Genomic DNA, 226,755 nt, shown 5'->3' with positions numbered 1-226,755 from the left:
CATCGTGAAGTTCTTCCCCGCGCAGCAGGCGGGCGGCGTGCCGATGCTGCAGGCGTTCCACGGTCCGTTCCCGGCGCTGAAGTTCTGCCCGACCGGCGGCATCACGGTCGACACCGCGCCGAACTTCCTGAAACTGCCGAACGTCGTGTGCGTCGGCGGCTCGTGGCTCACGCCGAAGGCCGCACTCGCCGCGCAGGATTGGGCCGAAGTCACGCGCCTCGCGCAAGCGGCGAGCCAGCTGCCCCGTTAAAACTTGTACGAAATGACGAATTGACCCTCGGGATACAGGCGCTTAGTGCTTGTTTTACCGAGGGTTTTTGCTGATGGAACCGGTTCTATCCGCGGATCGCAAAGATAAGTAAAATTCAGCGTCCTGACGGGGGGTACCCCCGTGTTTCGGAGACCTGCATAGCCGGGCATACTCGCAACGACTCGCCCGGTTTCGAACAATTCTAGGAGGAGTGCCACATGGGGGCCGTACAAGGCAGCATGCTGCTCGTATTCACGCTGATCGCGATTGCCGCGCTGATCCTGATGATCGCGCGCTACAAGATCTACCCGTTCCTGGTGCTGATCATCGTTTCGCTCGGCCTCGGTCTCGTCGTCGGCATGCCGATGGACAAGATCGTCAAGTCGTTCGAAACGGGTACCGGCGGCACGCTCGGCCACATTGCGATCGTCGTCGGCCTCGGCACGATGCTCGGCAAGATGATGGCCGAATCGGGCGGCGCCGAACGGATCGCGACCACGCTGATCGACTGGTTCGGTGAAAAGAACATCCACTGGGCGATGATGTTCGTCGCGATCATCGTCGGCCTGCCGGTGTTCTTCGAAGTCGGCTTCGTGCTGCTGATCCCGATCGCGTTCAACGTCGCGAAGCGCACCGGCAAGTCGCTGCTCGTCGTCGGCCTGCCGATGGTGGCCGGCCTGTCGGTCGTGCACGGGCTGATCCCGCCGCACCCGGCCGCGCTGCTGGCCGTCCAGCAATACGGCGCCGATATCGGCAAGACGATCGCCTTCGGTCTGATCGTCGGCGTGCCGACCGCGATCATCGCGGGTCCGCTGTTCGCGCTGACGATCTCGAAGTTCGTGAAGCTGCCGGAAAACAACCCGCTCGCATCGCAATTCGTCGATTCGAATGCTGAGGGCCGCAAGCGCGAACTGCCGAGCTTCGGCATCACGCTGTTCACGATCCTGCTGCCCGTCGTGCTGATGCTCATCGGCAGCTGGGCCGACCTGGTGTTCGCGCCGAAGTCGCTGCCGAACAACCTGCTGCGCTTTGCCGGCAACTCGGACGTCGCGCTGCTGATCGCCGTGCTCGTGAGCTTCTTCACGTTCGGCAAGCTGCAGGGCTTCAACCGCGACCAGATCCAGAAGTTCTGCGGCGAGTGCCTGGCGCCGATCGCCGGCATCACGCTGATCGTCGGCGCGGGCGGCGGCTTCGGCGGCGTCCTGCGCGACAGCGGCATCTCGCAGCAGATCGTCGAGACCGCGAAGCACGCGCACCTGTCGCCGCTGCTGCTCGGCTGGTTCGTCGCGGCGCTGATGCGTCTCGCGACGGGTTCGGCGACGGTCGCGATGACGACGGCCTGCGGCATCGTCGCGCCGATCGCGGCGGCGGCCGGCACGACGGTCAGCCCGGAGCTGCTGGTGCTCGCGACGGGCTCGGGCTCGCTGATCTTCTCGCACGTGAACGACGGCGGTTTCTGGCTGATCAAGGAATACTTCGGGATGACGGTCGGTCAGACGTTCAAGACCTGGTCGCTGCTTGAAACCATCATCTCGGTGCTGGGTCTCAGTTTCACGTTGCTGCTGAGCATGGTTCTGTAACAAGGGGTAGTCAATGATTCTGATCGCAATGGGCGTGTCGGGCGCCGGCAAGTCGCTGATCGGCGAAATGCTGGCGGAACGCCTGTCGTGCAGCTATACCGACGGCGACGCGTTTCACAGCGCGGCGAACAAGGAAAAGATGCACCACGGCATTCCGCTGACCGATGAAGACCGCTGGCCGTGGCTGCGCACGATCCGCGCGGCCATCGAGGAAAAGCAGCGCGCGGGCGAGACGGCCGTGTTCACGTGCTCGTCGCTGAAGCGTTCGTACCGCGACGTGCTGCGCGGCACCGATACCGACGTGCGGTTCGTGTATCTGAAGGGCTCGTTCGAGGTGTTGCAAGAGCGCCTGAAGAGCCGCACCGGCCATTTCTTCGATCCGTCGCTGCTGAAAAGCCAGCTCGACACGCTCGAGGAGCCGGGCCCGGACGAAGCGATCGAGGTCAGCATCGAGCTGACGCCCGAGCAGATCGTCGATCAGGTCATGCTGAAGATCGGCCTCGCGCACTCGCACTGAGCGCGTTCGCGGTCATCGTCATGGAAAAGGCGCCTTCGGGCGCCTTTTTCGTTGGCGGGGCGTACGCGGGTCAGGCCGTCCGCGCGCGTTGCGCGATGCCGTCGAGCAGCACGTCGAGCATCGTGTCGTGCACGACGGCCGGATCGAGCCGCGCATAGAGCGGGGCGGCCGATTTGACGAGCGGATGCCCGGCGTCGGACAGCGCGTGCATTTCCGCGAGCTCGACATCGTTCGCGGCGCGCGTGAGGCCGCCCGCCTCGGCGGCGGCGAGGCCGATCACGCTCGCGTACCAGCCGACGCATACCGACGGCAGCGCCGCGCGCGGGATGCCGGCGTCGGTCAGTGCGCGATGCACGGCCTCGATGTGCGCGAGATCGGCCGGCCCCGTGCTCATGTGCCGCTGCAGCAGCGCGAACGCGGCCGGGTAGCGCAGCGCGAGCGCGCGGTACTGGCGCGCGAGGTCGCGCAGCCGTTCGCGCCACGGCTGCGACGGATCGACCGGCACGAGCGAGCGCGACAGCGCATTCGCGATCGCGCGGCTCAAGCCCTCCTTCGACTTGAAGTGATACAGCACGCTCATCGGGTCGCAGCCGACCGTTTGCGCGAGCTTGCGCACGCTGAACGCGGTTTCGCCGACGTCTTCGAGCAGCGCGAGCGCGGCGGCGACGATCGCGTCCTTGTCGAGACCGCGCGGGCCTTGGGCGGGTTTGTCTGTCATCGAGGCGGGCCGGCAGGCCGGCATGGCGCCGGCTGTAAACTTGACGAAAGCTTATTCTACACTGTAGAATTATTTCTGCGGTGTAGAAATTGGGTGTCCCGGCACCTTTCAATACGTGCTTTCGCACAGTCCGGGATCCAGGCGGCACGAGCGTGCCCGCCGTCAACACGGGCCCTCGCGCCTCTTTTCTCGTTGACTCCCATGTGGAACCGGCTGCCCCACCCGCGAAGCCAGAAGGCTCATCGACAGGCGGCCCCATCATGCAAGGTCAATCATGACGTCCGATAACAAACCCCTGATCCAGGGCGAAGCGCGTTTCGAGCAAACGCAACTGAACATCGAAAAAGACAACTGGAACTGGTGCGACCCGGCCCGCTACGACGGCGAGCGTCCGGCCAACTGGTACGAGGCGTCGCTGTCGCGCCATGAAAACGGCGCGCCGCTGACGCGCGACGCCGTCTGCGACGTGCTCGTGATCGGCGCGGGCCTGCTCGGCGCATCGGCGGCGCTGCATCTCGCGCAAGCGGGCGTCGACACGATCCTCGTCGACAAGCATCACGTCGGCTCGGCCGCGTCGGGCCGCAACGGCGGGCAGCTGACGCCCGGCCTCGCGCGCTGGGAAGCCGCCGACATGATCGACCACCTGTCGCACGCCGATGCGAAGCGGCTGTGGCGCTTCGCATCGGCCGAGTCGATGGGCCTCATCGACGAGATCGGCGCGCGTTACGCGCTCGATCTCGACCGCAAGCGCGGCCACGTCACGGCGGCGGTTCACCCCGGCCACATGAGCGCGCTGCTCGACGGCGCGGATGCGCGCCGCCATCTCGGCGATGCGGGCGTGACGCTCGTCGGCCGCCATCAGCTGCACGACGAATACGTGCGCTCGGGGCTGTATCACGGCGCGGCGATCGACGCGCTCGGCGGCCAGATTCACCCGCTCGCGCTGGTGCGCGGCATGGTGCACGGCTTCCGGCTGAACGGCGGCGCGCTGTTCGAGGGTACCGAGGTGCTCGAGCTCGAGGAGACGCCCGCGGGCGTCGTCGCGACGACGCCGGGCGGCACGATCACCGCGCGCCGCGGCGTCGTGCTCGCGCTGCACAACACGACGTTCCGGCTGCTCGACGACGGCGCGGGGACCACGGTGCCGTTCTTTACGTACGTGAGCGTGACGGCGCCGCTCGACGTCGACGTCGCGACGTTGATGCCGGCCGGCATGCCGGTGTACGACACGCAGTTCCAGATCGACTACTACCGGCCGGTGCGCGGCAACCGCCTGCTGTTCGGCGGGCAGGGCACCGGCAGTTGCTGGGCGCAGCCCGACGTCAACGCGTATCTGCTGACTCGCCTGAACACGGTGTTTCCGCAGGCGGACGGCAGCTTCGCGCTCGACTACTGCTGGAGCGGCGTCAGCGATTTCACGCTGAACGGCGCCACCGACAGCCGCAAGACCGACGGTCGCGTGCCGATGTACATGGTGCAGGGCTGGAGCGGCCACGGCGTCGCGCAGACGGTGCGGATCGGCCAGGCGATCTGCGACGATTTCGTCGGCCGCAACGATGATTTCTCGATGCTCACGGGCATCGACCATCGCGCGATTCCGCTCGGCCGGCAGTTGTCGCCGATCGCGATCCCGGCCGCGAAGGCCGCGATGAGCGTGATGAGCGCGCTCAACCCGGGCCGGATGATTTCGTTCTGATCTTCGCCCCGCGCGCGCCCATGAAAAAACCCGATGCGATTGCTCGCATCGGGTTTTTTGTCGGGCGACGGTGGTGCTTATGCGATCCGCTTCGCGAGTTCGACGGCCTTGCCGATGTACGATGCCGGCGTCATCGCGAGCAGGCGGTCCTTCGCGTCCTGCGGGATCGCGAGCGTGCCGACGAATTCCTGCAGCGCTTCGCGCGTGATGCCCTTGCCGCGCGTCAGCTCCTTCAGCTGCTCGTACGGGTTCTCGATGCCGTAGCGGCGCATCACCGTCTGCACCGGCTCCGCGAGCACTTCCCAGCAGTTGTCGAGATCGTCGTTCAGGCGCTGCGGGTTCACTTCGAGTTTGTCGAGGCCGCGGATCAGCGAATCGTACGCGAGCAGCGAGTAGCCGAGCGCGACGCCCATGTTGCGCAGCACCGTCGAGTCGGTCAGGTCGCGCTGCCAGCGCGACACCGGCAGCTTGTCGGCGAGGTGGCGCAGCGTCGCGTTCGCGAGGCCGAGGTTGCCTTCCGAGTTCTCGAAGTCGATCGGGTTGACCTTGTGCGGCATCGTCGACGAGCCGATTTCGCCGGCCTTCGTCTTCTGCTTGAAGTAGCCCACCGAGATGTAGCCCCACACGTCGCGGTCGAGATCGAGCAGGATCGTGTTCGCGCGCGCGACGGCGTCGAACAGCTCGGCCATGTAGTCGTGCGGCTCGATCTGGATCGTGTACGGGTTGAACGTGAGCTTCAGGCGGTTTTCGATCACGTCGCGCGAGAACGCTTCCCAGTCAAATTCCGGATACGCGGAAAGATGCGCGTTGAAGTTGCCGACCGCCCCGTTCATCTTGCCGAGGATCTCGACCTTCTCGATGCGCGCGATCGCGCGGGCGAGGCGGGCGGCGACGTTCGCGAGTTCCTTGCCGAGCGTCGTCGGGCTGGCCGGCTGGCCGTGCGTGCGCGACAGCATCGGCTGTTCGGCGTGTGCGTGCGCGAGTGCGACGAGGCGCTGGTAGACCGTGCGCAGCGCCGGCAGGATCACGTGTTCGCGCGCGCCGGCGAGCATCATCCCGTGCGACGTGTTGTTGATGTCCTCGGACGTGCACGCGAAGTGGATGAATTCGCTGGCCTTCTCGAGTTCGGCCTGGCCCTTCACCGATTCCTTCAGCCAGTATTCGACGGCCTTCACGTCGTGGTTCGTCACGCGCTCGATTTCCTTGATGCGCGCGGCGTCGTGCGCGGTGAAGCGCTCGGCGAGCTGCAGCAGGAACTGCTCGGACGCTTCCGAGAAGCGCGGGACTTCCGCGAAGCCGGCGCGCGACAGCGCGATCAGCCAGTGCACCTCGACGGTGACGCGGTGGCGCATGAAGGCGGCTTCGGAGAGCCAGTCGCGCAGCGCTTCGGTCTTGCTGGCGTAGCGGCCGTCGATGGGCGAGAGCGCGGTGAGGGCGAAAAGCGTATCGGGACGAGTGTCGGACATGATCGGGCGGGGCCTTGAGGCCGGGTCGAGCGAGGGGAGGGAATCCGGTATTTTACCATCGGCGCGGGACGATTCCGGCCGAACCGGTCCGGTGCGCGGGCGCCACGGGCGAGCGATGCGCGGGCGGCGCGCGAATGGCCAGCCGGCAGGCGCTCGCGCCGGCTCGTCGGGCCGCCGGCCGGGCCGCCGGCGCGGCCTGCCCGCCGGTAGAATGCAGGCTTCTTCCCGACCGCCGCCCGCCGCGCCCGCCCGCATGGAACTGAAATGGCTCGAAGACTTCGTCTCGCTCGCGGAAACGCGCAGCTTTAGCCGGTCCGCCGAGCTGCGGCACGTGTCGCAGCCGGCGTTTTCGCGGCGCATCCAGGCGCTCGAGGCGTGGCTCGCGACCGAGCTGATCGATCGCTCGGTCTATCCGACCCGGCTCACGCAGGCCGGGCAGATCTTCTACGAGCAGGCGCTGACGATGCTGTCGCAGGCGCACGAGGCAAGGACGCTGCTGCGCGGCCACGTCGGCGCGCCGGTGCCGACGATCGAATTCGCGGTGCCGCACACGCTGTCGCTCACGTATTTCCCGCGCTGGCTCGAGCGGATCGAGGCGAAGATGGGCCAGGTTCACACGCGGCTGCGCGCGCTGAACGTGCACGACGCGGTGCTATCGCTCGTCGAGGGCGGCTGCGACCTCGTGATGGGCTACCACCACCCGAGCCACCCGGTCGCGCTCGACCCGGCTCGCTACGACATGCTGATTCTCGGCAGCGAGCCGATCAGCCCGTTCTCGGCGCCCGGCCGCGCGGGCCGGCCGCGCCATACGCTGCCGGGCGCGGCCGACGCGCGCGTGCCGTATCTGTCGTATACGCCGAACGCGTATCTCGGCCGGATGACCGAAGTCATCATCGCGAACGCGCCGACGCGGCTGTTCCTCGATCGCGTGTACGAAACCGACATGGCCGAAGGGCTGAAAGCGATGGCGCTTGCGGGCCACGGCGTCGCGTTCCTGCCGCACAGCGCGGTCGACGATGCGGTCGCGGGCGGCCGGCTGATCCGGCTCGACCGGTCGGCGCGCGGCGGCGGCGCGCATCCGTTCACGTTGACGATGGAGATCCGGCTGTACTGCGACAAGCTCGCGCTGCAGGGCGACGATCCGCGCCAGAAGCTCGTGCGCGCGCTGTGGGAGGTCGTGCGCGACGAACTGCGCGAGGCCTCCGGCGATACCGCCGGTTAACCGCCGACGGTTAATCCGGCGCCGATCGGCCGGCCGGCTGACGGCGGCCTTGCAGCGCCTGTCGGACGGCTGTCCGCCGGCCGGCCCGCGCGCTGGCCAACCGATTTTTCACGAACGCGATGCCCGGCGGATCGCGGGCGTTCTTGCGCAAATCGACCGCGATTTTGCGAAAAATCGCGATCATGCAAGAAACGCATAATCGAATAAACAAACGGCATTGGATAAAAAAAACGGCTTTTTCGACAATGTGCGCAATCCGTTGAACGTTGGAGCATCCATGTCTTCGCAACAGCAGTCCATCCCGTCCTACCTGCACGCCGACGATCTCGGCCCGTGGGGCAACTATCTTCGGCAGGTCGATCGCGTCGCGCCGTACCTCGGTTCGCTGTCGCGCTGGCTCGAAACGCTGAAGCGCCCGAAGCGCATCCTGATCGTCGACTGCCCCATCGAGCTCGACAACGGCACCGTCGCGCACTTCGAGGGCTATCGCGTGCAGCACAACGTGTCGCGCGGCCCGGGCAAGGGCGGCGTGCGCTACCACCAGGACGTGACGCTGTCGGAAGTGATGGCGCTGTCGGCATGGATGTCCGTGAAGAACGCGGCCGTGAACGTGCCGTACGGCGGCGCGAAGGGCGGCATCCGCGTCGACCCGCGCAAGCTGTCGCGCGGTGAGCTCGAGCGCGTGACGCGTCGCTACACCAGCGAAATCGGCATCATCATCGGCCCGAACACCGACATTCCGGCGCCGGACGTCAACACCAACGAACAGGTGATGGCGTGGATGATGGACACCTACTCGATGAACCAGGGCCAGACGTCGACCGGCGTCGTGACCGGCAAGCCGATCGCGCTCGGCGGCTCGCTCGGCCGCAAGGAAGCGACGGGCCGCGGCGTGTTCGTCGTCGGCTGCGAAGCGGCGAAGAAGAAGGGCCTGGAAATCGAAGGCGCGCGCATCGCGGTGCAGGGCTTCGGCAACGTCGGCGGCATCGCGGCGAAGCTGTTCCAGGAAGCGGGCGCGAAGGTGATCGCGGTGCAGGATCACACGGGCACGATCTACCAGCCGGCCGGCCTCGATTCGAACAAGCTGCTCGACCACGTCGCACGCACGGGCGGCGTCGCGGGCTTCGAAGGCGCCGAGCCGATGCCGAACGACGAGTTCTGGACGGTCGAGACCGACATCCTGATCCCGGCGGCGCTGGAAAACCAGATCACCGAGAAGAACGCGGCGAAGATCCGCACGAAGATCATCGTCGAAGGCGCGAACGGCCCGACGACGACGGCGGCCGACGACATCCTGAGCGCGAACGGCGTGCTCGTGATCCCCGACGTGATCGCGAACGCAGGCGGCGTGACCGTGTCGTACTTCGAGTGGGTGCAGGATTTCTCGAGCTTCTTCTGGACGGAAGACGAGATCAACCACCGTCTCGAGCGCGTGATGCGCGAAGCGTTCGCCGGCGTGTGGGCGGTCGCGGAAGAGCACAAGGTGACGGTGCGTACGGCGGCGTTCATCGTCGCGTGCAAGCGCATCCTGATGGCGCGCGAAATGCGCGGCCTCTATCCCTGATCGTAGATGATGATCGATTCATGACGCAATCCACCCGATTGGGGATATGAACCCTCGCGGGCGATGCCGGATCCGGCATCGCCCGCGCGCGCATTCGGCGTGCCCGGAGCCGGGAGGACGGCTCCGCACAGGGCGATTCGTAGTGCGGTAAACAACCAGTACTTTCAAAAATATTACTTTGATACACTGGCGCGGGTTTTAGCCAAGGAGATGACCAAAAATGAAATACCACAAGGCAGTCCTGATGGTGGCGGCGCTTTGCGCGTTCGCAAGCGGCGCGCACGCTCAGGAGACGGGCACGCTGAAGAAGATCAAGGACACGGGCGTGATCGCGCTGGGCCACCGCGAATCGTCGATTCCGTTCTCCTACTATGACCAGAACCAGCAGGTGGTCGGCTATTCGCGCGACTTCCAGCTGAAGGTCGTGGACGCGGTGAAGAAGAAGCTGAATCTGCCGAACCTGCAGGTGAAGAACATCCCCGTCACGTCGCAGAACCGTATTCCGCTGGTACAGAACGGCACGGTCGACATCGAGTGCGGCTCGACGACCAACAACGTCGAGCGTCAGCAGCAGGCCGCGTTCTCCGACACGATCTTCGTGATCGGCACGCGCCTGATGACGAAGAAGGATTCCGGCGTCAAGGATTTCGCCGACCTGAAGGGCAAGACGGTCGTGACGACTGCCGGCACGACGTCGGAGCGCCTGCTGCGCAAGATGAACAACGACAAGCAGCTCGGCATGAGCATCATCAGCGCGAAGGATCACGGCGATTCGTTCAACACGCTGGAATCGGGCCGCGCGGTCGCGTTCATGATGGATGACGCGCTGCTCGCGGGCGAGCGCGCGAAGGCGAAGCAGCCGGGCGAGTGGGTGATCGTCGGCACGCCGCAATCGGAAGAGGCTTACGGCTGCATGATGCGCAAGGGCGACACCGACTTCAAGAAGGTCGTCGACGACGCGATCTCGCAAGTCGAGAAGTCGGGCGAAGCAGCGAAGATCTACGCGAAGTGGTTCGAGAACCCGATCCCGCCGAAGGGGCTGAACCTGAACTTCCCGCTGTCCGAGTCGATGAAGAAGCTGTACGCGAACCCGAACGACAAGGCGCTCGACTGACCACACTGCCGTTGATGCAGAAATGACGCTCATGAGACGGAAGAGGCCATGCTTCTTCCGTTTCTTTTTGCTGGAGTCTTGCCCATGTCTTACCACTGGAACTGGGGCATCTTCCTGAGCCCCGTGTCGACCGGCGAGCCGACGACTTATTTCGGATGGCTGGTGTCCGGCTTCTGGGTGACGGTCGAAGTGTCGCTCGCCGCCTGGGTCATCGCGCTGATCGTCGGATCGCTGTTCGGCGTGCTGCGCACCGTGCCGAACAAATGGCTGGCCGCGATCGGCACCGTCTACGTGTCGATCTTCCGGAACATTCCGCTGATCGTGCAGTTCTTCGTCTGGTATCTCGTGATACCCGAGCTGCTGCCCGCGTCGATCGGCACCTGGATCAAGCAGTTGCCGCCCGGCACGCAGTTCTTTACCGCGTCGATCATCTGTCTCGGCCTGTTCACGGGCGCGCGCGTGTGCGAACAGGTGCGCTCGGGGATCAACGCGCTGCCGAAGGGCCAGCGCGCGGCCGGCCTCGCGATGGGCTTCACGCAATGGCAGACGTATCGCTACGTGCTGCTGCCCGTGGCGTACCGGATCATCGTGCCGCCGCTTACGTCGGAATTCCTGAACATCTTCAAGAACTCCGCCGTCGCGTCGACGATCGGCCTGCTCGATCTGTCCGCGCAGGCGCGCCAGCTCGTCGACTACACCGCGCAGACCTACGAGTCGTTCATCGCGGTCACGCTCGCCTACGTGCTGATCAACCTCGTCGTGATGGCGTTCATGCGCTGGATCGAAGGCCGTACGCGGCTGCCCGGCTATATCGGAGGCAAGTGATGCATCAGTTCGACTGGAGTAGTATTCCCGGCGCGCTGCCGACGCTGTGGTCGGGCGCGATCGTCACGTTCAAGATCACGCTGATCGCGATCGTGGTCGGGATCGTCTGGGGCACGGTGCTGGCGCTGCTGCGGCTGTCCGGCGTGAAGCCGCTCGCGTGGTTCGCGAAAGCGTACGTGACGGTGTTTCGCTCGATCCCGCTCGTGATGGTGCTGCTGTGGTTCTTCCTGATCGTGCCGCAGCTGCTGCAGGGCGTGCTCGGGCTGTCGCCGACGATCGACATCCGCCTCGCGTCGGCAATGGTCGCGTTCTCGTTGTTCGAAGCCGCGTATTATTCCGAGATCATCCGCGCCGGCATCCAGTCGGTGCCGCGCGGGCAGGTGAATGCCGCGTTCGCGCTCGGGATGAACTACGCGCAGGCGATGCGCCTCGTGATCCTGCCGCAGGCGTTCCGCGCGATGGTGCCGCTGCTGCTCACGCAGGCGATCGTCCTGTTCCAGGATACGTCGCTCGTGTACGTGATCAGTCTCGCGGACTTCTTCCGCACGGCCGCCAACATCGGCGATCGCGACGGCACGACCGTCGAGATGGTCCTGTTCGCCGGCGCATGCTATTTCGTGATTTGCTCGTTGGCGTCTGTTCTCGTCAAGGGTCTCCAGAAAAAGGTCACACGATGATTTCCATCAAGAACGTTTCGAAGTGGTACGGCCAGTTCAAGGTCCTCACCGATTGCACGACCGAGGTCAAGAAAGGCGAAGTGGTCGTCGTGTGCGGCCCGTCGGGCTCCGGCAAGTCGACGCTGATCAAGACCGTGAACGGCCTGGAGCCGTTCCAGCAGGGCGAGATCCTCGTGAACGGCCAGTCGGTCGGCGACAAGAAGACGAACCTGTCGAAGCTGCGCTCGAAGGTCGGGATGGTGTTCCAGCATTTCGAGCTGTTCCCGCACCTGTCGATCACCGAGAACCTGACGCTCGCACAGATCAAGGTGCTCGGCCGCGGCAAGGACGAAGCGGCCGAGAAGGGCATGAAGCTGCTCGATCGCGTCGGCCTGAAGGCGCATGCGCACAAGTTTCCGGGCCAGCTGTCGGGCGGCCAGCAGCAGCGTGTCGCGATCGCGCGCGCGCTGTCGATGGACCCGATCGCGATGCTGTTCGACGAACCGACGTCCGCGCTCGATCCCGAGATGATCAACGAGGTGCTCGACGTGATGGTGCAACTCGCGAAGGAAGGGATGACGATGATGGTCGTCACGCACGAGATGGGCTTCGCGAAGAAGGTCGCCCATCGCGTGATCTTCATGGATCAGGGCGCGATCGTCGAGGACGACCGCAAGGAGGATTTCTTCGCGAATCCGAAGTCGGATCGCGCGAAGGACTTCCTCGCGAAGATTCTGCACTGAGCGCTCGCGCGTCCTGCGCGCACCCATGCAAAAACCGCCCGGCAAGTAGCCGGGCGGTTTTTTTTCGTCGGCCGCCGGGCGTTACCAGCTGTACCGGTAGCCGACCTGCCCGACGATCCCGCGCCGGTAATCGCCGCCGATGTTGCGCGCGATCTTCGCATTCGCGTACAGCTCGCCGGACTTGCCGAAGCCGGCCGTCACGCCGACGCCGAGCTCGTACCACGTGCGCCCGAGATGCGTCGCGAACGGCGTGCCGCCGACGACGGTCTGCCCCGGCGACAGGAAGTCGTGCAGCACGTCGGCCGTGAAGTACGGCGTCGCGGCGCCGCCGCCCGCGTCCGACTGGAGGTTCGGCCGGAAGATGCGCACGCCGACGCGGCCGCGCAACGCATTCGTCGTCGTGCCCGACACGGCCGACACGTTGTCGTTGAAGCCGTTCAGCTTCAGATACTGATACATCAACTGCGCCTGCGGCTCGACCGCGACCGGCAACGTGCCGATCGCGAACGGCTTGCCGACTTCCTGCGACAGCGCGACGCCGAAGCCGTTCTGCGACGCTTCGTTGCCGTAGCTGTCGCGATAGCGGTTGCCGTAGTGCGTGAGCTGTCCGACGCTGTCGAAGTAGGTGCCGTCGGACAGGTAGCGCGTCCAGTAGCCGCCGACGCTCTGCGCGTGCATCTCGACCGAGCCCGTCGACGTCGACAGGTCGGGCGAGCTCGCGCGCGCCATGTCGCTGAAGCTCGCATTCGACACGCCGATGCTGGCCGTGACGCCCGCATGCGTGCTGCCGGCGCCGTTCGGCGCCTGGTCGAGGGTCCAGTCCTTGCCGAACTGCGCGAAGAACGTGCGTTCGTCGGCCGAGAAGCGGCCCGCGTTCGCATCGAGGCTCTGGCCGCCGATGCGCCCCCACACGCCGTCGCGATTGCCGGGCTGCTGCTGCTCGACGTTGTAGATGTCGCCGACGCGCTCGTGCAGCCGGCCGAGCGTCGAGAAGCCGTAGTCGGCGTTCAGCAGCGGCGTCATCGCGTAGCCGGAGACGCCCGGACGATACGCGAGCGCGCCGCCGTTGCCGTTGCCATTCCCGTCGCTGCCGCCGTCGCCGCCGCCGGACGGGTGGATCGGGTCGCCGGGGTCGGTCTGGTCGAGTTGCGAACGCAGGTACCAGCCGTTCGCATCACTTTGCCCGCCGCGATAGAGTCGGTACTCATAGGCGCCGGCCTGTACCGGACCCGCGAGATGGAACGCCGACGCGGCGGTCGTGCCGCCGTTGGCCGTGACGACCACGGGAATCCCGTCGCCGGTCGTCCGCGCGCCGGTGCCGGCCGTGTTGGCGATCTTCAGGCCGGTCGTGCCGCTCGCCGCGCCGCCGTTCACGATCAGCCGGTCGGTCGGCGACGCGTCGGCGCCCAGATACGTGTTCAGCGCGATCGTGCCGCCATTGCCGACGTAGCCGCCGGTCGTCAGCGTCTTGTAGCTGCCGGTCAGCGTCGGCGAGCCGGTCGGCGCGGCGAACGCGACGAGGCCCGCGTTGCTCAGGCGGCTCACGACCGAGCTGCCCGTCATGCGCCACGTGCTCGTGCCGTCGATGGTCAGCGCGACCGGGTCGATCTTCCCGGTCAGCGTCGTGCCGTTCGCGAGGAACACGTTGCCGGTGCTCGACGCGTCGGAAACGATGTCGCCCGCGAGGTTCACCGCCGATGCGTCGAACGTGACCGTGCTGCCGTTCGTGAGGTTCAGCAGCGTGCCGTTGCCGGCCGTCACGACCGTGCCGTTGCGCACCGCGATGTTGGCCGTGCCGCCGCGCGCGGCGAAGGCCGGCCCGGTGGCGGACGTCACGCTGCCGCCGTCGACGAGTACCGAGCTGGCCGCGCCGTTCGCGAGCGTGTCCGACGTCAGCACGCCGGCCGTCGCGCCCGTGAGCGCCGTGCCGGTCAACGCGAGCACGCCGCCGCTGTTCGCGGTTGCGCCGTTGCCGGCCGCGCTGGCGAGCGACGACCCCGCATCGGCGATGCGGCCGCCGTTTTGCACGACGATGGCGTCGGCCGCGCCCCCCGATGTCGAAATTTTCGTGCCCGACAGCAGGGCCGTCGCGCCGGCGTCCATGACGATCGCATGGGCGTTCGTGCCGGTCGTCGCGACGGTCGTTCCATTGGCCGTGAGTGTGGAATCGGCCCCGGACACGAACAGGCCGCGCGCATCGGCGCCCGCCGTGCGGACGACCGTGGCCGCATCGGTCGCGATGCGCGCGCCCGCGCCGGTCGACGTCAGGCCGGCGGCGCCGTTGCCGGTCGTGGCGACCTGCGTGCCGGACAGCGCGATCGTTGCATTCGCACCGAGGTTGCGGATCCCGCTGCCCGACCCGCCGACCGCGATCGACGTCGCGCCGGCCGCGATACCGCCGCCCGCGACGGTCGAGTCGATCAGCACGCCGTCGGCGCTGCCGTTCGCGATGACGGTGCCGGCGCCCGATAGCGCGACCGATGCACCGGCCCCCGTCAGGCGCACGCCCGCGATGCCGTCGTCGGCTTCGATCGATCCCGCATTGGCGAGCGTGGCCGACGCACCCTGCACGAGCGCGCCCGTGCCGTTGGAGACCCGGATCGTCGACGCGTTGTTCACCGTGCCGAGCGTGCCGGCCACGACACCCGTCGAGCCGGCGCCGGTCAGCAACACCGTGCCGCGATTCTCGAGCGTGCCGAGGTTTTGCGCGATGAAGCCGGTCACGCCGGCGGTCGACGACGTGACGGCGGCATCGTTGGTCAGCGTCGTCGCGACCGGCGCGCCGGCATTCGCGCCGGCGAGATCGTGCGCCTGGCCGTCGACGATGCCCGCGGTCGCGCCGGCCGCGCTCAGGCCGATCGTCGCCCCGGCGTCGATCGTGCCCTTCGCGCCGCCTTCCACGGCGATCGCAACGCCGTTCGCGCCCTTGACGTTGTAGATCGCGTTGCCGGTCGACAACGTGGTGCCCGCGTCGGTCGCCAGTACGCCGCGCGCCCGCTGGCCGTTGACGTCGGTCGTCAGCGCGCCGGCCGCCGACGTACCCGCGTAGGCCGCGCCGCCGGCGACGCGGAACAGCGTCGAATCGTCGGTATCGACGCTCAGGTGCTGCGCGGCGACGTTGATCGTCGAGCCTGCGCCGTATGCATAGAAGCCGATCTGGTGGGTGCCGGACGTGAAGGCCGGCACGGCGTTCGCACCGACGTCGATCGTCGCGCCCGAACGCGCATGCACGCCGATCGCGCCGACGCCGGTCAGGTTGAGCGCACCGTCGATCGTGGCCTTCGCGAGCGGCCCCTCGGCCCAGACGCCGTAGTTGCGCGTGCCCGACGCGGGATCGAGACCGCCGGCCACGTTGATCGTGCCGGTCGACGTCGCGGCCGTCGCATGCGTGCCGGTCCCGACGACCATGATGCCGATGCCGTTTACGCCATTCAGCGTGATCGTGCCCGTGTTGGTCACGTCCGCCGCGGTGTCGGCGGCGAGCATGCCGACGTTGGCGAGCGGCGTGCCGGGCGCGGCGCCGTTGACGACGATCGCGCCCGCGTTGGTCAGCGTGCCGGCGGTCGACCCGATGCTCGCCAGCGCGGCGCCGTTCTGCATCTGCGCGCCGATCACGATCGTGCCGAGGTTGCTCGCGGTGCCCGACGCGCCGAGAAGAATGCCGTACGCGTGCGCGGACAGCGCGACGTCGTTCGCGGCTTCGGGCGACGCGGCGTCGTACTGCGCGGCGCGGCCGAGATAGATCGTGCCGCCGGCTTCGTTCGTGAAGCTGCCGCCGGCGACGAGGCCGCCGATCACCTGGCTGTCGAGCGTCGTCGCGTTGACGCCGACGTTGATCGTGCCGGCGTTCGACGCGCGCGCGCCGTCCGTGGCGGCGACCGCGTAGTTCTGCAGGTCGGGGCGCGTGCCGTTGAAGGTCCACGCGCCGACGTTCATCACGCCGTTGTTGACGAAAGTCGTGCCGGCGCCGTTCGCGTAGATGCCGCTGCCCTCGGTGTACGCGCCGAGGCTGAAGTTGTAGGGCAGCGCCGCGCCGCCCGTGTTGAAGTTGTCGCCGGCTGCGTAGCCGGACGAGATCACGCCGTTGTTCACGCCGCTCGCGCCGGTCAGCAGGCGCACGAGCGTGAAGTCGCCCGACAGCCGTCCGTCGTTGACGAAGTGCGCGCCGTTTTCGGCGAGGACCGCCGAGCTCGAATCGATCGTGTTGGTGCCGCGGAAGTCGATCTGGCCGTCCTTGCCGATGTGCAGCGTCGCGTTTGCGCCGGTGCCGTGCATGACCGTCAGGTAGTCCATCTGCAGCGTGTTCTTGTCGCCGGGCGACACGTTGTTCGCATACTCGAACGATTGCGTGGAGAACGTGACGGCCTGGCCGAATGCGTGGTCGTAGGCGGCCTGCGAGCCGAGTGCGCCGCTCTGGACCGAGCGCACGAGAAAAGTGTTGTACGCGGCGAGCGACGCGGCGTCAGTGACCGTCCATGCGCTGCCGTCGAAGGCCGTGAAAGTGCCTGCATACGCCGGCACGTCGAGCAGCACGTGGCTGACGGGGCCGCCGCTCGCGAGATAGTCGCCGGTGCCGAGCCAGACCTGGTTGCGCGAGTTCCAGTTGACGACGCTTTGCGCGGTGCCCGTGCCGTCCGCGACGAACAGGTCGGTCTGCTTCGGCGCCATCGTGATCGCGTTGCCGGCCGCCGTCGGCGCGCCCGCCGGATCGCCGATCGACACGTCGAGCGTGCCGCCGGAGCGATCGACGGTGCCGATCCGCGTGTTCACGTACTGGTTGCCGTTCACGTCGTGATAGACCGGCACGTTGGTCGAGCCGGCGCTCGATGCAGCGAACGCACCCGAATCATAGGTCGCGACCGACGTATGGCTGCCGGTGATCGAGTCGGGCGTGCTGACGCTGCGCGTCTTGCCGCCGATCGACAGCAGCGGCTGGTCGGGGTTGCCCGATACGACGGACGTGCTGCCGAGCGGCGTCAGCGTATAGCCCATGTCGCCGGTCGCGCCGGTCCAGGCACCCGTCAGGCCGACCCGGTCGCCGCCCGACACGGTCGTGGCGCCGGCCAGGTTGTCGTTGACCGTCGGGCTGAAGCTGTCCAGCGTGCAGGTGCCGCCGTTCGCGATTGCGGCGCCGCCGCCGCAGGTCGATGCGTGCGCGGCGCCGGCCGACAGAGCCGCCAGTGCGGCGCCGAGCGCCGCGACGCGAAGCGGCGACCGGCGCGTCGTTGCGCGCGTGGTGCGGCGGCTTGAACCCGATGCGCTGGCCGAGCGCTTGCCGCGCGCCCGGGTCGTTTCCGCAACCGCGACCCAGCAGCCGGCGGCCTCGCTCCATATCGATCGAAATGAGTGATTCACGACATACCCCTCTTTCTTCTTTTTGACGTGGCATTCGCCGCCATTCGGCGAATTCGCATTCCGCGGTGGGGAAATGATCCGAAGGGGCGTGCGGCGGCTGTGGCTGCGTGTCGCGCCAATCGTGTTTCGTTACACCGAGGATTGGCGCAGTCTACTGATTCCGGTGGCCGTCGATTATCGAGAAATGGGAAACTGTAATGATGCGAACCGTAATGCGCGGTATTTTTGATTTGTGTGGTTGATCGAACCGAAGGCCATGGTGGTGGCGGGCTCGGGAGGATTTTGTGAAGATCCAGAAGGGCTGCCGGAGTAGGTGGGATAGCGCACGGTTCCGGCGGACGGGGTGCGCTAAAATGCGGGTCCCGGATTTTATTGTTTTAATTGGTGGTTATTTTTCTTGTCTCGCCTTTTATTTATTTTCGCTTGTAAATTAATAAAATCAAGAAAATGTTGCGTGACGTCGATCGGTTGCGCCGGTGGTGGTCAAAATGAAACCGTATTGGCAGAAGCGGGGCGATTTGCGCTGATGACGGGCGCCGTCGGACGCGTCGTACGAAGCTCGCGCAGCAGGCAGTGAGCAGGAAGCGGCCGATGCCGCGCGTCAGAAATCGATCGCGTCGTCGGCATCGCCATCGGCCGCGGTGGCGAGCGCTTCGCGAACCACCGTGCGCGGCGCGGACGCCGACGCGTCGAGCGACGGGTTGCGCAGCTTCTCGAGCACGCGCTCGGGCACCGGAATCCGCATCCGCGCGGCGACGTCGCCGCACTGGAACATGATCAGCTCGCCCGGCTCGAATGCGGTCCAGACTTCGTTGTCGGTGAGCGGCTGCGTCGCGATCACCGCGACGCGATCCTCCGGCGTCGTGTATTTCGCGAAGTCGATCGACAGGTCTTCGTCGACGAGATGCGCGGTCGAGAACGGCCAGCGCCGCACGAGGTAGTGCAGCCGCGTCGAGCAGTGCGCGATGAGCGCCTGGCCATTCGACATCAGGAAGTTGAACACGCCGTGATCGGTGATGCCGCGCGTCAGCTCGCCGACGCGCTCGAACAGTTCGGGCAGCGGCGGCTGCGCGCCGGGAAAGGCCTCGCGCAGCCCCTGCATCAGCACGCAGAACGCCTGTTCGCTGTCGGTCGTGCCGACCGGATGGTAGACGCTGCCGTCCATGTCCGGCGCGTAGTCCTGCAGGTCGCCGTTATGCGCGAAGATCCAGTGCCGGCCCCACAGCTCGCGCATGAACGGATGGCTGTTCTCGAGCAGGATGTGCCCTTGCGTCGCCTTGCGGATGTGCGCGATCGTGTTCTTGGACTTGATCGGGTAGCGCTTCACCATTTCGGCGATCGGCGACGTGGCCGAGGCCTGGTGATCGATGAAGAGGCGACAGGCCTTGTCTTCGAAGAACGCGATGCCCCAGCCGTCGGCATGGTGATCGGTGAGCCCGCCCCGGGCCGCGAAACCTGTGAAGGAGAATGTGACGTCCGTCGGCGCGGCGCAGTTCATTCCAAGGAGTTGGCACATTTTACGTGGGGCGGCAGGCTGAAGCAGGGGGGTAACGAACCGGGCGAACCCCGGTACAATGCGGCTTCTAGCATATCACCGAGCCCTGAGCGGTAAAAAGCGGATTCCGCTGGCCAAAGGCCCCGTGTTGCGGTTTGCCGTCAGTCGGCCCCGCGCACGCGCGTTCCGGCCCCGCCGATGGCAAGCCCGTTCCTCACGACGCCTCCTATGACTGCCTCGAACGCTTCCTCCCCGGCGACGCTTTCGCTCGCCCGTCCCGACGACTGGCACCTGCACCTGCGAGACGGCGACATGCTCGCCGCCGTGCTGCCGCACACCGCCCGCCAGTTCGGCCGCGCCATCGTCATGCCGAACCTGAAGCCGCCGGTCACGACCACCGCGCAGGCGCAGGCCTATCGCGAGCGCATCCTCGCCGCGCTGCCGGCCGGGATGACGTTCGAACCGCTGATGACGCTGTACCTGACCGACAACACGCCGCCCGACGAAATCCGCCGCGCGCGCGAAAGCGGCTTCGTGCACGGCGTGAAGCTGTATCCGGCAGGCGCGACGACGAATTCCGACCACGGCGTCACCGATCTCGCGAAATGTGCGAAGACGCTCGAGGCGATGCAGGAAACCGGCATGCCGCTGCTCGTGCACGGCGAGGTGACCGATGCGTCGATCGACCTGTTCGACCGCGAGAAGGTGTTCATCGACCGCGTGATGACGCCGCTGCGCCGCGATTTCCCGGGCCTGAAGGTCGTGTTCGAGCACATCACGACGAAGGACGCGGCCGACTACGTGCGCGATGCCGACGCGGCGCCCGGCCTGCTCGGCGCGACGATCACCGCGCATCACCTGCTGTACAACCGCAACGCGCTGTTCGTCGGCGGGATTCGCCCGCATTACTACTGCCTGCCGGTGCTCAAGCGCGAGACTCATCGCGTGGCGCTGGTCGAGGCCGCGACGTCGGGCAACCCGCGCTTCTTCCTCGGCACCGACAGCGCGCCGCATGCGCGCGGCGCGAAGGAAACCGCGTGCGGCTGCGCGGGATGCTACACGGCGCTGCACGCGCTCGAGCTGTACGCGGAAGCGTTCGACACGGCTGGCGCGCTCGACAAGCTGGAAGGGTTCGCGAGCTTCTACGGCGCGGATTTCTACGGGCTGCCGCGCAGCGCCGAGACGGTCACGCTGCGCCGCGAGGCGTGGGAACTGCCGCGCGAGATCTTCGCGGGCGATACGCCGGTCGTGCCGCTGCGCGGCGGCGAAACGATCGGCTGGAAACTCGCGTGACCGGCGCGCCGCCGCGCGAACCCGGCCCTGCGGCTGGTCGCGCGACGGCGACGTTCGCGCGGATCGACTGGTCCGCGCCGTGGCTCGCGCATTACGCGGAGCCGGGCCGCGCGTGGCAGGCGGCCGCCCGTGCGGGCGAGGTCGCGCTGCTCGATGCGTTGAACGGTGCGTTGCGCGGCGGCGAGCGCGTCTCCGGTCGCGGCAGGCCGCTGCGCTTCGTGCCGCAGGCCGAGCTGCCGCCCGGCGTCGCGTACGAGACCCATATCGCGGGCACCGGCCGCGTACCGACCCGCCACAATCTTCACGATTTCTTCAATGCGCTCGTCTGGTTCGCGTATCCACGCATCAAGGCCGTGTTGAACGCGCGCCAGGCCGCCGCGATCGACGCGGCGGGGGGTGTCGGGCCCGTGCGCGGCACGCTGCGCGATGCGCTGACGCTATTCGACGAGAACGCCGCGCTGTTCGTGACGGCCGACCGTTCGCTTGCCGATGCGCTGCGCGGCTTCGACTGGCCGCGGCTGCTGGTGGCCGCGCGCGACGCGTGGGGCACGCGCTGCGAAGCGCGGCTGGTCGGCCATGCACTGCTCGAACAGCTCGTCGTGCCCTACAAGTCCTGCACCGCGCACGCGTGGATCGTCGAAGTGAGCGCCGACTATTTTTCATGGCCCGACGCGCAACGCAGCGCGCATGTCGACGCGCGAATCGCCGCCGAACTCGCGACGCGCGCGCTGACGAGCCGCGATTTCGCGCCGCTGCCGGTGCTCGGCGTGCCGGGCTGGTGCGCGGCGAACGCCGACGCCGCGTTCTACGACGATCCGGCCGTGTTTCGCCGCGGCCGCCGCTCGCGCGCTGCCGACGGCGGCGCGCAGTGCTAGAATGCGCGTCGCAAAGCAGGCCAGGCAGTCGCGGCCTCGCCGCCTTCGGGCGCGCGGGGGCGAGGAAAGTCCGGACTCCACAGGGCAGGGTGATGGCTAACGGCCATCCGTGGCGACACGCGGAACAGGGCAACAGAAAGCAAACCGCCGATGGCCCGGCGCAAGCCGGGATCAGGTAAGGGTGAAACGGTGCGGTAAGAGCGCACCGCGGCTGCGGCAACGTACGCCGGCACGGTAACCTCCACCCGGAGCAATTCCAAGTAGGCAGGCGCGCATTTTCGGATGCAGGACGGGGCCCCCGTCTCGTCTGCGGGTAGGAAGCTTGAGCGCGTCAGCAATGGCGCGCCTAGAGGAATGGCTGCCACGCGTTGCGTGCTTCGGCGCGCGGCGTGCACAGAATCCGGCTTATCGGCCTGCTTTGCCGTTCGAATGCGAAAGGGCCGGCGTCTCCTTGCGGAGCGCCGGCCCTTTTTTCTATGGGCGCGCGCCGTGTGTTCAGGCGGCGACGATATCGAACGAATGCGTGAGTTCGGCCGTCTTCGCGATCATGATCGACGCGGAGCAGTACTTGTCGTGCGACAGGTTGATCGCGCGCTCGACCGTGGCCGGGTTCAGATTGCGGCCGGTGACCGTGAAGTGGAAGTGCACCTTCGTGAACACCTTCGGATCCTCGCTCGCGCGCTCGGCCTTCAGCGCGACCGAGCAGCCGCTCACTTCCTGGCGGCTCTTCTTCAGGATCAGCACGACGTCATAGGCCGTGCAGCCGCCGGTGCCGAGCAGCACCATTTCCATCGGACGCGGCGCGAGGTTGTGGCCGCCGCCTTCGGGCGCGCCGTCCATCGTGACGAGATGCCCGCTGCCGGTCTCGGCGGAAAACGCCATGCCGTCCTGGCCCATCCAGCTTACTTTGCATTCCATGCTTGCACTCCAGCGTTGCCTGATTCGGATTCGATCCGGCATTGTAGCCCGCGGTGCAACGGTCGGCTGATGCGCTGCACGACGTGCAACGCCGGCGCGGTGCGAGCAGGGCGGCGAGCGGCGATTTCCCTGTCGAGTTTAGGGGTTTTGCTCTAGGGGAGGACGGTTTTAGGTCGTGTCCGACGTGATTATGTTTTTGATTTTAAACGACAATTCATTTTCGTAAGCTTGCTGGTCGAAATCTCATATCGTGGGATTTGATTTCGTAATGCAAATTTTCTTGTGAAGTCCGCAGGGCATTCGTATAATGAACCTCATTGGTTGTCGCGCTGCGGCAACCTCCGAATGTCTCCTCCACCCTCCTCCTAAGGTGGATTAAGCCCGAACCAGCCGTTCGGGCTTTTTTTCGTCCCATGCAAACATCGGCGCGCGGCTTGCGCGCGCCGGCACCGTCACGCGGGCTGTCGCGCGGCAGGCTGCGAGTTCGCGTCGGGCGGCGTGCCGCGCGAGCCGGCCTCGGGCATCGGCGCATGGGCGGCCGACGCGTGGCCGTGGCCGCGCGCGCAGAAGTGGCGGACGCGTTCGCGCACCGCGCGCAGGCGCGCGATGCGCTCTTCGGCGTGGGCGGTCCGGGCTTCGGCGATGCGCGCGTCGAGTGCGTCGAGCTTGGCTTCGCAGCCGGAGCGGGCGGCGACGGCGGGCGCCGCGGCGGCCAGCAGGGCGGCCGCGAGGAAGGGTGCAAGTCGTTGTTTCATCATGCTGATTTGTTGTTTTTCGGGTTCGGCCGGTCTGGCGCGGCAAGGTCATGTGCCGCGCGTCGATGGGTGCCTCCCCAGGCGCTCGGTTCGCCTGGCTCGTCGGGGCACGATCGGATTTTGGCCCATTTCGGCCGTCGCGAACACGGGACGTGGATTCTCTTTGACCGCGTAGCCGCATTTCCTTTATAATTCAGGGCTTTTCCGCATTCATGCCCACGGAAAAAGAACAGGGAGAGCCTGCACCGCGCCTCGAAGCGCACACAGACAAGCAGGAAGAACACATCGGGCAAAGCATTTTTTTTGGATCGATCATGAAGACGTTTTCCGCAAAAGCCCATGAGGTGACGCGCGAATGGTACGTGATTGACGCGACGGATAAGGTTCTCGGCCGTGTTGCCAGCGAAGTGGCACGCCGTCTGCGCGGCAAGCACAAGCCTGAGTTCACCCCGCACGTCGACACTGGTGATTTCATCATCATCATCAACGCGAGCAAGTTGAAGGTCACGGGCAACAAGACGCTGGACAAGAAGTACTACCGTCACTCGGGCTACCCGGGCGGTATCTATGAAACGACGTTCGGCAAGATGCAGGAACGCTTCCCGGGCCGCGCGCTCGAGAAGGCGGTCAAGGGCATGCTGCCGAAGGGTCCGCTCGGCTACGCGATGATCAAGAAGCTGAAGGTCTACGCAGAAGCGACGCATCCGCATTCGGCTCAACAGCCGAAGGCGCTCGAGATCTAAGGGGAGCCCACATGATCGGTAACTGGAACTACGGTACGGGCCGCCGCAAGAGCGCAGTCGCACGTGTCTTCATCAAGGCTGGCAAGGGCGACATCATCGTCAACGGCAAGCCCATCGCTGACTACTTCTCGCGCGAAACGTCGCTGATGATCGTGCGTCAACCGCTGGAACTCACGAACCACGGCCAGACGTTCGACATCAAGGTGAACGTCAACGGCGGCGGCGAAACGGGTCAGGCAGGCGCAGTGCGCCACGGCATCACCCGTGCACTGATCGACTACGATGCGACGCTGAAGCCGTCGCTGTCGAGCGCAGGCTTCGTCACGCGCGATGCGCGTGAAGTCGAGCGTAAGAAGGTCGGTCTGCGCAAGGCACGCCGCGCAAAGCAGTTCTCGAAGCGTTAATTTCGCTTCATGGCCTCGCCGCTTTCGGGCGGCGTCCGCCAAAAAAACCGCCAGCTTTCACGCTGGCGGTTTTTTTATGCCTGCTTCCGGGCTGCCGCGGCCGCCGCCCGCGCGGGCGGCCTTGATGAAATCGACAAGAACCTATTGATTTCATGGACTTCAGCACGATCTTCTGATCGGCCCTACAATAGCGGCTAAAGCTTCTTGGAGAGTTCGAATGAACGCTGTTACCGAATCCGCAGCAACGACGACCGATATGCCGCTGCCGTTCGTCTTCACCGACGCCGCGGCCGACAAGGTTAAGCAATTGATCGACGAAGAGGGCAATCCCGACCTGAAGCTGCGCGTGTTCGTGCAGGGTGGCGGCTGCTCCGGCTTCCAGTATGGCTTCACGTTCGACGAGGAAGTCAACGAGGACGACACCGTGATGAACAAGAACGGTGTCCAGCTCCTGATCGACTCGATGAGCTACCAGTACCTGGTCGGCGCCGAGATCGACTACAAGGACGACCTCAACGGTGCCCAGTTCGTGATCAAGAACCCGAACGCGACCACTACCTGCGGGTGCGGTTCGTCGTTCTCGGTCTGAGCGCACGTCGGATCTACACCGGTTCGCCGGAATGAAAACGGGGCTTGATGCCCCGTTTTTTGTTGCGTGCTCGTCTTGCAGCGCCCGTCGCGCGGCGGGTATCGCATCAGCGCGGATAGAGCGCGCCGAGCACGCGCTCGCCGGCGGCACCCGTCACGCTCGCGAGATTGCCGGGCTGGCGCGCGGTGAAGCGGTACGCGAGCCACGCGAACGCCAGCGCTTCGACCTGCTGCGGCGGGACGCCGAGCGCGGCCGTCGTATCGACGGCGGCCGGCACGCCGGCGTCGCGCAGCGCGCGCCGGAGCGCGTCGAGCAGCATCGGATTGCGTGCGCCGCCGCCGCATACGAAGACGGCCTTGCAGCCCGGCGCGTGCTGCGCGATCTCGCGTGCCACCGACACGGCGGTGAGCGCGGTGAGCGTCGCCTGCACATCCTCCGGCGCCACCTGCTGGAACGCGGCGAGCTTCGCATCGAGCCATGCGGGATTGAACAGGTCGCGTCCGGTGCTTTTCGGCGGCGGCGCGGTGAAATACGGTTCGTCGAGCAGCGCGTCGAGCAGCGGCGCGTGTACGCTGCCGCGTGCGGCGAACTTGCCGCCGTCGTCGTACGGCTTGCCCAGATGGCGCGTCGCCCATGCATCGATCAGCGCATTCGCGGGGCCGCAGTCGAAGCCGCGCACGTCGCCGCCCGCGCCGGGCAGGATCGTGATGTTGCTGATCCCGCCGAGATTGCAGACCACGCGCGTTTCGCCCGGCGCGCCGAACACCGTCGCATGGAAGGCGGGTGCGAGCGGCGCGCCGTGGCCGCCCGCGGCCACGTCGCGGCTGCGGAAATCGGCGATCACGTCGGCATGGGTCAGCTCGGCGAGCAGCGCCGGATTGTTGAGTTGCCGCGTATAACCGCGTTCCGGCCGATGGCGCACCGTCTGACCGTGCACGCCGATCGCGCGGATCTCGTCGCGCGACAGTCCGGCGGTGCGCTGCAATTCGTGGCAGCACACCGCATAGCGCGTGACGAGTGCATTCGCCGCGAGCGATTCGCGGTCGATCTCGTTGTCGCCGGGCTGCTGCAGCGCGAACAGCGCGTCGCGCAGCGATTGCGCGAAGCCGACGAACGCTTCCGCGAGCACGACCGGCGCGCGGCCCGCCTCGAAACGCACGGCGACGCCGTCGACGCCGTCCATGCTGGTTCCCGACATCAGCCCGAAGTAGATGCCGTCTGCCGGATGGGCATGCTGCGGCTGTCGTTGCGGCACGTTGGGTTCTCCTGGATCGAGCGGCGCGGGCCCGTGCCGCGCGCCTTGCGCCCCGATTATCCGCGCAACGTGACGCGTCGTTAAGCGATGCGCGCGCAAGTTATGGGAAAATCCCTGTTTTTGCGACATTCTTCCTGGCACCGATGAGCACCGAACCCAGTTCCAAGCCCGTTTTCCCGATCACCGACGAAGTCCGGCATGCGCTCGCCGTCACGAAGCGCGGCGTCGACGAGCTGCTGATCGAGGAAGAGTTCGCGCAGAAGCTCGCGCGCAGCGCAGCCACGGGCACGCCGCTGCGCATCAAGCTCGGCCTCGACCCGACCGCACCGGACATCCACATCGGCCATACGGTCGTGCTGAACAAGATGCGCCAGCTGCAGGACCTCGGCCACACGGTAATCTTCCTGATCGGCGATTTCACGTCGCTGATCGGCGATCCGTCGGGCCGCAACGCGACGCGCCCGCCGCTCACGCGCGAGCAGATCGAGTCGAACGCGAAGACCTACTTCGAGCAGGCCGCGCTCGTGCTCGATCGCGACAAGACCGAGATCCGCTACAACAGCGAATGGTCGATGCCGCTCGGCGCGGACGGGATGATCAAGCTCGCGTCGCGCTACACGGTCGCGCGGATCCTCGAGCGCGAGGATTTCACGAAGCGCTTCCAGGGCGGCGTGCCGATCTCGATCCACGAATTCCTGTACCCGCTGATGCAGGGCTACGATTCGGTCGCGCTGAACGCCGATCTCGAACTCGGCGGCACCGACCAGAAGTTCAATCTGCTGGTCGGCCGCGAACTGCAGAAGCAGTATGGCCAGGAACAGCAGTGCATCCTGACGATGCCGCTGCTCGAAGGCCTCGACGGCGTCGAGAAGATGTCGAAGTCGAAGGGCAACTACGTCGGCATCAGCGAGAAGCCAACGGACATGTTCGGCAAGCTGATGAGCATTTCGGACACGCTGATGTGGCGTTACTTCGAACTGCTGTCGTTCCGCAGCCTGGACGAGATCGCCGGCTTCAAGCGCGAGGCCGAAGGCGGCCGCAATCCGCGCGACTTCAAGGTGCTGCTCGCGCAGGAGATCGTCGCGCGGTTCCACTCGCAGCCCGATGCCGAGCGTGCGCTCGAGGACTTCAACCACCGCGCGAAGGGCGGCGTGCCGGACGACATCCCGTCGGTTACGCTCGCCGGCGCGCCGCTGGCGATCGGCCAGTTGCTGAAGCAGGCCGGCCTCGTGCCGTCGACGAGCGAGGCACTGCGCAACATCGAGCAGGGCGGCGTGAAGATCGACGGCACGATCGTGTCGGACAAGGGCCTGAAGGTCGAGGCCGGCGAGTTCGTCGTCCAGGTCGGCAAGCGCCGCTTCGCGCGCGTCACGCTGACCGCATGATCGCGCTGATCCAGCGCGTGACGCGCGCCGACGTGCGTGTCGGCGGCCGCACGACGGGCGAGATCGGCGCGGGCCTGCTCGCGCTCGTCTGCGCGGAGCGCGGCGATACGGAGGCGGCCGCCGACAAGCTGCTGGCAAAGATGCTCGGCTACCGCGTGTTCAGCGACGCAGCCGGCAAGATGAACCTGCCTGTGTCGAACATCGACGGCGCAGGCCGCGCAGGCGGCCTGCTGCTCGTGTCGCAGTTCACGCTCGCGGCCGATACCAACAGCGGGCTGCGTCCGAGCTTCACGCCGGCCGCGCCGCCCGACGAAGGCGCGCGGCTGTTCGACTATTTCGTCGCGGCCGCGCGGGCGCGCCATCCGGTCGTCGAGACGGGCGAATTCGGCGCCGACATGCAGGTGTCGCTCGTCAACGACGGCCCCGTGACGTTCTGGCTGCAAGTGCGGCCCTGATTCTTCCCCGGAGACGCACCGCGATGGCCACCACGCAGATTCTTTTCATCCGCCATGGCGAGACGGCCTGGAACCGCATCAAGCGAATCCAGGGGCATATCGACATTCCGCTGGCCGATTCCGGGCTCGCGCAGGCGCGGCGGCTGGCCGCCCGGCTCGAGCGCGAGGCGCGCGACGGCGCGCGGATCGACGCGGTCTATTCGAGCGATCTGATGCGCGCGCAACAGACCGCACAACCGTTCGCCGATGCGCTCGAGCTGCCGCTGCTGCTGCGCGAGGGGCTGCGCGAACGTTCATACGGCGCGTTCCAGGGGCACGACAGCACCGAGATCGAGGCGCTGTTTCCGGACGCGTATGCGGCCTGGCAGACGCGCGATCCGGGCTTCGCGCCGGAGGGCGGCGAGTCGCAGCGGGAGTTTTATCACCGCGTGCTGCATGCGCTCGAACCGATCGTCGCCGCGCATCCGGGCGGCCGGATCGCGTGCGTCGCGCACGGCGGCGTGCTCGATTGCGTGTATCGCTTTGCGAATGGTCTGGATCTGTCGGCGCCGCGCAACTATCAGTTGCTCAACACCAGCATCAACGTCGTCGATTACGTGGATGGCCGCGCGCAGGTCGTGCAGTGGGCCGACGTGTCGCATCTCGAAGCCGCGAGCGACGACGACGACGGGTACCGCAAGGTGCTCTGAGTACGCCGACCCCGTCCTGCAGGTGCAAGCCTGTCGGCTTGTCACAGGCATTTGACAGTAAATTGAAATGATCGGGGAGGCGGATCGTCAGGCGGGCGGGGTGCCGTCGGACGGGATGGCCGTCGCGCGGCGGCGCGCACGCTTGGATGCGCCGTTCACGAGCGCCCAGCGCAGCACGGGCGCGATGGCGCGTATGCCGGGTCGGACTACCGCGCGCCGTAACGGCGCGAACGTCGACACGCCGAGCATGCGCTGCGCCCACTCCGGCAGCAGGTCGATCCCGGCATGCATCACCAGCGACGCGGCAGGCCGCAGCGTGGGTTTCGCGACCGGCACATTCAGCAGGATGGACATCACGTCGAAGGTACGCGGCCCGGCTTCGAGCTCGGGCAGCATCCGCGCGAGATAAGCCGCCACCTCGGCGCGCGAACGCGGAACCTCACGGGCGCCGAGCAGCTCGGCGATCAGCGCTGTCTCCGCGTAATAGCGATCCTGCAGTTCGCCCGGCAGCGCGGGATTCACGTAACGCAGATGCGCGGCGAGAAAGCTCGACACTTCCGCGACATGCACCCAGGTCAGCAATTCGGGATCGTCGGCGCGGTACGGCCGGCCGTCGGGCGCACTGCCCGCGATGCGCGCGTGGATCGCTTTCACGCGCTCGATCAGCGCGAGCGCGTCCGCGCGGCTGCCGAACGTCGTACCCGTGATGAACGTGGCGGTGCGCCGCAAGCGGCCGAAGATGTCGGTGCGGAACGACGAATGATCCCAGACGCCCGCGAGCGCGAGCGGGTGGAGCGCCTGCAGCAGCAGCGCGGCGATGCCGCCCGTCATCATCGACGTGAAATCGGCATGCACGCGCCAGCAGACGGCGTCGGGGCCGAACAGCCCCGGGTCTCCAGGCGGCGAAGAGAGATCGATCGACGGGCCGCCGCCGCCGGCGGTCAGGTGCGTGATGCCGGCCACGAGCCGCTTGCGGATCGGCTCGGCCCAGCGCGGGCCCGGCACGGGTGCGGTGGGGTGGCGGCTGGGCGGCGTCGTCATGGCGGGCGTGACTCGGCGACGGATTACTTCCCGTCGGGGGTATCCCAATCGTCGCGCTCGGTGGTGCGGCGCGCATCGGGTACCGACAGCCCGAAGTGGCGATACGTGAGCAGCGTCGCGACGCGGCCGCGCGGCGTGCGCTGCAGGAAGCCCTGCTGGATCAGGTACGGTTCGAGCACGTCCTCGATCGTGTCGCGCTCCTCGCCGATCGCCGCCGCGAGGTTGTCGATCCCCACCGGGCCACCGTCGAACTTGTACAGGATCGCTTCGAGCAGCTTGCGGTCCATCAGGTCGAAGCCGACCGGATCGACATCGAGCATCGCGAGCGCGGCGTCGGCAACGGCCGCGGTGATCTGGCCGTCGGCCTTCACTTCCGCGAAATCGCGCACGCGGCGCAGCAGACGGTTCGCGATCCGGGGCGTGCCGCGCGCGCGCTTCGCGATTTCCAGCGCGCCGTTCGGATCGATCTGCGCATTCAGCAGCGACGCCGAGCGCCGCACGATGCGCGACAGTTGTTCGGCGTCGTAGAACTCGAGGCGCGCGACGATCCCGAAACGGTCGCGCAGCGGATTGGTCAGCATCCCCGCGCGGGTGGTCGCGCCGACCAGCGTGAACGGCTGCAGGTCGAGCTTCACGCTGCGCGCCGCCGGCCCTTCGCCGATCATGATGTCGATCTGGTAATCCTCGAGCGCCGGATACAGGATTTCCTCGACGACCGGCGACAGCCGGTGGATCTCGTCGATGAACAGCACGTCGTTCGCCTCGAGGTTCGTCAGCAGCGCGGCGAGATCGCCTGCGCGCTCGAGCACGGGGCCCGACGTCTGGCGCAGGTTCACGCCCATCTCGCGCGCAATGATGTGCGCGAGCGTCGTCTTGCCGAGACCCGGCGGCCCGAACAGCAGCACGTGATCGAGCGGCTCGGAGCGGCGCTTCGCGGCTTCGATGAAGATCTCGAGCTGGCCGCGCACCTTTTCCTGGCCGACGTAGTCGTCGAGCTGGCGCGGCCGCAGCGCACGCTCGAACACCTCCTCGTGCGACGAGGTGGGCGTGGCGGCGATGATCCGCTGCTCGGTGGCGAGTTTGTCGGTTTCAATCATGCGGCCATTGTACCGCGCGTCGAAGCGCGCACCACCTGGCCGAACGGCCGACTGGCGCGTACCGCGCGGCGGCGCGACACTGGCTTCGACGGCCGGATCGACCGCGCGTTACGCCTTCGACAGCGCCTTCAGCGCGAGCTTGATGCCGTCGGACACGCCGGTGCCGGCCGGCACGTTCTTGATCGCGGCAAGGCCTTCCTTCTCGGAGTAGCCGAGCGCGAGCAGCGCGTTGAGGATGTCGGTCGCGTGGTCGGATGCCGACGCGGCCCCGGCGAGCGCGCCGAGGTCGGCGCCGAGCTTGCCCTTCAGTTCGAGCAGCAGGCGCTCGGCCGTCTTCTTGCCGATGCCGGGCAGGCGCGTGAGGCGGGCGGCGTCCTGCATCGTCACCGCTTGCGCGAGTTCCTGCACGCTCATGCCGGACAGCACGGCGAGCGCCATGCGCGCGCCGATGCCGGTGATCTTCAGCAGCTCGCGGAAGGTCGTGCGTTCCTGCGGCGTCAGGAAGCCGTACAGCAGGTGCGCGTCCTCGCGGACGATCTGCTGCGTGAGCAGCACGATGCGCTCGCCCGTTTGCGGCAGGTTGTAGAAGGTGCTCATCGGCACGTCGATTTCGTAGCCGACGCCGTTGCAGTCGACGAGCAGATGAGGTGGGTTCTTTTCGAGCAGGATGCCGGCGATGCGACCGATCATGGAGGACGGGATGCGAGGAAGAAAGCGCGAGTGTAGCGCACGCGCGGCGCAATGCCGATGGGCGCGTCCGTCAGGCCGAGGCGGCGCGTGTCGCGGGCATGTCGGGCGCGGGTAAAACGGTCAAGGCGCCAACGCGGTCGAGCCGATGCGCCGCGCCGCGGTGCGCGGCGGCGTCAGCCGACCAGCCTGCCGCGCCGCACGCGCAGCCCTTTTTGCGCGAGCGCCGGCGCGAGGCCGCCCAGCGTGCTGAGCGTGTTGCCGCCGTGTGCGTGGCAGATCGCCATGCCGAGCGCGTCGGCCGCGTCGGAGCCCGGCTGGCCGGACAGATTGAGCAGCCGCGTGACCATTTCCTGCATCTGCGTCTTGGTCGCGCGGCCGTAGCCCACCACGGCCTGCTTGAGCTGCAGCGCGGTGTATTCGGCGACCGGCAACCCGCCCGCGACGAGGCCGCAGATCGCGGCGCCACGCGCCTGGCCGAGCAGCAGCGTCGACTGCGGGTTCACGTTGACGAACACCTTTTCGATCGCGGACTGGTCGGGCGCGTGCTCCCGCACGAGCGTCGATACGCCCTGGAAGATCGTGCCGAGGCGGGTGGCCAGGTCGGCCGTCGGCGTACGGATCACGCCGCTGGTGACATAGGCGAGCTGGTGGCCGCTGACGTCGATGACGCCGAAGCCGGTGACGCGCAGGCCGGGGTCGATGCCGAGAATTCGCATGAGTGAGGAGAGTGGCGTGATGCAGCGATACTACAACGAATGGTGCGGCAAGCCGGTCGCCCCGTCGTGCGCGAAGGCGCCGCGCAATAAAAAACCCGGCGGGGATGATGCCGCCGGGTTCTCGTGCAGCGGCCGCGCGGGCCGCATGCGGCGATCAGTGACGGAAGTGGCGCACGCCCGTCAGGATCATCGCGATGCCGTGCTCGTCGGCTGCCGCGATCACTTCGTCGTCGCGCATCGAGCCGCCCGGGTGAATCACGCAGGTCGCGCCGGCCGCCACGACGACGTCGAGGCCGTCGCGGAACGGGAAGAACGCATCCGACGCGACGGCCGAGCCGGCGAGCGTCAGGCCCGCGTTCTGCGCCTTGATGCTCGCGATGCGCGCGGAATCGACGCGGCTCATCTGGCCGGCGCCGACGCCGAGCGTCATGCCGTTGCCGCAGAACACGATCGCGTTAGACTTCACGTACTTCGCGACGCGCCATGCGAACAGCAGGTCGTCCATTTCCTTCGCGGTCGGCTGGCGCTTCGTGACGACGCGCAGCTCGCTCGGCTGCACGTTCTTCGAATCGAGCGACTGCACGAGCAGGCCGCCGCCCACGCGCTTCAGGTCGAATGCGTTGTGGCCGTCGCCCAGCGCGATCTCGAGCAGGCGCACGTTCTGCTTCGCGGCGAACACCTGCTTCGCGGCGTCGGAGAACGACGGGGCGATCAGCACTTCGACGAACTGCTTCGCCACGGCTTGCGCGGCCGCTTCGTCGACTTCGCGGTTGAACGCGATGATGCCGCCGAATGCCGAGGTCGGGTCGGTCTGGAACGCCTTCGCGTACGCGTCGGCCGAGTCGTTGCCGACCGCGACGCCGCACGGGTTCGCATGCTTGATGATCACGCAGGCCGGCGCGTCGAACGTCTTCACGCATTCCCACGCCGCGTCCGAATCCGCGATGTTGTTGTACGACAGTTCCTTGCCCTGCAGCTGGCGGTAATTCGCCAGCGCGCCGGCCGGCGTCGCGATGTCGCGGTAGAACGCCGCGCTCTGGTGCGGGTTCTCGCCGTAGCGCAGGTCCTGCACCTTGTCGAACGCCATGTTCAGCGTGGCCGGGTACGCGCTGCGCGATGCGTGCTGCAGCTCGTCGGTCAGGCTCGTCAGGTAGTTCGTGATCGCGCCGTCGTATTGCGCGGTGTGCGCGAACACCTTCGTCGCGAGACGGAAGTTGGTCGGGTAGCCGACCGTGTTGCCGTTCGCCTTCATTTCATCGAGCACGACCGCGTAGTCGGCAGGATCGACGACGACCGTCACGTCGCGGTGGTTCTTCGCGGCCGAGCGCAGCATCGTCGGGCCGCCGATGTCGATGTTCTCGATCGCGTCGGCCAGCGTGCAGTCGTCCTTCGCGATCGTCGCGACGAACGGATACAGGTTCACGACGAGCAGGTCGATCGTCGGGATGCCATGCTGTTCGAGCGCCTGCATGTGCTCGGGCAGGTCGCGGCGGGCGAGGATGCCGCCGTGCACCTTCGGGTGCAGCGTCTTCACGCGCCCATCGAGCATTTCCGGGAAGCCCGTGTAATCGGCCACTTCGGTCACGGGCAGGCCGGCGTCGGCGAGGAGTTTCGCGGTGCCGCCCGTCGACAGCAGCTTGACGCCGAGGTCGGACAGCGACTTCGCGAAATCGACGATGCCGGTCTTGTCGGAAACGGAAATGAGCGCTTGCTTGATCATGATGGAACCACCAATAGCCAGGGAAACGGGGACGGGACGGCCGCCTACAGCAGGCCGTGCTGCTGCAGCTTCTTGCGCAGCGTATTGCGATTGATGCCGAGGTACTCCGCGGCGAGCGACTGGTTGCCGCCGGCCTGTACGAGCACGACCTCGAGCATCGGCTTTTCGACGCAGGACATCACCATTTCATAGACGTCGTGCGGATTGGAGCCGTCTAGATCCCGGAAATACACGTCCAGGCTCTCGCGGACACATTGTTCGATGTTGTGCTTGCTCATGCTGCTAACTGGTTATGGTCGTCCGACTCGCCCTGACTGTTTTCCGCTTCGTCATCGACGTAGACGAGGTGGTCCGACAGCGCCTTTTGCGCCTCGAAGAATGCGTTGACGGCGGCGAGCTGCTCGCGGGTGGAATCGAGCGTGTTCATTCGGTGCCGGAACCCGTTGGCACCGGAAAGGCCGCGAGTGTACCAGCCGATGTGCTTGCGCGCAGTACGGACGCCGGTGAATTCGCCATAGAACGCGTAGTGGTCTTCCAGGTGTTCGTTCATCACGTGCTGGATCTCGTCGATCCGCGGCGGGGGCAGCAGCTCGCCGGTTTGCAGGAAATGATCGATTTCGCGGAACAGCCACGGCCGGCCTTGCGCGGCGCGACCGATCATCAGCGCGTCGGCGCCGGTTGCATCGAGCACGGCCTTCGCCTTGGCGGGCGACGTGATGTCGCCGTTCGCCACGACCGGAATCCGCACGGCCGCCTTCACGGCCGCGATGGTGTCGTACTCGGCGTCGCCGCGGTACAGATCGGCGCGCGTGCGGCCGTGCACGGTGAGCATCGAGATGCCGGCCGCTTCGGCCAGGCGCGCGACCGTGATCGCGTTCTTGTGCTCGCGGTCCCAGCCGGTGCGGATCTTCAGCGTGATCGGCACCGCATCGGGCCCCGTGCCGACCGCCGCGACGACGGCCTCGACGATCCGCTGCACGAGCGGCTCGTTCTGCAGCAGCGCGGAGCCGGCCGCGACGTTGCAGACCTTCTTCGCCGGGCAGCCCATGTTGATGTCGATGATCTGCGCGCCGTTGTCGACGTTGTAGCGGGCCGCCTCGGCCATCATCGCCGGATCGGCGCCGGCAATCTGCACCGCGATCGGCTCGACTTCGCCTTCGTGGTTCGCGCGCCGCATCGTCTTCGCGCTTTTCCACAGCTGCGCGTTGGACGCGACCATCTCGGACACGGCGTAACCGGCTCCCAGCCGTTTGCACAGCTGGCGGAACGGACGATCCGTCACCCCGGCCATCGGGGCGACGAACAGGTTGTTACGCAATACGTGAGGGCCGATAACGGGCATCGCAATGGCGCCGCCCGCGACCGGCGCGGGCAGGGGAAGGGAAGGCGGAAAACGGGCATTTTACCGTATTCCCATGCCCCGCCGATTTGACCCGGTTTGCCTGGTTCGCCCGGACGCGCCGCACGGCGTGCCGCGCGTCAGTTGCGCTGGCCGAACATCATCTGACGCGCGATCGCCTTCTTGAGCGGCGGCACGAACTCGAGCGCGGTGAGCGCGGCGCCGCGCAGCAGCGGAAGCGGGCCCGAGTCGATCGTAAACAGGCGCGCCAGCGTGTCGGTCGCGCCGATCGTGAAGCGCCGGTCGAGCGCGCGGCGCGCGTTGAAGGTCGCGAGCGCGGTCGCTTCGAAGCCTTGTGCGGACAGCGTGTCGACGAGCGTGTGCGCATCGCGCAGCCCGAGGTTGAGCCCCTGGCCCGCCACCGGGTGCAGCGTTTGCGCGGCATTGCCGACGATCGCGACGCGGCCGCTGACGAGCGTCTGCGCGGCGTTCAGGCCGAGCGGGAACGACGCGCGCCCGGCGATCGCGACGAATTCGCCCATGCGTTCGCCGAATGCGCTGCCGAGCTCGCGCAGGAACGCGTCGTCGGGCAGCGCGGCACGTCGCGCCGCTTCGTCGGGCGTACAGCACCAGACGAGCGAGTAGTCGGCCTGACGCGGCCCGCCGAGCGGCAGCAGTGCGAGCGGGCCCTCGTGCGTGAAGCGTTCCCACGCGACGTTCGGGCGCGGCGCCGATACCGTGACCGTGCCGACGAGCGCGGTCTGCCCGTAGTCGCGGCGATGCTTGGCCGTATCGGCCTGCTGTTCGTGGAACAGCCCGCCTTCGGCATTGATGGCGATGCGCGCGCGCAGCGTGCGCTCGCCTTGCGGGCCGTCGAGCGTCAGCGTGACGCCGTCGGCGTCCTGCCGCGGCGCGCGTGCGGTGGTCGACGTGAGCCAGTCGACGCGCGTGCCGCGCACCGCATTCGCGAGCGCCTGCACGATCGAGCCGTAGCGCACCACGTAGCCGAGCGCGGCGAGGGCGTGCTCGTCGCGGTCGATCAGCGTGCGGCCGAAATGGCCGCGCTGCGACACGTGGATATGTTCGATCGGCGTCGCGTCGGCGGGCCAGGCGAGCGTGTCGAGCAGCACGCGGCTGCCGTGCGACACGGCGATCGCGCGGGGATCGTTCGCGCTCGCGGCCGGTTCGCGTGCGTCGATCAGCGCGATCGACGCGTGCTGCGTCGCGCTGCGGCGCGCGAGCCAGCCGGCGAGCGCGAGCCCGACGGGGCCGGCGCCGACGATGGCGAGGTCGTAATCCGGCGTGGCCGGGGAGGAAGCGGTCGTCATCTTGATTCGTGAAACGGAGGTAACGGTCGGCGGCCGGTCATGTGTCCGCACGCATCAGCGCCTCGATCTCGTCGGCCGCGACCGGCACGCCGCGCGTGATCAGCTCGCAGCCGTGCTCGCGCACGATCGCGTCGTCCTCGATGCGAATGCCGATGTTCCAGTACTCGGGCGGCACGTCGTCGGCCGCGCGCACGTACAGGCCGGGCTCGACCGTGAGCGTCATGCCGGGCTTCAGCGTGCGCCACGGCAACGCGCCGTTGGCGTCGCGCTCGGCGAGCCGCTCGCGGTAGTCGCCGCAGTCGTGCACGTCCATCCCGATCCAGTGGCCCGTGCGGTGCATGTAGAAGCGCGTGTACGCGCGCTCGGCGATCACGTCGTCGACGTTCGAGAAGCGTGTTTTCGGGATGATGCCGGTGTCGAGCAGCCCCTGCGCGAGCACGCGGACGGCCGCATCGTGCGGCGCCTCGAACGATACGCCCGCGCGCGTCGCGTCGATCGCGGCCTGCTGCGCGGCGAGCACGATGTCGTACAGCGCGCGCTGCGCGGGCGAGAAGCGGCCGTTGGCCGGGAACGTGCGCGTGATGTCCGACGCATAGCCGTCAAGTTCGCAGGCGGCGTCGATCAGGATCAGGTCGCCGTCCTGCGCGGCCGCGTTGCCGGCCGGGTAGTGCAGCACGCACGCATTCGCGCCGGCCGCGACGATCGAACCGTACGCGGGCGCCTGCGCGCCGTGCTTGCGGAACAGGTACAGCAGCTCGGCCTCGAGCTCGTATTCGCGGATGCCGGGGCGGCACGCCTGCATCGCGCGGCGATGCGCGAGCGCGGAGATGTGCGCGGCGCGCATCATGATCGCGAGTTCGTGTTCGTCCTTCACGAGCCGCATGTCGTCGAGCAGCGGCGTGAGGTCGAGCAGCGCGTCCGGCGCCGCGACGCCCGTGCGTGCCTGCGCGCGCACCGCGTCGATCCAGCCCGCGAGCTGGCGCTCGAAGTCGGCCGATGCGCCGAACCGGTAGTGCACGGTGCCCGCATCGGCGAGCAGGCGCGGCATTTCGGTGTCGATCACGTCGACCGCGAATGCCGCATCGAAGCCGAACGCGTCGCGCGCGGCGTCGGGCCCGTAGTGAAAGCCTTCCCAGATCTCGCGGTCGACGTTCTTGCCGCGGCAGAACAGGATCGATTCCGGCGCGCCGTGCGGCGCTGCCGCGTTCAGCACGAGCACGGCATCCGGCTCGGTGAAGCCCGTCAGGTAATGGAAGTAGCTGTCGAACCGGTACGGGTAAGCCGTATCGCGGTTGCGCAGCATTTCCGGCGCGGTGGGGACGATGGCGACGCCGCCGCCCGCGGCACGCAGTGCGGCAAGCACGCGTTCACGGCGCTGGCGGTAGACGTCGACGGCGATGGCGGTATCGAGAGGCGCATTCATCGTGCGATTGTAGCGCCGCGGGACGCGGCGCGTGAAAGCGGGGGGGAAGTGGCGCCGGAAGGCCCGCGGCGGCGGCTGTTGCAAACCATCCACAGGCCGGACGGGCGATTTTCTGCCCGGCCGCGCGGGCCGGTTATGATCGGCGACAACGTATACTCTCGGCGGTTCCCTTAAAAAGGCAGATGATGAAATTAATCGGTTCGCTCAGCAGCCCGTACGTCCGAAAGGCGCGGATCGTGCTTGCTGAAAAGAAGATCGACTACAAGCTGGAGCTCGAGAACGTGTGGGCGCCGGAGACGGATATTCACGCATCCAATCCGCTCGGCAAGGTCCCGTGCCTCGTGATGGAAGATGGTGCCGCGGTGTTCGATTCCCGCGTGATCTGCGAATACGTCGATACGCTGTCGCCGGTCGGCAAGCTGATTCCGCCGTCGGGCCGCGAGCGCGTCGAAGTGCGCTGCTGGGAAGCACTGGGCGACGGCGTGCTCGACGCGGCGGTCGCGATCCGCCTCGAACACACGCTGCGGGAAGAAGGGCAGCGCAGCGCGAGCTGGATCGCGCGCCAGCAACGCAAGATCGACGACGCGCTCGTCGCGATGTCGCAGGGTCTCGGCGGCAAGACGTGGTGCGTCGGCAATCATTACACGCTCGCCGACATCGCCCTCGGCTGCGCGCTCGGCTACCTCGATTTCCGGATGCCCGAGCTCGACTGGCGCGATCGCCACCCGAACCTCGACAAGCACTTCGTGAAGCTGCAGCAGCGACAGTCGTTCGCCGATACGCTGCCGCAGAACTGAGCCGCGGCCCGGCCTTCACGCATTCGGCAGACGAAAGAAAAGCGCCCCGCGGGGCGCTTTTCCTTTTGCGGCGCCGGCCGCGGCCGGAGCGGGCGGCCGCGCGCGTCACTCGATCGACGCGTACACCGCTTCGCCGAGCGTGAACGAATCGCTGCGCGCGATCGGCCACCACTTGTCGTACAGGGAAAAGCCGCAGGTCCGGCCGTCGAGCAGCGCACCGGGTTTCAGATACTTCAGCAGTTGCGACATCAGTCGCACCTCGTGCGGCGCGACCCGCTGCACGATGTGATGCGCGCGCAGCTCGGACGGATGCGCGAGGCCGGCCGCCTGCACGAGTTCCTGCAGCGCATGCAGCGTATTGCGGTGGAAGTTGTACACGCGCTCGGCCTTGTCGGGCACGACGAGCGCGCGCTGGCGCACCGGGTCCTGCGTCGCGACGCCGGTCGGGCAGCGGTCGGTGTGGCAGTGCTGCGCCTGGATGCAGCCGACCGCGAACATGAAGCCGCGCGCCGAGTTCACCCAGTCCGCGCCGATCGCGAGCGTGCGGGCGATGTCGAACGCGGTGATGATCTTGCCGCTCGCGCCGAGCTTCACGCGGTCCCGCACGCCGATCCCGACGAGCGTGTTGTGCACGAGCAGCAGCCCTTCCTGCAGCGGCACGCCGACGTGGTCGGTGAATTCGAGCGGCGCCGCGCCGGTGCCGCCTTCCGCGCCGTCGACGACGATGAAGTCGGGCACGATGCCCGTCTCGATCATCGCTTTCGCGATTCCGAAGAATTCCCACGGATGGCCGATGCACAGCTTGAAACCGGTCGGCTTGCCGCCGGACAGCGTGCGCAGTCGCTCGACGAATTCGAGCAGCCCGCGCGGCGTCGAGAATTCCGAGTGCGTCGCGGGCGAGATGCAGTCCTTGCCCATCGGCACGCCGCGCGTCTCGGCGATTTCCGGCGTGATCTTCGCGGCCGGCAGCACGCCGCCGTGACCGGGCTTCGCGCCCTGCGACAGCTTCACCTCGATCATCTTGACCTGCGGATCGGCGGCCTGCTTCGCGAACTTGTCGGGGTTGAACGTGCCGTCGTCGTTGCGGCAGCCGAAGTAGCCGGACGCGATTTCCCAGACGATGTCGCCGCCGTTCTCGCGGTGGTACTTCGACAGCGAGCCTTCGCCGGTGTCGTGCGCGAACCCGCCTTTCTTCGCGCCGAGGTTCAGCGAGCGGATCGCGTTCGCGGACAGCGAGCCGAAGCTCATCGCCGAGATGTTGAAGATCGAAATGTCGTACGGTTGCGCGCGATTCGCGCCGACGCGGATGCGGAAGTCGTGGTTCGGCAGCTTCGTCGGCGCGAGCGAATGGCTGATCCATTCGTGCGCGACGGCCTTCACGTTCAGCTCGGTGCCGTACGGACGGTTGTCCGCGACGTTCTTTGCGCGCTGGTAGACGAGGCTGCGTTGCGCGCGCGAGAACGGCTTTTCGTCGGTGTCGTCCTCGACGAAGTACTGGCGGATCTCGGGGCGGATGAATTCGAACAGGAAGCGGAAGTGGCCCCAGAGCGGGTAGTTCCGCAGGATCGCGTGGCGGTCCTGCTTCAGGTCGTACAGGCCGAGCGCGACGAGGGCGATGGGGATGACGATCCACAGCCAGGAGAGTGCGTGGACCGACGCGAGCACGGCCGCCGCGACGAGCAGCAGGACGGCGCACCACATCGCCAGGTAGCGTCTTGAAAGCATGGGGGGACTCCGTAAGAATCTTGAAATGCCGCCATGCGTACGCTGCGAAGGCGGCGCGCCGGCCGCGGCGGAATCGTGTTCCGCCGGGCGCGGCGTGCCGCAAGTCTAAACCGAATGGATGTCAGCGTGCGTCGGCGAGTGCCGGCGCGTGGCCCGCCGGTGCGGCCTGACCAGGTTGGCCGGTGGCCGCGAACTCGATGATGCCGCCGCCGAGGCAGATCTCGCCGTCGTACAGCACGGCCGACTGGCCGGGCGTGACGGCCCACTGCGCATCGTCGAACGCGAGCGAGAAGCGCGCTTCGCCTGCCGGGCCGGCTGCTGCGGCGTCTATCGCGGCCCGGCCTGTCGCGGCCCGGCCGAACGCGGCCCGGCCGAACGTGCACGCCGCATCGGCCTGCCGGTAGCGCGTCTTCGCGCCGCACGCGAAACCGTCCGCCGGCGGTTCGCCGGCGACCCAGCTCACGTTGCCGGCGACCAGCTCGCGCGACAGCAGCCACGGATGATCGTGGCCCTGCACGACGTACAGCGTGTTCGACGCGATGTCCTTCGCGGCGACGAACCACGGCTCGCCGCTGCCGCTCTTGCTGCCGCCGAGGCCGATGCCCTTGCGCTGGCCGAACGTATAGAACGCGAGGCCGATGTGCTCGCCGACCACCTTGCCGTCGGGCGTCTTCATCGGGCCGGGTTTCGTCGGAAGATAGCGGTTCAGGAAATCGCGGAACGGCCGTTCGCCGATGAAGCAGATGCCGGTCGAATCCTTCTTCTTCGCATTCGGCAGCCCGATCTGCGCGGCGATCTCGCGCACCTTCGTCTTCGGGATCTCGCCGAGCGGGAACATCGTCTTCGATAGTTGCGCCTGGTTCAGCCGGTGCAGGAAGTACGACTGGTCTTTCGTATGATCGAATGCCTTCAGCAGTTCGAAACGCCCGTCGCGCTCGCGCACGCGCGCATAGTGGCCGGTCGCGATCATTTCCGCGTCGAGCGACATCGCGTGGTCGAGGAACGCCTTGAACTTGATCTCGGCGTTGCACAGCACGTCGGGGTTCGGCGTGCGGCCGGCCGAGTATTCGCGCAGAAACTCGGCGAACACGCGGTCCTTGTATTGCGCGGCGAAGTTGACGGCTTCCACGTCGATGCCGATCAGGTCGGCCACCGACACGACGTCGATCCAGTCCTGGCGCGTCGAGCAGTATTCGCCGTCGTCGTCGTCTTCCCAGTTCTTCATGAACAGGCCGACCACGTCGTAGCCTTGTTCCTTCAGCAGCCACGCGGTCACCGACGAATCGACGCCGCCCGACATGCCCACCACTACACGGCGCTTGCTCATTTGCCGACCGCCTGACGTTCGAATGCCTCGGGGCGCGGGGCGACCGAATGCGTGTGGACGAAATCGAGCGGAATACGCCGCCCGGCGAGATAGTCGTCGATGCAGCGCATCACCGCGGGCGACCGATGGCGCTCGCTGCAGGCGCGCAGTTCGTCGGCCGTCATCCACAGCGTGCGGACGATGCCGTCGTCGAGCACATGGCCCGCGAGCGGTTCGCCGGCCGTGCCGCAGAACGTGAAGCGCAGGTAGGTCGCGCCGGCGTTGCCGGGGCGATCGTAGTGCGCGAGATAGACGCCGACGAGCGCGTCGGGCGTGAACGGGTGCGCGGTTTCCTCGAGCGTTTCGCGGATCACGGCGTCGGCCAGCGTTTCGCCGGCTTCGAGATGACCGGCCGGCTGGTTGATGCGCAGGCCCGTCGAGGTCTCCTCCTCGATCACGAGAAAGCGGCCGGCGCGCTCCACGAGCGCGGCGACCGTCACATGCGGGGTCCAGATTTCGGGTTTCATGGTTCGGCATTTTACCGGTTGCGCCCGAACGCTGCCGGTCGTCCGCCGCCGGCCGTTCGTTAGACGAATCCGACCCTCACGGAACGTCCGTGCCGGCGCTGCGTGACGGCGCGGGCCAAGCGCATGTCGCATTCGAGCACGATCGTGCGCAAAGTGCTGGCGGGGCCATCGCTTTCGGTTAAAGTGCAGCGTGAACGCCGTTGCTCGTGAGCCGGTAAGTCAGCCTGTCCGGCTCGTTGCGCAGTAAAGATCGCAAGAAAAGAAATACTGACAATGACTGGAGGAACTGACGATGCATATTGGAGTGCCTGCTGAAACGCGGGCCAACGAGGCGCGCGTGGCTGCGACGCCGGAAACCGTGAAGAAGTACGCGGCGGCCGGCCATCGCGTCAGTATCGCGAAAGGGGCCGGCAGCGCAGCCAGCTATCCCGACGAAGCCTATGCGGCTGCCGGCGCCGAATTGACCGACCAGTCGGCCGCTTTTGGCGCCGATCTCGTCCTGAAGGTCCAGGCGCCGACCGACACCGAACTGCCGTTGCTCAAGCGCGGCGCCGTGCTGGTCGGCATGCTCGAGCCGTTCAACGGCGAGCAGGCGGCGAAACTCGCCGCGGCCGGCGTGACCGGTTTCGCGCTCGAGGCCGCGCCGCGCACGACGCGTGCGCAGAGTCTCGACGTGCTGTCGTCGCAGGCGAACATCGCCGGCTACAAGGCCGTGCTGGTTGCCGCGTCGCTGTATCCGCGCTTCATGCCGATGCTGATGACGGCCGCGGGCACCGTGAAGGCGGCGCGCGTGCTGATTCTCGGCGCGGGCGTCGCGGGCCTGCAGGCGATCGCGACCGCGAAGCGATTGGGCGCCGTGATCGAGGCGTCCGACGTGCGGCCGGCCGTGAAGGAGCAGATCGAGTCGCTCGGCGCGAAATTCCTCGACGTCCCGTTCGAAACCGACGAAGAGCGCGAAGCCGCGCAGGGTGTCGGCGGCTATGCGCGTCCGATGCCGCCGTCGTGGCTCGGCCGCCAGGCCGCGCTCGTGCACGAGCGTGCGAGGCAGGCCGACATCGTGATTACCACCGCACTGATTCCCGGGCGCCCGGCGCCTACGCTGATCTCGGTCGAGACCGCGCAGTCGATGAAGCCCGGCTCGGTGCTCGTCGATCTCGCGGCCGGCCGCGGCCCGGAAATCGACGGCCGCAGGGGCGGCAACTGCCCGCTGACCGTCGCCGACCAGGTGGTCGTGCACAACGGCGTGACGATCGCCGGCTACACGAACCTCGCGTCGATGGTCGCATCGGACGCGTCGGCGCTGTACGCGCGCAACCTGCTCGACTTCATGAAACTGATCGTCGCGAAGGAAGGCACGCTGAACATCGACCTGACCGACGACATCGTCGCCGCGACGCTGTTGTGCCGCGACGGTGAAGTCACGCGCAAATAACGGAGGAGACCATGGAAGTCATCAATCACACGGTGATCAACGTGATCATCTTCGTGCTGGCGGTGTACGTCGGCTACCACGTCGTCTGGAACGTCACGCCGGCGCTGCATACGCCGCTGATGGCCGTGACCAATGCGATCTCGGCGATCGTGATCGTCGGCGCGATGCTCGCGGCGGCGCTCACCGTCGGGGCGACCGGCAAGTTCTTCGGCACGCTCGCGGTCGCGCTCGCGGCCGTCAACGTGTTCGGCGGCTTTCTCGTGACGAGGCGAATGCTCGAGATGTTCCGCAAGAAGGAGCCCAAGCGTGTCGAGGGCGGCAAGGAGGGCGCGCGATGAGCATGAACGTCGTTACGCTGCTGTACCTCGTCGCATCGGTGTGCTTCATCCAGGCGCTGAAGGGCCTGTCGAATCCGAAGAGCGCGCGACGCGGCAACCTGTTCGGGATGGTCGGGATGGCCATCGCGATCCTCACGACGATCGCGCTGATCGTCAAGCAGGCCGCATGGCTCGGCGCGAACCTGCCGCTCGGCCTCGCGCTCGTGCTCGGCGCGCTGATCGTCGGCGGCGGCATCGGGGCATTCGTCGCCGCGCGCGTCGAGATGACGAAGATGCCGGAACTCGTCGCGGCGATGCACTCGCTGATCGGTCTCGCGGCCGTGTGCATCGCGTATGCGGTGGTGTCGGAGCCGGAAGCGTTCGGGCTCGTGCCGCAGGACGCGGTGTCGTCGAGCTTCATCCCGTACGGCAACCGCGTCGAGCTGTTCATCGGCACGTTCGTCGGCGCGATCACGTTCTCCGGTTCGGTGATCGCGTTCGGCAAGCTGTCGGGCAAGTACAAGTTCCGGCTGTTCCAGGGCGCGCCGGTCGTGTACGCGGGCCAGCACCTGATCAACCTGATGCTCGCGATCGCGATGCTCGGCTTCGGCATCCTGTTCTTCATCACGCAGGCGTGGCTGCCGTTCATCATCATGACGGCGATCGCGTTCGTGCTCGGCGTGCTGATCATCATCCCGATCGGCGGCGCGGACATGCCGGTGGTCGTGTCGATGCTGAACTCGTACTCGGGCTGGGCGGCGGCCGGCATCGGCTTCTCGCTGAACAACGCGATGCTGATCATCGCGGGTTCGCTGGTCGGCTCGTCGGGCGCGATCCTGTCGTACATCATGTGCCACGCGATGAACCGCTCGTTCTTCAACGTGATCCTCGGCGGGTTCGGAGGGGAAGCTGCGGCCGGCGGTGCGACGGGCGCGCAGGAGCAGCGGCCGGTGAAGTCGGGTTCGGCCGACGACGCGGCGTTCATGCTCGGCAACGCGGAATCGGTCGTGATCGTGCCGGGTTACGGGCTCGCCGTCGCCCGTGCGCAGCACGCGCTGAAGGAGCTGACCGACAAGCTGGTCGAGAAGGGCATCGACGTGAAGTATGCGATCCACCCGGTCGCCGGGCGGATGCCGGGCCACATGAACGTGTTGCTCGCGGAAGCGGAAGTGCCGTACGAGATCGTGCACGAGATGGAGGACATCAACGGCGAATTCGGCCAGGTGGACGTGGTGCTCGTACTCGGCGCGAACGACGTGGTGAACCCGGCCGCGAAGAACGATCCGAAATCGCCGATCGCGGGGATGCCGATCATCGAGGCGTACAAGGCGCGCACCGTGATCGTCAACAAGCGTTCGATGGCGGCCGGCTACGCGGGCCTCGACAACGACCTGTTCTACATGGACAAGACGATGATGGTGTTCGGCGATGCGAAGAAGGTCATTGAGGACATGGTGAAGGCGGTCGAGTAACGTGCGCCCCGGCTACGCGGTTGCCCGCGCTTCGATGCGGGCGCCGCGCTCCGGACAGGCCCGACCGGCGCAAGCCGGCCGGGCCTTTTTCATGGTGTGACGAGGCGTGCGACGCAGGCGGCGATCGTGTCGCGCACGCGCACGATCGCGCACGCCGCGTGCGAGGGAATCGTCGCGACCGCGTCGGAGCCGGCGAGCAGGGACGGCAGCGCGGCGAAATGCGTGGTCGATGCCGCGATGCACCGCTTGTGGCCGAGCGCGACCAGCGCTTCGTCGACGATCCCGATCACGCCTCCGACGACATGAGCAGGTGGTCGCGCCGCAGGAAATCGGCGAGCGTAAGCGTGCGCGGCGCCCCCGGGAGGCGAGCCGGATCGATCAGGCCCGCATGACCGCCCGGCGCGACCGCGCCCGCCGCCGCGCCGCGTCAGCGCATCGGCGCTTCCGCGATCCGCATGTAGTCGGCGATCCGCCGGCCCTCCATGTCCGGAAACTGCTCGTGCACGGTGATGTCGCCCATCCGCGCGATGTCGAAGGTGCGGAAATCGCCGCGCAGCTCGCACCACGCGCCGATCGTCCAGCGCCCGCCCCAGTAGACGAGCCCGAGCGGCCAAACGCGGCGCTGCGAATGCGCGCCGAGCCGGTCGCGATAGTCGAAGCTGACGATGTGGCGCGTGTCGATCGCCTGGTGGATCGCGTCGACCTTCGCGCAAAACGTCTCGTCGATGTGGAACGACGGCGCGAATACGGGCAGCCGGTCGAGCGCCGTGCGCTTGTCGGCCGGCATCGCCGACGCGATCTTCGCGAGCGCCGAGCGCGCGGCGCTCGCGAAGCGCGCCCCGCCCCAGGTCTCGAGCATGCGCGCGCCGGTGGCGAGCGCCGCCAGCTCCTCGGCCGTGAACGTGAGCGGCGGCAGGCTCGCGTTGCGGTTCAGCCGGTAGCCGATGCCGGCTTCGCCTTCGATCGGCACCCCTGACAGTTGCAGGTCGCGCACGTCGCGGTAGACCGTGCGCGGCGACACCGACAACCAGTCGGCCAGTTGTTGCGCGGTCGTGAGACGACGCCCGCGCAACAGCTCGGCGATCTGGAACAGGCGATCGGCACGGCGGGTCATGACGGCACCTCGATTCCTCTGTCTACGGGGACTTCGCGATGATAGCGCCGCGCCGGCCCGCTGACCGCTGCGCTCAGTGGCATTTCGGCGCGTGCAGGCCGACGCGGTTGCCTTCCGTGTCGATCAGGTAGCCGACGTAGCCGTAATTGTTCGGCAGCTCGACGACGGAGCCCTGCACGACGCCGCCCGCGCGCTTCGCGCGTTCGAGCGCCGCGACGACCGATTCGCCGGCGTTCAGGTAGACGAGCACGCCGTTCGCGCTCGGCTTCATCTGCTGCGGATCGAACACGATGCTGCCGCCCGTGCTCGACGCGTCGCGATCGAATGTCGCCATCGGCACGCCGCCGATGACCTCGCGCTGCAACGTGGTTTGCAGCACGGTTTCGTAGAAGCGGATCGCGCGGTCGAAATCGAGGGACGGAATGTCGAACCAGGCGATCGCGCGTTCCAGGGTTGCAGTGGCGGTTGCTGACGTCATGACGAGCTCCTTGTGTTGCGTTGTTATTCGGATTCGGTGCGGAAACCAGCCTGCATTGCGCCGGGATTGCAGTGTGATCGCGGGCTGCTGACACCGTATTGTCAGTAGAGTTGTCACCCTTGACATGCAACCGTTTGGTTGCATAATAAGGTCATCGACCCAGGAGCGGCATGGATCTCGTTTTCAAGGCGCTGGCCGACGCCACGCGCCGTCAGTTGCTCGATCTGCTGTACGCAAAAAACGGCCAGACCGTGTCCGAGCTGTGCGACGGGCTCGCGATGAGCCGGCAGGCCGTGAGCAAGCATCTCGCGCTGCTCGAGGCCGCGAATCTCATCGCGACGACGTGGCGCGGCCGGGAGAAGCTGCATTACCTGAATCCGGTGCCGATCCATGACATCGCGCAACGCTGGATCGGCAAGTTCGAGCGTCAGCGCCTGCAGGCGCTGGCGGATCTCAAGCGGGGGCTGGAAGCGCCCCGCGACACGGGAGATGACGATGGGTAACCCTGCCTTCGTGTACGTGACCTTCATCGCGGCCACGCCCGAGCGCGTGTTCGACGCGCTGACCAACGCCGAGCTGACGAAGGACTACTGGGTGCGGCATCGCAACGCGTCGCCCGACTGGCGGCCGGGTTCGCGCTGGGAACATCAGGACTACGACGATCCGTCGCGGGTCGACATCGTCGGCGAAGTGATCGAGAACGATCCGCCGCGCCGGCTGGTCGTCACGTGGCGCACGCCGTCGGGGGAGGGCGGGGAATCGCGCGTGACCTATCTGGTCGAGCCGCACGAGGGCGTCGTGAAGCTGACCGTCACGCACGACGGGCTGGTGCCCGGTTCGGAGATGGATCGCGGGATTCGTGGCGGCTGGCCGGTCGTGCTGTCGAGCCTGAAGACGCTGCTCGAGACGGGGCAGGCGCTGCCGTTCACGATGGCGCGCTGGTCGCAGTCGAAGCATTGACTGGCCGCGCAAAAGCACAGGGGCCGCGATGGCGGCCCCTGGACACGTCGTGGCTCGTGGAACCGGACGGATGGCTTATGCGTCGCCTTCCGGCGCGGCCGGGCGTGCCTTCACGCTGCCGGCGATCAGGTCGAAGCGGAACAGCCGGCATTCGAGCGCGCCGTTGAACAGCGGCGTCTTGGCCGATTCGCGCAGGCGCAACTGGCCCGGCAGCGAACGGTCGGATGTCAGCAGGAACGCCTGCCAGCCCGTGAAGCGCTGCTTCAGCGCATCGCCGAGCGCGTTGAAGAACTCGCTGTCCGGCGCGTCGGTGTGCGTGCGGCGGAATGCGTCGTCGTTGTCGCGGTTGCGGCCGGTTTCGCGTACCTCGCCGCGGGCGCTGCGTCCGCGCACTTCGATCCGCTCGCCGTACGGCGGGTTCGCGAGGAGGATGCCCGGCCCGTCGCACGGCGGCGTCATCCCGCGCGCGTCGACCTGCTTGAGCCACACCGACGGCACGCCCGCGCGCTCGAGGTTCGCGCGCGCCTTCTCGAGCATGTCGCCGGAGATGTCGCTGCCGTACACGCCGAGCGCTTCGCCGCGCTTGGCCCGCGCCGCGCGCTTCGCGTCGAGCGCCGGGACCTTCAGCCCCTGCCACGCGGTGATGTCGTACTGCTTGAGCTTTTCGAAGCCGAACCGGCGCTCGACGCCGGGCGCCACGCCGAGCGCGATCTGCGCGGCTTCCGCGAGGAACGTGCCGCTGCCGCACATCGGGTCGTACAGCGCGGTGCCGGGCGTCCAGCCCGTCAGGCGCAGGATGCCGGCCGCGAGGTTCTCGCGCAGCGGCGCCGCGCCCTTGTCGAGACGCCAGCCGCGCTTGAACAGCGGCTCGCCCGACGTGTCGAGGTACAGCGTGCATTCGTTGGCCGTCAGGAACGCGAACACGCGCACGTCGGGCGCACCGGTGTCGATGCTCGGACGCGCGCCGGTCTTGTCGCGCATCCGGTCGCAGATCGCGTCCTTCACGCGCAACGTCGCGAATTCGAGGCTCTTCAGCGGCGACTTGATCGCGGTGATGTCGACGCGCAGCGTCTGCGTGGCCGCGAACCAGCGCTCCCACGATTGCTCGAGCGCGAGCGCATAGACGTCCTGCTCGTTGCGGTACGCGCGGTGCGCGATCTTCAGCAGGATCCGGCTCGCGATCCGCGAATGGAGGTTCGCGGCCATGCCGGCGGCCCAGCCGCCGCTGAAATGGACGCCGCCCGGCACCTGCGCGCCCGCGGTGAACGGCGCGCCGTTCAGGTGGCGGCCGGCGATTTCGGCCAGCTCGGCGGCAAGCGCCGCTTCGAGGCCGCGCGGGCAGGGGGCGAAGAATTCGAACAGGGTGGGCGAGGACATAAGGCGGGTGAGGACGTGCAAAAGTCCACCATTGTACGCGGCGCGGGCGACCAGGGCCGGCGTTTCGGCGCGGCGGCGTCGTCGCGACGGCCGCTCGCGCGTGCCGGGCGGACGGCGACGGGCGCCTGGCGGGGCGCCGCCGCCCCGCCGCAGGTCAGTGCGGGCCCGGCTGGCCGGCGCGCGCGGCCCGGTTGGCCGCCGGCCAGAACAGCGCGAGCGGATTCGACAGCACCGTGCGGACGATCGCGGCGACGAGCGCGCGCACCTTGGTCGGGCGCAGGCTGCGCGAGCGCACGGCCATCGTGAACGCGAGTGCGAAGCTCACGAGCACGTTGAGGAGGGCCATGCTGAGCACGCCGGCGCCGGCCCACCACAGCTCGGGCGTGCCGAGCGCATCCTTGCCCAGTACGCCGAGCGCGATCCCGATCGAGCCGGCCGACAGCGTCACGTGCCGCACCTCGAACGGGAACATGAACACGGTGACGATCGCCGGGACGAGGCCGAGCATCAGGCCGAGGCCGACGTTCGCGACCACGCCCGCGACGTTCGACCGGCAGAAGTGCGCGAGCTTCGCGGCGCCGGCCGCGCCGAGCGTCAGGCGCAGCCGGCGGTTGTACGCGAGCGCGTCGCCGACCCGGTGCAGCACGAACCAGTTGTCGGCCCAGCCCGCGAGCAGGCTCGACGCCCACAGCAGCACGCCCGTGAGCGCCGCATAGAACGGCGTCGGGCCCAGCAGCGAGAACGAGTGCAGCGTCGCGTGCGCCTTCTCCGGCGAGATCAGGTTCGCGTGCAGCACGTTGCTCGCGAACAGCTGCACGAGCAGGCACACGGGCAGCACGACGAGCACGTTGCCGGAAATCGCGGCCGCCTGCGTGCGGATCAGCGCGATCACCGACGCGACGAACGTCTTCACGCCTTCCTCGTGACCGGTGTCGTCGAGCTCGCGCGCGAGTGTCGGCGCGGTCATCGCAGGCTGCTTGGTCGCGAGCGTGAAATGCAGGAAGTGCATCAGCATGAAGCTGGCCGCGTAGTTGACGCCCGCGAGCAGCCCTTCGAGCATCGACTGCAGGTGCGCGCCCGTGATCGCGAACTTCACGCACACGGTCGCGACCGTGACGAGGCCGCCGCCCGCGGCCATCCGCAACATCTTCAGATATTCGGCGCGGCCGCGCGAGATGTAGTGCTCGCCGGTGTCCGCGTTGGTCTCGACGAGCTTGCGTGCGAAAAGAGAAAAGTTGCTGCGCACGAGGTGCGCGACGCTCTGGCTGCTCTGGTTCGCATCGACGAGCTCGGCAGTCAGATGCGCCATGCCGCGCAGGTCGTCGCGCGCCATCCACGCGTTGAGCAGCATTTCCGCGCGCAGGATGCGCATGCGCATCCGTTCGACCTGAAACACGATGTCGACCGACACGCCGTTGCGGTACAAGTGCGCGAACACGTCGTCGATGGCGATCCGGCATTCGTCGAGCAGCACGCGCAGGTAGTTCACCTCGTGCAGCAGCTTGCTCGGGTCGCCGCCGTCGTCGGCGGCCGCATGCGCGGTCTCGACCGCGAGCATCGCGCGCGTGAGGCGGTAGAACGGCTGCGATTCGAGCGGCTTGCGTGCATCGTCGTCGGACAGCCGGCTGCGCACCGTCTGCGACAGGCCGGTCGAGCTGATCTGGCAGGTCAGGTTGTGCAGCGCGGCCAGCAGGTCGCGCGAGAACGAACCGGGCTCGTGGCGCTCTTCGTCGGTGACGTCGAACGAGATCAGCTCGGCGAAGCGCACGAGCAGGTCGTCGGGCAGCGCGCCGATCCATTTCGCGTCCTCGGGCGTCGGGAACATCAGCGTGAACAGCGCCGACAGCTCGCGGCGGTTCGGCGCGGGCGGGATCAGCGACGAATCGATCCGCTCGAACAGCGCGCCGAAGAAGCCCGAATGCACCGGCATGCCGGCGTCGCACAGCAGCGAAATGCCGTCGCACTCGCGCAGGATGCCGCGCAGGATGCGCCCGGCGTGCGCTTTCCACGCGGGGTTGCGATCGAGCACGTGGAACAGGTAGCGCAGCCGCGCATGGGCCGGATACGCCCGCGTGTCGGCGTCGCGCTCGGCCGGCGCGTCCTGCACCGTGCCGTTGCGGCGCAGCCAGTGCGCGAGCTCGATCAGCCATTCGCTGCGCTCGGCGTACGACGCGTCGGCGTCGGCGTGCGCGAGCAGCGCATCGAGCTGGTGACCGGCATTGCGGGACGCGCGCCACTTCTTGATCAGGGTCGTCAGGGAACGAAACATAAACGGAATAGCGAAAGCCCGGGACGGGCGGGTTCGGGATGCCGGCCGGGGAAACGGCGCGGCACCGGGAGAACGGGTGAGACGGGGCCGGTGCCGGACGGGGCGCGGCGACCCGCGATGCGGCTGCCCCGCCGCGGTGCACGCCGACCGCGTGCGGGCGCCGGGAGGCACGGCGGTCGGGCCGAACGGCCCGGCGCCGCTGGCGGGTGCGCACGACGAACGGCGCGAGCCTGAAAGTGCGTAGGATCGTCAATCGGGCCGGAAAACGCAAGCGGACCGCGTTGCATGGCGCGGGTTCCGGCGGCTTTGACAAAGAATGTAAATGGCCGTTCGGCCGATGAAGGCGGTGCGCGAGACCGGCTGTGGCGGCGTGGGGCCTACGACCTACGACCTACGACCTACGACCTACGACCTACGACGGGCGGCGCGCGCTGCCGGACGCGCCGCGCCATTCGACACCGCGCACGCGAACGCCGTATCGAACGTTCGCCTGCGCGGCCGTCCGCGTTCGCTTATGCGCCGGACTGGCCCGTCGCGTCGGCGTCGCCGCCGGACGTCGGGTTGGCCGGGCACGGCACGGCCGGCGTGACCGCCGTCTTGCTGCCGGCCGCGGGCGCGGCCGTCGCGCCGCGGCGTGAGGCCATCGCGCGCACGCCGGCCGCGGCCTGCGCGGCAATCACGTCGAGCGCGCGCCGGTGGCCGGCGACGAGCGCGTCGTAGCCGTCGGCGACCGGTTCGGCGACGCTCGTGCGGCAGGTCATCACGGCCTGCGTGGCGAGCGAGCGCACGCTCCACACGGCGTCGACCGCGGCTCGCTTGCCGGGCCACGACTCGAAGCGCTGCACGTTCACGCTGATGCGATAGACGGGCACGCCGGCCGGATAGGCGGAATTCGCGACGTCGATCGTGCCGAGCTGCGCGGCGAGATCGTCCGACAGCGCGCGGCGGATCTCGTCGGCCGGCGGCGACGCCCAGCGTTCCTGCTCGAGCACGTCGACCTGCGCGGCGTTCTTCTGCACGACCAGCTGGCTCTTCGCGACCTGCTCGGGCACGCCGACCGACGGCACCTCGATCAGGAACGCCGGGTTGGCCGGCGCGGTACGCAGCGGCGCCGCGGCGTCGGCCGGGCTGAGCGTGTAGAACCGCGCGGGCGGCGAGCTGCACGCGGCGAGCGCGAGTGCGGCGACGACCGCCGCCGCGCCGCTCGCGAAACCGTTCACGCGTGTCGTCATTGCTTATCTCCTGGCTTGCCCTTGAGCAGCGATTCGGGGTGGCGCTCCAGATAGTCGGCGAGCGCGTTCAGCGATTGCAGCGTGCGCGTGAGTTCCTTCAGCGCGCCGCGCACGTCGGACTGCAGCGGCGAATCCTGCTGCAGCGTCGCCTCGGCGGTCGAGAAGGTCTGCTTCGCGGCCGACAGCGTGTCGCGCGCTTGCGGCGCGACCTGCGTGTCGAGCTGCTTGAACAGCTTGTCGGCGTTCGCGAGCGCGCTGTTCAGGTTCGCGCCGATCTGGTCGAACGGCACCTTGTCGAGCTTCTTCGCGATGTCGGCGACCTGCAGCTGCAGCTCGTCGAGCGTATTCGGTACGGTCGGCAGCTCGAGCGGCTGGCGGGCCGTGTCGATCTTCACTGCCGGCGCCTTCGGGAAGAAGTCGAGTGCGACGTACAACTGGCTCGTCAGCAGGTTGCCGGTGCGCAGCTGGCCGCGCAGCCCGTGCTGGACGAGCCGCTCGACGATCTCGCGGCGGGCCGGTTCACCCTGGCTCGCGATCGTCTCGCGGAAGCGCCGGCCGAGGCGTTCCGGATACACGTTCATCGTCACCGGCATCGTGAAGTTCTTCGCCTTCGGATCGTAGTCGATGCCGATGTTCGTCACTTCGCCGAGCACGATGCCGCGGAAGTCGACCGTCGCGCCGACGGCGAGCCCGCGCAGCGACTGATTGAAGTTCATCACGACCTGCAGCGGTTGGCCGTCCGGGTCGCGCATCGCGTCGCCCTCGTCGGAGCCGAGACGGAACGTCGTGTTGTTCGGCGCGGTCGCGCCGCTGCCCTGGTTTGGCGGCGTCTGGAACGCGATGCCGCCGAGGATCACCGTCGCGAGCGACTGCGTGTTCAGCTTCAGGCCGCTCGAATCGAGCCGCAGGTCGACGCCGCTGGCCTGCCACCAGCGCGAGTTCACGCCGACGTACTGGTCGTACGGCGCATTGACGAACACGTTGAACGTGACGCCCGTGCCATCCTTGTCGAGCGAGAAACCGACCACCTGGCCGACCTGGACGCGGCGGTAGTAGACCGGCGAGCCGATGTCGACCGAGCCGAGCGAATCGCCGCGCAGCACGTACTGCGTGCCTTTCTGGTCGCCCGTGACCGCGGGCGGCGTCTCGAGGCCGGTGAAGTCGGTCAGCGTGTCCTGCCCGTGACCGGCGTCGACGCCGATGTACGCACCGGACAGCAGCGTGCCGAGCCCCGACACGCCGGTCGCGCCGACGCGCGGGCGCACGATCCAGAAGCGCGAGCCCTGGACCGCGAAGTCCTCGGCTTCCTTCTTGAGCTGCACCTGCACCAGCACGCGCGACAGGTCCTTCGACAGCTTGATCGTCTTGACCATGCCGATCTCGACGTCCTTGTACTTGACCTGGGTCTTGCCCGGCTCGAGCCCCTCGGCGCTGTGGAAGCTGATCGTGATTTCCGGGCCGCGCTCGCGCACGGACTTGATCACGAGGCCGATGCCGATCAGCGCGGCGATCAGCGGCACGAGCCAGACGAGCGACGGCAGCCAGCCGCTTTTCGTCGAGATCGTCGGATCGGGCGGTCGGGGCGCGTCGTGCTGCGGCCCTTGTGGACTATTCATGGTGATTCCCTGAGGTTTCGACTGGATCCCAGATCAGACGGGGATCGAACTGCATCGACGCGAGCATCGTCAGGATCACGACCGAGCCGAACGCGAGTGCGCCGGGGCCGGCCGTGATGACGGCGAGCGAACGGAAATGGACGAGCGCGACGGTCAGCGTCACGACGAAGATGTCGAGCATCGACCAGCGGCCGATGCGCTCGACGATCCGATAGAGGCGCGTGCGCTGCAGCGGCCGCCACGTGGCGCGGCGCTGCGCGCTGGTGACGAGGATCGTCAGCACGCCGAGCTTGAGCATCGGCACGAGGATGCTGGCGACGAACACGACGACGGCGAGCGGCCAGTCGCCGGACGTCCAGAAATAGATGACGCCGCTCATGATCGTGTCCTGCTGCGACCCGACGATCGACGACGTACGCATGATCGGCAGCAGGTTCGCCGGAATGTAGAGGATCGCGGCCGCGAGCAGCAGCGCCCACGTGCGCATGATGCTGTTCGGCGTGCGCACGTGAAGCGCGCTGCCGCAGCGCGCGCAATGCGCGTGCGGCCGGTCGATCGTCTGCACGAGCCCGCATGCGTGGCAGCTGGCGTAGCCCTCGCGGGCGGCGGTCGGCTGGGAGCTCGTCATCGGCGGGGGGCGCCCGGCAGCGGCGCGGCGGGGTCGGGCTGCTCCGGCGCGCGGCCGGCGCGCAGGTCGTCGGCGATGTCCCATACCGTGCGCGGGTCGAACATCAGCACGACGGCGGTCATCAGCGTGAGCGCGCCGAACGCGAACAGCGCCGCGTCGGGCACGACGCGCGCGAGGCTCACCATCTTCACGATCGTGACCACGATGCCGAGCATGAACACCTCGATCATCCCCCACGGCCGCACGAGCTGGATCGTGCGCAGCACGAGGTTGAGGCCGGGCGGCACGATGCCGCGCCGGATCGGCAGCAGGACGTAAAGCAGCGCGGCCATCTCGACGAGCGGAAACAGCACGGTCGAACAGAACACCATCACGCCGACGATCGCCATGTCCTGATGCCACAGCGCGTCGATCGCCCCGATCAGCGTCGTCTGCACGCGGGTGCCGTTCAGGTCCATTTCGAGGATCGGGAACGTCTGCGCGATGATGAACGTGACGAGCGCCGCGACCGCGAGCGCGCTGATGCGCTCGATCTGCGTGGTGCTGTTGCGATACAGCAGCGCGTCGCAGCGCGGGCAGCGGGCGATCTCGCGGCCGCTCAGGCGCGGTTTATGCAACAGTGCGTCGCATTCGTGGCAGGCAATCAGGTCGTATCGTTGCATGGAAAAGGGGTGTTGCGACGGCCGGGAGAACGCGTCGACGGGGCCGGAACCCGCGCCAATCTTACCAAAAGGGCTTTTTCGGTGGGTCAAGGATCGTGAGTTGCGTGACCGATCGGTAACATGGCGGGAAGCCGTCAGCCGGCTGGCGCGCCTGTCCTCAGAGTCCGCGCGCGTCAAAAGGTTGCGGTAGCATGGCGCCCTTGACGTGCGTCGGACGAATTTACCGGCGCAGCCGTTCGCTGAACTGAGGAACCCAAGATGGCATCGAAATCGCCGCTGGCCGCGCCGGCCCGCTACGCACCTACCGCGATCGCGCTGCACTGGCTGATCGCGCTGCTGATCGTCTGCGGCTTCGCGCTCGGCTGGGTGATGACCGACATCCCCGGCTTCACGCCGACCAAGCTGAAGTACTTCTCGTGGCACAAGTGGATCGGCGTGACGGTGTTCGCGCTGGCCGTCGTGCGCGTGCTGTGGCGTGCGACCCACGTGCCGCCGCCGCTGCCGGGCGGCACGCCGGCATGGCAGCGCGCGGCGTCGCACGGCGTGCACATGCTGCTGTACGTGCTGATGATCGTGATCCCGGCGACGGGCTACCTGTACAGCTCGGCGTCGAACATCCCGGTCGTCTATCTCGGCATCGTGCCGCTGCCGCGCCTGATCGACCCCGATCCGGTGCTGAAGGAAACCTTCAAGACGCTGCACGTGTCCTTGAATTACATTCTGCTTGCGCTCGTTGCGATGCACGTGCTCGCGGCGCTCAAGCACCAGTTGTTGGACCGCGACGGCCTGCTGTCGCGCATGCTTCCCTTTGCCAAATGAAGGATCCCATGAAAGTGTCTTTCTCCCGCTCCATGCTGACCGCGTTCGCCGCGGCGGCGCTCGTCGCGTCGGGCGCGGCGCATGCCGACGTCGATCTCGCGAAGAGCAAGGTGTCCGCCGTGTCGAAGCAGATGAACGTGCCGACCGAAGGCGCGTTCAAGAAGTTTTCCGCGCAGGTGAAGTTCGACCCGGCGAAAGCCGCGCAGGGCAGCGCGCAGATGACGATCGACGTCGCGAGCTTCGACCTCGGCGACAAGATGTACAACGACCAGGTCGCCGGCAAGGACTGGTTCGACGCGAAGACCTATCCGCAGGCGACGTTCGTGTCGTCGGCGATCGCGCCGGCCGGCGGCAACAAGTACAACGTGACCGGCAAGCTGACGATCAAGGGCAAGGCCGAGACCGTCACGGTGCCCGTCACGGTCGCGCAAAACGGCGCGACGCAGACGTTCGACGGCGTGCTGCCGATCAAGCGTTCGACCTTCAACGTCGGCACCGGCGAGTGGAAGGACACGTCGGTCGTCGCGGACGAAGTGCAGATCAAGTTCCATCTCGTCGCCACCAAGTAAGCGGCAGGTTGCCGCCTCAACTGAATGCCGCGCGAGGGCGCGGCGCCGTTCCCAGGAGAAAAAGTTTGAAAAAGCATCTGATCATCGCCGCGGGCGCGCTGGCCGCTTCGCTGTCGTTCTCGGCCTTCGCCGAAAGCGCGACCTACCAGTTCGACCCGAGCCACACGTACCCGAGCTTCGAGGCCGATCACTTCGGCGGCCTGTCGGTCTGGCGCGGCAAGTTCGACAAGTCGAGCGGCACCGTGACGCTCGATCGCGCGGCAAAGACCGGGACGGTCGACGTGACGACCGACATCGCGTCGATCCACACGGGCAGCGCGAAGCTCGACGAGCACCTGCAGACGGCCGAGTTCTTCGATGCGGCGAAGTTCCCGCAGGCGAACTACAAGGGCACGATCAAGTTCGACGGCGACAAGCCGGTGTCGGTGGTCGGCAACCTGACGCTGCATGGCGTCACGAAGCCGCTCACGCTGAAGATCGATTCGTTCAAGTGCATGCCGCACCCGATGCTCAAGCGTGAAGTGTGCGGCGTCGACGCGGTCGGCGAGTTCAGCCGCGACGATTTCGGTCTCGACTACGGCAAGCAGTACGGCTTCAAGATGAAGACGAAGCTGCTGATCACGGCCGAAGCGGTCAAGCAGCAGTAAGACTTCCCGGCGAGGCCGGCCGTGGGGCCGGCCCCTGCGGGCCAACCGCCGCGCTCCCGTTACCGGGGCGCGGCGGTTTTTTTGCGCGCCTATAATCGCCCGAGCGCAGCATGCGGCCATGCGGCGCCGGGCAGGCCGACGCCGCGACGGCGGCCGCCTCGAACAGAACGTACAACGACAAGGAGATCGCCGATGCATGCCGTCACGCAGCCCCGTTCCATTGCCTCGTCGCCGCGCGTCTGGCGCGCGGTGGTCGCCGCGTCGATCGGCAACGCGCTCGAGTGGTTCGATCTCGTCGTCTACGGTTTTTTCGCGGTGACGATCTCGAAGCTGTTCTTCCCGGCCGGCAACGACACCGTGTCGCTGCTGCTCACGCTCGGCACGTTCGGCGTGTCGTTCTTCATGCGGCCGCTCGGCGCGCTCGTGCTCGGCGCGTATGCCGACCGCGCGGGCCGCAAGGCCGCGCTCACGCTGTCGATCCTGTTGATGATGGCCGGCACGCTGGTCATCGCGGTGCTGCCGACCTACGGGACGATCGGCGTCGCCGCGCCGGTGATCCTCGTCGCCGCGCGGCTGATGCAGGGCTTTTCGGCCGGCGGCGAGTTCGGCAGCGCGACCGCGTTCCTCGCCGAGCACGTGCCCGGGCGGCGCGGCTTCTTCGCGAGCTGGCAGGTCGCGAGCCAGGGGCTCACGACGCTGCTCGCGGCCGGCTTCGGCACCGTGCTGAACGCGCAGCTGTCGGCCGCGCAGATGGCGTCGTGGGGCTGGCGCGTGCCGTTCTTCTTCGGGCTGCTGCTCGGGCCGGTTGCGTACTACATCCGCACCAAGGTCGACGAAACCCCCGAATTCCTCGCGGCCGAAAGCACCGCGAGCCCGCTACGCGATACGTTCGCATCGCACAAGGCGCGGCTCGTCGCGGCAATGGGCGTGGTCGTGCTCGGCACCGTCGCGACCTATCTCGTGCTGTTCATGCCGACCTACGGCGTGAAGCAGCTCGGCCTCGCGCCGTCGGCCGCATTTGCGGCGATTCTCGTCGTCGGCGTGATCCAGATGGCGTTCGCGCCGCTCGTCGGCCACTGGTCGGATCGCTACGGCCGCGTGCGCGTGATGATCGCGCCGGCCGTCGGCATCCTCGTGCTGATCTATCCGGCGTTCGCGTATCTCGTCGCGCATCCGGGCTTCGGCACGCTGATCGCGCTGCAGGTGCTGCTCGCGTTCCTGATGACCGGCTACTTCGCGGCGCTGCCGGGGCTGCTGTCGGAGGTGTTTCCGGTGCAGACGCGCACGACCGGGATGTCGCTCGCGTATAACGTCGCGGTGACGATCTTCGGCGGCTTCGGCCCGTTCATCATTGCGTGGCTGATCCGCGCGACCGGGATGAAGACCGCGCCGAGCTTCTACCTGATGTTCGCGGCGGTGCTGAGCCTTGCGGCGCTGATCGTGCTGCGCAAGCGGTTCGGGTTCCGCTGAAAGGGGCGGGCGGCGCGTCAGCTGCCGCCGCGCTCGCACACCGGTTGCGCCGGCATCAGTTGCGGCGGCGCGTCGACGGTCCGGACCGGGCGCCCCGCGAGCGCGGCGAGCGCCTGCCGGAGCTGCCAGTCGGCGGCCGTGCCGAATGCGCGCTGCGGCAGCGCCGCGCTCCTCGCCGTATCGATCTTCGCGCGCACGCGCTGCTCGCGCAGCTTCTGCCGTGCGTTGCGCACCTGCGCGAACGGGTCGGGCGCCTGCCGGTCCGCATACGGCGCGCGGGCCAGATCGACTTCCCGGTACCACAGCAGCACGCCGTCGACGTCCGAATCGACGCGCGGCGGCACGAGCCAGTCCGGCATGACGCCGTAGCCGTCCATCGGGCAGCCGTTCGGCCGCAGGTTGCGCGCGAACGTGAAATTCAGGCGCGTGCCGTCGATCAGATCGACACCCGTCTGCGCGAGCCCTTTCCCGTAGGTCGGCATGCCGAGCAGTTTCGCGCGGCCGAGATCCTTCAGCGCCGCCGCGGTCGCTTCGGCGGCCGACGCGCTCTGTCCGTCGACGAGCACGACGAGCGGCACGGTGCGCCACCAGTCGTCGGCCTGCAGCGGCGCGAGCGGGTCCTGCCCGTGCATGACGGGCAGTTCGTAGTCGGGCCAGTTGGTCGTGTAGCGGCGGCGGTGCGTGTCGCCGCGCTCGACCGTCACCATCGCGGTGCGGTCGCGTCCCGCGAACAGCGCGGTGATGCCGATCGCCGCATTGAGCGCGCCGCCGCCGTTGATGCGCAGGTCGAGGATCATCTGCTTCACCGGCGGGCCCGCGCGGCGCGCGGCCTGTACCGCGTCGATATAGTCGCCGACCGCCGGCTCCGGAAAGCTCGACAGCCGCGTGTACAGGATGTCGCCATCGAGCCGCTTCGCGGTCGCCGGATGCGGTCTGACGATCGCGCGCACGGGCGCGAAGCTCAGCACCGCATGCTTCGGCCCGCGCTGCACCGTGAGCTTCAGCGGCACGCCCGCGTCGCCCTTCGCGAGTTTCGTCAGCGCGCTGCCGTCGATGCCGACGACGCTCCTGTCGTTCATCGCGACGACGAGATCGTCGGGCCGCACGCCGGCCCGTTCCGCCGGCGCGTCGGGAATCACGTCGATGATGTGCAGGCCGTCGGGCCGTGTCTCGAACACGATCCCGATGCCCGGCATGCCGTCGCGTGCGCGCCGCTCGTCGTCGCGCCGTTCCTGCTCTTCCTTCGCGTTGAAGAAGCGCGCGTACGGCAACGTCTTGATCCCGTCGTGGGTCGCGGCGTCGAGCAGCGCGCCGATGTCGACGTCGGTCAGATGCTGTTTCTTCAGCACTTCGACGGCCGCTTTCAGTTCGCAGAGCTGCGGCTCCCAGTCGGGCGGGCAGGGCGACGGCGGTTGAGCGGGGGGCACGGAAGCGGGCACCGATGCGGTGGCGGGTGAAGCGGCGGGCGGCGCATCGGCAGGCAGCGAAGCGGCGGATGGTGCGGATGCCGGTTGCGCACCGGCGAGCGGCGCGTACGGGAACGCGGCCGCGACGGCTGCGCAGACGGCGAGGCGACGAACGACACGCAGGGGAGGCATCATCGGGACCGCACGTTCGGACGGGTAGCGAGAGGTTTGACCGGTGCCGGGATGCGACCGGCAAGCGACGGGGCAGGGCGGTGACGATTGTAGCCGACACCCGCGCGGCGCCGGCCGAGCCGGCCGCGCGCCGTACCGCGGTGCCCCGCACATAAAAAAACCGGCCCAGACGGGCCGGCTTTTTCGAAGCCGAAACGGCGTGGCGCTTAAACCTGCGCGCCGGCGTTCGGATCGTCCGGATCGTGCGCGGTCTTCTTGTCCTTGATCAGGTCTTCGCGCTTGATGCCGAGCCACATCGCGAGCGAGCCGGCGACGAACACCGACGAGTAGATGCCGAACATGATGCCGACCGTCAGCGCGAGCGCGAAGTAGTGCAGCGTCGGGCCGCCGAAGAAGAACATCGACAGCACCATCATTTCCGTCGACGTGTGCGTGATGATCGTGCGCGACATCGTGGTCGTGATCGCGTGGTTGATCACTTCCTGCACGTTCATCTTGCGTTCGCGGCGGAACGTTTCGCGGATCCGGTCGAAGATGACGACCGACTCGTTGACCGAGTAGCCGAGCACCGCGAGGATCGCCGCGAGCACCGCCAGCGAGAACTCCCACTGGAAGAACGCGAAGAAGCCGAGAATGATCACGACGTCGTGCAGGTTGGCGATGATGCCGGCCACCGCGTACTTCCATTCGAAGCGGAACGACAGGTAGATCACGATGCCGATCACGACGCACGCGAGCGCGAGCAGACCGTCGGTCGCGAGCTCGCGGCCGACCTGCGGGCCGACGAACTCGACGCGCTGCAGCGTCACGTCCGGGCTCTGCGCCTTCAGCGCGTTCATCACCTGGTCGCTCTGCTGTGCGGACGTGAGTCCCTGCTTCAGCTGCAGGCGGATCAGCACGTTGCGCGACGTGCCGAAGTTCTGCACTTGCGCGTCGGTGTAGCCGAGCTTGCCGAGCGTGTCGCGCACGGGTTCGAGCTGCGCGGCCTGCTGGTACTGGACCTCGATCACCGTGCCGCCGGTGAATTCGACGGACAGGTGCAGCCCGCGGTGGAACAGGAAGAACACGGCGGCGAGGAACGTGACCAGCGAGATCACGTTGAACACCAGCGCGTGCCGCATGAACGGAATGTCTTTACGGATGCGGAAAAATTCCATGGCTTCGTCTCCGGGGCCTTATTGGGTCGAGCCCGGTTTCTTCGGCGACACGCCTTGCTGCGCACGGTTGCGCAGTTGCGGCTTGCCGGCGCGCGGCGTGTTGCCCTTCGCCGGTGCGGCGAGCTTCGCGGCGCGCGCGGTGTCGGTCGATTCGTCGGCCGCGGCGAACGATGCGCCGGCCGCGGCGCCTTCCGGCTTCCACACCTGGCCGATCGCGAGCGACTTCAGCTTCTTGCGGCCGCCGTACCAGAGGTTGACGATCCCGCGCGAGAAGAACACCGCGGAGAACATCGACGTCAGGATGCCGAGGCAGTGCACGATCGCGAACGCGCGAACCGGGCCCGAGCCGAATGCGAGCAGCGCGAGGCCGGCGATCAGCGTCGTGACGTTCGAGTCGAGAATCGTCGCCCACGCATGGGCGTAGCCGGCCTGGATCGCGAGCTGCGGCGGCTGGCCGGCGCGCAGTTCTTCACGCACGCGCTCGTTGATCAGCACGTTCGAGTCGATCGCCATGCCGAGCGCGAGTGCGATTGCCGCGATGCCCGGCAGCGTCAGCGTCGCCTGCATCAGCGACAGCACGGCGACGAGCAGCAGCAGGTTCACCGACAGGCCGATCACCGACACCACGCCGAACAGCATGTAGTACGCGACCATGAACACGGCGATCGCGCAGAAGCCCCAGATCACCGAGTGGACGCCCATCTTGATGTTGTCGGCGCCGAGGCTCGGGCCGATGGTGCGTTCCTCGATGATGTCCATCGGAGCCGCGAGCGAACCGGCGCGCAGCAGCAGCGCGAGGTCGGCCGCGGCCTGCGGCGTCGGCTGGCCCGTGATCTGGAAGCGGTCGCCGAGTTCGGACTGGATCGTCGCGACCGTCAGCACTTCGCCCTTGCCCTTCTCGAACAGCACCATCGCCATCGGCTTGCCGATGTTCTCGCGCGACACCGTGCGCACCGCGCGGCCGCCCGCCGAATCGAGGCGGATGTTGACCGACGGACGCTGGTGTTCGTCGAAGCCGGCCGATGCGTCGATGATGCGGTCGCCGGTGAAGATCACGTCCTTCTTCAGCAGCACGGGCGCCTGGATGCCCTGCGTGAACAGCTCCTCGCCCGGCGGCACGGGGTCGTTCGGGTTCGGGTGCGTGTTGATCGGGTCGGCAAGGCGCGCCTCGAGCGTCGCGGTGCGGCCGATGATGTCCTTCGCCTTCGCGGTGTCCTGCACGCCCGGCAGTTCGACGACGATGCGGTCGCTGCCTTGCTGCTGCAGGATCGGCTCGGACACGCCGAGTTCGTTCACGCGGTTGTGGAGCGTCGTCAGGTTCTGCTTGAGCGCGGCGTCCTCGACGGACTTCTGCACGGCCGGCGTGAACGTGCCGACGACTTGCGTGCCGCCGCCGCCGGGCTGCGTCGCCCATTGCAGTTCGGTGACCGAAGCGGCGAGCACCTTGCGGGCGTCTTCCGCCGTCTGCGCGTCGCTGAAGTTGACGACGACGGATTGATCGACGCGGCTCACGCCGCCGTCGCGGATGTTCTTGTCGCGCAGCAGCGTGCGCGCGTCGGACGCGTCGGAGTCGAGCTTCTTCGTGAGCGCGCCCGTCATGTCGACCTGGAGCAGGAAGTGCACACCGCCGCGCAGGTCGAGGCCGAGATACATCGGCAGCGCATGCAGTGCGGTCAGCCAGCGCGGCGACGCGCTTTGCAGGTTCAGTGCGACGACGTACTGCGGATCGTTCGGATCGGCGTTCAGCGACTTCTGCAGCAGGTCCTTGACGCGCAGCTGCGTATCGGTGTCCTTCAGGCGCACGCGGATGTTCGCGTTGGTCGCCGTGTTCTCGAAGGTGACGTCGTCCGGCGTGATCTGCGCGGACGCGAGCGCCGATTCGACCTGGGTCAGCGTGGTCGAGTCGAGCTTGACCGTGGCCTTGCCGCTCGACACCTGCACCGCCGGCGCTTCGCCGAAGAAGTTGGGCAATGTGTACAGAAGGCCGATGGCGAGCGCCACGACCATCACGACATATTTCCAGAGTGGATAACGATTCATGAGGGGGCCGAACGGGTGGTTGGCGTGAAAGCGTCGCGTCCGGCGCCGCGGCGGCCCGCTCTCTCAGGCGGGCACGGCGCGGGGAGCCGGACGCTCGGTGAAAGCCTTACAGCGACTTGATCGTGCCCTTCGGCAGAATGGTCGTGACGGCAGCCTTCTGCACGGTGATTTCGGTGCCTTCGGCGATTTCGACGCCGATGTAGCCTTCGGTGACCTTCGTCACCTTGCCGACGAGGCCGCCGCTCGTGACGACTTCGTCGCCCTTCGCCATGGCCGCGAGCATGTTGCGGTGTTCCTTCTGGCGCTTCATCTGCGGACGGATCATGATGAAGTACAGCACCGCGAACATCAGGATGAGCGGCAGAAAGCTCATCAGGCTCGATTCGGCGCCACCGGCACCTTGCGCGAAGGCATTAGAAATGAACGGCACGTTGGTCTCTCCGTAGGGGAAGATCGAAAAATAAGCCGGTTATTCTACCACCGGCCCCATGCGCAAACGGCTCGGCAAATGCGCTTTCGGATCAAGCTGTTAAAGCGCGAACCGATACCGTTGCGGCTTGTGTGGAAAGGCAATTGTAATGTTTGATGGCCCGATCCGGTGGTTGGACCGGGTTTTTTAGTGCGTGTCCCATTGGATATGGCTTTCTTTCAGGTCATGTCCTATGAGGTGGGCCGCCCGCCGGCCCGTCAGTCGACTCCTCTCGCGCGATCCTCCGCGAAGCGCTGCCGGAACGCGTCGAACGTATGCGTTTCGATCGCGTCGCGGATCTCGCTCATCAGCTGCAGGTAGTAGTGCAGGTTGTGGATCGTGTTGAGCTGCGCGCCGAGGATTTCGCCGACCCGGTGCAGGTGATGCAGGTAGCCGCGCGAGAAGTTCCTGCACGTGTAGCACGTGCAGGTCGCATCGAGCGGCTTCAGCGAGTTCTTGTGCGTCGCGTTGCGGATCTTCACGTCGCCGAAGCGCGTGAACAGCCAGCCGTTGCGCGCGTTGCGGGTCGGCATCACGCAGTCGAACATGTCGATGCCGTTCGCGACGCCCTCGACCAGATCCTCCGGCGTGCCGACGCCCATCAGGTAGTGCGGCTTGTTGGCCGGCAGCTTCGGGCCCACGTGCTGCAACACGCGCATCATGTCTTCCTTCGGCTCGCCGACGGACAGCCCGCCGATCGCGAGGCCGTGGAAGCCGAGTTCTGCGAGGCCGGCGAGCGATTCGTCGCGCAGGTCCTCGAACATTCCGCCCTGGACGATCCCGAACAACGCATTCGGGTTGCCGAGCCGGTCGAATTCGTCGAGCGAGCGCTTCGCCCAGCGCAGCGACATGCGCATCGAGTCGGCCGCTTCCTGGTGCGTCGTCGGCACGCCGTTGGTCGCGTACGGCGTGCATTCGTCGAACTGCATCACGATGTCGGAGTTCAGCACCTTCTGGATCTGCATCGACACTTCCGGCGACAGGAACAGCTTGTCGCCGTTGATCGGCGACGCGAACGTGACGCCGTCCTCGGTGATCTTGCGCAGGTCGCCGAGCGAGAACACCTGGAAGCCGCCCGAGTCGGTCAGGATCGGCTTGTTCCAGCCCATGAAGCCGTGCAGGCCGCCGTGCGCGTCGATCGTGTCGAGGCCCGGGCGCAGCCACAGATGGAACGTGTTGCCGAGGATGATCTGGGCCTTGATCTCGTGCAGCTCGCGCGGCTGGATCGCCTTCACGGTGCCGTACGTGCCGACCGGCATGAAGATCGGCGTTTCGACCGTGCCGTGGTTGAGCTTCACGCGGCCGCGGCGCGCGTGGCCGTCGGTCGTCAGCAGTTCGAATTCGAGCCCGTTCGCCGGGCGGTCCTGCACGGGAGCGGGCGTGTCGTGGCTCGCGTGCGTATCGTGCGTATCGTGGGATGAACTTTCGGTCATCGTGAGTGCTCCTTGCTACCGGAAGACAGTCCGGCGCATGTTGGAAATACCGCCGACAGGCCGGCGGCGGTGAAAGAAACGGGGCGCGCCGGCGTGGCGCACGCAGCCGGCAAGCAGCGAATGCGGCGCGTGCCGGCGAGCATGCTCGTGCGCGCCTACGCGCCCGGCGCCTCCGGCGTGTCGCGTCGCGTGAGCAGCATCGCGTCGCCGTAGCTGAAGAAGCGGTAGCGTTCGGCGATCGCGTGCCGGTAAGCGGCGCGGATCGTCTCGACGCCCGCGAACGCGGACACCAGCATCAGCAGCGTCGATTTCGGCAGGTGGAAGTTCGTGACGAGCCGGTCGACCACGCGGAAACGGTAGCCGGGCGTGATGAAGATGTCGGTCTCGGCCTGGGTCGCCGCGAGCGGGCGGCCCGCTTCGTCGGCCGAGCGCGCGGCGGCTTCGAGCGCGCGCATCGACGTCGTGCCGACCGCGATCACGTTGCCGCCGCGCGCGCGGGTCGCGGCGATCCTGTCGACGAGCGACTGCGGCAGGTCGTACCACTCGCTGTGCATCTTGTGCTCGGCGATGTTGTCGACGCGCACCGGCTGGAACGTGCCGGCGCCGACGTGCAGCGTCAGCGTCGCGCGCTCGACGCCCATCGCGTCGAGCTTGTCGAGCAGCGGCTGGTCGAAGTGCAGCCCGGCCGTCGGCGCCGCGACCGCGCCCGGATTGCTCGCGTAGACGGTCTGGTAGCGCGTTTCGTCGGTCGCGTCGGGATCGTGCTCGATATACGGCGGCAGCGGCAGGCGGCCGTACTGCTCGATCAGCTCGAGGCACGGCGCGGGGAAGTGCAGCGTGAAGAACGGCTCGACGCGCTCGCCGACCGTCACGTCGAACGCATCGGCCAGACGCAGCGTCGTGCCGGCGCCCGGCGACTTGCTCGCGCGGATCTGCGCGAGCGCCGTGTGCGTGCCCGTCACGCGCTCGATCAGCACCTCGATCTTGCCGCCGCTGGCCTTCTGGCCGAAGAAACGCGCCTTCAGTACCTTGGTATCGTTGAACACGAGCAGGTCGCCGGGCGCGATGCACGACGGCAGCTCGGCGAAACGGCGGTCGACGAGGCGTGCGGGCTCGACGCCGCGGTCGACCTCGAGCAGGCGGCTCGCGGTGCGATCGGGCAGCGCGGTTTGTGCAATCAGCTCGGGCGGCAGATTGAAATCGAAATCGGAAAGCGTGAACATGCGGGCTGGTTCGAAGCGGCCGGCGGGCGTCGCCGGCAGGGCGGAAACGCGTAATCGGCGCGCGCGAGCCGCTATGATGACGGGATGCGCGGCCTGGCCGGCGTCGTTCGTTCGGACGACGTGAAAGCCGCTATTGTACTTGCCTTGCGAAGCACCCAGACGATCCGATGCCTGTGTCACCACGCCGTTCCCCCGCTGCCGTCGCCGATTCCGCCGATCCGTTCGACGCGGACGATGCCGCCTCGTCCGCGCCGTCCGCATCGGGCTCCGGCGCGCGCCGCGCCGGCCCGAAGCGCGGCGCCGACGGGCGGCTCGCGCAGCCCGCGGCCGCCGCGCCCGAGACCGACGGCGCCGCCGGCGACGAAGCAGGGGCGGCCGGTACGAAACGCAAGAAGAAGCCGGCCGCCGACAAACCGGTGAAAACCGCCGACAAGCTGGCGAAGCTCGGCCTCACGCGCTCGATCGATCTCGTGCTGCATCTGCCGATGCGCTACGAGGACGAAACCACGCTCACGCCGATCGGCGAACTGCTGCCGGGCGGCATCGCGCAGACCGAAGGCGTCGTGTTCGACAACGAGGTCGCGTTCCGGCCGCGCCGCCAGCTCGTCGTGAAGATCCAGGACGACGACGGCGAGCAGCTCGTGCTGCGGTTCCTGAATTTCTACGGGTCGCAGGTCAAGCAGATGGCCGTCGGCCAGCGGCTGCGCGTGCGCGGCGACGTGCGCGGCGGCTTCTTCGGGATGGAGATGGTGCATCCGGCGGTGCGGGTCGTCGAAGCGGATGCGCCGCTGCCGCAGGTGCTCACGCCCGTCTATCCGAGCACGGCCGGCGTGTCGCAGGCGTATCTGCGCAAGGCGATCGAGAACGCGGTCGAGCGCACGCCGCTGCCCGAGCTGCTGCCGCCCGAAATCGAGCGCGACTACCTGAAGCCGCTCGGCGTGCCGACGCTCGCGCAGGCCGTGCGCATCCTGCACCATCCGGGTGTCGATTCCGACGAAGCCGCGCTGATGGACGGCTCGCATCCGGCGTGGACGCGCATCAAGTTCGAGGAGCTGCTCGCGCAGCAGCTGTCGCTCAAGCGTGCGCACGAGGAGCGCCGCACGCGCGCGGCGCCCGCGATGCCGCGCCGCACCGCGGCCGATGCCGACGCGCTGACGACCCGGTTCTACGCGGCGCTGCCGTTCACGCTGACGGGCGCGCAGGCGCGCGTCGTCGACGAGATCGCGCACGACCTCACGCTCGCGCACCCGATGCAGCGCCTGCTGCAGGGCGACGTCGGCAGCGGCAAGACGGTCGTCGCGGCGCTGGCCGCCACGCAGGCGATCGACGCCGGCTACCAGGCCGCGTTGATGGCCCCGACCGAAATCCTCGCGGAGCAACATGCGCGCAAGCTGCGCGCATGGCTGGAGCCGCTCGGCGTCACGGTCGCGTGGCTCGCGGGCAGCCTGAAGGCGAAGGAGAAACGTGCGGCGATCGAGGCGGCCGCGCTCGGCACCGCGCAGCTCGTGATCGGCACGCACGCGATCATCCAGGATACGGTCGAATTCGCGCGGCTCGGCCTCGTGATCGTCGACGAGCAGCACCGCTTCGGCGTCGAGCAGCGTCTCGCGCTGCGCGCGAAGGCCGCGAATGCCGCCAACGGCGCGCGCGACTTTCAGCCGCACCAGCTGATGATGTCGGCCACGCCGATTCCGCGCACGCTCGCGATGACGTACTACGCGGACCTCGAGGTGTCGACGATCGACGAGCTGCCGCCCGGCCGCACGCCCGTGCTGACGCGCCTCGTCGGCGACGCGCGGCGCGAAGAAGTGATCGCCCGCGTGCGCGAGGCCGCGCTGACCGGGCGCCAGGTGTACTGGGTGTGCCCGCTGATCGAGGAGAGCGAGACGCTCCAGCTGCAGACGGCCGTCGAAACCTACGAGACGCTGGCCGCGGCGCTCCCCGAGTTGAAGGTCGGCCTCGTGCACGGCCGCCTGGCGCCGGCCGACAAGGCGGCCGTGATGGAAGCGTTCACGCGCAACGAAGTGCAGTTGCTGGTCGCGACGACCGTGATCGAGGTGGGCGTCGACGTGCCGAACGCCTCGCTGATGGTGATCGAGCATGCGGAACGGTTCGGCCTGGCGCAGCTGCACCAGTTGCGCGGCCGCGTCGGGCGCGGCACCGCGGCGTCGGTGTGCGTGCTGCTGTACACCGGGCCGCTGTCGATCACCGGCCGCGAGCGGCTGAAGACGATGCGCGAGACGACCGACGGTTTCGAGATCGCGCGGCGCGACCTCGAAATCCGCGGCCCCGGCGAATTCCTCGGCGCGCGCCAGTCGGGCGCGGCGATGCTGCGCTTTGCCAACCTCGAGACCGACGGCTGGCTGATCGATCCCGCCCGCGAGGCCGCTGCGCGGCTGATTGCCGCGTATCCGGACGTCGTCACGCAGCACCTCGCGCGCTGGCTCGGCGCGCGCGAGCAGTACCTGAAGGCCTGATCGGCCGGCCTGGGGCCGGATCGAAAACCGCCACTCGACGCATCGCGATGCAGAGAAACTTGGCGAACCTGGGCCAGAGGGTGTATAAATTAAACCTATCGCCTGTATATCTCTGATTGACCCACAATGACCCTGACTGAATTGAAGTACATCGTCGCGGTCGCGCGCGAACGGCATTTCGGGCGCGCGGCCGAAGCGTGCTTCGTGAGCCAGCCGACGCTGTCGGTGGCGATCAAGAAGCTGGAAGACGAGCTCAACGTGCAGATTTTCGAGCGCGGCGCGAGCGAAGTGAGCGTGACGCCGATCGGCGACCAGATCGTCACCCAGGCGCAGCGCGTGCTCGAGCAGACGTTCGCGATCAAGGAGATCGCGAAGCAGGGCAAGGACCCGCTCGTCGGCCCGTTCCGCCTCGGCGTGATCTACACGATCGGGCCGTACCTGCTGCCGACGCTCGTCAAGCAAATGATCCAGCGTGTTCCGCAGATGCCGCTGATGCTGCAGGAGAACTACACGCTGAAGCTGCTCGAACTGCTGAAGCAGGGCGAGATCGACGCCGCGATCATGGCGCTGCCGTTCCCCGAAACCGGCCTGATGGTGCGGCCGCTGTACGACGAGCCGTTCGTCGTCGCGCTGCCGGCCGGCCATCCGTGGGAGAAGCGCGAGGAAATCGACGCCGAGGATCTGAAGCAGGAAACCATGCTGCTGCTCGGCAACGGCCACTGCTTCCGCGATCACGTGCTCGGCGTGTGTCCGGAACTGATGCGCTTCTCGCAGACGGCCGACGGCATCCAGAAGACGTTCGAGGGCTCGTCGCTCGAAACCATTCGCCACATGGTCGCGAGCGGCGTCGGCATCACCGTGCTGCCGCGGATGTCGGTCGCCGAGGTCGGCCCGCGCGCGAACGGCCCCGATGCCGAGCTGCTGTCGTACGTGCCGTTCAACGAACCGGTGCCCGACCGCCGCGTGGTGCTGGTGTGGCGCAAGAGCTTCACGCGGATGCCGGCGATCGACGCGATCAGCGACGCGATTACCGCGTGCGAGCTGCCGGGCGTCGCGAAGCTCGACATGCCGGCCATGATGAACTGACGCAGTGGCGCATGCGGGTGTGGCAGCGTGATGAACGGGGTCGTGCGACCCCGTTTATTTTTGCCTATCGCATAGATGAAATTTATCAAATTCAAATAATTGATAGATGTAGATAGAATCCTCTACATGGATCGGTGTCGAGCCGACGTGCGAAATGCACGTTGAATGCAAGCGTCAAAGGAGGATGTCATGATGCGGTCGGTATTGCAGCACGCGCAGCGGAACATCCCGTCGCGCGACACGGTCGTACATCGCGCCAGGGCGGCGGTTCGCGGCCTGCGTCCGATTGCGTTCGCGTATCTGGCGGACCGTGCGTATGGCGGATGAGTGCCGCCGCACGCCGGTCCTGTGTTCCCCCGATTCACCTGCCGTCGAGCCATGAGGGAGCATCGCATGCCCGATACCCGGAAGACCGCCCGCCTCGCCGGTACGACGACTGCCGGCAGCCGCTTCCCCGAGCGCCCCGCCTGCGGCGCGTGGCAACGGGAACGTGTGCCGAAGGCGGCGTACGACATCCCGTAGTACGACAGGAGTACCCGCCTGTTCCGTTTCATCCCCCCGCAATGCTCCACGAACCGCGCCCGGCACGTGGGGGCCTACGAGCAAGTCAAGGAGAAAAAAGCATGTCGAACGAAACGAAATGCCCGTTCAACCACACCGCAGGCAGCGGCACGACGAACAAGGACTGGTGGCCGAATCAGCTGAACCTCAACGTCCTGCATCGGCATTCGGCGCTGTCCGATCCGATGGACCCGGATTTCGACTACGCCGAGGCGTTCAAGAAGCTGGATCTCGCCGCGGTGAAGCGTGACCTGCACGCGCTGATGACGACGTCGCAGGACTGGTGGCCGGCCGACTTCGGCCACTACGGCGGCCTGTTCGTGCGCATGGCGTGGCATAGCGCCGGCACGTACCGTACGGCCGACGGTCGCGGCGGCGCGGGCGGCGGGCAGCAGCGCTTCGCGCCGCTCAACAGCTGGCCGGACAACGTGAGCCTCGACAAGGCGCGCCGGCTGCTGTGGCCGATCAAGCAGAAGTACGGCCGCAACATCTCGTGGGCCGACCTGCTGATCCTGACCGGCAACGTCGCGCTCGAATCGATGGGCTTCAAGACGTTCGGCTATGCCGGCGGCCGCGTCGACACGTGGGAACCGGACGACGTCTACTGGGGCTCGGAAAAGATCTGGCTGGAACTGAGCGGCGGCCCGAACAGCCGCTACACGGGCAAGCGCGAGCTCGAAAGCCCGCTCGCCGCGGTGCAGATGGGCCTGATCTACGTGAACCCGGAAGGCCCGGACGGCAACCCCGACCCGGTCGCCGCCGCGCACGACATCCGCGAGACGTTCGCGCGGATGGCGATGAACGACGAGGAAACGGTCGCGCTGATCGCGGGCGGCCACACGTTCGGCAAGACGCACGGCGCCGGCCCGGCCACCAACGTCGGTCCCGAGCCGGAAGCCGCGGGCCTCGAGCAGCAGGGCCTCGGCTGGAAGAGCACGTTCGGCACGGGTAAGGGGAAGGACACGATCACGAGCGGCCTCGAAGTCACGTGGACGTCGACCCCGACGAAGTGGAGCAACGACTTCTTCAAGCACCTGTTCAGCTACGAGTGGGAGCTCACGAAGAGCCCGGCCGGCGCGCACCAGTGGGTCGCGAAGGATGCCGGCGAGGTGATTCCGGACGCATACGACGCGTCGAAGAAGCATCGTCCGACGATGCTGACGACCGACCTGTCGCTGCGTTTCGACCCGGCCTACGAAAAGATCTCGCGCCGCTTCTACGAGAATCCGGCCGAATTCGCCGACGCGTTCGCACGCGCGTGGTTCAAGCTCACGCACCGCGACATGGGCCCGCGTGCCCGTTATCTCGGCCCGGACGTGCCGGCGGAACACCTGCTGTGGCAGGACCCGATCCCGGCCGTCGATCACCCGTTGATCGACGCCGCCGACGTCGCCGCGCTGAAGGCGAAGGTGCTGGCGACCGGCCTGTCGGTGTCGCAGCTCGTGTCGACCGCCTGGGCGTCGGCGGCGACGTTCCGCGGCTCGGACAAGCGCGGCGGCGCGAACGGTGCGCGCATCCGCCTCGCGCCGCAGAAGGACTGGGAAGTGAACCGCCCGGCCGAACTCGCGGCGGTGCTCGAAACGCTCGAAGGCGTGCGGAAGGCGTTCAACGATGCGCAGACGGGCGGCAAGAAGGTGTCGCTGGCCGACCTGATCGTGCTGGCCGGCGCGGCCGGCGTCGAGCATGCCGCTAAGAGCGCGGGTGTCGCGGTCACCGTGCCGTTCGCCCCGGGCCGGATGGATGCGTCGCAGGAAGAAACCGACGTCGACGCGATGGCCGTGCTCGAGCCGCTCGCCGACGGTTTCCGCAACTTCCTGAAGCACGCGTACAAGACGCCGGCCGAGGCGCTGCTGGTCGACAAGGCGCAGCTGCTGACGCTGAGCGCACCGGAGATGACGGTGCTCGTCGGCGGCCTGCGCGTGCTCGGTGCGAATGCCGGCGATGCGAAGCATGGCGTGTTCACCGATCGTCCGGAAACGCTGACGAACGACTTCTTCGTGAACCTGCTCGACATGGGCACGGAATGGAAGCCGGTGTCGGCCGCGAACGACGTGTTCGAAGGGCGCGATCGCGCGACGGGCGAGCTCAAGTGGACGGGCACGCGCGTCGACCTGATCTTCGGTTCGCATGCGCAGCTGCGTGCGCTGGCCGAGGTGTACGGCAGCGCGGACGCGAAGGAGAAGTTCGCGCGCGATTTCGTCGCGGCCTGGAACAAGGTGATGAACCTCGACCGCTTCGACCTCGCATGAACGCGGCCGCATCCTGACGCGGTGATGCAGTAATGCAGTAACGTGAAACGGTCGGTCCGACGACCGGCCGTTTCTTCCCTGAACGATGTCTTGTCAAAGGAGTGACGACCATGACGCAAATGATGCTCGACATGCGCGCCGCCGCGTCGCCCATTCTGCGATCGCCGGTGGAGCTGGCGCGCTACGTCGTCGGCTTCGCGATCGTCGTCGGCGGGGCGGCAGAGCTGGTTTCGCAGGCGCTGCACGCGCTCGCGCCGGTCGTGTCGGCCGCTGGCGGTTGAGGGCGAGGGCGGCAACGGATTCGCGACGCTAGACTGGCGAGTCGCGAACGGATGCCGCACGAGGCGGCATGCGGATTGCCCGATGCATTTTCGCCGGTTCAACATTTCGAATGAGGAGTCCCGAAGATGGCCAAGAAAGGCAACGCCACGCAGATCAACATCGGTATCAGCGACAAGGACCGCAAGAACATCGCGGACGGCCTGTCGCGCCTGCTCGCCGATACGTTTTCGCTGTACCTGAAGACCCACAATTTCCACTGGAACGTGACCGGACCGATGTTCAACACGCTGCACCTGATGTTCGAGGAGCAGTACAACGAACTGTGGCTCGCGGTCGATTCCGTCGCCGAGCGTATTCGTACGCTGGGCGTCGTCGCGCCCGGCACGTTCGGCGAATTCGCGAAACTGTCGTCGGTGCCGGAAGCGAAGGGCGTGCCGGCCGCCGAGGAGATGATCCGCCAGCTCGTCGAAGGGCACGAGACGGTCGTGCGCACCGCGCGCGAAATCTTCCCGATCGCCGACGCGGCAAGCGACGAGCCGACCGCCGACCTGCTGACCCAGCGCCTGCAGACGCATGAAAAGACCGCATGGATGCTGCGGTCGCTGCTCGCGTAAGCCCGGCGCCGCGGGGGGCGTCAGGCCGGCCCCCTGTGGGCCGGCTTCGACTCTGTCCCTGGATTGATGCCCGCCGCCGCGGGCCCGCGCGCAGCGGGCCGCGGCGGCCAGCCGGCCCGCCGCGACCGCCGGCCGCGGGTCGCGCCGACATGACGCGAAGCACCGCTCGGCTCTAAAATGCCGGGATTCCCTTCCCGGTGCTTCGCCATGCTTGCCCGCTTTCCCCTGTATCTGCGGCTCGTCCGGATGGACAAGCCGATCGGCAGCCTGCTGCTGCTGTGGCCGACGCTCAACGCGCTGTGGATCGCGTCGGACGGCCATCCGCGCTGGCCGCTGCTCGTGATCTTCACGCTCGGCACGCTGCTGATGCGCTCGGCCGGCTGCGCGATGAACGACTACGCCGACCGCGATTTCGACCGCCACGTGAAGCGCACGGCCGACCGGCCGCTCACGTCGGGCAAGATCCGGGCGTGGGAGGCCGTCGCGATCGCGGTCGGGCTGTCGTTCATCGCGTTCCTGCTGATCCTGCCGCTCAATACGCTGACGAAGGAATTGTCGGTCGTCGCGCTGTTCGTCGCCGGCTCCTATCCGTTCATGAAGCGCTTCTTCGCGATTCCGCAGGCGTATCTCGGCATCGCGTTCGGCTTCGGCATCCCGATGGCGTTCGCGGCCGTGCAGGACACGGTGCCGGTGCTTGCGTGGGTGATGCTGGTCGCGAACATCTTCTGGTCGGTCGCGTACGACACCGAATATGCGATGGTCGATCGCGACGACGACATCAGGATCGGCATCCGTACGTCCGCGCTGACGTTCGGCCGTTTCGACGTCGCGGCCGTGATGGCGTGCTACGCGGTGACGCTCGGCATCTACGTGTGGATCGGCGTGACGCTCGGCTTCGGCCTCGCGTACTGGGCCGGCTGGGCGGTGGCGGTCGGCTGCGCGCTGTATCACTACACGCTGATCAAGGATCGCGAACGGATGCCCTGCTTCGCCGCGTTCCGCCACAACAACTGGCTCGGCGGCGTGCTGTTCGCGGGCATCGCCGCGCATTACCTGCTGGCCGGCAGCTGAACGACACACCGGCGTACCGCGCGTTCGTGCGCGCGGCGCCAACAAAAAAGCGACCCGACGGTCGCTTTTTTTACGTCCCGCGCCGGCCAGACCGGCGCCGTTGTCGCGCTTACGCGCCGCCGAACTCGTCGCCCATTTCCTTCGCGCGCGCTTCGGCCGCGAGCGCGCCGCGCACGATCGCTTCCTTCACGCCCTGCGCGTCGAACGCCGCGAGCGCGGCGGCCGTCGTGCCGCCCTTCGACGTCACGCGTTCGCGCAGCACGCCCGCCGGTTCGCCCGATTGCGCGGCGAGTTGCGCGGCGCCCGTGAACGTCGCGACCGCGAGCGCGCGGCCCTGCTCGTCGTTCATGCCGAGACGGCGCGCGGCTTCCTGCAGCGCTTCGATGAAATAGAACACGTACGCGGGGCCGCTGCCCGAAATCGCCGTGACCGCGTCGAGCTGCGATTCGTCTTCGAACCAGACGATCTCGCCGACCGCGCCGAGCACGCTCGACGCGAGTTCGCGGCCTGCCGCGTCGACGCCCGGCAGCGCGGCGAGGCCCGTCACGCCCATGCCGACCAGCGCGGGCGTGTTCGGCATCGTGCGGACGACGCGCGCGTAGCCGCCGAGCCAGCGGGCGAGATCCGTGCCGCGGATGCCGGCCGCGATGCTGATCACGAGCTGCGACTTCAGGTGCGGCGCGAGCGCCTGCGCGACGTCCTTCAGCACCTGCGGCTTCACCGCGAGCACGATCGCGTCGTAATCGGCGAGCGTTGCGTCGACGGCCGCACCGGTGCGCACGCCGAATTGCTGCGCGGCGCGCGCGCGGACGTCTTCGTTGATGTCGATGGCATACAGGCCGTCCGCGGCGACGCCGCGCTTGATCAGGCCGCCGATCAGGGCCGCGGCCATGTTGCCGCCGCCGATGAATGCGATTTTCATGATGTCGGGAATGAGCGAGTGAGTGAACGGAAAGGCGGAAAGGAGCGCGGCGTTCAGCGCGAGTAATCGCGCGCGCCGAAGATCGCGGTGCCGACGCGCACGATCGTCGCGCCTTCGAGCACGGCCGCGTCGAGATCGGCGGACATGCCCATCGACAGCGTGTCGAGCGGCAGGCCGTCGGCGCGCAACGTGTCGAACAACGCGTGCAGCGCGCGATGCGGCGCGCGTTGCGCGTCGGTGTCGCCGGCCGGTTCGGGAATCGCCATCAGGCCGCGCAGCCGCAGCGACGGCAGCGCGGCGACCGCACGCGCGACCTCGGCCACGTCGGCCGGCGCGACGCCGCTCTTCGACGTCTCGCCGCTGATGTTCACCTGCACGCACACGTTGAGCGGCGGCAGGTGCGCGGGGCGCTGTTCCGACAGGCGCTGGGCGATCTTCAGCCGGTCGACCGAATGGACCCAGTCGAAGCGCTCGGCGACGGGGCGCGTCTTGTTCGATTGCAGCGGCCCGATGAAATGCCATTCGAGGCTCGCGCGCAGGTCGGCGAGCGCGTCGATCTTGTCGATCGACTCCTGCACGTAGTTCTCGCCGAAGGCGCGCTGGCCGGCCGCGTGCGCGGCGCGCACGTCGTCGGCCGGAAACGTCTTCGACACGGCGAGCAGCGATACGGTGGCGGGATCGCGGCCGGCCGCGCGGGCGGCGTCGGCGATGCGGCGATGAACGGAGTCGAGACGGGCGGCGAGATCGGACATGGCGGGCACGGAAGCGGGTATGAAGCCGATGCACTGCGATCCGCGGCGCACCGATCCGCTCATTATACGGACGCCGCGCGGCCGATCGCCGCGTCATGCTCGTCGCGAATACGTCGAGTATTCGCTTCGTCGCCGTCCTTGCGCTCGGTCCTTCCGGGAGGGCAGCACAAGCTCGTGATTAGCGGGAACAGGCGCTAGCCGTACAGCAAATGCTCGACGAGCTGGACCCAGTGGACGACCGGCACCTGCGTGCCGCTTTGCAGGTGCGCGATGCAGCCGATGTTGCCGGATACGATCATCTGCGGTTCGAGCGCCTGCAGCTTCAGCAGCTTCTGCTTGCGCAACCGGTACGACAGCGACGGCTGCGTCAGCGAGTAGGTGCCGGCCGAGCCGCAGCACAGATGGCTGTCGGCCGGCAGCCGCACGTCGATGCCGAGCGTCTCGAGCAGGCGCTCGACCTTGCCGCGCGACTGTTGCCCGTGCTGCAGCGTGCACGGCGGGTGGTACGCGACCGTATGGATCGCGCGGCGCCGGGCGATCGTCGCGAGTTCGGCCTCGAACGCGAGCAGCACGTCGGAGATGTCGCGCGTCATCGACACGATGCGCTGCGCTTTTTCCGCGTAGGCCGGATCGTCGCGCAGCAGGTGCGCGTATTCGAGCACCGTCGCGCCGCAGCCCGATGCATTCATCACGATCGCCTCGGCGCCCTGTTCGACGTGGGGCCACCACGCGTCGATGTTGCGGCGCGCGTCGTCGAGCGCTTCGTCGTGATAGTTCAGGTGCAGGCGGATCGCGCCGCAGCAGCCCGCGTCGGGCGAGACGACCGTCTCGATGCCGAGCGCGTCGAGCACGCGCGCGGTCGCGATGTTGATGTTCGGCAGCATCGACGGCTGCACGCAGCCGCCGAGCATCAGCATCTTGCGCGTATGCGTACGGTGCGGCCATTCGAGCAGCCGCGTGCGCGGCGGCACCTTGTCGCGCAGCCGCTTCGGCAGCAGCGGCCGCACGTGCTGGCCGAGCCGCATCACCGGCGAGAACAGCGCGGCGTTCGGCACGACACTCGCGAGCACGCGGCGCATGAGCCGCTGCTGCGCGGGGCGCTCCACCTGCGCCTCCACGTGCTTGCGGCCGATCTCGACGAGCCGGCCGTACTGGACGCCGGACGGGCAGGTCGTCTCGCAGCTGCGGCAGGTGAGGCAGCGGTCGAGATGCTGTTGCGTGCTGCGCGTGACGGGTGCGCCCTCGACCATCTGCTTGATCAGGTAGATGCGTCCGCGCGGGCCGTCGAGTTCGTCGCCGAGCAGTTGATAGGTCGGGCAGGTCGCGGTGCAGAACCCGCAGTGCACGCACTTGCGCAGGATCGCGTCGGCCTCGTCGCCGTCGGGCGTATTGCGGATGAAATCGGCGAGGTTCGTTTGCATCTCAGAGATCCGGGTAGAGCCGGCCGCGATTGAAGATGCGCGCGGGATCGAATGCGCTCTTCAGCCCGCGGTGGATCTTCATCATCGGCGCGGGCAGCGGCGTGAACACGCCCGTGCTGCGGTCGTAGGTGTCGCCCGCGCGGAACAGCGTCGCATGCCCGCCGGCCTGCTTCGCGCTCATGCGCACGGTTTGCGCGTCGGCGTCGGTGATCCACCAGCGCTGCGCGCCGCCCCATTCCATCAACTGGGTGCCGGGCAGGTGCATCGGTTCGGTGATCGACGGCAGCGACAGGCGCCACAGCGCGTAGCCGGGCGGGATGCCGTTGAAGAACGGATCGGTATGCTCGCGCAGGCCGGACCAGAAGCGTTCGGCCTCGACCGCGTCGACGACTTCGCCGCCGAGCAGCGTTTTCGCGGATTTCACGGCGGCTTCCGCGCCCGACAGGCGCAGCACGAGCGTGCCGTTGCGCCACGCGCTCGCGCTGACCGGCAGCGGATGGCCGCCCCATTCGTTGAGCTTGCGCACCGCGTCGGTCGCGGTCATCTCGAACTTCAGCGTGACTTCGGCGACCGGCATCGGCAGCACCTTGATCGACAGGTCGAGCATCAGCCCGAGCGTGCCGAGCGCGCCGGCCATCAGCCGCGATACGTCGTAGCCGGCGACGTTCTTCACGACCTGGCCGCCGAAGCGCAGCCTTTCGCCGCGACCGTTCATCAGCGTCGTGCCGAGCACGAAATCGCGCGGTGCGCCGCAGGCGGCGCGGCGCGGGCCCGCGAGGCCGGCCGCGACGCAGCCGCCGACGGTGGCCGAACGGCCGAAGTGCGGCGGCTCGAACGGCAGCATCTGGCCGCACTCGGCGAGGACGGTTTCAAGCTGCGCGAGCGGCGTGCCCGCGCGGACCGTGACGACGAGTTCGGCCGGGTCGTACGACACGACGCCCTGAAACGCGCGCGTGTCGAGTATTTCGCCCTCGAGCGCCTGGCCGTACCAGTCCTTGGTGCCGCCGCCGCGAATCCGCAGCGGCCGGCCGTCGGCACTGGCGGCGCGGATGCGCTCGGCCCATCCGGCGACGATGTCGTCCTCTTCCATGTTCTGTTGCTTTCTCGTCTCGTTGTCCGGTCGATTGTACCGGGGTGGCGCGATTGCACATCGCGACTATCCCTAAGCCCCGTCTCGCATCCGGCCTGCCCGGGCCGGCACGCGAACGTGCCGCGCGGGCACGGCGGCCCCCCGCACCGCGGCCGGCGGTGCGGGCCGCGACCCGCGCACGCCGCTCAGAAGCGCGGCAGGTCGGGGTGCGGCAGCAGCCCGCCGCGCACGTGCTGACGCCCGTATTCGGCGCAGCGCGCGCGGGTCGGGATGCCCTTGTCCGGGTTCAGCAGCCCGGCCGGATCGAATGCGCGCTTGACCGCGAAGAACGCATCGCGCTCCTGCGGCGAGAACTGCACGCACATCGAATTGAGTTTTTCGATACCGACACCGTGCTCGCCCGTCACGCTGCCGCCGAATTCCACGCAGCATTCGAGGATTTCCGCGCCGAACTGCTCGGCGCGGTGCAGCTCGTCCGGATCGTTCGCGTTGTACAGGATCAACGGATGCATGTTGCCGTCGCCCGCATGGAACACGTTGATGCAGCGCAGCCCGTAGCGCGTTTCGAGCTGCTCGATGCGCGCGAGCAGCGGGCCGATCGCGCGGCGCGGCACGGTGCCGTCCATGCAGTAGTAATCGGCGGAAATGCGGCCGGCGGCCGGGAACGCGTTCTTGCGGCCGGACCAGAAGCGCAGCCGCTCGCTTTCGTTGCGCGACACCTGGATGCGCGTCGCGCCGTGTTCGCGCAGCACGGCCGTCATCCGCACGATTTCCTCGGCGACTTCTTCGGGCGTGCCGTCCGATTCGCACAGCAGGATCGCCTTCGCATCGAGGTCGTAGCCCGCGTGCGTGAAGGCCTCGACGGCTTGCGTGGCCGGCTTGTCCATCATCTCGAGCCCGGCCGGGATGATGCCCGACGCGATGATCGCCGCGACGGCCTCGCCGCCCTTGACGACGTCGTCGAAACTCGCCATCACGAGCTGCGCGGTCTGCGGCTTCGGGATCAGTCGCACCGTGACCTCGGTGACGATCGCGAACATCCCTTCGCTGCCGATCATCACGGCGAGCAGGTCGAGGCCCGGCATGTCGAGCGCGAGCGAGCCGAATTCGACGATCTCGCCGTCGATCGTCACCGCGCGCACGCGCATCACGTTGTGCACGGTCAGCCCGTATTTCAGGCAGTGCACGCCGCCGGAATTTTCCGCGACGTTGCCGCCGATCGTGCAGGCGATCTGCGACGACGGATCGGGCGCGTAATACAGGCCGTACGGCGCGGCCGCTTCCGAGATCGCGAGATTGCGCACGCCGGGCTGTACGGTCGCCGTGCGCGCGTACGGGTCGACTTCGACGATGCGCGTGAAGCGCGCGAGCGACAGCACGACGCCGAGCGCCATCGGCAGCGCGCCGCCCGACAGGCTGGTGCCGGCGCCGCGCGGCACGATCGGCACTTCCATGCGGCGGCAGATCTGCACGACCCGCTGCACCTGCGACTCCGTCTCGGGCAATGCGACCGCGAGCGGTAGCCGGCGGTACGCGGACAGGCCGTCGCATTCGTACGGCGCCGTGTCCTCGTCGCGGTACAGCAGGCAATGCGTCGGCAGCACGGCCATCAGCGCCTGCACGACTTCGCGCTGGCGCTGCGCGCGTGCGGCGCTCGACAGTTCGACGGGAGCGTTCATGAGGTCTATATGAACGCGTCCCGTTTGCAACAGTTTTCTCGTGTTTCGACGGACAGGATGGGCTGCAGCTCTATATCCGGCCTTGATGCAGCTGGTGCAGCCGCTGCGGGCCCCTATGAAATTCGCTGACTCGCGCCTCATTCTCCTGGCGAGCTCGAAGCCCGTCACCTCATACAGGTTTAGCGAGTCCCGGTCCTACCTGGCTTGTCATCACACTCGATTGCTGCGCAACCTTTCGACGTTCACCCTGTGTTAAACGTTGATTTTCTACCTCGCGTGGCCGATTTCAGGCTGGCTTCACGCTCACGTAGTCCTTCCGGTACGGCCGCTCATGGGCCAGTACCGCCCAGATCGTCCGTGCCATCTTGTTGGCCAGTGCCACGATCACTACATTTGCTGGCCGCCGCTTCTTCATCTGCTCGACCCATGGGCCCGGCTCTTTCGCATGGTTCAACACGCTTCGCGCGCCGTGAATCAACAGCGTGCGCAGATAGGTGTCGCCCCTCTTGCTGATGCCGTGCAAGTTCACCTTGCCGCCCGAGCCCGTCTGCTTCGGTACCAAACCTGCCCACGCGGCGAATTCGCGTCCTGAGCGAAACGCCTTCGCGTCGCCCATCATCGCCACTGCCGCCGTCGACGTCAGCAAGCCCACGCCGGGTATCTCGCTGATCGCCGCAACGGCCTTGTCTTCCTTCTTCCATTCGCGCATCCGACGTTCGATCTCGGCAATCTGCTCGTCGAGCCTCGCCAACCCGTTCCACTGTTCACGCAACGTATCGATCAGCGCTGCCGGCAGGCGCTGCTCGAGCCGGTCAAGCGCGATGGGTATTTCCTGGTCCAGCTTCGCTCGGCCACGGCTCATCACCTCGCCGTACTCCGTCATCAGCCCGCGCAATCCGTTGCTCTGCATCGTGCGGAACTTCACCAACTGCTCGCGCATCCGGTGCAGTGCCAGCATCGCCTGCTGCATTTCCGTTTTCACCGCCACTGGCCTGCCCGGTTGCTGCACCGCCAGCCAGATCGCCCGCGCATCCGCCGCATCGTTCTTATTGCGGATGTTGAATGCCTTCACGAACTCCGCTGGCATCAGTCTGACCTCGTGACCCATCTGCCGCAGTTGTCGAGCCCAGTGGTGCGCACCGCCGCACGCTTCCATCCCGATCAGGCATCGCACACGGTTCGCGAAGTACTCGAGAAACTTCGCCCGTTTGATCGGTTTGTTCACGATTTCTCCAGTTGCCTGATCGACGTAATGCACCTGGAAAACCTGCTTGGCGATATCTACGCCCACGGTCATACTGTTCATCGTGGATCCTCCGGTTGCCGGGAAATGCGTGCATTTTCCACCTGGGCACTTTGATGCCGTCGGCCCGTGAGGATCCACCCCTTCTTCTGCTCTCTCGGCTCCGGGTGGGACGCGTTCATTTCAATTCTCCTGCGTGGGGCGCGACGTCGCGCCGCCGTGTCAGCACGTGAAAATCTTGCCCGGATTCATCAGGTTGCGCGGATCGAGCGCGAGCTTGATCGCGCGCATCGTGTCGATCGCGTTGTCGCCGTGCTCCTTCGGCAGGAAGCGCATCTTGTGCAGCCCGACGCCGTGCTCGCCCGTGCAGGTGCCGCCCAGGCGCAGCGCGCGCTCGACGATCCGGTCGTTGATGTGCTCGGCTTCGGCGAGCTCCTCGGGCTTGTCGGGATCGATCAGGATCGCGACGTGGAAATTGCCGTCGCCGACGTGGCCGACGATCGGGCAGGGCAGCGACGACGCGCGCAGGTCGACCTCGGTTTCCTCGACGCACGCGGCGAGCTGCGAGATCGGCACGCACACGTCGGTCGTCACCGCGCGGCAGCCGGGCTTCAACTGCAGCATCGCGAAGTACGCGTTGTGGCGCGCGGACCAGAGCCGCGTGCGATCCTCGGGGCGCGTCGCCCATTCGAAGCCCTGGCCGGCGTTCTGGCCGGCGAGCGCCTGCACGAGTTCGGCCTGCTCCTTCACGCCGGCGTCGGTGCCGTGGAATTCGAAGAACAGCGTCGGCGCTTCGGTCAGCGTCAGGTTCGAGTGACGGTTGATCGAGCGCACCGCGAGCGCGTCGACGAATTCGACGCGCGCGATCGGTACGCCGATCTGGATCGTCTCGATCACCGTGCGGACTGCGTCGCCCATCGTCGGGAACGTGCAGATCGCGGCCGATACGGCCTCGGGCAGCGGGTGCAGGCGCAGCGTGATCTCGGTGATCACGCCGAGCGTGCCTTCGGACCCGACGAACAGCCGCGTGAGGTCGTAGCCGGCCGACGACTTGCGCGCGCGCGAGCCGGTCTTGACCACGCGGCCGTCCGCGAGCACCGCGCTCAGGCCGAGCACGTTCTCGCGCATCGTGCCGTAGCGCACGGCGTTGGTGCCCGACGCGCGGGTCGCGGTCATCCCGCCGATGCTGGCGTCGGCGCCCGGATCGATCGGGAAGAACAGGCCGGTGTCGCGCAGCGCCTCGTTGAGCGCCTTGCGCGTGATGCCCGGCTCGACCGTCACGGTCAGGTCTTCGGCGTTGATCGACAGCACGCGGTTCATTTCCGACAGGTCGAGCGACACGCCGCCGCGCACCGCGAGCAGGTGGCCTTCGAGCGACGAGCCGGCGCCGTACGGGATCAGCGGCACGCTGTAGAGCGAGCACAGCGACACGACTTCGCGCACGTCGTCGGTGCTGTGCGCGAACACGACGGCGTCGGGCAGTTGCGGATCGAACGGGGATTCGTCGCGGCCGTGATGGGCGCGAACCGCGTCGGCGGTCGACACGCGCTCGCCGAAAGCGGCGCGCAGCGCATCGAGCATGGCGGGGGGCAGCGGGCGGCGCGTGGCGGCCGGCGGGGCAGGGTGGTTCACGAATGTCTCCTGACTGCTTGTCATACTGTCGGCTCATTCTACGCTGTAACGTTCGCTGCGCCTCCCGCCGCGGGCTGCGATAATCGCGTTCCAGCCAACCGGGCCGCGTGGCGGCCGCGCACGAGAGGACATTCGCATGGGCAACCGCTTGAGCAAGATCGCGACGCGCACGGGCGACGACGGTACCACCGGGCTGGGCGACGGGCGGCGCATCGGCAAGGACGACGCGCGGATCGCCGCGATCGGCGACGTCGACGAACTGAACTCGAATCTCGGCGTGCTGCTGGCCGAGGCGTTGCCGGACGACGTGCGCACGGCGCTCGTCACGATCCAGCACGACCTGTTCGATCTCGGCGGCGAGCTGTGCATTCCCGGCCACACGGTGCTCGACGATACGCACCTCGCGCGCCTCGACCAGTGGCTCGCCGACTACAACGCGACGCTGCCGCCGCTGAAGGAATTCATCCTGCCGGCCGGCTCGCGCGCCGCATCGCTCGCGCACGTCTGCCGAACCGTGTGCCGCCGCGCGGAGCGCTCGATCGTCGCGCTCGGGCGCGGCGACACGCTCAATGATGCACCGCGGCGGTACGTGAACCGGCTGTCCGACCTGCTGTTCGTGCTGGCGCGCGTGCTGAACCGCGCCGGCGGCGGCGCCGACGTGCTGTGGGAGCGCGGGCGCGTCCGCTAGCCTGCCGTCGCGTTTTTGCGCACTGCGACAATTTGCCCGAGGGGCGCCTGTTTTTAAACATGTATCGTATGTGCATGTTTAACGGAGAACGAACATGACCCACATCACCGCTGACCAGATGGCCCGTGTGAAGGCCACCGCCCCCGTCCTCGCCGAGCACGGCGCGACGATCACGAAGCATTTCTATCAGCGCATGTTCGCGCGTCATCCGGAACTGAAGAACCTGTTCAACCAGACGCACCAGAAGACCGGCAGCCAGCCCGAGACGCTCGCGAAGGCCGTCTATGCGTATGCGGCGAACATCGACAACCTCGGTGCGCTGGGCGGCGCGGTGTCGCGCATCTCGCACAAGCACGCGAGCCTGAACATCCGCCCCGAGCATTACCCGATCGTCGGCGAGAACCTGCTCGCGTCGATCGTCGAAGTGCTCGGCGACGCGGTCGATGCCGACACGCTCGAAGCGTGGCGCGTCGCATACGGCCAGCTCGCGCAGATCATGATCGGCGCCGAGGCCGACCTGTACGCGAACGCCGCGTGGAGCGGCTTCCGCCCGTTCAAGGTCGCGCGCAAGGTGCGTGAAAGCGACGAGATCACGTCGTTCTACCTGACGCCCGCCGACGGCGGCGAGGCGCCGACGTTCGATCCGGGCCAGTACATCACGGTGAAGCGCTTCGTCGGCGATCTCGGCGTCGACCAGCCGCGCCAGTACAGCCTGTCCGATGCGCCGCACGGCAAGTGGCTGCGCATCTCGGTGAAGCGCGAGGCCGGCAAGGCGGAGGCGATCCCGGCCGGCAAGGTGTCGACGCTGATGCACGACGGGGTAGAGGAGGGCGCGATCGTCGAAGTGACCGCGCCGATGGGCGACTTTTCGCTGAAGCGGGATGCCGATACGCCGGTCGTGCTGATCTCGGGCGGGGTCGGCATCACGCCGATGATGTCGATGGCGTCGACGCTGATCGCCGAAGGCAGCAAGCGCGACGTGCGGTTCGTCCACGCATGCCGTTCGGGTGCGGTGCACGCGTTCCGCGACTGGCTGAACGATACCGTCGGCGAGCACGGGAACGTCAAGCGCACGGTGCTGTATGAACTGGTCGGCCCGAACGATCGCGTCGGCATCGACCACGACCTCGAAGGGCGCCTCACGCCGGAGCGCGTGCAGCAGTACGCGCTGGTGCCGGACGCCGATTACTACATCTGCGGCCCGATCGCGTTCATGAAGGCACAGCGCGACGCGCTCGTCGCGCTCGGCGTCGCGCCGGAACGCGTGAATACCGAGATCTTCGGGTCGGGTGCGCTCGAGTAATGCGCGCACGGCGGGTTTCCGGCCGATAAAAAAGCCCGGCGCGAGCCGGGCTTCGATTTTGTCGCTTGCGGTGTCATGCAGATGGCGTCACGCGCGCAGCATCAGCGTCGCGTGATAGCGCCATACTTTTGGGTCGGCACTGACGAGCGGCATGCCCTCGTGAAGCGCCTGGGCAACCATCACGCGATCGAACGAGCCTGCTTGCGTTCGTCAGTTGCCGCTGCCGCGCGCGACGCGACGTGCCTTGACCGACTCCGCGAGGCCTTCGAGCACCTTCACGCTGTCGTCCCACGCGATGCACGCATCGGTGATGCTCTGGCCGTAGGTCAGCGCGCAGCCTTCCTTCAGGTCCTGGCGGCCCTCGACGAGGTGCGACTCGATCATCACGCCGACGATGCGTTCGTCGCCGGCCGCGATCTGGCGGCCGATGTCGGCACACACGGGGATCTGGTTCTCGTGCTTCTTCGAGCTGTTCGCGTGGCTCGCGTCGATCATCAGGCGCGCGGCGAGGCCGGCCTTGCCGATGTCCGCGCAGGCGGCGTTCACGCTGTCCGCGTCGTAGTTAGGCGCCTTGCCGCCGCGCAGGATCACGTGGCAGTCCTCGTTGCCGGCCGTCGACACGATCGCCGAATGGCCGCCCTTCGTCACCGACAGGAAATGGTGCGGCTGCGACGCGGCCTTGATCGCGTCGACCGCGATCTTCACGTTGCCGTCGGTGCCGTTCTTGAAGCCGACCGGGCACGACAGCCCCGACGCGAGCTCGCGGTGCACCTGCGACTCGGTCGTGCGCGCGCCGATCGCGCCCCACGAGATCAGGTCGGCGATGTACTGCGGGCTGATCATGTCGAGGTATTCGGTCGCGGCCGGCAGCCCCATTTCGTTGATCTGCAGCAGCAGCTCGCGCGCGGTGCGCAGCCCTTCGTTGATCTTGAAGCTGTTGTCGAGGTGCGGATCGTTGATGAGCCCCTTCCAGCCGACCGTCGTGCGCGGCTTCTCGAAGTACACGCGCATCACGATTTCCAGTTCGCCGTTGAAGCGCTCGCGCTCCTTCACGAGCCGGCCCGCGTATTCGATCGCCGCCTTCGTGTCGTGGATCGAGCACGGCCCGATCACGACGATCAGCCGGTCGTCCATCCCGTGCAGGATGCGGTGCATCGACTGGCGCGAGTGGTAGATCAGCTCGGACGCGGCTTCGGAGCACGCGAATTCGCGGATCAGGTGGGCGGGCGGCGTCAGTTCCTTGAGTTCGCGAATGCGGACGTCGTCGGTGTTGTGCGGGGGCATGCTGTTTCTCCTAATTTTGCGGGCGCCGTTCGGTCAGTGCGTGTGCGGCAGATTCATCGATGCAGGCAATTCAGGGGTACCGGTCGGGCCGCGGGACCGCTGCGGCGGCGACCGGCTGGCGAAGGGCGAAAAAAAACCGCCGGGTTCGCCGGCGGTTTTTTCGGGAATTTCGGTTGCGCTTTACGCGCCATCAACCCTCTCGATCCGCCAGCGGTCTGAGATACCAAAAAAAGTAAAAGTAAAACTTGGCGGACATGACGGAAATTCGGCTCGTCAAAAAAGTTGATTCGGAATTTATACCCGGTCCCCGGGCGGCTGGCAACCGGGAGCCGTCGAAAATGCGGATAATCCGCGCGTTTTCATAAAAATGCGCGGATTGTCTGCGCCGCGATGCGGTTATGCCGTACCGCCGACCGTCATCTTGTCGATCCGCAGGGTCGGCTGGCCGACGCCGACCGGCACGCTCTGGCCCTCCTTGCCGCACACGCCGACGCCCGTGTCGAGCGACATGTCATTGCCGATCATGCTCACGTACTTCAGCGATTCCGGGCCGCTGCCGATCAGCGTCGCGCCCTTCACCGGGTAGGTGACCTTGCCGTTCTCGATCATGTACGCCTCGGACGCCGAGAACACGAACTTGCCGTTCGTGATGTCGACCTGGCCGCCGCCGAAATTCACCGCGTACAGGCCGTTCTTCACCGACGCGATGATTTCCTGCGGATCCTTGTCGCCGTTCAGCATGTAGGTGTTCGTCATGCGCGGCATCGGCAGCGCCGCGTACGACTCGCGCCGCGCGTTGCCCGTGACCGGCATTTTCATCAGCCGCGCGTTCAGCGTGTCCTGGATGTAGCCCTTCAGGATGCCGTCCTCGATCAGCGTCGTGCACTGCGTCGGGTTGCCTTCGTCGTCGATGTTCAGCGAGCCGCGGCGGTTCGGCAGCGTGCCGTCGTCGACGACGGTCACGCCCTTCGCGGCGACCTGCTCGCCGATCCGGCCCGCGAACGCGGACGAGCCCTTGCGGTTGAAGTCGCCTTCGAGACCGTGGCCGATCGCCTCGTGCAGCAGCACGCCCGGCCAGCCCGGCCCGAGCACGACCGTCATCGCGCCGGCCGGCGCGGGGCGGGCATCGAGGTTGACGAGCGCCGCGTGCACGGCGTCGTCGACATAGCGCGACAGGATTTCGTCGGTGAAGTAGCCGTAGTCGAAGCGGCCGCCGCCGCCGCCCGAGCCGATCTCGCGGCGGCCGTTCTGTTCGGCGATCACCGTGACCGACACGCGCACGAGCGGCCGGATGTCGGCCGCGAGCGCGCCGTCGCTGCGCGCGACCAGCACGACGTCGTATTCGCCGGCGAGCCCGGCCATCACCTGCGTGACGCGCGGGTCGCGCCCGCGCGCCATCTGCTCGATGCGTTCGAGCAGCTTGACCTTGGCCGTCGCGTCGAGCGACGCGAGCGGGTCGGACGGCAGGTACAGGTCGCGGCCGGAGATGCCCGTCAGCGACGTGGCTGCCTTGATCTTCTGGCGGCCGCCGCCGGCCGCCGCGATCGCCTTGGTCGCGGCGGCGGCTTGCGCGATCGCTTCGGGCGACAGGTCGTCCGAATACGCGAACGCGGTGCGGTCGCCCGCGACCGCGCGCACGCCGACGCCCTGGTCGATGCTGAAGCTGCCCGATTTGACGATGCCTTCCTCGAGGCTCCACGCTTCGCTGCGCGTCGCCTGGAAGTACAGATCCGCGTAGTCGACGCGATGCGTGAAGATGTCGGCGATCGTGCGCGTGAGCAGGCTTTCGTCGAGGCCGTACGGCGTGAGCAGGATGTCCTTCGCCAGCGCGAGGTTGCGGATGCCGGGTTCGATGATGTTCATGCGGATATCGGGAGTTCTCAAAAAGTTGTCGGGTGCTGCCGGGCAGACGGTTGGGCCGCGCGGCGTTTCAAGCGGTGCGGCGGATTCAGGTCAGCACGCGGTGCCGCCACGCGGGCAGGCTCTGGCGTACGTCGGCGATGCGCTGCGGATCGATCGTGCCGAGCACGACGCTGGCGCCCTCGTCGCGCACCGCGACGGTTTCGCCCCACGGGTCGATCAGCATGCTGTGGCCCCACGTGCGCCGGCCGTTCTCGTGCTTGCCGCCCTGCGCGGCCGCGAGCACGTAGCACTGGTTCTCGACGGCCCGCGCGCGCAGCAGCGTTTCCCAGTGCGCGCGGCCCGTCGTATACGTAAACGCCGACGGCACGACCATCAACGCGCAGTCGCCCATGCGGCGGTACAGCTCCGGAAAGCGGAGATCGTAACAGACCGACAGGCCGACCTGCCCGAACGGCGCGTCGAACGCGACGACCGTGTCGCCCGCGCGGATCGTGCGCGCCTCGTCGAACGATTCGTCGCCTTTCTCGAAGTTGAACAGGTGGATCTTGTCGTAGCGCGCGGCTTCGTTGCCGAATGGATCGAACACGAGCGTGGTGTTCAGCACGCGATCGGGTTCCGGCGCCTTCAGCGGCAGCGTGCCGCCGATCACCCAGATGCCGTGGCGGCGCGCGGCGTCGGCGAGGAACTGCTGGATCGGGCCGTCCCGGTACGGTTCGGCGAGCGCGAGCTTGTCGGTGTCGCGGTGACCCATGAAGCAGAAATACTCCGGCAGCAGCACGAGCTGCGCGCCTTCGCCGGCGGCTTCCGCGATCAGGCGGCGTGCTTCGGCCAGATTGCGTGTGACGTCCGGCGTGCTCACCATCTGCAGCGCGGCGACCCGGAAGGGCGTGGCGGAACGGGCGTGGTCGGTCATCGCGGAATCGGTTGCGTCATAAATGGGGTGCGGCCCGGCGCCCTGCGCGGTTCGATGCGCGCTCAATGGCTCGCCGCATCGGCCGGACCGTGATTCATCTTACCCTGATCGCCGCGCACTCGCTCGATGTGCGGGTGCGCCCACGAGCCGGTGATCGCGTAGTCGAGCGCGAACGCGCGCGACAGCGTCTCGGACAGCGCGTAGTTCGCGGCCAGCACGCCGACGCCGAGCAGCGGGTTGATGATGGCCGCGCCGATCGCGGCTGCGCCCGCGCTGATTTTCGGCGCGACGTGCGCATGCAGATCCTGCGTCTCGGCGCCGAGATCGACCGCGCCGCGCACGGTGACGTTCGCGGGGCCCGTCATCATCGAAAAGTCGTCGGTGCGCGCGATCCCGTTCGAAATCCGGCCGGTACCGGTGATCTTGTCGAACGGCAGCCCCTTGCCAACCACGTCGCGGAAGTTCAGCGTCAGGAAGCGCGCGAGGCTCTGCAGGCTCAGCACGCCGAGCAGTTTCGCCGCGCCCGGATCGACCTTCAGGATCTGCCCGTGTTCGAGGTCGACCGCGACCTGGCCGCCGAGCGACGGGAAGTCGAGCGCGGTCGGGCCGCCGCGCCAGCCGACCTTGCCCGTGACCGAGCCGTGACCGCCCGACAGCGTGCGCGGCAGGCCGACGCGGTCGAGCAGCGCGCCCGCGTTGTCGATGTCGAGCTTGAAGTCGAACACGGTGCGGCGCGGCGCGTCGTTTTCGCCGGCGCCGCGGGCGAGCGCATGGCGCGACGTGCGCCAGTTGCCGGTCGCCGTGAGCTTCGCGGCCGGGTTCGACAGTTCCAGCTTGTCGAGCTGCCACACGGGCGTGCCGTCTTCGTCGATGTTGCGCGCGTTGACGACGAGCCGGCCGATGTCGTGATCGCGCGCGACGACCTGGTCGACGATCAGGTCGATCGACGGTATCGGGCGGTCGGTCGGCGTCGGCAGGTTCATCGCGCGGCCGACGAGATCGTGTTGCGAGCTCTGCGGCACGACGAGCTTCGCGAGCCGCGCGTTGAGCACGCCCGCGCCGTTGTGGCCGCCGCCCGGCGCCCACGACAGGTAGCCCGAGACCTGGTTCGACGCGATGTTCGCCTGCCAGAGGTCGTCGACGTGCGACGCGCCGACGATCACGTTCTCCCAGTTGCGCTTGAGCAGCTTCAGCGTGCCGAAATGGAACGCGAAGCGCTTCGGCGCGAAGCTCGCGAAATCGACGCGTGGCGCGGCCTGCGGCGCCGGTGCACGCGGCGTGTCGGGCTGCAGCGTGCGGGCGAGGGCGAGCCACGCGTCGGCATCCAGTTCGCCGACGTCGACGGCCGCGCTCACGCCGTCCTGCGGCATGTCGGGCATCCGGTGGATGCCCATCGCGCCGCGTACCGCGCGCAGCGGCTGGCCGCGCGTCGCATCGAGCAGGTAGGTCGCGGTCACCGGGCCGAGCGTCAGGTCGGCGTGTTCGAGGCGTTTGCCGTCCGCCTGCGGCGCCGGCTGCAGCGTGAAGCGGAACGGCATCGGCGTGCCGGCCGGTTTCGCGAACGGCGCCGGGAAGTTCAGCGCCACGCCGGTCAGGTCGGATTGCGCGCTGACGTCGGGCAGGCGGCCCGGCGCGCCGCGCACGGCGACCTTGTACGGCGCGTCGCCGACCACATGCTCGAGCAGCGCGGCGGCCGCGCCGTGCAGGTTCAGGCCGCGCGCGGCGTCGAGCGCGAGCCGGCCGTCGACGTCCACCGCGTACGGGCCGTGCGACTGGAAGTTGCCGTTCGCGCGTACCGGGCCGCCGAGGAAGCGCCCCGACAGCGCGTGCAGCGACGCGCCGGCCTCGGTGAAGCGGACGCTGCCGCGCAGGGCCGACAGCGGCGGCACGCCGCGGGTCGACAGCGTGTTGCCGCCGAACGCGAGCGCGCCTTCGATGTGCGTGTGCGGATGGGGGACGTGCTGCGGAATCGTGATCTTGAGCGCGAGCGACGCGGGGCCCTGCGCATCGATCCGCTGGCCGATGTGGTTGCTCATCGTGCCGAGCGAGCTGTTGTCCGCGTAGTCGATCAGGTCGGCGAGCGGGCCCTGGGCATGGCCGTCGATGATCAGCGGCGAGTGCGACGGATTGCCGAGATCGTCGATGCGGCCCGCGACCTTCGTCAGCACGACGCGCTTGTAGCGCGCGCGCGCGATGTCGAAGCGCAGCTTGTTCTGCGCGAGCTCGAACACGCCGTCGATCCCGTCGAGCGCGGGCCAGACGCTCGGCGTGCCGTTCGCGAGCTTGCGCGGCGGGTACGGCGTCGGTTCGAAGCGGCCGCCGGTGAACGGCGCGACGATGTGGAACACGCCGGCGTCAGGCTCGTGTTCGAACGGGAATTTCTCGAGCGGGCCGCGCGCGACGATCGACGCGCCCTTGGACACCTTGCCGTCCTGCAGCGCGTGGCCGAGATAGTCGCGCAGGTGTTCGGACATCCCGGTCGGCAGGTAGCGCGGAATGCGCGCGACCGACGCGCGCGCGAAATCGGCGCGCAGATCGAGCGCGCCGCGGCCGTGGCCGGGGTTCGTGTACGAGCCCGACACCGCGATTTCGGCATCGGGGTTCGACACGAACAGGTCGGGCAGCGACACGTCGACGCGCGCGTGCTTGTCGCCGGGCGCGGGCGTGATCGTCCATTTGGCATTGCCGCGCAGCCGGTCGAACGTCAGGCGCGGCTCGTCGAATTCGCCGGGCACGGTGACGGCCGCGTGGACCGTATCGATATGCGCGGCGCCGCCCGTCTCGTTCGCATCGACGCGGCCCCACAGGTTCTCGACGCCCGGCCAGCCGGCGCGCGGGTGGCCGCGCGGCGAGAGCCCGGGCGGCGGCTCCTGCGCGGCGAAGCTGATGCCTTGCAGATCGCCGAGGAAGCGGTAGCGGACGATCGGCGCGGCGCCCATGCGCCGCTCCTCGTCGGCGAGATCGGCGTGCGCGGGTTTCGCGCGCTCGACCTCGATGTGATAGTTCGACACCATCCCGCGCGGGTCGATCTTGATCAGCTCGTTGCGCAGGCGCGCCGGCAGCGGCAGCCCGCGGATGAATTCGCTGAGGATGCCGAGATCGACGCGGTCGCCGACCACGCTGAGCAATTGCCCCTGGTTCGCGGTCGGCACGCGGTAGCGCGCCGTCAGCGTCGACAGCGCGAGCGAGCGGGCGAGCGGCGTGCCGTCCGGCAGCGGCGGCTGGCCGAGCTCCGCATTGAAGTGCGTCAGGTGCAGCGTGTAGTCGTGGCCCGCATCGAGCACCATGTCCCAGCCGAAGCCGACCGTCGGCACGTCGAGCCGCGGCTGCGTCGGGCGCACGCGCAGCGCGACGTCGGCGCCTTGCAGGTCGCCGCCCGCCGAGCGCAGATGGCCGTCGCCGAAGGTCGCCCAGATCGCGTTGTCGATCCGGCCCGCGTGGATCGTGAGCGGCACGTCGAGATAACGCGTGAGCGTCTGCAGGTCGACGAGGCCGGTCGACAGGTAGGCGTCGCCGGTCCAGTTCGCCGGCTTGCCGATCGGCGCGAGCGGCTTGTGCTTGAAGCGCGCGCGGAAATCGAGCGGGCCGAGCAGCAGCGTGCCGTTCGCGGGCGCCTGCAGCGCGACCTTGTGCACGCGGCCGTCGTTGAGCACCGCGAGCCGGATGCCCGACAGCACGAGTTCCGGTGCGTCGTGCTGCGCGTCGCGCCAGCGCAGCGTGCCGCCGCGCAGCACGATCGCCTCCTGCTTCAGCAGCCAGGTGCCGAACGTGTCGTTGCCGCCGTGGGTGGTGGCCACGCCGACGCCCGCGACGCTCAGCGAACCGTCGGCCGCACGGGCGACGACGAGGTCGGGCTGGTCGACGAGCAGGCTCGACAGCGCGGGCGACAGCCGCAGCAGCGACATCCACGACAGCGCGGCGGTTGCGTGCGGCACCGACAGCGCGACCTGGCCGTCACGGCCGCGGATCGTCAGGTTCGTGAGTTCGACGCCCGGCTGCATGCCGGACCAGTTCGGGGAAAGCTTGCCGATCGAAAGCTGCGCGTGGAGCTTGTCCGACACGGCGCGCTCGATGCGCGGGCGGTATTCGTCGATGCGGGGCAGCAGCACGTAGCGCAGCCCGAGGAAGGCGCCGGACGCGACGAAGTAGGTGCCGATTCCGACTGCCAGCGTCGCCTTGAACACGCGACGCAGGACCGGATGATCGTGCTTCGGAGGTCCCGCTTCGGGCGCAGCTACGGCGGATTCCTGACGGTCGGACATGCGGCGGACGGGCGGCGATATGGTAGTTTTGCAGATTGACGTTGAAATGTATCACACGGGTCCGTACCGGCGGCCGTTGCGGCAGCACGGCACGGGCTTTCCGGCGCGCGGTGTCGCGACGGGCGCACGAGCGTCCGGCGAGGCCGCGCCGAGTCCATGGGGCCGGTCGGCAGCGGGGCGCGCACGCGCCGGCCCGCTGCCAGCCCGGCCTTTCCGCCAGGCCCGCTTCTCGATGACCGACGCTTCCGCCCTGATCAGCACGTCCTATTCCCGATACCTTGCCCGCGCGGCTGCCGCGCGGCCCGCGCTGGCCGAGCAGGTCGCCGCGTGGGCGGCCGCGCCGCTCGGCCGCGCGCAGCTCGACGCGCGCTTGACCGAGCTGCTCGCGACGCCGGCCGGCACGGCCGTGCCGGGCGACGAGCAACTGAAGCGCGCGCTGCGGCAACTGCGCGCCGAGGCGTTCGGCGCGGTCGCGGAGCGCGACCTGCGCGGCCTGGCGGACGTCGCCGAGGTAACGGGCGCGATGACCGATCTCGCCGAAGTGGCCGTGCAGCGCTCGCTGGCGCTGCTGTCGGCCGAACTCGAGGCGCTGTACGGCGAGCCGCGCGGCGCCGACGGTCAGCGCGTCGTGCTCGGCGTGGTCGGGATGGGCAAGCTCGGCGGCCGCGAACTGAACGTATCGTCGGACATCGACCTGATCTTCGTCTACGAGGACGACGGCGAGACCACCGGCGGCGCACGTTCGCCGCTGTCCACGCAGGAATACTTCACGCGGCTCGGCCGGCGGCTGATCGGCGTGCTGTCCGAGGTCACGGCCGACGGCTACGTGTTTCGCGTCGACATGCGGCTGCGCCCGAACGGCGATTCGGGGCCGCTCGTCTGCAGCCTCGGGATGCTCGAGGAATACTTCTACGTGCAGGGGCGCGAGTGGGAGCGCTATGCGTGGATCAAGGGGCGGCTCGTGTCGGAAGGCGACAGCGACGCGGCGCAGCGGCTGGCGGCGCAGCTGGAATCGATCGTCAAGCCGTTCGTGTACCGCCGCTATCTCGATTTCGGTGTGATCGGCGCGATCCGTTCGCTGCACCAGCAGATCCGGCACGAAGCCGCGCGGCGCGCGTCGATGCGGCCCGACAAGGCCGACGACATCAAGCTCGGGCGCGGCGGGATCCGTGAGATCGAGTTCAGCGCGCAGGTGTTCCAGTTGATCCGCGGCGGCCAGGATGCGGAATTCCGCGTGCGGCCGACGCTCGCGGTGCTGCGACATGCGCAGGCGCGCGGGCTGATCGGCGATGACGTCTGCGCCCGCCTGACCGACGCCTACCGCTTCCTGCGCACGCTCGAGCACCGGCTGCAGTACCGCAACGACGCGCAGACGCACGCGATGCCGGTCGAGCCCGACGAGCGCGCGGCGCTGGCCGCGTCGCTCGGGTTTGCCGACTACGCGGCGCTGATGACGGTGCTGGACGGCCACCGCACGTTTGTCGAAGCGCAGTTCGACCAGATTTTTGCCGACAAGGCGAACGGCGCGCCGTGCGCGGCCGGCGACGACACGGCGGCCGCGTGGATCTGGAGCGGCGCGCTGGCCGACGACGGCGAGGACGACGCGCTGGTCGCGCGCCTCGACGGTCTCGGCTTCACCGATCCGGCCGCCGTGCTCGCGCGGTTGCGCGCGGTCTGGCAATCGTCGCGCTACACCGGACTGCCGGAAAAGAGCCGGCAGCGCTTCGACAGCGTCGCGCAGCGCGCGCTCGACGCCGCGCCGAAGATCGACGCCGCGCGGCGCGACGACACGATCGTGCGGCTGTTCGACCTGCTGGAGACCGTCAGCCGGCGCGGCGTCTATCTCGCGCTGCTGACTGAATATCCGGCCGCGCTCGACCGTGTGCTGTCGGTGCTCGGCGCGACGCGCTGGGGCGGCGGCTACCTGATCCGCCATCCGCAACTGCTCGACGAGCTGCTCGACGACGAGGCGATCGCGAGCCCGTTCGACTGGCCCGCGTTCAAGGATGCGCTGCGCGCGCGGCTCGCGGCGGCCGACGGCCCCGAGCAGCAGATGGACTTGCTGCGCCACGCGCAGCACGCGGAGGTGTTCCGGATCCTGCTGATCGATCTGGCCGGGCAACTGTCGGTCGAGCATGTGAGCGACCGGCTGTCCGAGCTGGCCGACGCGGTGCTCGACGTGACGATCGAAGTCGTCTGGTCGCAGCTCGCGAAGCGCCATCGCGACGTGCCGAAGTTCGCGGTGATCGCGTACGGCAAGCTGGGCGGCAAGGAGCTCGGCTACGCGTCGGATCTCGACCTGATCTTCCTGTACGACGATCCGGACGAGCGTTCGGCGGACGTCTACACGACCTTCACGCGGCGCCTGATCACGTGGCTCACGACCGCGACCGGCGCGGGCGCGCTGTTCGACATCGACCTGCGGCTGCGGCCGAACGGCGAGGCCGGGCTGCTCGTCACCGATCTCGACGCGTTCCGCCGCTATCAGCTGCGCGAGGGCGACGCCGCCAACACCGCGTGGGTGTGGGAGCACCAGGCGCTGACGCGCGCCCGCTACAGCGCGGGCGACGCGCAGATCGGCGCGGATTTCGAGGCGATCCGCCAGCAGGTGCTGACGACGCCGCGCGACGGCGGCGTGCTTGCCAAGGAGATCGTCGACATGCGCGGCAAGGTGTTTGCCGGCCATCCGAACCAGACCGAGCTGTTCGACCTGAAGCACGATCGCGGCGGGATGGTCGACATCGAGTTCATCGTCCAGTACTGGGTGCTGCTGCATGCGTCGAGCGACGCCGAGCTGATCCGCAATACCGGCAACATCGCGCTGCTGCGCGAGGTCGCGCGCTTCGGGCTGATGAGCGAGGACGAGGCTGAGTGCGTCGGCGCCGCGTACCGCAAATACCGGAAGCTGCAGCACAAGCTGCGGCTCGACGGGATGGAGAAGGCGCGCGTCGATCCGGCGGCGGTGGCCGACGAGCGGGCGGCCGTGACGGCGCTGTGGACGCGCGTGTTCGGCGCGGTTGAAACGGGCGTTTGAACGGAAGGCGGGTGGCGGGCGCGGCATCGATCCGCGTACCGCCCTGAATTGAACGTGCGAGCCCTTTCGTTTCGGGCGGGACGGGCGGCCGCGTCAGGCCGCCAGCATTTCCTTCGCGTGCTTGCGCGTGGTGGCCGTGATTTCGAGCCCGCCGAGCATCCGCGCGACTTCCTCGATCCGGTTGGCGCGGTCGAGCGCGACGACCGTCGAGACCGTGCCGCCGCGCTCGTCGGCGCCCTTTGCCACCTGGAAATGATGGTCGCCGCGCGCGGCGACCTGCGGCAGGTGCGTCACGCACAACACCTGACGGTCGCGCCCGAGCTGGTGCAACAGGCGGCCGACCACTTCGGCGACGCCGCCGCCGATTCCCGTATCGACTTCGTCGAAGATCAGCGTCGGCGTCGGGCTCGCCGCGCTGGCGATGACCGCGAGCGCGAGGCTGATCCGCGCGAGTTCGCCGCCCGACGCGACCTTCGCGAGCGGCCGCAGCGGCACGCCCGGGTGCCCGGCCACGCGGAACTCGACCTGCTCGAGCCCGTGCGGGCCGCCGTCCGCGAGCGGCACGAGCGCGACTTCGAAGCTTCCGCCCGCCATCGACAATTCCTGCATGCCGGCCGTGACGGCCGTGCCGAGCGCCTTGGCGGCCTGCGCGCGTGCCTTCGACAGGCGTTTGGCGTCGGCAAGATAGGCTTCCCGCGCCTTGGCCTGTGCCGCCTCGAGCGCGCCGAGATCGGCGGCCGCGTCGAGCGCGGCGAGCTGGGCGCGCCGCGCCGCATGCTCTTCGTGCAGCGTGTCGGGCGGCAGCCGGAACTTGCGGGCGGTCGAGTGCAGCGCGTCGAGACGCGTTTCGACCTGCGCGAGCCGCTCAGGGTCGAGATCGACGCGCTGTGCATAGTGCGACAGCGAATAGACGGCTTCCTGCAACTGGATCTCGGCCGGTTCCAGTGACGCGAGCGCATCGCCGAGCGCGGTGTCGTAATCGGCCAGGCCGCGCAGTTTCGACACGATCGCGCCGAGCTGCGCGAGCATCGCGTCGTCGGACTCGGACAGCGCGTTGAGCGCGCCGCGCACGCCTTCGATCAGGTTCGCCGAATGCGACAGGCGCTTGTGTTCGTTGCTGACTTCCTCCCATTCGCCGGCTTGCGGCGCGAGCTTGTCGAGTTCGGCGAGCTGCCACGCGAGCTTTTCGCGTTCGAGCTGCAACTCGCGCTCGTGCGCCTTCGCGGCGTCGATCGCCTGCGTCGCGTCGCGCCACACGCGCCAGGCGCGCGCGACGTTCGCGGCATCGGCGACGAGCCGCGCGTGCGTGTCGAACAGCTCGCGCTGCGCGTCGGGCCGCATCAGCAACTGGTGCGCGTGCTGGCCGTGGATGTCGACGAGCATCTCGCCGAGCTCGCGCAGTTGCGCGAGCGTCGCACTGGTGCCGTTGATGAACGCGCGCGACCGGCCGTTAGCATCGATCACGCGGCGCAGCATCACGGTGTCCTCGGCGTCGAACGCGTGTTCGTCGAGCCAGCGCGCGACGCGGTCGTGCGGCGTGAATTCGGCCGTGATGTCGGCGCGGCCGCAGCCGGTGCGCACGACGCTCGCGTCGGTACGTTCGCCGAGCGCGAGGGCGAGGGCGTCGATCAGGATCGATTTACCGGCGCCGGTTTCGCCGGAAAAGACGGAGAAGCCGCTGTCGAATTCGAGATCGAGCGCGGCGACGATGACGAAGTCGCGGATCGAGAGGTGGCGGAGCATGGTGTCGGGCGGGGCGGCGTCAGGACGCCTTGTCGTCTTCGTTCGATGCGTGTTCGTTCCAGTGCAGCTTCTTGCGCAGCGTCGTGTAGTAGCTGTAGCCGATCGGGTGCAGGAACGGCACCGTGTGCTTCGAGCGGCGCACCTCGATCGTATCGTTCAGCTCGAGCGACGTGAACGACTGCATGTCGAAATTCACGTTGACGTCGCGGCCGCCGACGATCTGGATCGCGATCTTCGAGTCGTCGGGCAGCACGATCGGCCGGTTCGACAGCGCGTGCGGCGCGATCGGCACGAGCACGACGCCCGCCAGCTGCGGATGGAGGATCGGGCCGGCCGACGACAGCGCATACGCGGTCGAGCCGGTGGGCGTCGCGACGATCAGCCCGTCCGAGCGCTGGTTGTACATGTAACGGCCGTCGACCGACGCGCGCAGCTCGACCATCCCGGAGAAGCCGCTGCGGTTCACGACGACGTCGTTGAACGCGAGCGCGTGGTAGATCGGTTCGCCGTCGCGCACGATCCGCGCCTCGAGCAGCGAGCGCTCCTCGCGCTCGAACTTGCCGGCCAGCATCACGGGGACGAGCGCGTGCATGTCGGATGCCGCGATGTCGGTGATGAAGCCGAGCCGCCCGTGGTTGATCCCGATCAGCGGTGTCCGGTACGGCGCAAGCTGGCGGCCGATGCCGAGCATCGTGCCGTCGCCGCCGAGCACGATCGCCACGTCCGCTCGCGCCCCGATTTCGGCCGGGGTGAGCGCCGGGTAGCCGGCGATGCCGATTTCCCGCGCGGTCTCGCTTTCGAAGACGACCTCGAAGCCGAGCGTGGCGATGCTGTCCGCCAGCGTGGCGAGCGGCTCGGCGATGCCGGGCGTGTTGCTCCGGCCGACGAGCGCGACAGTATTGAACTGATTACCGGTTTTCATGCCGGCATTACACCATAGCTCGTTGACGAAAAGAACCGGCTGTGCGCGGACGGGGCCGGATCGGCTCGGCCCGCGCAACGGTGGCCGACGCCACTCGCCGCGGTCGCGCCGTTGCGCTAAAATTTTCCACCATGCTAGATCCTCGCGCACGAACCCTCCTGAAAACCCTGATCGAACGGTATATCGCCGACGGTCAGCCAGTCGGATCGCGCACGTTGTCCCGTTACTCCGGGCTCGAGCTGAGCCCGGCGACGATCCGCAACGTGATGTCCGACCTGGAGGAGCTCGGCCTCGTGTCGAGCCCGCACACGTCGGCCGGCCGCATCCCGACGCCGCGTGGCTACCGGCTGTTCGTCGATACGATGCTGACGGTCGAGGCGCCGATCGACGCCGAGGCCGTCGCGCGCCAGGTGCAGAACACGCTGCAGGCCGGCGAGCCGCAGCAGCGGGTGGTTGCCGCCGCCGCGAGCGTGCTGTCGAACCTGTCGCAGTTCGCGGGCGTCGTGCTGACGCCGCGCCGCAGCCACGTGTTCAAGCAGATCGAGTTCATGCGCCTGTCCGACAAGCGCATCCTGCTGATCATCGTCACGCCCGAGGGCGACGTGCAGAACCGCATGCTGGCGACGCCGCGCGACTATTCGCCGTCGCAGCTGACCGAGGCGTCCAACTACATCAATGCGCATTTCGCCGGCCTGTCGTTCGACGAGGTGCGCCGCCGCTTGCGCGACGAGATCGACCAGTTGCGCGGCGACATGACGACGCTGATGCACGCGGCCGTGACGGCCAGCACCGAGGTGCCCGACACCGAGGACACCGTGCTGATTTCCGGCGAGCGCAACCTGCTCGAAGTGGCGGACCTGTCGTCCGACATGGCGCGGCTGCGCAAGCTGTTCGACGTATTCGACCAAAAGACGGGCCTCCTGCAACTGCTCGACGTGTCGAGCCACGCCCAGGGCGTGCAGATCTTCATCGGCGGCGAATCGACGCTCGTGCCAATCGAGGAAATGAGCGTCGTCACCGCGCCGTACGAGGTGAACGGGCAGATCGTCGGTACGCTCGGCGTGATCGGCCCGACCCGCATGGCGTACAACCGTGTGATACCGATCGTCGACATCACCGCGCGCCTGCTGTCGCTGACGCTGAGCCAGCAATAACCCGCGATCGCCGGCGGATGGCCGGCGAATGGCCGGCGAATGTCCGACAATCGCCAGCCCGATCCCGCCCCGCTATCGTGCCGCGGCGCCGCTTGCGGCGACAGTCGGCCGAACGGTACGGGGCGGCCCGCTATAATCAAGGGCCGTCCGGTCCCGTGCCCCGAGCACGTTCTTGCCCATGCGTTTCGATCTTGAGCCGCCTTCGAGCGTCGCGGCCGCCCATCGCATCGGTGTGCTGCTGATCAATCTCGGCACGCCCGACGCGCCCACGCCGCGCGCTGTGCGGCGCTACCTGGCCGAATTCCTGTCGGATCCGCGGGTCGTCGAAATCCCGCAGGCCGTCTGGCAGGTGCTGCTGCGCACGCTCATCCTGCCGCTGCGCGGCCGAGCGTCCGCGAAGAAATACGCGGCCGTCTGGATGCCCGAGGGCTCGCCGCTGCGCGTGTACACCGAGCGTCAGACCGACAGCGTGCGGCATCTGCTCGTGTCGAACGGCTATCACGTGATGGTCGACTACGCGATGCGCTACGGCAGCCCGAACATTTCGCACGCGCTCGCGCAGTTCAAGCGCGCGGGCGTCGAGCGTGTGCTGTTGATGCCGATGTATCCGCAATACTCGGCGTCGACCACGGCCACCGCGTTCGATGCAGCGTTCGACGCGCTCGCGCGCATGCGCAATCAGCCGGAAGTGCGTACCGTGCGGCACTACGCCGACCATCCGGCCTATATCCATGCGCTGGCCGAGCAGGTGCGCCAGTACTGGGCGCAGCACGGCCGGCCCGATTTCGCGGCCGGCGACAAGCTGGTGCTGAGTTTCCACGGCGTGCCGAAGCGCACGCTCGACCTGGGCGATCCATATCACGACCAGTGCCAGCAGACGGGCGCGTTGCTGATGGCCGCGCTCGGGCTGTCGGGTACCGAATGCCGCGTCACGTTCCAGTCGCGCTTCGGCAAGGCCGAATGGCTGCAGCCGTACACCGCGCCGACGTTGCGCGAATTCGGCGAGGCCGGCGTGCGGCGGGCGGACGTGTTCTGCCCCGGCTTCACGGCCGATTGCCTGGAGACGATCGAGGAAATCGGCATGGAAGTGCGCGACGAGTTCCTCGCCGGCGGCGGCAAGACCTTCCACCGCATTCCGTGTCTGAACGGCGCGTCCGCGTGGATCGGCGCGATCGGCGAGATCGTCGCGGAGAATCTGCAGGGCTGGCCCGTCAAGGCCGCGCAGCCCGAAACGGTAGGTTGAGATGAAACGATCTCCACGCGCTTTTCGTTCGCCGTTTTCCGAGGGGGCGGTCAACCCCCTTGGGCCGGCCCGGCGGAGGCTGACATGAACTACAAGATTTCCACGGAACCGGGCGCGAAGCTGCGCATCGACAAATGGCTGTGGGCGGCCCGGTTCTTCAAGACGCGCTCGCTCGCGACCGATGCGGTCGACAAGGGGCACGTGAGGATCGGCGGCGCGGCGGTCAAGCCGGCGAAGGACGTGCGGGTGGGCGACGAGGTCGAGATTGCGATCGACGGCATCGTCTGGCACATTGCCGTGCTGGGCGTGTGCGACGTGCGCGGGCCCGCGAGTGTCGCGCAGACGCTCTACGAGGAAACGGAAGCGGGGCGGGCCGCGCGGCTCGCCGAACTGGAGCGGCGCCGCACGTATCGCGAGCCGGCGGCCGAGCTGCACGGCCGGCCGACGAAGCGCGACCGGCGCATCATCGACAGATTTTCTGGTGGGAGCTGAACATCTGGTCGAACGTCGCCCGCGCGCTTCCATATTCGGTCGTGCGGTCGGTGACGGCTCCCGACAGGCAGATGGTGGTGGTGCCGGCAATGAGTACCAGCGCGACCACCGATATCGCAAAGGTCAGTTTCACGGTACTCCCCTCGAGAACAAGGGTGAAAACGGCGCCAGGTGGATGTCAGGCGGCGGTCAGCTAGGGTAAACACGCTTTTCCGACGCTTGAGTGGAGTGTAGTGCAGCGGACCTGTGCGGAGCTAGTACTTGCTGGGTAAGCGTTGTTACAGGCCGTTTCGCCCGATCCGGCGCACTATGCGACGCCTGCCCCGGAAACCGCGCGGTTGTTTCGCGGCATTGGCGAATGCCGGCGAATGACCCTCTTGAAACCGCAGTTTTCGCCCTTATTTGCACCAACAATGTGCGGTGCCGCCGGGTATACGTCCGGCGGTGGCCGATTTGGCTTCAACCTCTAATCGACTTTCAGCGACATGGAAAACACGCAAGAGAACCCGGCTACCCCATCGGCCGAAGACATCGGCAGCGAGAAGCAGGCGGCGCAAGGCGCCGCACCCGCCGCCGAAGCCGCCGACGCGGCGCTCGCGGAGGCTCAAGCCAAGGTCGCCGAGCTCCAGGAAAGCTTCCTGCGGGCGAAGGCCGAGACCGAGAACGTGCGCCGCCGCGCGCAGGACGACGTGTCGAAGGCGCACAAGTTCGCGATCGAGAGCTTCGCGGAACACCTGCTGCCCGTGCTGGACAGCCTGGAAGCGGCCGTCGGCGATACCTCCGGCGACATCGCGAAGGTGCGCGAAGGCGTCGAGCTGACGCTGCGCCAGCTGACGAGCGCGCTCGAGAAGGGTCGCGTCGTCGCGATCAACCCGGTCGGCGAGAAGTTCGATCCGCATCAGCACCAGGCCATTTCGATGGTGCCGGCCGAGCAGGAACCGAACACCGTCGTCACGGTGCTGCAAAAGGGCTACATGATCGCCGACCGCGTGCTGCGTCCGGCGCTCGTCACCGTCGCCCAGCCGAAGTAAGGCGGCCGCCATGGTGCCCGCCGGCGTCGATCCGGCCGCGTTCGACGCGTTCGACATGCAGGCGCTCGACGCTGGCACGTTCGACGCGGCCGTCGACGGCGCGGGCGAAGCACTCGCGGTGGTGTTCTTCTGGGGCGTCGACTGCTTCAACTGCGAGATCGCGAAGAAGGCGATGCTCGCCCAGCCCGACGCGATCCGCGCGCTGGGCCTGAAGTGGTTCCATTGCAACGTGTACGAACACCATCAGCTGGGGCGCCGCTTCGGGCTGCACGGCGTGCCGACGTGGTTCTTCTTTCACCGCGGCAAGCGACTGGGCCGCGCGACGGGCTGGCATGGCCTCGCGCAGTTCGAGGCCGCCGTCGCGGCGGCACGCGCGAAGATCGACGCGGCGGCGGGTGCGCCGTCCGGCGCGGGCGCCGGCGGCCCGCACGATCCGCTAGCCGGCGGCGATTGAAAAAATTTAATATCCGCATCGCTCGTCGGGTCTTGAAAACGGATCGGACGGACGCATTTCGGGAACAGAGTTGAATTCTGGCGTGCGAAACCGCCTAAAAACGCGGCGTTTCGTGCAGCAAACAAGCATTTCTGGAGATTAGGAAAAATGGGAAAGATCATCGGTATTGACCTCGGCACCACGAACTCGTGCGTCGCCATCATGGAAGGCAACCAGGTCAAGGTCATCGAGAACTCGGAAGGCACGCGCACCACGCCGTCGATCATCGCGTACATGGACGACAACGAAGTTCTCGTCGGCGCGCCGGCCAAGCGCCAGTCGGTGACCAATCCGAAGAACACGCTGTTCGCGGTGAAGCGCCTGATCGGCCGCCGTTTCGAAGAGAAGGAAGTCCAGAAGGACATCGGCCTGATGCCGTACACGATCATCAAGGCCGACAACGGCGATGCATGGGTCGAAGCGCACGGCGAAAAGCTCGCGCCGCCGCAGGTGTCGGCTGAAGTGCTGCGCAAGATGAAGAAGACGGCCGAAGACTACCTCGGCGAGCCGGTCACGGAAGCCGTGATCACGGTACCGGCGTACTTCAACGACAGCCAGCGCCAGGCGACCAAGGACGCCGGCCGTATCGCGGGCCTCGAAGTCAAGCGGATCATCAACGAGCCGACGGCAGCCGCGCTCGCGTTCGGTCTCGACAAGGTCGAGAAGGGCGACCGCAAGATCGCCGTGTACGACCTCGGCGGCGGCACGTTCGACGTGTCGATCATCGAGATCGCGGACGTCGACGGCGAAATGCAGTTTGAAGTGCTGTCGACCAACGGCGACACGTTCCTCGGCGGCGAGGACTTCGACCAGCGCATCATCGATTACATCATCGGCGAGTTCAAGAAGGAGCAGGGCGTCGACCTGTCGAAGGACGTGCTCGCGCTGCAGCGCCTGAAGGAAGCGGCCGAAAAGGCGAAGATCGAGCTGTCGTCGGGTCAGCAGACCGAAATCAACCTGCCGTACATCACGGCGGACGCATCGGGCCCGAAGCACTTGAACCTGAAGATCACCCGCGCGAAGCTGGAAGCGCTGGTGGAAGACCTCGTCGAGCGCACGATCGAACCGTGCCGCATCGCGATCAAGGACGCGGGCGTCAAGGTGTCGGACATCGACGACGTGATCCTCGTCGGCGGCCAGACGCGCATGCCGAAGGTCATGGAGAAGGTGAAGGAGTTCTTCGGCAAGGATCCGCGCCGTGACGTGAACCCGGACGAAGCCGTCGCCGTTGGTGCGGCGATCCAGGGCCAGGTGCTGTCGGGCGACCGCAAGGACGTGCTGCTGCTCGACGTGACCCCGCTGTCGCTCGGCATCGAGACGCTCGGCGGCGTGATGACGAAGATGATCAACAAGAACACGACGATCCCGACGAAGCACGCTCAGGTGTACTCGACGGCCGACGACAACCAGGGCGCCGTGACGATCAAGGTGTTCCAGGGCGAACGCGAAATGGCGGCGGGCAACAAGCTGCTCGGCGAGTTCAACCTCGAAGGCATCCCGCCGGCACCGCGCGGCGTGCCGCAGATCGAAGTGACCTTCGACATCGACGCGAACGGCATCCTGCACGTCGGCGCGAAGGACAAGGCGACCGGCAAGGAAAACAAGATCACGATCAAGGCGAACTCGGGCCTGTCCGAGGCCGAGATCGACCAGATGATCAAGGACGCGGAAGCGAACGCAGCGGAAGACCACAAGCTGCGCGAGCTGGCCGATTCGCGCAACCAGGGCGACGCGCTGGTCCACAGCACGAAGAAGGCGCTGACCGAGTACGGCGACAAGCTGGACGCGGGCGAGAAGGAAGCGATCGAAGCGGCGCTGAAGTCGCTCGAGGAAGCGCTGAAGGACACGTCGGCCGACAAGGCTGCGATCGACGCGAAGGTCGAGGAGCTCGGCAAGGTGTCGCAGAAGCTGGGCGAGAAGATGTACGCCGACATGCAGGCCCAGCAGGCGGGTGCGGCCGGCGCGGCGGGTGCTGCGGAAGGCGCGGCCCACGCGGGTGGTGCGCAACAGGCTGCCGACGACGTCGTCGACGCCGAGTTCAAGGAAGTGAAGAAGGACTAAGCCGGGTTGCCATGGCACCGTACGCCGCGCGCGAAACGCGCGCGGCGCGGCTGACAAGCGGTCTGTCTTTCCTTCCGGATGGCCGGATCGACTCCACGCCTGGCGGGCCTTGCGGCCCTCCGGGCACATTTGTTTTTTGGCGGGTGCTGCGCGAGCCGTCCACGGACGGTGCAGCGCCAGACGAGTCGAGAGACTTTACTGCGGGCGAAAGGAGCCGCCGCGTGCGCGATGCGTGGCGGCACAGTGAATCGATATGGCGAAACGGGATTACTACGAGGTTCTGGGCGTCGCGAAGAATGCGAGCGACGACGAAATCAAGAAGGCATATCGCAAGCTTGCGATGAAGTATCACCCTGACCGCAATCCGGACAGCAAGGATGCGGAGGAGCATTTCAAGGAGGCGAAGGAAGCCTATGAAATGCTGTCGGATGGTCAGAAGCGGGCCGCGTACGACCAGTACGGCCACGCGGGCGTCGATCCGAACATGGGCGGTGCGGGCGCGCAGGGCTTCGGCGGCTTCGCCGATGCATTCGGCGACATCTTCGGCGACATCTTCGGTCAGGCCGCGGGCGGTGCCGCGCGCGGCGGCCGCGGCGGCCCGCAGGTGTACCGCGGCGCCGACCTGCGCTACAGCATGGAAATCACGCTCGAGCAGGCCGCGCACGGCTACGACACGCAGATCCGCGTGCCGAGCTGGGTGTCGTGCGAAGTCTGCCACGGGTCGGGCGCGAAGCCCGGCACGAAGCCGGAAACCTGCCCGACCTGTCACGGCCAGGGCACGGTGCGCATGTCGCAGGGCTTCTTCAGCATCCAGCAGACCTGCCCGAAGTGCCATGGCACGGGCACCTACATCCCCGAGCCGTGCGTGCATTGCCACGGGTCGGGCAAGGTGAAGGAAACCAAGACGCTCGAAGTGAAGATCCCGGCCGGGATCGACGACGGGATGCGGATCCGCTCGGCCGGCAACGGCGAGCCGGGTATCAACGGCGGGCCGCCGGGCGACCTGTACGTCGAGATCCACATCAAGCCGCATGCGGTGTTCGAGCGCGACGGCGACGATCTCCACTGCCAGATGCCGATTCCGTTCACGACCGCCGCACTCGGCGGCGAGATCGAGGTGCCGACGCTGGCCGGCCGTGCGTCGTTCCCGGTGCCGGAAGGCACGCAGTCGGGCAAGACGTTCCGCCTGCGCGGCAAGGGCATCAAGGGGCTGCGTTCGAGCATTGCGGGCGATCTGTACGTGCACGTGCAGGTCGAGACGCCCGTGAAGCTGACCGACCACCAGCGCGACCTGCTCAAGCAGTTCGAGAAGTCGCTGGCCGAAGGCGGCGCGCGTCACAGCCCGCAGAGCAAGAGCTGGTTCGATCGGGTGAAGAGCTTCTTCGAGTAACGGCATGACTGAAGGCAACGAGAGCGCGTCGTTCGCGCTCTTGGACGATTGCGACTCGACCGCGTCCTCGCGGTCGAGTCGTTTGTATTCGGGCTTCGTGCGCGAACGCGTGTGCACGGACCCGGCGCAGCTCGACGCCGTCGACGCGGCGCTCGCGCAGGATTTGCGCGACGGGCTGCATGCGGTCGTCGTCGGCGATTACGAATTCGGACGCAATCTGCAACGGGCGCAGCCGGGCCATGCCCCGCTGCGCTTTTTGCTGTATGCGCGCTGCGAGCGGCTGTCACGCGACGGCGTCGACGCGTGGCTCGCGCAGCAGGACGGCGGCGGCACGCCGTCGATCGCGGGCGTCGCGCATGTCGCGAAGAGCGTGTCGCGCGATGCGTTCGACGCGGCGATCGCCGCGGTGCACGACGCGCTGTGCGCGGGCGATTCGTATCAGGTCAATTACACGTACCGGCTGCATTTCGACGTGTTCGGCACGCCGCTCGCGCTGTACCGGCGGCTGCGCGCGCGCCAGCCGGTGCGGTACGGCGCGCTGATCGCGCTGCCGGACGGCGCGTGGGTCGTGTCGTGTTCGCCGGAGCTGTTCGTCGAGCGGCACGGCGACGTGCTGCGCGCGCGGCCGATGAAGGGCACCGCGCCGCGTTCGAGCGATCCGTGCCGCGACGCCGAGGCAGCGGCATTCCTCGCGAACGACCCGAAGAATCGCGCGGAAAACGTGATGATCGTCGACCTGCTGCGCAACGACGTGTCGCGGATCGCACGCACGGGGACGGTCAAGGTGCCGGCGTTGTTCTCGGTCGAGCCGTATGCGTCGGTGTGGCAGATGACGTCGACGGTCGAAGCCGGCTGGCGCGACGGCACGACGTTCGCGCAGATGCTGCGCGTGCTGTTCCCTTGCGGGTCGATCACGGGCGCGCCAAAGTACAAGACGATGCAGCTGATCGACACGATCGAGTCGACACCGCGCGGGCTGTATACCGGTGCGATTGGCTGGCTCGACGCGCCGAAGGATGAGGCTGTATCTGCCGGCGCGGCGGCGCCCGGCGGCGCGGCCGGTTGCGGCGATTTCTGCCTGTCGGTCGCGATCCGGACGCTGACGCTCGATGCGCTCGCGGCCGATGCTGCCGGGACGATCGCCACGCGCGACGCGGCAACGGCCGCTGCTGGCCGGCGGCGCGGCACGATGGGCGTCGGTGCGGGCATCGTGCTCGACAGCGTCGCGGCCGATGAATATGCGGAGTGCGAATTGAAAGCGCGATTCCTGACGGATGCCGACCCTGGCTTCCAGCTGTTCGAAACGACGGCGGCCACGCGGGCGGACGGGATCCGCCATCTTGATCGCCATCTCGCGCGGCTGCAACGCAGCGCGGATGCGTTCGGCTTTCGCTTCGATGCCGACGCGTTGCGTCGCGAGATCGATGCGCGCTGCGTGGCGCTCGACGGCGACGGCGCGTACCGGATGAAGCTCGCGTTGGCGAAGGACGGCACGATCGAGATCGTCGCGGCGCCGCTCAAGCCGTTGCCGCCGGGGCCGGTCGGCGTGCTGCTGGCCTCCGCGCACGGCTTCGCGCCGACCCGCGCGAGCGACGCGCTGCTGCTGCACAAGACGACGCGCCGCGCTGAATACGACCGCGCATGGCAGGCGGCGGAAGCGCTCGGCGGGTTCGACATGCTGTTCGTCAACGAGCGTGGCGAGGTGACGGAAGGTGGGCGTTCGAATCTGTTCGTGAAGCTGGACGGCCAATGGGTGACGCCGCCGTTGACGAGCGGTGTACTGCCTGGCGTGATGCGCGGCGTGCTGCTCGACGATCCCGCATTCGGCGCGGTGGAGCGCGTCGTGACTCGTGACGATCTCGCGCGGGCGCAGGCGCTGCTGCTGACCAACGCACTGCGCGGCGCGCTCGACGCGGTGTTGAAATGACGCGATGACGATTCGGGCCGTGTGTCCGACATTCGCTGCCGCTCGCCTTCGGCAACGTGGTATTCCAATAAAAAACGCGGCGCCCTTTGCGGGGCGCCGCGTTTTTCTACATCCAGCCCGTTACGTCAGAACGTATGCTCGGCTCCCGGGAACGAGCCGTCCTTCACCGCGCGCACATACGCTTCGACCGCCGCCTGAATATTCGGCTGGCCTTGCATGAAGTCCTTGACGAAGCGCGGCCGCTTGCCGGGGAAGATGCCGAGCATGTCGTGCAGCACCAGCACCTGGCCCGAGCAGTCCGCACCCGCGCCGATGCCGATCGTCGGAATGCGCAGCATGTGCGTGACTTCGGACGCGACGAGCGTCGGCACGGCCTCGAGCACCACGAGCTGCGCGCCCGCGCTCTCGATCGCGCGCGCGTCGCGCAGCAGTTGCGCGGCGCCGGCTTCGGTCTTGCCCTGCACCTTGAAGCCGCCGAACGCATGCACCGATTGCGGCGTCAGGCCGACATGCGCGCACACGGGCACCGCGCGTTCGACCAGGAAACGCACGGTGTCGGCGAGCCATTCTCCGCCTTCGAGCTTGACCATCTGCGCGCCGGCGCGCATCAGCTTGACCGAACTCGCGAACGCGTCGGCGGGCGTGCCGTACGTGCCGAATGGGAGGTCCGCGACGATCAGCGTGCGCGGCTGCGCGCGTGCGACGCAAGCGGTGTGATATGCGATGTCGTCGAGCGTGACGGGCAGGGTGGTGGTGTGCCCTTGCAGCACGTTGCCGAGCGAATCGCCGATCAGCAGGACGTCGGCGCCCGCGCGGTCGAGCAGCGCGGCGAAGCTCGCGTCGTAGCAGGTCAGCATCGCGATCTTCTCGCCGGCGTCGCGCATCGCCTGCAGTTTCGGCACGGTCACGGCAGGCCGGCTCGATTCCTGGAGATAGGTCATGGGGAATCCGGATCGATGGGTAAAAACAGCGGCGAGACGCGTCAGCGCGTCGTCTCGCCCTTGACGAAGAATTCCTTGCGGCCGCGCATCGTCTCGATGCGCTCGACCAGCAGGGCGAGATCCTCGGGGGAATCCAGCGGGTTCAGGTGTTCCGCCGCGACCGTCAGCACCGGCGTGCGGTCGTAGTGGTAGAAGAATTCGTTGTACGCGTCGACGAGCGAGCGCAGGTACGCGTCGCTGATCTGCAGTTCCATCGGCATCCCGCGCTTCTGGATGCGCGAGAACAGCACTTCGGGGCTGGCCTGCAGATAGACGACGAGATCGGGCGACGGCGCCTGCGGCACGTCGACGTGCGTGGCGACCGAACGATACAGCTGCCACTCGTCTTCCGGGAGGTTCAACCGCGCGAAGATGTCGTTCTTCTGCGGCATGAAATCGGCGATGACGGGCCGGCCCGTGTCGAGCGCACCGATCAGCTCGCGCGCCTGCTGCGCGCGCTGCAGCGCGAACGACAGCTGGACGGGCAGCGCGTAGCGCGCGGTGTCGCGATAGAAGCGTTCGAGGAACGGGTTGTCCTGCGGGCGTTCGAGCAGCGTCTGCATCGACCAGCGCTCGGCGAGCAGGCGCGCGAGCGTCGTCTTGCCGACGCCGATCGGGCCTTCGATCACGAGATAGCGGTGCGGGGCGCGCAGGTCGGGCGCGGTGACGGTCAGCGGAGTCGAGTTCATCGGCAACGGGTCTTGTCGGCGTCTTCGCCGGCAGCGAGCGCCTTCTGCATCAGGCACTGGCAGGTCTGTACCTTTTCGACGCGCTGATCCGCGACGGCGGCGAGAAACGCGTCGGCACGGCCGCGCGCGGGGATGTCGAGCGCTGGCTCGATTTCGACGAGCGGCACGAGCGCGAACGCGCGATCGGTGAGGCGCGGGTGCGGGACGATCAGGTCGGGTTCGTCGATGGAATCGGCGCCGAACAGCAGGATGTCGAGGTCGAGCGTGCGCGGCGCATTGCGATACGGGCGCTCGCGGCCGAAGTGATGTTCGATCTTCTGGCAGAGCGCGAGCAGCTCGCGGGCCGACAGCGTCGTGTCGAGCTTGACGACGCAATTGTAGTAATCGTCGCCGCCCGCTTCGAACGGCGCCGTGCGATACAGGCTCGACTTGCCGAGGATCGAGATGGTGCGCTGCTGCGCGAGGCACACCACCGCGTCCTTCAGGGTCTGGCGCGCATCGCCGAGATTCGCCCCCAATCCGATATATGCAACCGTCATGGCATCACTTCCTACGTCGTTCGCCGGCGCATGCGTCAGTCGTCGGAACCGCTCGCGGTATCCGGCGCCTGCTCGGCGGCACCTTCACCCGGATTGCGGTTTCGCGCACCGCCGCGGCGGCGCCGCTTGCGGGGCGATTTTTCCTTCGAGCCGCCCTGCGTGAGCAATGCCTCGCGAGCGGCCGCGTCGCCTTCGATGAAATCCGTCCACCACTGTCCGACTTCCGTATCGAGCTCGCCGGATTCGCAGCGTAACAGGAGGAAATCATACCCCGCTCTAAACCTTTGGTGTTCCAGCAGCCGCATCGCGCTGCGGCCCGAGCGTTTCTCGAGGCGCAACTGCAGGCCCCAGATCTCGCGCATGTCGGCCGAGTAACGCTTGTGGATCGCGAGTTTCTCGGTCTGCATGTCGAGCACGTCGTCCATCGCGCGATGGAGCGCCGGCACCGGGATTTCGCCCCCGGCCGTGTACTGCTCGAAGCGCTGGCGCATGTCGTGCCACAGCAGCGTCGCGAACAGGAAGCCCGGCGACACCGGCTTGCCGGCGCGCACGCGCGCGTCGGTGTTGTTCAGCGCGAGCGTGATGAACTTCTCGCCCTGCGGCTGTTCGAGCACGACGTCGAGCAACGGCAGCAGCCCGTGATGCAGGCCTTCCTTGCGCAGCCGCTGCAGGCACGCGAGTGCGTGCCCCGACAGCAGCAGCTTCAGCATTTCGTCGAACAGGCGTGCGGCCGGCACGTTGTTGATCAGGTCGGCGAGCGAATGGATCGGCTCGCGCGTATGCGGTTCGATCTCGAAATCGAGCTTCGCCGCGAAGCGCACGACGCGCAGCATCCGCACCGGATCCTCGCGGAAGCGGGTGGCCGGATCGCCGATCATCCGCAACAGGCGGGCGCGTATGTCGGCCATCCCGTCGTGATAGTCGAGCACCGTCTGCGTCGACGGGTCGTAGTACATCGCGTTGATCGTGAAGTCGCGGCGCGCGGCGTCCTCGTGCTGCTCGCCCCACACGTTGTCGCGCAGCACGCGGCCGCTCGCATCGACCGCGTGCGTGCGGCGATCGAGTTCGTCGCGCTTCAGGCGCCTCGGCGGCTCGGCCGTGGCCGCCTCGGGCGGCGCGTCGACCAGCGCGCGGAACGTCGATACCTCGATCAGCTCCTGGCCGAACTGCACGTGGACGATCTGAAAGCGGCGGCCGATCAGGCGCGCGCGGCGGAACAGGCGCTGCACCTCGGTCGGCGTCGCGTCGGTCGCGACGTCGAAGTCCTTCGGTGCGATGCCGAGCAGCAGGTCGCGCACCGCGCCGCCGACGATGAACGCGCGAAAGCCCGCCTGCTGCAGCGTGTCGGTCACGCGCACCGCGTTCTTCGAGATCAGCGCCGGGTTGATGCCGTGCACGCTGGCCGGCACGACGGTCGGCTCATGGTTGCTGCGCGATTTCTTCGCGCCGCCGCCGCGGGCGCCCTTCGGGGCGCGCGGGGCAGCAGGGGCCGCTTCGTCGGCCGGGGCCGAGGAGGGGGGCGTTTGCTCGATTTCGTCCTGTCCGAGCAGCTTGCGAATGAATTTTTTGATCACGACGTTCAGAAGAGATCCAGGATGCGCCAGCCGCGGTTGCTTGCATGCGCACGCAGCGTGTCGTCGGGGTTGGTCGCGATCGGGTCGGTGACTTTCTCGAGCAACGGGATGTCGTTGTGCGAGTCGCTGTAGAAATAGCTGTGTTCGAAGTCGTCCCAGTGCTTGCCGAGCGATGCGAGCCACGCTTCGGTGCGCACGATCTTGCCTTCGCGATAGCTCGGCGTGCCGGTCGGCCGGCCCGTGTACGGCGAATCGGGATGCCCGTCGGTCGTTTCGACCTCGCACGCGATCAGCGTGTCGACGCCGAACGCGGTCGCGATCGGGCGCGTGATGAATTCGTTGGTGGCCGTCACGACGCAGCACAGGTCGCCCGCATCGAGATGCTGGCGCACGAGTTCGAGCGCGGCGGGCGTCATCGCGGGGCGGATCACCTCGTGCATGTACTGCTCGTGCCATTCGGCGAGCTGCGCGCGCGAATACTTCGCGAGCGGCGTGAGCATCGCGCACAGGTACGCGTGGATGTCGAGCTGGCCGGCCTTGTAATCGGCGAAGAACTGATCGTTCCGACGCGAGAAGCTTTCCGCGTCGACGATGCCGAGCTTCACCATGAAGCGACCCCATTCGTGGTCGCTATCGGTCGGAATCAGCGTGTGGTCGAGGTCAAAGAGTGCCAGATTGGTCATGGAAGCGCATTTTACTCGAAGCGGTTCGGGCCCGTGCCCGGTGGTGTGATGTCGTCGCCGGGACGCGCGAGCATCCGGCGCAGCAGCGGCAGCGTGACCGCGCGTTTCTGCTCGAGCGAGAAGCGGTCGAGCGCGTCGAGCAAGGCCATCAGGCTCGGCATGTCGCGACGGAAATGGGTCAGCAGGTACGCGGCGATGTCGTCGGTGAGCGCGATCCCGCGCTCCTTCGCCGCGAGCTTGAGCACGGCGATCTTGCCGGCGTCGGACGGCGGCGACAGGTGGAACACGAGCCCCCAGCCGAGGCGCGTGCGCAGATCCTCGCGCACATCGAGCGCGAGCGGCGCCGCCGGGCCCGCCGCGACGAACGCGCTCGACGGGTGGGCGCGCACTTCGTTGAACAGGTTGAACAGCGCGACCTGCTGCGTGTCGCTCATCCGGTCGCAGTCGTCGATCGCATAGATGCCGATGCGCGGGTCGAACGTGAACGCGCCGAGCGGGCTCTGCGGCGTCAGGTAGCGCGCATAGCCGTACGACGCGTCGCTCACGAGCGCCTGCAGCAGGTGGGTGCGGCCGCTGCCGGGCTCGCCCCAGATATAGAACGACCGGTCCGGCACGGGGCCGGCCGCGAGCGCGAGATCGAGCTTCTGCAGGCGCGTGACGAGCTCGTCGTTCTCGTCGCTCATGATGAAGTTGTCGAACGTGGCGGGCGGCGGCGTGCCGAGATCGAGCGTCAGTTGACGGGACACAGCAGTCACAATGCGGGTCGGTTGAAAAAACGCGTGCCGTACGCCGGGCACGCGCGGGGGAAAGCGCCCCGGCTGGCTTCACGCGCGACCGTACGCACGGCGCGGCGCGGGTTTCGGCGCGCTTCGCCCGGCGATGAAAACGGGGACGTGTTGACCAAGATGCAATCCCTGACGATTCGGTGCTGGGAAATCCGGCCAACGGGCCGGCTTCGGGTAAAATCGCATTTTACCGACCTTCTCGCATTCCCCCATGAATCCTCCGAAATCCGCTCCCGACGCTCAGGGTCTGTCCTATCGCGACGCAGGTGTCGACATCGACGCAGGCGACGCGCTCATCGACAAGATCAAGCCTTTTGCGAAGAAAACCCTGCGCGACGGCGTGCTCGGCGGCATCGGCGGGTTCGGCGCGCTGTTCGAAGTGCCGAAGAAGTACAAGGAGCCCGTGCTCGTATCGGGCACCGACGGCGTGGGCACCAAGCTCAAGCTGGCCTTTCATCTGAACAAACACGACACCGTCGGCCAGGATCTCGTCGCGATGAGCGTGAACGACATCCTCGTGCAAGGCGCCGAGCCGCTGTTCTTCCTCGACTACTTCGCATGCGGCAAGCTCGACGTCGACACGGCCGCAACCGTCGTCAAGGGCATCGCGCAGGGCTGCGAACTGTCGGGCTGCGCGCTGATCGGCGGCGAGACGGCCGAAATGCCGGGCATGTACCCGGACGGCGAATACGATCTGGCCGGCTTCGCGGTCGGCGCGGTCGAGAAGAGCAAGATCATCGACGGCAGCACGATCGCCGAGGGCGACGTGGTGCTCGGCCTCGCATCGAGCGGCATCCACTCGAACGGCTTCTCGCTCGTGCGCAAGATCATCGAGCGCGCGAATCCCGATCTGTCGGCGGATTTCCACGGCCGCTCGCTGGCCGACGCGCTGATGGCCCCGACGCGCATCTACGTGAAGCCGCTGCTCGCGCTGATGCAGAAGCTGACGGTGAAGGGCATGGCGCACATCACGGGCGGCGGCCTCGTCGAGAACATCCCGCGCGTGCTGCGCGAAGGTCTCACCGCCGAGCTCGACCAGCACGCGTGGCCGCTGCCGCCGCTGTTCAAGTGGCTGCAGGAGCACGGCGGCGTCGCCGACGCGGAAATGCACCGCGTGTTCAACTGCGGGATCGGCATGGCCGTGATCGTCTCGGCGGCCGATGCCGACGCGGCGATCGCCGACTTGACCGCCGCCGGCGAACAGGTGTGGAAGATCGGCACCGTGCGTGCGACCCGCGAAGGCGAGGCGCAGACGGTCGTGGTCTGACGCACGGCAGCAGCAGAATGCAGTACGGAAAGCCGCCCGGAATCGATCCGGGCGGCTTTTTTTTGGCGCCGCGTGCGGTCGGACGCGCGCCGATGAAGGAGGGACGACGATGACCGAAGATGAACGCGCGATCCGCGAGCTGGTGGAAAACTGGTTCGTGTCGAGTCGGCGGGGCGATCTGGCGACCGTGCTCGACCTGATCGCCGACGACGCGATCTTCATGGTGGCCGGCAAGCCGCCGTTCGACAAGGCGGCGTTCGCGGCCGCGTCGCGCGAAGCGAACGCGGGTGCGGAGCACGCTCCGAAGGTCGACGGCCGCTACCGGATCGACGAGCTGTGCGTGATCGGCGACTGGGCATACATGCGCAATTTCCTCGAGATCGACGCGACGCCGCCGGGCGGCGAAACGATCCACCGCTCGGGCCATACGCTGACGATCTTCCGCAAGGCCGGCGGCCGCTGGCAGCTCGTGCGCGATGCGAATCTCGTGACGCTCGCGGGCTGAGCGCGGCGATGCGTATGGCGGCGCCTGTCGTCGCTCAGGCGGACGGCCTCGGTGCGCCCGCCGGCCGCGTGCCGGCCAACAGCGGCGGCACGAGCAGATAGAGCAGCGCGGCCGCAGCCCATACGAGCCCCGGCCAGGTCGCGCGCGTCGCCGCGTAGGTCGCGGTGACGACCAGCGGCCCCGCGACGCCGATCAGGCTCGCCACGCTCGCCAGCGTACCCTGCAGTTCGCCCTGGCGCGCATCGTCGACCTGTCGCGCGAGCATCGCCTGCAACGCCGGCAGCGTCATGCCGCCAGCCGCGAACAGTGGCAGCAGCGCAAACGGCACCCAGGCGGCCGTCGCGAATGCGATGATCGCCAGCCCAAGCGCGTCGCCTGCCAGGCCGAGCGCGAGCGCGCGTCGCTCGCCGAGTCGTGCGATCAACGGTCCGATCGCGAACGCCTGCGCGAGCGCGTGGCATGCGCCGTAACCGGCGAGCGAGAGCCCGGCGACGGGCGTCGACCAGCCGAAATGTTCCTGGCCGTACAGGATCCACAGCGTCGCGGGCGCCTGCGACACCAGCGCGACGATCACATAGATGCCGACCAGCGGCGCGAGCGTGGGCGCGCCGCTCAGCCGGCGCAGGCCCGCGAACAGGTTGAGCGCGCCGGCCGTCCGGCCCTCCCGGGCCGAGCGCGGCCGCGATTCCGGCAGCGCGCGCCACACGAGCACGAGGTTCAGCGCATTGAGCAACGCGGCTGCCACGAACGGCGCACGCAGGTGCAGCATGCCGAGCAGCCCGCCGATCAGCGGGCCGGCGATGAAGCCGATGCCCATCGTCGCGCCGAGCTGGCCGAAGCGCCGCGCGCGATCCGGTTCGGCCGTCACGTCGGTCACGTACGCGGTCGCGACCGCGACGTTCGCGCCGGTGATGCCCGCGATCAGCCGTCCGACGTAAAGCCACGCGAGCGTCGGCGCGAGCGCCATCAGCAGATAGTCGAGCGCGGCGCCCGCGAGCGACGCAAGCAGCACCGGTCGGCGGCCGAAACGGTCGCTCAGCGCGCCGAGCAACGGTGCACACAGGAACTGCGCGAACGCGTACAGCGCGAGCAGGATGCCGTAGTGGGTGTCGGTGCTGCCCGCGGTGGCGAGCGAGCGCAGCAGCCTGGGCAGGATCGGCATCACGATCCCGACGCCGATCGCATCGAGCAGGACCGTGGCCAGGATGGCAATCAGGGAGGGATTCAAGAGCATCACTCTATCGATGATAGAGTGATGAGTATTCCACAGTTTCCCTATCGGTGATAGAGATGAAGGACACGGGAGCGCGGCTGACGCGCGACACGGTATTGCGCGCGGCGCTCGACTTGCTGGACGAGGTGGGAATCGACGGACTTTCGACGCGACGGCTCGCCGAGCGGCTCGGCGTGCAATCGCCGACGCTGTACTGGCATTTCAGGAACAAGGCCGAGTTGCTCGACGCAATGGCCGAGGCGATCATGCTCGAGCGTCACGGCGCGTCGCTGCCGCGGCCGGACGACGTGTGGGATGCATGGCTCGCGGAGAACGCGCGCAGTTTTCGCCGCGCGCTGCTGGCCTATCGCGACGGCGCGCGCCTGCATGCCGGCACGCGGCCGCGCGCACTGCATTTCAGCTCGATCGAACGCAAGGTCGCGCTGCTCGGCGACGCGGGGTTCACGCCGGACGAAGCGGTCGACGTGATGGTCGCGATCAGCCGCTTCGTGGTCGGATGGGTGCTGGAAGAGCAGGCGGCGCCGGACGGCGACGCCGATGCGCCGCTGCCGGACGCGGCCGAGTATCCGCGGCTCGCGAAAGGCTGGGCCGCGCTGCGCGAGCGCGGCGGCGACGAAGCGTTCGAGCGCGGCATCGCGTGGATCGTCGACGGCGCCCGCGCGCGCCTGGCGGCGCGTCGGGCGGGCTGATGCGTCAGCCCGGCGTGCGGCCGTCGAGGACGCGTTCGAGCGCGTCGAGGGCGCGGGCCGTCGAATCCGGCGCGATACAGTCGACCACGATCCGCTCCGGCATCGCGCGCAGCCACGTGATCTGGCGCTTGCACAGCTGGCGTGTCGCGAAGATGCCCTTGTCGCGCATCGTCCGGTAGTCGGTATCGCCGTCGAGGAATTCCCACGCCTGCCGGTAGCCGACGCAGCGCATCGACGGCAGATCGGGATGGAGATCGTCGCGGCGCCGCAGTCGTTCGACTTCGTCGATGAAGCCCGCGTCGAGCATCGCGTCGAAGCGCTGCGCGATCCGCGCGTGCAGCACCGCGCGATCCGACGGCTCGAGCGCGACCGGCACGAAGCGGTACGCGGCGGCCGCATCGCCCGTGCGGCGCGGCGCGGCGAGCAGCGCCGACATCGGCTGCCCGCTCAGCATGAAGATTTCCAGCGCACGCTGGATCCGCTGGGAATCGTTCGGCGCGAGCCGCGCGGCCGTGTCGGGATCGACCTGTGCGAGCCGCGCGTGCAGCGCGGGCCAGCCGTCGCGCGCGGCGTCGGCGTCGAGTGTCGCGCGGACCTCCGGGTCGGCGCCCGGCAGATCGTTGAGCCCTTGCGTCAGCGCCTTGTAGTACAGCATCGTGCCGCCCGCCAGCAACGGCGTGCGGCCGCGCGCGACGATCTCGCCGATCAGGCGCAGCGCGTCCGCGCGGAATTCCGCGGCCGAATACGCGTCGGCCGGGTCGATGATGTCGATCAGATGATGCGGCACGCTCGCGCGCTCGTCGCGCGACGGTTTCGCGGTGCCGATATCCATGTCGCGGTAGACGAGCGCCGAATCGACGCTGACGATCTCGATCGGGCGACGCGCGGCGAGCGCCAGCGCCGCGGCCGTCTTGCCGGAAGCGGTGGGGCCGAGCAGGCAGGCGATCGTCGTCGGGCTGGATGGCGAAGAAGCGCTCATTGCCCGCGCATGAAGAGACGGTCGAGATCGTTCAGCGTGAGCTGATACCAGGTCGGCCGGCCGTGATTGCACTGATCCGCGCGCTCGGTCGCCTCCATCTGGCGCAGCAGCGCGTTCATCTCGTCGAGCGTCAGGCGCCGGTTCGCCCGCACCGCGTGATGGCACGCGAGCGTGCCGAGCAGTTCGTGCTGGCGCTCGGTGAGCACGCGCGAGCCGCCGAACGCGTGCAGGTCGGCGAGCACCGCGCGCGCGAGCGACTGCAGGTCCGCATCCTTCAGCAGCGCCGGCACCGCGCGGATCGCGAGCGTCGTCGGCGACAGCACCGCGAGATCGAAGCCGAGCGATTCGAGCGTGTCGCGCTCTTCCTCGACCGTGCCGATCTCGACCGGCGTGGCCGTCATCGAGATCGGCAGCAGCAGCGACTGCACGGCGACCGAGCGATCGGCGAGGGCGTTCTTGAACTGCTCGTACAGGATCCGCTCGTGCGCCGCGTGCATGTCGACGATCACGAGACCGTACGCGTTTTGCGCGAGCACGTAGATGCCGTGGATCTGGCCGAGCGCGAAGCCGAGCGGCTGCTCGTCGTGCGCGCCGGCGGCGAGCGGCGACGCGGCGAAGCCAGGCAGCGTCGCGACCGGTGCATCGGCCGAATCGCGGGCGATGAGCGTCGTGCCGTCCGACGTGCCCGCGCCGCTGTCCTTGCGGCCGAACAGCGCGTCGTAGAGCGCGAGCGGCTGCGCGACGGGCAGCGTGCCCTGCGTCATCCGCGCCTGGCGCATCCACGTGTTGCCCGCCGACGATGAAGAAGACGGCGACGAGAAACCGCTGCCGCCGTTGCCGCCGATCGTGTGGCTCGGGCCCTGGCCGAGCGGCGTATCGAGGAACGATGCCGGCCCGCGCGGCGCCGGTTCGATATGCGCGGCATGGCCGCCCGCGGTGGTTTCCGGCGATGCGCCCGCATGGCGAGCAAGCGCACGCTGCACCGCATGGAACACGTACTGGTGGATCGAGCGCGAATCGCGGAACCGCACTTCGATCTTCGACGGATGCACGTTCACGTCGACGGCCTCGGGCGGCAGGTCGAGGAACAGCACGTACGACGGATAGCGATCGCCGTGCAGCACGTCCTCGTAGGCCGCCCGCACCGCGTGCGTCAGCAGCTTGTCGCGCACGAAGCGGCCGTTCACGAAGAAATACTGCTGGTCGGCGCGCCCGCGGCTCGCGGTCGGCAGGCCGGCGCAACCGTAGACGGCGAGCGGACCGGCCTGCTCGTCGAGCGGCAGGTGCGCGGTCGCGAAGCTGTCGCCGAGGATCTTCGCGACACGCTGCGCGGGCTCGGTCGCATTCCAGTGCTCGACGGCCTTGCCGTTGTGCAGCACCGAGATCGCGACGTCCGGCCGTGCAAGCGCCGCGCGGCGGATCATTTCCAGACAGTGGCCGAATTCCGTCTGCTCGCTCTTCAGGAACTTGCGCCGCGCGGGCGTGTTGAAGTACAGCTCGCGCACCTCGATCGTCGTGCCGGTCGAGCCGGCGGCGGGCGACAGCACGCCAGTCTGCGCATCGATCTTCATCGCGTGCGCGGCATCGGCCGTGCGGCTCGTGATCGACATCTCGGCGACCGACGCGATCGACGCGAGCGCTTCGCCGCGAAAACCCAGCGTCGCGACCGCCTCGAGCTCCTCGAGCGAGCGGATCTTGCTGGTCGCGTGGCGCATCAGCGCGAGCGCCAGTTCGTCGGGCGGAATCCCGCAGCCGTCGTCGGTGATCGAGATGCGCTTGACGCCGCCTTCTTCCAGCACGATGCGCAGCGTCGTCGCGCCGGCGTCCATCGCGTTCTCGAGCAGTTCCTTGACGACCGACGCCGGGCGTTCGACGACCTCGCCGGCGGCGATCTGGCTGATCAGCTGGTCGGGCAGGGGCTGGATCGCGCGCAGCGGGCGCGCGGCGGGGGCGGGTGCGGCGCCCGCGGCCGTTTCGGTGATATCGGACATGGCCGAATTATAGCGAGGCCGCGAACGCGTGCCGGGGCGGGCGGCCGTTACGTTTTTTCACGGAGCCTTAAGGGAGTTTCGGTATCATCACCCAGTTGCACGCGCCGCCTTGGCTGGCGGGCGCCTCGGCCATCTCTGGCCTGTTCCGGCCGTTCCGGCCCTACCGCCTTCGAGGAATCGCATTTGGATACGCTGCTTCATTTCGTCAATCTTGTCCTGCATATCGACGCTTTCCTCGGCGATTTCATCCGGCAGTACGGCGCGTGGGTCTATCTCGTCCTGTTCCTGATCGTGTTCTGCGAGACGGGGCTCGTCGTCTTTCCGTTCCTGCCCGGCGATTCGCTGCTGTTCATCGGCGGCGCGTTCGCGGCGACGGGCGAAATGAACGTCGGCCTGCTGATCGTGCTGCTGCTCGTCGCGGCGATTTCCGGCAACACCGTGAACTACCTGATCGGCCGCTGGGTCGGCCCGAAGGTGTTCAATACGCATATTCCGGTGCTCGAGCGCTTCCTCGATCGCGCCGCGCTGCAGAAGACCCATTCGTTCTACGACAAGCACGGCGGCAAGACGATCGTGCTCGCGCGTTTCATTCCGGTCGTGCGCACGTTCGCGCCGTTCGTCGCGGGCGCGTCGTCGATGAGCGTCGCGCGCTTCCAGTTGTTCAACATGATCGGCGCGCTGGTGTGGGTGCTGCTGCTCGTGCTGCTCGGCTATTTCTTCGGCAACATCCCGTTCATCCGCCAGTACCTGAACGTGATCGTGCTGGTCGGGATCGGCGCGGCGATCGTGCCGGTCGCGCTCGGCGCGGTGTGGAAGCTCGTGCGCGGGCGGCGCTCGGATGAGGCGCCGAAGGCGGGCGGGCGCTGAGCGCGGGCTCGTTGGTTTCGGTGAAGTGAGAAAAGCGTGGCGGGTGCCACGCTTTTTTTTCGTGCGGTTTGGTCGCTGCTGCTGTTACGCGTTGCGATGCGAGATCGGCGTTTCCGGCGTCGGATAACCGGCGTCGCGGAACGTTTCGAGGATCACGCGGTTGGTGTCGCAGTACACCTGCCAGTAGTTCTCCGGCTGAGTCGACGGGCGCACGAACAGCAGCGGGCCTTCCGGCGTGAACTGCAGCACGCCGATGTCCGGTGCCGGCACTTTCAGCACGTTCGGAACCAACTGGATCTGCGCCTTCAGGCGGGTGATCGCATCGACCGCATCGACGCTGTTCGCGATCTTCGCGGTGAGGTCGACGCGGCGGTGCGGCGTCGCGCTGTAGTTCGCGATGTTGTCCGAGAAGATCTTGTTGTTGCCGACGATCGTCACGATGTTGTCGGCGGTGACGATCGTCGTGCCGAACAGGCCGAGCTCCTTCACGGTGCCCGTGACGCCGCCCGCGCTGATCACGTCGCCGATCTTGAACGGGCGCAGCACCTGCATGAACACGCCGGCGGCGAAATGCGCGAGCAGGCCGCCCCAGGCCGTGCCGATCGCGAGGCCAAGGCCGGCGAGCAGCGCGGCGAACGAGGTGGTCTGCACGCCGAAGATCTGCAGGATCGCGAGGATCAGCAGGATCGTCAGCAGTACGCCGACGACGGAGGTCAGGTAGTCGGTGAGCGTCGGGTCGACCTTGCCGCTGCGGCGAACGACCTTGCCGAGCAGGCGGGTACCGATGCGGATTGCCCAGCGGCCGATGAACCACAAGACGACCGCGGCGAGGAGGTTCAGGCCGAAGTCGAGGCCGCGGGTCATCAGGAATTGCTGGGCGGTGGCGAGATCGATCATGCGTTCTCCGAAGTCAAGGGTAAAAGGGCGGCGCATGCACCGGAATGGGAGGCGCTTTTATAACCTGAGCCGGGAGGGGCGGGCAACCGGGCTGACATTGGTTGACGGAATGAAAAACGGGCAGGACGTGGGTGCGTGCTGCCCGTTTGCGGCCCGGCCGGTCGTCGCGCGCGTCGGGTGTCGAGTTGCTTACCGCGCGGCGCGGCCGTAGGTGTCCTCGAAGCGGACGATTTCGTCCTCGCCGAGATACGCGCCCGACTGGACCTCGATCAGCTCGAGCGGAATCTTGCCGGGGTTCGTCAGCCGGTGAGTCGCACCGAGCGGGATGTAGGTCGATTGATTCTCGGTCAGGTCGCATCGCGGTGGCCGACGATGGCGCGGTGCTCGCGGTGAGGGAGGTTCACCACGGGCGGCGGACGACGGACGACGATGGGCATCAGCCGTTCAACGGCAATTTCCGCATGATCGCGTGCACGCATTCCAGCGGGCCTGCTTCGCCCGTGCGCACATGCACGTCGGGCGATACCGGTTTTTCATAGGTCGATTCGATGCCGGTGAACTGCCGAAGGGTCCCTTGCCTTGCCCGCGCGTAGAGCCCTTTGGGGTCGCGCGCTTCCGCCACATCCAGCGCAACGTCGACGAAGACTTCGAAAAACATGCCCTGCGGAAAACGTGCGCGCGCTTTGGCGCGGGCCTCCCGAAACGGCGAGATCAGCGCGACGATGACGACGAGCCCGGCATCCACCATCAGGCGCGCGACCTCGGCCGTCCGACGAATGTTCTCGTGGCGGTCTGCGTCGCTGAATCCAAGGTCCTGATTCAATCCTTCGCGAAGCTGGTCGCCGTCCAGCAGAAAAGTCCGAAGGCCGCGCGCATCGAGTTGTTCCTTCAGAAGATTCGAGAGCGTCGATTTACCGGCACCGGACACACCGGTGAGCCATACCACGAAGGCATGGTCCTGCTTCATGCTGGAAAGCACGGATTGATTGCCCGTCGGCATGACAGGGAGGGAATTGGGGAGATCTTGAGTCATCTCGGATTCGATGTGCCGGTAACTGCGTCGTACTTTATTGATGCGAATTCATTCGTCGCCGAATTGTAACGGTGCTTTTAAAAATTTGTAACTTGAATATTTTGATCAGGAATAAGCGTTCGCCTTCAAGCGGCGCGACGGTGTGCGAACGTCATCTTCCCGGTAATGATTGCCGGTCCGTCGTAATAATTCGAAATAAATGTGCGTTATCGACGGGTTCTCGATCGTGTGTCGATTATCGTCCCCGATTTTGGGTCGGCATGAAATCACACGGGTATTAATTTTTTATTTAGTCAAAACCGAAATGGTCCGTGCGGGGTTGCTTTCTTGGTCCCTTCCAATTGTGTCGGCATTACCGAGTGCCGAGCCTCCTTGAAAGCCGGATCGCCGCGATTGCCTTGTCGCGCTGAAGTATTCGCCATCTGAATGCGCTCGATTTCTTCAGGACTGCGGCATGTCACTTGTGCCGCGGCCCGAACGGCCGCTGCTGCACATCGGCGCCGTGCGCGACGATCGCCATTCCCTCCGGCACTTCCTCCCACGCGCCGCGCAGGTCGACGAGCGGCTCCGACACGACCATGAACGCATCGTCACCGGCTTCGGCGATACGCGGGTTATGCGGATACAGCTCGTGCAGGTGCTTGAACGACGTGCTGTGGAACAGCGAGCGCGATTGCCGTTCGCTCGAGTAACGCACCGCCACGATCCGTTCGCCATCGGTCGCGCAGATCGTCATGTTGAGCGGATCGGCGATGCGGTGCCGCGCGGCGGTTTCCTCCACCACGCCGACCATCCGTTCGAGCGCCGGCAGCGGCGCCTGCTCGAGACCATACGTCAGCGCGAGGCGGAACATCAGCTCGGAGTCGGTCGAGCCTTCGAGCGTCGGGAACAGCGCGGGATCGACCTTCATCGTCAGGTCGCGGCGCAGCTTGTGGAAGTCGCGGATCAGCCCGTTGTGCGCGAACAGCCAGCGGCCGTGGCGGAACGGATGGCAGTTGGTTTCCTGCACGGGCGTGTCGGTCGCCGCGCGAATGTGTGCAACGAACATCCGCGAGCGGATCGCACGCGCGGCTTCGCGCAGGTTGCGGTCGTTCCATGCGGGATGCACGGAGCGATAGCGGAACGGGAGTTCATCGGGATGCCCGTACCAGCCGATGCCGAAGCCGTCGCCATTGGTGGTCGTGGCGCCCAGCTCCGAATGCAGGCTCTGGTCGATCAGCGAATGCTTCGCGCGGAACAGCACCGTTTCCAGGTGGATCGGGTTACCCGTATAGGCGAGCCAGCGGCACATGAAGCGCTCCTTCACGATGTATCGTTCGCGCATGGTAGCCGACTCCGCGACGCTTACGCGTGCAGGCGAATCACCCACCATCGTCGTGCATGGTCGCCGCATATGCGCGATGCGCAACCGCCCGGCCACACGGCCGGGCGCCATGCAACGCAGCAGTTCGGTGCGGTGCGGCACGAGGGCGGTGCCGCACCGTGCCGGTTCAGTCGCCGAGTGCGTCCATCACGCGCGCCGAATAGACGAGCGCCGCGCCCGCATTCAATGCAATCGCGACGCCGAGCGCTTCCGCCACTTCCTCCTTGGTCGCGCCATGTTTGGCCGCTTCGGCCGTATGCACGGCGATACAGCCGTCGCAGCGCGTCGTGACGGCCACCGCGAGCGCGATCAGCTCGCGCGTCTTCGCGTCGAGATGGCCGGTCTTGGCGCCCGCGCCGGACAACGCCTTGTAGCCGGCCAGCGTGTCGGGCGACAACTTGGCGATGTCGCCGATACGTGTCGAGAGTTCCTTCCGGTATTCGTTCCAGTTCAGCATGATGCGTCCTTGTCGAGAAGAGTGAGGAGGGCGGCGGGCGCCGCGATCTCGGGCGATGCAGGGCTATTCTGATCGCTCGCGCTGAGGGTTTCGATACGCTAGAGTGTCAATTTTTAGCGCAATCGTCTCATGGATGCATTGAGTCAACTGCTGTCGCTCGGTCGCAGCCATGTCGAGCTCGACGTGCGCTGCCTGCTCGACGGCCCGTTCGCGATGCCGCACGACCCGCTGCCGCCCGGCGAGGCGGCGTTCCACCTGGTGCTGGCCGGAACGTGCCGGCTGCGTACCGCCGACGGGCGCACGCTGCAGCTCGCCGACGGCGATTTCGTGCTGCTGCCCGCAGGCGGCGCGCACGACCTGCTCGACGCAGCGGGCAGTCGGTCGAAGCCGCTCGTGCCGCTGTTCGATTCGCGTGCCGGCGACGGCGCGGTGCTGCCGGTCAAGTCGAATCTCGCTCCGGCCGAATCGGGCGGCGCGAGCGTGGATCTGCTCTGCGGACGGTTCGTCTATGCGCGCGGCGCGGGTGAACTGCTGATGCGCACGCTGCCGCAGGTGCTGCATGTCGGGTTGCGCGACGCATCGGGCGCCGCGCCGCTGCAACTGCTGACGAGCGTGCTGCGTACGGAGGCGTCGAACGTGCAGCCGGGCGCCGGCGCGATCGTGAACGCGCTCGGGCAGGCGCTGCTCGCGTATGCACTGCGCGCATACGGCCGCGGCGCGCGCGTGCCGTCCGGCTGGCTCGCGCTCGCGGCCGATGCGCGCCTCGGTCCGTCGGTCCAGGCCGTGCTGCAGGCGCCGGCGCAACCGTGGACGGTCGAATCGCTCGGCGCCGCGTCGGCGATGTCGCGCGCGACCTACGCGAGGCATTTCCGCGAGAAGGCCGGGATGAGCGTCGGTGCATTCGTCGCGCGGATCAGGATGATGCATGCGTGCGCGCTGCTGCAGGACACGCAGCGCGGGCAGGCGGAAATCGGGCAGGCGGTCGGTTATCAGTCGGAGGCCGCATTCGGCAAGGCATTTCGCGCGGTACTCGGCACGACGCCGGGGCGCTGGCGGCGCGCGCGGCGCGAAACGTGAGCATGCGAGCACGCCCGCCGTGACGCGCGCCAAAGCTGCTACCATGCGCCAAACGCAGTTCAACGAAAACGATTTCGAACAACAAGAAAGAGAGGGCAAAGCAATGAACCAGACCACCATCCAGCAACCGTCGTTCGCATTCGTGGCCGCGTCGTGGGCCGCGCTGCTCGCCGGTTTCGCGGCATTCCTGATCGGGCTCTGGAACGCCGGGATGCAGCTCAACGAGAAGGGCTACTACTTCACCGTGCTGGTGTTCGGCCTCTATGCGGCGATCTCGCTGCAGAAGAGCGTGCGCGACCGCGCGGAGGACATTCCCGTCACCGGCATCTACTACGGCCTCAGCTGGATTGCGCTGCTGCTGTCGGTCGCGCTGCTGATCGTTGGCCTTTTCAACGCGACGCTTCAATTGAGCGAGAAGGGCTTTTACGCGATGTCGTTCGTGCTCGCGCTGTTCGGCGCCGTGGCCGTTCAGAAGAACACGCGCGACTTGCAGAACGCGAAGCCGCGCTATGCCGACGCCGATTCTTCACCATCCATTCAGGAGTGACGGCGGGTACCTGACCAGGCTGCCTGCTGCGCGACGAGGTTCGCGGCGGCCGCTTTCACCGCTGTTCCGCGGGTCTGCCGTCCTTTCGTTTCGTTCATGCCAGCGTGCATGACGGTGGAGATATTCTGGATGCCGAACTCCAACGAAACCGAACCGTGTACGCGCGGCCGCTCGCTCCCTGGCGGCCGATACGTGCGCTGAAATCGCCGCGCTGGCCGGTCGACCTCGTCCAGATCGGCACGGCAACGCTGGCATGCGACTGGCTGATGATTGCGGCGGCGTTCGAGGTTGCGATCGTGATGCCACTTCGTTCGTGTACGCGCGTGCGGCGATTGTGATCGCGCGCGGCCGGCTTGCGCTTGCTGTCATGATGCACGAAGTCGCGCATGGATTGCCGGAGCGGAACCGGCGCGTCAACGACGTATTCGGGTAACTGCTCTCCGCGGGCCCGCTGTGGTTGTCGGTGCGCACGTCTCGTGCGGGCCATCTGAAGCGCCATCGCGCGCCGACGCAGTCGGACGATCCCGTCGCGCTGCTGTTCGGCATGGACTGCTATCCAGTTACGCGCGAGCAGTTGGCCGGGCCCTTGCTCGCCTATTCGTGCGGGAGCGGCTATGTAACGAGCGTCGTGAAGCTCGCGGAGGGCAAGTTCGCGTATGCCTTGCCGACGGTCGAGAAATCGTGCGCGTATACGGCGTGGCAGATCGCATCGATGCCGGCCGGCAACGGCTTGCTGTTCGGCGCGCTCGCATTTGCCGGACATCCGCTGCTGTATGTTGTGTTGTGGATCGTGCCGCCCATCAAGCGGCTGCCGCTTGCCGGGCAGGCGCGCGCGATCTTCGAGCACGCGGGGTTGCGGGCTGGTAAGGACCCGATCCACAACGCGCGCACGATCGTTCGGCGTTCATGGCAGGTGTTTCTATTCGGTCCGAGTGCGATTCATTTTCATATCGAACATCACCTGCCGCGCGGATGCCATTTCATAGCTTGTCGTTCGATCTGGTGAGCAGATCTTTGAGAGTCGGATGCGAAAGTAATTTCACGCAGACGACATATCGGTGAATGATAGGCACACGGTCGTGCTTAGCATCTATGCCAACTTGGATTCAGTCGTCGAGACCGGAAAGACATTGATCAGCGATCCAACTCGATGGACGGGTTGCAGCTTTGATCCAGTTGCGGTTCCGGATTAGATCCCACACGATGACTATTGTGCGAATTTTCAGGCCGTAACCTCACGAGACCATGTTGCGGTATCGGATTGGGACTCAATGTTCGTATTGGCATCTGCCCCACAAAATCTGCGATATCCATTGCCATTGTGCGATCTTCTGATGCATCGGAGTGTGCCAATGCTTGTGCGATCTCGTGCCAAGCGATAAGGACTGCTGAATACATATTCCATAAGATTTTTTGGGCCTCGTCATTCGACACTGGAGGGGGAAATCGCAGAGGAATTCCTTGTCGCGCCATCCAGACAGCTCCGTGTTTCGGAAAGCGCTGAATCTGACCGCGAGCCATCCTCGGCGTAGCGTTCGCGTCGACGCCGTATTCTCGCAGTCGTCGCGCAAATGCTTCTCGCCAATCGTGTAAGTCTTGATTGCGTGGATTGAGTCTCCGGCCGTCCGGACCACGTATGTGGACACTCAGATGTACATGGGGATGCGCTTCGTCATCGTGTTCAGCGAAGACATAAGGGCGGCCATCACCAAAGATTTCATGAGCAAATGCCCTCGCTGCATCTCGTACTGCTTGGCGATTGGTGCCAGGCGGCATGGACAGCAGCACATTAAGGGTCTCTCTGCGTTTGCTATCTTGGGGAATTCCCCAGCCACTCAAGTGCCATTGTTCAAGTAGGTCATTCAACTCCAATGTACCGGCAATCACGTGTCCATCCTGGTCCTCTAGCGCGACATTTCCGTTGCGCGAAATGTATTGAAGATGGCGACGAACAGCCCCCATCCCCTGCGCACCTGTTGCTTTATTGCTAATCTTAACTATCACCTCAGGCGCGCGTCGAAGCGTCAAACCCAGCTTCTCGCGCAAAAGAGATGCATGCTGATGCAATATTCCGCGTGCAAGGTGCGGTGCGCTGACATGCCTCAGCGGTTCACGAAATAGTCGATCGCCCCAGTTCACCAAAAGCGCGTCGACGTAAATTTTGGCGAATGGCATTTCAGCGGCTCCATCGATCGAGGTTACTTCGTAGGAGCGTCGTTACAGTGCGCAGGTGTGTGTCGATCAAGGCGCGGGTGTGCTCCCAATCGAAGCCTTCCGGGAGCTCGCTACAGTTTGGCCCCCTTGCGAGTTCACCGAGCAACGTCCGAATCGTCGCTAGTTGTCGATTCGACTCCGCGAGAAGTGTCATTTCTCGGTTCCCAAGCTGTGGTTCGCGCGTAAGCTGCGCTCGAACCAGAGCGACGATCCACCTATTAGCGGTGAAGCCGTTCACATAGGCGACGCCTCTGACGCCGTCGAGTTCGGCCTGAGTGAGTCCGATTTGGATTCGCACGCATGGTCCGCTGCGGGCCGGCAGTGATTGTGGCAAGTTCGGACGATCCGCTGCAACTGCAACAGCTTCAACCACTAACTTTCGCAGCGCTTCGCTCGGCGTCACACCTCGTTGTGTGCACCACGACTTCCATTTTGACTTTAGTGCCCCTAAGTCGACACTCAGTCGGGACCGGGGTTGCCCATTTGTTTGTCGTCGTACGCTCATCGTCATTGATGGACCTCCGCTTTTCGTAAAGTCTGATACTTCGCCGTGACGCGAGTACAGGGTGCTACGTTCGAGCTTTCCTTTCTCGAATGGCATCGTCTCTAGTTTCGCCGTGTCGGTGCAACTAAAAGCAGTCTCGACGGCAGCAACCGACAGTTAAGTCGAAGCGCCAAAGTTAGCGGCGCAACAAATATGGCATCCTTAATAATTAGGCCGTGCGTGTACAGCAGGTTGGGGCGGAGCTATAGGTTGCAATCTAAGCCGGCGTCGAGAATGCGGCAACTCCCTAGGTAAGGGGGTGACTGGCGTTCGCATTCTTGTCATACTAATCAGTTGCGCGCCGTAAAAATGGGTGTCGAATGCTGTTGGTGGATACGGGCGGCTCTTGCGTGCCAGTGGAAAGCAACGTTAGCGTTGTCCCGGATTTTAGTCTCTGCCGGGGCAGCTCTATTACGCTAGCCCCAGGAAGACAAGAAGTGAGCGGTTTACAGTGACCATCGCCTCGTCTTCCAGCCGGCCGATGGTCTGGCCGATCTTCTCGCGCCGTACTGTAAACATTTTGTCGACGGCGACCTGCGACAGCGCGCGTAAGCCGTTCAGTTTTGACGGGGCTATAGTTATGCGGATCAAGGGAGCGTCAACAATTTCGCTCGACATGAGTAGCAACGCGACACTCGGGTGATCGGCGAACAGATCGGTCTGTACCACGAGCGCTGGGCGCGCCTTGCCAAAGTCACCCTGGAGTGCGACGGTAACGATGCTTCCGCGTTTCACAGTGGGATGCCGACATCGGCGGCTTGTTCGATGAAGTCGAGCAGGTCGTCTTCGTGAAGGCTCTCGCGAATTACGCTGGACTGTCGTACACATTCGCTTGCAAAGGCTGGGTGCCGGGTATCAGGTACCCAGATTTGGACCGGCCTTAGTCCGGCCGCACGCAGGTTTTCCCGATAGATCCGAACCCGCTCAGAAGTCGTCGTTGCCATCATAATCTCCTGTTACATGTAACGAGTATAGCGTGTTACATGTAACGATTCAATCCAACGCCATATTTGGGGTCAGAATTTTTGTGCTTCAGGCGACTCAATTGAGACGCACATAAGCGGCGCGCCGTGTGTGGGAGAGTCGGGGGCTTCGATGCGAAGAATGAAATCGAAGTATCGATTCGACAGTTTCGCCAGTTGCTCTTGTACGGCCCCCAACTGAATGAGGCATTGGGCATCCCAGTTCATTCCTACGACAAGTTCGCCCGCTGTGCCATTCCACTCGCTAAGAAGAATGGCGGCAACTCGCGCATTTTCTTCGGCGAACCGCTCGATGCGCTGCTCGATATAGCGCACATCGTCGCGCATGAGCGTTCCCGTCACGCGCAGAGAAACGGTATGGGCTACCTTGTCGTGTTTCAGATGTACCGTTGCGATTCCCGCCAGATGTCGTGACACACGATCGAGTTGCTCTTGTTCCAGATCGTCGTGAACCGACAAAGCTCCTGACAAAACATAATCTGCAGGTTCGAGCATCGCAATTCTCCTATGACTCAATCCACAAAATGTTCACTGCGGTGAACTTCGCTATGCGGGCGCGCTACCTATAACGGGAGCCTCGCTAAAACCCGCAAGTTCCGATGCGGTACTGCTTCTGGATGCTTCTGGTCGTTGGCCAAGTCGTGATGGCCAGTTCGGTGAGCGATTTGATGTGCTCAGGCGGTCCAAGAAGAACGATCGACGCTTCTCCATAGCGGCCGCGTCCGAAGGCCGCTCCGCTTCGAGCCCATTTCTGGGAGAATTCTTTCAAGGTGTCCTCGATCGCTTCAACTTCGTCATCGCCCAGCGCCCCGCGGATCCGGATGAGGAGGGATCGAGTAATGGCGTCCACCGCGAAGTGGATGCTCGCGGGGGGCGCAATGCAGCGAGCGAAGTTCCTGGCGTGGATATGGCGAAATCCGTTCAGGACGGGTAAGGCACCAGAAATTTCATAAGTGAACGACATAACAACACCTCACACATTGCGATTCGCGGTGAGCTGAGTGGCTATGCAGCACCGCTGTGCTGCGGGTCACATGTATCAAATAGATACCTTTATGGTTGATTGTAGATTCATATGATAGTTTGTCAAGGGGAAAATATATCAAATGAATGATTTCGAGACCCGCCTGAGAAGTGAGCGATTGCGTTTAGGGTTGAGCCAGGTCGAGTTCGCGACTGCCGGCGGTGTTCAGAAGCACGCACAGTTCCAATATGAGAAGGGGATGAGGCGACCTAACTCGGACTACCTGAGCGCAATTGCCGCCGCCGGCGTCGATTTACACTATTTGTTGACTGGCGAGATCGCGTCTCGCGTAGCTGGTGAGGATGAGCGGAGGGTGCTTTCCGGATATAGGGCATTGGATGTGCGACAGCGCGCGGCAGTCGTAGCCCTAATCGAAGCACTCATTGATCCGACGGCTCCTCAGTTGAAGGAGCAGCAGCCCTCCCAGTCCGAGGGGGATGTCGATCCACTTGGATGATTGAGGGATACAAAACGGGTGCACGTAGATCCGCGCGCAGTGTGCGCCCGGCCTGGCGCAGCGGATAGTCAGTCGCTGGTTGAATGTCTCGAGGACGGGGAGCTACAAGAGCGTGGCCACGATGGGGCGGGTATTCGTGGCCGCATCGGTCTGCGGTGCGTAGTCGACCGACGAGCCGGTAAGGGCGCCGGCTGCTTTCATGCGCGATCGGCAAGATCACGGCGAAATCCCGAACTCGGCACAGAAAGCGATAGGCGCAAAAAAGCCTCCGCGAGGGAGGCATTTTTGCACTATCGAAGATAGTTGGTAGGGTGGGAGGGACTCGAACCCTCGACTCTCTGATTAAAAGTCAGATACTCTAACCAACTGAGTTACCACCCCACGTTCTTGAAACCTGTCGGATCGTTGCTTCAACAACTTGTGCAACGACCTGAAGAGCAAAAGATTATAGCGACGGGTTGCTAGGCTGTCAACAACCCGTCACGATAATTATTTGATCGTTTCAAGCTTGCCCTGCGCCGTCTGCGCCGCGTTCGACCCGGCGTACTGCGACACGACCTGCTCGAACGTTTTCTTCGCGGCCGCCTTCTGGCCTTGCTCGAGCTGGTTCGTGCCGATCGCCACGAGGGCGTCGGCCGCGCGCGGGTGCTGGGGGAACTTGCTGACGATCCCTTGCCACGTCGCGGTCGAACCGCGGTAGTCGCGCAGCGCGTATTGCGCGTTGCCGTACCAGTACTGCGCGGTCGGCTGATAGGGGCTCTGCGGATACTTCGCGATGAACGCACGGAACGAAGCCGCCGCCGCCTTGAAGTTGCCGTTGCGGAACTGCTGCTGCGCCGCGCTGAGCGCATCCGTTTCACCCGGCTGCACGGTGCCTTCGACACCATCGATCGTCGCCTGCTGCGGCTCGAACTTCTTGAGCCGCGTGTCGAGATCCTGGTAGTACTCCTTCTGCTGCCGCTCGAGCGTCGTCAGCCGGTTCGTCAGATCCTCGTTCTCGCCGCGCAGCGTCGCGACCTGCTGATTCAGCTGGTCGATACGGCCGGATTGATCGAGGATCGTACGCTGGGCGGCCGACAACTGACTCGACAGGTTGTCGCTCTTGCTGCGCAGATCGAGCACGGCACGGCGCGCTTCGTTGTCGTCGAACATGCCGGCGTGCGCCGGCGCGGCCGACCACGCCGCGCCCGCGACGCAGAACGCTGCGGCAACGCGCAGCCAGGTTAAACGATGCGTCATACGGCGATTCTTCCGTTACTTACTGTTGGTAGACGAGGTCGGCGCGACGGTTCTGCGCCCACGATGCTTCGTCGTGACCCGTTGCTTGCGGCTTTTCCTTGCCGAGGCTCACGGCTTCCATTTGCGAATCGTTCACGCCGAGCAGTGCCATCGCACGGCGGACGGCTTCCGCACGCTTCTGGCCCAGCGCGAGGTTGTACTCGCTCGTGCCGCGTTCGTCGGTGTTGCCCTGGATCAGCACGTGGCGCTGCGGGTGGCTCTTCAGATACTGCGCGTGCTGCTGCATCAGCGGCTGGTACTCGTCCTTCACCGAATAGCTGTCGAAGTCGAAGTAGATGCTGCGCTTCGCGAGCGGGCTGTTCGGGTCGTTCAGCGGATCGACGTTCACTTGCGCGACGTTGTCGGCGCTCGGCTGCGTGCTGACTGCGCCCGCGTTGTTTGCCTTGTCGTCGAGCTTCACGCCCGACTTGCACGCTGCGAGCGCGCTGATCATCATCACGGCCAGGGCCAGACGAGCTTTATTCGACATCATGGTTACTCTCCTTGTGGTCATTGCATGAAGGGCCCCCACGACGGCTCGCGAACGGAGCCGCCCTGGACGGACAGGATCTGCGGCGGCGCGCTGCCGTCGGAGGGCACTGCAGCCAGAACATTGCGACCACCCGACTGGGTAGCGTACAGAAGGTACTGGCCGTTTGCCGCGAAGCTCGGCGATTCGTCGCGATTGGTATTCGTGATGGCGTTCGCCGCGCCGGTCTGCAGATCCTGAACGTACAGCTTGAAGCCCCCGCCCGTGCGGGAGATGTAAGCGAGCAGCTTGCCGTCCGGGCTCACGCGCGGGCTCGTGTTGTAGCTGCCGGTGAAGGTCACGCGCTGCGCGGCACCGGCGCCTTCACCCTGTGCGGGCATCCGGTAGATTTGCGGCGCGCCGCCGCGGTCGCTCGTGAAGTAGATCCAGCGGCCGTCCGGCGAGTAGTACGGCTCGGTGTCGATCGAGCTGCTCTGCGTGAGACGGCGCAGGCCGCCGCCGTTCGCGTTGACCGTATAGATTTGCGTGTTGCCCGTCAGCGACAGCGCGACCGCAAGCGTGTTGCTGTCCGGCGACCACGCCGGTGCGCTGTTGTTGCCCTTCTGGTCGGAGACCATGTAGCGTTTGCCGGTCGGCAGATCATGGATGTAGACGATCGGCTTCTTGCGCTCGAACGACACGTACGCGACCTTCGTGCCGCTCGGCGACCAGGCCGGCGAGATGATCGGTTCGGTACTCGACAGCGCGATGCGCGCGTTCTGGCCGTCCGAATCCGAAATCTGCAGCTGGTAGCGGTTGCCGGTCTTGATCACGTACGACAGGCGCGTGGCGAACACGCCGCGCACGCCGAGCAGCTTCTGGTAGATGTAGTCGGCGATCTTGTGGCCGGCCGTGCGCAGCGTGGTGTCGGTGGCCGTCAGCGACAGGCCGCCGAGGCTTTGCTGCTTCACGGTGTCGTACAGAATGAAGTTGACCTTGTACTGGCCGTTTGCCTCGCGGTTCACGCTGCCGGCGACGAACGCATTCGCGCCCTTGGCCTTCCACGCGCCGAGATCGACCGATGCGGTCTCGGGCACGGGCGTGCTGCCGGCGTCGATGTTGGTGAATTTGCCGCTGCGGGCGAGGTCGGCGCGAACGATCGACGTGACCTGCTGCGGCAGGTTCGCCTCGTTCGTGAAATTCGCGGTGGCAATGGGGAACTGGGTCGACCCGACACCGGTGATCAGCACGTTGACCTGGGCGTTAGCCGCGCTGCCGGCCGTAATCAGACACGAGGCCACGAGTGCCCTGAAACCTAGCTTTGTCATCAAACTCATGCTTCTTGCTTCCCGTATGGCTTGGATCGCTGCGCAACGGCAGAGACAGTAAAAATACCCGATTCGTTCCCATCTGACAGCGAGCCCGGAGTGTAAGCGCATTTCGTTTCACTCCGCCGCCTTGAAGGTAATCGTAATGTCAGACGGGGTACGGCCGTTAGAATCGGGCGGCAACGGGACCGATGCGTGGATCGCATTGACCACGGCTTGATCCCACCCCGAATTCCCGCTCGAGCGGGAGACCGATGCGCTCAATACGTCACCGGATGGCGTGCACCGAATCTTGACGACGGTGGTCAGGCCTGCCCGCTCGCCGCCCCAAACGATGTTCGGCTTGACGCGGCGGCGTACCTTGTCGGCATAGCCGGGCGTGGCGGCATTGCCGCCGGAGCCCGTGCCCGTGCCGCTTTTCGCGAGGCCTTCGCCGCCGCCTTCACCGGCGCCGGACAGCCCCTGCATCTGGGCGAGGCGCGCATTGCGCTCGCGGTCGAGCTTTGCATTCGCCGCCGCATTGGCCTTCGCGCGCGCCGCGGCTTCGGCCTTCGCCTTGGCCTGCGCTTCCGCCTTTGCCTTCGCGGCTGCGTCGGCTTTCGCCTTCGCCGCCTGCTGCGCTTCGAGCTGAGCCTGCTTTTGCTGCTGGAGTTTCTGCTGTTCGAGCTTCTGCTGCTCGGCGAGCTGCTGTTGCCTGAGCTTGTCGGCCTGCTTCTGTTTGTCGCGTTCCGCGGCCCTCTGGGCGGCGAGCGCGGCGGCCTGTTGCGCGGCGAGCTGCGCGCGGCGGGCTTCCTCTTCCTGCTGGGCCTTCAGTTGCTGCACGCGGCGCTGCTGCTCGAGCTGCGCTTCGCGCGCGGCCGCTTCCTGCTGCCGCTTCTTCTGCTGCAGCGCGATGTCGGCCTGTTCGTCGCGCACCGGGGGCGGGGGCGGCGCGACCTTCGCGGGCGGCGTGGGCGTGACGACGGGCCGCGGCGTGGGGACGTCGGGCACTTCGGTCCACAGCTCGGCTTCGGCGCCGGCCGGCGTGCTGTTCTGCCACTGCACGCCGTGATAGAGGAACAGCGCGAGCAGCACGTGCATCAGCGCGGCGAGCGCGAACGCGCGCCACGTCCCGCGCTCGCGGGGCGGCTGGAGCGGGTACGCGGATCCGCGCGTGGATTGCTGCCGGTTCATTGCGATTTGACGAGGAGGCCGACGCGCTTGACGCCGCGCGCCTTCAGATCGGACATCACGGTCATGACAGCATCGTACTGCACGGTCTTGTCGGCTGCGATCACGACCGGCTGGTCAGGGTGATCGGCCTGCCGGGCCGAGATGAAGCTGTCGAGCTCGGCCTTCGTCATCGTGTCTTCCTGGGTCGCGCCCGAGTCGCCCTTGTACTTGACGCTCATCGTGCGATCGGCCTTGATGTTGACGACGACGGGCGGCGTCTGCTCCTGCGGCGCGGCGTTGCCGACGGTCGGCAGGTTGATGATCGACGGGGCGACGAGCGGTGCGGTGACCATGAAGATCACGAGCAGCACCAGCATCACGTCGATGTACGGCACGACGTTGATGTCGGCCATTGCGCGGCGCGAGCGGCCGCCGCGCATGCTGGATCGGATGGGGCTTCCTGCCATGGCGCGCTCCTTACTGGGCCTGACGCTGCAGGATGTTCGAGAACTCTTCGATGAAGGTCTCGAAGCGGATCGCGAGGCGGTCGATGTCGTGCGCGTAGCGGTTGTACGCGACCACCGCCGGAATCGCGGCGAACAGGCCGATCGCGGTGGCGACGAGCGCTTCGGCGATGCCCGGCGCGACGTTCGCGAGCGTCGCCTGCTGGACGTTCGCGAGGCCGCGGAACGAGTTCATGATCCCCCAGACCGTGCCGAACAGACCGATGTACGGGCTGACCGAGCCGACCGACGCGAGAAACGCGAGGTTGGCTTCGAGCACGTCCATTTCACGCTGGAACGACGCGCGCATCGCGCGGCGCGCACCGTCGAGCACGAGGCCCGGATCGCTGAGGCGTTTTTCCTTTGCCTTGAGGAATTCGCGCATCCCCGATTCGAAGATCCGCTCGAGTGCGCCGATCGTATGGCGGTTGTTGGCTGCGCTCTGGTACAGCGCCTGCAGGTCGCCGCCCGACCAGAAATCCTTCTCGAAGCGTTCGGTCTGCGCGCGCGCGCGGCGGATCGCGAACCACTTGCGGAAAATGAAGGTCCACGACATCAGCGACAGCAGCAGCAGCAGCCCCATCACGGCCTGGGCCAGCACGCTCGCGTTGAGAACGAGGGAAATGATCGACAGGTCTTGAGCAGTATTCATAGAGGTTTGAGTAGCGTCCCTTCGGGAGTGCCCGGCAAGGGCGTCCGGTGTGCGTGCGGCGCGGCGCGCCGGCCATTCCTGACGCCGAACCTTGCTTAGTATCTAATCAGAACGGCAAGTTCATAGGCTGTGTCTAAACGGGGCTCATGCGAGCTTCGTTGACAAATCAGACTGCCCCGCGCCGATGACAGGCCCGCGTTGCAGCGCATCGAGCACGGCCGGCGGGATGGCCGCGGGCCGGATGCCGTGACGGTCGACGCAGCCGAGGCGGATGTGCCCAACCACAAGCAGCGTGCCGCCACACCAGGCTTCCTGCGTGAATTCCACCGACGCGCGGCCGATGCGTCCGGGCCGGCTCGTGATCGTCAGCGTGTCGTCGAGTCGCGCGGGCGCGCGGTAGTCGAGCGACGTGCTGCGCACGATGAAGATCGCACCGGTATCGTCGGCGAGCCGACGCTGGTCGACGCCGCATGCGCGAAGCCACTCGGTGCGGGCGCGCTCGAAGAACTTCAGGTAGTTGGCATAGAAGACGATGCCGCCTGCGTCGGTATCCTCGTAGTACACGCGCACCGGCCAGGTAAAGCCGGACGGCGCTTCCGGGGAACGGGTAGGCTGAGTCATGGCGCGCATTCTACCGGAACGCAGGAACCGGATTCGTAACGGTTTCGTAACGGAATGTAGTGCGACACGGCACACCGCGGGCCCGCCGGAGGCGGCCGCGGCTGTGCGCGATGCGTCAGCCGCGATGGATCGTGAGCCCGGCCGGTGCCTGTGCGACCGGCATCATCTCGATCGTGTTGATGTTCACGTGTGCCGGGCGCGTCGCGATCCAGTAGATCGTGTCGGCAATGTCCTCGGACGTGAGCGGCTCAACGTTCTGGTACACGTTCGCCGCCTTCGCATCGTCGCCTCGGAAGCGGACGTTCGAGAATTCCGTGCCGCCGCACAGGCCCGGCTCGATGTCGGTCACGCGCAATGGCGTGCCGATCAGATCGGCGCGCAGGTTCAGGCTGAATTGTCGGACAAAAGCCTTGGTTGCGCCGTATACGTTCCCGCCCGGATACGGATAGGTGCCGGCAACCGAACCGAGATTGAAGATATGGCCGCGGCCGCGCTCGATCATGCCGGGCAGCAGCGCGTGCGTGACGGTCACGAGGCCCGAGCAGTTCGTGTCGATCATGGTCTGCCATTCGTCGAGGCTGGCCTTGTGGGCCGGCTCGACGCCGAGCGCGAGGCCGGCGTTGTTGACGAGCACGTCGAGCGCCGCGAATTCGACGGGAAGGGCGGCTGGCACGGCCTCGACGGCCGCGCGGTCGCGCACGTCGAGTTCGAGCGGCAGCAGCGCGTCGCCGAGTTCGGCGGCGAGCGCATCGAGACGATCCTTGCGGCGCGCGGTCGCGACGACGCGATGGCCTCCCTTGACGAAGGCACGGGAGATGGCGGCGCCGAAGCCGGCGGACGCGCCTGTGACGAACACGATCATTGCTGCTCCTGGTCGGTAACAAAGTAGCGGGTGATATCCCGCAAGCCTACTGAGATTGCCGCACCGCGGCAAGGCGGCAAAGCGTTTCGGCACGGGCGCGTAAAACCTGGCCCCAATTGATTCGAGCGTCCTGCCGTGCGGTTGCCTATTCATGACGCATCCAATACACTAATGCGCTCATCACCCCTGCGTGACTGGCGATAGAACCCTTCGGGTTCAAGGTGGAGCATCCCACCGTGAAGCGCGGGGCGCCGTTTTTGCCGTTCGCCTGGGCAGCCGTTGTGCGCCGTCGCGTGCATCGCCGGTGGCTGTCCTGCCTCGCGTCATACGGATTCTTCCGCCACGTCGAGCTGGTCTCGCCAGCAACGCACCGTACTTGGCCGCTCCGGTCAACCTGTACACACTTAACGGAAACCGTATGTTTGACAGAGCCCAAAGCACCATCGCGAACGTCGATCCCGAAATCTTTGCAGCGATCGAGCAGGAAAACCGCCGTCAGGAAGATCACATCGAGCTGATCGCGTCGGAAAACTACACGAGCCCGGCCGTGATGGCCGCGCAGGGCTCGCAGCTCACGAACAAGTACGCGGAAGGGTATCCGGGCAAGCGCTACTACGGCGGCTGCGAGTACGTCGACGTGGTCGAGCAGTTGGCGATCGACCGTGTGAAGCAGCTGTTCAGCGCGGAAGCGGCGAACGTGCAGCCGAACTCGGGTTCGCAGGCGAACCAGGGCGTGTTCTTCGCGATGCTCAAGCCGGGCGACACGATCATGGGCATGAGCCTCGCGCACGGCGGCCACCTGACGCACGGCTCGCCGGTGAACATGTCGGGCAAGTGGTTCAACGTGGTGAGCTACGGCCTGAACGAAAACGAAGACATCGACTATGACGCTGCCGAGCAGCTTGCACAGGAACACAAGCCGAAGTTGATCGTCGCGGGCGCGTCGGCGTTTGCGCTGAAGATCGATTTCGAGCGTCTGGCGAAGATCGCGAAGTCGGTGGGCGCGTACCTGATGGTCGACATGGCGCACTACGCAGGCCTGATCGCGGCGGGCGTGTATCCGAACCCGGTGCCGCACGCGGATTTCGTGACGACGACGACGCACAAGAGTCTGCGCGGCCCGCGCGGCGGCGTGATCCTGATGAAGGCCGAGTACGAGAAGCCGATCAATTCGGCGATCTTCCCGGGGATCCAGGGCGGCCCGCTGATGCACGTGATCGCGGCGAAGGCGGTGGCGTTCAAGGAAGCGCTGTCGCCGGAGTTCAAGGAATATCAGCAGAAGGTCGTCGAGAACGCACGCGTGCTGGCCGAAACGCTGGTGAAGCGCGGGCTGCGGATCGTGTCGGGCCGCACGGAAAGCCACGTGATGCTGGTCGACCTGCGCGCGAAGAACATCACGGGCAAGGCAGCGGAAGCGGCGCTCGGCGCGGCGCACATCACGGTGAACAAGAACGCGATCCCGAACGACCCGGAAAAGCCGTTCGTGACGAGCGGCGTGCGCCTCGGTTCGCCGGCGATGACGACGCGCGGTTTCGGGCCGGCGGAAGCCGAGCAGGTGGGCAACCTGATTGCCGACGTGCTGGATAACCCGGAAGACGCAGCGACGATCGAGCGCGTGCGCGCGCAGGTCGCCGAGCTGACCAAGCGTTTCCCGGTTTACCGCTGATCGCCGATGCGCTGCCCGTTCTGCCGGCATGACGACACGCAGGTCGTTGACTCGCGCGTGTCCGAAGATGGCGCCGCGATTCGGCGGCGCCGTCGCTGCTCGGCTTGCGACAAGCGTTTCACGACGTACGAGCGGGTCGAGTTGTCCCTGCCGTTCGTCGTGAAGAAGGACGGCAGCCGCACGGAATTCGACCGTCGCAAGATCGTCGCCAGCATGCAACTCGCGCTGCGCAAGCGGCCGGTTGCCGCCGACGCGATCGACGCGGCGGTCGCCCGCATCGAATATCAACTGCTCGCGACCGGCGAGCGTGAGGTGCGTAGCGAGAAGCTGGGCGAACTCGTGATGAACGAGTTGCGCGGCCTCGATACGATCGCCTATGTCCGCTTCGCATCGGTGTATCGCCGGTTCGAGGACGTTTCCGAATTTGCCGACGTGATCGAAGAGTTCCGTCGCGCCTCTCCCGCCAAGACCCCACGTAAGCGCTGACGCGCTGCGTTCGTTCATCGTCTGCTCCGTTGGTTCGATTCGCGCCGATTGTGTCGGGTGCGATCGCATGTCGCCAGTCGGCCGTTCGGCTAATGGCGCGCGTCCGCACGCGCCGCTACAGTCGTCGCATCACCGTTGCGGAGGACGATTGCGATGGAGCTGGGCGCTCAATCCCTGAAGAATGTGGTGCAACGACCGGGCGGATTCACGCTCGTCGAGCTGATGGTCGCTATGTCGCTCGCCATAGTCGATGGTGCGCATCCGCGGCATGCTGGCGCAGGTGCCGCCGCACGGGCATGCCGAGAATCGAATAGCGCTCGGGCGGCCGGACGGCGACGATTCGCCTGTGAGCTATGAACTGGCAGCGGCGCCGCTCGACACTGGTCCGATGCACGACGATGCATGCGGTACATTCACGCTGCGCTCGGACGGGACGAAAGGCAATGCAGGTAACGATGGCGCCGGCGAACCGGGCGCTGTCTGCTGGGGCGAGCGCTGGGTTCGCAAGGAAGGCGCGCAGCGGCCCATGGCCGTGCGCGCGGGATGCCGACGGTCAATCGTCGTGTGCGTCGAGTCCGCGCTCGTCGCGGGACTGCGCCCAGATCCTGTAGATTTCCCATGCGGCGAAGCCGAGCGTACCCCACTTCAACGCGGGGCCCGCACTCGCGCGCAGCAGCGAGCGAATGGGTTTCGCCAGCACGAGCGACGCGAGCGAGCTCAGCATCGGATACTGGTTGACGAGCTGGCCGAGGCTTGCGTTCAGGTTCTTGGCCGACTGGCCGAACTTGTGGGAGGACAGGCCGGGGATGAATACCTTGAGCCAGCTGAAGCGCGTGACGGCCTGGCGCATTTCGGCTGCGGCTTCCGCGAGTTCGAGCCGCTCGACTTCGGATCGCAGGATCAGCAATTCCTTGCGGAGCGCGCGGTGCTGCGACGCGCTCCAGTGCGATCGCGACGAATGGGAGCGGGATGAATTGCCCGTGATGTTCTGGCTCATGGCGCGTCGGCGAAGTAGGTGGAAGGGATGAGCGCGAGGGCGTTCACGGCTTGCCGCGGAACAGGTCGCGGTCTTTATCGAGTTCGGCGAGCGTCGCCTCGAACACGGTCGGCGCGTCGCGCAGGCCCGAGCGCGCCTTCAGCGCGCATGCGATGGCGCTAACGGCATACAGCGCGGTGATCGCGGCGAGCGCCTGCCAGCGGTAGGTATCCCAGAACGCGATCGCGATCAGCACGGTCAGGCTGATGAGCGCCATGGTCGCGAGCATCATCGCGGCGAGTCCGAGGAACAGCACGCCCATCAGGCGCTCCTTCTCCTCGGCAAGCTCGATGCCCACCAGTTCGAGGCGCGTCTGCAGAAGGCCGATGGCGGAGCCGACGAGGCGGCGCAGCGGTCCTTGACCGGACGGCTGCGAGGGGGTGTCTGTCGTCATGGATGAAATGCTTGCGCGTGCAGTGAGCAGCTAGGACAAAGCCGGCCGGCGCAGGCCGGCTGGCTTCGACGCCCGCAGGCCGCGCGACGCGGCCTGCGGGGCGAAACGGCGCCAAGCGCGTTACTTGCGGTTGATCAGCAGGCCGATCAGCACGCCGACGCCGGCGGCCACGCCGATCGACGTCCACGGATGCTCGTGCACGTAATCGTCGGTCGCGCGCGCGGCCTTCTTGCCTTTCTCGACCACCACGACCTGGACGTCGGCTGCCTTTTCCTTGGCCTGCTTCAGGCGAGACATGGCCTTCTCGCGCAGCTCGGCCGCACGGTCGCCCGTGCTGCTCGCTGCTTGCTTGAGCAGGTCTTCGGCGTCCGAGAGAACGGTTTTGATATCCGACATCAGTTTCTCCTTGTTGATTTCCGACATTGCAACTCCCTTCGTGCTGTCATGCTGCAGGTTCACATCGTAGCGAAACCCCTGCCTGCTGGCGAGCCGGCAAGACAAACGGCGGCAGCGCAAGACTGCATGGTAAACGACTTGTAATCATGAACAGAGCGGCAAAGGATTGAAAAGTTTCCCTCGCAGCCCCCCGCCCTGCCGCGACCCCGGGTAAAAATGACAAAAAAGAATGAATATCAAACGGAATAATCGTTCGCACGGCCCATTGCTTCCCGTAAGCTGATGGACTGCCCCGCGCTGTCCGGCGCGCGGTTTCAACCAGCATCGTTCGAGGAGGGAACATCATGAGTCTGCGTCTTGGTGACATCGCACCGGATTTCGAGCAGGAATCGAGCCTGGGCACCATCAAGTTTCACGAGTGGCTCGGCAACAGCTGGGGTGTCCTGTTCTCGCATCCGGCCGACTACACGCCGGTGTGCACGACCGAACTCGGGCTGACCTCGAAGCTGAAGGGCGAATTCGAGAAACGCAACGTGAAGGTAATCGCGCTGTCGGTCGACGGCGTCGAATCGCACAAGGGCTGGATCAACGACATCAACGAAACGCAGTCGACGGTCGTGGGCTTCCCGATCATCGCCGACGCGGACCGCAAGGTGTCGCAGCTGTACGACATGATTCACCCCAACGCGAACGAAACGCTGACGGTGCGTTCGCTGTTCGTGATCGACCCGAACAAGAAGGTGCGGCTCACGATCACCTATCCGGCCAGCACGGGGCGCAACTTCGACGAAGTGCTGCGCGTGATCGATTCGCTGCAATTGACCGACAATTACAAGGTCGCGACGCCCGGCAACTGGAAGGACGGCGACGACGTCGTGATCGTGCCGTCGCTGCAGGATCCGGAAGAGCTGAAGAAGCGCTTTCCGAAGGGCTTCAAGGCGGTGCGTCCGTATCTGCGCCTGACGCCGCAGCCGAACAAGTAAGCATCGGCGGCCCGCAGCCGCGGCTTCCATGACGAAGGCCCGTCCGGCAGCGATGCCGGGCGGGCCTTTTATCTGGCGGCGGGCGCGTGCGCGGCATCGCTGCCGCGTGCGTCATGGCCGGATCGTCAGAAGAATGCCTGGATGCCCGTCTGCGCGCGGCCGAGGATCAGCGCGTGGATGTCGTGCGTGCCTTCGTACGTGTTGACCACCTCGAGGTTCACGAGGTGGCGCGCGACGCCGAATTCGTCGGAGATGCCGTTGCCGCCGAGCATGTCGCGCGCGAGGCGGGCGATGTCGAGCGCCTTGCCGCACGAATTGCGCTTCATGATCGACGTGATCTCGACGGCGGCCGTACCTTCGTCCTTCATCCGGCCGAGGCGCAGCACGCCTTGCAGGCCGAGCGTGATTTCGGTCTGCATGTCGGCGAGCTTCTTCTGGATCAACTGGTTCGCGGCGAGCGGCCGGCCGAACTGCTGGCGGTCGAGCACGTACTGGCGCGCGGTGTGCCAGCACGACTCGGCGGCGCCGAGCGCGCCCCATGCGATCCCGTAGCGCGCCGAGTTCAGGCAGGTGAACGGGCCGCGCAGGCCGCTCACGTTCGGCATCAGGTTCTCTTCGGGTACGAACACCTCGTCGAGGACGATCTCGCCGGTGATCGACGCGCGCAGCCCGACCTTGCCGTGGATCGCCGGCGCCGACAGGCCCTTCCAGCCCTTCTCGAGGATGAAGCCGCGGATCGCGTCCTTGCCGTTTTCTTCCAGCTTCGCCCACACGACGAACACGTCGGCGATCGGGGAGTTGGTGATCCACATCTTCGCGCCGGACAGCGAGTAGCCGCCCGGCACCTTCTTCGCGCGCGTGACCATGCTGCCCGGATCGGAGCCGTGGTTCGGCTCGGTCAAGCCGAAGCAGCCGATCCATTCGCCGGTCGCGAGCTTCGGCAGGTATTTCTGCTTCTGCGCGTCGGAGCCGAATTCGTGGATCGGCACCATCACGAGGGACGACTGCACGGACATCATCGACCGGTAGCCCGAATCGACGCGCTCGACTTCGCGCGCGATCAGCCCGTAGCTCACGTAGTTGAGGCCGGGGCCGCCGTATTCCTCGGGAATCGTCGGGCCGAGCAAGCCGACCTCGCCCATCTCGCGAAAGAGGGCCGCGTCGGTGCGTTCGTGGCGGAACGCTTCGGTGACGCGCGGCGCGAGCTTGTCCTGTGCGTACGCCTGTGCGGCATCGCGGACCATTCGCTCTTCTTCGGTCAGTTGCTGGTCGAGCAGCAGCGGATCGTCCCAATGAAAAGTTGCAGCACTCATCGTCTCATCTCCTGTCGGCCCGAGTTGGCGCTTCAGCGCTTACTCGGCCCCATGCTTCGCGGTCGGCCCGAGTTGGCGCTTCAGTGCTTACTCGGCCCCTTGCTTTGCGGTCGGTCGAAGTGGGCGCCTCGGCGCTGACTCCACACCCGTGCTTTTCGGTCGGGCAGAAGTAGCGCGTCAGCGCGTGCTCCGGGCTGATGCCTGAAGTTCGCTTGACTTGCGTTCCGCTGTGCGGAACAATGTTTTGCAAATCGAACCCAGTGTAGCACCGGATGACACTTTCAACCATGGATGACACCACGATCGACGAGCGCAAGTTCGTCGTCGCCCTCGCGCGCGGGCTCGACCTGCTGCGCGCCTTCCGGCCCGGCGAGACGATGCTGGGCAACCGCGATTTCGCGGAACGCACGGGGCTGCCGAAGGCGACGGTGAACCGGCTGGCCTATACGCTGACGGTGCTCGGCTATCTGCGCTACGACGAGACGCTCGGAAAGTATGCGCTGGACGCCGGCGTGCTGTCGCTCGGCTATGCGCTGCTGTCGGGCTCGGGGACGATCGATCTCGCGCGGCCGCACATGCAGGCGCTGGCGCGCGAGATCGGCGCGGCCGTGTCGCTCGGCTGCCGCGACGGGCTCGACATGATCTATCTGGAGACGATCCGCAGCGAGACCGCGCTGACGCTCGGGCTCGCGCCCGGTTCGCGGCTGTCGATGCTGACGAGCTCGATGGGGCGCGCGTACCTGGCCGTGCAGCCGGACGACGTGCGCCGCGCGCTCTATGCCGAACTGCACCGCGCCGCCGGCGGCGCGGCCGACGCCGATGCGCTCGTCGAGGCCGCGCAGCAGGCGGTGGCCGAATTCTCGACGGGCGGTTGCTGCTATTCGTTCCGCGCGTGGCACATGGACGTGAACGCGGCGGCCGTGCCGTTTCGCGAGCCGCGCGAGGGGCGCTGGCTGATCCTGAGCTGCAGCGGCCCGGCGTCGTCGATGGACGAGGGCGTGTTTCGCACGCAGGTCGGGCCGCAACTGAAGGCGCTCGCGCAGCGGCTCGGGCAGACGGTCTGAGCAACGAGCGCGCGGGTGTTGCCTTCGCGCGGCAACCGGTTCGTTCGCGCCGGGGCGGCGTGGGGCGTGGTGGCGGCGCGGCGCCGCCGTGTATTGCGCGACGGGCGAACGGCGCTCATCATCGTTCGCCTGCTCCCCGACGACGAGGTTTGCAATGGCCCACCCCGAACCGATGGAGGGCGGATGCGCGTGCGGCGCGATCCGCTATCGTATCGCCGAGGTTCCCACCGATGCCGGCTTCTGCCACTGCCGGCTCTGCCAGCGCACGACCGGCGCGGCGGTCGTTGCGTCGGCATCGGTGCCGATCGGCGCATTCGAATACCTGCAGGGCGAACCGACCGTCTATGCATCGAGCGCGTGGGGCGAGCGGCGCTTCTGCGGCCGTTGCGGCGCGCAGCTCGAATACCGGCTCTCCGACGCGCCGCGGACGGTCGAGATCAATTACGCGACGCTCGACGAACCGTCGCGGCTGCGTCCGGCATGGCACGTCTGGTATCGCGATCGTTTCCCGGGCGTCGAGATCGGCGACGATCTGCCCAAATACGACGATGGTGGAAGAGCGTAGGCGGTAACCGTCGGCGTGTGCTGCGCGGCCGCCGCCCCGGCTTCCCGGCTCCCATCCCGCAAGCATCACGCGAACATCACGCCATCCGCCGGCCTGCGGCGCGCCTTTCCTGCCGATCGCTCAGGCCGTCACGACCTTCGCGAACACCGGCCCCTGCATGAACCGCACGTCGTGCTGACGCAGCAACTCGCACTGCGTCTCGTCGACGACGCCGTCGAAGATCAGCGGAATGCGCACGCGCTGTGCGTAGGCGACGAGCGCCTTGACCATCCCGTCGCGCAACGCGATGCCCGCATCCATCTTGATGTAGTCGGGGCGCGCCATCTCCGATTCGACCGCGAGGATGCGGCCCGGGTCGGGCAGCTTGTCCGCGACCTTGAAACCGTGATGCTGGTAGCTGCGCGTCAGGTAGCCGAGGAAGGTCTTGTGCGCGACCGCAACCGCCGGCAGCTCGATCACGATTCGCTCGACCGGCAGCCCGAAGCGCTGCAGCACCGACGAGAAATGCTTGCCGTGGTCGTATTTCACGCTCTTGAGCAGCCGCTCGTGCACGCGCAGGAACAACAGCCCGTGGCGCTGCGCCCCGAAGAAATTGATCGCGTGCAGCGCGCGCGACAGGCGGTCGATCGCGACCAGCGTCTGGTCGTCGACGGCCGCGTCGACCGGATCGTGCTGCGCGCCCGTGACGAGCGTGACGGCCTGGAAGCCGAGCTCGTCGCCGTAGCGCTCGATCGCGTCGGCGAACGACGTCGATTGCGGCGAGCCGGGCATCGTCACGTCGTAGATCGGCTCGTATGCGCTCGCGAGCGTGCGCTCGGGCAGATTCGCGCACGCGGTGCCGCCTTCGGCAAGCGCGAGGTGTTCCCGCAGATACGGCAGCTGCCCGGCACGGGCGACCAACTCGGGGATGGTAGGCGGAATCATCGGCGTGAGAAGGAAAAATGGCGGCCGAAAGGGCCGCCTCGTTGACTTGATATTAGCAGCGCGCGCCGCGCTCGGCTCGGCGTTTCACTCATATGGTTATCCCGTCCCCGAGTCGATGCCTAGGGTTTACGTTGATTTCACTATTCGTAATTGGTTTTACTATTCGTAAATCCAGGATTTGTCGCCGATCAAGAAATGCGGCATGCGGGCGCCGCGAAACGGCGTCGTTCACGAATCAACGGAAGCAAGGAGCGAGACGTGGCGGTTGACAGGACAGGCGGGCAGGCGCGCCGGCAGGAGAGGGGCGGGACGACGGGCGCGGCGGTGCGCGCGCGGCGCGGTTGAGGAGCGGATGGCGACCATGAGCATCGATTACCAGACGCTGAAGTTCGAGTACCGCGCCCGCGCGCACGACGCGGCCGTTCATCCGGTGATCGTCGTCGGCGCGGGCCCGGTGGGCCTCGCGGCCGCGATCGACCTCGCGCAGCAGGGCGTGCCCGTCGTGCTGCTCGACGACGACGACACGCTGTCGACCGGCTCGCGCGCGATCTGCTTCGCGAAGCGCACCCTCGAGATCTTCGACCGGCTCGGCTGCGGTGAGCGCTTCGTCGACAAGGGCGTGAGCTGGCACGTCGGCAAGGTGTTCCTGCAGGACGAGCAGCTTTACGCCTTCGACCTGCTGCCCGAGGAAGGGCATGCGCGCCCCGCGTTCATCAACCTGCAGCAGTACTACGTCGAAGGCTATCTGGCCGATCGCGCGTTCGAACTGGCGAACATCGACATCCGCTGGAAGCACAAGGTGACGGGCGTCGACCAGTCGGCCGAACATGCGGTGCTGACGATCGAGACGCCGGACGGCGTCGCGACGCTGCGTGCGCAGTACGTGATCGCGGCCGACGGCTCGCGCAGCCCGATGCGCACGACGATGGGCCTGGAAAGCCGCGGCCGCACGTTCAAGGACCGCTTCCTGATCGCCGACGTGAAGATGAAGGCGGAATTTCCGACCGAGCGCTGGTTCTGGTTCGATCCGCCGTTTCACCGCAACCAGTCGGTGCTGCTGCACCGCCAGCCGGACAACGTATGGCGCATCGACTTCCAGCTCGGCTGGGATGCCGATCCCGTCGCCGAGAAGCAGCCGGAGCGCGTGATCCCGCGCGTGCGCGCGCTGCTCGGGCCGGACGTCGAGTTCGAACTCGAGTGGGTGAGCGTCTATACGTTCCGCTGCCAGCGGATGGAGACGTTCCGTCACGGCCGCGTGCTGTTCGCGGGCGATTCCGCGCACGGCGTGTCGCCGTTCGGCGCGCGCGGCGCGAACAGCGGCGTGCAGGACGCGGACAACCTCGCGTGGAAGCTGAAGCTGGTGCTCGACGGCCGTTCCGCCGACAGCCTGCTCGATACGTATGCGAGCGAGCGCGAGTTCGCGGCCGACGAGAACATCCGCAACTCGACGCGCTCGACCGACTTCATCACGCCGAAGAGCGCGGTGTCGCGCGTGTTCCGCGATGCGACGCTGAAGCTCGCGCGCGACTGCGAGTTCGCGCGCAAGCTGGTGAACAGCGGGCGCCTGTCGGTGCCGGCCGTGCTCGCCGATTCGCCGCTCAACACGCCGGACCGCGGCGGCGACGCATTCGCGTGCGCGATGCGGCCGGGCGCGGCGGCGGCCGATGCGCCGGTGCGCGCGCAGGGCACGCCGGGCTGGCTGCTGCAGCATCTGCGCGGCGGCTTCACCGGCGTGCTGTTCGGCTTGCCGGGCGACGCGGCGGCGCTGGCGCAGGCCGTCGACGGTCTCGCGGTGCCGGTTCGGCCGGTACTCATCGTGCCGGCCGGGCACGCGCAGCCGGTGGCCGGCGTCGACGTCGTGGAGGACGTCGACGGGCTCGCCGCGCGGCGCTACGACGCGCAGCCCGGCACGTTCTACCTGTTGCGCCCCGACCAGCACGTCTGCGCCCGCACGCGCACGCTCGACCGTCAGGCGATTGCCGACGCACTGGCGCGCGCGATCTGCGCACGCTGAATACGATAAAGACACCGGAGACACCGTCATGCCCCCACTCGATACCCGTCCGCGCCTGGCCGACCCCGACGCGTTCTACGAAGCGCTGATCGACATGCATCGCGACCTGTCGGACGCGGACAGCCAGCTCGTCAACGCGAAGCTGATCCTGTTGCTCGCGAACCAGGTCGGCGACGCCGACGTGCTGCGCGAAGCGATGGCGCTCGCGCGCCAGGGCGTGACGCCGCTCGTGCATCCGGCCGCCGAGGTCGCGCAATGAGCGCGGCGCCGGCCGACGCGCGCGTGCTCGAAGTCGAGCGCGTGATCGACGAGACCCATCGCCCGGGTTTTCACTGGATGCTGCTGATGCTGTGCGGGCTGTGCCTCGTGATCGACGGTTTCGATGCGCAGGCGATGGGCTACGTCGCGCCCAGCGTGATCGCCGAATGGGGCGTGCCGAAGCAGGCGCTCGGGCCCGTGTTCAGCGCGAGCCTGTTCGGGATGCTGCTCGGTGCGCTCGGGCTGTCGGTGCTGGCCGACCGGATCGGCCGGCGCCCGGTGCTGATCGGCTCGACGCTGTTCTTCGCGGTGACGATGCTCGCGACGCCGTTCGCGGGCTCGATTCCCGTGCTGATGGCGCTGCGCTTCGTCACCGGCCTCGGCCTCGGCTGCATCATGCCGAACGCGATGGCGCTGGTCGGCGAGTTCAGCCCGGCCGCGCATCGCGTGAAGCGGATGATGATCGTGTCGTGCGGCTTCACGCTCGGCGCGGCGCTCGGTGGCTTCATCAGCGCGGCGCTGATTCCGGCGCTCGGCTGGCGTTCGGTGTTCTTCGTCGGCGGCGCGGTGCCGCTCGTGCTGACGCTCGCGATGGTCGCGCGGCTGCCCGAGTCGCTGCAGTTCCTGGTGCTGAAAGGGCGCGTCGCGCAGGCGCGCGACTGGCTCGCGCGGTTCGCGCCGGAAGCCGGCATCGATGCGAATACGCGGCTCGTCGTGCGCGAGCGTGCCGCGAGCGGCGCGCCGGTCGCCGAGCTGTTCCGCCATGGCCGCCTGCCGGTCACGCTGCTGCTGTGGGCCATCAGCTTCATGAACCTGATCGACCTGTACTTCCTGTCGAACTGGCTGCCGACCGTGATGCGCGCCGCCGGTTATTCGCCCGGCACGGCGGTGATCGTCGGCACGGTGCTGCAGACGGGCGGCGTGATCGGCACGCTGTCGCTCGGCTGGTTCATCGAACGTTACGGTTTCGTGCGCGTGCTGTTCGCGTGCTTCGCGTGCGCGGCCGTGTCGGTGGGGCTGATCGGCTCGGTCGCGCATGCGCTGCCGTGGCTGCTGGTCGTCGTGTTCGCGGGCGGGTTCTGCGTGGTCGGCGGGCAGCCGGCCGTGAACGCGCTCGCGGGCCAGTATTACCCGACGTCGCTGCGCTCGACCGGCATCGGCTGGAGCCTCGGCATCGGCAGGATCGGCTCGGTGCTCGGGCCGCTCGTCGGCGGGCAACTGATTGCGCTCAACTGGTCGAACGGCGCGCTGTTCCACGCGGCCGCGGTGCCCGTGCTGTGCTCGGCGCTGTTCGTGCTGGGCCTCGCGGGCGTCACGCGGCGCGGCAGCGCGCAGGCGCCGAACGCCGCCCTGAATTGATGGAGAAAGGAAACGATGACGCTTGACCTGTCGAAACCGGCGACTGCCGGCTACCTGAGCGGTTTCGCGAACGAATTCGCGACCGAGGCGCTGCCCGGCGCGCTGCCGCACGGGCGCAACTCGCCGCAGCGCGCGCCGTACGGGCTGTACGCGGAGCAGTTGTCGGGCACCGCGTTTACCGCGCCGCGCGGCCACAACCGCCGCTCGTGGCTGTACCGGATTCGCCCGGCCGCGGTGCATCGGCCGTTCGAGCCGTATGCGGGCCCGCAGCGGCTCGTGTCGGAATTCGGCGATTCGGCCGACGTGCCGCCGACGCCACCCAATCAGTTGCGGTGGGATCCGCTGCCGATGCCGGTCGAGCCGACCGATTTCGTCGACGGCCTCGTGACGATGGCCGGCAACGGGTCGGCTGCCGCGATGAACGGCTGCGCGATCCACCTGTACGCGGCGAACCGCTCGATGCAGGACCGCTTCTTCTACAGCGCGGACGGCGAACTGCTGATCGTGCCGCAGCAGGGGCGCCTGTTCATCGCGACCGAATTCGGCCGGCTCGACGTCGAGCCGTTCGAGATCGCGGTGATTCCGCGCGGCGTGCGTTTTACCGTCGCGCTGCCGGACGGCGACGCGCGCGGCTACATCTGCGAAAACTTCGGCGCACTGTTGCGCCTGCCGGATCTCGGCCCGATCGGCTCGAACGGGCTCGCGAACCCGCGCGATTTCCTGACGCCGCAGGCCGCGTACGAAGACCGCGAAGGCGCGTTCGAGCTGATCGCGAAGCTGAACGGGCGCCTCTGGCGCGCGGACATCGGCCATTCGCCGCTCGACGTCGTCGCGTGGCACGGCAACTACGCGCCGGTCAAATACGATCTGCGCCTGTTCAACACGATCGGCTCGATCAGCTTCGACCATCCCGATCCGTCGATCTTCCTCGTGCTGCAGGCGCAGAGCGATACGCCGGGCGTCGACACGATCGACTTCGTGATCTTCCCTCCGCGCTGGCTCGCGGCCGAGGATACGTTCCGCCCGCCGTGGTTCCACCGCAACGTCGCGAGCGAGTTCATGGGACTCGTGCACGGCGCGTACGACGCGAAGGCCGAGGGCTTCGTGCCGGGCGGCGCGAGCCTGCACAACTGCATGTCGGGCCACGGGCCCGACGCGGACACGTTCGAGAAGGCGTCGGCGAGCGACACGACGAAGCCGCACAAGGTCGATGCGACGATGGCGTTCATGTTCGAAACCCGCACGCTGATCCGGCCGACGCGCTACGCGCTCGACACCGCGCAGCTGCAGGCCGATTACTTCGAATGCTGGCAAGGCATCCAGAAACACTTCAATCCGGAGCAACGATGAGCGACACCCAAGACTGGCGCGCGACGCTCGACCCGGCCCGCAAGAGCTGGGTCGACACGGCGAACGATCCCGCCTGCAATTTCCCGATCCAGAACCTGCCGTTCGGGATCTTCAGCGATGCGAAGCAGGGCGCGCGCCGTGCGGGCGTCGCGCTGGGCGACCAGATCGTCGATCTCGCGGCGCTGGCGCGTGCGGGCTTCGTGACGTTGCCGGCCGGCGCCGATGCGTTCGCCGCGCCGACGCTCAACGCGTTCATCGCACTCGGCCGCGACGCATGGCGCAGCGTGCGCGTGCAGTTGTCAGAACTGTTTTCGCACGACAACGCACGGTTGCGCGATGATGCGGCGCTGCGCGCGCAGGTGCTCGTCGCGCAGCGCGACGCGACGCTGCATCTGCCGGTCGAGATTCCCGGCTATACCGATTTCTATTCGTCGAAGGAGCACGCGACCAACGTCGGCTCGATGTTCCGCGATCCGAAGAATGCGCTGCTGCCGAACTGGTCGGAGATGCCGATCGGCTACAACGGCCGTGCGTCGTCGGTGGTCGTGAGCGGCACGCCGGTGCGGCGCCCGAACGGGCAACTGAAGCTGCCCGACCAGGAGCGCCCGGTGTTCGGCGCGTGCCGCAAGCTCGACATCGAGCTGGAAACGGGCTTCATCGTCGGGAAGGGCAACGCACTCGGCGAGCCGATCGCGTGCGAGGACGCGGAAGCGCATATCTTCGGGATGGTGCTGCTGAACGACTGGAGCGCGCGCGACATCCAGCAGTGGGAGTACGTGCCGCTCGGCCCGTTCAACGCGAAGACGTTCGCGACGACGATCTCGCCGTGGATCGTCACGCTCGACGCGCTCGAGCCGTTCCGCGTCGCGCAGCCGGAGCAGTCGCCGCAGCCGCTCGCGTATCTGCAGCATGCGGGCAAGCATGCATTCGACATCGCGCTGGAAGTGACGCTGCGCGCGGAGGGTGCGGCCGAGGCGACGTCGATCTGCCGCACCAACTTCAAGCACATGTACTGGACGATGGCGCAGCAGTTGGCGCATCACACGGTCGCCGGCTGCAACACGCGCGTGGGCGATCTGATGGGTTCGGGCACGATCAGCGGGCCGACGAAGGGTTCGTTCGGCAGCCTGCTCGAACTGACGTGGAACGGCAAGGAGCCGGTCGCGCTGAACGGTGGCGGCAGCCGCACGTTCATCGAGGACGGCGACGAGTTGACGCTCGTCGGCTGGTGCCAGGGCGACGGCTATCGCGTTGGCTTCGGCACGTGTGCGGGCAGGATTTTGCCGGCGCGGCGTGCTTGACGGAGCGCAGCGCGAAACGTCACGCGTCGGTCACGCGTAGTACGGAATGACAGGGCGGCTCGCATTGCGCGGGCCGTTTTCGTTTATGGAGGATGGGCACGAGCGGGCCGATGCGTATCGGTGCATGATGCTGCGCGCCAACGCCAACGCCAACGCCAACGCCAACGCCAACGCCAACGCCAACGCCAACGCCAACGCCAACGCCAACGCCAACGCCAACGCCAACGCCAACGCCAACTCCAACTCCAACCCGAATCAGACCGCGCGTTGCACCGCCGCGCGTCGTTCCCACAACGCGGCCGCGACGAACGCGGCGACGCAGACGACCAACACGCCGACCAGCGCGTGGCTGCCCAGTTGCTCCATCAACGCGCCTGCAACCAGCGGACCCCCGAAGCTCGCGGCGCTCCACGACGCCGACACGAGCGAGCTCGCGGTGACGAGCGCCGCGCCGCGGAAACGCTCGCCGCACGCGACGAGCGACAGCGTGTAGATGCTGCCGGCCGCCGCGCCGAGCACGAACAGCAGCGGCCAGCACAGCCACGGGTTCGCGATGACGAACGGCAGCAGCGGCAGGCCCGCGAGCACGATCCAGCCGGCGCCGAGGTGCACGCGTTCGCGGCCGAGCTTGTCCGCGAGCCAGCCGATCGGGAACTGCATCGCGGTATCGCCGAACAGCATGATCGACGCGAGCAGCACGGCGGTCGCGCTCGCGACGCCGTGATCCATCGCGTAGAGCGGCAGCAACGACAGCGCGAGCGTATCGAACAGCGCGAAGAAGCCGGTGCCGATGATCAGCGCGGGCATGCGCGGCAGCACGTCGCGCCAGCGGCCGTGCGCTTCATGATGCGCGTCGTCGCCGGCGAGCGGCGCACGGCGGATCGTCGCGAGCGTCGGCAGCGCGAGCAGGAACAGCGCGCCGCACAGCGCGAAGCGGATGCTCGTCGCGCCGGCGATCTGGCTGACGAGCACCGGGCCCGCCATCTGGAACAGCGTGAAATTGGTCGCGTAGATCGCGACGACGCGGCCGCGCGTCGAATCGTCGGCGAGCTGGTTGACCCATGCTTCGCCGATCGTGAACAGCAGCATCAGCGCGGCGCCGCACAGCACCCGCAGCACGCCCCACAGAATCAGGTTCGACGTGAACTGCATCAGCGCGGTGGCCGCCGCGAGCAGCACGACCGATACGACGATCGCGCGGCGCGCACCGATGCGCCGCGCGAGCGCGGTGACGAACGGCACGATCGCGAGGCCGCCGAGGGCCTGCGCGGCCGTCAGCATGCCGACGACGTTGGTGCCGTGTCCGGCTTCGGTCAGCGCGAGTGCGGTAAGCGGGAGCGTCGCGCCGGTCCCGAGGCCGACGACCGCGACGCTCAGGATCAACGCGAGGAAATCGCGATTGAGAATGGCTTTCATCGGCCGCGATGCTACACCGCGACCGTTGAAAGGTCCATGAAGGCCGTCACACTTGAATGGAGTTGTGTACGCAACGATCGCGGCAGGGTTGCGTTACACGTATTCGGTCGGCACGGCCACCGGGCGGCGTTCGAGCGACGCCGACCACAGCGTGAGCGCGAGCGCCGCGACGGCCATCGCGACGCCGACCCACGGCAGGTTCACGAGCGACACGCCGGAGCCGATCGCCATTCCGCCGAGCCACGCGCCGGTCGCGTTGCCGAGGTTGAACGCGCCCTGGTTCAGCGTCGACGCGAGGTTCGGCGCGTCGCTCGCGCGATCGACGATCATGATCTGCAGCGGCGGCACGATCGCGAACGCGAGGATGCCCCACACGAAAATCGTCGCGAGCGCGGCGAACGGCAGATGCATCGTGCCCGCGAACAGCGCGAGGACGATGCCGATCAGCGCGAGCGTCGCGATCAGCGAAGGCATCCGGCGCCAGTCGGCGAGCTTGCCGCCGAGCGTGCCGCCGACCGTCAGCCCCAGGCCGAACAGCAGCAGCACGTAGGTGACCTGCCGCGGCGAGAAGCCCGTCACGTCCTCGAGGATCGGCGTGATGTACGTGAACACGCTGAACAGGCTCGCGGATGCGAGCACGCTGATGCCGAGCACCATCAGCACCTGCGGGTGCTTCAGCACGCTGAATTCGCGCGTGATGCTGGTGTCGGGCATCGCGAGGTTTTTCGGCAGGCACACCGCGAGCGCGGCGGCCGCGGCGAGGCCGATGCCGGTGACGGCCCAGAACGTCGCGCGCCAGCCGAACGCCTGGCCGAGCGCGGTGCCGAGCGGCACGCCGAGCACGTTCGCGAGCGTGAGGCCGGTGAACATCAGCGCGATCGCCTGCGCGCGGCGGTTCGGCGCGACGAGGTTGCTCGCGACCACCGAGCCGATGCCGAAGAACGCACCGTGGCAGAACGCGGTGACGACGCGCGCGGCCATCAGCACCGCATAGCCGGGCGCGATCGCGCAGAACAGGTTGCCGGCGATGAACAGCCCGATCAGGCCCATCAGCGCACGCTTGCGCGGCATCTTCGCGGTGACGATCGCGAGGATCGGTGCGCCGATCGTCACGCCGAGCGCGTAGCCCGATACGAGCATCCCGGCGGCCGGAATCGACACGCCGAGATCGCGCGCGACGTTCGGCAGCAGACCCATGATCACGAATTCGGTGGTACCGATTCCAAATGCGGCGACGGCAAGGGCGAAAAGAGGCAAGGGCATCGCGGTAGGCTCGGAAAAGATGTCGCTCGAGCCAGGCGCAGGATGCGCGGGACGGGCGGTCGGTCAGGCGAACGTCAGCCGCGATTCTACTTCAGTGAAAACCCCTATGCTTGGGGCCAAAACGGTTGTTGCCGGCGTGCGACGGGATGGCAGGCGGGAAGCTCACAGTGTGGGATATGCAGCGATTCAGCGCCGGAATGACGACGGCTGCTAGCCGTGGATCAGACGATGCGTTCGGATGACCTGTCGGGCATGGCGTCCGACGGGGTTCCCGTTTGGGCGTCCGGAGCCGTATCCGACGGCACGGCAGCCGAAGCGGCCGCGTCGATCGCCGCCGGATCGTCCCAGCCGTTCTCGAACAGGCAGGCTTCGATCGGCATGCGCGCGGCCCAGCGTTCTTCCTCGAGCATCGGCTTCGCATAGAACGCATCGACGTGCCCGACGCACAGCACGGCGATCGGCTTCGCGCCGTCGGGCATCCGCAGCAGCGTGCGCAGCGCATCGACGTCGAACAGCGACACCCAGCCCATCCCGAGGCCTTCCGCGCGCGCCGCGAGCCACATGTTCTGGATCGCGCACGCAGTGGATGCCAGATCCATCTCCGGCAGCGTGCGGCGGCCGAACACATGGCGCTCGCGGCCGTCGGCGAGCGCGACGACCAGGAGCTCGCCGCATTCGCGCACGCCCTCGACCTTCAGCCGCATGAATTCGTCCTGGCGCTCGCCGAGCGCGTCGGCGGTCGCGCGGCGCTCGGCCTCGACCAGTGCGTGAATGGCGGTGCGCAAGGCGGGATCGCTGATGCGGATGAAGCGCCACGGCTGCATGAAGCCGACGCTCGGTGCGTGGTGCGCCGCGCGCAGCAGTCGCGCGAGCACGGCCGGATCGACGGGCGCCGGCGTGAAGTGGCGCATGTCGCGCCGTTCGAAGATGGCGCGGTAGACGGCGGCGAGGTCGGAATCGTCGAAACGCATGAGCGGCAAAGGCAGGGAAGGACGTCGGCGCAACGATATCAGACGGCGCGCACGAAACGTTACTTCATTCGAAACAATGCACTGAATTGTTGACGAGATAGGGTACGGTGCACGGCAACAACCACAAGCAAACGATTGCGGATGCGCCGCGGGGCATCAAACGGGCTGTTTCTCAGCGATTTGCCGCCACGACGTTCTGCGGAGCGCCCGCATGCCACGCCTCGATGTTCAGCAGCGTCGTGTGCGCGATCTCGGCCAGCGCCTCGCGCGTGAAGAATGCCTGGTGCGACGTGACGATCACGTTCGGGAACGTCAGCAGGCGCGCGAGCACGTCGTCCTGCAGCGGCAGGTCGGAGTGATCCTCGAAGAAAAGCCCGCTTTCCTCTTCGTAGACGTCGAGCCCCAGATGGCCCAGCTGGCCGCTCTTGAGCGCGTCGACCAGCGCCTGCGCATCGACGAGGCCGCCGCGCCCCGTGTTGATCAGCATCGCGCCGTGCTTCATCCGCGCGAGCGTTCGTTCGTTGATCAGGTGGTGTGTCGACGGCAGCAGCGGGCAATGCAGGCTGACGATGTCGGCGTGATGCAGCAGCTCGTCGAGCTCGACGTAGCGCGCGCCGAACGCGATCAGCTCGTCGTTGTACGGCGGCACCGAGTGCGCGAGCACGTGCATCCCGAAGCCCATCATGATCTTCGCGAACACGCTGCCGATGATGCCGGTGCCGATCACGCCGACGGTCTTGCCGTGCAGGTCGAAGCCGAGCAGGCCGTTCAGCGAGAAATCGCCTTCGCGCGTGCGTGCGACGGCGCGCGGCAGGCGGCGGTTGAGCGCGAGGATCAGCGCGACCGCATGCTCGGCGACCGCATGCGGCGAATACGCGGGCACGCGCACGACCGCGATGCCGAGCCGTTCGGCGGCGGCGAGGTCGACATGGTTGAAGCCCGCCGAGCGCAGCGCGATCAGCCGCGTGCCGCCGTCGGCGAGCCGTTCGAGCACGGCCGCGTCGACGGTGTCGTTGACGAACGGGCAGACGACGTCATAGCCGTGCGCGAGGATCGCCGTTTCCGCGTCGAGGTGCGACGGCTGGAAGTGCAGCCGATAGCCGAACTGCCGGTTGGCGGCGGTGAATGAATCGTCGTCGTACTGCCGGCTGCTGAACAGGATCACGCGCACGCTGCACCTCCACTGGCTGACGCGCGCAGTTTACTGCAGGCCCGTGACGATGTCGGCGTGTTCGGGCCCGCGCCCCGGCCGCAGGAAGCCGTAGTCCGTCCGCTCGCGGGAGGCCGGCGCGCCGAAGTGCTCGAGTGCGTGCTCGACGAAGCTGCGCGTGCGGGCCGGCACGTACTGGCGGTTCGGATAGACGAGCGACAGCTGCGCGTCGGGATCGTCGATCCGGTAGCCGGCCATCAGGCGCACGAGCGTGCCGTGGTTGAGTGCGTCGGCCACGCACGGCTCGGGCAGCACCGCGATGCCGGCGCCGGCCACGGCCGCCGCCTGCACGAGCGCGAGCTGGTTGACCGTGCAGGCCGGGCGCACCGTGACCGAATGGGCGACGCCGTCGTGACCGACCAGTTGCCACGTCGGGGCGTGCTGGTGCGACGCGAGCGTGACCCAGTCGTGACCCGGTAGATCGTCGGGCACGCGCGGCTCGCCGCGGCGGTCGAGATAGGCCGGCGCCGCGCATGCGACGAACGGGTTCGGCGCAAGGGCATGGCCGATCAGCGACGGGTTGCCGTCGAGCCGGGTGCCGGTGACGATGCCGACGTCGTAGCCCGATTCGAGCACGTCGAGCGGCCCTTCGGCGACGGTCAGCTGCACGCGCAGCTCCGGGTAGCGGTGCCGGAAGCTGCTGACGAGCGGCGTCAGCGCCAGCGGCGACATCAGCCCCGACGCGACGACGCGCAGCGTGCCGGCCGGTTCGCGCACCGCATGCGCGACGGACGATTCGAGGTGGTCGAACTCCTCGAGCAGCGCACGGCAACCATCGAGGTAGCGCACGCCGGCCTCGGTGAGCGACAGGTTGCGCGTGGTGCGATGGATCAGCCGTGTGTTCAGGTGGCCCTCGAGCATCGCGATCGAACGCGTGACGAGCGCATTGGACACGCCGAGATGGTGCGCCGCGCGCCGAAAGCTTTGCTGCTCGGCGACGCAGACGAATACACGCATGGTCTGAATCTGGTTCATGGCTGCGTATTTCTGGCCCGGTTGATTGATTTTGGTTGTGATTTATCGCCGCACAACATCGAAAGCGCATTGCGCGGCCCCAGCTCTCCCTCGTATCGAAAATCGAATTTCGATTCCGCAGACGATTGTTCAATACAGAACCTATATCCGTCAACCTGAGAAAATGGGCGGCTTGCGTAAAATCGAAATCGCGAGTACCCGTTTAACGTTGCAATGCAGCAAGGGCGTTCCGGAAAACCGGCGCGGTATTGGGATATGCGTCGAGGAGGCGGATATTTCCTATTTAAATCAATAAGATAGTCGGAAGATCGGCCGGGCGGTGACGCGGCAGTTTCGGAGTCGTTCCCCAATACATGCGGCAATAGTGGATGTTTTTTCCACGTTCGGATTTTGTGTATCGAATTCGCTCCGCGATTTGTATCACGTGGCCGATCCATTTCGTTCGATCCGAGAATCAGGCTGAACCGCCGGTTTCGGCGAATCGCTGCTGATATTGGCGGAGAAAATCATGTGGGCGGAACCCGAATGGAACCGTTTCGGAAGCGGCCGGCAATCCCTTTTCAATCCGGCGGTCATCGCGCGAGCGGGGCGCGGCCGGCTGGCCCGGTCCGGCGACCGGGCCGGCGTCGCGCTGTCCGGACGTGCGTGCCTCTTGCGCGGGGCGGCGGAACGCGGAATGATCGATCAGTTCGCCGTGCCGTGTCGTGCTGCAGGCGTCCGAGCACTTCCTTTCCTCATCTTTTTCCAGCCATGTCCATCGATTATTCGCCGATTCCCTGTCCCGTCGTCGTGCCGCTCGACGCGATCCTGCCCGAAGAACCGCTGCTGATGATGGGGGCCGGCCCGGTTCCGATCCCGGCCGCCGTGGCCAAGGCGAACACGATCGTGATCAACCACCTCGGCGCGACGATGGCGAAGATCATCGAGCAGGTGAAGGAGATGGCGCGCTACGTGTTCCAGACCCGCACGAAGTGGGTGCTCGGCGTCGCGGGCCCAGGCTCGGCCGCGATGGAAATGGCGATCTCGAATCTCGCATGGCGCGGCACGCGCGTGCTGTCGATCCGCAACGGCTTCTTCAGCGCGCGGATGGCCGAGATGGCCACGCGCGTCGGCGCCGACGTCGCGACGCTCGAAGTCGCCGACCGCGCGGTCGCGAGCCTCGACGAGATCGCCGACGCGATCGCGCGCGAGCGGCCCGAGATCGTCACGATCGTGCAGGGCGAGACGTCGAACACCGTCTGGAACCGCGACCTGCGCGACATCGCCGCGCTCGCGAAGGCGGCCGGCGCGCTGGTGGTCGTCGACGCGGTGTGCACGCTGTCGACGATGCCGCTCGAGATGGATGCGTGGGGCATCGACGCGGTGATCACCGGCGGCCAGAAGGGGCTGTCGTCGATTCCCGGCGTGTCGCTGATCGCGTTTTCCGATGCCGCATGGGACCGCATGAAGAATCGCCCCGAGCCGAATGCGCACTGGTGCCTCGACATGGCGCTCGCGGAGAACTTCTGGCACAACGCCGGCTATCACTACACGGCGCCCGTGTCGGGCGTGCTCGCGCTGCACGAGGCGCTGCGGCTCGTCTGCGCGGAGACGCTCGAAAGCCGCTTCGCGCGCCACCTGCGCTGCTCGCTGGCGCTGCAGGCGGGCGTCGAATCGATGGGGCTCAAGCTTTATGCGCCGAAGGACTGCCGGCTCAATTCGGTGGTCGGAATCGAGACGCCGGAGGGGCTCACGCCCGGGATGGTCTGCGGCCATATCTCGAAGCAGTACCAGGTCGAGATCTCGGGTTCGTTCGGCTTGCCGATCGTGCGGATCGGGCAGATGGGCGAGCAGTGCCGCGAACACAACCTGTTCCGCACGCTGCATGCGTTCGGCCGCACGATGGTCGACCTGAAGGTGCCGGTCGACCTGCCGGCCGGCGTCGCCGCGCTGGAGCAGGAACTGTCGCGGCGCGGCGCGTAAGCACGGAAAAGCGGCGAGGGGCCGCGCTCAGCGGCCCTGCATCGCGCGCCGGTACGTATTCGGCGTCGTGCCGTGCGCGTCGCGAAAGCGATGGCTGAAGTGGCCGGCGTTCGCGTAGCCGCAGTCGGCCGCGATCTGCGCGAGCGGCAGCGCCGTCGTGCGCAGCAGCTCGCGGGCCCGGGCGAGCCGTTGCTCGGCCACCCATGCGTGCGGCGCGCGGCCGAACGACAGCCGGAACATCCGCGAGAAATGGTATTCGGACAGCGCGGCGACCTCGGCGAGTTCGCCGAGCGTCAGCGGCTGCGTCAGGTACGTGTCGATGTAGTCGCGCACGCGGCGGCGCACGGCCGGCGCGAGCCCGCCGCGGAACGACGTGTCGGTGCGCGTCGTGCTCTGGCCGCGCAGCAGCAGGCTCAGCACGTCATGGGCGGTTTCGTTCACGCGCAGCCGGTCGTCGGCATCGTCCCAGCCGTCGAGCGCGAGCGAGCGCAGCAGCGCGGCGACGCGCGCATCCTCGAAATAGGTGCGATCGGCGAGCTTCAGTTCGCGCGGTTCGCGATCGAGCTCGCGGATCGCGCGCTGGGTGAAGTGTTCGGGCAGGAAATACAGGTGGATGAAATGCATTTCGCCACGCACCCACCAGCGCGATTCGTGGTCGCCCGGCAATGCGCACAGCAGGCTCGGCGCGCCGTAGCGCGGCACGCGCTGGCGCTCGGTCCGGTAGCCGCCGTCGAGGTAGCACGACAGCGTGTGGTGACCGGGCTGCTCGTACACCGTCTCGCTTTCGTCGGTGATCCGCGTCCATTCGGCGATCGCGAGATGGTCGCCTAGCCACGCGAAGCGCTCGAGCGTCGCGTTCGCGTCGGCGAGCGTACGGCAGACCGATTGCAGGCCGAACGGCAGATCGCCGCCGGCCAGGGCGGCGGCGCGGTCGACGGGCGGGGCGCTGAGGGAGAGGCTCATGATGGGCCGAGTATAAGCGGCCGCGCGACGGCGCGTGCGGCGTCCCGAAAAAGACCGCAATTCCGGACAATCGGCACGCGCGGGGCGGCGGCATAGTCGGGATCCCGATTCACCCGATTTCCCGGATTGCCGCCATGAACCTGTCGCTTTATTTCGTCACCGTGCTGATCTGGGGCACCACCTGGATCGCGATCAAGTGGCAACTCGGCTCGGTGCCGCCGCCCGTGTCGATCGCGTGGCGCTTCTGGCTCGCGGCCGCCGTGCTGTTCGCACTGCTGCGCGTGATGCGGCGCCCGGCGCGCCCGCCGCGCGAAGCGTGGCGCTTTCTCGTCGCACAAGGCTTCGCGCTGTTCTGCCTGAATTTCCTGTGCTTCTACTATGCGGAGCAGGTCGTGCCGAGCGGGCTCGTCGCGGTGATCTTCTCGACCGCGCCGCTGCTGAACTCGATCAACGGCCGGCTGTTCATGGGCCGGCCGCTGCGGCCGTCGGCGATCGCCGGCGCGCTGCTCGGCCTGACCGGCATCGCCTGCCTGTTCTGGCAGCAGATGGCCGGCCATCTCGACGACCACGCGACGTGGATCGGGCTCGCGATCGCGTTCGCCGGCACGATGTGCTTCTCGGCGGGCAACCTGCTGTCGAGCCGGATGCAGTCGATGGGGCTGCACCCGCTCGCGACCAACGGCTGGGCGATGCTGATCGGCGCGGCGATCCTGACCGTCGGCAGCGCGGTGGCCGGGATGCCGTTCACGCTCGACATGAGCCCGCGCTATCTCGGCGCGCTCGTGTACCTGGCCGTGCCGGGCTCGGTGATCGGCTTCACCGCCTACCTGACGCTCGTCGGCCGGATCGGGCCGGAGCGCGCCGCGTACTGCACCGTGCTGTTCCCGATCGTCGCGCTGGCCGTGTCGACGGTGTTCGAGGGCTATCAATGGTCCCCGCTCGCGGTGATCGGGCTGCTGCTAGTGGTGGCCGGCAATCTCGTCGCGTTCGATCTCACGCGTCGGTTGTTTTTGCGGACGGCGTGACGCAATACCGACGGCGATGAGAGCGGCTCGGAAAGCCGATCGAAATGGTTGACTTGGTTGACTTGGTTTCGATTCGGGGCTACGCTTGATCTTCCGGTTGGATCAGGAGGTCAGGATGGTCACGCAAGCTCATGCGCTCGAAGGCGCGGCCGCCGTTCTCGATGTCGAGACGGAGGAGGCGCTGCGCAGCGCGGTCGGCGCCGCGACCATGCTCGGTCCCGAGCGCGCCCGCGCACTGCTCGCGCTGTCGGACGAGCAACTGGGGCACCTGTTCAAGGTGGGCATCGCGCAGGTCATCGATCTGGCCGGCACGATCACCTTCGGTATCGCCGCTGCCGCGACACGCGACAGGAAGCCGTCCGGCCGGCGGAAGCCCGGAGCGGCTGCACGCCCGGATGCCGGCATCGCCGATGTCGAGCGGCAGGTGCAGGCCGAACGGCGCGTGCTGGTTGCCGATGGCCGATTGCTGTCCGCCGCGCAGACGTGGACAGGGCTCGGCATGACGCGGCAGGCGCTGAGCAAGGCGGTCGCGTCGGGGCGTATCTTCGCCGTCGAGGTCGGCGCCGCACAGTACTATCCGGCTTTCTATCTGGCGGGAGACGTCGACCGCAAGACCTTGGGGCGGGTCACGCAGTGTCTCGGCGACTTGCCCGGCTGGAGCAAATGGCAGTTCTTCACGACGCCCAAGGCGTCGCTGGGCAGCGTCACCCCGCTCGTCGCGCTGTCGCGTGGCAAGCTCGACGATGTCGAACGTGCCGCCGCGGCGTTCCGCGAACGCTAGGAGCCGCGCTTGCTGACGGCACCGGGCGAGCATTTCGCGAGCGCGACGCTCGTCATCCGCGAGGTTGCGCCCGCAACGCTGGTGCGCATCTCGCGATATGCGACCGGCGAGCCTTACTTCGGGAAGTCCGGCGGCAATCGCTTCGACGATCCGCGCAAGCGGCGGCGATACGGCACCAGCTATTTCGGCTTTGATCTGCATTGCGCATTCGCCGAGACGGTGCTGCATGACGAAGTCGCCGATCTGACGCTGGGCGGTTTTCCGCTCGTGACGACCGAACTCGATCGCCACGTCCTTTCATTTGACGGCGCGCCGCTGACCGTGGCCGTCCTGCACGGCTTGCCGCTGAAAGACCTCGGGGGTGACGGCGCATTGTCGACCATCGCGCCGTACGACGTTCCGCAACAGTGGTCGCTTGCCGTCCACCGGCATCCCCGTCGCGTCGACGGATTTTTGTACATGTCGCGCCATCTCAACACGTCGGAAGCGCTCGTGCTCTTCGATCGTGCCGCGCCGAAGCTTTCGCTCGGGAGCGCCGTTCCGTTCAGGCGTCATCCCGATGCGGCCCGCGTATTGCGAGACTTCAACGTGCTGCTGCGTTGACGTGCGTTGCGCGTGCACCAACGCGCGTCACGTCTCTCACGCCGCCGCGCCGCTCCCCGCAACACGCGCCTGCCGCTGATACAACACCATCGACAGCGCGACGCCCGCGGCAGCCGCCACCGCCGCGAACAGGAACACCTGCGGATAGCCGAACGCACCGGCCACATAGCCGGCGAGCGGGCCGGTGATGCCGAGCGACAGGTCGAGGAACACCGAATACGCGGACAGCGCCGCGCCGCGGCTCGCGGGCGGCACGAGCGCGACGGCCTCGACGCCGAGCGCCGGGAAGATCAGCGCGAAGCCGAAGCCCGTCAGTGCCGCGCCGACGAGCGCGACGTGCGGCACCGGCGCGAGCCACAACAGCAGCAGGCCCGCGCATTCGAACGCGAACGACACGATCGCGACGCGGAAGCCGCCGTGGGTCTTGATCGTGTTCGCGAACAGCAGGCGCGCGCCGATGAACAGCGTGCCGAACACGGTCAGCGACAGCGCGGCGTTCGGCCAGTGGCGCGCCGCGTAGTACAGCGTGACGAAGGTCGCGATCGAGCCGAAGCCGGCCGAGCCGAGCGCGAGGCCGAGGCCGTGCGGCAGCACGCGCGTGAACACGCTCGCATACGACATCCGCTCGCCGTGCACGAGCGGCACCGAAGCGATCAGGCGGGCGAGGTAGAAGCCGAGCGCGGCCAGCGCGATCACGATCACGCCGATCAGCGCCGGATTCAGCGTATGCGCGATCGCGACGCCCACCGGCGCGCCGAGCGCGAGCGCGCCGTAGGTCGCGATGCCGTTCCACGAGATCACCTTCGCGTTGTGCGCGACGCCGACCCGGCCGATGCCCCACAGGATCGCGCCGGTGCCGCACAGGCTTTCGCCGACGCCGAGCACGAGCCGGCTCGCGATCAGCAGCACGAGGCTCGCGACCGGCCAGTGCGCGAGCAGCAGCGCGACGAGCAGCAGCACGCCCGACACGCCGCAGCCGATCAACCCGCGCAGCACCGTCTGCTTCGGCCCGAGCGTATCGGCGAGGCGCCCGGCGAGCGGCCGCGACGCGAGCGTCGCGAAATACTGGACGCTGATCGCGCCGCCCGCGACGATCGCGGAAAAGCCGAGGTCGTCGTGGACGAAGCCCGGCAGTACCGCGAGCGGCAGGCCGATGGTCAGGTAGCAGATGAACGTGAAGCAGACGACGGACACGATTTGCAGCGTGAGCGCGAACCCGGTGCGCGGCGGTGTGGCGGAATCGGTTGACATGGGGTCGGAACGAATGGCGAATCGAACGGAAAAACGGCGGAAAAGGGAATCGGGATTTTCCCATGGAACCGGTTTTCACGCAGGTACCGTTTAGTTAATCACGCCCCGTTCGGGAAGAGGACTGGCGGTTGCGGGACGCCGGGAACGGACGGAGCGCCCCGTGCGGCAACGGGCGCGGCCGGCCGGGCGTGCATATCGCGGCAGTTATATGAGCCGCATGCGTGATGGGCTATGGGTTGCGGAATTTGACGGTGATAGCGTTCAAACTGTCGGAAAAACGTCGGTCGAGCGCTCCGCGCGGGCCGCCTTGCCCCCAATTTGAAGAAACACCGAGACATGAGTGAGCCGATCCGCTTCTACCATCGTCACGCGATCCGCGAAGTCAGCGGCGCGGACGTGACCCGCACCGTGCTGCAATACCTGCGCGAGGACGCGCATTGCACCGGCACCAAGGAAGGTTGCGCGGAAGGCGATTGCGGCGCGTGCACGGTCGTCGTCGGCGAGCTGACCGATGGCGGCGCGGTCGAGTTCAAGGCCGTCAACGCATGCATCCAGTTCCTGCCGACGCTCGACGGCAAGGCGCTTCTGACGGTCGAGGATCTGCGCCGGCCGGACGGCGCGCTGCATCCGGTGCAGCAGGCGATGGTCGATTGCCACGGTTCGCAATGCGGGTTCTGCACGCCCGGCTTCGTGATGTCGATGTGGGCGCTGTACGAGAAGCACGGCCACGAAGGCTGCGGCAATGCGTGCGCGAAGGCGAAGGACGTGCCGACGCGCACCGAGATCGCCGATGCGCTGACGGGCAACCTGTGCCGCTGCACCGGTTATCGCCCGATCGTCGACGCGGCGGTGCGGATGTTCGGTGTGGCCGGCGAAGGCGCGACCGGCGAAGGCGCGACCGGCGAAGGCGCGACCGGCGAAAGCGCGCCCTCGCCGGCGGTCGACACGGCGGCGCTCGCCCGCACGCTCGCGTCGCTCAAGCGCGACGACACGTTCGACTACACGACGGTCAACGGCGCGCGCTTCGCGGCGCCGCGCACGCTCGACGCGCTGGCCGCGCTGAAGGCCGAGCGTCCCGACGCGCGTATTCTCGCGGGCAGCACCGACATCGGCCTGTGGGTCACCAAGCAGATGCGCCGCCTCGACGATCTGATCTACGTCGGCCAGATCGCCGAACTGCAGCAGATCGTGGACGGCGACGACTGGATCGAGATCGGTGCGGGCGTGACGGTCGAGAAGGCCTATGCGGCGCTCGCCGGCACGTATCCGGAGCTGATCGAGATGTGGAAGCGCTTTGCGTCGCTGCCGATCCGCAACGCGGGCACGATGGGCGGCAACGTCGCCAACGGCTCGCCGATCGGCGATTCGATGCCGGGCCTGATCGCACTCGGCGCGCGCGTCGTGCTGCGCGGCGGCGACACGGTGCGCGAGCTGCCGCTCGAGGCGCTCTACACGGGCTACCAGCAGAAGGACATGGCGCCGCACGAATTCGTCGTCGGCGTGAAGGTGCCGACCCGCACCGGCGCGCGCGAAAAGCTGCAGTTCCGCACGTACAAGCTGTCGAAGCGGTTCGACTCCGATATTTCCGCGGTATGCGCGGCCTTCGCGTTCATCGCGGACGGCGACACGATCCGCGAGCCGCGCATCGCATTCGGCGGGATGGCCGCGACGCCGAAGCGCGCGGCCCAAACGGAAGGCGTGCTCGACGGCGCACAGTGGCACGAAGCCACCGCGCAGGCCGCGATGCAGGCGCTCGAGCGCGACTACCAGCCGCTGTCCGACATGCGCGCGACGAGCACGTATCGCCTCGATACCGCGAAGAACCTGATGTACCGATTCTGGCTGGAGACGCGTCCGCACGACCCGCTGCCGCCGCAGGCGCTGAACGTGCGCGAAGTGGCCGCCGAAGTAGCCGCTGAAAGTGCCCACGACGCGACGCGCGTCTGAAGACGGAGAACATCGAACATGAATCAGCAAGCAGAACCGTTCCTCAGCACCCTCGACCCGCTGGCCGACGCCGCGCAGGTGCACGTGTCGCGCGCGCACGAATCCGCCCACCTGCACGTGAGCGGGCGCGCCACCTACACCGACGACATCCCGATCGTCGCGGGCACGCTGCACGCGGCGCTCGGGTTGTCGGCGAAGCCGCACGCGAGGATCGTGTCGATGAACTTCGACGCGGTGCGCGCGACGCCGGGCGTGGTCGCCGTGTTCACGGCCGACGACATCCCGGGCGTCAACGATTGCGGCCCGATCATCCACGACGATCCGGTGCTCGCGAAGGGCGTCGTGCAGTTCGTCGGCCAGCCGATGTTCATCGTCGTCGCGACGTCGCATGAAACCGCGCGGCTCGCCGCGCGCCGCGCGCAGGTCGACTACGAGGAGCTGCCCGCGATCCTGACCGCGCAGGAAGCGCGCAAGGCCGAAACCTACGTGATCCCGCCGCTGAAGCTCGCGCGCGGCGACGCGGCCGCGCGGCTCGCCGCCGCGCCGCACCGCGAATCGGGCGAGATGCTGCTCGGCGGGCAGGAGCAGTTCTACCTGGAAGGGCAGATCGCGTACGCGGTGCCGAAGGACGACGACGGGATGCACGTGTACTGCTCGACGCAGCACCCGAGCGAGATGCAGCACCTCGTCGCGCACGTGCTCGGCGTCGCGTCGCACAACGTGCTGGTCGAATGCCGCCGGATGGGCGGCGGGTTCGGCGGCAAGGAATCGCAGTCGGGCCTGTTCGCGTGCTGCGCGGCGCTTGCCGCGTGGAAGCTGCTGTGCCCGGTGAAGCTGCGTCCGGACCGCGACGACGACATGATGATCACCGGCAAGCGGCACGACTTCCATTACCGCTTCGACGTCGGCTACGACGACGATGGCCGCATCGACGGCGTCGCACTCGACATGACGTCGCGCTGCGGCTTCTCGGCCGACCTGTCGGGCCCGGTGATGACGCGCGCGGTGTGCCACTTCGACAACGCGTACTGGCTCGGCGACGTCGACATCGCCGGCTACTGCGGCAAGACCAACACGCAGTCGAACACCGCATTCCGCGGCTTCGGCGGCCCGCAGGGCGCGTTCGCGATCGAATACATCCTCGACGACATCGCGCGCGCGCTCGGCCGCGATCCGCTCGACGTGCGCTACGCGAACCTGTACGGCAAGACCGAACGCAATGTGACGCCGTACGGGCAGACGGTCGAGGACAACGTGCTGCAGGAACTGCTCGGCGAACTCGAGACGACGAGCGACTACCGTGCGCGGCGCGCGGGCGTGCGCGCCTTCAACGCGCGCAATCCGGTGCTGAAGAAGGGCATCGCGCTCACGCCGGTGAAGTTCGGCATCGCGTTCAACGTCACGCACTTCAACCAGGCCGGTGCGCTGGTGCACATCTACACCGACGGCTCGGTGCTCGTGAACCACGGCGGCACGGAGATGGGGCAGGGGCTCAACACGAAGGTCGCGCAGGTGGTCGCGCACGAGCTCGGCATCCGCTTCGGCCGGATCCGCGTGACGGCGACGGATACGAGCAAGGTCGCGAACACGTCCGCGACCGCCGCGTCGACGGGCTCGGACCTGAACGGCAAGGCCGCGCAGGATGCGGCGCGCCAGTTGCGCGAGCGGCTCGCGGTGTTCGCGGCGAAGCAGTTCGGCGACGGCACGGTCGATGCGGCCGACGTGAAGTTCGGCAACGACTTCGTGTGGGTCGGCGGCGCGAGCGTGCCGTTCGGCGAAGTGATCGCGAAGGCCTACCTCGCGCGCGTGCAGCTGTGGTCCGACGGCTTCTACGCGACGCCGAAGCTGCACTGGGATCAGTCGAAACTGCAGGGCCGCCCGTTCTACTACTACTCGTACGGCGCGGCCGTGTCGGAAGTCGTGATCGACACGCTGACGGGCGAGATGCGCACGCTGCGCGTCGATGCGCTGCACGACGTGGGCGCGTCGCTGAACCCGGCGCTCGACATCGGCCAGGTCGAAGGCGCGTTCATCCAGGGCATGGGCTGGCTGACGACCGAGGAGCTGTGGTGGAATCAGGGCGGCAAGCTGATGACGCACGCGCCGTCCACGTACAAGATCCCGACCGTGAACGACACGCCGCCCGAGTTCAACGTGCGGCTGTTCCAGAACCGCAACGTCGAGGACAGCATCCACCGCTCGAAGGCCGTCGGCGAACCGCCGCTGCTGCTGCCGTTCTCGGTGTTCTTCGCGGTACGCGATGCGATCGCGGCGGTCGGCGATTACCAGGTGAACCCGCCGCTCGACGCGCCGGCCACCGGCGAGTCGATCCTGCGCGCGATCGGCGCGGTGCGTGCGGCCCGCGCGGGCCAGGCAGGCTGACATGAAACGCTCGTCGCGCTCGCTTCGTTCGTTGCCCGCTCACGGCCGCCCGGCCCGGCGGAGGCCGGCATGACCGGGCCGGCCCAGTCGCCGCGCGCCGTGTCGACCCCGGCGTTCGCGCCAGGCACCGGCCAGCGCAACCGCGCGAGCGGTGCGCCGGCGCCGATGCACATCGTGCTGTTCGGCGCCGGGCACGTCGGCCATGCGCTCGTCACGCTGCTCGGCGCGCTGCCGTGCGTCGTGCAGTGGGTCGATACGCGCGACGAGCTGTTCCCGGACGAATGTCCGCCGAACGTGCAGCCGGAGCCGACGGACACGCCGGAGGCCGTCGTCGACGCGGCGCCCCCCGGCGCGTACTTTCTCGTGATGACGCACAACCATGCGCTCGACTTCTCGCTCGCCGCGCAGATCATGCGGCGGCGCGACTACGCGTACTTCGGGATGATCGGCTCGCGCACCAAGCGCGTGAAGTTCGAGCGCCGGCTCGCCGCGCGCGGCGTCGGTCCGGCGCGGCTCGTCGAGATGGTGTGTCCGATCGGGGTCGCCGGCATCGTCGACAAGGCGCCGGGCGCGATCGCGGTGGCCGTCTGCGCGGAGCTGCTGCAGGCACGCTCGGGCATGCCGGTGGCCGATGTGAAGGCGGCGGCGGCCGGGCGCGCGCGCGACGACGTGTCCTGCGCGCGGTAAACGCCGATGCCGCGCGGCCCGCGCACGGCCGCGCGTTTTTGCATACACTGCACGGCGACGCGCGGCAGCGGGCCGCGCTTGACCTCACCGTGCACGCGCCCATGTCCGATCACTCCGTCTATCTCGACGCGCTCGATGCGAGCGTGGCCGCCATCGAGCGCTGGCTGTCCGGCGTCGATACCGCGCCGGCGGCGCTCGACGCGCTGCTCGCGGCGTTTTCCGCCGACTTCACGATGACCTTGACCGACGGCCGCATGGTCGACCACGACGGCACGCGCGTATTGTTCGCGAAGCTGGCCGGCGCGAAGCCGGGGCTGCGCATCGCGCTGTCGGAGATTCGCGTGCTCGCGGCCGACGCATCGCATGCGGTGATCGCCTATCTCGAAGCGCAGCATGCGGCGTCGGGCGAGTTGCCCGCGCGCCGGGCGACCGCCGTGTTCGCGCGCGACGCGGCCGGCGTCGTGCGCTGGGTCCATCTGCAGGAAACCTTCTGCACGGCCTGAGCGGCCGCGCTGCCTGAACGGTCGCGCTGCGCTCGAGCCGCGCGTTTCAGCGCTTGCGCGTGCGGGCGACCGTCAGCTCGTCGGACACGCTCTGCATCAGCGCGCACAGCCACGCGATGTCGGTCGGCCGATCGGGCTGCGGATGCGTGAGCAGGTAGCTCTTGATGCGCGGGAACGGCACGGGCGGCGTGACGACGACGAGCGGCAGCAGTTGCGCGTAGTGCGTCGCGAAGCGGCGCGTCGTCGTGAAGATCAGGTCCGACTGCAGCAGCACCTGCGGCACGATCCCGAAGTACGGCAGCGTCGTCACGATGCGCCGCGTGAGGCGTGCGCGCGCCAGGCCGATCTCGATCGCGTTGCGCTTGTCGCCGGTGTACGGCGTCGGCGCGACGTGCGCGGCCGACGCATACGCGTCGCGCGTGAGCGGCATGCGGGCGAGCGGATGCGCGTCGCGCATCAGGCACACGATCGTGTCGGAGAACAGGTCCTGGCGCGCGAACTGCGGGTCGGGCTTCGGCCAGTTGCCGATCACGAGATCGAGCGCGCCCGATTCGAGCGCGCCCGCGTGGTCGAGCGCGGGATTCAGCGAATCGATTTCCAGATGGGCATGCGGCGCCGCGTCGCGAAAGCGCTCGATCAGCGTCGGCATGAAGAAATCGTTCAGGTAGTCGGGCGCGGCGACGCGGAACGTGCGCCGCGCGGACGACGGGTCGAAGTCGCCGTGCGGCGTCGCGATGAAATCGACCTCGCGCAGCGCGCGCGAGGCGGCTTCGAGCAGCGACGCGCCGTATTCGGTCGGCACCATGCCGGATTTGCCGCGCACGAGGATCGGGTCGTTCAGCGTCTCGCGCAGCTTGCGCAGCGCGGTGCTGATCGCGGGCTGGGTCTGGTTCAGCCGCAGCGCGGCCTGCGTGACGCTGCGCTCGAGCAGCAGCGTGCGCAACACGCGCACGAGCCAGATGTCGAGCGAGGCGGTACGGTCGTCGTCTTCCATCGATGGGGGTGATTCTAGGGTCTGTTTACATATGGAACGCGCATGCGTTGCCACGAGAACGGCCGCTCGCGAGGCGTGCGACGCCGCGAATACTGACGTATTCGCAAGGAGCACAACGCGGCGAGCGGCCGTTCTCGTGGCAACCCCAAATTAATAAATCCATGTCACGGGAATGCCCGAAATCGCCCGTATGGCGGCGTCGCTCGTCGCTTGTTTGGCGCGGCCAAACGGCGCTCCTCACTCCTTGCCCTACGCGCGATTTCGGGCATTCGCATGCGCGTTCCATATGTAAACAGACCCTAGTGACGCGTAACCTTACCGCAGCCGCGCGTTGCCGTGCGTGATACCGGCCATCACGCGCGGCCCTTCGGCAGCGTGCTGATCCGCTTGACCTCGCGCGATTCGAGCCAGTTCGGCGTGCGCGCGCAGTACAGCACCATCGGCAGCGCGTCCTCGCCCCAGAACAGCTGCTTGTTCATCCAGAAGGTGGGCACGCCGAACACGCCGAGCGCGATCGCGTCGGCCGTGTTGCGGGTCAGCTGCGCGGCGGTTTCCTCGAATTCGATCAGCTCGTCGCCGTGTCCGACGCCGACGCGTTCGCACAGCGCCGCGAAGCCTTCCGGCGTCGACGGATCGTTACCTTCGCGCCAGATGAAGCGGAACATTTCCAGTACCGTCACGATATCGGCGCGCAGCGCGATCGCGAGGCGCAGGACCTTGTCGGAATCGAACGGATGCGCGGGCGGCATCTTGAAGCGGATGCCGAGCTGTTCCGCGCGAAACAGCGCATGCCTGTACGTGAACACGCGCTTGGCCGGCACGTCGGCGCTCGGGCGCTGGCCCCAGTGGCGATGCAGGTCGGGCAGCGAGACGGCGACGGGGTTGAACGGCACGTCCGGCCATTTGTCGTGCTGTTCGAGCAGCAGATACGAGAACGGCGACACGAAGTCGAAGAACCAGGCGGGTTGGGCGGTATCGAGGCCGGTTGTCATGTCGTTCTCCAGAAGGTGGGGCGTGCGGCGCCTGGCGGCGGCCTCCATGTTACGCGGCGGCGCGCGCATGCAGCAATGATCGCGGATCGTTCGCTCACGCGGAACCGGGAGTCGCCCGGGGGGCGTCGCCGCCCGGCGGCGGGTCGGTTTCCGCGCGTGCCGGCGGATGGCCGGCGCCGGGCGGGCCCGCCGACGTATCCGGGTCGTGCGCGGTGAGCCGTTCGCGCACGAAGCCGATGTGCTCGCGCAGCACGTAGAACTGCCCGGCGTAGGCGAGCGGCATCTTCATCCGGTTCACGGCTTCCTCGATGTCGTCGAGCTCGTCGAGCAGCTTGACGCGCTCGTCGGCCGTATGCTCGCCGAGCGCGCTGCGCTCGAGCGCGATCAGCGCGCCGTACCAGCGGTAGATGCGCGAGCGCACGCGCCAGCCGTACAGCGAGGGTACGAGCCGCAGCCCGGGGATCAGCACGACGATCAGCGGCACGACCACCACCAGCAGCCGGTCGACGAGGCTCGCGACCCAGAACGGCATCCGTCGGTACAGGAAGGTCTTGCCCGACTTGTAGTAGCGCGCGGCGTCGTCGGACAGCGGGAAGCCGCGCGTGACGGACGACGGGAATTCGCCCGCGTGCTGCAGGATCGTCGCGTGGCCGTGCACTTCGCGCGCGGCCTCGATCAGCAGGTCGGACAGCGCGGGGTGCAGCGAGTCGCGCGCGACGAGTTCGATCGTCGGCGCGACCGTGTGGATGTCGGCGGGCGGCAGGTTGCGGCCGAGATCGTAGACGCCCATCGGCAGCGTGATCGCGGTCAGGTACGGAAAGCGCCGCGCATACGCCTCGGCCTGCGTGAACGAGTACACGTGCACGCCCGGCGCGCGGAACAGCTTCGCCATGACCGGGATCTGCGTCGAGTCGCCGGACAGGAAGGCGGCGTCGATCTTGCCGTCGAGCAGCGCGGTCGCGGCGTCCTCGCCGGCAGTCGGCAGGAGCTCGGTCGAGCCGCCCGGCACGATCCCGTTCATCTTCAGCAGCGCGAGGCTCAGCTCGCGCGCGCCGCTGCCTTCCGCGCCGAGCGCGAGCCGCTTGCCCTTGAAGTCGGACAGGCGCGCGACGACCGGGCCGCGGTACATGATCGCGAGCGGCACGTAGCCGATGCTGCCGAGCGACACGAGATGCTCGTCGCGCTCCTTCGGGCCGATGCCGCTCTGCACGAAGCCGACGTCGACCGGCGCGTTCGGGTTCGACAGCCGCGCGAGGTTCTGCGCGGAACCTTCTGACGATTGAACGTCGAGCGTGACGCCGTTTTTCGCGAGGATCGTCTTGTATTTCTGGGCGGCGTTCCAGTATGTGCTGCCGGGCGGCCCGGACGAAATCACGAGCGTGGACGGCGGCGCCGGCTGGATCAGCTTCACCGCGAGCCAGACGGCCGCGCCGGCGAGCAGTACGGTCGGGCCGATCGACAACGCGAGGTCGCGCCACGACACCGCGACGAAGCGGGCGAGGATGCGGCGCGGCGGGCGAGGGCGGGCAGGCTTCATGGGATCGGCGGATGACGCTGGCGTGACGCATCGGTGACGGTCGTCACCGGACGATACGGATGCTCGCGGCGATGGTACCCGGTTTCGGCGCGTATGCGCGAGTCGCGCAGGGATTGCACGGCGACACGGCGACACGGCGGCGGCGGGCGCCGTCGCGTCAAAAGCTTTGCGCTTCCGCGGGCGCTGGATTACATTGTGCGACGCAGCCGCGCCCGAATCGCGCGCGACCCGGCACGTCATGAGACCGGGCGCGTCCGGCCGGCGGCTGTCCGGCCCGGCCGGCCCGCTTTCGCGTGCGCCGGCCGCCGGCCCGTGACGCCTCTCTCGTATCGCCGTGGAAAACACCGGCTGTCCCGCCCGTTCGCGCGCGGGCCGGCTGTTTTTGGGGGTATCCGGCCGTACTGTGCACGGCCGTTCCGAAGTGATAAGGAGATAGCATGAAGTCGATCGTGTTGAGAGCGTTGGGTGTCGCCGCCGTGGCGGCCTGTCTGTCGGGCAGCGTGTATGCGCAGTCGAGCGACGCAGCGGCAACGGAAGCGCCGTCGGCCGCGACGAGCGCGCCGAAGGCCGCCGCGAAAACCGCGAAGAAGGCGAACCGCAAGCTCGGCTACGCGGTGCGCAAGGCCATTACGAAGGCAGGCGGCATCGACGTGGCGAACCTCGTCGTGCGTTCGAAGGGCGGCGCGATCTCGCTGGAGGGCACGGTGCCCGACCAGGCACAGATCGACAAGGCGGAAGAGGCAGCCAAGAGCGTGAAGGGCGTGACGTCGGTCACGAACAAGCTGACGGTTCAGCAGCAGTAATGCCGGGCGGCGGCGCGCGAGCGCCGCATGCGCCCGTTTCCAGGCGGGCCCCATGCCGGGGCCCGTTTGCGCTTCAGAAGCCGAACGCCGCGCGCGGCGCGGCGGCGGACCGATAACGATATCGAGGGGGCGGCGATGACGAAGCTCGGGTGGGGCAGGCGGGTGGTGTGTGGGGCGGCGCTGGCCGCGATCGCGATGCTCGGCGCCTGCAACGGCGACGAGTCGGCCGAGCGCAACCGGTTGCCCGGCTTCGTGTCCGGCAGCGTGCGCACGACGGCCTACGACGGCGCGAGCGACGACCTGCTGACGGCCGGCCTCGGCAAGACGGGCCTCGCCGCGGCGAGTGCGCCCGGCTTCGCGAACCCGTCGCGGCCGACGAGCGCCGAATTGCGTCGCCTCGCCATCTGGTCGAACTACCGCGCGCTCGTCGACATGAGCGCGAACGGCGGCTACGGCCGCTTCTGGGGGCCGAACGTCGACCTCGACGGCAACGATACGCTCGGCGAAGGCAAGATCCCCGGCACCGAATATCTCGCGTATGCCGACGACGGCAGCGGCACCAGGAACGTGACGCTGCTCGTGCAGGTGCCCGCCAGCTTCGATCCCGCACAGCCCTGCATCGTCACCGCGACGTCGTCCGGCTCGCGCGGCGTGTACGGCGCGATTTCCGCGGCCGGCGAGTGGGCGCTCAAGCGCGGTTGCGCGGTGGCCTACAACGACAAGGGCGGCGGCAACGGCGCGCACGAGCTCGGCTCCGACACTGTCACGCTGATCGACGGCACGCTTGCCAACGCGGTGCTGGCCGGCACCGCGAGCCTGTTTACCGCGAACGTGACGAGCGGCGATCTCGCCGCGTTCGACGGCCGCTTCCCGAACCGCTATGCGTTCAAGCACGCGCATTCGCAGCAGAATCCCGAGCAGGACTGGGGGCGCGTGACGCTGCAGTCGGTCGAGTTCGCGTACTGGGCGCTCAACGAGCAGTTCGGACCGCTGATCGACGGCGCGCGTCGCGGCGTGCGCTACCGCGCGGGCGACATCACGACGATCGCCGCGTCGGTGAGCAACGGCGGCGGCGCGTCGCTCGCGGCGGCCGAGCAGGACAGCCGCGGCTGGATTACCGCGGCCGTGGTCGGCGAGCCGCAGATCAACGTGCGGATGGCGCCGAATGCGATCGTGCGCACGGGCGGCCAGCCGGTGCCGTCGTTCGGCCGGCCGCTGGCCGATTACGCGACGCTCGCGAACCTGCTGGAACCGTGCGCCGCGGCATCGGCGTCGCTGGCCGGCGCGCCGTACTTGAGCGCGCTACCGGCCGCGACCACGCAGTCGATCCGCACGCAGCGCTGCGCGACGCTCGCCGCGGCCGGGCTGGTGGCGGGCGCCGACACGCAGAGCCAGGCGGCCGACGCGCTCGCGCAGCTCCATGCGGCCGGCTATCTGGCCGATTCCGACCTGCTGCAGGCGCCGATGTGGGATTCGCAGGCGATTCCCGCGATCGCGGTCACCTATGCGAACGCGTACACGCGCTCGCGCGTGACCGACAACCTGTGCAACTTCAGCTTCGCGACGACGAACCCGGCGACCGGCGCGGTCGCGGCGGCCGCCGCGTCGCCGATGCCGGCCGTGTTCGGCGCGGGCAACGGCGTGCCGCCGACGGCCGGCATCAGTCTCGTGTTCAACAACGGCGCGGGCGTCGACCACCGGCTCGCGACGCCCGATGCAAGCTTCGCGGGCGCGCTGTGCCTGCGCCAGCTGTGGACGAACGGGATGCTCGGCATGCCCGCGAACGTCGACGCGGTGCGCGTGAACGCGAACCTGCACGGCAAGCCGGCGATCATCGTGCAGGGCCGCAGCGACGCGCTCGTGCCCGTGAACCACGCGTCGCGCGCGTACGTCGCGCAGAACGGCATCAGCGAGGCCGGGCGCAGCCAGCTGGTGTTCTACGAAGTGACGAACGGCCAGCACTTCGACGCCTTCCTGTCGGTTCCGGGCTTCGACACGCGCTTCGTGCCGGTTCACTACTACAACGTGCAGGCGCTGAATCTGATGTGGAAGCACCTGAAAAGCGGTGCGCCGCTGCCGCCGTCGCAGGTGATCCGCACGGTGCCGCGCGGCGGTACGCCGGGCGCCGCGCCCGCGCTGACGAGCGCGAACCTGCCGCCGATCTCGACCGCGCCGGGCGCGAACGCGATTTCCGCCGGCGTCGGCACGATCGACGTGCCGCTCTGACGGCGCCCGTCGCGCCGCCCCCGACAAGCCGGACAGCCGTCCGGCTTTTTTTGCGTCGTCTGGAATCGGTCCCGCACTGCCTTTTATCCGAATGACGAGCGCTGTAACAAATTATTACTTTACGGCCATAAATCCGGAACCTAATATGCGCCGGTATTTTCACTTAATTTAATAAATTCCAGATACGAGAATATTCCTTTCCATTTAGTTAATCGATCCTTTCGATTTTATTCAATCGGTTCGAGCCGCGGTTGATCGCCGTTTCGCGATTAATCGGTATCTCGCCGACGGGGATCGTTCGTCTGTTCGAAGTGAAGGCGCCTTGGCGGGCGGGCGTCTCGTGGCGTCTCTTTGCCGTCGATTTTGTGCGCATGCGAATTCGCGAAATGCATTCGTATTGCTGCGAACCGTTGAATTGTCGTTTGCAATGGAATTGATTCCATTGTGCAGTTGCAAAAAACATGGGTGGGGTAAATCGTGCCGATCGGTATTCGCCGATCCGGTAAAAAACTCGGAGTGCGTCGCATAACGAATGCATTCCCGGTGCGGAGCGCCGGCGCAAATGATCCTTTGCGACCGGCGGTATTTATCGTTCTGTTCGAGAGGCAATAATGACGACACGCAAGTCCTTGAAAGACGGTTTCGCGCTATTCGGAACGACCTTGAGCGTACCGCTCGCCGCGGCAGCGGCCGCGGCGCTGCTCGTCACGGGGTGCGGCGGCGACGACGGGCCGAGCCCGAACGCGGCCGCCGCCACCGCGGCCGCGACGACCAGCGGCAGCACGTCGGTCAACACCGACGCGACGGCTGCCGCCGCGGCCGACCAGCCGTACGTCGACACCGACGTGTACGGCACCGGGCCGAACGACGCGGTCACGGATTCGACCGAAGGCGCCGCGGTCGTGCACCGCCAGGTCACGATCGGCGGCAAGACGATCAAGTACACGGCCACCACGGGCCACCTGACGACGATCGATCCGATCACGTCGGCGCCGAACGCGAAGATGTTCTACGTCGCGTACACGCAGGACAATCCCGACCCGTCGAAGCCGCGCCCGGTCACGTTCTTCTACAACGGCGGCCCCGGTTCGTCGTCGGTCTACCTGCTGCTCGGCTCGTACGGGCCGAAGCGCCTGCAGTCGTCGTTCCCGAACTTCACGCCGCCCGCGCCGTACAAGCTGCTCGACAACCCGGACAGCCTGCTCGACCGCACCGATATCGTGTTCATCAACCCGGTCGGCACCGGTTACTCGACGGCGATCGCGCCGGCGAAGAACAAGGACTTCTGGGGCACCGACCAGGACGCGCGCTCGATCGACCGCTTCATCCAGCGCTACCTGACCAAGTACTCGCGCTGGAATTCGCCGAAGTTCCTGTACGGCGAGTCGTACGGCACCGCGCGCAGCGCGGTCGTGTCGTGGGTGCTGCACGAGGACGGCATCGACCTGAACGGGATCACGCTGCAGTCGTCGATCCTCGACTACGCGAACGCGCTGTCCGCGCCGGGCACGTTCCCGACGCTCGCGGCCGATGCGTTCTACTGGAAGAAGACGACGGTCAACCCGACGCCGACCGATCTCGACGCGTACATGGTCCAGGCCCGCAACTACGCGGACAACACGCTCGCGCCGCTCGCGCAGAAGCCGAACCCGCAGGACGGCGGCTTCGTGAACGTGCGGCTGAACCTGAACCTGCAGACCGCGCAGCAGATGGGTTCGTACATCGGCACGGACCCGACCTCGCTGATCCAGACCTTCGGCAACCCGGCCGCGCTCGGCAACGTGCCGTCGTCGGACGACAACCCGCCGTACACGTTCTTCCTGACGCTCGTGCCGGGCACGCAGATCGGCCAGTACGACGGTCGCGCGAACTTCACGGGCAAGGGCATCGCGCCGTACATCCTGCCGAACTCGGGCAGCAACGATCCGTCGATCACGAACGTCGGCGGCGCGTACACGGTGCTGTGGAACAGCTACATCAACACCGACCTCAAGTACACGTCGACGTCGTCGTTCGTGGACTTGAACGACCAGGTCTTCAACAACTGGGACTTCAGCCACACGGACCCGACCGGCGCGAACAAGGGCGGCGGCAATACGCTGTACACGGCCGGCGACCTGGCGTCGACGATGAGCGTGAACCCGGACCTGAAGGTGCTGTCGGCGAACGGCTATTTCGACGCCGTCACGCCGTTCCACCAGACGGAGCTGACGCTCGCGCAGATGCCGCTCGATCCGACGCTCAAGGCGCAGAACCTGACAATCAAGAACTACCCGTCGGGCCACATGATCTACCTGAACGACGCGTCGCGGACCGCGCTGAAGGGCGATCTCGCCAACTTCTACGACGGCATCCTCGCGAACCGCACCGCGTTGCAGCGCGTGCTGAAGCTGCAGGCGCGCACGCAGCAGATGAAGCAGCAGAAACTGCAGCAGCAGGGGCAGTAAGCGCCGCGGGCGGCTCGCGCCGCCCCGGATGGACGACAGCCCGATCGGCGCAGGCCGGTCGGGCTGTTTTTCTTGTGCGGCGAGCGATGGGCCGGCACCTCATGCGCCGGACGGGAAGGGGCGTAACCGCGGAGGAAAGGGCGGCCCGGCCGCTTACGCCAGCACGAGCCGCACGCCGACCGCGACCAAGGTCGCGGCGAGCAGGTTGCGCAGCAGCCGTTCTGGCGCGCGCGCCGACAGCAGGCTGCCGAGCACGATGCCGGGCAGCGAACCGAGCAGTAGCGACAGCAGCATCGACCAGTCGACCGAGCCGAGCAGCCAGTGACCCATGCCCGCGACCAGCGTGAGCGGCACCGCATGCGCGATGTCGGAACCGACGATGCGGGTCGTCGCGAGCGCCGGATACAGCAGCAGGAGCACGGTCACGCCGATCGCGCCGGCGCCGACCGACGTCATCGACACGAGCACGCCGAGCACGGCGCCCGTCAGCACGGTCGACCACAGTGTGCGCGCGGGGCTCGGCGCGAGCGGGTTGCGTGCGGCGAATGCGGTCAGCTGCGGGCGGAAGATCAGCGCGAGCGACGTGAGCAGCAGCGCAACGCCGAGCACGAGCTGGATCATCCGCGCGGTGCCCGGCGTGTTCATCCCGTGCGTGTGCAGCCACCACAGCGTGAGCGCGGCGGCCGGCACGCTGCCCGCCGCGAGCCGGCCCGTGATGCGCCAGTCGATCGAACCTTTCAGGCCGTGGACGAGCGTGCCGGTGGCCTTGGTCGCAGCCGCGTACAACAGGTCGGTGCCGACTGCCGTCGCGGGGTGGACGCCGAACAGCAGCACGAGAATCGGCGTCATCAACGAACCGCCGCCGACGCCCGTGAGGCCCACGAGAATGCCGACGAACAGGCCGGACAGGGAGTACAGCAGATCGATATGGGGAAGCGACATCGGAGGCAGGCGGTTATGCAGCGTTCGGCGGCGGCGCGCGGCCGCGGCGCGCGCATCAAAGTCCGCCATTGTCGCAAAAGTGGCGCGTCAATGTACGACTGCGTTAAAAATCGGCCGGGAGAGGGCGCCCGGCGGCCGCCGGCGGAGATGAAACGGGCGTTTGAGCAGGGGTCGGCGTGAACGGTATGACGACCCGGGCGCGTACGTCGCGCGTCCGGTGCGCACAAAAAAGGGCGCGATACTGCGCGCCCCGATTCGATGTCGGTTCCCGTTCGGCTGACGACGGTCAGTGCATCGCGGGCCCGGCGCCTTCGACCGCGCGCGGCGGCCGGATCCGCAGCGCGAAACCGATCAGCGCGGCCACGGCCGCAAACGCCGCGCCGAACGCGAATGCCGCGCGGTAGCCGCCGCTCAGCGCGTCGAGCGGCGCGGCTTGCGCCGCCGCGAGCGCGTCGGTGCGGGCGCCGGCGAGACTTGCGAGGACCGCGAGCCCGAGCGCGCCGCCCATCATGAAGGCGGTGTTGACGATGCCCGACGCGAGCCCGGAATCGGCCGGTTCGACGTCGCTCATCGCGGCGAGCAGCACCGGATTGAACGCGACGCCCGCGCCAATGCCGAGCAGCGTCATGCCGGGCAGCACGTGCCACACGAAACCGCCGTCGACCGGCGCGCGCGAGAACAGCGCGAGGCCGCAGGCCGCGATCAGCAGGCCGGCGGCGATCGGGCCGCGGATCCCGAAGCGCATCACGATGCGCGCCGACAGCCCGAGCGAGAACGCGGCCATGATCAGGTTCGCCGGCAGGAACGCGAGGCCGACCTGCAGCGGCCCGTAGCCGAGCACGCGCTGCATGTACAGCGCGGACAGGAAGAACCACGCGAACATCGCGGCCGCCCACAGCACGGCGATCGCGTTCGCGAGCGCGACGTTGCGTGCGGCGAACAGCGTGAGCGGCATCAACGGATGCGCGGCGCGCGACTCGATTGCGATGAACAGCACGAGCAGCGCGACGGCCGCGCCGATCAGCGCGACGGTCTGCGTCGACAGCCAGCCGGCCTCGTTGCCGCCGACGATGCCGTAGACGGCCAGCATCAGCGACGCGGTCACGGTGATCGCGCCGGCGACGTCGAGCCGTGCGGTGCCCGCCGGCATACGCATGCGCGGCAGCAGCGCGACGCACATCGCATAGACGGCGACGCCGATCGGCAGGTTGACGAGGAAGATCCAGTGCCACGACAGCGAGCTCGTCAGCAGCCCGCCGAGCAGGACGCCGATGCTGCCGCCGCCCGCGCACACGAAGCCGTAGACGCCCATCGCGCGTGCGCGTTCGCCGGGTTCCGTGAAGAGGTTCATGATCAGCGACAGCGAGACGGCCGACACGACCGCGCCGCCGAACCCCTGCACCGCGCGCGCGGCGATCAGCATCGCCTGCGATTGCGCGAGGCCGCAGGCGAGCGACGCGAGCGTGAATACGACGAGGCCCGCGAGGAACATGCGCCGCTGGCCGTACAGGTCGCCGAGCCGGCCGCCGAGCAGCAGGCAGCCGCCGAACGTCAGCAGGTAGGCATTGACGACCCACACGAGGGCCGTTTCGGTGAAGTGGAGATCGGTGCTGATCGACGGCAGCGCGACGTTTACGATCGTGCTGTCGAGCACGATCATCAGCACGCCGAGACAGAGCACGATCAGCGCGTACCAGCGCTTCTCGCCGTGAATCCCGTGGGTCATGGGCCTGCAGCCTTCTGATAGTTATCTGAAAGGATGCATTGTAGACGTCGGCGGCGCGGGCTTCCTGCCGGTTTGTGGCAGGAGCGTCGCGTAGTGGCGTGCGCGGCTGCGGCGCGCGTGCGGCGGGATGAGGATTACGACCGAGCCGGCAGTTCGCAGCCGTCGGGGCCGCAGGCGGCCGCGTCGTCGCCGGATTCGACGATGCCGTCGCGCCACGCCTGATCGAGCGCCTGCGCGAACGCGTCGGCCGGCTGCGCGCCCGACACCGCGTAGCGGCCGCCGAACACGAACAGCGGCACGCCGCGGCCGCCGATCTGTGCTGCGCGCGCGATGTCGGCTTCGACTTCGTCGCGATACGCGTCGCTGCGCAGCACGGCTTCGACGGCCGAGCGCTCGAGCCCGGCTTCGACCGCAAACCCGGTCAGCGCCGCATGATCGAACAGCGAGCCGTGCTCGCAGAAATAGGCGCGATAGAGCCGCTCGGTCAGCGCGAGCGCGCGGCCCGATGCTTGCGCGAGCTTCACGAGCCGGTGGCCGTCGAGCGTGTCGCCGACGAGCGTGCCGGGCAGGTCGTAGCGCAGCCCGACGCTCGCGGCCGCATCGGTCACCTGGCGCAGCATCTGGTCGACCTGCGCGGGTGCCATCCGGTATTTGCCTGCCAGCATCGCCTCGACCGGCTCGACGGGTTGGCCGGGCATCAGCCGGTACGCACGCAACGCGACGTCGACGCGGTCGGCGTGCGCGAACGCGGCCAGCGCCTCGTCGAAGCGGCGCTTGCCGATCCAGCACCACGGGCAGATCAGGTCGGACCAGATCTCGACGGTCAGGGTCGGGCGGGCAGTCGGGGCGGGAGCGGTCGTCATGGGCGGTCCGGGCGGCAAAAAAGTGTAACCGAGACTATATCACTTTATGTTTCGACGCTTCGTCGCCCGCGGAATGGTGCGGAAGGGGCTGCGCCCGCGTGTCGCGAAGCTTGGGCGCGGAACCGGCGGCCCGATACCGATGACCGGCCTACCGTGATTGCGCCCGCCACGTCGCGCTCACGCGTCGCCCTGCGTTTCCTTCAGGTGCTTGAGGTGCTTGTAGACCGTCGCGCGCCCCATCCCGAGCACGTTCGCGACGTAGTTCGCCGCGCTCTTGCCGCGGAACGCGCCTTCCGCGTACAGCGCCTCGACGAGTTCGCGCCGGTGCTCGCGCGTGAGCCCGTTCAGCCCGACCTGCCGCTCGCGCAGCCAGCCGTGCAGGAACGTGTTGATGCGCTCCTGCCAGTCGTCGCGGAACAGCTCGTCGGGCTGCGCGACGACGCCCGCGCCCTTGATGAACAAGTCGAGCGTCGAGCGCACCTCGTCGAACACGGCGATGTTGAAGTTGATGCACATCATCCCGGCCGGCCGGCCTTCGTCGTCGAACAGCACGTTGCTGACGCAGCGCATCCGCCGGCCGTCCCAGTTCAGCTTCTCGTACGGGCCGATCACGCGCTCGCGCGCCGAATGATCGATTTCCTCGAGCGCGGAATCGTCGCCGACCTCGCGCTTGGACAGGTTGTTCGCGAGATACAGCACGGTCTGGTCGTGCAGGTCGTGGATCACGACTTCCGCGTACGGGAAGAACAGTGCGGCGATACCGTCGGCGATCGGCGCATAGCGGGTGAGCAGCAGGTCTTTGACGGGAGATTTCTTCTTGCGCATCGGTATCGCGATCTCGGGTGGGCGGGAGCCGGGCAGCGGGTCGGGCCGGCGAGCCGGCGCACCGTTGGCCGGCATGCCCGTGCGCCCGCGCGCGGCCGCCGCGGCGGTTGCGCCATTGTATCGGCCCCGCGCTCGCGTGCCGCTCATGCGCGCGTCAGATGCGTGTACAGCGCGTGCGCGATCGCGATGTCCTCGAGCCCGAGGCCGATCGAGCGGAACAACGCGTGACGCGTGCGCGACGGCGCCGCGCAGGTGCCGGCGACGAGCGCGGGCAGGTCGCCGACGATCCGGCCGGCATCCCAGCCGTGCTCGGCCGCCGCGATCTGCATCTCGCCGGCGCTCGCGGGCGTCGTGTGCCGGTAGTCGCAGTAGACGTCCATGTCCGGCAGCCACGCAGGCGGGATTTCGTGCGCGCGCGCGACGTTGGTGCTGATCGACGTGACGAGCGCGGGGCGCGTGAGCATCCCGTCGCCGAGCACGGGCGTGCCCGACGACGTGCACAGCATCACCACGTCCGCGTCGCGCACGCAGGCTTCGACGCTCGCCGCCGCGTGCGCGCGCGGGTCAAGCGCGGCGAGGCTCGCCTGCAGCGTCGCGTCGCCCGCCAGCGCGGGCGAGTACACGCGGATCGTGTCCCAGTCGCGCAGCGCCGCCGTGTGCTTGAGGTGCGCGAGGCCGACCGCGCCCGCGCCGACGATCGCGAGCTGGCGCGCGTGGCGCGGCGCGAGGCAGTCGACCGCGAGCGCGGTCGTGCCGGCCGTGCGTTCGACGGTCAGCAGCCCCGCGTCGCACCACATCAGCGGCTGGCCGGTTTGCATCGACATCAGCGCGGTCCAGGCGGTGACGATCGGTCTCCCGTCGGGTGTCCCGCCGGGTGTCCCGTCGGGTTTGCCGGCCGTCACGATGTACGGCGACAGCTTCGCGCCGAACACCTGCTCGTCGGCGAGCGCGCCGAGATACGTGATGAAGTCGCCGGCCTGGCCGGGAAACAGCGTGAGCGTCTGCGGCGGCTGCACCGCGCGCGCCGCGGCGAGCGACGCGAACATGCGGCGCAGCGTGCCGAGCACGTCGAGCGAAGGCAGCGCCGCGCGCACCGCGGCTTCGTCGACGGTCAGCGGCGGGGTGGGGACGGTTTGCGTCATGGGGAGCATCTCCGGTTCGGGCTGGACGGAAAGTCTCGAAAGACGGCGTCCGGCGGTGTTCGTTATGGACGAAAAGTCTAATATAGACAAACGAAATCGGGAGAATTTTTCTTTTCGAGACGTTGTGTCGCTGCCGGATTCATGAAAAATGCCATGGAATCAAGGGTGTCGGGCATGAGAGACGAAATCTCGACGTCGAGCGACGGGGGCGACATCCTCGTATCCCCTATAGTCCATAGTAGACTTTAAGTCTATATTTCGGGGTGCGGGATTCGACACATCGCCAGGTGGCTAGCTGCCTCGGATGCCGTATCGCCGCCCGGTCGAGGGCGTCGAGCGACCGATCTTCAGCCTCAATCCAGAACAGAAGGACCGTCATGAACTGGAAACTTTCCCTCTGCGCCGCTGCGGCGCTCGCGTGCGCGGCCGTCACGGCCCATGCGGAACAGACCACGTTGCGCTTCGGGATCGAAGCCGCCTATCCGCCGTTCGAGAGCAAGACGCCGGCCGGTCAGTTGCAGGGTTTCGACGTCGACATCGGCAACGCGGTGTGCGCGAAGCTGAACATGAAATGCGTGTGGGTCGAGAATTCGTTCGACGGGCTGATCCCGGCGCTGCAAGCGCGCAAGTTCGACGCGATCAACTCGGCGATGAACATCACCGCGAAGCGCAAGCAAAGCATCGACTTCACGCCGGCGATCTACGTGGTGCCGATCGTGATGGTGGCGAAGCACGGCTCGCCGCTGAAGCCCGACGTCGCGAGCCTGCGCGGCAAGCACGTCGGCGTGCTGCAGGGTTCGTCGCAGGAGGATTTCCTGAAGGCGCACTGGGCCAATGCGGGCGTGGCCGTCGTGTCGTACCCGGATCAGGACCAGATCTACGCCGATCTCGTCGCGGGGCGTCTCGACGCGGCCGTGCAGGAAGCGCAGACCGCGCAGGACGGTTTCCTCGACAAGCCGGCCGGCCGTGACTACCAGATCGTCGGCGAGCCGCTGAAGGATCCGGCGACGCTCGGCGAAGGCACCGGTTTCGGGATGCGCAAGAACGACAAGGCGCTGCAGGCGAAGATCGTCGGCGCGCTCGACGCGCTGAAGCAGGACGGCACGCTGAGCGCGCTGTCGCGGAAGTACTTCAAGCGCGACATCATCGCGAAGTAAGCGCCGCCGCGCACCGGCCGCGGCCTGGCGCACGGCGCATCCCATCTCGACGCAGTGCGGGGGAATATGGATTTCGACGTCATCGTTCTGGGGGCCGGCATCGTCGGCGTGTCGTCGGCGCTGCATCTGCAGGATCGCGGGCTGCGCGTCGCGCTCGTCGACCGGCGCGCGCCCGGCGAGGAAACCAGCCACGGCAATGCGGGGCTGATCGAGCGCTCGTCGGTCGTGCCGTATGCGTTTCCTCGCCGGCTCGGCACGCTGCTGCGCTACGCGCGCAACCGTTCGGTCGATCTCTACTGGGACTACAAGGCGCTGCCCGAGTATGCAGGCTGGCTTGCTCGCTTCTGGCGCGAATCGTCGCCGCAGCGGCTCGCGGCCGCCGCGCGCGACATGCTGCCGCTCGTCGCGGCGAGCGTCGTCGAGCACGATGCGCTGCTCGCGCGCACCGACGCGCAGCCGCTCGTGCACGACGGCGGATGGATCGAGGCGTTTCGTTCGCCCGCGCTGTTCGATGCGGAAGCGGGCGCGCAACAGCGCGTGGCCGCCGCGCACGGGCTGCGGATGTCGGTGCTCGACGCGCGTGCGCTGCGCGCGCGCGAGCCCGGTATCGGCGATGCATTCTGCGGCGCGTTCCACTGGCAGGATCCGAAGACCGTATCGAGCCCGGGCGGACTGACCAAGGCCTATGCGCGGTTGTTCCAGCGCGACGGCGGCACGTTCGTGCGCGGCGACGCGACGACGCTCGTGCAGGTGGATGACGGTTGGCAGGTCGGGTCCGAACATGGGCCGATCTCGGCACGCTCGGCCGTGGTCGCGCTCGGGCCGTGGTCCGATCATGTGTTCGCGCCGCTCGGCTACCGGATTCCGCTGCGCGCGAAGCGCGGCTATCACATGCATTACCTGCCGACGCGCACGCCGCTGAACGTGCCCGTGTGCGATACCGAGGAAGGCTTCGTCGTCGCGCCGATGGAGGGTGGCCGCCTGCGGCTCACGACCGGCGTCGAGATCGCGCCGCGCGGCGCGCCGCCGACCGGCGTGCAACTCGCACGCGCCGAACCGCTGGCGCGCGACGCGTTCGGCATCGGCGAGCGGCTCGATCCGGAGCCGTGGCTCGGGATGCGGCCGTGCACGCCCGACATGCGCCCGGTGATCGGGCCCGCGCCGCGCCACCGTCATTTGTGGTTCGCGTTCGGCCACTGCCATCACGGGCTCACGCTCGGGCCCGCGACCGGCCGCCTGCTCGCCGAAATGATGACGGGCGCGCCGACCTATATCGATCCCCGTCCGTACCGGCCCGCGCGCTTCGGTTGAACCCGCGGCGCGCAGAGGCGGTTTCGGCCACCGGCACGTGCCGGTGGCAATACGTATTCTTCACAGTGTTTCATTCTGCTGTCCGGATTATCGAAATCCACGCAATCGGAAATGATCTGCGTAATCGATAAGAAAGAAAATCGCGCGATAAAATAAAATCAGCAAATTCGCGATTTATCAATGCATTTTCATATTGCTGAAATGCGTAATGGGCAGCGGTTGTGACGGTATAGGGTCCCATCGCGGGCGCGCGTTCAGGCGTTACGTGGAATGTACCGGAACACGTTACCGCGGGGCTCGCAAACGTTACGTTACATCCGCGTTCCGAAGGCCTTTTTCATCAGACGATTCCGTCTGTCCAATCCGCGAATTTCGCCTGAAATCGATTAAAAAAGCGTTATTGCCGCTCAATACCCAGACGAATCAATCCGTTTTTGGAATTGGCACGCTTCGTGCAATCCGTCCCCATGCTTTGTCAACGTAGTGCCAACCGAGATGGGGAAAATAACGATGGGACAGAATTTCAAATTGACGGGTGTGGCGCTGTCGGTCGCGACGGTGTTCGGGGTGCTGGCTTCGGGTTCCGCGATGGCGGGGGCCCTCGATTCGCTGCCGATCCCGCAAGTGATCGTCAATCCGCCGACGAACAGCGTGTCGGTGGGACTGGCCGCGACGGGTACGTCGCCGTTGGGTTCGGTTACCGTGACGGCGGGCGGGTCGGGCGCGATCCAGACGTCGCTCGGCGAGCCGGGGCAAGTGCTGTCGGGCGCCGTGGGGGCGGTGACGGGCGCACTCGGCGGTGGCGGCACGGTGCAGCCGCTCGCGCCGGTTCAGGGTGTGGTGAATCAGGTGACGGGCGCCTTGAGCGGCGGCAACCCGGCCGGTGCACTGACGGGTGCGCTGAACTCGGCGACGGGCACGCTGAGCAACGCGCTCGGCACGGCCACGGGCGCATTGGGCGGTATCGGCGGTGGTTCGAACCCGCTGGCGCCGGTTCAAGGTGTGGTGAATCAGGTGACGGGTGCGCTGGGTGGCGGTAACCCGGCAGGTGCGTTGACGGGGGCAATCGGTACGGTGACCGGCTCACTGGGTGGTATCGGTGGCGGCGCGAGTCCGCTGGCGCCGGTTCAGGGCGTGGTGAATCAAGTGACGGGCGCCTTGAGCGGCGGCAACCCGGCGGGTGCACTGACGGGTGCGCTGAACACGGCGACGGGCACGCTGAGCAGCGCGCTCGGCACGGCCACGGGCGCATTGGGCGGTATCGGCGGTGGCTCGAACCCGCTGGCGCCGGTTCAAGGTGTGGTGAATCAGGTGACGGGCGCCTTAGGTGGCGTCGGCGGTGGTAACCCGGCCGGTGCATTGACCGGCGCACTCGGCACGGTAACGGGCGCACTGGGCGGCGTCGGCGGCAGCAATCCGGCAGGTGCATTGACCGGTGCACTCGGCACGGTAACGGGCGCACTGGGCAGCGTCGGCGGCGGCAATCCGGCAGGCGCATTGACCGGCGCACTCGGCACGGTGACGGGCGCCTTGGGCGGCGTTGGCGGAGGCAACCCGGCCGGCGCATTGACCGGCGCACTCGGTACGGTAACGGGTGCCTTGGGCGGCGTTGGCGGTGGCAACCCGGCCGGCGCGTTGACCGGTGCACTCGGCACGGTGACGGGTGCTCTGGGCGGCGTTGGTGGCGGCAACCCGGCCGGTGCATTGACCGGCGCGCTCGGCACGGTGACGGGTGCCTTGGGCGGCGTCGGCGGCGGTAACCCGGCCGGTGCATTGACCGGCGCACTCGGCACGGTAACGGGCGCCCTGGGCGGCGTTGGCGGTGGCAACCCCGCAGGCGCATTGACCGGCGCACTCGGCACGGTGACGGGCGCCTTAGGTGGCATTGGCGGTGGCAACCCGGCAGGCGCGTTGACCGGTGCGCTCGGCACGGTGACGGGCGCCTTAGGTGGCGTTAGCGGTGGCAACCCGGCAGACGCGTTGACCGGCGCACTCGGTACGGTAACGGGCGCCTTGGGCGGCGTCGGCGGAGGCAATCCGGCAGGCGCATTGACCGGCGCACTCGGCACGGTAACGGGCGCACTGGGCAGCGTCGGCGGAGGCAATCCGGCAGGCGCATTGACCGGTGCACTCGGCACGGTGACGGGCGCCTTGGGCGGCGTCGGCGGTGGCAACCCGGCCGGTGCATTGACCGGTGCACTCGGTACGGTAACGGGTGCCTTGGGTGGCATTGGCGGCGGCAACCCCGCAGGCGCCTTGACCGGTGCACTCGGCACGATAACCGGCGCTCTGGGCACCCTCGGCGGCGGCGCGAACCCCATCACCCCGATCCAGAACGTCGTGAATCAGGTCACGGGCACGCTCGGCAGCGGCAACCCGGCCGGCGCACTGAGCAACGCGGTCAACACGATCACGGGCACGCTCGGCAACGTCGGTGGCGCAGGGAGCCCGCTCGCGCCGGTACAGGGTGCCGTCACGCAGCTCGCCGGCACGCTCGGCAACGGCGATCCCGCCGGTGCGCTGACGAACGCGCTGAACTCGGTGACGGGCGCGCTCAGCGGCGCGAACCCGCTGGCGCCGGTGCAGGGCGTCGTGAACCAGGTCGTCGGCACGCTGTCGGGTGCCGGCGGCAGCAGCCCGATCACGCCGATCACGAACCTCGTCAACGGCCTGCAGAATGCGCTGCCGGGCGGCAATCCGGCCGGCGCGCTGACCGGCGCACTCGGCTCGGCGACGGGCGCGCTCGGCAATCTCGGCGGGACGAACCCGCTGGCGCCGGTACAAGGCGTCGTGAACCAGGTGGTCGGCACGCTCGGCGGCAGCAATCCGGCCGGCACGCTGAGCAACGCGGTCGGGACGGCCACGAGCGCCCTCGGCAACGCGGTCGGCTCGGTGGCGGGCGCGCTCGGCGCACTGGGCGGCACGAGCCCGCTGGCGCCGGTGCAGGGTGTCGTGAACCAGGTCGTCGGTACGCTCGGCAGCGGCAATCCGGCCGGGACACTGACGGGGGCGCTGAACTCGGTGACGGGCGCCCTCGGCAACCTCGGCGGTTCCAACCCGCTGGCGCCGGTGCAAGGCGTCGTGAATCAGGTGGTCGGCACGCTGTCCGGCGCCGCCGGCAGCAGCCCGATCGCGCCGATCACCAACCTCGTGAGCGGCCTGACGGGCGGCGGCAACCCGGCCGGCGCGCTGACTGGCGCCCTCGGTTCGGTAACGGGCGCACTTGCGTCCGGTCCGGCGGCGCTCGGCCAGGCGGCCGGCGCGCTGTCGGGTGCGGGCGGTTCGGCGGCAGCGGCAGGCGGCAGCCTGCTCGGCTCGGGCGCGAATGCGGCCGGCGGCACGGCGGGCGCGGTCGGTTCGCTGCTGACGACGGGTGCCAACTCGACGGCGACGGTCGTCAATGCGGTCGGCACGTCGGTGGGCACGGTGCTCGGCTCCTCGCCGAGCCTGTCGGTGACGCCGCATTCCGGCAACAGCTCGCCGAACAACCCGCTCGCACCGGTGACGACGCTGCTCCAGTCGCTGACCGGCGCACTGCCGAGGTAACCGGCCGAAACCGCACGACGGCGCCGCATCGGCCGTCGTGCGAAATGGTCGCGCAACGCGGCATGACAGCGATGTCATGCCGCGTTGTCATTTCGGGCTTCCCGTTTTCTTTCGTCGCATGAATGATCGCCGCCGCTATTTGCGGCGCGGCATGGTATGGCATGGAATAACCGGCCGTCGCCGTCCGTTTACATACCGAGTTCCGGCACGGCCGGCCGGCGGGATAATGATCGCGACGCAGCCGATCGTCCCGTCCGGCGGCCGCCATGTCGCGACACGACGCCAAGGAGAACGGGAATGAAACGGATGCTTTTCGCCGCCGCGCTGACGGCGGCGCTCGTGCGGCCGGCCGCCGCGGAACCGCCGCAGGCCGCCGACGGGAAACTGGTCGACGAAGCGCACATGACGCTGTACGTGTTCGATCGCGATGCGCCGGGCAAGAGCATGTGCGACAGCGCGTGCGCAGCCAACTGGCCGCCCGCGCTTGCCGACGCGTACGACAAGGCGTCGGGTGCGCTGAGTCTCGTCGCCCGCGACGACGGCAAAAAGCAATGGGCGTACCGCGGCCGCCCGCTGTATCGCTGGAAGATGGACCACAAGGCCGGCGACGCGGGCGGCGACGGCGTCGGCGGCATGTGGCACGTTGCGCGGCCGTGATCGCGCGGCGACGCGCGAGGCGCCCCGATGAGCTATGAATCGGACCTGCTGGTGTGGCTTCCGCATCTCACGCGCTATGCGCGTGCGCTGACGGGCGAGCGCGCGTGGGCCGACGATCTCGTGCAGGACACGCTCGAGCGTGCGCTGAACCGGCCGCCGCGCGACTGCGGCAACCTGCGCGCGTGGCTGCTGACGCTGTTGCGGCACCGCTTCATCGACCAGTTGCGCGCGCGGCACGAGATCGCGGTCGACGACGCCACCGCGCCGTGGCAGACGATGGCCGCGCCGGCCGGCGAGGTCGGCGGGCTGGAGTTGCGCGACGTGCAGCGCGCGCTGTACCGGCTGCCGGTCGAACAGCGTGAGGTGCTGCTGCTGGTCGCGCTCGAGGAGTTGAGCTATCGCGATGCCGCGCAGGTGCTCGGCGTGCCGATGGGCACGGTGATGTCGCGACTCGCGCGGGCGCGCGCGCAGATGCGCGCCTTGCTGTCGGACGGGCCGTCGGCGCACGGCACGCCCACGTTACGGGTGATCGGGAAGCCATGATGGACGATCCGCGCAAGCCTTCGAACCAGCGGGACGACGATGCATCGGCGCAACTGCTGTCCGCGCTGCTGGACGGCGAGTTGTCCGGGGACGAGCGCCGCGAGATGCTCGAACGCCTGCAGTCCGATCCGCGGGAAGCCGAACGCTTCGCGCATTACCGCGCGCAGCGCGATGCGCTGAAGGCGCTGTTTCCGTTGCCGGCGGCCGCGCCCGCGTTGTTCGTGCAACGCCGCGCGCCGCGCTGGCGCGCCGTCGCGCATGCGTTCGCGGGGCTCGCGGCCGGGCTGCTGATCGGTGTCGCGCTGCATGCGGGCTGGACGGCGTTCGGCCGCGAACCGGCGTTCGCCGCGCGCGCCGATGTCGCATACGCCGTGTACGCCGCCGACCGCGAGCATCCGGTGGAAGTCGGTGCGGCCGATCCCGCGCGTCTCGCCGCGTGGCTGTCGGCGCGCGTCGGCCGGCCGGTGCGCGCACCGTCGCTCGACGAATACGGTTACGCGCTGCTGGGCGGCCGGGTGCTGCCCGGCGACGCGGGGCCGGCCGCCCAGCTCATGTACCAGCGCGCGGACGGTGCGCGCGTGACGCTGTACATGACCGCATACGATACGCGGCGCCTCGCGCCGCAGGCGATGTCGGCCGACGGCCGCTACACGTATTTCTGGTCGGATCGCGGCATGGGTTATGCGCTGTCCGGCCGCGGCGACGAACGGCGTCTGCGCGAACTCGCGATCGACGCATGCGGGGCGCTGGGCGGCCCGACCGACGCATGGAAGGGATGACGCGCGGCGCTCGCAGGGAGCAGGCGATGAACACGGCGATGATGAAGGGGCTCGGGCTGGCGGCGTTCCTGGCGGGCACGCTGCTTGCGCGAGCGGACGGCGACCCGCCCGTGCGCGTGCCGGTGGACGCGGACGGGGTGCAGCGCGTGGCGATCGTCGGCGGCAGCTATTTCTTCCGGCCGAATCACGTGATCGTGCGCGCGCACGTGCCGGTCGAACTGACCGTGTCGGCCGAACCCGGCGTGGTGCCGCACAGCTTCGAAATCGACGCGCCACCGCAGGCGGGCATCGCAGTGCATACCGAACTTGGCACGACGCCGAGAACGTTTCGTTTCACGCCGCAGCAGCCGGGGCGGTTCGCCTACTATTGCACGCACCGGCTGCTGTTTTTCAGGAGCCATCGCGAGCGCGGAATGGAAGGCGTGCTCGATGTCGAGGCGGCGCCGTGATCGCCGCGTTGCTGGCCGCGAGCCTGATAGGAGCGAGCATGACAGCCGATCCCGTGACCGTCGCGCAGGCGCATTTCGACCACGTCCGCTCGTACCGCGCGACGATCCGCTCGTCGGCGCGCGACGGCGAGCGCACCGAAATCCGCTACGCGTACCTGAAACCGGGCTTCGTCCGGATGGATTTCGTGTCGCCGCATCGCGGCGCGGTGCTCGCGTACGATCCCGGCGACGGCAAGGTGCGGTTGCGCCCGTTCGGCACGCATGCGCCGCCCGCGCTGACGCTGTCGCCGTCCAATCCGCTCGTGCGCGATCGTACCGGCCACCGGGTCGACCGCTCGGACGTCGGCGAACTGCTGCGCAACGTCCATGCGCTGCAGCAGGGCGGCGCGACCGTGACCGAGGGCGAGGAGGCCGCCGGCGGCCGGACCGCGCTGCGCGTGCTGGTCACGGGCGCGCCCGCGCACGCGGTCGACGGCGTGCACCGCTACCGGTTGTGGCTCGACGCCGCGGACGGTTTTCCGCTGAAGGTCGTCAGCTACGCGGACGATGACGACGTGCCGCTCGAAACCGTGACGCTCGACGACGTGGAGATCGACGTCGCGTTTCCCGAGCGTTTCTTCGCGCCCTGACGGCGCGCTGATCCGCGTTCCTGACACGCATGCCGGAGGCTGCATGGCGGAGTACCGGTTTTCGACGACCTGGCGCGTGGACGCGCCGCTCGCGGCGGTCTGGGACGCGATCTACCAGGTCGACCGCTGGCCCGACTGGTGGAAGGGCGCCGTGCGCACCGTCGAACTCGAGCATGGCGACGCGCGCGGCGTCGGCGCGCTGCACCGGTATACATGGAAGGGTGCGCTGCCGTACCGGCTGACCTTCGACATGCGCGTGCGGCGCGTCGAGCCGCCGCATGCGCTCGAAGGCCATGCGAGCGGCGTGATCGAAGGCGACGGACGCTGGTCGTTCGCCGCCGACGGCGCGCGCACGGTCGTGCGCTACGACTGGCACATCCGCACGCACGGCTGGATGAACTGGCTGGAGCCGCTCGCACGGCCACTGTTCCGATGGAATCACGACGTCGTGATGCGCGAAGGCGCGAAGGGGCTCGCGCGGCGGCTGGGCGCGGCCGTCGAGACGGACGGCCGGACCTTCCGGCCGCTGTCGGGCGCGGACTGCGCCGATGCGTGAGGAGCGTGACGCTGGGCCCGGCGACGCCGGCGGACGAGCGCGTCGCGACGGGTGAAATCGGCGCCCGTCCGGTTTTTTTGCTGCGATGTCGTCGGTCTCAGGAACTCCGGGCTTACCCGGTGTCCAAACGGGGCTGGATGAGGTTCGCGGGGCCGCACGGGTCGCCCTCCGGAACGGTTTCTGACTCAGGCTATTGTTTTGAAAAGGTTTTTGTTGTTTTCGTGTGTTTATCCCCCGCATCGCCGCCGCGAAAATTCCCCCGGTTTCCCTTCTTGAATTTGTCAAAACCCGTCCATATAATTAGCACTCGCTGCACGAGAGTGCTAACAATTCTCTGCCGGGCGACGAGCCGGGCAGATTCCCTAAGCGTTCTTCAATCTCAGTCAAGAGAGGAGTGAATATGAACCTTCGTCCTTTGCACGATCGCGTGATCGTCAAGCGCCTGGATCAGGAAACCAAGACCGCCTCGGGCATCGTGATCCCCGAAGCAGCAGCCGAGAAGCCGGACCAGGGTGAAATCCTGGCGGTCGGCCCGGGCAAGCGCGACGACAAGGGTGCCCAGATCGCCCTCGACGTGAAGGTCGGCGATCGCGTCCTGTTCGGCAAGTACGCCGGCCAGACCGTGAAGGTCGACGGCCAGGAACTGCTGGTCATGCGCGAAGAAGACATCATGGCCGTGGTCAACGCCAAGTAAGCGTTCCCCGACGGTACATATTCCCAAGAATTCAAGGAGTTAAAGATGGCAGCTAAAGACGTCGTATTCGGCGATTCCGCCCGTTCGAAGATGGTCGAAGGCGTGAACATCCTCGCCAACGCAGTCAAGGTCACGCTGGGTCCGAAGGGCCGCAACGTCGTGCTCGAGCGCAGCTTCGGCGGCCCGACGGTCACCAAGGACGGTGTGTCGGTCGCGAAGGAAATCGAGCTGAAGGACAAGCTCCAGAACATGGGCGCGCAAATGGTCAAGGAAGTCGCTTCCAAGACCAGCGACAACGCAGGCGACGGCACGACGACGGCAACCGTCCTCGCGCAATCGATCGTTCGCGAAGGCATGAAGTACGTCGCATCGGGCATGAACCCGATGGACCTGAAGCGCGGCATCGACAAGGCAGTCGCAGCGGCTGTCGAAGAGCTGAAGAAGATCAGCAAGCCGTGCACGACCAACAAGGAAATCGCCCAGGTCGGCTCGATCTCGGCGAACAGCGATTCGTCGATCGGCGATCGCATCGCTGAAGCGATGGACAAGGTCGGCAAGGAAGGCGTCATCACCGTCGAAGACGGCAAGTCGCTGGCCGACGAACTCGACGTCGTCGAAGGCATGCAATTCGACCGCGGCTACCTGTCGCCGTACTTCATCAACAACCCGGACAAGCAAGTCGCCGTCCTCGACAACCCGTTCGTGCTGCTGCACGACAAGAAGGTGTCGAACATCCGTGATCTGCTGCCGGTGCTCGAGCAAGTCGCGAAGGCTGGCCGTCCGCTGCTGATCATCGCTGAAGACGTCGAAGGCGAAGCGCTCGCGACGCTGGTCGTCAACAACATCCGCGGCATCCTGAAGACCGTCGCGGTCAAGGCGCCGGGCTTCGGCGATCGTCGCAAGGCGATGCTGGAAGACATCGCGATCCTGACCGGCGGTCAAGTCGTCGCGGAAGAAACCGGCCTGACGCTCGAGAAGGCAACGCTGGCAGAACTGGGCCAGGCGAAGCGCATCGAAGTGGGCAAGGAAAACACGACGATCATCGACGGCGCAGGCGAAGCCGTGAACATCGAAGCACGCGTGAAGCAAGTGCGCGCGCAAATCGAAGAAGCGACGTCGGACTACGACCGTGAAAAGCTGCAAGAGCGCGTGGCCAAGCTGGCAGGCGGCGTTGCAGTGATCAAGGTCGGTGCTGCGACCGAAGTCGAAATGAAGGAAAAGAAGGCACGTGTCGAAGACGCACTGCACGCAACCCGCGCAGCTGTGGAAGAAGGCATCGTGGCAGGCGGCGGCGTCGCGCTGATCCGCGCACGCACCGCGATCGCAGGCCTGACCGGCGCGAACGCCGACCAGAACGCCGGCATCAAGATCGTGCTGCGCGCGATGGAAGAGCCGCTGCGCCAGATCGTCACGAACGGCGGCGAAGAAGCCAGCGTCGTGGTGGCGGCGGTTGCTGCAGGCACGGGCAACTACGGCTACAACGCAGCAACGGGCGAGTACGTCGACATGGTTGAAGCCGGCGTCGTCGACCCGACCAAGGTCACGCGCACCGCACTGCAGAACGCAGCTTCGGTTGCAGGCCTGCTGCTGACGACGGACGCAGCTGTCGCGGAACTGCCGAAGGAAGACGCACCGATGCCGGGCGGCATGCCGGGCGGCATGGGCGGCATGGGCATGGACATGTAATCGACTTCGGTCGAGGGTGTCCGGAGCGCGCAGCGATGCGCGTTCCAGCCAAAGAAAAGACCCGCAGCGATGCGGGTCTTTTTTTATTCGTGCGCGGTTTTGGATGCGTGCATGAGGCGGCCGGATACGTCACGCACCGAAGCGGCGCGGCGTGCGGCGGCGGGACCTGCCCGCCGCGGCGCGACTCAATGCCGGTGCGACGTCCTCGGCACCGGGTCGGCCTTCACGGCCGGCGGCGTGTCCGAATCGTCGTTGCTGCGCGCCCAGAAGAACCGGTCGGGCAGGTACGCGCCCATACCGGGCCGGAACGCGTCGCGCACGGCCTGGTACAGGTACTCCTGCGCCTCGCGCACGGCCTCGGGCGGCTCCTGGCCGTTCGCGAGCAGCGCCGCGATGGCCGCGCCGAGCGTATCGGTGATGCCCATCAGCCGGTGCGGCGAGCGATCCCACATGTCCTCGCGGAGCTGACCTTCCTCGCCGTACAGCGTGTTGACGAGCCGGTGCGAGCCCGTTTCCGACGACAGGATGTATTCGCAGCCCTGCGATAGCAGGTGCGACACGGCCGCATCGAGATTCGGCGCCTCGGCATCGCCGTCCGGCTGCGCGAGCGCGATCAGCGTCGCGTGGTCGGCGACCAGCAACGTGGTTTGCGGCGCCAGCAGGTCGGCGATCGATTCGCGCAGGTCGTCGGCGGCGAGCACGTGTTCGTCGTCGAGCGTGAAGTCCGGCGCGAGCACGAGCGGCACGCCGTCGTAGTCGGCGACGACTTCGGCGATCGCGCTCACGACTTCCGCGCGCGTCGCCGCGCCGATCTTGAATGCGGCAACCGGCATGTCTTCGAGAAGCATGCGCGCTTGCGCGGCCACGACGTCGGGATCGAGGCCGGTCACTTCTTCGCAGGCGGCCGAGTCGCGCACGGTATAGCCGGTCAGGACGGACACGCCGTGACAGCCCATGCTCGCCAGGGTCATCAGATCGGCTTGGAGGCCGGAGCCGCCGGTGGGATCGGACAGGCCGAAGGTGAGGACGATCGGAGGGGCGTTGCTGGACATGTAAAAATGGGGCAAGAGAAAAACGGAGAAGCGACGGAGATGCGGACGGCGAGGCGAATGGGCTTTTTCGGCCCTGTGTTGCCCGGCAGGCCGCACTTTTCAACCATTATGCGGTGGAATCCGGCCGGTACGACGGATTTTTTAGCGCAGCGCAACGTAGTCGCCGTCCTCCAGCGCGATTGCTAGGCAGTCCGGCCCCGACACGGTACCATCATGGCTCCCGAATTTACCGACTTTTCCCCGACGCGGCTTAAGATGGAATACAAGAGCTGGATGTGCCTGATTTGTGGCTGGATTTACGACGAAGAAGCCGGGCTGCCGGAAGAGGGCATCGCCCCGGGCACGCGCTGGGAAGACGTCCCGATCAACTGGACGTGTCCCGAATGCGGCGCCCGCAAGGAAGACTTCGAGATGGTCCAGATCTGATCGGACCGCTGGCCCACGGACACCCCGCTCAGGCCTCGCACTGGCCCGGCGCTCGCGCGCCGCGGTTCGTGCGAGCGACTTGACGATCACAGGCGCGCGTGTCCATGACGTCCGATCCGGCGAACGTTCCCCTCCCTGACGCATTGCCCAACCCGCGCGGCGGAGCCGTGCGCGCGGCCGACGCATGGCTGGCGGCGGCTGCCGACGCATTCGAACGGCGCGACGACGCCGCGGCGCCGCTTGCCGCGGCCGCGGCCGTGCTGGCGGAAGCCGGCTGGCTGCCGGCCGCGCGTTTCGCCGGGCAACTGTCGGCCACCGTGCCGCTCGTCGCCACCGAGCCGACTTCGGCCGGCTGGCGTGCCGCGCTGCACGACTTTCGTGCGGCCGTCGGGCGCCACAACCTGCGCGAGCTCGCGTGCTCGCCCGTTCTCTTCGAGCATTTCCGTGCGTTGCGGGCGCAAAGCGCCGCCGACCTGCGCGCGAGCGCGCCGCTCGATGCGCTCGCGCTGGTCGGTCGCGCGGTGCCGCCTGCCACGCTGCGCGCGCTGCCCGATGCATTCGCGATCCGGATTCGGGCCCGCTACGAGCAGGCGCTGCTGGGCGTGCTGCGCGCCGAACACGGCGCGCCGGGGGCGGCGCTCGACGAACTCGACGCGATGCTGGCCGCGCTCACCGACGACGAGCCGTACGATTTCTGGCGGCTCGCGGCCGCGTGCGTGCGTGCGCTGCGAGCAAGCGGCGCGCCCGAGCTGAAGCGCTTTCTCGCGCGAACCAACCTGCTGCTCGGCGAACACGCGCAGGGCCGGCGCGCGGCGCCGCCCGACCTGGTGCGCGAGACGGTGGCGCTGCTGTGGCGCGATTTCGCGCTGTTCGGCGCCGCGGCCGAGGACGTCGCGCTCGTCGACGTGCTGCACGACTACGGGTTGACGGTCGACTGGCACGTCGCCGGCACACCCGCATCCGAAGCATTGTGGGAGGCCGATGCCGCGCGGGCCGAGCACGATGCGCTCGCTGTCGCGCCCACTCGCGCGCTCGGCGTCGTGACCGTCAACGCGCATGCCTATGAGGATTTCCTGCAGACCGCCGATGCGTCGATGGCCGACCTTGCGGCCAACCCGGCCACGGCCGACGCGGGCGCCGCATGGCACGCGTCCGGCGCGGCCTATCGGGTCGGCACGGCCGCGTGCGCGCTCGGGCTCGGCCACGCGGCGCTGCTGGCCGACACGCTCGGCCTGGCGTGGCGGCGTGCGGCGCACGGCGTGCCGCTTGCCGACGGCGGTCTCGATGCGCACCGCCACGCGTCCGACATGCTGCGCGCGGCGCTCCTGAAGATCGCGGCCGGCGTCGCGCCGCCGGATCTCACGGCGGCGTCCGAAGCGCTCGGCGCCGCGCTCGGCCGGACCTGACGAACAAGGGGAGGGACACGCGACTGCGACCCTTGTCGCGCGGGCCTGCAACACGCTCCCGACAGCGCCCGCGCGCGTGTTAGAGTGCCGTGTGATCCGCGCGCGCCGTTGCCAGCGCGGCGCGGCGTTGCTTGTTGATCGCGGCCCGGTCAGGTCGCGGCGTCTTTGCTAAAATTCAAACCATGTCAAAGCCTTCCGATCGCATCAATCTCACCAACCAGTTCCTGATCGCCATGCCCAACATGGCCGATCCGACGTTCTCGGGGACGGTGGTCTATCTTTGCGATCACAGCGAGCGCGGTGCGCTCGGCCTCGTCATCAATCGTCCTACCGACATCGACCTCGAATCGCTGTTCAACCGCATCGACCTGAAGCTCGACATCGAGCCGCTGCTGCACATCCCCGTGTACTTCGGCGGCCCGGTCCAGACCGAGCGCGGCTTCGTGCTGCACGAGCCGGTCGAGGGCGCGAGCTACAACTCGTCGATGTCCGTCGACGGCGGGCTCGAGATGACGACGTCGAAGGACGTGCTCGAGGCGGTCGCGACGGGCACCGGCCCGAAACGCTTCCTGCTGACGCTCGGCCATGCAGGCTGGGGCGCCGGGCAGCTCGAGGAAGAAATTTCCCGCAACGGCTGGCTGACGGTCGCCGCCGATCCGCGCATCGTGTTCGACACGCCGGCCGAGGAGCGCTTCGAAGCCGCGCTCGGCCTGCTCGGCGTCAGCTCGTCGATGCTGTCCGGCGAGGCAGGGCACGCATGAGCGGCGCGAGCGCGCGCGATGCGACGCTCCTGGCGTTCGACTACGGCGAGAAACGGATTGGCGTCGCGATCGGCAACGCGCTGACGCGCTCGGCCCGTGCGCTCCTCGTGATCCAGAACCTGAACCGCGAACACCGCTTCAAGGCGGTCGGCGACCTGCTGGCCGAATGGCGGCCGGACGCGCTCGTCGTGGGCTTGCCGATGCATCCGGACGGCACGCCGCACGACATGACGCAGCAGGCGAAGCGCTTCGGCAACCAGTTGAACGGCCGCTTCGGGCTGCCCGTCACGTGGGTCGACGAGCGCTATTCGTCGGTCGAGGCCGAGGCCGGGCTGCGCGAGCGCAACGTGCGCGGCCGCGCACGCACCGACATGCTCGATGCCGAAGCCGCGCGCGTCATTCTTCAACAGTATCTCGATCAATTGTCCGACCATGAGCACCATTGACGCCGAGGCGCTTTACCGCGTCCTGCTCGACCAGATCCGCGCCGCGTACGGCACTGCGTTCGCCGAACCGGGCGGCCCGCGGCTCGCCGGCATTCACAGCGGCGGCGCGTGGCTCGCCGAGCGCCTCGCGCGCGATCTCGGCGCACCGGCGTTCGGCGTCATCAACGTCGCGCTGCACCGCGACGACTACGCGAAGAAAGGGCTGCACAGCCAGGCCAGCCCGACGTCGCTACCGTTCGACGTCGACGGCGCGCGCATCGTGCTTGTCGACGACGTGCTGTACACCGGGCGCACCGTGCGCGCCGCGCTCAACGAGCTGTTCGACTACGGCCGTCCGGCCGCGGTCGAGCTCGCGGTGCTCGCCGATCGTGGCGGCCGCGAGCTGCCGGTCGCCGCACGCTTCGCCGGCGGCACGCTCGACGTGCCGGCCGACGCGACGCTCGTGCTCGCGCGCGACGATGCGCGGTTCACGCTGCGCGTCGAGTCGCACGGCGCCTGAACGACACGCGAACCGTATCCCGGGCCGCTGGTTTGCACCGCGGCCCGTTTGCATAGTTGGAATCACGCACACCATGACCACCGACACCACTGGCCGCACCGGCAATCCCGCGGCGGCCGCGAGCCCCGACCGGTTTCGCTACGGTTTCCTGAAGGGCAACCCGCAGCTCACGAAAAACGGCGAGCTGAAACATCTGCTGTCGATCGAGGGCCTGCCGCGCTCGATCGTCAATCACATCCTCGATACGGCCGAGCAGTTCGTCAGCGTGACGGACCGTGAAGTGAAGAAGGTGCCGCTGCTGCGCGGCAAGTCCGTGTTCAACCTGTTCTTCGAGAACTCGACGCGCACGCGCACGACCTTCGAGATCGCCGCGACGCGCCTGTCGGCCGACGTGCTGAACCTGAACATCAATGCGTCGTCGACCAGCAAGGGCGAATCGCTGCTCGACACGATCAACAATCTGTCGGCGATGCATGCCGACCTGTTCGTCGTGCGCCACGCGTCGAGCGGCGCGCCGTACCTGATCGCCGAGCACTGCGCGCCGCACGTGCACGTGATCAACGCCGGCGACGGCCGCCATGCGCACCCGACGCAGGGCCTGCTCGACATGTACACGATCCGTCACTACAAGCGCGACTTCACGAAGCTGCGCGTGGCGATCGTCGGCGACATCCTGCATTCGCGCGTCGCGCGCTCCGACATCCATGCGCTCACCACGCTCGGCGTGCCGGAAGTGCGCGCGATCGGCCCGCGCACGCTGCTGCCGGGCGGCCTCGAGCAGATGGGCGTGAAGGTGTTCAACAACCTCGACGAAGGGTTGAAGGGCGTCGACGTGATCATCATGCTGCGCCTGCAGAACGAACGGATGAGCGGCGCGCTGCTGCCGTCCGCGCAGGAGTACTTCAAGACGTGGGGCCTGACGCCCGAGCGCCTCGCGCTCGCCGCGCCCGACGCGATCGTGATGCACCCGGGCCCGATGAACCGCGGCGTCGAGATCGATTCGCAGGTCGCCGACGGTCCGCAGTCGGTGATCCTCAATCAGGTCACGTTCGGCATCGCGGTGCGGATGGCGGTGATGGGCATCGTCGCCGGCAACAGCGACTGAGCCCGTTTTCGCGCATTCTTGTTCAGGCATTCAACGCAATCAACGCATTCACAGACAGCGCATGAAGATTCATATCAAAGGCGGCACGCTGATCGACCCGGTCGCCGGTACCGAACGGCAGGCCGACGTATTCGTCGCGGACGGCAAGATCGCCGCGCTCGCGGCGGCTGGTTCAGCGCCGGCCGGTTTCAACGCGGACAAGACGATCGACGCATCGGGCCTGATCGTCGCGCCCGGCCTCGTCGACCTGTGCGCGCGGCTGCGCGAGCCCGGCTACGAACACAAGGCGACGCTCGCGTCCGAGATGGCCGCGGCCGTCGCGGGCGGCGTCACGACCCTCGTGTGCCCGCCGGACACCGACCCCGTGCTCGACGAGCCGGGCCTCGTCGAGATGCTCAAGTTCCGCGCGCGCAACCTGCACCAGGCGAACGTTCATCCGCTCGGCGCGCTGACGGTCGGCCTCAAGGGCGAGGTCATCACCGAGATGGTCGCGCTGACCGAATCCGGCTGCGTCGGCTTCACGCACGCCAACGTGCCGGTGCGCGACACGCAGGTGCTGCTGCGCGCGCTGCAGTACGCGAGCACCTACGGCTACACGACGTGGCTGCGTCCGCTCGACGCGTTCATCGGCCGCGGCGGTGTGGCCGCGAGCGGCGCGCTCGCGTCGCGGCTCGGGCTGTCCGGCGTGCCGGTCGCGGCCGAAACGATCGCACTGCACACCATTTTCGAACTGATGCGCGTGACGGGCGCGCGCGTGCATCTCGCGCGGCTGTCGTCGGCGGCCGGGCTGGCGCTCGTGCGCGCGGCGAAGGCGGAAGGGCTGCCCGTGACCTGCGACGTCGGCGTGAACCACTTGCATCTGATCGACGTCGACATCGGCTATTTCGATTCGCAGTTCCGGCTCGACCCGCCGCTGCGCGGCGAGCGCGACCGCGAAGCGATCCGCGTGGCGCTCGCCGACGGCACGATCGACGCGATCTGCTCGGATCACACGCCGGTCGACGACGACGAGAAACTGCTGCCGTTCGGTGAAGCGACGCCGGGCGCGACGGGGCTCGAGCTGCTGCTGTCGCTGACGCTGAAGTGGGCGGACGAGACGCGCACGCCGCTCGCGCAGGCGCTGCGTCGCATCACGTCCGCGCCGGCCGACGTACTGCAGTTGCCCGCAGGCCGTCTCGCCGAAGGCGGCGCGGCCGACCTGTGCGTGTTCGATCCGCGCGCGCACTGGCGCGTCGAGCCGCGTGCGCTGAAGAGCCAGGGTCACAACTCGCCGTTCCTCGGCTACGAACTGCCGGCCACCGTGCGCGCGACGCTCGTCGCCGGCCAGGTCGCGTTCGAGCGCCACTGAACCAAGCCGGATCTTCGTCATGACCGCTCTTCGCAAGCTGCGTCTCGTCTTTCATCTGCTGCGCGGCATGGCGATCGTCGCGCTGCGCTTTTCGCACGTCACGCCCGCACGCCGCGCCGAGCTGATACGCCGCTGGTCGGTCAAGATGCTGCGGATCTGCGGGATGCGCCTCGTCGTCCACAATGACGGCGCGCGGCTCGACGCAAGCGCGCTCGTCGTGGGCAATCACGTATCGTGGATCGACATCTATGCGGTCAACGCGTGGCGGCCGACGCCGTTCGTGTCGAAGGCCGAGGTGCGGCAGTGGCCGGTCGTCGGCTGGCTCGCCGAAAAGCTCGACACGGTGTTCCTGCAGCGCGAGAAGCGTACCGAGGCGATGCGGATCATGCACGAGATGGCCGAGCGGTTGCGTAAAGGCGGCGTGATGTGCGTGTTTCCGGAAGGGACGACGTCCGATGGCCAGGATCTGCTGCCGTTCCATGCGAACCTGTTCCAGGCCGCGGTATCGGCCGGCTGCGCGGTGCAGCCGATCTGCCTGATGTACGAGGACGCGCACGGGCGGCAGTCCGTCGCGCCGGCGTACACGGGCGACCTGTCGCTCGGCAAGTCGCTCGACATGGTGCTGCGCGGCGGGCCGCTCGTCGCGCATCTGTACGTGTGCGAACCGATCGCGCCGGGCGGCGACCGTCGCGCGACGTCCGCGGCCGCGCGCGACGCGATCGCCGCCGCACTGGCGACGCTGCAGGAGAAGGTCGGCAAGCCGACGGCCGAGTCGCTCGCCGAGTTGCAGAAGCACGCGTTTCCGGCGACCGAGCTCGGCGCCGGTGCGACGGGCGATGGGGCGGCTGACGCGCCGGTGCCGGGGCGTGAGGGGTGAGGCGTTTTCCGGTCGTGCGAATCAGCGCGTAATCACTCGCCGCCCGGCGCGCGGCACGCTTCGCACTGCACCTGCGTGACCGTGCGTTGCGCCGGATCGGCCGTGAGCCTCACGGCCGACAACTGGTTTCCCCATACGCATCCCGAATCGAGCGCGACGACGTTGTCGCGCAGCATCAGGCCGAGCGCGGCCCAGTGCCCGAACACGACCGTCACGTCTTCGGTGCGGCGCCCCGACACGTCGAACCACGGCAGGTAACCGGGCGGCGCGCTGTCGGGGCCGCCGTTCGCCTTGAACTCCATTACGCCGTCGGGCGTGCAGAAGCGCAGGCGCGTGAATGCGTTGAAGGCTACGCGCATCCGGTCGCGTTTTTTCAGGTTCGGACTCCATTGATTCGGCTCGTTGCCGTACAGGTTCTGCAACGTGTCGCGCCAGTCGGGGGCGCGGAGCGAGCGCTGGAGTTCGTCCGCGAGTTCGAGGGCGAGCGTGGTGTCCCATTGCGGGAGGACGCCGGCGTGGACGAGCAGTTTGTCGTCTTCGAAATGGGCGAACGGACGGTGGCGGACCCAGTCGAGCAGGGCTTCGGCGTCAGGGGCCGTGAGGATCTCGCCGATGGTGTCGCCCGGGCGCTCGGTGCGCAGCCCGGCGGAGACCGCAAGCAGATGAAGGTCATGATTGCCGAGCACGACGGTCGCCCGTGGGCCGAGATCGATCACCGCGCGTAGCGCGGCGAGCGAGCCCGGGCCGCGGTTGACGACGTCGCCGGCGATCCACAGCGGGGTGTCGGCGGGGGCTGAAAGCTTTTCCAGCAGCGATTGGAAAGCTGAATGACAGCCTTGGATGTCGCCGATGGCAATGGGGGGGAGGGTCATGAGGCGGCGGATTTTGCGAGTATCGAGAATGTGGGAAAAATTATCCAGTTAATGCGGTGTTGCGCAATTTCTGTTCCGTCACATGAGGTTGATTTGGCAAGAAGTTTCGCACTTGGAAAGGGTTCGAAGCGCTGTATCAAGTTGTTAGCGGCATGGCTTTTGCAGGGGGCGGCTCCTTATAATTGTCGCTTTCCCCAACAAAATTAGCATTTCATGACTTTGGAGGCCATGGCGACCGGTTAAAATTCCCGGTTTGGCACAGCGACCACGGTTGCTTGCTACGAATCTGATGCGGTTGGTGTTCCACGGCCTGCCGCGCATTACTAGAGGGAGCCTCATGATCCTGGTTACGGGCGGCGCGGGTTTTATCGGTGCCAACTTTGTACTTGACTGGCTGCGCGATTCCGACGAGGCCGTGCTCAACGTCGACAAGCTGACGTATGCAGGGAATCTCCGCACGCTCAAGTCGTTGGACGGAAACCCGAAGCATGTGTTCGCACGTGTCGATATTTGCGACCGTGATGCTCTCGATGCGCTGTTCGCCGAGCACAAGCCGCGCGCGGTGCTGCACTTCGCCGCCGAAAGCCACGTCGACCGCTCGATTCATGGCCCCGCCGATTTCGTGCGGACCAACGTGGTCGGCACGTTCGCGTTGCTCGAGGCGACCCGTCAATACTGGAACGATCTGAACGACGTCGACAAGGCGGCGTTCCGTTTCCTGCACGTGTCGACCGACGAGGTGTTCGGCTCGCTGTCCGCGACCGACCCGCAATTCTCCGAGATGACGCCGTACGCGCCGAACAGCCCGTATTCCGCGACGAAGGCCGGCTCGGACCATCTGGTGCGCGCGTACCACCATACGTACGGTCTGCCGGTACTGACGACGAACTGTTCGAACAACTACGGCCCGTACCAGTTCCCGGAAAAACTGATTCCGCTGATGATCGCGAACGCGCTCGCGGGCAAGCCGCTGCCGGTGTATGGCGACGGCCAGAACGTGCGCGACTGGCTGTATGTCGGCGACCACTGCAGCGCGATCCGCGAAGTGCTCGCGCGCGGCGCGCCCGGCGAGACGTACAACGTCGGCGGCTGGAACGAGAAGAAGAACCTCGAAGTCGTGCATACGCTGTGCGACCTGCTCGACAAGGCGCGCCCGAAGGCGGCAGGGTCGTACCGTGACCAGATCACCTATGTGGCCGACCGGCCCGGCCATGATCGCCGCTATGCGATCGATGCGCGCAAGCTCGAGCGCGAACTCGGCTGGAAGCCTGCGGAAACGTTCGAGACCGGTCTGGCGAAGACGGTCGACTGGTATCTCGACAATCAGGCCTGGGCCGACGAAGTCGCGTCGGGCGAGTACCGCAAGTGGGTCGAGACCAACTACGCGAGACGTACCTGAGGAGCGATGCGATGGCACGTAAAGGCATAATCCTCGCGGGCGGCTCCGGCACGCGGCTGTATCCGATCACGCATGTCGTGTCGAAGCAGCTGCTGCCGGTGTACGACAAGCCGATGATCTATTACCCGCTGTCGACGCTGATGATCTCGGGCATTCGCGACGTGCTGATCATCTCGACACCGCAGGATACGCCGCGCTTTGAGTCGATGCTCGGCGACGGCAGCCAGTGGGGCATGAACATCCAGTACGCGGTGCAGCCGTCGCCGGACGGTCTCGCGCAGGCGTTCATCATCGGCAAGGAATTCGTCGGGAACGATCCGTCGGCGCTGATTCTCGGCGACAACATCTTCTACGGCCACGATCTCGCGAAGCAGCTCGAGCGTGCGCACGCGCAGGAAACCGGCGCAACGGTGTTTGCGTACCATGTGCACGACCCGGAGCGTTACGGCGTCGTCGAGTTCGACAAGTCGTTCCGTGCGCTGTCGATCGAAGAGAAGCCCGCGCGGCCGCGTTCGAACTATGCAGTGACCGGCTTGTACTTCTACGATAACCGCGTGTGCGATATCGCGGCCGACATCCAGCCGTCGCCGCGCGGCGAGCTGGAAATCACCGACATCAATTCGCGATATCTCAAGGACGGTGCGCTCAATGTCGAAATCATGGGGCGTGGTTACGCGTGGCTCGATACCGGTACGCACGATTCGCTAATCGAGGCGGCCAGCTTCATCGCGACGCTGCAGAAGCGACAAGGCCTCGTAGTCGCGTGCCCGGAGGAAATCGCTTACCGACGGAACTGGATCGACGCGGACCAGGTGCTGAAGCTTGCACAGCCGCTCGCGAAGAATGCGTACGGGCAGTATCTCAAGAACATTCTCACGGACAGAGTTGCATGGCCATCCAAGTAACGGCGACGGCGCTGCCCGAAGTCAAGATCATCGAGCCGAAGGTGTTCGGCGATGCGCGCGGGTTCTTCTACGAAAGTTTCAACGGGAAGGAATTCGCCGAGCAGGTCGCACCCGGCGTCGAATTCGTGCAGGACAATCATTCGCGATCGTCGAAGGGCGTGCTGCGCGGGCTGCATTATCAGATCCAGCACGCACAGGGCAAACTCGTGCGCGTCGTCGAAGGCGAAGTGTTCGACGTCGCGGTCGATATTCGTCGCCATTCGCCGAACTTCGGCAAGTGGGTCGGTGTCGTCCTGTCGAACGACAATCATCGCCAGCTGTGGGTGCCGCCCGGGTTCGCGCACGGTTTCGTCGTGCTGTCGGAGGCCGCGCAGTTTCTTTACAAGACGACCGATTACTGGTTTCCGGAACACGAGCGGAGCATCGTGTGGAACGATCCGGCGATCGGGATCGAGTGGCCGATCGATTTCGAGCCGCTGCTGGCGATGAAGGATGCGGCCGGCAAGCGTTTGAGCGAAGCCGAAGTCTATGCGCGAGGTAGGTGTGAAACCTGAACCGACGATCCTCGTGACGGGCGTGAACGGCCAGGTCGGTTTCGAACTGCTGCGCTCGCTGCAAGGCCTGGGACGTGTGGTGGCGTGCGACCGTTCGATGCTCGATCTGTCCGATCTCGAGCGCGTGCGCGGTGTCGTGCGCGAGTTGAAGCCGTCGATCATCGTGAATCCGGCTGCCTATACGGCTGTCGACAAGGCGGAGACGGACGTCGACGCGGCACGTCGCCTGAATGCCGACGTGCCGCGTGTTTTCGCGGAGGAAGCGGCGCGCACCGGCGCGGCGCTGGTTCATTACTCGACCGATTACGTGTTCTGCGGCACCAAAGAGGGCGTCTATGTCGAAACGGATGCGACCAATCCGCAGAACGTCTATGGGCTGACCAAGCTCGAAGGCGAGCGGGCGATCGCGGCGACGGGCTGTGCGCACCTGATTCTGCGCACGAGCTGGGTGTACGGGCGGCGCGGCAAGAATTTCCTGCTGACGATGCTGAAGCTCGGGAGCGAGCGTCCGGGGTTGCGCGTAGTCGCGGATCAGATCGGCGCGCCGACCTGGTCGAAGACTATCGCCACGGCTACGTCGCACATCGTCGCACAGGCGTTGGTCGCTGATGACGCACACTGGTGGGCGCAGCGTTCCGGCGTGTATCACTTCACGTCGACCGGTGCGACATCGTGGCACGGGTTTGCCGAAGCCATCTTTGCGAACGCAATGGGCGAGCGTGCGCCGAAGGTCGTCCCGATTCCGGCAAGCGATTATCCGGTGCCTGCGAAGCGTCCGGCAAATTCGAGGTTGTCTCTCGACAAGCTGGCCGGGACGTTCGGCCTGCATATGCCGGCTTGGGACGATGCATTACGGCTCTGTCTGAGTGAGTAACTCCAACGAACCATCCGCCCGTCGGGAGCGCACGGGCATCGTGATCGTCTTCTATCGGCCGGACCGCGATTGCGTGGCCCGGGCGAATCGGCTCGCGGCTACGTGGCCATGCGTCGTCATCGACAATACCGAATCCGTATCCACGGCGGATGCGTTGGGGCTGGACGCCAGGGTCGACTACCTGGCAAACGGCGCGAACCTGGGCATTGCAACGGCGCTCAACCAGGGCGTCGAGCGATTGCTCGACGCAGATTGCACGAGTGCGCTGCTGTTCGATCAGGATAGCGAACCCTCGGCGCAACTGCTGATGGAACTGCCGCAACTGCTCGCCGATGAGCGCGCGCACAATCAGCGCGTGGCGCTCATCGGGCCGGCATACGAAGACGCACGCTTGGGCGGAATCGCACCGTTTGTTCGTTTTGGCTACCTGAGGCTGCAACGCATCAAGCCGAATGGAACACGACCGGTCGACGTCGATTTTCTGATCACGTCGGGTTCGTGCGTCAATCTCGCAGCCTGGCGAGACATCGGTCCCATGGACGATTCGCTGTTCATCGATTTCGTCGATCTGGAGTGGTGTGTTCGCGCGCGTTCGAAAGGATACGCGGTGCTGGGCGCGCCGACACTGCGGCTTGCGCACGAACTTGGCGGTGAACCCGTGCGCGTGTTCGGCAGAAAGTATCCGGGGCATAGTGCGGTGCGCCATTACTACCTGTTCCGTAATGCCGTGGCGCTGATCAGGCGCAGTTACGTGCCCTGGACCTGGAAATCGACCGAACTTGTCAAGATGCCGTTTCGTCTTGCGATCTATGCACTTTTCATGCAGCCTCGCCTGACTCACTTGCGGCTGTCGCTGCTGGGCATCTGGCACGGGATACTCGGCCGTGCTGGAGCGCTCTGATTTCATCGGCGATAATTGCCCGATGATTCCCTATTCATTCATTTTTTGAAAGCTCGCATGCTGAATCTCTCACTCGCTGACCTCAAGAAAAGCATCGCATCGTGGCGATTGTGGACGCTGCTCGGGTGGCTGGAAATCCGGCAACGCTATGCGCGTTCGCGCCTCGGGCCGTTCTGGCTCACGATCAGTATGGGCGTGATGATCACGTCGCTGGGTATCGTCTACGGCACGCTGTTCGGGCAGAAGATCAACGAGTATCTACCGTTCCTCGCGTGCAGTCTCGTGCTGTGGGGCATGTTTTCGGCAACCATCCAGGAAGGTAGCGTCGCGTACATCAATAGCGCGTCGTACATCCGCCAGATGGCGACCCCAAAGCTGATCTATATCTTGCAAGTCGTCTGGCGGAACCTGATCGTCCTCGCACACAACTTCTTGATCGTCATCGTGTTGCTGGCGATCTTCGGAGTAAAGCGTTGGGATACGTTGCCGATTTTCATTCCGGCACTTGTCATTTATGTCATCAACGCGATGTGGATCGCGATGACAATCAGCCTGCTGTCGGCGCGCTTTCGCGACCTCCCGCAGATCGTCGGCGCATTGCTTCAGGTTGCGTTCTACGTGACGCCGATTATTTTCCGCCCGGACTCGCTGACCCGCTTTTCGTTCATCGTCGAATGGAACCCGCTCGCTTACCTGATCGATGTCGTACGCAGTCCGCTGATCGGGCAAATGCCGAGCGCGACGACATGGGCAGTCACGATTGGCATGGCGCTGATCGGATGGCCTGTCGCGCTGTTCATGACCGGGCGCTATCTCAAGCGCATTCCGTATTGGGTTTGAGGTCCGTAACATGGCATATATTGAATTGAAGGACGTGACGCTCGATTTGCCGATCTTCGACGTGCAGGGGCGATCGCTCAAGAAGCAAGTGCTCCGCATGGGGCGGCGCAACCGGATCGCCGAGGGTAACGACGGCGTGATCGTCGTTCGCGCGCTCGATAACGTGAACCTGCGTTTCGAACGCGGGGACCGTGTCGGTCTGATCGGGCATAACGGGGCGGGGAAATCGACGTTGCTTCGAGCGATGGCGGGTATCTATCCGCCCACCGCCGGTACGCTCGCGCGCGACGGGAAAGTCGTGCCGCTGCTCGATATTGGCCTCGGCATGGACGAGAATTCGACCGGTATGCAGAACATCCGGCTCCGAGGGTTGCTGCTCGGCATGTCCGATTCGGAGATTAGGGAAAAGCAAGGGGACATCGCCGAATTTTGCGAGCTCGGCGATTATCTCGATCTGCCCATTCGCACGTATTCCAGCGGGATGAAGGTGCGACTTGCGTTCGCAGTGTCGACCGCGGTCGACGCCGAGATCCTGTTGCTCGACGAAGTCATGGGTGTCGGCGACGCATCGTTCATGCATAAGGCGGAGGCACGACTAGCGGATCTGCACAGTCGTGCGGAAATCGTCGTGCTTGCAATGCACTCCAACTCGGAAATTCGGAAGGTTTGCAACAAGGTGCTCTGGATGGAGCGTGGGAGTGTACGGGCGTTCGGGCCGACGGAAGAGATCGTGTCGGCATATGAAGCGGCAACGGCCTGAGCAATAGTCATAAGCTTCGAACCTGGTGGACGCCGCGTTGGCCGTTCGCGGGCTCGTTGCGAAGCAGGTGGGCGCGACGGCTGCGGGAAGGTCCGGCGCAACATCGAGAATCGTCGGATCGAAGGCGTTGCAATGAGCGCGCAGGAAGACACGGCAAGGTGTGGGGCAAATTGAAACTGTTGGAGATACATTCGCTGGCGAAACGGGCAGCCGGAGGTGGTGGCCTCCGCGCTGTCCTGCGCAAGGCATATGGCGTATATCGCCGCGAGGGCATCGTCGGCGTGATGCACAAACTCGTTTGGCTGCGGGCCGGTGCGCCCGGAATCATTGGCCGCGACGACTATGTCGATTGGGTGCGTCACTACGATCAGGTCGATGATGCGACGCGGAATGCCATTCGGCAGCACATCGCCGGTTTCAATCGCTTGCCGGTGATTTCCGTGGTCATGCCCGTGTACAACCCCAAACCAGAATGGTTTGCAGCGGCGATCGAATCGGTACGCGGTCAGCTTTATCCTCATTGGGAATTATGCATCGCCGATGACGTATCGACCGATCCGGCCGTTCGCCCCTTGATCGAGCGTTACATAAGCGAGGATCGGCGTATCAAGGCCGTATTTCGCGAAGAAAACGGGCATATCTCTGCCGCCTCGAACAGCGCGCTGGCGTTGGCGACGGGCGAATGGGTCGCACTTCTCGATCACGACGACTTGCTTCCCGAGCATGCGCTTTACCATGTAGCTAACGTCATCGAGCAGAATCCTTCTGCGCGCATGATCTACTCGGACGAGGACAAGATCGACGAGTCGGGCGTGCGTCATGACCCTTATTTCAAGTGTGCTTGGAATCCCGATTTGTTTTACTCGCACAACATGTTCAGTCATCTTGGCGTTTACGAGAGAGAGTTGCTGAACGAAGTGGGAGGGTTCCGCGTCGGATATGAGGGGTCGCAAGACTACGATCTGGCACTGCGCTGCATCGAACGCACGGATGTCGCGGCGATCCATCACATTCCACGCGTGCTTTATCACTGGCGGGTTCATTCGGAGAGCACCGCTTTCAGCTCGGACGCAAAACCTTACGCCGCGGTCGCCGGAGAGCGGGCACTCAACGAGCATTTCGCGCGGCGGGGCATCGACTGCCAAGTCGAGTACATCGGCTATGGCTATCGTGCCCGGTATGCGTTGCCGGCGAGGCAGCCGCTCGTCAGCCTGATCATTCCGACGCGCAATGCCACCCAACTGGTACGCCGATGTATCCAAAGCATTTTCGAGAAAACGACGTACGCGAACTATGAAGTCCTCCTGATCGATAATGGTTCTGACGATCCGGAAGCTTTGCGCTATTTTGAATCGATAGCGGGGGATCCCCGTATCCGCGTCTTGCGCGATGACAGGCCGTTCAATTATTCCGCGTTGAACAATGCGGCCGTCGAACAGGCGAACGGTGAGCTGGTCGGGCTGCTGAACAACGATGTCGAGGTCATATCGCCGGACTGGCTGTCGGAAATGGTTGCGCTGGCGTTGCAACCGGACGTTGGGGCAGTGGGGGCGAAGCTTCTTTATCCCGACGATACAATTCAGCATGCCGGACTAGTCTTGGGCATTCTGGGCGTGGCCGGGAACGCCCATAAACACCTGCCACGCGCGGCGCGTGGATATTTCGGCAGAGCAGGCCTCATCAACGCCTTTTCGGCAGTCACCGCGGCGTGCCTTGTCGTGCGCACGTCGATCTATCGCGAGGTGGGCGGGTTGAACGAGCGGGATCTGGCGATTGCCTATAACGATGTCGATTTTTGCCTTCGCGTCGGCGAGGCCGGGTACCGAAACGTTTGGACCCCGTTTGCAGAGTTGTACCACCACGAGTCGGCCACGCGTGGCCGTGACGACGACCCTCTCAGGCGAGCGCGCTTCGAGCGCGAGTTCGAGTATATGAAGCAACGTTGGGAGGACCGCTTGAAGCACGATCCTTTCTACAGCCCCAATCTGACTTTGGCGCGTGACGACTTTGGTTTGGCTTGGCCGCCGCGGGTGGAAGTGCCCGCATAGCCGCTCGTGCCGAACCTCTCGCACATGCAGTTTTTAGAGCATCATCATTTTACGGAGTTGACGTGAACGTATATCCGGTTGTCTTGTGTGGTGGCAGCGGTACCCGACTCTGGCCGATGTCACGCGGCGGGTACCCGAAGCAATATCTGAAGCTGACGGGCAGTCACACGCTCGTACAGCAGACGGTACGGCGGTTGCATGGTATGGCGGACGTGAATCCGCCGATCGTGATCACCAATACGGAACAGCGTTTTCTCGTTGCCGACCAATTGCGCAGCATCGACGTGACGCCTTCTGCGGTCGTACTCGAGCCGATTGGAAGGAATACTGCGCCAGCGGTGGCCGCCGCAGCGCTGCTCGCGTTGGAACAGACACCGGATGCCTTACTGCTCGTGCTGCCTTCGGACCACGTCATTCTCGACGAAGCAGTCTTCGCACGAATCGCGTCGACCGCCCGGGACATCGCGAACGAAGGTCATTTGGTGACGTTCGGTATCGAACCGACAAAACCGCATACCGGTTATGGCTATCTTCGTCGCAGCGACGCACTGGCGTCGCATGAAGGTGCCTATGGTGTGGATGCGTTTATCGAGAAACCGGACGCTGCCACGGCAGAGCGGTTTCTCGCGGAGGGCGGCTACTACTGGAACAGCGGCATGTTCATGCTCAAGGCGTCCGTGTACCTTGAAGAACTGGCGCGCTTCGAGCCCGCCGTTCTCAAGCAGGTCGAACTGGCGCTCGCGCAGGCGAAGCGCGACGACGATTTCGTGCGACTCGATCCCGCTGCGTTCCAAGAAAGCCCGAATATCTCGATCGACTATGCGGTGATGGAGAAGACCCATCGCGCAGTGATGGTTGCGACAACCGGTCTCAACTGGAGCGACATCGGTTCGTGGGCAGCACTCGCAGAGATTTCCGCGGCCGACGAGGAAGGCAATACCGTGCTGGGTGACGTGCTGACGGACGAAGTGACCGACAGCTACATTCGCGCGGATCACAGGATGGTTGCCGCGATCGGCGTCAAGGATCTTGTCATCGTCGAAACGGCGGATGCGGTGCTGGTCACACATCGCGACGAGTCGGAACGCGTGAAGAAGATTGTCGAACGGCTCAGTGCGATGGGCCGGCATGAATCGGTCACGCACCGGAAAGTCGTTCGGCCCTGGGGTTCTTATGAAAGCATCGACCAGGGCGAGCGCTTCCAGGTCAAGCGCATCATCGTCAATCCGGGCTCGTCGCTGAGTCTGCAAATGCATCATCACCGCGCGGAACACTGGATCGTCGTCCGTGGTACGGCACGCGTTTTCAATGGCGATCTGGTGACGCTGCTGAGCGAAAACCAGTCGACCTACATTCCGCTCGGTGTGACGCATCGTCTGGAAAATCCCGGCAAGATCCCGCTTGAGCTGATCGAGGTCCAATCGGGATCATATCTTGGCGAGGACGACATCGTCCGCTTCGAGGATCACTACGGGCGGGTGGTCGCGTCGTCGTAAGCGCCACGTCGATCGCTGAGGCTTTTGGTCATATCCGGCAGGCTCGTCGTGGACGCGTGCCGGTAACCGAAAACCCGGTGGCAAGGCGGAAAGCGAGTGCCCGAGCATCCATGTCATCCATGAACGGGGCCGCTGTCCGCCGGTCTGGTAATGAACGTAGCCACGGTTGGGACGAGGGTCTTCCCCGGCTGCCAACGCAAAGCAAACATGACTATTGAAACTGCACTGAGAAAAACTCTGCTCGTCATTCCATCGATCAATGGCGCCAAACTTCTGGAGCGGATGCTGCCGACGCTTCGGATTCCTGGCGAGTTGGTCGTGGTGCTGGATCAGGGGAGTGCGGACAATACTGAAGAAATATGTCGCAGCGCAGGTGTCGGCCTGAGGCAGCTTGGGCGAGCGCACACGTACACCGAGGCATGCAACATCGGCGCAGAAATGGCCAAGGAGCGTGGGTGTGATTTTGTCTTTGTCGCCAACAACGATCTCACGTTTACGACCGATGTGATTCGCGAGTTGCTCGCGGAGCTTTTGACGGATCCGGATCTCGCCATCGTGGCGCCGGCACAGATCCTCATCGACAAGACCGCCACGCAAAGAAAGCTGGCCTATCGTGTCTCGTGGGATCTCGAGACGCTGACTTTCAAGCACGATTTCGTCCCGCCTCCGGGCGATACGAAACGTCTGGAAGCCGATTTTTGCGAGCTGACTCTTGCGGGCGTGCGCATGTCAGTCATCGACAAGATCGGTTTTCTCGACAACGAATATGGGTTCTATCACGAGGATGCGGACTTCGGTTTCCGCGTGCGCGATGCCGGATACACTTGCGCATATCTGACCTACTCTCAAATCGAACACTGGACGAGTTCGACCGTTGCGGAGAAGCCGAGTGAATTCAAGCGCAACTACCTCGCGAAGAACAAGCTTCTGTTTGCGCAGAAGTTTCTGGGGCACTCTGTTTCTCACAGGAATCACCACTCGAAAGAGACGAATTCCTGGAACATCGTCAACAAGAATCTTCATCCGTATTTGAGGCGCTACGGTCTCGTTCATCCCGCCGCACCTGAGCTTGTCTTTTCGCATCCGGGCGCAAAGCCTTTTGATTGTCTTTATACGGTTTGGGAGACGTCGCGTTTGCCCGAGTCGTGGCTGGCATTCAAAGAGCGCTACAAGGTGGTGCTGACGTCCTCCCGTTGGGGGGTAGAGGTACTGAAGAGCGCCGGTTTCGATCGCGTTCATTACGCTCCTCTCGGTATCGAAAGCGATGTCTTTCAGCCGTGGGGGCCGTCGATGCGCTTTTCGGACGGAAAAACCTTTCTTTGGTTTGCCAGTAATCAGTACCGGAAGGGGCTCGACGTCATGGTCAAGGCATGGCGTTCCTTTCATCGCATGCGGCCTGACGCCAGACTGATCCTGATGGGCACGGGCATATTGAAAGCCATGCCGAGTCCTGACAGCACGCGCATCTGGAGGAACTTTCGCATAGCCGAGTATCTTTCGGAAGGGATCGCAGTTTACGAAAGCATCGCAGGCATGGACGAGGAGTTTTTGGCGACGCTCTATCGCAGTGTGGATTTCACGGTTTGCTCGTCCCGCTCGGAGGGATTCGGGTTCGGGATTGCCGAATCCATGGCGTGCGGTACGCCAGCCATTTTCGGGAATTTCAGCGGAATGGCTGATTTTGCGATTCCCGGCGCATTGTTGTTGACCGGAATCGAAATCCCGGCCGATTACTCTGACAAGGGTTTCGGCACGATCGGGACCTGGTGGGAGCCGTCCGCCGAGCATCTGGCGACGTTGCTGCTGGAGGCGAACGACATGGACGCGGTGCGATACAGACTTCTTTCGGAAGCGGGCGTTCGTGCCATTCGCGCGAAATTCTCGTGGCGCGAATGCAGCCTGTCGATCCGTAGAGCGTTGATTGAGGAAAACGAAGGAAAATTCGAGCTACCGACAGCGCGGTCGAAGGCGTCTGCAAATGCGCGCGGTATGGGTGGAATGCAGTTGCCGTCGTCCGGCGAAGCGGGCTGGAACACGACCGGTGCGGGCGCGTCCATGCGGTGGAAGGGCGTTGTCGTGCGAGGATTCCGACGTAGCGGCTTTCTGGCGAACTTCTTTGCGGATCGTTTGGAGCAGCAAGGTTGGAAGCACGCACTTGCCATATCGTCGAAGCAACTGGTCGCTCCTTTTTTCCGGACGCGGGTGCAGTGGCTCAAACAGCGCATCGCGGGCGAAGGACAGGTCTCGGATCAGCAGGCGCCGGTTCTCCCCATTCGCTTCGCGAGCGAACCGCTGGAACTGCGGGACGGGGTCCTTTTTATCGGCTATGCCGAGGGCGCATTGGGCCTGGGGCAAGCATTCCGTGCGAATCTGGCGGCGGCCGAAGCTGTCGATTTGCCGTTTGCCGTCTATCCGTTCCGAGTGGGGATCGAAAGCAGATTGATCGGGGAATACATGCCCCATCGATACGACAAGAAGCATCCGTACGACGTCAATGTGATCGAGGTCGCTTGCGATCAGGTTCCCGCCGTGTTTCGTGAGCTGGATCCACGACTTTTGGCGCAGTCCTATAACATCCTGTGCCCGTATTGGGAGCTAGCAAGGGCGCCGGAGGCTTGGCGCGGAAATCTTGCTCATATTCACGAAATCTGGGCACCCAACACGTTCATTGCCGATGCGTTCGCACATATCTTCGACGGACCAATCACAGTCATGCCGCCCGCGATGGACGATACCGGCGGAGACCATCCGGGGCGGGCGCATTTCGGTATGGACGAGGAGCGCTTTTATTTCATGTTCAGCTTCGATTACTACTCGTCGCCGTTCCGGAAGAATCCACTAGGTGTCCTCCAGGCATTCCAGGAAGCTTTCCCGCTCGGCGACGAGAATGTCGGGCTAGTGATCAAGTCGACCGGGGCACCCGATCACTTCCCCGACATCAAGGCCATCATTAGCGATGCGATGCGACAGGATCCCCGGATTCTCATGTTCGACTCGAACATGGCGCGCGACGAGATGCTTGGTTTGATCCGTTCGTCGGATACTTATGTGTCGTTGCATCGTGCCGAAGGTTTCGGGCTCGGCATGGCGGAAGCGATGACGTTCGAGCGGATCGTCATTGGTACCGATTATTCCGGTTGCACCGATTTCCTGACCGCCGAGACAGGCTATCCGATTCCGTACCAGTTGCGGCCGGTGGCGTCAAACGAATATCCGTGGTCCGAAGGGCAGTCTTGGGCGGAGCCCGATCAGGCCGCCGCAGTCGAAGTGATGCGGCACGTCGCAGCGGATCCGTCGGAGGGGCGCAGGCGTGGCAGGGTTGCGCGCGAACGCATCTGGCGCAGCTACGGTTCCGTTCCAGTGGGCGAGGCGATGCGTGACCGGCTAGAAGTGCTTTGGGCGAAACGTCGCTCCGAACGGTTGTCACGCGATTGAAAATCTATCGATCAACATCGCATCGCGTAAGCGCATGACGTTCACTTAATTGATTTTGCCAAGTTCCTATCGAGATTGCTTGAGGGGCAAATTGATACCCCTCCAACATCTCAAACGCAATTCGGAGCACCTTATGACTGTGAGCCAACTGAAGCAAACCATGAAACGCTTCGCGCGACCTTTGCTGGCGCCGTTGCTGTTTCGCTTGAATCGGCCGTTGATACTGATCGAACCTCGGCTCCAACATCTCGAAAACGAGCTGCGATCGTCGTCGGCAACCACAGATCGCCTGAAGCAGGAGTGCAACCGCAGCCAGCGGACGATCGACGATCTGACCAAGGTCTGGTTGCGGGTGCGCAACGACATGAGCGGAATCGACAATCGGCTCACGCATCTGTCGGACATCGAGGGAAGGCTGCAAGCCGGGATCGAAGCGCGGCTCGACTCGGCTATCGCGACTGCGGTCGAGAAGCGCCTTGAAACAATGGCGAATGGCTCTGCGCAGTCGATCGACGGTCTTCGCCAGGACATGGCGCGGCGCAGTGCCCAGGTCGATGACACATTGCGCTACTTGCTCGACCGCGTCGAATTCGTGCGTCGCGAAATGATGTACGAACTGAGCTACGGTGCCGGACGCAATGTCCGCCCGGGCGCCGTATCGAATGATGTCGTCGCGAAGGTGTTGGCGCCGGGCAAAGTGGAACAGGCCAAGGCTACGGGCAACTTCAAGGTTAACCTGGGATGCGGTCACATCGCGATGCCGGAATATGTCAATGTCGACGCCCGTGAGGTTCCGGGCGTCGATGTGGTGGCCGATGTCGGCGGTTTGCCTTTTGACGAGGGGAGCGTCGACGAAGTGTTTTCGTCGCATCTCGTCGAACATTTCCCGCAGGAGGAGCTGCGGCGGCGACTGTTGCCGCACTGGCGGTCCATGTTGAAACCCGGCGGACGTTTGCGCGCGATCGTGCCCGATGGCGAGGCCATGCTCAATGGGGTGGCGACAGGTAACTACTCTTTCGATGACTTCCGCGAGGTGTTGTTCGGAAGTCAGGACTACAACGGCGATTTCCATTTCAACTTGTTGACACCCGCAAGTCTCACGAAATTGGTCGAAGAGGCCGGATTCGGGCAGGTCGAAGTGCCGGTCCGTGGTCGCCGCAACGGCCAGTGTTTCGAGTTCGAGCTGTCCGCGATTCGCTTGGGGTCGGCGGACGAACATCAATGAGTGCCGGCGTAAAACCGGCGTGCTAAATCATACCGGCGTGCGTACTCGTCATTAGAAGATCTAATCGTGCTTTCAGATACCAAGAAGCGCCGCAGACGAATCCTTATCGTCAGCAATCTGTTTCCGCCACACGTGTTGGGCGGTGCCGAGGTCGTGGCTCGACGCCAGGCTCTTGGCCTCGCGGCGAGCGGTCATGACGTGGTCGTATTTACGGGAAGAATTGCGGAAAACGCAGACGCCCGAGGACGTCTCGACCGGGAAGATGACGACGGGATGGTTGTGTGGCGTACCAGCGTGACGTCGTTCGAAGCCAGCGACAATTTCAGGAACGATCGCGTCGCGGAGCACTTCAGGGCCATATTGAATTCCGAGCAACCAGACCTGGTTCATTTTCACAATATGGCCGGTCTAGGGATGCATCTCATTCCATTGGCGCGACGTCGAGGCATTCCGGTGGTGGTCACGCTTCACGACCTGTGGGGGCTTTGCTACCGCGGAACGAAGCTTCGCGACGATGGTTCGATTTGCGGCAATACCGAAGAGTGCGGATCCCACTGCAGCGCATCGATTCACCCGCATGATCTGGCGCATTCGGTGCCGATGCGTTTGCGGCGAGACTATATCGTTTGGTGTCTCGGACACGCTTCGGCACTCGTGTCGCCGAGCGCTTCCCTCGCTGACGCATACGTGCAGGCGGGCGCGGCCCAGCGCGATCGAACCGTCGTGATTTCGAACGGCATTGATCTCCGTCCGTTCCGGGAATTGAAACGAGTACCTTCTTCGGCGACCCAATTTCTGTGCGTCGCCTACATGGGGGAGCACAAGGGAATTCCCGATCTCATCGAAGCGGCGAAGCGCCTGTCTGACGACGTATCGTTGAAAGGGCGATGGTCGCTCACCATCGCAGGTGACGGCCACTTGCTGGGAGACACCCGGCGTCAGATTGCCGATTGGGGACTCGATGAGACTGTCCAGTGCCTCGGGCGCGTGCCGCGCGATCGGATCATTGAATTGATGAGCACCAGTGACGTGATCGTTTTGCCCTCCCGTTGGCCCGAGAACGAGCCTGTGTCGCTTCTTGAGGCAATGGCGGCCGGTATGGCGCAACTGGCAACGGACGTTGGTGGTATCGGCGCGTTGATCGAGCAGGGAAAGACGGGAACGCTTGTGCCGCCCTGGGCTCCCGACCGGCTTGCCGAAGCCATGAAGGCATACATCGACGCACCCGAGCGAGCGCGCCAAGAGGGCGAAAGGAACGTGGCTCGTCGCGAAGGATATGCGGAAGAAGCCGCTGTTGCCCGCCTGCTCGACGTATATGAGGACGTGCTGGCGGATTCGCGCTCATTACCCAGCGAACCCATGGTGTTGTGCGCGGGCGGCGCACCGAATCGGGAAATTGTCGACGCGGTGCAGTCGCTCCATCAGACGGAAGACGAGGTCGGCGCAGGGCGACGCGTACGCTTGCTGTGGCACGACTGGTTGCCTGCGGACGCGTGGGCCGAGGCGGCTGCCTTCTGGAACTGGAGTGAGGACATCGAGTTTGCTGCGGCATTGCAGGCCATCCGCTGGAAACTGCCGATCCTCGTCTCCGCCGAATGCAAATCCCTGTCGGCAGTGGGGCAGATGTTCGGTGGCGTTCGTGCGGTCGAGTCCGTTGCCGATGTTCGCGACCTGCTGGCGAGTGTCGCGGTCGATCGCGCGGCATTGCCTCGCGCGTGGAATTCGCGCGGCGCCGCCGACATGCTTGCGACAATCGCGCCGCAAGCATCCTTCCATATCCCTTGCCCAGACATTTGGCCATGAATTTGACGAAAGTAGATCAGGTGCGGAGGCGCCACTTCGTTATCTGCAACGAACGCTTGTTGCCGCGTTTCGGGGTGGACCGTCTCCTGTTGGTATTGGGCCAAAGTCTGGTGCGGCAAGGACATCTCGTTACGTTCGTGTGTCTACGCTGCGACGAGGCCGCGGTTCGGCAGATTTCGCCCGCCTTGCAGATATGGGACGACGTCGGAAGTTTGTCGATCGTGTACGCGGAGGAGCGCGCGGCCGAGCATTTGCGCGAACGCTGGAAGCAGATGTTTGCCGAGCAGGGTCCCGATGTCGTCATCGTTGGCGGCTGGCCCTTTTTCTCGGCAGCGTCGGTGTGCGCGGAGCGCGGCGCCAAGTCCGTCTTTATCGATGCCGGCGCGGTTCCTCAGGAGGGCATGCCGGAGGGCGTGCTGCCGACGCAGCGCGAATTGCGGCGCATCCGGGCGCGCGAACTTCCCCGCTTCAGTGCAGTCCTGCCGATCAGCGCGTTCATTCGCGAAACCCAAACCCTACCGGACCGGGGAAGCGCAGCGGGTGTGGAGACGATCCTACTTGGCGCCGATCACCTTCAGAGTTCCCTGTTTGGCGCGCCTGACGGCAGTCACGTCGATGACGAGGCATTGAGTCACGTGCGATCTCTCGTCGCGACCGGTTGCAAGCCGGTGATGCTGCTTGGGCGTTTCGAGCCGCTGGGCTACAAGAATGGCCCGGTCGGTCTGCAGGTATTCGAACGTATCCACGAGATCGTTCCTGAAGCGCGGTTGCTGGTGCTGGCGCGTGAAGGAGAATTCGCGGTGCCCGACAAAATCGCCGATGCAGTCGTATTTCTCGGTTTCGTCGGAGATGCCGCGCTCAACGAGATCATGCGCCAGTGCGAATTGGGCATGACGGTGTCGCTGTGGGAAGGCTTTAATTTGCCATTGGCGGAAATGCAGTGGTTGAGTCGCCCGGTACTCGCATTCAGTCTGGGCGCCCACCCGGAAGTCATTGCGGATCCATGGCTGCTTTGCGGTCAACCGGACGACATGGTCTACAAGGCCGTGCGCATTTTGACGCAGGGCATTCCGTCTCATCTGACCGAGTCCCGATTCGAACGGTTTCGCTCGTCCTTTGGTTGGAAAGCGACGCTTGACCAATATCTATCCGCACTGGCGCGCATCGCGGATCAATCTGCGCGCGAGACGCGCCCTGCGGAATCCGCGGCGCCTGCCGCCCCGAGACTTGTGCTGGTGGATTGCACCAATTCATCCGTCGATCCCGCTAATCCCGGCGTGATTCGCGTCACGCGACGTTTGTGCCGAGCGCTTCAGGGTTCGGCCAAGGTGATGCCGGTGTTCGTGCGCTGGGATCCGGACATCGAAGGCTATCGGCTGCTCACCGATCGCGAGGGGGAGACGTTGGCGACCTATGACGGACCGGTGCACATCTCGTTGCGCGACGCATTCGGGACTGTCGAAAATTGCCTGAAGGTGCTCGGTAACGGCAAGGCGCCGGTGTTCTTTTTCCCCGAGGTCGCCTTGGACGGTACGGTGCACAAGCGGGTTTTATGGGCTCGCGCGCGGAATCTCGTTATCGGCGGCATCTTGTACGATGTCATTCCGATATCGCATCCCCCGTTTTGTGCACGAGAAGTCGTCGAGAAGTTTCCGGGCTACCTCGAGGCACTGGCTTCGTTCGATACCATTTGGTCGATTTCGCGCGAGAGTCTCAAGGAGTTCCAGGGCTATGCCGCGCGGGTTGGACTTCCATGCTCGTCGGGGGAAGCCGTTTATCTGCCTGGCCAGTTC

General features: G+C 66.9%; 207 protein-coding genes, 1 tRNA gene, 1 other RNA gene, 3 pseudogenes and 1 riboswitch (2 of these 213 cut by a window edge). Of the genes and pseudogenes, 111 read left to right on the top strand and 101 right to left on the bottom strand.

What is annotated here, in order from left to right; translation table 11 throughout:
- The 3 genes from eda to HWX09_RS26695 all read left to right on the top strand — a co-directional run.
- Positions 1-250 carry the 3' portion of a bifunctional 4-hydroxy-2-oxoglutarate aldolase/2-dehydro-3-deoxy-phosphogluconate aldolase gene (gene eda, locus HWX09_RS26705; protein ID WP_027783544.1) on the top strand. 377 nt of this gene lie to the left of the window's left edge, so the window shows 250 of its 627 coding nt (coding positions 378-627); its start codon lies off the left edge, out of view; it ends in the stop codon at positions 248-250.
- A gap of 218 nt (positions 251-468) precedes the next feature.
- Positions 469-1,830, top strand: a complete 1,362-nt coding sequence (locus HWX09_RS26700; RefSeq protein WP_027783545.1) for a GntP family permease — start codon at positions 469-471, stop codon at positions 1,828-1,830.
- Between the two features lie 13 nt (positions 1,831-1,843).
- The gene (locus HWX09_RS26695) at positions 1,844-2,347 is read left to right on the top strand and encodes a gluconokinase (protein ID WP_027783546.1); all 504 of its coding nucleotides are present in this window, start codon (positions 1,844-1,846) and stop codon (positions 2,345-2,347) included.
- A 70-nt stretch (positions 2,348-2,417) separates the two neighbouring features.
- Here the strand turns inward: HWX09_RS26695 and HWX09_RS26690 are convergent, their stop codons facing one another.
- Positions 2,418-3,065: a TetR/AcrR family transcriptional regulator C-terminal domain-containing protein gene (locus HWX09_RS26690; protein ID WP_027783547.1), complete on the bottom strand. Its 648-nt coding sequence runs from the start codon at positions 3,063-3,065 to the stop codon at positions 2,418-2,420.
- A 274-nt stretch (positions 3,066-3,339) separates the two neighbouring features.
- Between HWX09_RS26690 and HWX09_RS26685 the strand changes: the two genes are divergently transcribed.
- Positions 3,340-4,761, top strand: coding sequence for an FAD-dependent oxidoreductase (locus HWX09_RS26685; protein ID WP_027783548.1), 1,422 nt, complete (start codon positions 3,340-3,342; stop codon positions 4,759-4,761).
- Positions 4,762-4,838: 77 nt separating this feature from the next.
- On the opposite strand, the gene purB is transcribed toward HWX09_RS26685, so the two are convergent.
- Positions 4,839-6,227, bottom strand: a complete 1,389-nt coding sequence (purB, locus tag HWX09_RS26680; RefSeq protein WP_027783549.1) for an adenylosuccinate lyase — start codon at positions 6,225-6,227, stop codon at positions 4,839-4,841.
- Between the two features lie 253 nt (positions 6,228-6,480).
- Between purB and HWX09_RS26675 the strand changes: the two genes are divergently transcribed.
- Positions 6,481-7,449, top strand: coding sequence for a LysR substrate-binding domain-containing protein (locus HWX09_RS26675; RefSeq protein ID WP_027783550.1), 969 nt, complete (start codon positions 6,481-6,483; stop codon positions 7,447-7,449).
- 10 nt (positions 7,450-7,459) lie between these two features.
- Here HWX09_RS26675 and HWX09_RS26670 read toward each other — a convergent pair whose 3' ends face one another.
- Positions 7,460-7,633 carry a hypothetical protein gene (locus tag HWX09_RS26670; RefSeq protein ID WP_155257341.1) on the bottom strand — a complete coding sequence of 58 codons (174 nt, stop codon included), beginning with the start codon at positions 7,631-7,633 and terminating at the stop codon, positions 7,460-7,462.
- Between the two features lie 93 nt (positions 7,634-7,726).
- Here HWX09_RS26670 and HWX09_RS26665 point away from each other — a divergent pair, with 93 nt between their 5' ends.
- The 5 genes from HWX09_RS26665 (at position 7,727) to HWX09_RS26645 (ending at position 12,351) form a co-directional block, all read left to right on the top strand.
- Complete coding sequence (locus HWX09_RS26665) at positions 7,727-9,013, top strand: Glu/Leu/Phe/Val dehydrogenase (RefSeq protein WP_027783551.1); 1,287 nt, start codon at positions 7,727-7,729, stop codon at positions 9,011-9,013.
- A gap of 220 nt (positions 9,014-9,233) precedes the next feature.
- Positions 9,234-10,127 (top strand): glutamate/aspartate ABC transporter substrate-binding protein, encoded by an 894-nt coding sequence (locus tag HWX09_RS26660; RefSeq protein WP_027783552.1) that lies wholly within the window; start codon positions 9,234-9,236, stop codon positions 10,125-10,127.
- A gap of 84 nt (positions 10,128-10,211) precedes the next feature.
- The gene (locus tag HWX09_RS26655; protein ID WP_027783553.1) at positions 10,212-10,952 is read left to right on the top strand and encodes an amino acid ABC transporter permease; all 741 of its coding nucleotides are present in this window, start codon (positions 10,212-10,214) and stop codon (positions 10,950-10,952) included.
- A complete protein-coding gene (gltK, locus tag HWX09_RS26650; protein WP_027783554.1) occupies positions 10,952-11,629 on the top strand; it encodes a glutamate/aspartate ABC transporter permease GltK in 678 nt (225 codons plus the stop codon). Before HWX09_RS26655 ends, gltK begins: the two co-directional genes overlap by 1 nt.
- Positions 11,626-12,351 carry an amino acid ABC transporter ATP-binding protein gene (locus HWX09_RS26645; protein WP_027783555.1) on the top strand — a complete coding sequence of 242 codons (726 nt, stop codon included), beginning with the start codon at positions 11,626-11,628 and terminating at the stop codon, positions 12,349-12,351. Before gltK ends, HWX09_RS26645 begins: the two co-directional genes overlap by 4 nt.
- A gap of 81 nt (positions 12,352-12,432) precedes the next feature.
- Here HWX09_RS26645 and HWX09_RS26640 read toward each other — a convergent pair whose 3' ends face one another.
- Both HWX09_RS26640 and HWX09_RS26635 read right to left on the bottom strand, forming a co-directional pair.
- On the bottom strand, positions 12,433-17,706 hold the full coding sequence (locus HWX09_RS26640; protein ID WP_027783556.1) for an autotransporter outer membrane beta-barrel domain-containing protein: 5,274 nt from the start codon (positions 17,704-17,706) through the stop codon (positions 12,433-12,435).
- Positions 17,707-18,307: 601 nt separating this feature from the next.
- On the bottom strand, positions 18,308-19,222 hold the full coding sequence (locus tag HWX09_RS26635) for a class II glutamine amidotransferase (RefSeq protein WP_027783557.1): 915 nt from the start codon (positions 19,220-19,222) through the stop codon (positions 18,308-18,310).
- A 207-nt stretch (positions 19,223-19,429) separates the two neighbouring features.
- Between HWX09_RS26635 and pyrC the strand changes: the two genes are divergently transcribed.
- The 3 genes from pyrC (at position 19,430) to rnpB (ending at position 21,793) form a co-directional block, all read left to right on the top strand.
- Positions 19,430-20,494, top strand: coding sequence for a dihydroorotase (gene pyrC / locus HWX09_RS26630; protein WP_027783558.1), 1,065 nt, complete (start codon positions 19,430-19,432; stop codon positions 20,492-20,494).
- Positions 20,491-21,369, top strand: coding sequence for a DUF3025 domain-containing protein (locus tag HWX09_RS26625; RefSeq protein WP_027783559.1), 879 nt, complete (start codon positions 20,491-20,493; stop codon positions 21,367-21,369). Before pyrC ends, HWX09_RS26625 begins: the two co-directional genes overlap by 4 nt.
- Before the next feature lie 12 nt (positions 21,370-21,381).
- An RNA gene (gene rnpB / locus HWX09_RS26620) (RNase P RNA component class A) lies at positions 21,382-21,793 on the top strand.
- 71 nt (positions 21,794-21,864) lie between these two features.
- Here the strand turns inward: rnpB and HWX09_RS26615 are convergent.
- Both HWX09_RS26615 and HWX09_RS26610 read right to left on the bottom strand, forming a co-directional pair.
- Positions 21,865-22,329 (bottom strand): OsmC family protein, encoded by a 465-nt coding sequence (locus HWX09_RS26615; RefSeq protein WP_080681310.1) that lies wholly within the window; start codon positions 22,327-22,329, stop codon positions 21,865-21,867.
- Between the two features lie 410 nt (positions 22,330-22,739).
- Positions 22,740-23,045 (bottom strand): DUF1090 family protein, encoded by a 306-nt coding sequence (locus HWX09_RS26610; protein ID WP_027783561.1) that lies wholly within the window; start codon positions 23,043-23,045, stop codon positions 22,740-22,742.
- Positions 23,046-23,356: 311 nt separating this feature from the next.
- On the opposite strand from HWX09_RS26610, the gene rplM reads away from it, so the two are divergent.
- The 4 genes from rplM to erpA are packed head-to-tail and all read left to right on the top strand — an operon-like array spanning position 23,357 to position 24,778.
- Positions 23,357-23,785: a 50S ribosomal protein L13 gene (gene rplM, locus HWX09_RS26605; protein WP_009687896.1), complete on the top strand. Its 429-nt coding sequence runs from the start codon at positions 23,357-23,359 to the stop codon at positions 23,783-23,785.
- Positions 23,786-23,796: 11 nt separating this feature from the next.
- Positions 23,797-24,189, top strand: coding sequence for a 30S ribosomal protein S9 (rpsI, locus tag HWX09_RS26600; RefSeq protein WP_006476904.1), 393 nt, complete (start codon positions 23,797-23,799; stop codon positions 24,187-24,189).
- 9 nt (positions 24,190-24,198) lie between these two features.
- Positions 24,199-24,387, top strand: coding sequence for a hypothetical protein (locus HWX09_RS26595; RefSeq protein WP_175888600.1), 189 nt, complete (start codon positions 24,199-24,201; stop codon positions 24,385-24,387).
- 19 nt (positions 24,388-24,406) lie between these two features.
- Positions 24,407-24,778, top strand: a complete 372-nt coding sequence (gene erpA / locus HWX09_RS26590; RefSeq protein ID WP_006759918.1) for an iron-sulfur cluster insertion protein ErpA — start codon at positions 24,407-24,409, stop codon at positions 24,776-24,778.
- A gap of 106 nt (positions 24,779-24,884) precedes the next feature.
- Here erpA and HWX09_RS26585 read toward each other — a convergent pair whose 3' ends face one another.
- On the bottom strand, positions 24,885-26,033 hold the full coding sequence (locus tag HWX09_RS26585; protein WP_027783562.1) for an anhydro-N-acetylmuramic acid kinase: 1,149 nt from the start codon (positions 26,031-26,033) through the stop codon (positions 24,885-24,887).
- Positions 26,034-26,176: 143 nt separating this feature from the next.
- On the opposite strand from HWX09_RS26585, the gene tyrS reads away from it, so the two are divergent.
- From tyrS to HWX09_RS26570, 3 genes are read left to right on the top strand one after another with little or no spacing between them, the layout of a single operon-like run.
- Entirely contained in the window at positions 26,177-27,418 is a 1,242-nt protein-coding gene (gene tyrS, locus HWX09_RS26580) for a tyrosine--tRNA ligase (protein ID WP_027783563.1), read from the top strand.
- Positions 27,415-27,873 (top strand): D-aminoacyl-tRNA deacylase, encoded by a 459-nt coding sequence (dtd, locus tag HWX09_RS26575; RefSeq protein ID WP_027783564.1) that lies wholly within the window; start codon positions 27,415-27,417, stop codon positions 27,871-27,873. The genes tyrS and dtd overlap by 4 nt, the downstream gene beginning before the upstream one ends.
- A gap of 23 nt (positions 27,874-27,896) precedes the next feature.
- On the top strand, positions 27,897-28,562 hold the full coding sequence (locus HWX09_RS26570) for a histidine phosphatase family protein (protein ID WP_027783565.1): 666 nt from the start codon (positions 27,897-27,899) through the stop codon (positions 28,560-28,562).
- An 87-nt stretch (positions 28,563-28,649) separates the two neighbouring features.
- On the opposite strand, the gene HWX09_RS26565 is transcribed toward HWX09_RS26570, so the two are convergent.
- From HWX09_RS26565 to HWX09_RS26525, 9 genes are all read right to left on the bottom strand, one after another.
- On the bottom strand, positions 28,650-29,603 hold the full coding sequence (locus HWX09_RS26565) for an oxygenase MpaB family protein (protein ID WP_027783566.1): 954 nt from the start codon (positions 29,601-29,603) through the stop codon (positions 28,650-28,652).
- A gap of 23 nt (positions 29,604-29,626) precedes the next feature.
- Positions 29,627-30,700, bottom strand: coding sequence for a Holliday junction branch migration DNA helicase RuvB (gene ruvB, locus HWX09_RS26560; RefSeq protein WP_027783567.1), 1,074 nt, complete (start codon positions 30,698-30,700; stop codon positions 29,627-29,629).
- 108 nt (positions 30,701-30,808) lie between these two features.
- Complete coding sequence (ruvA, locus tag HWX09_RS26555; protein WP_027783568.1) at positions 30,809-31,390, bottom strand: Holliday junction branch migration protein RuvA; 582 nt, start codon at positions 31,388-31,390, stop codon at positions 30,809-30,811.
- Between the two features lie 173 nt (positions 31,391-31,563).
- The gene (ruvC, locus tag HWX09_RS26550; RefSeq protein ID WP_027783569.1) at positions 31,564-32,106 is read right to left on the bottom strand and encodes a crossover junction endodeoxyribonuclease RuvC; all 543 of its coding nucleotides are present in this window, start codon (positions 32,104-32,106) and stop codon (positions 31,564-31,566) included.
- A 154-nt stretch (positions 32,107-32,260) separates the two neighbouring features.
- On the bottom strand, positions 32,261-33,826 hold the full coding sequence (purH, locus tag HWX09_RS26545) for a bifunctional phosphoribosylaminoimidazolecarboxamide formyltransferase/IMP cyclohydrolase (protein WP_027783570.1): 1,566 nt from the start codon (positions 33,824-33,826) through the stop codon (positions 32,261-32,263).
- Between the two features lie 44 nt (positions 33,827-33,870).
- Positions 33,871-34,104 carry a Fis family transcriptional regulator gene (locus HWX09_RS26540; protein ID WP_006476892.1) on the bottom strand — a complete coding sequence of 78 codons (234 nt, stop codon included), beginning with the start codon at positions 34,102-34,104 and terminating at the stop codon, positions 33,871-33,873.
- Positions 34,101-35,168, bottom strand: coding sequence for a tRNA dihydrouridine synthase DusB (dusB, locus tag HWX09_RS26535; protein WP_027783571.1), 1,068 nt, complete (start codon positions 35,166-35,168; stop codon positions 34,101-34,103). The genes HWX09_RS26540 and dusB overlap by 4 nt, the downstream gene beginning before the upstream one ends.
- Before the next feature lie 137 nt (positions 35,169-35,305).
- Complete coding sequence (locus HWX09_RS26530; protein WP_027783572.1) at positions 35,306-36,493, bottom strand: UbiH/UbiF/VisC/COQ6 family ubiquinone biosynthesis hydroxylase; 1,188 nt, start codon at positions 36,491-36,493, stop codon at positions 35,306-35,308.
- Positions 36,494-36,530: 37 nt separating this feature from the next.
- Positions 36,531-37,916, bottom strand: coding sequence for an aminopeptidase P N-terminal domain-containing protein (locus tag HWX09_RS26525; RefSeq protein ID WP_027783573.1), 1,386 nt, complete (start codon positions 37,914-37,916; stop codon positions 36,531-36,533).
- A 182-nt stretch (positions 37,917-38,098) separates the two neighbouring features.
- Between HWX09_RS26525 and HWX09_RS26520 the strand changes: the two genes are divergently transcribed.
- Positions 38,099-38,713, top strand: a complete 615-nt coding sequence (locus tag HWX09_RS26520) for a glutathione S-transferase N-terminal domain-containing protein (protein WP_027783574.1) — start codon at positions 38,099-38,101, stop codon at positions 38,711-38,713.
- Positions 38,714-38,818: 105 nt separating this feature from the next.
- On the opposite strand, the gene HWX09_RS26515 is transcribed toward HWX09_RS26520, so the two are convergent.
- From HWX09_RS26515 to HWX09_RS26505, 3 genes are all read right to left on the bottom strand, one after another.
- Positions 38,819-40,438 (bottom strand): FMN-binding glutamate synthase family protein, encoded by a 1,620-nt coding sequence (locus HWX09_RS26515; RefSeq protein ID WP_027783575.1) that lies wholly within the window; start codon positions 40,436-40,438, stop codon positions 38,819-38,821.
- Positions 40,439-40,559: 121 nt separating this feature from the next.
- Positions 40,560-41,765, bottom strand: a complete 1,206-nt coding sequence (mnmA, locus tag HWX09_RS26510) for a tRNA 2-thiouridine(34) synthase MnmA (protein ID WP_027783576.1) — start codon at positions 41,763-41,765, stop codon at positions 40,560-40,562.
- Positions 41,762-42,271, bottom strand: a complete 510-nt coding sequence (locus HWX09_RS26505) for an NUDIX hydrolase (RefSeq protein ID WP_027783577.1) — start codon at positions 42,269-42,271, stop codon at positions 41,762-41,764. The genes mnmA and HWX09_RS26505 overlap by 4 nt, the downstream gene beginning before the upstream one ends.
- A gap of 292 nt (positions 42,272-42,563) precedes the next feature.
- Between HWX09_RS26505 and HWX09_RS26500 the strand changes: the two genes are divergently transcribed.
- The 3 genes from HWX09_RS26500 to HWX09_RS26490 are packed head-to-tail and all read left to right on the top strand — an operon-like array spanning position 42,564 to position 45,492.
- On the top strand, positions 42,564-43,703 hold the full coding sequence (locus tag HWX09_RS26500) for a Re/Si-specific NAD(P)(+) transhydrogenase subunit alpha (RefSeq protein ID WP_027783578.1): 1,140 nt from the start codon (positions 42,564-42,566) through the stop codon (positions 43,701-43,703).
- Positions 43,704-43,714: 11 nt separating this feature from the next.
- Complete coding sequence (locus HWX09_RS26495; protein ID WP_006476884.1) at positions 43,715-44,041, top strand: NAD(P) transhydrogenase subunit alpha; 327 nt, start codon at positions 43,715-43,717, stop codon at positions 44,039-44,041.
- The gene (locus HWX09_RS26490) at positions 44,038-45,492 is read left to right on the top strand and encodes an NAD(P)(+) transhydrogenase (Re/Si-specific) subunit beta (protein WP_027783579.1); all 1,455 of its coding nucleotides are present in this window, start codon (positions 44,038-44,040) and stop codon (positions 45,490-45,492) included. The genes HWX09_RS26495 and HWX09_RS26490 overlap by 4 nt, the downstream gene beginning before the upstream one ends.
- 89 nt (positions 45,493-45,581) lie before the next feature.
- On the opposite strand, the pseudogene HWX09_RS26485 reads toward HWX09_RS26490, so the two are convergent.
- From HWX09_RS26485 to HWX09_RS26475, 3 genes and pseudogenes are all read right to left on the bottom strand, one after another.
- Positions 45,582-45,901 (bottom strand): annotated as a pseudogene (locus tag HWX09_RS26485) (LysR family transcriptional regulator); the annotation flags it as partial.
- Between the two features lie 18 nt (positions 45,902-45,919).
- Positions 45,920-46,606 carry a YafY family protein gene (locus HWX09_RS26480; RefSeq protein ID WP_027783581.1) on the bottom strand — a complete coding sequence of 229 codons (687 nt, stop codon included), beginning with the start codon at positions 46,604-46,606 and terminating at the stop codon, positions 45,920-45,922.
- A 73-nt stretch (positions 46,607-46,679) separates the two neighbouring features.
- Positions 46,680-47,084, bottom strand: a complete 405-nt coding sequence (locus tag HWX09_RS26475; RefSeq protein WP_027783582.1) for a VOC family protein — start codon at positions 47,082-47,084, stop codon at positions 46,680-46,682.
- 170 nt (positions 47,085-47,254) lie between these two features.
- Here HWX09_RS26475 and HWX09_RS26470 point away from each other — a divergent pair, with 170 nt between their 5' ends.
- Positions 47,255-47,587 carry a metalloregulator ArsR/SmtB family transcription factor gene (locus tag HWX09_RS26470; protein ID WP_027783583.1) on the top strand — a complete coding sequence of 111 codons (333 nt, stop codon included), beginning with the start codon at positions 47,255-47,257 and terminating at the stop codon, positions 47,585-47,587.
- Positions 47,580-48,044 (top strand): SRPBCC family protein, encoded by a 465-nt coding sequence (locus HWX09_RS26465; protein WP_027783584.1) that lies wholly within the window; start codon positions 47,580-47,582, stop codon positions 48,042-48,044. The genes HWX09_RS26470 and HWX09_RS26465 overlap by 8 nt, the downstream gene beginning before the upstream one ends.
- Positions 48,045-48,119: 75 nt before the next feature.
- Here HWX09_RS26465 and HWX09_RS26460 read toward each other — a convergent pair whose 3' ends face one another.
- The 6 genes from HWX09_RS26460 to HWX09_RS26435 all read right to left on the bottom strand — a co-directional run bounded on the left by HWX09_RS26460 (position 48,120) and on the right by HWX09_RS26435 (position 55,828).
- A complete protein-coding gene (locus tag HWX09_RS26460) occupies positions 48,120-49,421 on the bottom strand; it encodes a class I SAM-dependent RNA methyltransferase (RefSeq protein WP_027783585.1) in 1,302 nt (433 codons plus the stop codon).
- A 154-nt stretch (positions 49,422-49,575) separates the two neighbouring features.
- A complete protein-coding gene (locus tag HWX09_RS26455) occupies positions 49,576-51,690 on the bottom strand; it encodes a site-specific recombinase (protein ID WP_027783586.1) in 2,115 nt (704 codons plus the stop codon).
- A gap of 512 nt (positions 51,691-52,202) precedes the next feature.
- A complete protein-coding gene (locus tag HWX09_RS26450) occupies positions 52,203-52,922 on the bottom strand; it encodes a PqiC family protein (protein WP_027783587.1) in 720 nt (239 codons plus the stop codon).
- Positions 52,919-54,538 carry an MlaD family protein gene (locus tag HWX09_RS26445; RefSeq protein ID WP_027783588.1) on the bottom strand — a complete coding sequence of 540 codons (1,620 nt, stop codon included), beginning with the start codon at positions 54,536-54,538 and terminating at the stop codon, positions 52,919-52,921. Before HWX09_RS26445 ends, HWX09_RS26450 begins: the two co-directional genes overlap by 4 nt.
- The gene (locus tag HWX09_RS26440) at positions 54,531-55,166 is read right to left on the bottom strand and encodes a paraquat-inducible protein A (protein ID WP_027783589.1); all 636 of its coding nucleotides are present in this window, start codon (positions 55,164-55,166) and stop codon (positions 54,531-54,533) included. Before HWX09_RS26440 ends, HWX09_RS26445 begins: the two co-directional genes overlap by 8 nt.
- Positions 55,163-55,828: a paraquat-inducible protein A gene (locus HWX09_RS26435; RefSeq protein ID WP_027783590.1), complete on the bottom strand. Its 666-nt coding sequence runs from the start codon at positions 55,826-55,828 to the stop codon at positions 55,163-55,165. The genes HWX09_RS26440 and HWX09_RS26435 overlap by 4 nt, the downstream gene beginning before the upstream one ends.
- Positions 55,829-56,086: 258 nt before the next feature.
- Between HWX09_RS26435 and HWX09_RS26430 the strand changes: the two genes are divergently transcribed.
- The 4 genes from HWX09_RS26430 to HWX09_RS26415 all read left to right on the top strand — a co-directional run bounded on the left by HWX09_RS26430 (position 56,087) and on the right by HWX09_RS26415 (position 59,333).
- Positions 56,087-56,647: a cytochrome b gene (locus tag HWX09_RS26430; RefSeq protein WP_027783591.1), complete on the top strand. Its 561-nt coding sequence runs from the start codon at positions 56,087-56,089 to the stop codon at positions 56,645-56,647.
- Between the two features lie 8 nt (positions 56,648-56,655).
- Positions 56,656-57,216 (top strand): YceI family protein, encoded by a 561-nt coding sequence (locus HWX09_RS26425; RefSeq protein WP_027783592.1) that lies wholly within the window; start codon positions 56,656-56,658, stop codon positions 57,214-57,216.
- A 65-nt stretch (positions 57,217-57,281) separates the two neighbouring features.
- Positions 57,282-57,863 carry a YceI family protein gene (locus HWX09_RS26420; RefSeq protein WP_006476873.1) on the top strand — a complete coding sequence of 194 codons (582 nt, stop codon included), beginning with the start codon at positions 57,282-57,284 and terminating at the stop codon, positions 57,861-57,863.
- 192 nt (positions 57,864-58,055) lie between these two features.
- Positions 58,056-59,333 (top strand): MFS transporter, encoded by a 1,278-nt coding sequence (locus tag HWX09_RS26415; RefSeq protein ID WP_027783593.1) that lies wholly within the window; start codon positions 58,056-58,058, stop codon positions 59,331-59,333.
- Between the two features lie 17 nt (positions 59,334-59,350).
- On the opposite strand, the gene HWX09_RS26410 is transcribed toward HWX09_RS26415, so the two are convergent.
- From HWX09_RS26410 to queA, 6 genes are all read right to left on the bottom strand, one after another.
- Positions 59,351-60,934 carry a S41 family peptidase gene (locus tag HWX09_RS26410; RefSeq protein WP_230469120.1) on the bottom strand — a complete coding sequence of 528 codons (1,584 nt, stop codon included), beginning with the start codon at positions 60,932-60,934 and terminating at the stop codon, positions 59,351-59,353.
- A gap of 203 nt (positions 60,935-61,137) precedes the next feature.
- Entirely contained in the window at positions 61,138-62,088 is a 951-nt protein-coding gene (gene secF, locus HWX09_RS26405; RefSeq protein ID WP_027783595.1) for a protein translocase subunit SecF, read from the bottom strand.
- A gap of 18 nt (positions 62,089-62,106) precedes the next feature.
- Positions 62,107-64,128, bottom strand: coding sequence for a protein translocase subunit SecD (gene secD / locus HWX09_RS26400; RefSeq protein ID WP_027783596.1), 2,022 nt, complete (start codon positions 64,126-64,128; stop codon positions 62,107-62,109).
- Positions 64,129-64,234: 106 nt separating this feature from the next.
- A complete protein-coding gene (gene yajC / locus HWX09_RS26395) occupies positions 64,235-64,558 on the bottom strand; it encodes a preprotein translocase subunit YajC (protein ID WP_006476868.1) in 324 nt (107 codons plus the stop codon).
- A gap of 257 nt (positions 64,559-64,815) precedes the next feature.
- Positions 64,816-66,030, bottom strand: coding sequence for a tRNA guanosine(34) transglycosylase Tgt (tgt, locus tag HWX09_RS26390; protein WP_027783597.1), 1,215 nt, complete (start codon positions 66,028-66,030; stop codon positions 64,816-64,818).
- Positions 66,031-66,185: 155 nt separating this feature from the next.
- Positions 66,186-67,253 (bottom strand): tRNA preQ1(34) S-adenosylmethionine ribosyltransferase-isomerase QueA, encoded by a 1,068-nt coding sequence (gene queA / locus HWX09_RS26385; RefSeq protein ID WP_027783598.1) that lies wholly within the window; start codon positions 67,251-67,253, stop codon positions 66,186-66,188.
- Between the two features lie 167 nt (positions 67,254-67,420).
- Here queA and recG point away from each other — a divergent pair, with 167 nt between their 5' ends.
- The 7 genes from recG to ubiA all read left to right on the top strand — a co-directional run bounded on the left by recG (position 67,421) and on the right by ubiA (position 75,593).
- Positions 67,421-69,730 carry an ATP-dependent DNA helicase RecG gene (gene recG / locus HWX09_RS26380; protein WP_027783599.1) on the top strand — a complete coding sequence of 770 codons (2,310 nt, stop codon included), beginning with the start codon at positions 67,421-67,423 and terminating at the stop codon, positions 69,728-69,730.
- 126 nt (positions 69,731-69,856) lie between these two features.
- Positions 69,857-70,816: a hydrogen peroxide-inducible genes activator gene (locus tag HWX09_RS26375; protein WP_027783600.1), complete on the top strand. Its 960-nt coding sequence runs from the start codon at positions 69,857-69,859 to the stop codon at positions 70,814-70,816.
- A gap of 393 nt (positions 70,817-71,209) precedes the next feature.
- A complete protein-coding gene (locus HWX09_RS33900; protein ID WP_268907363.1) occupies positions 71,210-71,338 on the top strand; it encodes a hypothetical protein in 129 nt (42 codons plus the stop codon).
- Positions 71,339-71,439: 101 nt separating this feature from the next.
- Complete coding sequence (gene katG, locus HWX09_RS26370; RefSeq protein ID WP_027783601.1) at positions 71,440-73,626, top strand: catalase/peroxidase HPI; 2,187 nt, start codon at positions 71,440-71,442, stop codon at positions 73,624-73,626.
- Between the two features lie 110 nt (positions 73,627-73,736).
- Positions 73,737-73,907 carry a hypothetical protein gene (locus HWX09_RS26365; protein WP_175888603.1) on the top strand — a complete coding sequence of 57 codons (171 nt, stop codon included), beginning with the start codon at positions 73,737-73,739 and terminating at the stop codon, positions 73,905-73,907.
- A gap of 126 nt (positions 73,908-74,033) precedes the next feature.
- Positions 74,034-74,522, top strand: a complete 489-nt coding sequence (gene dpsA / locus HWX09_RS26360; RefSeq protein ID WP_006476862.1) for a non-specific DNA-binding protein DpsA — start codon at positions 74,034-74,036, stop codon at positions 74,520-74,522.
- Between the two features lie 207 nt (positions 74,523-74,729).
- Positions 74,730-75,593, top strand: coding sequence for a 4-hydroxybenzoate octaprenyltransferase (gene ubiA / locus HWX09_RS26355; RefSeq protein WP_027783602.1), 864 nt, complete (start codon positions 74,730-74,732; stop codon positions 75,591-75,593).
- Between the two features lie 109 nt (positions 75,594-75,702).
- On the opposite strand, the gene proC is transcribed toward ubiA, so the two are convergent.
- The 7 genes from proC to HWX09_RS26320 all read right to left on the bottom strand — a co-directional run bounded on the left by proC (position 75,703) and on the right by HWX09_RS26320 (position 84,332).
- Entirely contained in the window at positions 75,703-76,515 is an 813-nt protein-coding gene (proC, locus tag HWX09_RS26350) for a pyrroline-5-carboxylate reductase (RefSeq protein WP_027783603.1), read from the bottom strand.
- 53 nt (positions 76,516-76,568) lie between these two features.
- Complete coding sequence (locus HWX09_RS26345) at positions 76,569-77,267, bottom strand: YggS family pyridoxal phosphate-dependent enzyme (protein WP_027783604.1); 699 nt, start codon at positions 77,265-77,267, stop codon at positions 76,569-76,571.
- Positions 77,268-77,461: 194 nt separating this feature from the next.
- Positions 77,462-78,688 (bottom strand): glycolate oxidase subunit GlcF, encoded by a 1,227-nt coding sequence (gene glcF / locus HWX09_RS26340; protein WP_027783605.1) that lies wholly within the window; start codon positions 78,686-78,688, stop codon positions 77,462-77,464.
- A gap of 1 nt (position 78,689) precedes the next feature.
- Positions 78,690-79,778 (bottom strand): glycolate oxidase subunit GlcE, encoded by a 1,089-nt coding sequence (gene glcE / locus HWX09_RS26335; RefSeq protein ID WP_027783606.1) that lies wholly within the window; start codon positions 79,776-79,778, stop codon positions 78,690-78,692.
- 185 nt (positions 79,779-79,963) lie between these two features.
- On the bottom strand, positions 79,964-81,457 hold the full coding sequence (locus HWX09_RS26330) for an FAD-linked oxidase C-terminal domain-containing protein (protein ID WP_027783607.1): 1,494 nt from the start codon (positions 81,455-81,457) through the stop codon (positions 79,964-79,966).
- Between the two features lie 286 nt (positions 81,458-81,743).
- Positions 81,744-82,763 carry an IS110 family transposase gene (locus HWX09_RS26325; protein WP_027781481.1) on the bottom strand — a complete coding sequence of 340 codons (1,020 nt, stop codon included), beginning with the start codon at positions 82,761-82,763 and terminating at the stop codon, positions 81,744-81,746.
- A 159-nt stretch (positions 82,764-82,922) separates the two neighbouring features.
- Positions 82,923-84,332 (bottom strand): FAD-linked oxidase C-terminal domain-containing protein, encoded by a 1,410-nt coding sequence (locus HWX09_RS26320; protein ID WP_027783608.1) that lies wholly within the window; start codon positions 84,330-84,332, stop codon positions 82,923-82,925.
- A gap of 136 nt (positions 84,333-84,468) precedes the next feature.
- On the opposite strand from HWX09_RS26320, the gene HWX09_RS26315 reads away from it, so the two are divergent.
- Positions 84,469-85,020 carry a cob(I)yrinic acid a,c-diamide adenosyltransferase gene (locus HWX09_RS26315; RefSeq protein ID WP_027783609.1) on the top strand — a complete coding sequence of 184 codons (552 nt, stop codon included), beginning with the start codon at positions 84,469-84,471 and terminating at the stop codon, positions 85,018-85,020.
- Between the two features lie 94 nt (positions 85,021-85,114).
- Positions 85,115-86,323 (top strand): NO-inducible flavohemoprotein, encoded by a 1,209-nt coding sequence (hmpA, locus tag HWX09_RS26310; RefSeq protein WP_027783610.1) that lies wholly within the window; start codon positions 85,115-85,117, stop codon positions 86,321-86,323.
- A gap of 87 nt (positions 86,324-86,410) precedes the next feature.
- On the opposite strand, the pseudogene HWX09_RS26305 reads toward hmpA, so the two are convergent.
- Both HWX09_RS26305 and aroG read right to left on the bottom strand, forming a co-directional pair.
- A pseudogene (locus tag HWX09_RS26305) lies at positions 86,411-86,515 on the bottom strand (PIN domain nuclease); the annotation flags it as partial.
- Positions 86,516-86,533: 18 nt separating this feature from the next.
- Positions 86,534-87,607, bottom strand: a complete 1,074-nt coding sequence (aroG, locus tag HWX09_RS26300) for a 3-deoxy-7-phosphoheptulonate synthase AroG (protein ID WP_027783611.1) — start codon at positions 87,605-87,607, stop codon at positions 86,534-86,536.
- Between aroG and HWX09_RS26295 the strand changes: the two genes are divergently transcribed.
- The gene (locus HWX09_RS26295) at positions 87,606-87,893 is read left to right on the top strand and encodes a hypothetical protein (protein ID WP_175888602.1); all 288 of its coding nucleotides are present in this window, start codon (positions 87,606-87,608) and stop codon (positions 87,891-87,893) included. The genes aroG and HWX09_RS26295 overlap by 2 nt on opposite strands.
- Positions 87,894-88,003: 110 nt before the next feature.
- Here the strand turns inward: HWX09_RS26295 and tldD are convergent, their stop codons facing one another.
- From tldD to HWX09_RS26280, 3 genes are all read right to left on the bottom strand, one after another.
- A complete protein-coding gene (gene tldD / locus HWX09_RS26290; protein ID WP_027783612.1) occupies positions 88,004-89,470 on the bottom strand; it encodes a metalloprotease TldD in 1,467 nt (488 codons plus the stop codon).
- 85 nt (positions 89,471-89,555) lie between these two features.
- Positions 89,556-90,383, bottom strand: a complete 828-nt coding sequence (locus HWX09_RS26285) for a carbon-nitrogen hydrolase family protein (protein ID WP_027783613.1) — start codon at positions 90,381-90,383, stop codon at positions 89,556-89,558.
- A 62-nt stretch (positions 90,384-90,445) separates the two neighbouring features.
- Complete coding sequence (locus HWX09_RS26280) at positions 90,446-94,645, bottom strand: AsmA-like C-terminal region-containing protein (RefSeq protein WP_027783614.1); 4,200 nt, start codon at positions 94,643-94,645, stop codon at positions 90,446-90,448.
- Positions 94,646-94,877: 232 nt separating this feature from the next.
- Between HWX09_RS26280 and glnE the strand changes: the two genes are divergently transcribed.
- Positions 94,878-97,679 carry a bifunctional [glutamate--ammonia ligase]-adenylyl-L-tyrosine phosphorylase/[glutamate--ammonia-ligase] adenylyltransferase gene (gene glnE, locus HWX09_RS26275; protein WP_027783615.1) on the top strand — a complete coding sequence of 934 codons (2,802 nt, stop codon included), beginning with the start codon at positions 94,878-94,880 and terminating at the stop codon, positions 97,677-97,679.
- A 93-nt stretch (positions 97,680-97,772) separates the two neighbouring features.
- Here the strand turns inward: glnE and recN are convergent, their stop codons facing one another.
- A complete protein-coding gene (gene recN / locus HWX09_RS26270; RefSeq protein WP_027783616.1) occupies positions 97,773-99,422 on the bottom strand; it encodes a DNA repair protein RecN in 1,650 nt (549 codons plus the stop codon).
- A gap of 19 nt (positions 99,423-99,441) precedes the next feature.
- Entirely contained in the window at positions 99,442-100,344 is a 903-nt protein-coding gene (locus tag HWX09_RS26265; RefSeq protein ID WP_027783617.1) for an NAD kinase, read from the bottom strand.
- A 131-nt stretch (positions 100,345-100,475) separates the two neighbouring features.
- Between HWX09_RS26265 and hrcA the strand changes: the two genes are divergently transcribed.
- From hrcA to HWX09_RS26250, 3 genes are all read left to right on the top strand, one after another.
- Positions 100,476-101,498 (top strand): heat-inducible transcriptional repressor HrcA, encoded by a 1,023-nt coding sequence (hrcA, locus tag HWX09_RS26260; RefSeq protein WP_027783618.1) that lies wholly within the window; start codon positions 100,476-100,478, stop codon positions 101,496-101,498.
- A gap of 178 nt (positions 101,499-101,676) precedes the next feature.
- Entirely contained in the window at positions 101,677-102,741 is a 1,065-nt protein-coding gene (gene hemH, locus HWX09_RS26255; protein WP_027783619.1) for a ferrochelatase, read from the top strand.
- Positions 102,742-102,825: 84 nt separating this feature from the next.
- Positions 102,826-103,233 (top strand): RNA-binding S4 domain-containing protein, encoded by a 408-nt coding sequence (locus HWX09_RS26250; RefSeq protein WP_027783620.1) that lies wholly within the window; start codon positions 102,826-102,828, stop codon positions 103,231-103,233.
- On the opposite strand, the gene HWX09_RS26245 is transcribed toward HWX09_RS26250, so the two are convergent.
- The gene (locus HWX09_RS26245; RefSeq protein WP_006476841.1) at positions 103,205-103,366 is read right to left on the bottom strand and encodes a hypothetical protein; all 162 of its coding nucleotides are present in this window, start codon (positions 103,364-103,366) and stop codon (positions 103,205-103,207) included. The two genes, HWX09_RS26250 and HWX09_RS26245, sit on opposite strands and share 29 nt — an antisense overlap.
- Before the next feature lie 352 nt (positions 103,367-103,718).
- Between HWX09_RS26245 and grpE the strand changes: the two genes are divergently transcribed.
- The 5 genes from grpE to HWX09_RS26220 all read left to right on the top strand — a co-directional run bounded on the left by grpE (position 103,719) and on the right by HWX09_RS26220 (position 110,135).
- Positions 103,719-104,264 carry a nucleotide exchange factor GrpE gene (gene grpE / locus HWX09_RS26240; RefSeq protein WP_027783621.1) on the top strand — a complete coding sequence of 182 codons (546 nt, stop codon included), beginning with the start codon at positions 103,719-103,721 and terminating at the stop codon, positions 104,262-104,264.
- A 10-nt stretch (positions 104,265-104,274) separates the two neighbouring features.
- Positions 104,275-104,718 carry a thioredoxin family protein gene (locus tag HWX09_RS26235; protein WP_027783622.1) on the top strand — a complete coding sequence of 148 codons (444 nt, stop codon included), beginning with the start codon at positions 104,275-104,277 and terminating at the stop codon, positions 104,716-104,718.
- A gap of 147 nt (positions 104,719-104,865) precedes the next feature.
- Positions 104,866-106,818: a molecular chaperone DnaK gene (dnaK, locus tag HWX09_RS26230; protein WP_027783623.1), complete on the top strand. Its 1,953-nt coding sequence runs from the start codon at positions 104,866-104,868 to the stop codon at positions 106,816-106,818.
- A 253-nt stretch (positions 106,819-107,071) separates the two neighbouring features.
- On the top strand, positions 107,072-108,208 hold the full coding sequence (gene dnaJ, locus HWX09_RS26225; RefSeq protein WP_027783624.1) for a molecular chaperone DnaJ: 1,137 nt from the start codon (positions 107,072-107,074) through the stop codon (positions 108,206-108,208).
- 4 nt (positions 108,209-108,212) lie between these two features.
- On the top strand, positions 108,213-110,135 hold the full coding sequence (locus HWX09_RS26220; protein WP_027783625.1) for a bifunctional anthranilate synthase component I family protein/class IV aminotransferase: 1,923 nt from the start codon (positions 108,213-108,215) through the stop codon (positions 110,133-110,135).
- A 125-nt stretch (positions 110,136-110,260) separates the two neighbouring features.
- Here HWX09_RS26220 and panB read toward each other — a convergent pair whose 3' ends face one another.
- From panB to hda, 6 genes are read right to left on the bottom strand one after another with little or no spacing between them, the layout of a single operon-like run.
- Positions 110,261-111,076: a 3-methyl-2-oxobutanoate hydroxymethyltransferase gene (panB, locus tag HWX09_RS26215; RefSeq protein ID WP_027783626.1), complete on the bottom strand. Its 816-nt coding sequence runs from the start codon at positions 111,074-111,076 to the stop codon at positions 110,261-110,263.
- 41 nt (positions 111,077-111,117) lie between these two features.
- Entirely contained in the window at positions 111,118-111,804 is a 687-nt protein-coding gene (locus tag HWX09_RS26210) for a deoxynucleoside kinase (protein ID WP_027783627.1), read from the bottom strand.
- A complete protein-coding gene (gene folK / locus HWX09_RS26205) occupies positions 111,801-112,343 on the bottom strand; it encodes a 2-amino-4-hydroxy-6-hydroxymethyldihydropteridine diphosphokinase (protein WP_006476832.1) in 543 nt (180 codons plus the stop codon). Before folK ends, HWX09_RS26210 begins: the two co-directional genes overlap by 4 nt.
- A gap of 35 nt (positions 112,344-112,378) precedes the next feature.
- Positions 112,379-113,917, bottom strand: a complete 1,539-nt coding sequence (gene pcnB / locus HWX09_RS26200; RefSeq protein ID WP_027783628.1) for a polynucleotide adenylyltransferase PcnB — start codon at positions 113,915-113,917, stop codon at positions 112,379-112,381.
- 5 nt (positions 113,918-113,922) lie between these two features.
- Positions 113,923-114,600, bottom strand: coding sequence for an HAD family hydrolase (locus HWX09_RS26195; RefSeq protein WP_027783629.1), 678 nt, complete (start codon positions 114,598-114,600; stop codon positions 113,923-113,925).
- 11 nt (positions 114,601-114,611) lie between these two features.
- Entirely contained in the window at positions 114,612-115,346 is a 735-nt protein-coding gene (gene hda, locus HWX09_RS26190; protein WP_012327945.1) for a DnaA regulatory inactivator Hda, read from the bottom strand.
- 250 nt (positions 115,347-115,596) lie between these two features.
- On the opposite strand from hda, the gene purM reads away from it, so the two are divergent.
- Both purM and HWX09_RS26180 read left to right on the top strand, forming a co-directional pair.
- Positions 115,597-116,652, top strand: coding sequence for a phosphoribosylformylglycinamidine cyclo-ligase (gene purM / locus HWX09_RS26185; RefSeq protein WP_027783630.1), 1,056 nt, complete (start codon positions 115,597-115,599; stop codon positions 116,650-116,652).
- Between the two features lie 109 nt (positions 116,653-116,761).
- Complete coding sequence (locus HWX09_RS26180; RefSeq protein WP_027783631.1) at positions 116,762-117,157, top strand: SgcJ/EcaC family oxidoreductase; 396 nt, start codon at positions 116,762-116,764, stop codon at positions 117,155-117,157.
- A 34-nt stretch (positions 117,158-117,191) separates the two neighbouring features.
- Here the strand turns inward: HWX09_RS26180 and tet are convergent, their stop codons facing one another.
- Positions 117,192-118,391: a Tet(A)/Tet(B)/Tet(C) family tetracycline efflux MFS transporter gene (gene tet / locus HWX09_RS26175; protein WP_034185398.1), complete on the bottom strand. Its 1,200-nt coding sequence runs from the start codon at positions 118,389-118,391 to the stop codon at positions 117,192-117,194.
- A gap of 56 nt (positions 118,392-118,447) precedes the next feature.
- Between tet and tetR the strand changes: the two genes are divergently transcribed.
- Entirely contained in the window at positions 118,448-119,080 is a 633-nt protein-coding gene (gene tetR, locus HWX09_RS26170; RefSeq protein ID WP_027783633.1) for a tetracycline resistance transcriptional repressor TetR, read from the top strand.
- 4 nt (positions 119,081-119,084) lie between these two features.
- Here the strand turns inward: tetR and miaA are convergent, their stop codons facing one another.
- The gene (gene miaA, locus HWX09_RS26165) at positions 119,085-120,059 is read right to left on the bottom strand and encodes a tRNA (adenosine(37)-N6)-dimethylallyltransferase MiaA (RefSeq protein WP_027783634.1); all 975 of its coding nucleotides are present in this window, start codon (positions 120,057-120,059) and stop codon (positions 119,085-119,087) included.
- A complete protein-coding gene (gene mutL, locus HWX09_RS26160; protein ID WP_027783635.1) occupies positions 120,056-122,050 on the bottom strand; it encodes a DNA mismatch repair endonuclease MutL in 1,995 nt (664 codons plus the stop codon). The genes miaA and mutL overlap by 4 nt, the downstream gene beginning before the upstream one ends.
- Positions 122,051-122,233: 183 nt before the next feature.
- Between mutL and HWX09_RS26155 the strand changes: the two genes are divergently transcribed.
- Positions 122,234-122,917, top strand: coding sequence for a DedA family protein (locus tag HWX09_RS26155; RefSeq protein ID WP_027783636.1), 684 nt, complete (start codon positions 122,234-122,236; stop codon positions 122,915-122,917).
- 84 nt (positions 122,918-123,001) lie between these two features.
- On the opposite strand, the gene HWX09_RS26150 is transcribed toward HWX09_RS26155, so the two are convergent.
- From HWX09_RS26150 to HWX09_RS26130, 5 genes and pseudogenes are all read right to left on the bottom strand, one after another.
- Positions 123,002-123,814, bottom strand: coding sequence for a mechanosensitive ion channel family protein (locus tag HWX09_RS26150; RefSeq protein ID WP_027783637.1), 813 nt, complete (start codon positions 123,812-123,814; stop codon positions 123,002-123,004).
- Positions 123,815-124,003: 189 nt separating this feature from the next.
- Positions 124,004-124,165: pseudogene (locus tag HWX09_RS26145) on the bottom strand (mannose-1-phosphate guanylyltransferase/mannose-6-phosphate isomerase); the annotation flags it as partial.
- Between the two features lie 85 nt (positions 124,166-124,250).
- A complete protein-coding gene (gene cysC, locus HWX09_RS26140) occupies positions 124,251-124,814 on the bottom strand; it encodes an adenylyl-sulfate kinase (RefSeq protein WP_027783638.1) in 564 nt (187 codons plus the stop codon).
- Between the two features lie 490 nt (positions 124,815-125,304).
- Positions 125,305-126,138, bottom strand: coding sequence for a class II glutamine amidotransferase (locus HWX09_RS26135; protein WP_027783639.1), 834 nt, complete (start codon positions 126,136-126,138; stop codon positions 125,305-125,307).
- Positions 126,139-126,337: 199 nt separating this feature from the next.
- Complete coding sequence (locus tag HWX09_RS26130) at positions 126,338-126,667, bottom strand: carboxymuconolactone decarboxylase family protein (protein ID WP_006484989.1); 330 nt, start codon at positions 126,665-126,667, stop codon at positions 126,338-126,340.
- Positions 126,668-126,796: 129 nt separating this feature from the next.
- Here HWX09_RS26130 and HWX09_RS26125 point away from each other — a divergent pair, with 129 nt between their 5' ends.
- Both HWX09_RS26125 and yiaA read left to right on the top strand, forming a co-directional pair.
- On the top strand, positions 126,797-127,744 hold the full coding sequence (locus tag HWX09_RS26125) for an AraC family transcriptional regulator (protein ID WP_027783640.1): 948 nt from the start codon (positions 126,797-126,799) through the stop codon (positions 127,742-127,744).
- Positions 127,745-127,847: 103 nt separating this feature from the next.
- Positions 127,848-128,291, top strand: coding sequence for an inner membrane protein YiaA (yiaA, locus tag HWX09_RS26120; protein ID WP_027783641.1), 444 nt, complete (start codon positions 127,848-127,850; stop codon positions 128,289-128,291).
- A 94-nt stretch (positions 128,292-128,385) separates the two neighbouring features.
- Here yiaA and HWX09_RS33715 read toward each other — a convergent pair whose 3' ends face one another.
- Positions 128,386-128,679 carry a hypothetical protein gene (locus tag HWX09_RS33715; RefSeq protein WP_227789551.1) on the bottom strand — a complete coding sequence of 98 codons (294 nt, stop codon included), beginning with the start codon at positions 128,677-128,679 and terminating at the stop codon, positions 128,386-128,388.
- 75 nt (positions 128,680-128,754) lie between these two features.
- Between HWX09_RS33715 and HWX09_RS26115 the strand changes: the two genes are divergently transcribed.
- Positions 128,755-129,297 (top strand): fatty acid desaturase, encoded by a 543-nt coding sequence (locus HWX09_RS26115; protein WP_230469121.1) that lies wholly within the window; start codon positions 128,755-128,757, stop codon positions 129,295-129,297.
- A 128-nt stretch (positions 129,298-129,425) separates the two neighbouring features.
- Here HWX09_RS26115 and HWX09_RS26110 read toward each other — a convergent pair whose 3' ends face one another.
- From HWX09_RS26110 to HWX09_RS26090, 5 genes are all read right to left on the bottom strand, one after another.
- Positions 129,426-130,466: a relaxase/mobilization nuclease domain-containing protein gene (locus HWX09_RS26110; protein ID WP_080681312.1), complete on the bottom strand. Its 1,041-nt coding sequence runs from the start codon at positions 130,464-130,466 to the stop codon at positions 129,426-129,428.
- Positions 130,467-131,460: 994 nt separating this feature from the next.
- Complete coding sequence (locus HWX09_RS26105; RefSeq protein WP_027783643.1) at positions 131,461-131,784, bottom strand: type II toxin-antitoxin system PemK/MazF family toxin; 324 nt, start codon at positions 131,782-131,784, stop codon at positions 131,461-131,463.
- Positions 131,781-131,993, bottom strand: coding sequence for an antitoxin MazE family protein (locus HWX09_RS26100; RefSeq protein WP_080681313.1), 213 nt, complete (start codon positions 131,991-131,993; stop codon positions 131,781-131,783). Before HWX09_RS26100 ends, HWX09_RS26105 begins: the two co-directional genes overlap by 4 nt.
- Positions 131,994-132,065: 72 nt before the next feature.
- Positions 132,066-132,527, bottom strand: coding sequence for a hypothetical protein (locus HWX09_RS26095; protein ID WP_080681314.1), 462 nt, complete (start codon positions 132,525-132,527; stop codon positions 132,066-132,068).
- A gap of 85 nt (positions 132,528-132,612) precedes the next feature.
- Positions 132,613-132,996, bottom strand: a complete 384-nt coding sequence (locus HWX09_RS26090) for a hypothetical protein (protein WP_051421382.1) — start codon at positions 132,994-132,996, stop codon at positions 132,613-132,615.
- 142 nt (positions 132,997-133,138) lie between these two features.
- Here HWX09_RS26090 and HWX09_RS26085 point away from each other — a divergent pair, with 142 nt between their 5' ends.
- Positions 133,139-133,513: a helix-turn-helix transcriptional regulator gene (locus HWX09_RS26085; protein WP_034185400.1), complete on the top strand. Its 375-nt coding sequence runs from the start codon at positions 133,139-133,141 to the stop codon at positions 133,511-133,513.
- Between the two features lie 304 nt (positions 133,514-133,817).
- Here HWX09_RS26085 and HWX09_RS26080 read toward each other — a convergent pair.
- The 9 genes from HWX09_RS26080 to HWX09_RS26040 all read right to left on the bottom strand — a co-directional run bounded on the left by HWX09_RS26080 (position 133,818) and on the right by HWX09_RS26040 (position 140,378).
- Positions 133,818-133,894, bottom strand: a tRNA-Lys gene (locus tag HWX09_RS26080).
- Between the two features lie 108 nt (positions 133,895-134,002).
- Positions 134,003-134,752 carry a tol-pal system protein YbgF gene (gene ybgF, locus HWX09_RS26075; protein WP_011544679.1) on the bottom strand — a complete coding sequence of 250 codons (750 nt, stop codon included), beginning with the start codon at positions 134,750-134,752 and terminating at the stop codon, positions 134,003-134,005.
- A 19-nt stretch (positions 134,753-134,771) separates the two neighbouring features.
- Positions 134,772-135,284 carry a peptidoglycan-associated lipoprotein Pal gene (gene pal, locus HWX09_RS26070; protein ID WP_006484980.1) on the bottom strand — a complete coding sequence of 171 codons (513 nt, stop codon included), beginning with the start codon at positions 135,282-135,284 and terminating at the stop codon, positions 134,772-134,774.
- Positions 135,285-135,301: 17 nt separating this feature from the next.
- Positions 135,302-136,597: a Tol-Pal system beta propeller repeat protein TolB gene (gene tolB, locus HWX09_RS26065; RefSeq protein WP_027783645.1), complete on the bottom strand. Its 1,296-nt coding sequence runs from the start codon at positions 136,595-136,597 to the stop codon at positions 135,302-135,304.
- Between the two features lie 108 nt (positions 136,598-136,705).
- The gene (tolA, locus tag HWX09_RS26060; RefSeq protein WP_027783646.1) at positions 136,706-137,761 is read right to left on the bottom strand and encodes a cell envelope integrity protein TolA; all 1,056 of its coding nucleotides are present in this window, start codon (positions 137,759-137,761) and stop codon (positions 136,706-136,708) included.
- Positions 137,758-138,207, bottom strand: coding sequence for a protein TolR (gene tolR / locus HWX09_RS26055; protein WP_006484943.1), 450 nt, complete (start codon positions 138,205-138,207; stop codon positions 137,758-137,760). The genes tolA and tolR overlap by 4 nt, the downstream gene beginning before the upstream one ends.
- A gap of 10 nt (positions 138,208-138,217) precedes the next feature.
- Positions 138,218-138,895, bottom strand: a complete 678-nt coding sequence (gene tolQ, locus HWX09_RS26050; RefSeq protein WP_027783647.1) for a protein TolQ — start codon at positions 138,893-138,895, stop codon at positions 138,218-138,220.
- Positions 138,896-139,039: 144 nt separating this feature from the next.
- Positions 139,040-139,525, bottom strand: a complete 486-nt coding sequence (gene ybgC / locus HWX09_RS26045; RefSeq protein ID WP_027783648.1) for a tol-pal system-associated acyl-CoA thioesterase — start codon at positions 139,523-139,525, stop codon at positions 139,040-139,042.
- 106 nt (positions 139,526-139,631) lie between these two features.
- Complete coding sequence (locus HWX09_RS26040; protein WP_027783649.1) at positions 139,632-140,378, bottom strand: SDR family NAD(P)-dependent oxidoreductase; 747 nt, start codon at positions 140,376-140,378, stop codon at positions 139,632-139,634.
- Between the two features lie 180 nt (positions 140,379-140,558).
- Positions 140,559-140,659: riboswitch (ZMP/ZTP riboswitch) on the top strand.
- Positions 140,660-140,796: 137 nt separating this feature from the next.
- On the opposite strand from HWX09_RS26040, the gene glyA reads away from it, so the two are divergent.
- The 3 genes from glyA (at position 140,797) to HWX09_RS26025 (ending at position 142,887) form a co-directional block, all read left to right on the top strand.
- Complete coding sequence (gene glyA, locus HWX09_RS26035) at positions 140,797-142,044, top strand: serine hydroxymethyltransferase (RefSeq protein WP_027783650.1); 1,248 nt, start codon at positions 140,797-140,799, stop codon at positions 142,042-142,044.
- 6 nt (positions 142,045-142,050) lie between these two features.
- On the top strand, positions 142,051-142,530 hold the full coding sequence (gene nrdR, locus HWX09_RS26030; RefSeq protein WP_006476792.1) for a transcriptional regulator NrdR: 480 nt from the start codon (positions 142,051-142,053) through the stop codon (positions 142,528-142,530).
- A 153-nt stretch (positions 142,531-142,683) separates the two neighbouring features.
- Positions 142,684-142,887 (top strand): prepilin-type N-terminal cleavage/methylation domain-containing protein, encoded by a 204-nt coding sequence (locus HWX09_RS26025; RefSeq protein WP_230469123.1) that lies wholly within the window; start codon positions 142,684-142,686, stop codon positions 142,885-142,887.
- Between the two features lie 196 nt (positions 142,888-143,083).
- On the opposite strand, the gene HWX09_RS26020 is transcribed toward HWX09_RS26025, so the two are convergent.
- The 3 genes from HWX09_RS26020 to HWX09_RS26010 form a co-directional block, all read right to left on the bottom strand.
- On the bottom strand, positions 143,084-143,527 hold the full coding sequence (locus HWX09_RS26020; RefSeq protein ID WP_027783651.1) for a DUF3318 domain-containing protein: 444 nt from the start codon (positions 143,525-143,527) through the stop codon (positions 143,084-143,086).
- 43 nt (positions 143,528-143,570) lie between these two features.
- Complete coding sequence (locus tag HWX09_RS26015; protein WP_027783652.1) at positions 143,571-143,960, bottom strand: phage holin family protein; 390 nt, start codon at positions 143,958-143,960, stop codon at positions 143,571-143,573.
- A gap of 120 nt (positions 143,961-144,080) precedes the next feature.
- Positions 144,081-144,383, bottom strand: a complete 303-nt coding sequence (locus tag HWX09_RS26010) for a YqjD family protein (protein ID WP_006494044.1) — start codon at positions 144,381-144,383, stop codon at positions 144,081-144,083.
- Between the two features lie 317 nt (positions 144,384-144,700).
- On the opposite strand from HWX09_RS26010, the gene HWX09_RS26005 reads away from it, so the two are divergent.
- Positions 144,701-145,339 carry a peroxiredoxin gene (locus HWX09_RS26005; protein ID WP_027783653.1) on the top strand — a complete coding sequence of 213 codons (639 nt, stop codon included), beginning with the start codon at positions 144,701-144,703 and terminating at the stop codon, positions 145,337-145,339.
- A 125-nt stretch (positions 145,340-145,464) separates the two neighbouring features.
- On the opposite strand, the gene HWX09_RS26000 is transcribed toward HWX09_RS26005, so the two are convergent.
- On the bottom strand, positions 145,465-146,652 hold the full coding sequence (locus HWX09_RS26000) for an acyl-CoA dehydrogenase (protein WP_027783654.1): 1,188 nt from the start codon (positions 146,650-146,652) through the stop codon (positions 145,465-145,467).
- Between the two features lie 272 nt (positions 146,653-146,924).
- Between HWX09_RS26000 and HWX09_RS25995 the strand changes: the two genes are divergently transcribed.
- Positions 146,925-147,716, top strand: a complete 792-nt coding sequence (locus tag HWX09_RS25995; RefSeq protein ID WP_027783655.1) for an IclR family transcriptional regulator — start codon at positions 146,925-146,927, stop codon at positions 147,714-147,716.
- Between the two features lie 154 nt (positions 147,717-147,870).
- A complete protein-coding gene (locus HWX09_RS25990) occupies positions 147,871-148,281 on the top strand; it encodes a GFA family protein (protein ID WP_027783656.1) in 411 nt (136 codons plus the stop codon).
- A 120-nt stretch (positions 148,282-148,401) separates the two neighbouring features.
- On the opposite strand, the gene HWX09_RS25985 is transcribed toward HWX09_RS25990, so the two are convergent.
- Positions 148,402-149,205, bottom strand: a complete 804-nt coding sequence (locus HWX09_RS25985) for an EAL domain-containing protein (protein ID WP_027783657.1) — start codon at positions 149,203-149,205, stop codon at positions 148,402-148,404.
- Between the two features lie 361 nt (positions 149,206-149,566).
- Between HWX09_RS25985 and HWX09_RS25980 the strand changes: the two genes are divergently transcribed.
- From HWX09_RS25980 to fahA, 5 genes are read left to right on the top strand one after another with little or no spacing between them, the layout of a single operon-like run.
- Entirely contained in the window at positions 149,567-151,219 is a 1,653-nt protein-coding gene (locus tag HWX09_RS25980; protein WP_027783658.1) for an FAD-dependent oxidoreductase, read from the top strand.
- A 28-nt stretch (positions 151,220-151,247) separates the two neighbouring features.
- Positions 151,248-151,478, top strand: coding sequence for a DUF2783 domain-containing protein (locus tag HWX09_RS25975; RefSeq protein WP_027783659.1), 231 nt, complete (start codon positions 151,248-151,250; stop codon positions 151,476-151,478).
- Positions 151,475-152,836, top strand: a complete 1,362-nt coding sequence (locus tag HWX09_RS25970; protein ID WP_027783660.1) for an MFS transporter — start codon at positions 151,475-151,477, stop codon at positions 152,834-152,836. The genes HWX09_RS25975 and HWX09_RS25970 overlap by 4 nt, the downstream gene beginning before the upstream one ends.
- A 15-nt stretch (positions 152,837-152,851) precedes the next feature.
- A complete protein-coding gene (hmgA, locus tag HWX09_RS25965; protein WP_027783661.1) occupies positions 152,852-154,186 on the top strand; it encodes a homogentisate 1,2-dioxygenase in 1,335 nt (444 codons plus the stop codon).
- On the top strand, positions 154,183-155,487 hold the full coding sequence (fahA, locus tag HWX09_RS25960) for a fumarylacetoacetase (protein ID WP_027783662.1): 1,305 nt from the start codon (positions 154,183-154,185) through the stop codon (positions 155,485-155,487). Before hmgA ends, fahA begins: the two co-directional genes overlap by 4 nt.
- 255 nt (positions 155,488-155,742) lie before the next feature.
- Here fahA and HWX09_RS25955 read toward each other — a convergent pair whose 3' ends face one another.
- The 5 genes from HWX09_RS25955 to HWX09_RS25935 form a co-directional block, all read right to left on the bottom strand.
- Entirely contained in the window at positions 155,743-156,903 is a 1,161-nt protein-coding gene (locus tag HWX09_RS25955; RefSeq protein WP_027783663.1) for an MFS transporter, read from the bottom strand.
- 93 nt (positions 156,904-156,996) lie between these two features.
- Positions 156,997-158,166, bottom strand: coding sequence for an MFS transporter (locus tag HWX09_RS25950; protein WP_027783664.1), 1,170 nt, complete (start codon positions 158,164-158,166; stop codon positions 156,997-156,999).
- Between the two features lie 221 nt (positions 158,167-158,387).
- Complete coding sequence (gene bluB, locus HWX09_RS25945) at positions 158,388-159,137, bottom strand: 5,6-dimethylbenzimidazole synthase (protein WP_027783665.1); 750 nt, start codon at positions 159,135-159,137, stop codon at positions 158,388-158,390.
- A 172-nt stretch (positions 159,138-159,309) separates the two neighbouring features.
- Positions 159,310-160,308 carry a 2-hydroxyacid dehydrogenase gene (locus HWX09_RS25940; protein WP_027783666.1) on the bottom strand — a complete coding sequence of 333 codons (999 nt, stop codon included), beginning with the start codon at positions 160,306-160,308 and terminating at the stop codon, positions 159,310-159,312.
- 30 nt (positions 160,309-160,338) lie between these two features.
- Complete coding sequence (locus HWX09_RS25935; protein WP_027783667.1) at positions 160,339-161,322, bottom strand: LysR family transcriptional regulator; 984 nt, start codon at positions 161,320-161,322, stop codon at positions 160,339-160,341.
- 750 nt (positions 161,323-162,072) lie between these two features.
- Between HWX09_RS25935 and HWX09_RS25930 the strand changes: the two genes are divergently transcribed.
- On the top strand, positions 162,073-163,284 hold the full coding sequence (locus HWX09_RS25930) for an alanine--glyoxylate aminotransferase family protein (protein ID WP_027783668.1): 1,212 nt from the start codon (positions 162,073-162,075) through the stop codon (positions 163,282-163,284).
- Between the two features lie 27 nt (positions 163,285-163,311).
- Here the strand turns inward: HWX09_RS25930 and HWX09_RS25925 are convergent, their stop codons facing one another.
- Positions 163,312-164,247 (bottom strand): AraC family transcriptional regulator, encoded by a 936-nt coding sequence (locus HWX09_RS25925; protein ID WP_027783669.1) that lies wholly within the window; start codon positions 164,245-164,247, stop codon positions 163,312-163,314.
- 134 nt (positions 164,248-164,381) lie between these two features.
- On the opposite strand from HWX09_RS25925, the gene HWX09_RS25920 reads away from it, so the two are divergent.
- The 3 genes from HWX09_RS25920 to HWX09_RS25910 all read left to right on the top strand — a co-directional run bounded on the left by HWX09_RS25920 (position 164,382) and on the right by HWX09_RS25910 (position 166,656).
- Positions 164,382-165,272 carry an EamA family transporter gene (locus HWX09_RS25920; protein WP_027783670.1) on the top strand — a complete coding sequence of 297 codons (891 nt, stop codon included), beginning with the start codon at positions 164,382-164,384 and terminating at the stop codon, positions 165,270-165,272.
- Positions 165,273-165,387: 115 nt separating this feature from the next.
- Complete coding sequence (locus HWX09_RS25915) at positions 165,388-166,053, top strand: hypothetical protein (RefSeq protein ID WP_027783671.1); 666 nt, start codon at positions 165,388-165,390, stop codon at positions 166,051-166,053.
- A 9-nt stretch (positions 166,054-166,062) separates the two neighbouring features.
- Positions 166,063-166,656, top strand: coding sequence for an RES family NAD+ phosphorylase (locus tag HWX09_RS25910; protein ID WP_027783672.1), 594 nt, complete (start codon positions 166,063-166,065; stop codon positions 166,654-166,656).
- Positions 166,657-166,692: 36 nt separating this feature from the next.
- Here the strand turns inward: HWX09_RS25910 and HWX09_RS25905 are convergent, their stop codons facing one another.
- The gene (locus tag HWX09_RS25905; protein WP_027783673.1) at positions 166,693-167,907 is read right to left on the bottom strand and encodes an MFS transporter; all 1,215 of its coding nucleotides are present in this window, start codon (positions 167,905-167,907) and stop codon (positions 166,693-166,695) included.
- Between the two features lie 336 nt (positions 167,908-168,243).
- On the opposite strand from HWX09_RS25905, the gene xdhA reads away from it, so the two are divergent.
- From xdhA to HWX09_RS25885, 4 genes are all read left to right on the top strand, one after another.
- Positions 168,244-169,854, top strand: a complete 1,611-nt coding sequence (gene xdhA / locus HWX09_RS25900) for a xanthine dehydrogenase small subunit (protein ID WP_027783674.1) — start codon at positions 168,244-168,246, stop codon at positions 169,852-169,854.
- A gap of 18 nt (positions 169,855-169,872) precedes the next feature.
- The gene (gene xdhB, locus HWX09_RS25895) at positions 169,873-172,236 is read left to right on the top strand and encodes a xanthine dehydrogenase molybdopterin binding subunit (RefSeq protein WP_027783675.1); all 2,364 of its coding nucleotides are present in this window, start codon (positions 169,873-169,875) and stop codon (positions 172,234-172,236) included.
- A 69-nt stretch (positions 172,237-172,305) separates the two neighbouring features.
- A complete protein-coding gene (gene xdhC / locus HWX09_RS25890) occupies positions 172,306-172,923 on the top strand; it encodes a xanthine dehydrogenase accessory protein XdhC (RefSeq protein ID WP_027783676.1) in 618 nt (205 codons plus the stop codon).
- 101 nt (positions 172,924-173,024) lie between these two features.
- A complete protein-coding gene (locus HWX09_RS25885) occupies positions 173,025-173,426 on the top strand; it encodes a polyketide cyclase (protein WP_027783677.1) in 402 nt (133 codons plus the stop codon).
- A 46-nt stretch (positions 173,427-173,472) separates the two neighbouring features.
- On the opposite strand, the gene HWX09_RS25880 is transcribed toward HWX09_RS25885, so the two are convergent.
- The 3 genes from HWX09_RS25880 to HWX09_RS25870 all read right to left on the bottom strand — a co-directional run bounded on the left by HWX09_RS25880 (position 173,473) and on the right by HWX09_RS25870 (position 176,949).
- A complete protein-coding gene (locus HWX09_RS25880; RefSeq protein ID WP_027783678.1) occupies positions 173,473-174,420 on the bottom strand; it encodes a LysR family transcriptional regulator in 948 nt (315 codons plus the stop codon).
- 353 nt (positions 174,421-174,773) lie between these two features.
- Positions 174,774-175,412, bottom strand: coding sequence for a 2-hydroxychromene-2-carboxylate isomerase (locus tag HWX09_RS25875; RefSeq protein ID WP_027783679.1), 639 nt, complete (start codon positions 175,410-175,412; stop codon positions 174,774-174,776).
- Between the two features lie 94 nt (positions 175,413-175,506).
- Positions 175,507-176,949 carry a TAXI family TRAP transporter solute-binding subunit gene (locus HWX09_RS25870; protein ID WP_027783680.1) on the bottom strand — a complete coding sequence of 481 codons (1,443 nt, stop codon included), beginning with the start codon at positions 176,947-176,949 and terminating at the stop codon, positions 175,507-175,509.
- Positions 176,950-177,386: 437 nt separating this feature from the next.
- Here HWX09_RS25870 and HWX09_RS25865 point away from each other — a divergent pair, with 437 nt between their 5' ends.
- From HWX09_RS25865 to HWX09_RS25855, 3 genes are all read left to right on the top strand, one after another.
- Complete coding sequence (locus HWX09_RS25865) at positions 177,387-177,752, top strand: BON domain-containing protein (protein ID WP_027783681.1); 366 nt, start codon at positions 177,387-177,389, stop codon at positions 177,750-177,752.
- A 135-nt stretch (positions 177,753-177,887) separates the two neighbouring features.
- Positions 177,888-179,978, top strand: a complete 2,091-nt coding sequence (locus HWX09_RS25860) for a D-(-)-3-hydroxybutyrate oligomer hydrolase (protein ID WP_027783682.1) — start codon at positions 177,888-177,890, stop codon at positions 179,976-179,978.
- 611 nt (positions 179,979-180,589) lie between these two features.
- The gene (locus HWX09_RS25855; RefSeq protein WP_027783683.1) at positions 180,590-182,425 is read left to right on the top strand and encodes a peptidase S1; all 1,836 of its coding nucleotides are present in this window, start codon (positions 180,590-180,592) and stop codon (positions 182,423-182,425) included.
- A 153-nt stretch (positions 182,426-182,578) separates the two neighbouring features.
- On the opposite strand, the gene HWX09_RS25850 is transcribed toward HWX09_RS25855, so the two are convergent.
- The 5 genes from HWX09_RS25850 to HWX09_RS25830 all read right to left on the bottom strand — a co-directional run bounded on the left by HWX09_RS25850 (position 182,579) and on the right by HWX09_RS25830 (position 187,923).
- Positions 182,579-183,367 (bottom strand): sulfite exporter TauE/SafE family protein, encoded by a 789-nt coding sequence (locus HWX09_RS25850; RefSeq protein ID WP_027783684.1) that lies wholly within the window; start codon positions 183,365-183,367, stop codon positions 182,579-182,581.
- Between the two features lie 286 nt (positions 183,368-183,653).
- Positions 183,654-185,093 carry a DHA2 family efflux MFS transporter permease subunit gene (locus HWX09_RS25845; protein ID WP_027783685.1) on the bottom strand — a complete coding sequence of 480 codons (1,440 nt, stop codon included), beginning with the start codon at positions 185,091-185,093 and terminating at the stop codon, positions 183,654-183,656.
- 134 nt (positions 185,094-185,227) lie between these two features.
- Positions 185,228-185,956, bottom strand: a complete 729-nt coding sequence (locus tag HWX09_RS25840) for a DsbA family oxidoreductase (protein WP_027783686.1) — start codon at positions 185,954-185,956, stop codon at positions 185,228-185,230.
- A gap of 177 nt (positions 185,957-186,133) precedes the next feature.
- A complete protein-coding gene (locus HWX09_RS25835) occupies positions 186,134-186,928 on the bottom strand; it encodes a PAS domain-containing protein (protein WP_027783687.1) in 795 nt (264 codons plus the stop codon).
- Positions 186,925-187,923: an ornithine cyclodeaminase family protein gene (locus tag HWX09_RS25830; protein WP_027783688.1), complete on the bottom strand. Its 999-nt coding sequence runs from the start codon at positions 187,921-187,923 to the stop codon at positions 186,925-186,927. The genes HWX09_RS25835 and HWX09_RS25830 overlap by 4 nt, the downstream gene beginning before the upstream one ends.
- Positions 187,924-188,300: 377 nt before the next feature.
- On the opposite strand from HWX09_RS25830, the gene HWX09_RS25825 reads away from it, so the two are divergent.
- The 11 genes from HWX09_RS25825 to groL all read left to right on the top strand — a co-directional run bounded on the left by HWX09_RS25825 (position 188,301) and on the right by groL (position 199,930).
- Positions 188,301-189,080, top strand: a complete 780-nt coding sequence (locus HWX09_RS25825) for an ABC transporter substrate-binding protein (protein ID WP_027783689.1) — start codon at positions 188,301-188,303, stop codon at positions 189,078-189,080.
- A gap of 66 nt (positions 189,081-189,146) precedes the next feature.
- Positions 189,147-190,391, top strand: coding sequence for an FAD-dependent oxidoreductase (locus HWX09_RS25820; RefSeq protein ID WP_027783690.1), 1,245 nt, complete (start codon positions 189,147-189,149; stop codon positions 190,389-190,391).
- 510 nt (positions 190,392-190,901) lie between these two features.
- Positions 190,902-193,937 carry a hypothetical protein gene (locus HWX09_RS25815; RefSeq protein ID WP_034185403.1) on the top strand — a complete coding sequence of 1,012 codons (3,036 nt, stop codon included), beginning with the start codon at positions 190,902-190,904 and terminating at the stop codon, positions 193,935-193,937.
- Between the two features lie 297 nt (positions 193,938-194,234).
- On the top strand, positions 194,235-194,594 hold the full coding sequence (locus HWX09_RS25810; RefSeq protein WP_027783692.1) for a hypothetical protein: 360 nt from the start codon (positions 194,235-194,237) through the stop codon (positions 194,592-194,594).
- A gap of 27 nt (positions 194,595-194,621) precedes the next feature.
- A complete protein-coding gene (locus HWX09_RS25805; RefSeq protein WP_027783693.1) occupies positions 194,622-195,137 on the top strand; it encodes a sigma-70 family RNA polymerase sigma factor in 516 nt (171 codons plus the stop codon).
- Positions 195,134-195,916 (top strand): anti-sigma factor, encoded by a 783-nt coding sequence (locus HWX09_RS25800; RefSeq protein ID WP_027783694.1) that lies wholly within the window; start codon positions 195,134-195,136, stop codon positions 195,914-195,916. The genes HWX09_RS25805 and HWX09_RS25800 overlap by 4 nt, the downstream gene beginning before the upstream one ends.
- Positions 195,917-195,942: 26 nt before the next feature.
- Complete coding sequence (locus HWX09_RS25795; protein ID WP_027783695.1) at positions 195,943-196,365, top strand: quinol oxidase; 423 nt, start codon at positions 195,943-195,945, stop codon at positions 196,363-196,365.
- Positions 196,362-196,994 (top strand): membrane protein, encoded by a 633-nt coding sequence (locus HWX09_RS25790; protein ID WP_027783696.1) that lies wholly within the window; start codon positions 196,362-196,364, stop codon positions 196,992-196,994. Before HWX09_RS25795 ends, HWX09_RS25790 begins: the two co-directional genes overlap by 4 nt.
- Before the next feature lie 43 nt (positions 196,995-197,037).
- Positions 197,038-197,550, top strand: a complete 513-nt coding sequence (locus HWX09_RS25785; protein ID WP_027783697.1) for an SRPBCC family protein — start codon at positions 197,038-197,040, stop codon at positions 197,548-197,550.
- A 400-nt stretch (positions 197,551-197,950) separates the two neighbouring features.
- Complete coding sequence (gene groES / locus HWX09_RS25780) at positions 197,951-198,244, top strand: co-chaperone GroES (RefSeq protein ID WP_027783698.1); 294 nt, start codon at positions 197,951-197,953, stop codon at positions 198,242-198,244.
- Between the two features lie 45 nt (positions 198,245-198,289).
- Positions 198,290-199,930 (top strand): chaperonin GroEL, encoded by a 1,641-nt coding sequence (groL, locus tag HWX09_RS25775; protein WP_027783699.1) that lies wholly within the window; start codon positions 198,290-198,292, stop codon positions 199,928-199,930.
- Between the two features lie 185 nt (positions 199,931-200,115).
- On the opposite strand, the gene HWX09_RS25770 is transcribed toward groL, so the two are convergent.
- The gene (locus tag HWX09_RS25770) at positions 200,116-200,982 is read right to left on the bottom strand and encodes a hydroxymethylpyrimidine/phosphomethylpyrimidine kinase (protein WP_027783700.1); all 867 of its coding nucleotides are present in this window, start codon (positions 200,980-200,982) and stop codon (positions 200,116-200,118) included.
- Between the two features lie 255 nt (positions 200,983-201,237).
- On the opposite strand from HWX09_RS25770, the gene HWX09_RS25765 reads away from it, so the two are divergent.
- From HWX09_RS25765 to HWX09_RS25730, 8 genes are all read left to right on the top strand, one after another.
- Positions 201,238-201,408, top strand: a complete 171-nt coding sequence (locus HWX09_RS25765) for a rubredoxin (protein ID WP_004186709.1) — start codon at positions 201,238-201,240, stop codon at positions 201,406-201,408.
- A 104-nt stretch (positions 201,409-201,512) separates the two neighbouring features.
- Positions 201,513-202,814: a hypothetical protein gene (locus tag HWX09_RS25760; protein ID WP_027783701.1), complete on the top strand. Its 1,302-nt coding sequence runs from the start codon at positions 201,513-201,515 to the stop codon at positions 202,812-202,814.
- A 182-nt stretch (positions 202,815-202,996) separates the two neighbouring features.
- Positions 202,997-203,575, top strand: coding sequence for a YqgE/AlgH family protein (locus HWX09_RS25755; protein WP_006491354.1), 579 nt, complete (start codon positions 202,997-202,999; stop codon positions 203,573-203,575).
- Complete coding sequence (gene ruvX, locus HWX09_RS25750; protein WP_027783702.1) at positions 203,572-204,021, top strand: Holliday junction resolvase RuvX; 450 nt, start codon at positions 203,572-203,574, stop codon at positions 204,019-204,021. Before HWX09_RS25755 ends, ruvX begins: the two co-directional genes overlap by 4 nt.
- Positions 204,008-204,520, top strand: a complete 513-nt coding sequence (gene pyrR, locus HWX09_RS25745) for a bifunctional pyr operon transcriptional regulator/uracil phosphoribosyltransferase PyrR (RefSeq protein ID WP_027783703.1) — start codon at positions 204,008-204,010, stop codon at positions 204,518-204,520. Before ruvX ends, pyrR begins: the two co-directional genes overlap by 14 nt.
- A gap of 73 nt (positions 204,521-204,593) precedes the next feature.
- Positions 204,594-205,625, top strand: a complete 1,032-nt coding sequence (locus HWX09_RS25740; protein WP_027783704.1) for an aspartate carbamoyltransferase catalytic subunit — start codon at positions 204,594-204,596, stop codon at positions 205,623-205,625.
- A gap of 61 nt (positions 205,626-205,686) precedes the next feature.
- Complete coding sequence (locus HWX09_RS25735) at positions 205,687-206,973, top strand: dihydroorotase (protein WP_027783705.1); 1,287 nt, start codon at positions 205,687-205,689, stop codon at positions 206,971-206,973.
- 19 nt (positions 206,974-206,992) lie between these two features.
- Entirely contained in the window at positions 206,993-207,850 is an 858-nt protein-coding gene (locus HWX09_RS25730; RefSeq protein WP_027783706.1) for a lysophospholipid acyltransferase family protein, read from the top strand.
- Between the two features lie 32 nt (positions 207,851-207,882).
- Here HWX09_RS25730 and HWX09_RS25725 read toward each other — a convergent pair whose 3' ends face one another.
- Positions 207,883-208,722 carry a symmetrical bis(5'-nucleosyl)-tetraphosphatase gene (locus HWX09_RS25725; protein ID WP_027783707.1) on the bottom strand — a complete coding sequence of 280 codons (840 nt, stop codon included), beginning with the start codon at positions 208,720-208,722 and terminating at the stop codon, positions 207,883-207,885.
- Positions 208,723-209,059: 337 nt separating this feature from the next.
- Here HWX09_RS25725 and rfbB point away from each other — a divergent pair, with 337 nt between their 5' ends.
- From rfbB to HWX09_RS25660, 13 genes are all read left to right on the top strand, one after another.
- Positions 209,060-210,121: a dTDP-glucose 4,6-dehydratase gene (gene rfbB / locus HWX09_RS25720; protein ID WP_027783708.1), complete on the top strand. Its 1,062-nt coding sequence runs from the start codon at positions 209,060-209,062 to the stop codon at positions 210,119-210,121.
- A gap of 11 nt (positions 210,122-210,132) precedes the next feature.
- Entirely contained in the window at positions 210,133-211,026 is an 894-nt protein-coding gene (rfbA, locus tag HWX09_RS25715) for a glucose-1-phosphate thymidylyltransferase RfbA (protein WP_027783709.1), read from the top strand.
- On the top strand, positions 211,011-211,580 hold the full coding sequence (gene rfbC / locus HWX09_RS25710) for a dTDP-4-dehydrorhamnose 3,5-epimerase (protein WP_027783710.1): 570 nt from the start codon (positions 211,011-211,013) through the stop codon (positions 211,578-211,580). The genes rfbA and rfbC overlap by 16 nt, the downstream gene beginning before the upstream one ends.
- Positions 211,555-212,454 (top strand): dTDP-4-dehydrorhamnose reductase, encoded by a 900-nt coding sequence (rfbD, locus tag HWX09_RS25705; protein WP_027785804.1) that lies wholly within the window; start codon positions 211,555-211,557, stop codon positions 212,452-212,454. The genes rfbC and rfbD overlap by 26 nt, the downstream gene beginning before the upstream one ends.
- Positions 212,447-213,355 carry a glycosyltransferase family 2 protein gene (locus HWX09_RS25700; protein ID WP_027783711.1) on the top strand — a complete coding sequence of 303 codons (909 nt, stop codon included), beginning with the start codon at positions 212,447-212,449 and terminating at the stop codon, positions 213,353-213,355. Before rfbD ends, HWX09_RS25700 begins: the two co-directional genes overlap by 8 nt.
- A 57-nt stretch (positions 213,356-213,412) precedes the next feature.
- Positions 213,413-214,195, top strand: a complete 783-nt coding sequence (locus tag HWX09_RS25695; RefSeq protein ID WP_027783712.1) for an ABC transporter permease — start codon at positions 213,413-213,415, stop codon at positions 214,193-214,195.
- A 10-nt stretch (positions 214,196-214,205) separates the two neighbouring features.
- Complete coding sequence (locus HWX09_RS25690) at positions 214,206-214,955, top strand: ABC transporter ATP-binding protein (RefSeq protein WP_027783713.1); 750 nt, start codon at positions 214,206-214,208, stop codon at positions 214,953-214,955.
- Positions 214,956-215,239: 284 nt separating this feature from the next.
- Positions 215,240-217,003, top strand: a complete 1,764-nt coding sequence (locus HWX09_RS25685; protein WP_230469143.1) for a glycosyltransferase family 2 protein — start codon at positions 215,240-215,242, stop codon at positions 217,001-217,003.
- Positions 217,004-217,065: 62 nt separating this feature from the next.
- Complete coding sequence (locus HWX09_RS25680) at positions 217,066-218,499, top strand: mannose-1-phosphate guanylyltransferase/mannose-6-phosphate isomerase (protein WP_027783715.1); 1,434 nt, start codon at positions 217,066-217,068, stop codon at positions 218,497-218,499.
- A gap of 207 nt (positions 218,500-218,706) precedes the next feature.
- Positions 218,707-221,934 (top strand): glycosyltransferase, encoded by a 3,228-nt coding sequence (locus HWX09_RS25675; RefSeq protein ID WP_175888601.1) that lies wholly within the window; start codon positions 218,707-218,709, stop codon positions 221,932-221,934.
- A gap of 133 nt (positions 221,935-222,067) precedes the next feature.
- A complete protein-coding gene (locus HWX09_RS25670; RefSeq protein WP_080681316.1) occupies positions 222,068-223,159 on the top strand; it encodes a methyltransferase domain-containing protein in 1,092 nt (363 codons plus the stop codon).
- Positions 223,160-223,225: 66 nt separating this feature from the next.
- On the top strand, positions 223,226-224,962 hold the full coding sequence (locus HWX09_RS25665) for a glycosyltransferase family 4 protein (protein ID WP_080681317.1): 1,737 nt from the start codon (positions 223,226-223,228) through the stop codon (positions 224,960-224,962).
- On the top strand, positions 224,959-226,755 hold the 5' portion of the coding sequence (locus tag HWX09_RS25660; RefSeq protein WP_027783718.1) for a glycosyltransferase. It continues 594 nt past the right edge of the window; the window shows 1,797 of its 2,391 coding nt (coding positions 1-1,797); its start codon is at positions 224,959-224,961; its stop codon lies off the right edge, out of view. Before HWX09_RS25665 ends, HWX09_RS25660 begins: the two co-directional genes overlap by 4 nt.

This window comes from Burkholderia sp. BCC1208, assembly GCF_902833095.1.
GTDB lineage: Bacteria > Pseudomonadota > Gammaproteobacteria > Burkholderiales > Burkholderiaceae > Burkholderia.
Note: the sequence above shows the minus strand (reverse complement) of the source record. Positions and strands in the feature narration are given on the sequence as shown.

Coding starts and splice junctions, on each gene's coding strand:
- HWX09_RS25760 (WP_027783701.1), top strand. CDS start 201,513: ATGACGTCCGATCCGGCGAACGTTCCCCTCCCTGACGCATTGCCCAAC.
- glcF (WP_027783605.1), bottom strand. CDS start 78,688: ATGCAAACGAACCTCGCCGATTTCATCCGCAATACGCCCGACGGCGAC.
- HWX09_RS26005 (WP_027783653.1), top strand. CDS start 144,701: ATGAGTCTGCGTCTTGGTGACATCGCACCGGATTTCGAGCAGGAATCG.
- yiaA (WP_027783641.1), top strand. CDS start 127,848: ATGAACCAGACCACCATCCAGCAACCGTCGTTCGCATTCGTGGCCGCG.
- HWX09_RS25975 (WP_027783659.1), top strand. CDS start 151,248: ATGCCCCCACTCGATACCCGTCCGCGCCTGGCCGACCCCGACGCGTTC.
- HWX09_RS26500 (WP_027783578.1), top strand. CDS start 42,564: ATGCATATTGGAGTGCCTGCTGAAACGCGGGCCAACGAGGCGCGCGTG.
- rfbA (WP_027783709.1), top strand. CDS start 210,133: ATGGCACGTAAAGGCATAATCCTCGCGGGCGGCTCCGGCACGCGGCTG.
- HWX09_RS26470 (WP_027783583.1), top strand. CDS start 47,255: ATGGATCTCGTTTTCAAGGCGCTGGCCGACGCCACGCGCCGTCAGTTG.
- HWX09_RS26015 (WP_027783652.1), bottom strand. CDS start 143,960: ATGACGACAGACACCCCCTCGCAGCCGTCCGGTCAAGGACCGCTGCGC.
- HWX09_RS26670 (WP_155257341.1), bottom strand. CDS start 7,633: ATGATCGCGATTTTTCGCAAAATCGCGGTCGATTTGCGCAAGAACGCC.
- HWX09_RS26125 (WP_027783640.1), top strand. CDS start 126,797: ATGGATGCATTGAGTCAACTGCTGTCGCTCGGTCGCAGCCATGTCGAG.
- miaA (WP_027783634.1), bottom strand. CDS start 120,059: ATGAGCGCTTCTTCGCCATCCAGCCCGACGACGATCGCCTGCCTGCTC.
- HWX09_RS25840 (WP_027783686.1), bottom strand. CDS start 185,956: ATGACGACCGCTCCCGCCCCGACTGCCCGCCCGACCCTGACCGTCGAG.
- HWX09_RS26660 (WP_027783552.1), top strand. CDS start 9,234: ATGAAATACCACAAGGCAGTCCTGATGGTGGCGGCGCTTTGCGCGTTC.
- HWX09_RS26520 (WP_027783574.1), top strand. CDS start 38,099: ATGATGAAATTAATCGGTTCGCTCAGCAGCCCGTACGTCCGAAAGGCG.
- HWX09_RS26450 (WP_027783587.1), bottom strand. CDS start 52,922: ATGACGACACGCGTGAACGGTTTCGCGAGCGGCGCGGCGGCGGTCGTC.
- HWX09_RS26505 (WP_027783577.1), bottom strand. CDS start 42,271: ATGAAACCCGAAATCTGGACCCCGCATGTGACGGTCGCCGCGCTCGTG.
- HWX09_RS26100 (WP_080681313.1), bottom strand. CDS start 131,993: ATGGCAACGACGACTTCTGAGCGGGTTCGGATCTATCGGGAAAACCTG.
- HWX09_RS25685 (WP_230469143.1), top strand. CDS start 215,240: ATGCACAAACTCGTTTGGCTGCGGGCCGGTGCGCCCGGAATCATTGGC.
- ubiA (WP_027783602.1), top strand. CDS start 74,730: ATGCTTGCCCGCTTTCCCCTGTATCTGCGGCTCGTCCGGATGGACAAG.
- HWX09_RS25955 (WP_027783663.1), bottom strand. CDS start 156,903: ATGAAAGCCATTCTCAATCGCGATTTCCTCGCGTTGATCCTGAGCGTC.
- HWX09_RS25825 (WP_027783689.1), top strand. CDS start 188,301: ATGAACTGGAAACTTTCCCTCTGCGCCGCTGCGGCGCTCGCGTGCGCG.
- HWX09_RS26610 (WP_027783561.1), bottom strand. CDS start 23,045: ATGATGAAACAACGACTTGCACCCTTCCTCGCGGCCGCCCTGCTGGCC.
- HWX09_RS25950 (WP_027783664.1), bottom strand. CDS start 158,166: ATGCCCTTGCCTCTTTTCGCCCTTGCCGTCGCCGCATTTGGAATCGGT.
- secF (WP_027783595.1), bottom strand. CDS start 62,088: ATGGAATTTTTCCGCATCCGTAAAGACATTCCGTTCATGCGGCACGCG.
- HWX09_RS25850 (WP_027783684.1), bottom strand. CDS start 183,367: ATGTCGCTTCCCCATATCGATCTGCTGTACTCCCTGTCCGGCCTGTTC.
- tolA (WP_027783646.1), bottom strand. CDS start 137,761: ATGAACCGGCAGCAATCCACGCGCGGATCCGCGTACCCGCTCCAGCCG.
- nrdR (WP_006476792.1), top strand. CDS start 142,051: ATGCGCTGCCCGTTCTGCCGGCATGACGACACGCAGGTCGTTGACTCG.
- pyrR (WP_027783703.1), top strand. CDS start 204,008: ATGAGCACCATTGACGCCGAGGCGCTTTACCGCGTCCTGCTCGACCAG.
- HWX09_RS26525 (WP_027783573.1), bottom strand. CDS start 37,916: ATGAATGCGCCTCTCGATACCGCCATCGCCGTCGACGTCTACCGCCAG.
- HWX09_RS26265 (WP_027783617.1), bottom strand. CDS start 100,344: ATGAAAACCGGTAATCAGTTCAATACTGTCGCGCTCGTCGGCCGGAGC.
- HWX09_RS25990 (WP_027783656.1), top strand. CDS start 147,871: ATGGCCCACCCCGAACCGATGGAGGGCGGATGCGCGTGCGGCGCGATC.
- HWX09_RS25675 (WP_175888601.1), top strand. CDS start 218,707: ATGACTATTGAAACTGCACTGAGAAAAACTCTGCTCGTCATTCCATCG.
- HWX09_RS25830 (WP_027783688.1), bottom strand. CDS start 187,923: ATGACGCAAACCGTCCCCACCCCGCCGCTGACCGTCGACGAAGCCGCG.
- HWX09_RS26475 (WP_027783582.1), bottom strand. CDS start 47,084: ATGACGTCAGCAACCGCCACTGCAACCCTGGAACGCGCGATCGCCTGG.
- HWX09_RS26040 (WP_027783649.1), bottom strand. CDS start 140,378: ATGATCGTGTTCGTCACAGGCGCGTCCGCCGGCTTCGGCGCCGCCATC.
- HWX09_RS26250 (WP_027783620.1), top strand. CDS start 102,826: ATGAACTACAAGATTTCCACGGAACCGGGCGCGAAGCTGCGCATCGAC.
- HWX09_RS26565 (WP_027783566.1), bottom strand. CDS start 29,603: ATGACGACGCCGCCCAGCCGCCACCCCACCGCACCCGTGCCGGGCCCG.
- dusB (WP_027783571.1), bottom strand. CDS start 35,168: ATGCCCGTTATCGGCCCTCACGTATTGCGTAACAACCTGTTCGTCGCC.
- HWX09_RS25820 (WP_027783690.1), top strand. CDS start 189,147: ATGGATTTCGACGTCATCGTTCTGGGGGCCGGCATCGTCGGCGTGTCG.
- ruvC (WP_027783569.1), bottom strand. CDS start 32,106: ATGCGAATTCTCGGCATCGACCCCGGCCTGCGCGTCACCGGCTTCGGC.
- HWX09_RS26025 (WP_230469123.1), top strand. CDS start 142,684: ATGGAGCTGGGCGCTCAATCCCTGAAGAATGTGGTGCAACGACCGGGC.
- tolR (WP_006484943.1), bottom strand. CDS start 138,207: ATGGCAGGAAGCCCCATCCGATCCAGCATGCGCGGCGGCCGCTCGCGC.
- glyA (WP_027783650.1), top strand. CDS start 140,797: ATGTTTGACAGAGCCCAAAGCACCATCGCGAACGTCGATCCCGAAATC.
- HWX09_RS26000 (WP_027783654.1), bottom strand. CDS start 146,652: ATGAGTGCTGCAACTTTTCATTGGGACGATCCGCTGCTGCTCGACCAG.
- HWX09_RS25755 (WP_006491354.1), top strand. CDS start 202,997: ATGTCAAAGCCTTCCGATCGCATCAATCTCACCAACCAGTTCCTGATC.
- HWX09_RS25835 (WP_027783687.1), bottom strand. CDS start 186,928: ATGAGCGGCACGCGAGCGCGGGGCCGATACAATGGCGCAACCGCCGCG.
- HWX09_RS26150 (WP_027783637.1), bottom strand. CDS start 123,814: ATGATCGATCTCGCCACCGCCCAGCAATTCCTGATGACCCGCGGCCTC.
- HWX09_RS25795 (WP_027783695.1), top strand. CDS start 195,943: ATGAACACGGCGATGATGAAGGGGCTCGGGCTGGCGGCGTTCCTGGCG.
- katG (WP_027783601.1), top strand. CDS start 71,440: ATGTCGAACGAAACGAAATGCCCGTTCAACCACACCGCAGGCAGCGGC.
- secD (WP_027783596.1), bottom strand. CDS start 64,128: ATGAATCGTTATCCACTCTGGAAATATGTCGTGATGGTCGTGGCGCTC.
- ruvA (WP_027783568.1), bottom strand. CDS start 31,390: ATGATCGGTCGCATCGCCGGCATCCTGCTCGAAAAGAACCCACCTCAT.
- HWX09_RS25855 (WP_027783683.1), top strand. CDS start 180,590: ATGACGACACGCAAGTCCTTGAAAGACGGTTTCGCGCTATTCGGAACG.
- tyrS (WP_027783563.1), top strand. CDS start 26,177: ATGAGCACCGAACCCAGTTCCAAGCCCGTTTTCCCGATCACCGACGAA.
- HWX09_RS25815 (WP_034185403.1), top strand. CDS start 190,902: ATGGGACAGAATTTCAAATTGACGGGTGTGGCGCTGTCGGTCGCGACG.
- rpsI (WP_006476904.1), top strand. CDS start 23,797: ATGATCGGTAACTGGAACTACGGTACGGGCCGCCGCAAGAGCGCAGTC.
- HWX09_RS26010 (WP_006494044.1), bottom strand. CDS start 144,383: ATGTCGGAAATCAACAAGGAGAAACTGATGTCGGATATCAAAACCGTT.
- erpA (WP_006759918.1), top strand. CDS start 24,407: ATGAACGCTGTTACCGAATCCGCAGCAACGACGACCGATATGCCGCTG.
- recG (WP_027783599.1), top strand. CDS start 67,421: ATGCCTGTGTCACCACGCCGTTCCCCCGCTGCCGTCGCCGATTCCGCC.
- tgt (WP_027783597.1), bottom strand. CDS start 66,030: ATGACCGAAAGTTCATCCCACGATACGCACGATACGCACGCGAGCCAC.
- HWX09_RS25905 (WP_027783673.1), bottom strand. CDS start 167,907: ATGTCAACCGATTCCGCCACACCGCCGCGCACCGGGTTCGCGCTCACG.
- grpE (WP_027783621.1), top strand. CDS start 103,719: ATGGAAAACACGCAAGAGAACCCGGCTACCCCATCGGCCGAAGACATC.
- HWX09_RS26595 (WP_175888600.1), top strand. CDS start 24,199: ATGGCCTCGCCGCTTTCGGGCGGCGTCCGCCAAAAAAACCGCCAGCTT.
- HWX09_RS25985 (WP_027783657.1), bottom strand. CDS start 149,205: ATGATTCCGCCTACCATCCCCGAGTTGGTCGCCCGTGCCGGGCAGCTG.
- panB (WP_027783626.1), bottom strand. CDS start 111,076: ATGACCTATCTCCAGGAATCGAGCCGGCCTGCCGTGACCGTGCCGAAA.
- HWX09_RS26445 (WP_027783588.1), bottom strand. CDS start 54,538: ATGAATAGTCCACAAGGGCCGCAGCACGACGCGCCCCGACCGCCCGAT.
- HWX09_RS26440 (WP_027783589.1), bottom strand. CDS start 55,166: ATGACGAGCTCCCAGCCGACCGCCGCCCGCGAGGGCTACGCCAGCTGC.
- HWX09_RS26435 (WP_027783590.1), bottom strand. CDS start 55,828: ATGCAACGATACGACCTGATTGCCTGCCACGAATGCGACGCACTGTTG.
- proC (WP_027783603.1), bottom strand. CDS start 76,515: ATGAAAATCGCATTCATCGGCGGCGGCAACATGGCCGCGGCCCTGATC.
- HWX09_RS25875 (WP_027783679.1), bottom strand. CDS start 175,412: ATGACAACCGGCCTCGATACCGCCCAACCCGCCTGGTTCTTCGACTTC.
- HWX09_RS25785 (WP_027783697.1), top strand. CDS start 197,038: ATGGCGGAGTACCGGTTTTCGACGACCTGGCGCGTGGACGCGCCGCTC.
- HWX09_RS25695 (WP_027783712.1), top strand. CDS start 213,413: ATGCTGAATCTCTCACTCGCTGACCTCAAGAAAAGCATCGCATCGTGG.
- HWX09_RS26425 (WP_027783592.1), top strand. CDS start 56,656: ATGAAAGTGTCTTTCTCCCGCTCCATGCTGACCGCGTTCGCCGCGGCG.
- pal (WP_006484980.1), bottom strand. CDS start 135,284: ATGATGTCGAATAAAGCTCGTCTGGCCCTGGCCGTGATGATGATCAGC.
- HWX09_RS26415 (WP_027783593.1), top strand. CDS start 58,056: ATGCATGCCGTCACGCAGCCCCGTTCCATTGCCTCGTCGCCGCGCGTC.
- HWX09_RS26695 (WP_027783546.1), top strand. CDS start 1,844: ATGATTCTGATCGCAATGGGCGTGTCGGGCGCCGGCAAGTCGCTGATC.
- glnE (WP_027783615.1), top strand. CDS start 94,878: ATGACCGACGCTTCCGCCCTGATCAGCACGTCCTATTCCCGATACCTT.
- HWX09_RS25935 (WP_027783667.1), bottom strand. CDS start 161,322: ATGAACCAGATTCAGACCATGCGTGTATTCGTCTGCGTCGCCGAGCAG.
- ybgC (WP_027783648.1), bottom strand. CDS start 139,525: ATGCGCGCCATGACTCAGCCTACCCGTTCCCCGGAAGCGCCGTCCGGC.
- xdhC (WP_027783676.1), top strand. CDS start 172,306: ATGACCGGGCCGGCCCAGTCGCCGCGCGCCGTGTCGACCCCGGCGTTC.
- HWX09_RS25980 (WP_027783658.1), top strand. CDS start 149,567: ATGAGCATCGATTACCAGACGCTGAAGTTCGAGTACCGCGCCCGCGCG.
- HWX09_RS25730 (WP_027783706.1), top strand. CDS start 206,993: ATGACCGCTCTTCGCAAGCTGCGTCTCGTCTTTCATCTGCTGCGCGGC.
- aroG (WP_027783611.1), bottom strand. CDS start 87,607: ATGCCCCCGCACAACACCGACGACGTCCGCATTCGCGAACTCAAGGAA.
- HWX09_RS26365 (WP_175888603.1), top strand. CDS start 73,737: ATGACGCAAATGATGCTCGACATGCGCGCCGCCGCGTCGCCCATTCTG.
- cysC (WP_027783638.1), bottom strand. CDS start 124,814: ATGCCGACGGGCAATCAATCCGTGCTTTCCAGCATGAAGCAGGACCAT.
- HWX09_RS26700 (WP_027783545.1), top strand. CDS start 469: ATGGGGGCCGTACAAGGCAGCATGCTGCTCGTATTCACGCTGATCGCG.
- ruvX (WP_027783702.1), top strand. CDS start 203,572: ATGAGCGGCGCGAGCGCGCGCGATGCGACGCTCCTGGCGTTCGACTAC.
- HWX09_RS25970 (WP_027783660.1), top strand. CDS start 151,475: ATGAGCGCGGCGCCGGCCGACGCGCGCGTGCTCGAAGTCGAGCGCGTG.
- rfbC (WP_027783710.1), top strand. CDS start 211,011: ATGGCCATCCAAGTAACGGCGACGGCGCTGCCCGAAGTCAAGATCATC.
- HWX09_RS26570 (WP_027783565.1), top strand. CDS start 27,897: ATGGCCACCACGCAGATTCTTTTCATCCGCCATGGCGAGACGGCCTGG.
- HWX09_RS26635 (WP_027783557.1), bottom strand. CDS start 19,222: ATGTGCCAACTCCTTGGAATGAACTGCGCCGCGCCGACGGACGTCACA.
- HWX09_RS26410 (WP_230469120.1), bottom strand. CDS start 60,934: ATGATGCCTCCCCTGCGTGTCGTTCGTCGCCTCGCCGTCTGCGCAGCC.
- bluB (WP_027783665.1), bottom strand. CDS start 159,137: ATGCGTTTCGACGATTCCGACCTCGCCGCCGTCTACCGCGCCATCTTC.
- rfbB (WP_027783708.1), top strand. CDS start 209,060: ATGATCCTGGTTACGGGCGGCGCGGGTTTTATCGGTGCCAACTTTGTA.
- HWX09_RS26495 (WP_006476884.1), top strand. CDS start 43,715: ATGGAAGTCATCAATCACACGGTGATCAACGTGATCATCTTCGTGCTG.
- HWX09_RS26375 (WP_027783600.1), top strand. CDS start 69,857: ATGACCCTGACTGAATTGAAGTACATCGTCGCGGTCGCGCGCGAACGG.
- HWX09_RS26135 (WP_027783639.1), bottom strand. CDS start 126,138: ATGTGCCGCTGGCTCGCCTATACGGGTAACCCGATCCACCTGGAAACG.
- HWX09_RS26210 (WP_027783627.1), bottom strand. CDS start 111,804: ATGAACTCGACTCCGCTGACCGTCACCGCGCCCGACCTGCGCGCCCCG.
- HWX09_RS25845 (WP_027783685.1), bottom strand. CDS start 185,093: ATGACCCACGGGATTCACGGCGAGAAGCGCTGGTACGCGCTGATCGTG.
- mnmA (WP_027783576.1), bottom strand. CDS start 41,765: ATGAGCAAGCGCCGTGTAGTGGTGGGCATGTCGGGCGGCGTCGATTCG.
- HWX09_RS25810 (WP_027783692.1), top strand. CDS start 194,235: ATGAAACGGATGCTTTTCGCCGCCGCGCTGACGGCGGCGCTCGTGCGG.
- HWX09_RS25925 (WP_027783669.1), bottom strand. CDS start 164,247: ATGAGCCTCTCCCTCAGCGCCCCGCCCGTCGACCGCGCCGCCGCCCTG.
- HWX09_RS25920 (WP_027783670.1), top strand. CDS start 164,382: ATGAACCTGTCGCTTTATTTCGTCACCGTGCTGATCTGGGGCACCACC.
- HWX09_RS26655 (WP_027783553.1), top strand. CDS start 10,212: ATGTCTTACCACTGGAACTGGGGCATCTTCCTGAGCCCCGTGTCGACC.
- dnaJ (WP_027783624.1), top strand. CDS start 107,072: ATGGCGAAACGGGATTACTACGAGGTTCTGGGCGTCGCGAAGAATGCG.
- HWX09_RS26690 (WP_027783547.1), bottom strand. CDS start 3,065: ATGACAGACAAACCCGCCCAAGGCCCGCGCGGTCTCGACAAGGACGCG.
- HWX09_RS26195 (WP_027783629.1), bottom strand. CDS start 114,600: ATGACCAATCTGGCACTCTTTGACCTCGACCACACGCTGATTCCGACC.
- hemH (WP_027783619.1), top strand. CDS start 101,677: ATGCGTTTCGATCTTGAGCCGCCTTCGAGCGTCGCGGCCGCCCATCGC.
- HWX09_RS26530 (WP_027783572.1), bottom strand. CDS start 36,493: ATGACGACCGCTTCCTCCCCGGCCACGCCGGATTACGACCTCGCCATC.
- HWX09_RS26460 (WP_027783585.1), bottom strand. CDS start 49,421: ATGTCCTCGCCCACCCTGTTCGAATTCTTCGCCCCCTGCCCGCGCGGC.
- ybgF (WP_011544679.1), bottom strand. CDS start 134,752: ATGACGCATCGTTTAACCTGGCTGCGCGTTGCCGCAGCGTTCTGCGTC.
- tldD (WP_027783612.1), bottom strand. CDS start 89,470: ATGAACATCATCGAACCCGGCATCCGCAACCTCGCGCTGGCGAAGGAC.
- dtd (WP_027783564.1), top strand. CDS start 27,415: ATGATCGCGCTGATCCAGCGCGTGACGCGCGCCGACGTGCGTGTCGGC.
- HWX09_RS25930 (WP_027783668.1), top strand. CDS start 162,073: ATGTCCATCGATTATTCGCCGATTCCCTGTCCCGTCGTCGTGCCGCTC.
- HWX09_RS25770 (WP_027783700.1), bottom strand. CDS start 200,982: ATGTCCAGCAACGCCCCTCCGATCGTCCTCACCTTCGGCCTGTCCGAT.
- HWX09_RS26345 (WP_027783604.1), bottom strand. CDS start 77,267: ATGTCCGATCTCGCCGCCCGTCTCGACTCCGTTCATCGCCGCATCGCC.
- HWX09_RS25670 (WP_080681316.1), top strand. CDS start 222,068: ATGACTGTGAGCCAACTGAAGCAAACCATGAAACGCTTCGCGCGACCT.
- purB (WP_027783549.1), bottom strand. CDS start 6,227: ATGTCCGACACTCGTCCCGATACGCTTTTCGCCCTCACCGCGCTCTCG.
- HWX09_RS26130 (WP_006484989.1), bottom strand. CDS start 126,667: ATGCTGAACTGGAACGAATACCGGAAGGAACTCTCGACACGTATCGGC.
- HWX09_RS26020 (WP_027783651.1), bottom strand. CDS start 143,527: ATGAGCCAGAACATCACGGGCAATTCATCCCGCTCCCATTCGTCGCGA.
- HWX09_RS25865 (WP_027783681.1), top strand. CDS start 177,387: ATGAAGTCGATCGTGTTGAGAGCGTTGGGTGTCGCCGCCGTGGCGGCC.
- hrcA (WP_027783618.1), top strand. CDS start 100,476: ATGCTAGATCCTCGCGCACGAACCCTCCTGAAAACCCTGATCGAACGG.
- folK (WP_006476832.1), bottom strand. CDS start 112,343: ATGACGGTTGCATATATCGGATTGGGGGCGAATCTCGGCGATGCGCGC.
- HWX09_RS26280 (WP_027783614.1), bottom strand. CDS start 94,645: ATGTCCGACCGTCAGGAATCCGCCGTAGCTGCGCCCGAAGCGGGACCT.
- HWX09_RS26480 (WP_027783581.1), bottom strand. CDS start 46,606: ATGACCCGCCGTGCCGATCGCCTGTTCCAGATCGCCGAGCTGTTGCGC.
- glcE (WP_027783606.1), bottom strand. CDS start 79,778: ATGGAAGAGGACGACATCGTCGCCGGATGGGCCGAGCGCATCCGCGCC.
- dpsA (WP_006476862.1), top strand. CDS start 74,034: ATGGCCAAGAAAGGCAACGCCACGCAGATCAACATCGGTATCAGCGAC.
- HWX09_RS26220 (WP_027783625.1), top strand. CDS start 108,213: ATGACTGAAGGCAACGAGAGCGCGTCGTTCGCGCTCTTGGACGATTGC.
- HWX09_RS25885 (WP_027783677.1), top strand. CDS start 173,025: ATGTCCGATCACTCCGTCTATCTCGACGCGCTCGATGCGAGCGTGGCC.
- HWX09_RS26615 (WP_080681310.1), bottom strand. CDS start 22,329: ATGCCGGATCGAATCCGAATCAGGCAACGCTGGAGTGCAAGCATGGAA.
- groES (WP_027783698.1), top strand. CDS start 197,951: ATGAACCTTCGTCCTTTGCACGATCGCGTGATCGTCAAGCGCCTGGAT.
- tolB (WP_027783645.1), bottom strand. CDS start 136,597: ATGAGTTTGATGACAAAGCTAGGTTTCAGGGCACTCGTGGCCTCGTGT.
- purM (WP_027783630.1), top strand. CDS start 115,597: ATGAATCCTCCGAAATCCGCTCCCGACGCTCAGGGTCTGTCCTATCGC.
- HWX09_RS25740 (WP_027783704.1), top strand. CDS start 204,594: ATGACCACCGACACCACTGGCCGCACCGGCAATCCCGCGGCGGCCGCG.
- gltK (WP_027783554.1), top strand. CDS start 10,952: ATGCATCAGTTCGACTGGAGTAGTATTCCCGGCGCGCTGCCGACGCTG.
- HWX09_RS26110 (WP_080681312.1), bottom strand. CDS start 130,466: ATGCCATTCGCCAAAATTTACGTCGACGCGCTTTTGGTGAACTGGGGC.
- HWX09_RS26430 (WP_027783591.1), top strand. CDS start 56,087: ATGGCATCGAAATCGCCGCTGGCCGCGCCGGCCCGCTACGCACCTACC.
- HWX09_RS26090 (WP_051421382.1), bottom strand. CDS start 132,996: ATGTCGTTCACTTATGAAATTTCTGGTGCCTTACCCGTCCTGAACGGA.
- fahA (WP_027783662.1), top strand. CDS start 154,183: ATGAGCGACACCCAAGACTGGCGCGCGACGCTCGACCCGGCCCGCAAG.
- purH (WP_027783570.1), bottom strand. CDS start 33,826: ATGATCAAGCAAGCGCTCATTTCCGTTTCCGACAAGACCGGCATCGTC.
- HWX09_RS26515 (WP_027783575.1), bottom strand. CDS start 40,438: ATGCTTTCAAGACGCTACCTGGCGATGTGGTGCGCCGTCCTGCTGCTC.
- hmpA (WP_027783610.1), top strand. CDS start 85,115: ATGACCCACATCACCGCTGACCAGATGGCCCGTGTGAAGGCCACCGCC.
- HWX09_RS25860 (WP_027783682.1), top strand. CDS start 177,888: ATGACGAAGCTCGGGTGGGGCAGGCGGGTGGTGTGTGGGGCGGCGCTG.
- HWX09_RS25735 (WP_027783705.1), top strand. CDS start 205,687: ATGAAGATTCATATCAAAGGCGGCACGCTGATCGACCCGGTCGCCGGT.
- queA (WP_027783598.1), bottom strand. CDS start 67,253: ATGTTCACGCTTTCCGATTTCGATTTCAATCTGCCGCCCGAGCTGATT.
- HWX09_RS25995 (WP_027783655.1), top strand. CDS start 146,925: ATGACACTTTCAACCATGGATGACACCACGATCGACGAGCGCAAGTTC.
- HWX09_RS26490 (WP_027783579.1), top strand. CDS start 44,038: ATGAGCATGAACGTCGTTACGCTGCTGTACCTCGTCGCATCGGTGTGC.
- tet (WP_034185398.1), bottom strand. CDS start 118,391: ATGCTCTTGAATCCCTCCCTGATTGCCATCCTGGCCACGGTCCTGCTC.
- HWX09_RS25690 (WP_027783713.1), top strand. CDS start 214,206: ATGGCATATATTGAATTGAAGGACGTGACGCTCGATTTGCCGATCTTC.
- HWX09_RS26675 (WP_027783550.1), top strand. CDS start 6,481: ATGGAACTGAAATGGCTCGAAGACTTCGTCTCGCTCGCGGAAACGCGC.
- HWX09_RS25725 (WP_027783707.1), bottom strand. CDS start 208,722: ATGACCCTCCCCCCCATTGCCATCGGCGACATCCAAGGCTGTCATTCA.
- HWX09_RS26455 (WP_027783586.1), bottom strand. CDS start 51,690: ATGTTTCGTTCCCTGACGACCCTGATCAAGAAGTGGCGCGCGTCCCGC.
- recN (WP_027783616.1), bottom strand. CDS start 99,422: ATGCTCCGCCACCTCTCGATCCGCGACTTCGTCATCGTCGCCGCGCTC.
- HWX09_RS26685 (WP_027783548.1), top strand. CDS start 3,340: ATGACGTCCGATAACAAACCCCTGATCCAGGGCGAAGCGCGTTTCGAG.
- HWX09_RS25880 (WP_027783678.1), bottom strand. CDS start 174,420: ATGGAAGACGACGACCGTACCGCCTCGCTCGACATCTGGCTCGTGCGC.
- HWX09_RS26085 (WP_034185400.1), top strand. CDS start 133,139: ATGAATGATTTCGAGACCCGCCTGAGAAGTGAGCGATTGCGTTTAGGG.
- hmgA (WP_027783661.1), top strand. CDS start 152,852: ATGACGCTTGACCTGTCGAAACCGGCGACTGCCGGCTACCTGAGCGGT.
- rplM (WP_009687896.1), top strand. CDS start 23,357: ATGAAGACGTTTTCCGCAAAAGCCCATGAGGTGACGCGCGAATGGTAC.
- HWX09_RS26465 (WP_027783584.1), top strand. CDS start 47,580: ATGGGTAACCCTGCCTTCGTGTACGTGACCTTCATCGCGGCCACGCCC.
- HWX09_RS26645 (WP_027783555.1), top strand. CDS start 11,626: ATGATTTCCATCAAGAACGTTTCGAAGTGGTACGGCCAGTTCAAGGTC.
- HWX09_RS26315 (WP_027783609.1), top strand. CDS start 84,469: ATGGGCAACCGCTTGAGCAAGATCGCGACGCGCACGGGCGACGACGGT.
- HWX09_RS25870 (WP_027783680.1), bottom strand. CDS start 176,949: ATGAAGCCTGCCCGCCCTCGCCCGCCGCGCCGCATCCTCGCCCGCTTC.
- HWX09_RS25800 (WP_027783694.1), top strand. CDS start 195,134: ATGATGGACGATCCGCGCAAGCCTTCGAACCAGCGGGACGACGATGCA.
- HWX09_RS25805 (WP_027783693.1), top strand. CDS start 194,622: ATGAGCTATGAATCGGACCTGCTGGTGTGGCTTCCGCATCTCACGCGC.
- HWX09_RS25765 (WP_004186709.1), top strand. CDS start 201,238: ATGGAATACAAGAGCTGGATGTGCCTGATTTGTGGCTGGATTTACGAC.
- mutL (WP_027783635.1), bottom strand. CDS start 122,050: ATGTCCGATATCACCGAAACGGCCGCGGGCGCCGCACCCGCCCCCGCC.
- rfbD (WP_027785804.1), top strand. CDS start 211,555: ATGCGCGAGGTAGGTGTGAAACCTGAACCGACGATCCTCGTGACGGGC.
- HWX09_RS26665 (WP_027783551.1), top strand. CDS start 7,727: ATGTCTTCGCAACAGCAGTCCATCCCGTCCTACCTGCACGCCGACGAT.
- ruvB (WP_027783567.1), bottom strand. CDS start 30,700: ATGATTGAAACCGACAAACTCGCCACCGAGCAGCGGATCATCGCCGCC.
- HWX09_RS33715 (WP_227789551.1), bottom strand. CDS start 128,679: ATGCGCGACTTCGTGCATCATGACAGCAAGCGCAAGCCGGCCGCGCGC.
- HWX09_RS26325 (WP_027781481.1), bottom strand. CDS start 82,763: ATGAACAGTATGACCGTGGGCGTAGATATCGCCAAGCAGGTTTTCCAG.
- HWX09_RS26180 (WP_027783631.1), top strand. CDS start 116,762: ATGACCGAAGATGAACGCGCGATCCGCGAGCTGGTGGAAAACTGGTTC.
- HWX09_RS33900 (WP_268907363.1), top strand. CDS start 71,210: ATGCCCGATACCCGGAAGACCGCCCGCCTCGCCGGTACGACGACTGCC.
- pyrC (WP_027783558.1), top strand. CDS start 19,430: ATGACTGCCTCGAACGCTTCCTCCCCGGCGACGCTTTCGCTCGCCCGT.
- HWX09_RS25915 (WP_027783671.1), top strand. CDS start 165,388: ATGGTCACGCAAGCTCATGCGCTCGAAGGCGCGGCCGCCGTTCTCGAT.
- tolQ (WP_027783647.1), bottom strand. CDS start 138,895: ATGAATACTGCTCAAGACCTGTCGATCATTTCCCTCGTTCTCAACGCG.
- dnaK (WP_027783623.1), top strand. CDS start 104,866: ATGGGAAAGATCATCGGTATTGACCTCGGCACCACGAACTCGTGCGTC.
- HWX09_RS26295 (WP_175888602.1), top strand. CDS start 87,606: ATGCTGTTTCTCCTAATTTTGCGGGCGCCGTTCGGTCAGTGCGTGTGC.
- HWX09_RS26540 (WP_006476892.1), bottom strand. CDS start 34,104: ATGAGCAAGCACAACATCGAACAATGTGTCCGCGAGAGCCTGGACGTG.
- groL (WP_027783699.1), top strand. CDS start 198,290: ATGGCAGCTAAAGACGTCGTATTCGGCGATTCCGCCCGTTCGAAGATG.
- xdhA (WP_027783674.1), top strand. CDS start 168,244: ATGAGTGAGCCGATCCGCTTCTACCATCGTCACGCGATCCGCGAAGTC.
- HWX09_RS26285 (WP_027783613.1), bottom strand. CDS start 90,383: ATGACCGACCACGCCCGTTCCGCCACGCCCTTCCGGGTCGCCGCGCTG.
- tetR (WP_027783633.1), top strand. CDS start 118,448: ATGAAGGACACGGGAGCGCGGCTGACGCGCGACACGGTATTGCGCGCG.
- HWX09_RS26330 (WP_027783607.1), bottom strand. CDS start 81,457: ATGAACGCTCCCGTCGAACTGTCGAGCGCCGCACGCGCGCAGCGCCAG.
- xdhB (WP_027783675.1), top strand. CDS start 169,873: ATGAATCAGCAAGCAGAACCGTTCCTCAGCACCCTCGACCCGCTGGCC.
- HWX09_RS26235 (WP_027783622.1), top strand. CDS start 104,275: ATGGTGCCCGCCGGCGTCGATCCGGCCGCGTTCGACGCGTTCGACATG.
- HWX09_RS26095 (WP_080681314.1), bottom strand. CDS start 132,527: ATGCTCGAACCTGCAGATTATGTTTTGTCAGGAGCTTTGTCGGTTCAC.